207 protein-coding genes, 3 tRNA genes and 3 pseudogenes (1 of these 213 only partly in view) are annotated in these 227,866 nt (G+C 69.1%); 49 read left to right on the forward strand and 164 right to left on the reverse strand.

The window, feature by feature from the left end:
* Positions 1–12: 12 nt before the first annotated feature.
* The 5 genes from ACFQ91_RS09300 to ACFQ91_RS09320 all read right to left on the reverse strand — a co-directional run bounded on the left by ACFQ91_RS09300 (position 13) and on the right by ACFQ91_RS09320 (position 5,182).
* Positions 13–261, reverse strand: a complete 249-nt coding sequence (locus ACFQ91_RS09300) for a hypothetical protein (RefSeq protein ID WP_198498744.1) — start codon at positions 259–261, stop codon at positions 13–15.
* A 792-nt stretch (positions 262–1,053) separates the two neighbouring features.
* Positions 1,054–2,679: a cytochrome bc complex cytochrome b subunit gene (locus ACFQ91_RS09305; RefSeq protein WP_198498745.1), complete on the reverse strand. Its 1,626-nt coding sequence runs from the start codon at positions 2,677–2,679 to the stop codon at positions 1,054–1,056.
* On the reverse strand, positions 2,676–3,719 hold the full coding sequence (locus ACFQ91_RS09310; RefSeq protein ID WP_198498746.1) for a ubiquinol-cytochrome c reductase iron-sulfur subunit: 1,044 nt from the start codon (positions 3,717–3,719) through the stop codon (positions 2,676–2,678). Before ACFQ91_RS09310 ends, ACFQ91_RS09305 begins: the two co-directional genes overlap by 4 nt.
* A gap of 52 nt (positions 3,720–3,771) precedes the next feature.
* Positions 3,772–4,557 (reverse strand): c-type cytochrome, encoded by a 786-nt coding sequence (locus tag ACFQ91_RS09315; protein WP_198498747.1) that lies wholly within the window; start codon positions 4,555–4,557, stop codon positions 3,772–3,774.
* Positions 4,558–4,612: 55 nt separating this feature from the next.
* A complete protein-coding gene (locus tag ACFQ91_RS09320; RefSeq protein WP_137826142.1) occupies positions 4,613–5,182 on the reverse strand; it encodes a heme-copper oxidase subunit III in 570 nt (189 codons plus the stop codon).
* Positions 5,183–5,470: 288 nt separating this feature from the next.
* Here ACFQ91_RS09320 and trpD point away from each other — a divergent pair, with 288 nt between their 5' ends.
* Positions 5,471–6,592, forward strand: a complete 1,122-nt coding sequence (gene trpD / locus ACFQ91_RS09325) for an anthranilate phosphoribosyltransferase (protein ID WP_198498748.1) — start codon at positions 5,471–5,473, stop codon at positions 6,590–6,592.
* Here trpD and ACFQ91_RS09330 read toward each other — a convergent pair.
* Genes ACFQ91_RS09330 through ACFQ91_RS09340 form a run of 3 tightly spaced genes read right to left on the reverse strand, consistent with a single transcriptional unit; the run spans position 6,560 to position 9,617 of the window.
* Positions 6,560–8,314, reverse strand: coding sequence for a DEDD exonuclease domain-containing protein (locus ACFQ91_RS09330; RefSeq protein WP_198498749.1), 1,755 nt, complete (start codon positions 8,312–8,314; stop codon positions 6,560–6,562). The genes trpD and ACFQ91_RS09330 overlap by 33 nt on opposite strands.
* Positions 8,315–8,348: 34 nt before the next feature.
* Entirely contained in the window at positions 8,349–8,774 is a 426-nt protein-coding gene (locus ACFQ91_RS09335) for a hypothetical protein (RefSeq protein WP_198498750.1), read from the reverse strand.
* Positions 8,775–8,789: 15 nt separating this feature from the next.
* Positions 8,790–9,617: a carboxylesterase gene (locus ACFQ91_RS09340; RefSeq protein ID WP_198498751.1), complete on the reverse strand. Its 828-nt coding sequence runs from the start codon at positions 9,615–9,617 to the stop codon at positions 8,790–8,792.
* A gap of 101 nt (positions 9,618–9,718) precedes the next feature.
* Here ACFQ91_RS09340 and ACFQ91_RS09345 point away from each other — a divergent pair, with 101 nt between their 5' ends.
* Together ACFQ91_RS09345 and ACFQ91_RS09350 are read left to right on the forward strand one after the other, a co-directional pair.
* On the forward strand, positions 9,719–10,450 hold the full coding sequence (locus ACFQ91_RS09345; RefSeq protein WP_198498752.1) for a 1-acyl-sn-glycerol-3-phosphate acyltransferase: 732 nt from the start codon (positions 9,719–9,721) through the stop codon (positions 10,448–10,450).
* Between the two features lie 251 nt (positions 10,451–10,701).
* Complete coding sequence (locus ACFQ91_RS09350) at positions 10,702–11,283, forward strand: MerR family transcriptional regulator (RefSeq protein ID WP_137826148.1); 582 nt, start codon at positions 10,702–10,704, stop codon at positions 11,281–11,283.
* A gap of 102 nt (positions 11,284–11,385) precedes the next feature.
* On the opposite strand, the gene ACFQ91_RS09355 is transcribed toward ACFQ91_RS09350, so the two are convergent.
* The gene (locus ACFQ91_RS09355) at positions 11,386–12,201 is read right to left on the reverse strand and encodes a ParA family protein (protein ID WP_137826149.1); all 816 of its coding nucleotides are present in this window, start codon (positions 12,199–12,201) and stop codon (positions 11,386–11,388) included.
* Between the two features lie 176 nt (positions 12,202–12,377).
* Between ACFQ91_RS09355 and ACFQ91_RS09360 the strand changes: the two genes are divergently transcribed.
* Genes ACFQ91_RS09360 through ACFQ91_RS09370 form a run of 3 tightly spaced genes read left to right on the forward strand, consistent with a single transcriptional unit; the run spans position 12,378 to position 17,174 of the window.
* Positions 12,378–15,779: a pyruvate carboxylase gene (locus tag ACFQ91_RS09360; protein WP_198498753.1), complete on the forward strand. Its 3,402-nt coding sequence runs from the start codon at positions 12,378–12,380 to the stop codon at positions 15,777–15,779.
* The gene (locus tag ACFQ91_RS09365) at positions 15,772–16,272 is read left to right on the forward strand and encodes a peptide deformylase (protein WP_198498754.1); all 501 of its coding nucleotides are present in this window, start codon (positions 15,772–15,774) and stop codon (positions 16,270–16,272) included. Before ACFQ91_RS09360 ends, ACFQ91_RS09365 begins: the two co-directional genes overlap by 8 nt.
* The gene (locus ACFQ91_RS09370) at positions 16,269–17,174 is read left to right on the forward strand and encodes a 3-hydroxybutyryl-CoA dehydrogenase (protein ID WP_269780022.1); all 906 of its coding nucleotides are present in this window, start codon (positions 16,269–16,271) and stop codon (positions 17,172–17,174) included. The genes ACFQ91_RS09365 and ACFQ91_RS09370 overlap by 4 nt, the downstream gene beginning before the upstream one ends.
* Positions 17,175–17,251: 77 nt before the next feature.
* Here the strand turns inward: ACFQ91_RS09370 and ACFQ91_RS09375 are convergent, their stop codons facing one another.
* Positions 17,252–18,511, reverse strand: a complete 1,260-nt coding sequence (locus ACFQ91_RS09375; protein ID WP_198498755.1) for an aminotransferase class I/II-fold pyridoxal phosphate-dependent enzyme — start codon at positions 18,509–18,511, stop codon at positions 17,252–17,254.
* Between the two features lie 135 nt (positions 18,512–18,646).
* On the opposite strand from ACFQ91_RS09375, the gene ACFQ91_RS09380 reads away from it, so the two are divergent.
* Entirely contained in the window at positions 18,647–19,369 is a 723-nt protein-coding gene (locus tag ACFQ91_RS09380; protein ID WP_198498756.1) for a class I SAM-dependent methyltransferase, read from the forward strand.
* A 57-nt stretch (positions 19,370–19,426) separates the two neighbouring features.
* On the opposite strand, the gene ACFQ91_RS09385 is transcribed toward ACFQ91_RS09380, so the two are convergent.
* Complete coding sequence (locus ACFQ91_RS09385) at positions 19,427–19,891, reverse strand: Hsp20/alpha crystallin family protein (RefSeq protein WP_198498757.1); 465 nt, start codon at positions 19,889–19,891, stop codon at positions 19,427–19,429.
* 91 nt (positions 19,892–19,982) lie between these two features.
* On the opposite strand from ACFQ91_RS09385, the gene ACFQ91_RS09390 reads away from it, so the two are divergent.
* A complete protein-coding gene (locus ACFQ91_RS09390) occupies positions 19,983–20,918 on the forward strand; it encodes an AEC family transporter (RefSeq protein WP_198498758.1) in 936 nt (311 codons plus the stop codon).
* Positions 20,919–21,031: 113 nt separating this feature from the next.
* On the opposite strand, the gene ACFQ91_RS09395 is transcribed toward ACFQ91_RS09390, so the two are convergent.
* The 5 genes from ACFQ91_RS09395 to ACFQ91_RS09415 all read right to left on the reverse strand — a co-directional run bounded on the left by ACFQ91_RS09395 (position 21,032) and on the right by ACFQ91_RS09415 (position 25,859).
* Positions 21,032–21,547, reverse strand: coding sequence for a ferritin (locus tag ACFQ91_RS09395; protein WP_137824099.1), 516 nt, complete (start codon positions 21,545–21,547; stop codon positions 21,032–21,034).
* A gap of 124 nt (positions 21,548–21,671) precedes the next feature.
* Entirely contained in the window at positions 21,672–23,105 is a 1,434-nt protein-coding gene (locus ACFQ91_RS09400) for an amidase (protein ID WP_198498759.1), read from the reverse strand.
* Positions 23,102–24,343: an amidohydrolase gene (locus ACFQ91_RS09405; RefSeq protein WP_198498760.1), complete on the reverse strand. Its 1,242-nt coding sequence runs from the start codon at positions 24,341–24,343 to the stop codon at positions 23,102–23,104. Before ACFQ91_RS09405 ends, ACFQ91_RS09400 begins: the two co-directional genes overlap by 4 nt.
* A 27-nt stretch (positions 24,344–24,370) precedes the next feature.
* A complete protein-coding gene (locus ACFQ91_RS09410) occupies positions 24,371–25,102 on the reverse strand; it encodes a hypothetical protein (RefSeq protein ID WP_198498761.1) in 732 nt (243 codons plus the stop codon).
* Positions 25,103–25,112: 10 nt separating this feature from the next.
* Positions 25,113–25,859 (reverse strand): DUF5058 family protein, encoded by a 747-nt coding sequence (locus ACFQ91_RS09415; RefSeq protein WP_198498762.1) that lies wholly within the window; start codon positions 25,857–25,859, stop codon positions 25,113–25,115.
* Positions 25,860–25,987: 128 nt separating this feature from the next.
* On the opposite strand from ACFQ91_RS09415, the gene ACFQ91_RS09420 reads away from it, so the two are divergent.
* A complete protein-coding gene (locus ACFQ91_RS09420; protein ID WP_198498763.1) occupies positions 25,988–26,581 on the forward strand; it encodes a maleylpyruvate isomerase N-terminal domain-containing protein in 594 nt (197 codons plus the stop codon).
* Here the strand turns inward: ACFQ91_RS09420 and ACFQ91_RS09425 are convergent, their stop codons facing one another.
* Positions 26,582–27,937 carry an MFS transporter gene (locus tag ACFQ91_RS09425; RefSeq protein WP_198498764.1) on the reverse strand — a complete coding sequence of 452 codons (1,356 nt, stop codon included), beginning with the start codon at positions 27,935–27,937 and terminating at the stop codon, positions 26,582–26,584. It abuts the gene before it with no gap.
* 170 nt (positions 27,938–28,107) lie between these two features.
* On the opposite strand from ACFQ91_RS09425, the gene ACFQ91_RS09430 reads away from it, so the two are divergent.
* Positions 28,108–28,311: a hypothetical protein gene (locus ACFQ91_RS09430; protein ID WP_198498765.1), complete on the forward strand. Its 204-nt coding sequence runs from the start codon at positions 28,108–28,110 to the stop codon at positions 28,309–28,311.
* A gap of 256 nt (positions 28,312–28,567) precedes the next feature.
* Here the strand turns inward: ACFQ91_RS09430 and ACFQ91_RS09435 are convergent, their stop codons facing one another.
* The 8 genes and pseudogenes from ACFQ91_RS09435 to ACFQ91_RS09470 form a co-directional block, all read right to left on the reverse strand.
* Positions 28,568–29,014, reverse strand: a complete 447-nt coding sequence (locus ACFQ91_RS09435; RefSeq protein WP_269780023.1) for a transglycosylase family protein — start codon at positions 29,012–29,014, stop codon at positions 28,568–28,570.
* 151 nt (positions 29,015–29,165) lie between these two features.
* Positions 29,166–29,924, reverse strand: coding sequence for a transglycosylase family protein (locus ACFQ91_RS09440; protein ID WP_269780024.1), 759 nt, complete (start codon positions 29,922–29,924; stop codon positions 29,166–29,168).
* 118 nt (positions 29,925–30,042) lie between these two features.
* Positions 30,043–32,421 carry an excinuclease ABC subunit UvrA gene (locus tag ACFQ91_RS09445; RefSeq protein WP_198498766.1) on the reverse strand — a complete coding sequence of 793 codons (2,379 nt, stop codon included), beginning with the start codon at positions 32,419–32,421 and terminating at the stop codon, positions 30,043–30,045.
* 9 nt (positions 32,422–32,430) lie between these two features.
* Positions 32,431–32,850, reverse strand: a complete 420-nt coding sequence (locus ACFQ91_RS09450) for a VOC family protein (protein ID WP_198498767.1) — start codon at positions 32,848–32,850, stop codon at positions 32,431–32,433.
* Between the two features lies 1 nt (position 32,851).
* The gene (locus tag ACFQ91_RS09455; RefSeq protein WP_198498768.1) at positions 32,852–33,283 is read right to left on the reverse strand and encodes a helix-turn-helix transcriptional regulator; all 432 of its coding nucleotides are present in this window, start codon (positions 33,281–33,283) and stop codon (positions 32,852–32,854) included.
* Between the two features lies 1 nt (position 33,284).
* Positions 33,285–34,823, reverse strand: coding sequence for an APC family permease (locus ACFQ91_RS09460; RefSeq protein WP_198498769.1), 1,539 nt, complete (start codon positions 34,821–34,823; stop codon positions 33,285–33,287).
* A gap of 15 nt (positions 34,824–34,838) precedes the next feature.
* A pseudogene (locus ACFQ91_RS09465) lies at positions 34,839–36,254 on the reverse strand (flavin monoamine oxidase family protein); the annotation flags it as partial.
* Positions 36,255–36,291: 37 nt separating this feature from the next.
* Positions 36,292–37,275, reverse strand: coding sequence for an SDR family oxidoreductase (locus ACFQ91_RS09470; protein ID WP_198498771.1), 984 nt, complete (start codon positions 37,273–37,275; stop codon positions 36,292–36,294).
* A 95-nt stretch (positions 37,276–37,370) separates the two neighbouring features.
* Between ACFQ91_RS09470 and ACFQ91_RS09475 the strand changes: the two genes are divergently transcribed.
* The gene (locus ACFQ91_RS09475) at positions 37,371–38,339 is read left to right on the forward strand and encodes a YafY family protein (RefSeq protein WP_198498772.1); all 969 of its coding nucleotides are present in this window, start codon (positions 37,371–37,373) and stop codon (positions 38,337–38,339) included.
* An 18-nt stretch (positions 38,340–38,357) separates the two neighbouring features.
* On the opposite strand, the gene ACFQ91_RS09480 is transcribed toward ACFQ91_RS09475, so the two are convergent.
* Together ACFQ91_RS09480 and ACFQ91_RS09485 are read right to left on the reverse strand one after the other, a co-directional pair.
* Positions 38,358–39,128 carry a septal ring lytic transglycosylase RlpA family protein gene (locus ACFQ91_RS09480; RefSeq protein WP_198498773.1) on the reverse strand — a complete coding sequence of 257 codons (771 nt, stop codon included), beginning with the start codon at positions 39,126–39,128 and terminating at the stop codon, positions 38,358–38,360.
* A gap of 164 nt (positions 39,129–39,292) precedes the next feature.
* Positions 39,293–39,649, reverse strand: a complete 357-nt coding sequence (locus ACFQ91_RS09485) for a hypothetical protein (protein WP_198498774.1) — start codon at positions 39,647–39,649, stop codon at positions 39,293–39,295.
* Between the two features lie 55 nt (positions 39,650–39,704).
* Between ACFQ91_RS09485 and ACFQ91_RS09490 the strand changes: the two genes are divergently transcribed.
* Together ACFQ91_RS09490 and ACFQ91_RS09495 are read left to right on the forward strand one after the other, a co-directional pair.
* Entirely contained in the window at positions 39,705–40,439 is a 735-nt protein-coding gene (locus ACFQ91_RS09490; RefSeq protein WP_198498775.1) for a glycerophosphodiester phosphodiesterase family protein, read from the forward strand.
* Positions 40,440–40,521: 82 nt separating this feature from the next.
* Complete coding sequence (locus ACFQ91_RS09495; protein ID WP_009375781.1) at positions 40,522–40,863, forward strand: RNA polymerase-binding protein RbpA; 342 nt, start codon at positions 40,522–40,524, stop codon at positions 40,861–40,863.
* 77 nt (positions 40,864–40,940) lie between these two features.
* Here the strand turns inward: ACFQ91_RS09495 and ACFQ91_RS09500 are convergent, their stop codons facing one another.
* Both ACFQ91_RS09500 and ACFQ91_RS09505 read right to left on the reverse strand, forming a co-directional pair.
* Complete coding sequence (locus ACFQ91_RS09500) at positions 40,941–41,684, reverse strand: polyprenol monophosphomannose synthase (protein ID WP_198498776.1); 744 nt, start codon at positions 41,682–41,684, stop codon at positions 40,941–40,943.
* Between the two features lie 284 nt (positions 41,685–41,968).
* On the reverse strand, positions 41,969–42,883 hold the full coding sequence (locus ACFQ91_RS09505; protein WP_198500968.1) for a metal-dependent hydrolase: 915 nt from the start codon (positions 42,881–42,883) through the stop codon (positions 41,969–41,971).
* An 87-nt stretch (positions 42,884–42,970) separates the two neighbouring features.
* Between ACFQ91_RS09505 and ACFQ91_RS09510 the strand changes: the two genes are divergently transcribed.
* Both ACFQ91_RS09510 and secA2 read left to right on the forward strand, forming a co-directional pair.
* Positions 42,971–44,680, forward strand: a complete 1,710-nt coding sequence (locus ACFQ91_RS09510) for a 5'-3' exonuclease H3TH domain-containing protein (protein WP_232623595.1) — start codon at positions 42,971–42,973, stop codon at positions 44,678–44,680.
* Between the two features lies 1 nt (position 44,681).
* Complete coding sequence (gene secA2 / locus ACFQ91_RS09515) at positions 44,682–46,943, forward strand: accessory Sec system translocase SecA2 (protein ID WP_198498777.1); 2,262 nt, start codon at positions 44,682–44,684, stop codon at positions 46,941–46,943.
* Between the two features lie 54 nt (positions 46,944–46,997).
* Here the strand turns inward: secA2 and ACFQ91_RS09520 are convergent, their stop codons facing one another.
* The 5 genes from ACFQ91_RS09520 to ACFQ91_RS09540 form a co-directional block, all read right to left on the reverse strand.
* Positions 46,998–49,688: an RNA helicase gene (locus ACFQ91_RS09520; RefSeq protein WP_198498778.1), complete on the reverse strand. Its 2,691-nt coding sequence runs from the start codon at positions 49,686–49,688 to the stop codon at positions 46,998–47,000.
* Positions 49,685–50,473: a twin-arginine translocase subunit TatC gene (gene tatC, locus ACFQ91_RS09525; protein WP_171006939.1), complete on the reverse strand. Its 789-nt coding sequence runs from the start codon at positions 50,471–50,473 to the stop codon at positions 49,685–49,687. Before tatC ends, ACFQ91_RS09520 begins: the two co-directional genes overlap by 4 nt.
* A gap of 56 nt (positions 50,474–50,529) precedes the next feature.
* Positions 50,530–50,811, reverse strand: a complete 282-nt coding sequence (gene tatA, locus ACFQ91_RS09530) for a Sec-independent protein translocase subunit TatA (RefSeq protein ID WP_232623596.1) — start codon at positions 50,809–50,811, stop codon at positions 50,530–50,532.
* A gap of 74 nt (positions 50,812–50,885) precedes the next feature.
* On the reverse strand, positions 50,886–51,773 hold the full coding sequence (locus ACFQ91_RS09535) for a WYL domain-containing protein (protein ID WP_198498779.1): 888 nt from the start codon (positions 51,771–51,773) through the stop codon (positions 50,886–50,888).
* Entirely contained in the window at positions 51,757–52,770 is a 1,014-nt protein-coding gene (locus tag ACFQ91_RS09540) for a YafY family protein (protein WP_232623597.1), read from the reverse strand. The genes ACFQ91_RS09535 and ACFQ91_RS09540 overlap by 17 nt, the downstream gene beginning before the upstream one ends.
* Before the next feature lie 51 nt (positions 52,771–52,821).
* Here ACFQ91_RS09540 and ACFQ91_RS09545 point away from each other — a divergent pair, with 51 nt between their 5' ends.
* Positions 52,822–53,958 carry a DUF3866 family protein gene (locus ACFQ91_RS09545; protein WP_198498780.1) on the forward strand — a complete coding sequence of 379 codons (1,137 nt, stop codon included), beginning with the start codon at positions 52,822–52,824 and terminating at the stop codon, positions 53,956–53,958.
* A gap of 12 nt (positions 53,959–53,970) precedes the next feature.
* Here ACFQ91_RS09545 and ACFQ91_RS09550 read toward each other — a convergent pair whose 3' ends face one another.
* The 7 genes from ACFQ91_RS09550 to dop form a co-directional block, all read right to left on the reverse strand.
* Positions 53,971–54,345, reverse strand: a complete 375-nt coding sequence (locus ACFQ91_RS09550) for an FKBP-type peptidyl-prolyl cis-trans isomerase (protein WP_198498781.1) — start codon at positions 54,343–54,345, stop codon at positions 53,971–53,973.
* A 61-nt stretch (positions 54,346–54,406) separates the two neighbouring features.
* On the reverse strand, positions 54,407–55,363 hold the full coding sequence (locus ACFQ91_RS09555) for an FKBP-type peptidyl-prolyl cis-trans isomerase (protein ID WP_232623598.1): 957 nt from the start codon (positions 55,361–55,363) through the stop codon (positions 54,407–54,409).
* Between the two features lie 33 nt (positions 55,364–55,396).
* On the reverse strand, positions 55,397–56,800 hold the full coding sequence (gene pafA, locus ACFQ91_RS09560; RefSeq protein ID WP_332839524.1) for a Pup--protein ligase: 1,404 nt from the start codon (positions 56,798–56,800) through the stop codon (positions 55,397–55,399).
* Positions 56,800–57,489, reverse strand: a complete 690-nt coding sequence (gene prcA, locus ACFQ91_RS09565; protein ID WP_198498782.1) for a proteasome subunit alpha — start codon at positions 57,487–57,489, stop codon at positions 56,800–56,802. The genes pafA and prcA overlap by 1 nt, the downstream gene beginning before the upstream one ends.
* Entirely contained in the window at positions 57,486–58,286 is an 801-nt protein-coding gene (gene prcB / locus ACFQ91_RS09570; protein WP_198498783.1) for a proteasome subunit beta, read from the reverse strand. Before prcB ends, prcA begins: the two co-directional genes overlap by 4 nt.
* 1 nt (position 58,287) lies before the next feature.
* Positions 58,288–58,479, reverse strand: coding sequence for a ubiquitin-like protein Pup (locus ACFQ91_RS09575; protein ID WP_095375555.1), 192 nt, complete (start codon positions 58,477–58,479; stop codon positions 58,288–58,290).
* Positions 58,479–60,017, reverse strand: coding sequence for a depupylase/deamidase Dop (gene dop / locus ACFQ91_RS09580; protein WP_198498784.1), 1,539 nt, complete (start codon positions 60,015–60,017; stop codon positions 58,479–58,481). The genes ACFQ91_RS09575 and dop overlap by 1 nt, the downstream gene beginning before the upstream one ends.
* A 32-nt stretch (positions 60,018–60,049) precedes the next feature.
* Here dop and ACFQ91_RS09585 point away from each other — a divergent pair, with 32 nt between their 5' ends.
* Complete coding sequence (locus tag ACFQ91_RS09585) at positions 60,050–60,445, forward strand: DUF3054 domain-containing protein (protein WP_198498785.1); 396 nt, start codon at positions 60,050–60,052, stop codon at positions 60,443–60,445.
* Between the two features lie 40 nt (positions 60,446–60,485).
* Here the strand turns inward: ACFQ91_RS09585 and arc are convergent, their stop codons facing one another.
* From arc to ACFQ91_RS09600, 3 genes are read right to left on the reverse strand one after another with little or no spacing between them, the layout of a single operon-like run.
* Positions 60,486–62,132 (reverse strand): proteasome ATPase, encoded by a 1,647-nt coding sequence (gene arc / locus ACFQ91_RS09590; protein ID WP_198498786.1) that lies wholly within the window; start codon positions 62,130–62,132, stop codon positions 60,486–60,488.
* On the reverse strand, positions 62,129–63,253 hold the full coding sequence (locus ACFQ91_RS09595; RefSeq protein WP_232623599.1) for a tRNA (adenine-N1)-methyltransferase: 1,125 nt from the start codon (positions 63,251–63,253) through the stop codon (positions 62,129–62,131). Before ACFQ91_RS09595 ends, arc begins: the two co-directional genes overlap by 4 nt.
* Before the next feature lie 46 nt (positions 63,254–63,299).
* Positions 63,300–64,460 (reverse strand): site-2 protease family protein, encoded by a 1,161-nt coding sequence (locus tag ACFQ91_RS09600; RefSeq protein WP_198498787.1) that lies wholly within the window; start codon positions 64,458–64,460, stop codon positions 63,300–63,302.
* Positions 64,461–64,613: 153 nt separating this feature from the next.
* On the opposite strand from ACFQ91_RS09600, the gene ACFQ91_RS09605 reads away from it, so the two are divergent.
* Positions 64,614–65,423 (forward strand): PD-(D/E)XK nuclease family protein, encoded by an 810-nt coding sequence (locus ACFQ91_RS09605; protein WP_198498788.1) that lies wholly within the window; start codon positions 64,614–64,616, stop codon positions 65,421–65,423.
* On the opposite strand, the gene ACFQ91_RS09610 is transcribed toward ACFQ91_RS09605, so the two are convergent.
* On the reverse strand, positions 65,401–66,060 hold the full coding sequence (locus ACFQ91_RS09610) for an HAD family phosphatase (RefSeq protein WP_198498789.1): 660 nt from the start codon (positions 66,058–66,060) through the stop codon (positions 65,401–65,403). The genes ACFQ91_RS09605 and ACFQ91_RS09610 overlap by 23 nt on opposite strands.
* Before the next feature lie 22 nt (positions 66,061–66,082).
* Between ACFQ91_RS09610 and ACFQ91_RS09615 the strand changes: the two genes are divergently transcribed.
* Positions 66,083–66,913 carry a proteasome assembly chaperone family protein gene (locus ACFQ91_RS09615; RefSeq protein WP_198498790.1) on the forward strand — a complete coding sequence of 277 codons (831 nt, stop codon included), beginning with the start codon at positions 66,083–66,085 and terminating at the stop codon, positions 66,911–66,913.
* Between the two features lies 1 nt (position 66,914).
* Here ACFQ91_RS09615 and mshC read toward each other — a convergent pair whose 3' ends face one another.
* The 3 genes from mshC to ACFQ91_RS09630 are packed head-to-tail and all read right to left on the reverse strand — an operon-like array spanning position 66,915 to position 69,598.
* On the reverse strand, positions 66,915–68,174 hold the full coding sequence (gene mshC, locus ACFQ91_RS09620) for a cysteine--1-D-myo-inosityl 2-amino-2-deoxy-alpha-D-glucopyranoside ligase (protein ID WP_198498791.1): 1,260 nt from the start codon (positions 68,172–68,174) through the stop codon (positions 66,915–66,917).
* 40 nt (positions 68,175–68,214) lie between these two features.
* Positions 68,215–69,048 carry an SCO1664 family protein gene (locus tag ACFQ91_RS09625; RefSeq protein ID WP_232623600.1) on the reverse strand — a complete coding sequence of 278 codons (834 nt, stop codon included), beginning with the start codon at positions 69,046–69,048 and terminating at the stop codon, positions 68,215–68,217.
* Complete coding sequence (locus ACFQ91_RS09630) at positions 69,035–69,598, reverse strand: DUF3090 domain-containing protein (RefSeq protein WP_137824063.1); 564 nt, start codon at positions 69,596–69,598, stop codon at positions 69,035–69,037. The genes ACFQ91_RS09625 and ACFQ91_RS09630 overlap by 14 nt, the downstream gene beginning before the upstream one ends.
* Before the next feature lie 95 nt (positions 69,599–69,693).
* Between ACFQ91_RS09630 and ACFQ91_RS09635 the strand changes: the two genes are divergently transcribed.
* On the forward strand, positions 69,694–70,002 hold the full coding sequence (locus ACFQ91_RS09635) for a hypothetical protein (RefSeq protein WP_198498792.1): 309 nt from the start codon (positions 69,694–69,696) through the stop codon (positions 70,000–70,002).
* A gap of 54 nt (positions 70,003–70,056) precedes the next feature.
* Here the strand turns inward: ACFQ91_RS09635 and ACFQ91_RS09640 are convergent, their stop codons facing one another.
* Positions 70,057–70,956: an aldo/keto reductase gene (locus ACFQ91_RS09640; protein WP_198498793.1), complete on the reverse strand. Its 900-nt coding sequence runs from the start codon at positions 70,954–70,956 to the stop codon at positions 70,057–70,059.
* A 72-nt stretch (positions 70,957–71,028) separates the two neighbouring features.
* On the opposite strand from ACFQ91_RS09640, the gene ACFQ91_RS09645 reads away from it, so the two are divergent.
* The gene (locus tag ACFQ91_RS09645; RefSeq protein WP_198498794.1) at positions 71,029–71,862 is read left to right on the forward strand and encodes an undecaprenyl-diphosphate phosphatase; all 834 of its coding nucleotides are present in this window, start codon (positions 71,029–71,031) and stop codon (positions 71,860–71,862) included.
* Positions 71,863–71,864: 2 nt separating this feature from the next.
* Here ACFQ91_RS09645 and ACFQ91_RS09650 read toward each other — a convergent pair whose 3' ends face one another.
* Positions 71,865–72,596, reverse strand: coding sequence for a histidine phosphatase family protein (locus ACFQ91_RS09650; protein ID WP_198498795.1), 732 nt, complete (start codon positions 72,594–72,596; stop codon positions 71,865–71,867).
* A 54-nt stretch (positions 72,597–72,650) separates the two neighbouring features.
* Here ACFQ91_RS09650 and ACFQ91_RS09655 point away from each other — a divergent pair, with 54 nt between their 5' ends.
* A complete protein-coding gene (locus ACFQ91_RS09655) occupies positions 72,651–72,854 on the forward strand; it encodes a DUF5703 family protein (protein WP_232623601.1) in 204 nt (67 codons plus the stop codon).
* 8 nt (positions 72,855–72,862) lie between these two features.
* The gene (locus ACFQ91_RS09660) at positions 72,863–73,840 is read left to right on the forward strand and encodes a DMT family transporter (protein WP_232623602.1); all 978 of its coding nucleotides are present in this window, start codon (positions 72,863–72,865) and stop codon (positions 73,838–73,840) included.
* Here the strand turns inward: ACFQ91_RS09660 and ACFQ91_RS09665 are convergent.
* The 5 genes from ACFQ91_RS09665 to ACFQ91_RS09685 form a co-directional block, all read right to left on the reverse strand.
* Entirely contained in the window at positions 73,794–75,101 is a 1,308-nt protein-coding gene (locus ACFQ91_RS09665; RefSeq protein WP_211979219.1) for a M20/M25/M40 family metallo-hydrolase, read from the reverse strand. The two genes, ACFQ91_RS09660 and ACFQ91_RS09665, sit on opposite strands and share 47 nt — an antisense overlap.
* 112 nt (positions 75,102–75,213) lie before the next feature.
* A tRNA-Leu gene (locus tag ACFQ91_RS09670) sits at positions 75,214–75,301 on the reverse strand.
* Between the two features lie 137 nt (positions 75,302–75,438).
* Entirely contained in the window at positions 75,439–76,299 is an 861-nt protein-coding gene (locus tag ACFQ91_RS09675; protein WP_211979218.1) for a MaoC/PaaZ C-terminal domain-containing protein, read from the reverse strand.
* The gene (locus ACFQ91_RS09680) at positions 76,299–77,654 is read right to left on the reverse strand and encodes a 3-oxoacyl-ACP reductase (protein ID WP_211979217.1); all 1,356 of its coding nucleotides are present in this window, start codon (positions 77,652–77,654) and stop codon (positions 76,299–76,301) included. Before ACFQ91_RS09680 ends, ACFQ91_RS09675 begins: the two co-directional genes overlap by 1 nt.
* Entirely contained in the window at positions 77,651–78,940 is a 1,290-nt protein-coding gene (locus ACFQ91_RS09685) for an acetyl-CoA C-acetyltransferase (RefSeq protein ID WP_211979216.1), read from the reverse strand. The genes ACFQ91_RS09680 and ACFQ91_RS09685 overlap by 4 nt, the downstream gene beginning before the upstream one ends.
* A 62-nt stretch (positions 78,941–79,002) precedes the next feature.
* Here ACFQ91_RS09685 and ACFQ91_RS09690 point away from each other — a divergent pair, with 62 nt between their 5' ends.
* Both ACFQ91_RS09690 and ACFQ91_RS09695 read left to right on the forward strand, forming a co-directional pair.
* The gene (locus ACFQ91_RS09690; protein ID WP_376870582.1) at positions 79,003–79,656 is read left to right on the forward strand and encodes a TetR/AcrR family transcriptional regulator; all 654 of its coding nucleotides are present in this window, start codon (positions 79,003–79,005) and stop codon (positions 79,654–79,656) included.
* A gap of 54 nt (positions 79,657–79,710) precedes the next feature.
* Positions 79,711–81,747: an acyl-CoA dehydrogenase gene (locus tag ACFQ91_RS09695; RefSeq protein WP_211979214.1), complete on the forward strand. Its 2,037-nt coding sequence runs from the start codon at positions 79,711–79,713 to the stop codon at positions 81,745–81,747.
* 13 nt (positions 81,748–81,760) lie between these two features.
* Here the strand turns inward: ACFQ91_RS09695 and ACFQ91_RS09700 are convergent, their stop codons facing one another.
* From ACFQ91_RS09700 to ACFQ91_RS09725, 6 genes are all read right to left on the reverse strand, one after another.
* Positions 81,761–82,795 carry a homoserine O-acetyltransferase gene (locus ACFQ91_RS09700; protein ID WP_211979213.1) on the reverse strand — a complete coding sequence of 345 codons (1,035 nt, stop codon included), beginning with the start codon at positions 82,793–82,795 and terminating at the stop codon, positions 81,761–81,763.
* A 1-nt stretch (position 82,796) separates the two neighbouring features.
* A complete protein-coding gene (locus tag ACFQ91_RS09705) occupies positions 82,797–84,119 on the reverse strand; it encodes a bifunctional o-acetylhomoserine/o-acetylserine sulfhydrylase (protein ID WP_198498802.1) in 1,323 nt (440 codons plus the stop codon).
* Between the two features lie 130 nt (positions 84,120–84,249).
* Positions 84,250–87,663 (reverse strand): error-prone DNA polymerase, encoded by a 3,414-nt coding sequence (locus tag ACFQ91_RS09710; protein ID WP_211979212.1) that lies wholly within the window; start codon positions 87,661–87,663, stop codon positions 84,250–84,252.
* Positions 87,663–89,306, reverse strand: coding sequence for a DNA polymerase Y family protein (locus ACFQ91_RS09715; RefSeq protein WP_211979211.1), 1,644 nt, complete (start codon positions 89,304–89,306; stop codon positions 87,663–87,665). The genes ACFQ91_RS09710 and ACFQ91_RS09715 overlap by 1 nt, the downstream gene beginning before the upstream one ends.
* Positions 89,296–90,015 (reverse strand): DNA recombination/repair protein RecA, encoded by a 720-nt coding sequence (locus ACFQ91_RS09720; RefSeq protein WP_249121064.1) that lies wholly within the window; start codon positions 90,013–90,015, stop codon positions 89,296–89,298. The genes ACFQ91_RS09715 and ACFQ91_RS09720 overlap by 11 nt, the downstream gene beginning before the upstream one ends.
* Before the next feature lie 156 nt (positions 90,016–90,171).
* The gene (locus ACFQ91_RS09725; protein ID WP_211979210.1) at positions 90,172–91,101 is read right to left on the reverse strand and encodes a cation diffusion facilitator family transporter; all 930 of its coding nucleotides are present in this window, start codon (positions 91,099–91,101) and stop codon (positions 90,172–90,174) included.
* A 200-nt stretch (positions 91,102–91,301) separates the two neighbouring features.
* Here ACFQ91_RS09725 and ACFQ91_RS09730 point away from each other — a divergent pair, with 200 nt between their 5' ends.
* Genes ACFQ91_RS09730 through ACFQ91_RS09740 form a run of 3 tightly spaced genes read left to right on the forward strand, consistent with a single transcriptional unit; the run spans position 91,302 to position 93,337 of the window.
* Positions 91,302–91,988, forward strand: coding sequence for a class I SAM-dependent methyltransferase (locus tag ACFQ91_RS09730; protein ID WP_211979209.1), 687 nt, complete (start codon positions 91,302–91,304; stop codon positions 91,986–91,988).
* Between the two features lie 24 nt (positions 91,989–92,012).
* The gene (locus tag ACFQ91_RS09735; RefSeq protein ID WP_211979208.1) at positions 92,013–92,477 is read left to right on the forward strand and encodes a tRNA (cytidine(34)-2'-O)-methyltransferase; all 465 of its coding nucleotides are present in this window, start codon (positions 92,013–92,015) and stop codon (positions 92,475–92,477) included.
* A 35-nt stretch (positions 92,478–92,512) separates the two neighbouring features.
* Complete coding sequence (locus ACFQ91_RS09740; RefSeq protein WP_198498808.1) at positions 92,513–93,337, forward strand: PfkB family carbohydrate kinase; 825 nt, start codon at positions 92,513–92,515, stop codon at positions 93,335–93,337.
* Positions 93,338–93,447: 110 nt separating this feature from the next.
* On the opposite strand, the gene ACFQ91_RS09745 is transcribed toward ACFQ91_RS09740, so the two are convergent.
* A complete protein-coding gene (locus tag ACFQ91_RS09745) occupies positions 93,448–93,702 on the reverse strand; it encodes a type B 50S ribosomal protein L31 (protein WP_009375892.1) in 255 nt (84 codons plus the stop codon).
* A gap of 177 nt (positions 93,703–93,879) precedes the next feature.
* Here ACFQ91_RS09745 and ACFQ91_RS09750 point away from each other — a divergent pair, with 177 nt between their 5' ends.
* Positions 93,880–94,443 carry a YbaK/EbsC family protein gene (locus tag ACFQ91_RS09750; RefSeq protein ID WP_211979207.1) on the forward strand — a complete coding sequence of 188 codons (564 nt, stop codon included), beginning with the start codon at positions 93,880–93,882 and terminating at the stop codon, positions 94,441–94,443.
* Positions 94,444–94,517: 74 nt separating this feature from the next.
* On the opposite strand, the gene ACFQ91_RS09755 is transcribed toward ACFQ91_RS09750, so the two are convergent.
* Positions 94,518–95,303, reverse strand: coding sequence for a phosphatase (locus tag ACFQ91_RS09755; protein WP_249121063.1), 786 nt, complete (start codon positions 95,301–95,303; stop codon positions 94,518–94,520).
* Positions 95,304–95,562: 259 nt separating this feature from the next.
* On the opposite strand from ACFQ91_RS09755, the gene ACFQ91_RS09760 reads away from it, so the two are divergent.
* Positions 95,563–96,060: a hypothetical protein gene (locus ACFQ91_RS09760; RefSeq protein ID WP_211979205.1), complete on the forward strand. Its 498-nt coding sequence runs from the start codon at positions 95,563–95,565 to the stop codon at positions 96,058–96,060.
* Between the two features lie 16 nt (positions 96,061–96,076).
* Here the strand turns inward: ACFQ91_RS09760 and ACFQ91_RS09765 are convergent, their stop codons facing one another.
* From ACFQ91_RS09765 to ACFQ91_RS09785, 5 genes are all read right to left on the reverse strand, one after another.
* Positions 96,077–96,679 carry a maleylpyruvate isomerase family mycothiol-dependent enzyme gene (locus ACFQ91_RS09765; RefSeq protein WP_249121062.1) on the reverse strand — a complete coding sequence of 201 codons (603 nt, stop codon included), beginning with the start codon at positions 96,677–96,679 and terminating at the stop codon, positions 96,077–96,079.
* 76 nt (positions 96,680–96,755) lie between these two features.
* A complete protein-coding gene (locus ACFQ91_RS09770) occupies positions 96,756–97,799 on the reverse strand; it encodes an RNA polymerase subunit sigma-70 (RefSeq protein WP_344250493.1) in 1,044 nt (347 codons plus the stop codon).
* A complete protein-coding gene (locus tag ACFQ91_RS09775; RefSeq protein ID WP_211979204.1) occupies positions 97,775–98,686 on the reverse strand; it encodes an RNA methyltransferase in 912 nt (303 codons plus the stop codon). Before ACFQ91_RS09775 ends, ACFQ91_RS09770 begins: the two co-directional genes overlap by 25 nt.
* 25 nt (positions 98,687–98,711) lie before the next feature.
* A complete protein-coding gene (locus ACFQ91_RS09780) occupies positions 98,712–99,530 on the reverse strand; it encodes a sulfite exporter TauE/SafE family protein (protein ID WP_211979203.1) in 819 nt (272 codons plus the stop codon).
* 15 nt (positions 99,531–99,545) lie between these two features.
* Positions 99,546–100,331, reverse strand: coding sequence for an ABC transporter ATP-binding protein (locus ACFQ91_RS09785; protein ID WP_198498818.1), 786 nt, complete (start codon positions 100,329–100,331; stop codon positions 99,546–99,548).
* Between the two features lie 43 nt (positions 100,332–100,374).
* Here ACFQ91_RS09785 and ACFQ91_RS09790 point away from each other — a divergent pair, with 43 nt between their 5' ends.
* The gene (locus ACFQ91_RS09790) at positions 100,375–101,109 is read left to right on the forward strand and encodes a hypothetical protein (RefSeq protein WP_344250498.1); all 735 of its coding nucleotides are present in this window, start codon (positions 100,375–100,377) and stop codon (positions 101,107–101,109) included.
* Complete coding sequence (serB, locus tag ACFQ91_RS09795) at positions 101,106–101,765, forward strand: phosphoserine phosphatase SerB (RefSeq protein WP_249121059.1); 660 nt, start codon at positions 101,106–101,108, stop codon at positions 101,763–101,765. The genes ACFQ91_RS09790 and serB overlap by 4 nt, the downstream gene beginning before the upstream one ends.
* On the opposite strand, the gene ACFQ91_RS09800 is transcribed toward serB, so the two are convergent.
* The 3 genes from ACFQ91_RS09800 to ACFQ91_RS09810 all read right to left on the reverse strand — a co-directional run bounded on the left by ACFQ91_RS09800 (position 101,743) and on the right by ACFQ91_RS09810 (position 103,781).
* Positions 101,743–102,231, reverse strand: coding sequence for a histidine phosphatase family protein (locus ACFQ91_RS09800; RefSeq protein ID WP_211979201.1), 489 nt, complete (start codon positions 102,229–102,231; stop codon positions 101,743–101,745). The two genes, serB and ACFQ91_RS09800, sit on opposite strands and share 23 nt — an antisense overlap.
* Positions 102,232–102,235: 4 nt before the next feature.
* The gene (fabI, locus tag ACFQ91_RS09805) at positions 102,236–102,994 is read right to left on the reverse strand and encodes an enoyl-ACP reductase FabI (protein ID WP_137824033.1); all 759 of its coding nucleotides are present in this window, start codon (positions 102,992–102,994) and stop codon (positions 102,236–102,238) included.
* 76 nt (positions 102,995–103,070) lie between these two features.
* Positions 103,071–103,781 carry a beta-ketoacyl-ACP reductase gene (locus tag ACFQ91_RS09810; protein WP_198498821.1) on the reverse strand — a complete coding sequence of 237 codons (711 nt, stop codon included), beginning with the start codon at positions 103,779–103,781 and terminating at the stop codon, positions 103,071–103,073.
* Between the two features lie 119 nt (positions 103,782–103,900).
* Here ACFQ91_RS09810 and ACFQ91_RS09815 point away from each other — a divergent pair, with 119 nt between their 5' ends.
* Genes ACFQ91_RS09815 through ACFQ91_RS09825 form a run of 3 tightly spaced genes read left to right on the forward strand, consistent with a single transcriptional unit; the run spans position 103,901 to position 105,599 of the window.
* On the forward strand, positions 103,901–104,494 hold the full coding sequence (locus tag ACFQ91_RS09815; RefSeq protein WP_211979200.1) for a DUF3099 domain-containing protein: 594 nt from the start codon (positions 103,901–103,903) through the stop codon (positions 104,492–104,494).
* Positions 104,491–104,703 (forward strand): hypothetical protein, encoded by a 213-nt coding sequence (locus ACFQ91_RS09820; RefSeq protein ID WP_137824030.1) that lies wholly within the window; start codon positions 104,491–104,493, stop codon positions 104,701–104,703. The genes ACFQ91_RS09815 and ACFQ91_RS09820 overlap by 4 nt, the downstream gene beginning before the upstream one ends.
* A complete protein-coding gene (locus tag ACFQ91_RS09825; RefSeq protein WP_211979199.1) occupies positions 104,703–105,599 on the forward strand; it encodes an SURF1 family protein in 897 nt (298 codons plus the stop codon). The genes ACFQ91_RS09820 and ACFQ91_RS09825 overlap by 1 nt, the downstream gene beginning before the upstream one ends.
* A 52-nt stretch (positions 105,600–105,651) precedes the next feature.
* On the opposite strand, the gene abc-f is transcribed toward ACFQ91_RS09825, so the two are convergent.
* The 10 genes from abc-f to ACFQ91_RS09875 all read right to left on the reverse strand — a co-directional run bounded on the left by abc-f (position 105,652) and on the right by ACFQ91_RS09875 (position 114,677).
* On the reverse strand, positions 105,652–107,250 hold the full coding sequence (gene abc-f / locus ACFQ91_RS09830) for a ribosomal protection-like ABC-F family protein (RefSeq protein WP_211979198.1): 1,599 nt from the start codon (positions 107,248–107,250) through the stop codon (positions 105,652–105,654).
* Positions 107,247–107,951 (reverse strand): ribonuclease H, encoded by a 705-nt coding sequence (locus tag ACFQ91_RS09835; RefSeq protein WP_211979197.1) that lies wholly within the window; start codon positions 107,949–107,951, stop codon positions 107,247–107,249. The genes abc-f and ACFQ91_RS09835 overlap by 4 nt, the downstream gene beginning before the upstream one ends.
* Before the next feature lie 171 nt (positions 107,952–108,122).
* A complete protein-coding gene (locus ACFQ91_RS09840) occupies positions 108,123–108,458 on the reverse strand; it encodes a metal-sulfur cluster assembly factor (protein WP_137824023.1) in 336 nt (111 codons plus the stop codon).
* Positions 108,458–108,952 carry a Fe-S cluster assembly sulfur transfer protein SufU gene (gene sufU / locus ACFQ91_RS09845; RefSeq protein WP_211979196.1) on the reverse strand — a complete coding sequence of 165 codons (495 nt, stop codon included), beginning with the start codon at positions 108,950–108,952 and terminating at the stop codon, positions 108,458–108,460. The genes ACFQ91_RS09840 and sufU overlap by 1 nt, the downstream gene beginning before the upstream one ends.
* The gene (locus tag ACFQ91_RS09850; RefSeq protein WP_211979195.1) at positions 108,949–110,232 is read right to left on the reverse strand and encodes a SufS family cysteine desulfurase; all 1,284 of its coding nucleotides are present in this window, start codon (positions 110,230–110,232) and stop codon (positions 108,949–108,951) included. The genes sufU and ACFQ91_RS09850 overlap by 4 nt, the downstream gene beginning before the upstream one ends.
* Positions 110,232–110,990, reverse strand: a complete 759-nt coding sequence (gene sufC / locus ACFQ91_RS09855) for a Fe-S cluster assembly ATPase SufC (RefSeq protein ID WP_198498830.1) — start codon at positions 110,988–110,990, stop codon at positions 110,232–110,234. Before sufC ends, ACFQ91_RS09850 begins: the two co-directional genes overlap by 1 nt.
* Positions 110,991–111,001: 11 nt before the next feature.
* Positions 111,002–111,325 carry a non-heme iron oxygenase ferredoxin subunit gene (locus ACFQ91_RS09860; RefSeq protein ID WP_198498831.1) on the reverse strand — a complete coding sequence of 108 codons (324 nt, stop codon included), beginning with the start codon at positions 111,323–111,325 and terminating at the stop codon, positions 111,002–111,004.
* Complete coding sequence (gene sufD / locus ACFQ91_RS09865) at positions 111,322–112,497, reverse strand: Fe-S cluster assembly protein SufD (RefSeq protein WP_211979194.1); 1,176 nt, start codon at positions 112,495–112,497, stop codon at positions 111,322–111,324. The genes ACFQ91_RS09860 and sufD overlap by 4 nt, the downstream gene beginning before the upstream one ends.
* Before the next feature lie 33 nt (positions 112,498–112,530).
* Positions 112,531–113,961 carry a Fe-S cluster assembly protein SufB gene (sufB, locus tag ACFQ91_RS09870; RefSeq protein ID WP_137824018.1) on the reverse strand — a complete coding sequence of 477 codons (1,431 nt, stop codon included), beginning with the start codon at positions 113,959–113,961 and terminating at the stop codon, positions 112,531–112,533.
* Positions 113,958–114,677 (reverse strand): metalloregulator ArsR/SmtB family transcription factor, encoded by a 720-nt coding sequence (locus ACFQ91_RS09875; protein WP_137824017.1) that lies wholly within the window; start codon positions 114,675–114,677, stop codon positions 113,958–113,960. The genes sufB and ACFQ91_RS09875 overlap by 4 nt, the downstream gene beginning before the upstream one ends.
* Positions 114,678–114,796: 119 nt before the next feature.
* On the opposite strand from ACFQ91_RS09875, the gene ACFQ91_RS09880 reads away from it, so the two are divergent.
* The 4 genes and pseudogenes from ACFQ91_RS09880 to ACFQ91_RS09895 form a co-directional block, all read left to right on the forward strand.
* Positions 114,797–115,732 carry an ABC transporter ATP-binding protein gene (locus ACFQ91_RS09880; RefSeq protein WP_211979193.1) on the forward strand — a complete coding sequence of 312 codons (936 nt, stop codon included), beginning with the start codon at positions 114,797–114,799 and terminating at the stop codon, positions 115,730–115,732.
* Positions 115,729–116,514 (forward strand): ABC transporter permease, encoded by a 786-nt coding sequence (locus ACFQ91_RS09885; RefSeq protein WP_249121058.1) that lies wholly within the window; start codon positions 115,729–115,731, stop codon positions 116,512–116,514. The genes ACFQ91_RS09880 and ACFQ91_RS09885 overlap by 4 nt, the downstream gene beginning before the upstream one ends.
* Positions 116,515–116,528: 14 nt before the next feature.
* The gene (locus tag ACFQ91_RS09890; RefSeq protein ID WP_211979192.1) at positions 116,529–117,434 is read left to right on the forward strand and encodes a heme A synthase; all 906 of its coding nucleotides are present in this window, start codon (positions 116,529–116,531) and stop codon (positions 117,432–117,434) included.
* A 16-nt stretch (positions 117,435–117,450) separates the two neighbouring features.
* Positions 117,451–117,702: pseudogene (locus ACFQ91_RS09895) on the forward strand (VOC family protein); the annotation flags it as partial.
* 378 nt (positions 117,703–118,080) lie between these two features.
* On the opposite strand, the gene ACFQ91_RS09900 reads toward ACFQ91_RS09895, so the two are convergent.
* Together ACFQ91_RS09900 and ACFQ91_RS09905 are read right to left on the reverse strand one after the other, a co-directional pair.
* A complete protein-coding gene (locus ACFQ91_RS09900; protein ID WP_137824014.1) occupies positions 118,081–119,067 on the reverse strand; it encodes a heme o synthase in 987 nt (328 codons plus the stop codon).
* A gap of 11 nt (positions 119,068–119,078) precedes the next feature.
* Positions 119,079–119,576: a hypothetical protein gene (locus ACFQ91_RS09905; RefSeq protein WP_211979190.1), complete on the reverse strand. Its 498-nt coding sequence runs from the start codon at positions 119,574–119,576 to the stop codon at positions 119,079–119,081.
* A gap of 225 nt (positions 119,577–119,801) precedes the next feature.
* Between ACFQ91_RS09905 and tkt the strand changes: the two genes are divergently transcribed.
* From tkt to ACFQ91_RS09920, 3 genes are read left to right on the forward strand one after another with little or no spacing between them, the layout of a single operon-like run.
* Positions 119,802–121,886, forward strand: a complete 2,085-nt coding sequence (tkt, locus tag ACFQ91_RS09910; RefSeq protein WP_211979189.1) for a transketolase — start codon at positions 119,802–119,804, stop codon at positions 121,884–121,886.
* Positions 121,883–122,986 (forward strand): transaldolase, encoded by a 1,104-nt coding sequence (gene tal, locus ACFQ91_RS09915; RefSeq protein WP_211979188.1) that lies wholly within the window; start codon positions 121,883–121,885, stop codon positions 122,984–122,986. The genes tkt and tal overlap by 4 nt, the downstream gene beginning before the upstream one ends.
* A complete protein-coding gene (locus ACFQ91_RS09920) occupies positions 122,983–124,599 on the forward strand; it encodes a glucose-6-phosphate isomerase (RefSeq protein ID WP_211979187.1) in 1,617 nt (538 codons plus the stop codon). Before tal ends, ACFQ91_RS09920 begins: the two co-directional genes overlap by 4 nt.
* 113 nt (positions 124,600–124,712) lie before the next feature.
* Here ACFQ91_RS09920 and secG read toward each other — a convergent pair whose 3' ends face one another.
* The 10 genes and pseudogenes from secG to ACFQ91_RS09970 all read right to left on the reverse strand — a co-directional run bounded on the left by secG (position 124,713) and on the right by ACFQ91_RS09970 (position 138,361).
* Positions 124,713–124,958, reverse strand: a complete 246-nt coding sequence (gene secG, locus ACFQ91_RS09925; RefSeq protein ID WP_137824009.1) for a preprotein translocase subunit SecG — start codon at positions 124,956–124,958, stop codon at positions 124,713–124,715.
* A 44-nt stretch (positions 124,959–125,002) separates the two neighbouring features.
* The gene (gene tpiA / locus ACFQ91_RS09930; RefSeq protein WP_211979186.1) at positions 125,003–125,788 is read right to left on the reverse strand and encodes a triose-phosphate isomerase; all 786 of its coding nucleotides are present in this window, start codon (positions 125,786–125,788) and stop codon (positions 125,003–125,005) included.
* Positions 125,789–125,800: 12 nt separating this feature from the next.
* Positions 125,801–127,021, reverse strand: a complete 1,221-nt coding sequence (locus ACFQ91_RS09935; RefSeq protein ID WP_211979185.1) for a phosphoglycerate kinase — start codon at positions 127,019–127,021, stop codon at positions 125,801–125,803.
* Entirely contained in the window at positions 127,018–128,019 is a 1,002-nt protein-coding gene (gap, locus tag ACFQ91_RS09940) for a type I glyceraldehyde-3-phosphate dehydrogenase (protein WP_198498843.1), read from the reverse strand. The genes ACFQ91_RS09935 and gap overlap by 4 nt, the downstream gene beginning before the upstream one ends.
* Positions 128,020–128,028: 9 nt before the next feature.
* Positions 128,029–129,012 carry a DNA-binding protein WhiA gene (gene whiA / locus ACFQ91_RS09945; protein WP_137824005.1) on the reverse strand — a complete coding sequence of 328 codons (984 nt, stop codon included), beginning with the start codon at positions 129,010–129,012 and terminating at the stop codon, positions 128,029–128,031.
* Positions 129,013–129,038: 26 nt separating this feature from the next.
* A complete protein-coding gene (gene yvcK / locus ACFQ91_RS09950; RefSeq protein ID WP_211979184.1) occupies positions 129,039–130,034 on the reverse strand; it encodes a uridine diphosphate-N-acetylglucosamine-binding protein YvcK in 996 nt (331 codons plus the stop codon).
* A 1-nt stretch (position 130,035) separates the two neighbouring features.
* Complete coding sequence (gene rapZ / locus ACFQ91_RS09955) at positions 130,036–130,920, reverse strand: RNase adapter RapZ (protein ID WP_137824003.1); 885 nt, start codon at positions 130,918–130,920, stop codon at positions 130,036–130,038.
* Positions 130,921–131,040: 120 nt separating this feature from the next.
* On the reverse strand, positions 131,041–132,903 hold the full coding sequence (gene uvrC, locus ACFQ91_RS09960) for an excinuclease ABC subunit UvrC (RefSeq protein ID WP_211979183.1): 1,863 nt from the start codon (positions 132,901–132,903) through the stop codon (positions 131,041–131,043).
* Positions 132,896–135,775 carry an excinuclease ABC subunit UvrA gene (uvrA, locus tag ACFQ91_RS09965; RefSeq protein ID WP_211979182.1) on the reverse strand — a complete coding sequence of 960 codons (2,880 nt, stop codon included), beginning with the start codon at positions 135,773–135,775 and terminating at the stop codon, positions 132,896–132,898. Before uvrA ends, uvrC begins: the two co-directional genes overlap by 8 nt.
* A 73-nt stretch (positions 135,776–135,848) precedes the next feature.
* Positions 135,849–138,361 (reverse strand): annotated as a pseudogene (locus ACFQ91_RS09970) (DEAD/DEAH box helicase).
* Positions 138,362–138,432: 71 nt separating this feature from the next.
* Here ACFQ91_RS09970 and ACFQ91_RS09975 point away from each other — a divergent pair.
* On the forward strand, positions 138,433–138,723 hold the full coding sequence (locus tag ACFQ91_RS09975) for a YciI family protein (RefSeq protein WP_211979180.1): 291 nt from the start codon (positions 138,433–138,435) through the stop codon (positions 138,721–138,723).
* A 115-nt stretch (positions 138,724–138,838) separates the two neighbouring features.
* Here the strand turns inward: ACFQ91_RS09975 and ACFQ91_RS09980 are convergent, their stop codons facing one another.
* The 5 genes from ACFQ91_RS09980 to rpsA form a co-directional block, all read right to left on the reverse strand.
* The gene (locus ACFQ91_RS09980) at positions 138,839–139,903 is read right to left on the reverse strand and encodes a TerC/Alx family metal homeostasis membrane protein (RefSeq protein WP_211979179.1); all 1,065 of its coding nucleotides are present in this window, start codon (positions 139,901–139,903) and stop codon (positions 138,839–138,841) included.
* 311 nt (positions 139,904–140,214) lie between these two features.
* Positions 140,215–142,350, reverse strand: coding sequence for an excinuclease ABC subunit UvrB (gene uvrB, locus ACFQ91_RS09985; RefSeq protein WP_232623606.1), 2,136 nt, complete (start codon positions 142,348–142,350; stop codon positions 140,215–140,217).
* Between the two features lie 46 nt (positions 142,351–142,396).
* Positions 142,397–143,371 (reverse strand): dephospho-CoA kinase, encoded by a 975-nt coding sequence (gene coaE, locus ACFQ91_RS09990; RefSeq protein WP_211979178.1) that lies wholly within the window; start codon positions 143,369–143,371, stop codon positions 142,397–142,399.
* Positions 143,372–143,409: 38 nt separating this feature from the next.
* Positions 143,410–145,206: a hypothetical protein gene (locus ACFQ91_RS09995; RefSeq protein WP_249121057.1), complete on the reverse strand. Its 1,797-nt coding sequence runs from the start codon at positions 145,204–145,206 to the stop codon at positions 143,410–143,412.
* A gap of 49 nt (positions 145,207–145,255) precedes the next feature.
* Positions 145,256–146,734, reverse strand: a complete 1,479-nt coding sequence (gene rpsA / locus ACFQ91_RS10000; protein ID WP_198498851.1) for a 30S ribosomal protein S1 — start codon at positions 146,732–146,734, stop codon at positions 145,256–145,258.
* Between the two features lie 206 nt (positions 146,735–146,940).
* Here rpsA and ACFQ91_RS10005 point away from each other — a divergent pair, with 206 nt between their 5' ends.
* Positions 146,941–147,780 (forward strand): class I SAM-dependent methyltransferase, encoded by an 840-nt coding sequence (locus tag ACFQ91_RS10005; protein WP_137824113.1) that lies wholly within the window; start codon positions 146,941–146,943, stop codon positions 147,778–147,780.
* Between the two features lie 256 nt (positions 147,781–148,036).
* Here the strand turns inward: ACFQ91_RS10005 and ACFQ91_RS10010 are convergent, their stop codons facing one another.
* The gene (locus ACFQ91_RS10010) at positions 148,037–148,651 is read right to left on the reverse strand and encodes a maleylpyruvate isomerase N-terminal domain-containing protein (RefSeq protein ID WP_211979177.1); all 615 of its coding nucleotides are present in this window, start codon (positions 148,649–148,651) and stop codon (positions 148,037–148,039) included.
* A gap of 95 nt (positions 148,652–148,746) precedes the next feature.
* Positions 148,747–151,416: a DNA polymerase I gene (gene polA / locus ACFQ91_RS10015; RefSeq protein ID WP_211979176.1), complete on the reverse strand. Its 2,670-nt coding sequence runs from the start codon at positions 151,414–151,416 to the stop codon at positions 148,747–148,749.
* Positions 151,417–151,459: 43 nt separating this feature from the next.
* Here polA and ACFQ91_RS10020 point away from each other — a divergent pair, with 43 nt between their 5' ends.
* Entirely contained in the window at positions 151,460–151,918 is a 459-nt protein-coding gene (locus ACFQ91_RS10020; RefSeq protein WP_211979175.1) for a hotdog fold thioesterase, read from the forward strand.
* 230 nt (positions 151,919–152,148) lie between these two features.
* Here ACFQ91_RS10020 and ACFQ91_RS10025 read toward each other — a convergent pair whose 3' ends face one another.
* A complete protein-coding gene (locus tag ACFQ91_RS10025) occupies positions 152,149–152,772 on the reverse strand; it encodes an ANTAR domain-containing response regulator (protein WP_232623608.1) in 624 nt (207 codons plus the stop codon).
* Positions 152,773–152,909: 137 nt separating this feature from the next.
* Here ACFQ91_RS10025 and ACFQ91_RS10030 point away from each other — a divergent pair.
* Positions 152,910–152,994: transfer RNA gene (locus ACFQ91_RS10030), tRNA-Leu, on the forward strand.
* A 451-nt stretch (positions 152,995–153,445) separates the two neighbouring features.
* On the opposite strand, the gene ACFQ91_RS10035 is transcribed toward ACFQ91_RS10030, so the two are convergent.
* The 49 genes from ACFQ91_RS10035 to aspS form a co-directional block, all read right to left on the reverse strand.
* Positions 153,446–153,516: transfer RNA gene (locus ACFQ91_RS10035), tRNA-Gly, on the reverse strand.
* A gap of 212 nt (positions 153,517–153,728) precedes the next feature.
* Positions 153,729–155,234 carry a dicarboxylate/amino acid:cation symporter gene (locus ACFQ91_RS10040; RefSeq protein WP_249121056.1) on the reverse strand — a complete coding sequence of 502 codons (1,506 nt, stop codon included), beginning with the start codon at positions 155,232–155,234 and terminating at the stop codon, positions 153,729–153,731.
* A gap of 315 nt (positions 155,235–155,549) precedes the next feature.
* On the reverse strand, positions 155,550–157,088 hold the full coding sequence (pyk, locus tag ACFQ91_RS10045) for a pyruvate kinase (RefSeq protein WP_376871096.1): 1,539 nt from the start codon (positions 157,086–157,088) through the stop codon (positions 155,550–155,552).
* A gap of 116 nt (positions 157,089–157,204) precedes the next feature.
* Positions 157,205–158,647: a glutamate synthase subunit beta gene (locus ACFQ91_RS10050; RefSeq protein ID WP_211979174.1), complete on the reverse strand. Its 1,443-nt coding sequence runs from the start codon at positions 158,645–158,647 to the stop codon at positions 157,205–157,207.
* A complete protein-coding gene (gltB, locus tag ACFQ91_RS10055) occupies positions 158,640–163,337 on the reverse strand; it encodes a glutamate synthase large subunit (protein WP_211979173.1) in 4,698 nt (1,565 codons plus the stop codon). Before gltB ends, ACFQ91_RS10050 begins: the two co-directional genes overlap by 8 nt.
* A 188-nt stretch (positions 163,338–163,525) precedes the next feature.
* Complete coding sequence (lgt, locus tag ACFQ91_RS10060; RefSeq protein WP_211979172.1) at positions 163,526–164,686, reverse strand: prolipoprotein diacylglyceryl transferase; 1,161 nt, start codon at positions 164,684–164,686, stop codon at positions 163,526–163,528.
* Complete coding sequence (trpA, locus tag ACFQ91_RS10065; RefSeq protein WP_211979171.1) at positions 164,683–165,489, reverse strand: tryptophan synthase subunit alpha; 807 nt, start codon at positions 165,487–165,489, stop codon at positions 164,683–164,685. The genes lgt and trpA overlap by 4 nt, the downstream gene beginning before the upstream one ends.
* Entirely contained in the window at positions 165,486–166,700 is a 1,215-nt protein-coding gene (gene trpB / locus ACFQ91_RS10070) for a tryptophan synthase subunit beta (RefSeq protein WP_198498863.1), read from the reverse strand. The genes trpA and trpB overlap by 4 nt, the downstream gene beginning before the upstream one ends.
* A 70-nt stretch (positions 166,701–166,770) precedes the next feature.
* A complete protein-coding gene (gene trpC, locus ACFQ91_RS10075; protein ID WP_211979170.1) occupies positions 166,771–167,580 on the reverse strand; it encodes an indole-3-glycerol phosphate synthase TrpC in 810 nt (269 codons plus the stop codon).
* Positions 167,577–167,846: an HGxxPAAW family protein gene (locus ACFQ91_RS10080; RefSeq protein ID WP_198498865.1), complete on the reverse strand. Its 270-nt coding sequence runs from the start codon at positions 167,844–167,846 to the stop codon at positions 167,577–167,579. The genes trpC and ACFQ91_RS10080 overlap by 4 nt, the downstream gene beginning before the upstream one ends.
* A 169-nt stretch (positions 167,847–168,015) precedes the next feature.
* Positions 168,016–168,651, reverse strand: a complete 636-nt coding sequence (locus ACFQ91_RS10085; RefSeq protein WP_211979169.1) for a Trp biosynthesis-associated membrane protein — start codon at positions 168,649–168,651, stop codon at positions 168,016–168,018.
* Positions 168,648–170,186: an anthranilate synthase component I gene (trpE, locus tag ACFQ91_RS10090; RefSeq protein WP_211979168.1), complete on the reverse strand. Its 1,539-nt coding sequence runs from the start codon at positions 170,184–170,186 to the stop codon at positions 168,648–168,650. Before trpE ends, ACFQ91_RS10085 begins: the two co-directional genes overlap by 4 nt.
* Positions 170,167–170,535: a phosphoribosyl-AMP cyclohydrolase gene (gene hisI, locus ACFQ91_RS10095; RefSeq protein WP_198498868.1), complete on the reverse strand. Its 369-nt coding sequence runs from the start codon at positions 170,533–170,535 to the stop codon at positions 170,167–170,169. Before hisI ends, trpE begins: the two co-directional genes overlap by 20 nt.
* Positions 170,532–171,296, reverse strand: coding sequence for an imidazole glycerol phosphate synthase subunit HisF (gene hisF, locus ACFQ91_RS10100; RefSeq protein ID WP_198498869.1), 765 nt, complete (start codon positions 171,294–171,296; stop codon positions 170,532–170,534). Before hisF ends, hisI begins: the two co-directional genes overlap by 4 nt.
* A gap of 18 nt (positions 171,297–171,314) precedes the next feature.
* Positions 171,315–172,817 carry a carboxyl transferase domain-containing protein gene (locus ACFQ91_RS10105; RefSeq protein ID WP_211979167.1) on the reverse strand — a complete coding sequence of 501 codons (1,503 nt, stop codon included), beginning with the start codon at positions 172,815–172,817 and terminating at the stop codon, positions 171,315–171,317.
* A 4-nt stretch (positions 172,818–172,821) separates the two neighbouring features.
* Entirely contained in the window at positions 172,822–174,045 is a 1,224-nt protein-coding gene (locus ACFQ91_RS10110) for a CaiB/BaiF CoA-transferase family protein (RefSeq protein WP_211979166.1), read from the reverse strand.
* 2 nt (positions 174,046–174,047) lie between these two features.
* A complete protein-coding gene (locus ACFQ91_RS10115; protein WP_198498872.1) occupies positions 174,048–174,509 on the reverse strand; it encodes a PH domain-containing protein in 462 nt (153 codons plus the stop codon).
* The gene (gene hisG, locus ACFQ91_RS10120; protein ID WP_211979165.1) at positions 174,490–175,329 is read right to left on the reverse strand and encodes an ATP phosphoribosyltransferase; all 840 of its coding nucleotides are present in this window, start codon (positions 175,327–175,329) and stop codon (positions 174,490–174,492) included. The genes ACFQ91_RS10115 and hisG overlap by 20 nt, the downstream gene beginning before the upstream one ends.
* 28 nt (positions 175,330–175,357) lie before the next feature.
* The gene (locus ACFQ91_RS10125) at positions 175,358–175,621 is read right to left on the reverse strand and encodes a phosphoribosyl-ATP diphosphatase (RefSeq protein WP_198498874.1); all 264 of its coding nucleotides are present in this window, start codon (positions 175,619–175,621) and stop codon (positions 175,358–175,360) included.
* A gap of 45 nt (positions 175,622–175,666) precedes the next feature.
* Complete coding sequence (locus tag ACFQ91_RS10130; RefSeq protein WP_211979164.1) at positions 175,667–176,344, reverse strand: nicotinamide mononucleotide transporter family protein; 678 nt, start codon at positions 176,342–176,344, stop codon at positions 175,667–175,669.
* Positions 176,345–176,368: 24 nt separating this feature from the next.
* A complete protein-coding gene (gene rpe, locus ACFQ91_RS10135) occupies positions 176,369–177,034 on the reverse strand; it encodes a ribulose-phosphate 3-epimerase (protein WP_211979163.1) in 666 nt (221 codons plus the stop codon).
* Between the two features lies 1 nt (position 177,035).
* Positions 177,036–178,409, reverse strand: coding sequence for an RsmB/NOP family class I SAM-dependent RNA methyltransferase (locus ACFQ91_RS10140; RefSeq protein ID WP_211979162.1), 1,374 nt, complete (start codon positions 178,407–178,409; stop codon positions 177,036–177,038).
* A 1-nt stretch (position 178,410) separates the two neighbouring features.
* Positions 178,411–179,409, reverse strand: a complete 999-nt coding sequence (locus tag ACFQ91_RS10145) for a methionyl-tRNA formyltransferase (protein ID WP_211979161.1) — start codon at positions 179,407–179,409, stop codon at positions 178,411–178,413.
* Between the two features lie 31 nt (positions 179,410–179,440).
* Complete coding sequence (locus ACFQ91_RS10150; RefSeq protein ID WP_211979160.1) at positions 179,441–181,525, reverse strand: primosomal protein N'; 2,085 nt, start codon at positions 181,523–181,525, stop codon at positions 179,441–179,443.
* 2 nt (positions 181,526–181,527) lie between these two features.
* Positions 181,528–182,730, reverse strand: a complete 1,203-nt coding sequence (gene metK, locus ACFQ91_RS10155; protein WP_211979159.1) for a methionine adenosyltransferase — start codon at positions 182,728–182,730, stop codon at positions 181,528–181,530.
* Positions 182,727–184,028: a bifunctional phosphopantothenoylcysteine decarboxylase/phosphopantothenate--cysteine ligase CoaBC gene (gene coaBC, locus ACFQ91_RS10160; protein WP_211979158.1), complete on the reverse strand. Its 1,302-nt coding sequence runs from the start codon at positions 184,026–184,028 to the stop codon at positions 182,727–182,729. Before coaBC ends, metK begins: the two co-directional genes overlap by 4 nt.
* A complete protein-coding gene (gene rpoZ / locus ACFQ91_RS10165; protein ID WP_198498882.1) occupies positions 184,025–184,372 on the reverse strand; it encodes a DNA-directed RNA polymerase subunit omega in 348 nt (115 codons plus the stop codon). Before rpoZ ends, coaBC begins: the two co-directional genes overlap by 4 nt.
* Positions 184,373–184,936 (reverse strand): guanylate kinase, encoded by a 564-nt coding sequence (gene gmk, locus ACFQ91_RS10170; RefSeq protein ID WP_198498883.1) that lies wholly within the window; start codon positions 184,934–184,936, stop codon positions 184,373–184,375. It abuts the gene before it with no gap.
* A gap of 18 nt (positions 184,937–184,954) precedes the next feature.
* Positions 184,955–185,266, reverse strand: a complete 312-nt coding sequence (gene mihF, locus ACFQ91_RS10175; RefSeq protein WP_137823967.1) for an integration host factor, actinobacterial type — start codon at positions 185,264–185,266, stop codon at positions 184,955–184,957.
* A gap of 136 nt (positions 185,267–185,402) precedes the next feature.
* The gene (gene pyrF / locus ACFQ91_RS10180; protein WP_376870974.1) at positions 185,403–186,284 is read right to left on the reverse strand and encodes an orotidine-5'-phosphate decarboxylase; all 882 of its coding nucleotides are present in this window, start codon (positions 186,282–186,284) and stop codon (positions 185,403–185,405) included.
* Positions 186,284–189,559 (reverse strand): carbamoyl-phosphate synthase large subunit, encoded by a 3,276-nt coding sequence (carB, locus tag ACFQ91_RS10185; protein ID WP_344250537.1) that lies wholly within the window; start codon positions 189,557–189,559, stop codon positions 186,284–186,286. Before carB ends, pyrF begins: the two co-directional genes overlap by 1 nt.
* Positions 189,560–189,568: 9 nt before the next feature.
* Positions 189,569–190,708, reverse strand: coding sequence for a glutamine-hydrolyzing carbamoyl-phosphate synthase small subunit (gene carA / locus ACFQ91_RS10190; RefSeq protein ID WP_211979156.1), 1,140 nt, complete (start codon positions 190,706–190,708; stop codon positions 189,569–189,571).
* Complete coding sequence (locus tag ACFQ91_RS10195) at positions 190,705–191,199, reverse strand: hypothetical protein (RefSeq protein ID WP_137823963.1); 495 nt, start codon at positions 191,197–191,199, stop codon at positions 190,705–190,707. Before ACFQ91_RS10195 ends, carA begins: the two co-directional genes overlap by 4 nt.
* On the reverse strand, positions 191,184–192,494 hold the full coding sequence (locus ACFQ91_RS10200) for a dihydroorotase (RefSeq protein ID WP_211979155.1): 1,311 nt from the start codon (positions 192,492–192,494) through the stop codon (positions 191,184–191,186). Before ACFQ91_RS10200 ends, ACFQ91_RS10195 begins: the two co-directional genes overlap by 16 nt.
* Positions 192,487–193,467, reverse strand: coding sequence for an aspartate carbamoyltransferase catalytic subunit (locus tag ACFQ91_RS10205; RefSeq protein WP_198498886.1), 981 nt, complete (start codon positions 193,465–193,467; stop codon positions 192,487–192,489). Before ACFQ91_RS10205 ends, ACFQ91_RS10200 begins: the two co-directional genes overlap by 8 nt.
* Positions 193,464–194,015: a bifunctional pyr operon transcriptional regulator/uracil phosphoribosyltransferase PyrR gene (pyrR, locus tag ACFQ91_RS10210; RefSeq protein ID WP_198498887.1), complete on the reverse strand. Its 552-nt coding sequence runs from the start codon at positions 194,013–194,015 to the stop codon at positions 193,464–193,466. Before pyrR ends, ACFQ91_RS10205 begins: the two co-directional genes overlap by 4 nt.
* Before the next feature lie 121 nt (positions 194,016–194,136).
* Entirely contained in the window at positions 194,137–194,544 is a 408-nt protein-coding gene (gene nusB, locus ACFQ91_RS10215; RefSeq protein ID WP_137823959.1) for a transcription antitermination factor NusB, read from the reverse strand.
* The gene (gene efp, locus ACFQ91_RS10220) at positions 194,545–195,105 is read right to left on the reverse strand and encodes an elongation factor P (RefSeq protein ID WP_137823958.1); all 561 of its coding nucleotides are present in this window, start codon (positions 195,103–195,105) and stop codon (positions 194,545–194,547) included.
* Positions 195,106–195,234: 129 nt separating this feature from the next.
* Positions 195,235–196,347: a 3-dehydroquinate synthase gene (aroB, locus tag ACFQ91_RS10225; RefSeq protein WP_198498888.1), complete on the reverse strand. Its 1,113-nt coding sequence runs from the start codon at positions 196,345–196,347 to the stop codon at positions 195,235–195,237.
* Positions 196,344–196,967, reverse strand: coding sequence for a shikimate kinase (locus ACFQ91_RS10230; protein WP_376870946.1), 624 nt, complete (start codon positions 196,965–196,967; stop codon positions 196,344–196,346). The genes aroB and ACFQ91_RS10230 overlap by 4 nt, the downstream gene beginning before the upstream one ends.
* On the reverse strand, positions 196,964–198,163 hold the full coding sequence (gene aroC / locus ACFQ91_RS10235; protein WP_198498889.1) for a chorismate synthase: 1,200 nt from the start codon (positions 198,161–198,163) through the stop codon (positions 196,964–196,966). Before aroC ends, ACFQ91_RS10230 begins: the two co-directional genes overlap by 4 nt.
* A 10-nt stretch (positions 198,164–198,173) precedes the next feature.
* Positions 198,174–198,944 (reverse strand): A24 family peptidase, encoded by a 771-nt coding sequence (locus ACFQ91_RS10240; RefSeq protein ID WP_198498890.1) that lies wholly within the window; start codon positions 198,942–198,944, stop codon positions 198,174–198,176.
* A 12-nt stretch (positions 198,945–198,956) separates the two neighbouring features.
* Positions 198,957–199,844 carry a shikimate dehydrogenase gene (locus ACFQ91_RS10245; protein ID WP_198498891.1) on the reverse strand — a complete coding sequence of 296 codons (888 nt, stop codon included), beginning with the start codon at positions 199,842–199,844 and terminating at the stop codon, positions 198,957–198,959.
* On the reverse strand, positions 199,820–200,947 hold the full coding sequence (gene mltG / locus ACFQ91_RS10250) for an endolytic transglycosylase MltG (RefSeq protein WP_198498892.1): 1,128 nt from the start codon (positions 200,945–200,947) through the stop codon (positions 199,820–199,822). The genes ACFQ91_RS10245 and mltG overlap by 25 nt, the downstream gene beginning before the upstream one ends.
* Positions 200,948–200,950: 3 nt before the next feature.
* A complete protein-coding gene (gene ruvX, locus ACFQ91_RS10255; protein ID WP_198498893.1) occupies positions 200,951–201,415 on the reverse strand; it encodes a Holliday junction resolvase RuvX in 465 nt (154 codons plus the stop codon).
* Positions 201,412–204,066, reverse strand: coding sequence for an alanine--tRNA ligase (gene alaS / locus ACFQ91_RS10260; RefSeq protein ID WP_198498894.1), 2,655 nt, complete (start codon positions 204,064–204,066; stop codon positions 201,412–201,414). Before alaS ends, ruvX begins: the two co-directional genes overlap by 4 nt.
* A gap of 167 nt (positions 204,067–204,233) precedes the next feature.
* Complete coding sequence (rpsD, locus tag ACFQ91_RS10265; protein ID WP_137824111.1) at positions 204,234–204,833, reverse strand: 30S ribosomal protein S4; 600 nt, start codon at positions 204,831–204,833, stop codon at positions 204,234–204,236.
* 246 nt (positions 204,834–205,079) lie between these two features.
* On the reverse strand, positions 205,080–206,564 hold the full coding sequence (locus ACFQ91_RS10270) for a replication-associated recombination protein A (protein ID WP_376870939.1): 1,485 nt from the start codon (positions 206,562–206,564) through the stop codon (positions 205,080–205,082).
* A 54-nt stretch (positions 206,565–206,618) separates the two neighbouring features.
* Entirely contained in the window at positions 206,619–208,400 is a 1,782-nt protein-coding gene (aspS, locus tag ACFQ91_RS10275) for an aspartate--tRNA ligase (RefSeq protein ID WP_198498895.1), read from the reverse strand.
* Positions 208,401–208,501: 101 nt separating this feature from the next.
* On the opposite strand from aspS, the gene ACFQ91_RS10280 reads away from it, so the two are divergent.
* Positions 208,502–208,837 (forward strand): metalloregulator ArsR/SmtB family transcription factor, encoded by a 336-nt coding sequence (locus ACFQ91_RS10280; protein ID WP_198498896.1) that lies wholly within the window; start codon positions 208,502–208,504, stop codon positions 208,835–208,837.
* A 42-nt stretch (positions 208,838–208,879) separates the two neighbouring features.
* On the opposite strand, the gene hisS is transcribed toward ACFQ91_RS10280, so the two are convergent.
* Positions 208,880–210,214 (reverse strand): histidine--tRNA ligase, encoded by a 1,335-nt coding sequence (hisS, locus tag ACFQ91_RS10285; protein ID WP_198498897.1) that lies wholly within the window; start codon positions 210,212–210,214, stop codon positions 208,880–208,882.
* 91 nt (positions 210,215–210,305) lie between these two features.
* Positions 210,306–210,953: an MBL fold metallo-hydrolase gene (locus ACFQ91_RS10290; protein ID WP_198498898.1), complete on the reverse strand. Its 648-nt coding sequence runs from the start codon at positions 210,951–210,953 to the stop codon at positions 210,306–210,308.
* Between the two features lie 107 nt (positions 210,954–211,060).
* On the opposite strand from ACFQ91_RS10290, the gene ACFQ91_RS10295 reads away from it, so the two are divergent.
* Together ACFQ91_RS10295 and ACFQ91_RS10300 are read left to right on the forward strand one after the other, a co-directional pair.
* Positions 211,061–212,413: a DUF349 domain-containing protein gene (locus tag ACFQ91_RS10295; protein WP_198498899.1), complete on the forward strand. Its 1,353-nt coding sequence runs from the start codon at positions 211,061–211,063 to the stop codon at positions 212,411–212,413.
* A 106-nt stretch (positions 212,414–212,519) separates the two neighbouring features.
* On the forward strand, positions 212,520–213,134 hold the full coding sequence (locus tag ACFQ91_RS10300; protein ID WP_198498900.1) for a hypothetical protein: 615 nt from the start codon (positions 212,520–212,522) through the stop codon (positions 213,132–213,134).
* Here ACFQ91_RS10300 and ACFQ91_RS10305 read toward each other — a convergent pair.
* From ACFQ91_RS10305 to ACFQ91_RS10360, 12 genes are all read right to left on the reverse strand, one after another.
* On the reverse strand, positions 213,113–215,410 hold the full coding sequence (locus tag ACFQ91_RS10305; RefSeq protein WP_198498901.1) for a bifunctional (p)ppGpp synthetase/guanosine-3',5'-bis(diphosphate) 3'-pyrophosphohydrolase: 2,298 nt from the start codon (positions 215,408–215,410) through the stop codon (positions 213,113–213,115). The genes ACFQ91_RS10300 and ACFQ91_RS10305 overlap by 22 nt on opposite strands.
* A 41-nt stretch (positions 215,411–215,451) precedes the next feature.
* Entirely contained in the window at positions 215,452–216,468 is a 1,017-nt protein-coding gene (gene secF, locus ACFQ91_RS10310) for a protein translocase subunit SecF (RefSeq protein ID WP_198498902.1), read from the reverse strand.
* On the reverse strand, positions 216,465–218,759 hold the full coding sequence (secD, locus tag ACFQ91_RS10315) for a protein translocase subunit SecD (protein ID WP_198498903.1): 2,295 nt from the start codon (positions 218,757–218,759) through the stop codon (positions 216,465–216,467). Before secD ends, secF begins: the two co-directional genes overlap by 4 nt.
* Before the next feature lie 80 nt (positions 218,760–218,839).
* A complete protein-coding gene (yajC, locus tag ACFQ91_RS10320; RefSeq protein WP_232623609.1) occupies positions 218,840–219,499 on the reverse strand; it encodes a preprotein translocase subunit YajC in 660 nt (219 codons plus the stop codon).
* An 81-nt stretch (positions 219,500–219,580) separates the two neighbouring features.
* A complete protein-coding gene (gene ruvB, locus ACFQ91_RS10325; RefSeq protein ID WP_198500983.1) occupies positions 219,581–220,624 on the reverse strand; it encodes a Holliday junction branch migration DNA helicase RuvB in 1,044 nt (347 codons plus the stop codon).
* A gap of 26 nt (positions 220,625–220,650) precedes the next feature.
* Entirely contained in the window at positions 220,651–221,247 is a 597-nt protein-coding gene (ruvA, locus tag ACFQ91_RS10330; protein WP_198498904.1) for a Holliday junction branch migration protein RuvA, read from the reverse strand.
* A 112-nt stretch (positions 221,248–221,359) separates the two neighbouring features.
* On the reverse strand, positions 221,360–223,372 hold the full coding sequence (locus ACFQ91_RS10335) for an HNH endonuclease signature motif containing protein (protein ID WP_198498905.1): 2,013 nt from the start codon (positions 223,370–223,372) through the stop codon (positions 221,360–221,362).
* Positions 223,373–224,091: 719 nt separating this feature from the next.
* A complete protein-coding gene (ruvC, locus tag ACFQ91_RS10340) occupies positions 224,092–224,688 on the reverse strand; it encodes a crossover junction endodeoxyribonuclease RuvC (RefSeq protein ID WP_198498906.1) in 597 nt (198 codons plus the stop codon).
* The gene (locus ACFQ91_RS10345) at positions 224,688–225,440 is read right to left on the reverse strand and encodes a YebC/PmpR family DNA-binding transcriptional regulator (protein ID WP_198498907.1); all 753 of its coding nucleotides are present in this window, start codon (positions 225,438–225,440) and stop codon (positions 224,688–224,690) included. Before ACFQ91_RS10345 ends, ruvC begins: the two co-directional genes overlap by 1 nt.
* 187 nt (positions 225,441–225,627) lie before the next feature.
* Positions 225,628–226,107: an NUDIX hydrolase gene (locus tag ACFQ91_RS10350; RefSeq protein WP_137823937.1), complete on the reverse strand. Its 480-nt coding sequence runs from the start codon at positions 226,105–226,107 to the stop codon at positions 225,628–225,630.
* Positions 226,094–226,714 (reverse strand): phosphatidylinositol phosphate synthase, encoded by a 621-nt coding sequence (gene pgsA, locus ACFQ91_RS10355; RefSeq protein ID WP_198498908.1) that lies wholly within the window; start codon positions 226,712–226,714, stop codon positions 226,094–226,096. Before pgsA ends, ACFQ91_RS10350 begins: the two co-directional genes overlap by 14 nt.
* Before the next feature lie 4 nt (positions 226,715–226,718).
* A protein-coding gene (locus ACFQ91_RS10360; protein ID WP_198498909.1) for a S9 family peptidase crosses the window boundary here: on the reverse strand, positions 226,719–227,866 show its 3' portion. It continues 874 nt past the right edge of the window; the window shows 1,148 of its 2,022 coding nt (coding positions 875–2,022); its start codon lies off the right edge, out of view — the gene reads right to left on this strand; it ends in the stop codon at positions 226,719–226,721.

The following is a 227,866-nucleotide window of genomic DNA, read 5'->3' on the forward strand; positions in this document are numbered from 1 at the left end:
ACCTGCAGCTGCTCACGCCGCCGCCGGAGCGTCTTCTCCTACCCGTCCAGGGCGGGGAACATCGTGCTCCGCGTAGTGGTCGGCACGGTGGTCGCCGTAGTCGTCGACGCGGCGGTCGGAGGCGCGTTGGTCGAAAGCGGTGCGGTCGCCGCGTCTGCTGAGCTGACCCTGCGCCGAGGCGGTCGCACGGATCCGTCGCTGCGGGGTCAGTTTTCGGCCGTCATTGACTCCACCGACATGGTCGACCACGTCGAGGACCACGGGACCTCACGAGCGTCGTCGGCAACAGGTGCTCTCTCCGTTGGAGCGATCGTTCCCGCCTCGGCAACCCGCAGGTGGGGGGGGGGACGCGCCACGGATGCGTCAAGCGATCTCGGCCCGAGGACAGCGAACACCCTCCACCGTCGTCAACGAACCACCACAACCTGGAAAGCGGCGTCCTCAGCAGTACCGTTGAGAGAGTCCTAGCCCACCGGTTCCTTCGCGTCGACGAGGGGGTCCGTCGGGGCCGGGGAGTGGCCTCGCCGCCGAGGAAGTTCATCGTGATCAGGGGAGTGGTCTCGCCGGCAACGCGGCCTCGTGGTTGTTCAGCCGCGGGGTGCACCTCCCCGAAGGAACGCGCCGGCCGCACTCCGCGCCGAGATCGCCCCGCTCGTTCAACACTGAGCGCGTTTGTCACCGCTTCGGCGAATGACCGGCCGCTCATTCAACACTTGGCGTGAATATCTCGCCTTTGGGGACCACATTTTCACGCGACCTGTTGATTGAGGGGCCGCCAGGCTGTTCGGCAGCCTGAGTTACACCGTGAAGGTTTGCGCAGGACAGGAGAGATGAGCGCGGGGAGATGAGCGCGGGGAGATCGCGGACGCCGTCGATCAGCCGAACGCCAGGTGCACCCATCGGCAGGGTGTTCTCGAGGCTGTGAAGCCGGGGGAGCGGGGACGGTGGGCGGGTACGCAAGAGGGCCCAGCACGCGATGTGCTGGGCCCTCTCGGGTCCGACGAAAGTCAGCGGGTCAGGATCCGACTCTCACCGGAGTCCGAACCGTGACGATCAGTGGCTGATCGACTTCTGATCCGCGCCTTCGACCGCTCCGTGGTCGTGGTGCGAGGCCTCGAGCTCGGTCTTCGTCACCGGTGCCACACGATCTTCGAAGAAGAACTTCGACAGGCGGGCGCGGAACTTCTCGAGCTTGGTCACCTTGCCCTCGGCGTTCGGCTGCGGCGGGATGTAGTGCGGCGATTCGAACGCGGTGAGCTTCCACAGCTTGTTCGGCGGGAGCGCCTCGTGACGCTCGAGGAATTCGCCGTGGGGGAGGCGGATGATGTTCGCCGTCTCCCGACCGTGCAGAGCGACCTCACGGTCCTTGCGCTGCAGTGCGAGGCACATGCGCTTGGTCACGATGTAGCCGATGACCGGGCCGATGAAGAAGAGCGCGCGGAAGATGTAGATCATGTCGTTGAGCGACATGTGGAAGAACACGGCGATGATGTCACCCGACGCAGCAGCCCACATGTTGCAGTAGAAGATGATGCCTGCGACACCGATGGCGGTGCGTGTGGGGTTGTTGCGCGGACGGTCGAGGATGTGGTGCTCGCGGTTGTCCTTGAGCAGCCAGGCCTCGAAGAACGGGTAGACGAACATCGCGGCGAACACACCGCCCATGACGAGCACGGCGCTGTTGATGTTGAACGAGATCGGCCAGCCGGCGATGTAGAACTCGAACCAGCCCGGCACGATGCGGAGGAATCCGTCGGCCCAGCCGATGTACCAGTCCGGCTGCGTGCCGGCGGAGACGGGGGAGGGGTCGTACGGTCCGTAGTTCCAGATCGGGTTGATCGTGAACAGTGCCGAGATGACGGAGATGAGACCGAAGATGAGGAAGAAGAATCCTCCGCCCTTCGCAGCGAACGTCGGGAGGACGGGTTCGCCGACGACGTTCTTCTCGGTGTGTCCGGCGCCGGGCCACTGCGTGTGCTTGTGGACGACGACGAAGATGAGGTGGATGCCGATGAGCGCAATGAGCAGCGCCGGGACGATCATGATGTGCAGCGAGTACAGTCGCGACACGATGTCGACACCCGGGAACTCGCCGCCGAAGAGGAAGAACGAGATGTAGGTGCCGACGAGCGGCAGCGACTTGAGGATGCCGTCGATGATGCGCAGGCCGTTGCCCGAGAGCAGGTCGTCCGGCAGCGAGTAGCCGGTGAAGCCGGCTGCCATCGCGAGGATGAGGAGCAGCACGCCGACGACCCAGTTGAGCTCGCGCGGCTTGCGGAAGGCACCCGTGAAGAACACGCGCAGCATGTGGAGGCTCAGTGCCGCAACGAAGAGCAGGGCGCCCCAGTGGTGCATCTGGCGGATGAAGAGCCCGCCGCGGATCTCGAAGGAGATCGCCAGCGTCGAATCATAGGCCTCGGAGATCTGGACGCCGCGCAGCGGCACCCAGGGTCCCTCGTAGTGGAGCTCGCCCATCGCGGGCTGGAAGAAGAACGTGAGGAACGTGCCCGAGAGGACGACGATGACGAAGCTGTAGAGGGCGACCTCGCCGAGCATGAAGGACCAGTGCGACGGGAAGATCTTGCGCCCGAACTCGCGGACGAGGACGGAGGCCCCGACGCGCTGTTCGGTGAAGTTCGTCAGCTTCCCGACGGTTGTTGTGGGCTGTGTAGTACTCATGGGTGATTGATCTCCCAGAACGTAGGTCCGACAGGCTCAGGGAAGTCCGACTGCGCGACCAGGTAGCCTTCGCTGTCCACCCGGATGGGCAGCTGCGGCAGCGGGCGCTTCGCCGGGCCGAAGATGACCTTGCAGTGCTCGGTCACGTCGAACGTCGACTGGTGGCACGGGCAGAGCAGATGGTGGGTCTGGTGCTCGTAGAGGGCCACCGGGCAGCCGACATGGGTGCAGATCTTCGAGTACGCGACGATGCCGTCGTGCGACCAGTCGGCGCGTGCCGGATCCTCTTTGAGCTCCTTGGGGTCGATGCGCATGAGGAGAACGGCGGCCTTCGCCTTCTCGTCGAGCGCGTGACCGGCGTTGGACTCGTCGCCGATGCCGGAGGGCAGCACGTGGTAGGCGGAGCCGATCGTGACGTCCTCGGCCTTGATAGGGCGCTCCGAATCGGGGCTGGGAATGCCGCCCGGATCGCGGATGAGCCTCACGCCCTCGCCCCACAGGGTCTTGAACAGGGCGTCTCCGGGCAGCGGACCGAGGTCGCGGAAGACGAGGATCGCGGGCAGGGGAGCGATCGCCAGCGCTGCGATGAGCGTGTTGCGCAGGAGCGGGCGACGGGCGATGCCCGACTCCTCCTTGGCCTGGTGGAGGATCTCGAGCGCGATCGCCTGATCCTCTTCGCTGCCGCTGATGTCGTGACGTTCGTCGATGCCCTCGTGATCGCTCATGAGGTTCTTCGCCCACAGCACCGCGCCGGCGCCGAGGGAGAACATCGCCAGGGCGGCACCGAGGCCGACCATCATGTTGGCGATGCGGATGCTCTGCATCTCCTCACCCAGGGGGAAGAGGAAGTACGCGACGATGAACCAGATCGTGCCGACCATCGACAGCATGAACCAGAAGGCGACCTGACGCTCCGCGACCTTCTGGGCGCGGGGGTCCGAGTCGGACAGACGCGGCTTGTGTTCGGGCAGGCCCGGGTTGGTGAACCCGTTCAACTCCTCGAGCTGGCTGCCGCCGCCGGAGTGCTCTTTCGAGGTCATCGAATATTTCCCCGTCTAATCTCGTAATGGAATGTGGTCAACAACGCTGTGCTCATTTCGCTCTCGATGAGAGCCATACGGTCAGACCGATGACTGCTGCGAGTCCGAAGAACCAGATGAAGAGGCCCTCGGCCACTGGTCCGAGCGAACCGAGCTTGAAGCCGCCGGGGGACGGGTTCTCAGAGACTTCCCGGACGTAGGAGATGATGTCCCGCTTGTCCTCGGGAGTGAGGTTCGCGTCGTTGAAGATGGGCATGTTCTGCGGTCCGGTCTGCATCGCCTCGTAGAGGTGCTTGGGCGAGACATCCTGGAGGTTCGGGGCGTACTTGCCCCGGGTCAGCGCGCCACCGGCCCCGACGACGTTGTGGCACATCGCGCAGTTGGTCCGGAAGAGGCCGCCGCCGACGGCGGGGTCGCCCTTCTCGGGATCGATGTACTGGGCTTCGGGGATCGCCGGTCCCGGTCCCAGAGAAGCGACGTACGCTGCCAGCTGCCCGGTCTGCTCCTCATCGAACTGGGGTTCCTTGACGGGGGCCTGCGGGCCGTTGGCCTGCAGGGGCATGCGACCGGTGCCGACCTGGAAGTCGACGGCCGCCGCGCCGACGCCGATGAGACCGGGGCCGGCCTTCGTGCCCTCGGCATTGAGGCCGTGGCACGTTGCGCAGTTCGCGGCGAAGAGCTTCTGGCCCTCTTCGATGTCAGAGGCGCTGGCGGTCTGTGCCTTGGCGCTCGAGGTCTGAGTGAAGAGAGCATACGCTCCGCCGGTCAGCAGCAGGCCCACGAGGAGCAGCACGACGAGTGCCATCGGGTGCCTGCGGCGATCTGCTAAAAGCTTCACGGGAAAGTCCTTTGCTTGAAGTTTCTGATGTCCGGGTGACCGTGTCGGCGGTGGACTACTGGAGGAGGTAGATGACGCCGAAGAGGCCGATCCAGACGACATCGACGAAGTGCCAGTAGTAGGACACGCAGATCGCGAATGTGGCTTCGTGGTGGCCGAACTTCTTCGCCCCGTAGGCGCGTCCGATGACGAGCAGGAAGCAGATGAGTCCGATGGTGACGTGGAGGCCGTGGAAGCCGGTGGTCAGGTAGAAGACCGAACCGTATCCGTCGGTGTCGATCGACAGACCCTCGCGCACGAGCTCCGCGTACTCCATGACCTGACCCGAGACGAAGACCGCGCCGAGGAGGAACGTGAGGTAGAACCACTCGATCATGCCCCACTTGGCGATGTTGAACAGCCCTCCGGTCCGGCGGGGCCGGAACCGCTCAGCCGCGAACACGCCCATCTGACAGGTGAAGGACGACGACACCAGGATGATGGTGTTGCCGAGCGCGAACGGGACGTTCAGCAGCTCGGTCTGCGTCTCCCACAGACCCGGGACGACGGATCGGATGGTGAAGTACATGGCGAAGAGCGCGGCAAAGAACATCAGGTCGCTCGCGAGGAACACGATGAAGCCCACCGTGGTCACATTCGGGCGATTGACTACCGGATGCGCTGGCGCTGTCTGGGATGCAGTGGCAGTTGACACCCCACCATTATTACCCGTCTCGGGGTGAGTTTTCACCTTTTACCCAGGTTTCGGAGGAGAAATTTCTACACGGTGTAGCGAAATCCCCGGATTGGTGCCCCAATCTCGTGATTCTGTGATCTCCACCCCGCGTGTCGAAGACGCGATAGGATGCCGCAGGTAAGGTCCGCCTCCTGTTCGGAGGCGGTGCACGCGCCCCCAGATGGAGAGCACTGAGCAATGACGGATCACCCGCGCACGACAGCCCCGGCGACCACGGTCACCGGGACCGAATCGACAGGTGCGGACGTCACTGCGAACTGGCCCGACCTGCTCATGACCCTCATGCACGGTCAGGACCTCACCGAGGCCCAGGCCTCGTGGGCGATGGATCAGATCATGTCCGGCCAGACTCCCGATGTGACGATGGCCGCATTCCTCGCCGCGCACCACACGAAGGGCGAGACGGTTGCGGAGATCGCCGGTCTCGTCGCGGCGATGATGGAGCACGCCGTGCCCCTGCCCGGTCTCGAGGACTCCGTCGACATCGTCGGCACCGGTGGTGACCGGGCGAAGACGGCGAACATCTCCTCGACCGCGGCGATGATCATCTCCGCCACCGGGCAGCGGGTCGTCAAGCACGGCAACCGGGCGACCTCCTCGGCGTCGGGGTCGGCCGACGTCCTCGAGGCCCTCGGCGTCCGGTTCGACATCACGCCCGAGCAGACGGGCATCGTCGCCGCCGAGGTGGGGCTGGCGTTCTGCTTCGCCAACGTCTTCCACCCGTCGATGCAGTTCGTCGCCGCCGTGCGGCGCCAGATCAGCGTGCCGACGGCGTTCAACATCCTCGGTCCGCTGACGAACCCGGCCCGCGCCCGGCACACCGCGATCGGCGTCGCCGATGCGCAGATGGCCCCGCTCGTCGTCGGCACCCTCGCCAAACGCGGTCACCAGGCGGTCGTCTTCCGCTCCCGGGACGGTCTCGACGAACTGAGCAACACCGACGTCAACGACGTCTGGGAGGTCCGCCACGGCGAGGTCGAGCACACGACGTTCGATGCCCTCGACCTCGGGTTCGAACGGGTGACGAAGGACGACCTGCGCGGCGGCGGACCGCTCGAGAACGCCGCGATCACCCGGTCGGTGCTCGCCGGTGAGAAGTCACCGGTGCGCGACATCGTCCTCATCAACGCCGCCGCTGCGCTCGTCGCCGCCGACGAGGCCGCTGTCGGGTCGTTCACCGAACGCCTCGCCGCGAAGCTGCGCATCGTCGAGGACACCGTCGACGCCGGGCTCGGGGCCCAGAAGCTCGATCAGCTCGTCACGGTCTCACGACGCATCGCCGAGGCGAACGGCGCCTGAGGCCCGGGCGTGGAAGACCGCGCCCTCCCGCGGCAGCGCCCACTCCCCGGTCACCGACCACGGCACGGCCGTCTCCAGCCAGTGGGCGAGCATCCGCGTCTCCTCGGGCAGCGGATCACCGGGGGAGGGGAACAGGCCCGGGGCCGGCACCCACTCCGCGGTCGCCGCGAGTGCTGCGAACGCCGCGTCGAGGCCGCTCGGCGTCGACCGGTGACCGGCCGCGGCGAGCCGACCGCGGCGGATGACAGCGAGGTCGATTCCGCCCTCGCCGCCCGGAGCCCACGCCTGGATCTCCTCGACGGCGGCCAGGCGTACCACGGTCTCCGCGCGGGCGGCTGTCGACAGTGCCGCCCGCATGCCGTCGCGGACCTCGGCGGCAGTCTCGTAGCGGGCCTCACCGGCCAGCCGCGCCATCCGCTCCCGGCTGTGCTCGTGCAGCGAGGTGAAGTCTCCTGACAGCGCGCCGATGAGCCCGGCGATGGCCGTCCGGTACGCGCCCGGATCGGTGACCCCGGCGCAGGGACCCCCGCACTGTCCGACCTGGGCGCTCACGCACGCCCGGTGGGCTGCCAGCGTCGCCGGACTCACCTTCGCGGTGCACCGTTTGACGGGGTAGAGGGTCTCGAGGAGCTCCTTGACCGCCTGAGCCCGCTTCCGGGACCGGAACGGGCCCAGCGGCGGAGCCGGTGAGCGCTCAAGTGCCGAGCGGGAGCGGGCGACGGAGAGCCTCGGGTAGGCCTCGCCGCTGAGGACGACCCAGGCGTTGCGCTCGGGGTTCTTCGACCGCCGGTTGTACGGCGGGGCGAGTTCGCCGATGAGCCGGACCTCGCGCACCTCCGCCTCGAGGACGTGCGCGCAGGGCAGGGCGGTGACCTCCTGCGCCGCGGTGATCATCTCGGCCATCCGCCCCCGATTCTCCGAGGCGTTGAAGTAGCCGCGCACGCGCCGGGCCATATTGCCGGATTTGCCGATGTAGAGGACGCGGCGGGTGCCGTCGACGAACATGTAGACGCCGGGTTCGGCCGGCACGCCCTTGGCGAGATGCGCTTTGGCCTGGCGTCGCGCCCACCCGGCCTGGCGGACCGTCGCGAGCTCTTCGAGGGTGGTGATGCCGAAGCTCCCGAACCGCTCGAGGAGGCGGTGGAGCACCTCGCCGGTCGCCCGAGCGTCCGACAGCGCGCGGTGGTCGGGTTCGACCGCGGTGCCGAAGTGGGCGGCGAGCGTGCCGAGTTTGTGGTTGCGGACCTCGTCGCGACCGAGCACGCGGCGCGAGAGCGTCACCGTGTCGAGCACCTGGGGATTCGGCCAGTGGTAGTCGAGGCGGTCGCATGCGGAGCGGAGGAAGCCGATGTCGAAGGGGGCGTTGTGGGCGACGAGCACGGTGCCGGCGGCGAATTCGAGGAAGCTCGGAAGCACCGAGCGGATCGTCGGGGCGTCATCGACCATGGCGTGGGTGATGCCGGTGAGCCGGGAGACGAACGGGGTGATGACGGAGTGCTCGGGCTTGACGAGGGTCTGGAACTCCCCGATGACCTCCCCGGCGCGCAGCTTGACCGCACCGATCTCGGTGATCTCCGCCGTTCCCGCGTGCGTGCCCGTCGTCTCGAGGTCGACGACGACGAACGTGACGTCGTAAAGCGGGGTGCCGATGTCCTCGAGGCTCAGCTGCGTGTGCTCGAGACGGGTCGGCGCCCGATCGAAGGGAGTGGCGGGAGACGTCATGGTCGCCAGTGTGCCAGGCGCCCCTGACACGCGCTCACACCGAGGCTCCGCTGTCGCCGCCCTCGGTGCGCGACTGCTTGGGCAGGTGGAAGAACAGCCCGATCGCACCGCCGATGCCGACGGCGAGTCCGACGAGGAGGAACCATTGGGGCAGCGGACGGAAGAGGACCGCGCCGATGATGAGGAGGACGACGGCTCCGAAGGTCGCGACGACGGAGAGCATGAGCGTCGGGGGAGCCGTGCGCCACCCGATCGGGGCCGCCGGCTCGGGCTCCCAGTGCTCGGCGTCGGCCAGCCGCTCCCGGATCTCCTCGACGGGCATCTCGCTCATCGGCGCATCCGGTTCGGAGAGCCGGGCCACGACATCCTCCCAGTGGCTGTCGCTGACCCGGGAGGAGTCGCCGATCGTCTCGGATTCCGGCACCTGCCGGCGCCAGTCCTCGGTCTCGTCGTCGCTCATGTCATTCATCAGCAATCACCGCTTGCGCGATATTCCCGGCGCGGGCGAATCCGTCCCCGACCGCGGGGCCCCGGCCGTGCGCGGAGCAGGCGTGCGGTGTGCGGCGGCGGCGACCGCCTCGGCGATGACGTCGGCATCGTAGTCGAGGGTCGCCACGTGTCGACTGCGCCGCAGCGGCACGATGTCGGGGCGCACGCCGAGGCGGGACCGGAGCACCCGCAGACTCCGCGGTCCGACGACGCTGTCCTGACCGGACACGAGCACCGTCGTCGGCGTTCCCACCTGCCAGAGGTTCTCCCGGAGGTCGGTGAGGGCCGCGGCGAACGAGGCGACCGCGGCCACAGGTGTCCGGTCGCCGGCGAACTCGTCCCGGTCGGGATGGGCGATGTCGTTGCCGATCGCCGGGACGAAGGGGACGACGTGCCTGAGCACGGGCAGCAGGGGAGTGAGCGGGGAGTCGATGTGGAGACCGGGGTTGACGAGGACGATCTCATCCGGTGGGTTCGCACCCGTCGCCAGTGCCAGGGTGAGTGCCCCGCCCATCGAGAGTCCGGCGACGACGACCCGGGTGTGGCGGGCCTGGAGCTCACGCAGCTCCGCCTCGGCGGCGGTCAGCCAGTCCGCCCACGTCGTCGCCGCGAGTTCCCGCCACGTGCCGCCGTGGCCGGGGAGGAGGGGAACGGAGACGCTGAGGTCGTCGGCTGCCAGGGCGCGCGCGATCGGCTGCCAGGCCGCCGGTGAGCCGGTGATGCCGTGGAGGAAGAGGACCGCGGTGTCCGCGGTCGGGGCGATCGCCGAGTACGCGGCGCGCGGTGCGGCAGAGGGGGTGAAGTCGATGTCCATTCCACCAGCATCGCACGTCGGCCGGCGGCGCACGGTTCGACAGTGCAGTTGGATATATGATGACCGGGGACGTTCAAGCGTCGTGACATGGAAGGGTGCGCGTGTTCTACTGGTTTCTCAAACGGGTCCTGGCCGGACCCATCCTGCGGATCCTCTTCCGTCCGTGGGTGCGCGGTTTGGACAACCTGCCGCAGGACGGCCCGGCGATCATCGCCGGCAACCACATGCACTTCATGGATTCGATCTTCGTTCCGCTGCTCGCCCCCCGCCCCGTCGTCTACCTCGCGAAGAAGGACTACTTCACCGGACGCGGCATCAAGGGCGCGGCGACGCGGTGGTTCTTCAAACTCAACAACCAGCTGCCGATGGACCGCGGCGGCGGCTCCGGGTCGCAGGCGTCGCTGGAATCCGGGCTCAAGGTCCTCCGCGAGGGCAACTCGCTGGGCATCTACCCCGAGGGGACGCGCTCTCCCGACGGCAAGCTCTACCGCGGCCGGACCGGCATCGCCCGCCTCGTCCTCGAATCCGGTGCCCCCGTCATCCCCGTCGCGATCATCGGCACCGACAAGATCCAGCCCGCCGGCCGTCTCATCCCGAAGTTCCGACGCGTCGGGGTCGTCTTCGGCTCGCCGATGGACTTCTCGAAGTACGAGGGCCTGCCCGTCGACCGCTTCCTGCTGCGGTCGATCACCGATGAGATCATGTACGAGATCATGCGCCTGAGCGGCCAGGAGTACGTCGACACCTACGCCTCGACCGTGAAGACGAAGCTGCTCACCTCGGCGAAGCCGAAGAAGGCAGCGGAGGAACCCGACGACACCAACGCCGGCTGAGGACCCATCGTCCGAGGTCACAGCCCGTGTCTGCCGAGTGCTCCACAGGCAGGGACCGGTGTTCGATTCCTCCCATAACGGCGACACGCGCAAATCGTTACCTTGGGGTGTTTGTCGCGGCCTCCGCGGCAGAATAGTTTGGAGTTGTTGAATCCCACTGTAGGTTCGCTGCGAAGAGCGGTAGAATGATTCCATTCTCTGACCCTTCGAAGCGGCCTCGCTTCCCCCAGGGACTATAAGGAGGAGTCGGTGTGAACCGCTCAAGTCACGAAAGCGTCGAGTCGACGCCACTGCCGTCGGCAGCACAGGGTCTCCTGTTCGACGACGACCTGCCCGTCCTCGACGAAGAGGCCGGCTACCGCGGTCCCACCGTGTGCAAGGTCGTCGGCATCAGCTACCGGCGCCTCGACTACTGGGCACGCACCGACCTCGTCACTCCCTCGATCCGCAATGCCACCGGCTCCGGCAGCCAGCGGCTCTACAGCTTCCGCGACATCCTCGTCCTCAAGATCGTCAAGCGCCTCCTCGACACCGGTGTCGGGCTGCAGTCGATCCGCACCGCCGTCGACCACCTGCGCTCACGCGGCGTCGAGGACCTCTCCCAGATCACGCTGATGTCCGATGGCGCGAGCGTCTTCGAATGCACCTCGCCCGATGAGGTCGTCGACCTCCTCCAGGGCGGACAGGGAGTCTTCGGCATCGCCGTCGGCCGCGTGTGGAACGAAGTCGAAGGCAGCCTCTCGGAACTGCCGAGCGAGCGACTGCCCGAAGACGATTCCGCCGTCCTCGCGATGGACGAGCTCGCGCAGCGCCGCGCCCAGAAGCTCGGCTGAGCACACACCTCAGGGGGAATGGCGAAGGGCCCAACCGGATCGGTTGGGCCCTTCGTCGTTCTGCCGCACTCCGGCAGGGAGAGTCACTCCGGCAGGGAGAGCCTAGGACTGCTTAGCCGATTTTCGGCCGCGGATGTTCTCCGAGCGCAGGGCGCGCTCGAGGAGGGCGTCGAAGGAGGAGGCGACCTCCTCGGCGGGTTTGCCCGGCCACGAATGGATGGGCCGAGCTGAGCCCTGCGCCTGCTGCATGACAGCGCGTTCGGCGAGCGGAGGATTGAGGACGAGCGGGCCGAACATCTCCCGCATCTCCGTGATCCGGTAGTCGTGCTCGGTGGAACCGGCGCGCACGCGGTTGACGACGAGACCGAGCGGTTGGATGTCCGAGGTGCCGCGTTGGCGCAGCTCGTCGGCGGCGCGCAGCGCGCGATCGGCGGCGGCGACGGAGAAGAGACTCGGCTCGGTGACGACCGCCACCCGGCTGCTCGCCGTCCACGCGGTGCGGGTGAGTCCGTTGAGGCTCGGCGGGCAGTCGATGAGGACGAGCCGGTAGCCCTTCGCGATCCGGCTGAGCGCATCCTCGAGCCGGCGCAGGTAGCGCTCGGACAGGGAGGGGCGGTCGAACTCCGCGGCCCGCGGCGAGCCGGAGATGACATCGAGGTGCCCCAGCTTGTCACCGACCCACCCCGAGGGGATGATCGCCTCGGAGAGGATCTTCTGCGATTTCGGGGCGGCGAGGACGTCGGCGATGTCGACCCGCGTCGAGGTGGGGACGTCGAGTCCCGTCGACGAGTCCGCCTGCGGGTCCATGTCGACGACGAGCGTCGGGATGCCGCGGTTGTACGCGGCCGACGCGAGACCGAGGGTCACGGACGTCTTGCCGACGCCGCCCTTGAGACTGCTGATACTGAGGACAAGCACCCTCCTACGGTAACGTATCCTCCCCGTTCGGGCAGGGTCGACCACGCCGAGGTGAGCGCGGTGTCCGAATCGGGGACCCCCTGCATTCAGTGGCCCACGTCACTGAGTAGAGTGGTCTCTCGACAGCCAGTCGACTGTTCGCCGCTCGGCGACCGATACAGAAGCGAGAAACACGGATGTTCTCTAAAGTGCTTGTGGCCAATCGCGGGGAGATCGCCGTCCGCGCGTTCCGCGCGGCGTACGAACTCGGCGCCTCGACCGTTGCTGTCTTCCCCTACGAAGACCGCAACTCCGAACACCGGATGAAGGCCGACGAGGCCTACATGATCGGCGACGAGGGACACCCTGTCCGTGCCTACCTCAACGTCGAGGAGATCATCCGCGTCGCCAAGGAGTCCGGCGCCGACGCCGTCTACCCCGGGTACGGCTTCCTCTCGGAGAACCCCGATCTCGCCCGCGCGTGCGCAGAGAACGGCATCACGTTCATCGGCCCCAAGGCCGATGTCCTCGAACTCGCCGGCAACAAGGTCCAGGCGCTCTCGGCAGCCCGCGGAGCAGGCATCCCCGTTCTCGACTCGACCCGTCCCTCGGCGGACATCGCCCAGCTGCTCGCCGACGCCTCAGCGATGGAGTACCCCCTCTTCGTCAAGGCCGTCGCCGGCGGCGGTGGCCGCGGCATGCGCCGGGTCTCGGACCCCGACCAGCTCGAGGACGCCCTCAAGGCTGCGATGCGCGAAGCCGAAGGCGCCTTCGGCGACCCCACGGTCTTCATCGAACAGGCCGTGCAGCGCCCGCGCCACATCGAGGTCCAGATCCTGGCCGACAACGATGCGAACGCGATCCACCTCTTCGAACGCGACTGCTCCGTCCAGCGCCGCCACCAGAAGGTCATCGAGATCGCTCCGGCGCCCAACCTCGACCCCGAGATCGCCGCGGCGCTGCACTCCGACGCCCTGAAGTTCGCCGAGGCGCTCGGCTACCAGAACGCCGGCACCGTCGAGTTCCTCCTCGAGACCGACGGCCCCCGGGCGGGCAAGCACGTCTTCATCGAGATGAACCCCCGTATCCAGGTCGAGCACACCGTGACCGAGGAGATCACCGACGTCGACCTCGTCGCCTCGCAGATGCGCATCGCAGCGGGGGAGACGCTCGCCGACCTCGGACTGCGCCAGGAGGACATGCGGATCAAGGGCGCTGCCCTGCAGTGCCGCATCACGACGGAGGACCCGGCGAACTCGTTCCGGCCCGACACCGGCACGATCACCGCCTACCGGTCCGCCGGCGGCGCGGGCGTCCGCCTCGACGGCGGCACCGTCCACGCGGGCGCCTCGGTGAGCGCGCACTTCGACTCGATGCTCGTCAAGCTCACGTGCCGCGGACGCGACTTCGCCCAGGCCGTCTCCCGCGCCCGCCGCGCCCTCGCGGAGTTCCGCATCCGCGGCGTGTCCTCGAACATCGGCTTCCTCCAGGCCGTGCTCGAGGACCCCTCGTTCGTCGCCGGCGACCTCGCGACCTCGTTCATCGAGGAGCGCCCGCAGCTCCTCGACGCCCGGGTCAGCGCCGACCGCGGCTCGAAGATCCTCGACTACCTCGCCGACGTCACCGTCAACCGGCCCCACGGCGAGCCGACCGTGCGCCTGCGCCCGGCCGACAAGCTGCCCGTCCTCGACCTCGGCCAGGCTCCGCCTCCCGGCAGCCGCGACCGCCTCCTCGAGCTCGGTCCCGAGGCCTTCGCCCGGTCCCTGCGCGAGCAGGAGGCCCTGGCGGTCACGGACACGACGTTCCGCGACGCCCACCAGTCCCTTCTCGCCACCCGGGTGCGCACCCGCGACCTCCTCGCCGTCGCCGGCCATGTCGCGCGGATGACCCCGCAGCTGCTGAGCATCGAAGCCTGGGGCGGGGCGACCTACGATGTCGCCCTGCGCTTCCTCGGCGAGGATCCGTGGGAGCGGTTGGCCCAGCTGCGCGAGGCCGTGCCGAACATCGCCCTGCAGATGCTCCTGCGCGGGCGCAACACCGTCGGCTACACGCCGTACCCCACCCAGGTCACCGATGCCTTCGTCGACGAGGCGGCCCGCACCGGCATCGACGTCTTCCGCATCTTCGACGCCCTCAACGACATCGAGCAGATGCGTCCGGCGATCGAGGCGGTGCGCGGCACGGACACGACGATCGCCGAGGTGGCCCTCTGCTACACCTCGGACATCCTCGATCCCGCCGAGGAGCTCTACACCCTCGACTACTACCTCCGACTCGCCGAGCAGATCGTCGAGGCCGGAGCGCATGTGCTCGCGGTCAAGGACATGGCCGGCCTGCTCCGCCCGGCCGCCGCAGCGAAGCTCGTGACCGCGCTGCGGGAGAACTTCGACCTGCCCGTCCACGTCCACACCCATGACACGGCCGGCGGTCAGCTCGCGACCCTCTTCGCCGCGGCCGGCGCCGGGGCCGACGCCGTCGATGCCGCCTCGGCGGCGATGGCCGGCACGACGAGCCAGCCGAGCCTCTCCGCCCTCGTCGCCGCGTTCGAGCACACCGACCGGGACACCGGCATCAGCCTCACCGCCGTCGAGGACCTCGAACCCTACTGGGAGTCGGTGCGCAAGGTCTACGCGCCCTTCGAATCGGGTCTGCCCGGGCCGACGGGTCGCGTCTACCGGCACGAGATCCCCGGCGGTCAGCTCTCGAACCTGCGGCAGCAGGCCGTGGCCCTCGGCCTCGGGGAGCGGTTCGAGGAGATCGAGAAGATGTACGAGGCCGCCGATGACATCCTCGGCCACCTCGTCAAGGTCACGCCCTCGTCGAAGGTCGTCGGCGACCTCGCCCTCCACCTCGTCGGAGCCGGCGTCGACCCGGCCGAGTTCGCGGAGAACCCCGAGAAGTTCGACATCCCGGATTCGGTCATCGGCTTCCTCTCCGGCGACCTCGGTGACCCTCCGGGCGGCTGGCCCGAGCCCTTCCGGACGAAGGCCCTCGCCGGTCGCACCCACAAGCCCGTCACCGAGGAGCTCGCTGCGGCGGACGCGGAGGCGCTTGAGACCCCCGGGCCCGAGCGGCAGGCGAAGCTCAACGAACTGCTCTTCCCCGCCCCGACGAAGGAGTTCGAGCGGATGCGCTCGAGCTTCGGCGACCTCTCGATCGTCGAGACCGCCGAGTACCTCTACGGCCTGACCTCGGGTGAGGAGGCGACCGTCGAACTGTCCAAGGGCAAGAACCTCCTCATCGGCCTGCGCGCGATCGGCGACACCGACGAACGCGGCATGCGCTCGGTGATGTTCACCCTCAACGGGCAGCTGCGTCCGCTCGAGGTCCGCGACCGGTCCGTCGAGTCCGACGTCAAGACCGCGGAGAAGGCCGACCCGTCGAAGCCGGGGCACGTCTCGAGCCCGTTCGCCGGTGTCGTCACCCTCCAGGTCGGCGTCGGCGACACCGTCGAGGCCGGCGATGTCATCGCGACGATCGAGGCGATGAAGATGGAGGCCTCGATCACCGCGCCCGTGGCCGGGCCGATCTCCCGGATCGCGATCGACTCCGTCTCCCAGCTCGAGGGCGGCGATCTCGTGGCGGTCATCGATGCCTGAGCGGGACATCCGCCTGTGGGGTGACCCCGTGCTCCGCAGCAAGGCCGACCCGATCACCGTCTTCGACGACTCCGTGGCGGCACTGGCCGCCGACCTCGTCGACTCGTCCCTGCCCGAGGGGCGGGCAGCCGTCGCCGCACCGCAGATCGGGGTGGGGCTGCGGGCCTTCGGCTACGACCTCGACGGGCGCACCGGGTACGTCATCAACCCCGAGATCGTCGAACTCGGCGGTGCGCTGCGCGACATCGACGAAGGCTGCCTGTCCGTGCCGGGGCTCTTCTTCCTCACCCCGAGGTGGGAGTTCGCCCGGGTGCGCGGTGTCGACGCGCAGAACAACCCGATCGAGATCTCCGGCACCGAGGTGTTCGCGCAGATGCTCCAGCACGAGGTGGCGCACCTCGACGGGCAGGTCTACATCCAGACGCTGCCGGGGGAGCGCCGCCGCGAGGCGATGAAGGCCATCCGCAGCGCGGACTGGTTCCTCGCCTCATGACAGTCACCGAGGCGCCCGCCCGGGGTGCCGAGAACGAAGGGAAGTCCATGGTCATCGCCCGCACCGCTGTCATCGGCAGCGGACTCATGGGAGCCGGCATCGCCGAGGTGCTCGCGAAGTCCGGTCTCGACGTCATCGTCTCCGAGGTCAGCGACGAGGCGGCTGCCGCCGGTCAGGCGCGGATCGAGAAGTCACTGGCCCGGGCCGTGGAGAAGGGCAAGCTCACGGCCGCCGAGAGCGAGGCGGCCAAGGCGCGGCTGCGATTCACCACCGACATCACCGAGCTCGCCGACCGGCAGCTCGTCATCGAGGCGGCGAGCGAGAACGAGGAGATCAAGAAGTCGATCTTCGCCCGCCTCGACGAGGTCGTCACCGATGAGGAGGCGATCTTCGCATCGAACACCTCGTCGATGCCGATCATCCGCTTCGCACAGGCGACCTCGCGACCCGAGCGGGTCCTCGGCATCCACTTCTTCAATCCCGCACCCGTCCAGCCGCTCGTCGAGGTCGTGTCCTCGGTGCTCACCGACCCGGGCGTGGCCGAGTCCGTCACGGAGTTCGTGTCACAGGTGCTCGGCAAGACACCGGTGCAGGCCCAGGACCGGCCCGGGTTCATCGTCAACGCCCTCCTCATCCCGTACCTGTGCTCGGCGATCCGCATGCTCGAGTCGGGGGCGGCGACGAAGGAGGACATCGACGCCGGCATGGTCGGCGGGGCCGCCCACCCGATGGGTCCGATCGCCCTCGCCGATCTCGTCGGGCTCGACACCTGCCTGTTCGCGGCTCAGAGCATCTTCGATGAGACCGGGGATCCCGCCGCGAAGCCTCCGGTCCTCCTCTCCCGCATGGTCGATGCCGGTCTCCTCGGGAGGAAGACCGGCCGCGGCTTCTACGAGTACTGAGCCCGCACACGCCGACGGGGCTGTCTGCGCATCGTGCGCAGGCAGCCCCGTCGGCGTCGAACGGCGGGGCCCTGAGCTCAGCCGGCGAGGAGCTTCTCGTAGCTGGCGAGCTTGACGCAGGCGACGAGTCCCTCGGCGGCGAGTTCGACGTCGGCCAGGGTCGGCATCGTCGGAGCGATGCGGATGACATTGCCCTGCGGGTCGAGCCCGTACGGGTGCGTCGCCCCGGCCGGGGTGAGCTTGACCCCGGCCTCGGCGGCGAGCTTGACGATCCGATCGGCCGTGCCCTCGAGGGTGGTCAGGGTGATGAAGTAGCCGCCGTCGGGCTTCGTCCACGTCGCGAGGTCGGTTCCGCCGAGTCCGGATTCCAGAGCGTCGAGCACCGCGTCGAACTTCGGGGCGATGATCTCCGCGTGCTTGCGCATATGGTCGATCACGCCCTGGCTGTCCTTGAAGAAGCGCAGGTGACGCAGCTGGTTGACCTTGTCGGGCCCGATCGCGATGTTCGCGAGGTTCGAGGTGAACCAGCGCATGGTCTCCGGACCACCGGCGAAGAACGAGACTCCGGAACCGGCATGGGTGATCTTCGAGGTCGAGGCGAAGATCCAGGGGCGTTCGGGATGGCCGGCGGCCGCGCAGAGGGAGAGGATGTCGATCGTCTCCGGGTGTTCGTCGCGGAGGTGGTGAAGGGCGTACGCGTTGTCCCAGAGCAGCGTGAAGTCCGGGGCGGCAGCGGGCATCGCCGCCAGCGCGGCGGCCCGGTCGGGAGTGATGGTGATCCCCGTCGGGTTCGAGTACATCGGCACGAGCCACATGCCCTTGACGGTCGGGTCCGCGGCGAGGCGCTGCGCCGCGTCGAGGTCGGGGCCCTCATCGTCCATCGGAATGCTCAGCAGCTCGAAGCCGAGGGATTCGGCGAGAGTGAAATGGCGGTCGTAGCCGGGGACCGGGCAGATGAGCTTGTGGGTGCCCGCCCCCCACGGGGTGGAATCGGCGGCTGTGCCGTGGAGGAGGGCGAAGGTGAGCGCCTGCGCCATGAGGGTGAGCGAGGCGTTGCCGCCGGCGAGCAGCTGCTCGGCGGGCACCTTGAGCAGCGGCGCGAAGATCTCCCGGAGTTCGATGATCCCGTCGAGGCCACCGTAGTTGCGCGTGTCGACACCCCCCGGTGTCCGGTAGTCGTCCCCGGTCACCTGCGTGAACAGGTCGACCGCGAGGTCGAGCTGGGCGGGACTCGGCTTGCCTCGGGTGATGTCGAGGTCGAGGCCGCGCGAGGCGAACTCCTCGTACGCGCGGGAGGCCTTCTCGAGTGCGGACTCGAGATCGGGGGTGGGGGTCATCGATGCTCCTTCTCGCCGCGCTGCGGCGGTGGTGACTGCCGGTGCCTCCATCCTAGTCACAGGGCGGGCCGGGCGTGTTCGTTAGAGTGTGTTCCTGAGACGATCGGCCGCAGAGTCGCAGAGGAGGACAGCGCCATGGTCAGACCCCGGGCTCAGGCCGCGCATGGGACTCGGTTCGGCACTCAGGCCCACCTCTACGACGCCGTCCGCCCCGACTATCCGCAGGCGGCCCTCGACCTCCTCGGCGCCGGCTGGGCCGGGCTGCGGGTGTGCGACCTCGGGGCGGGCACGGGAATCCTCAGTCGGAGGCTGCTCGCCGCCGGCGCCGAGGTCGTCGCCGTCGACCCCGACGCCGCGGCCCTCGAGCACAATCCGGCACCGTCTCTCGTCGGGTCCGCGGAGACGACCGGCCTGGCGACCGGCAGCGTCGACGTCGTCACGGTCGCCCAGGCCTGGCACTGGTTCGACGAGGCGGCGGCGGGGGAGGAGATCGCGAGGATCCTCACGCCCTCCGGTCGGCTGCTCATCCTCATCAACCAACTCGACGTCCGCGTCGACTGGGTGCTGCGGCTCAGCCGCATCATGCACGCCGGGGACGTCTACCGGCCCGCGTACGTGCCCGCGCCGCGCGGCTTCAGCCTCCACGACCGGGCCGTCATCGACTTCTCCACCCCGCTCGACGTCGACGGCATCGTCGATCTCGCGCGCACCCGGTCGTACTGGCTGCGGTCGAGCGAGGCGACCCGCAGCCGCGTCGAGGCGAACCTGCGCGGCTATCTCACCGAGGAGCATCCGATCACCGGCACCGTCGACCTGCCCTACATGTGCCTGGCCTACCTGCTCGCGCGTGAACGCTGAACGGCGGGCAGGCACGCGCTCATGCTTCTCTGCCCGCCGGTGCGGATCAGCCCTGGCTCAGAGGGGCCGGTCGTCCTCGGTCTCGACCACCTCGGTGGATTCGATGACCTCGGTCTGCTTCGGCGCCTGATGGGAGACGCTGATCTTGCGCGGTCGTGCCTCCTCGGCGACGGGGATCGTCAGGGTGAGCACCCCGTCCTCGTAGTCGGCGCGGATCCGGTCGAGGGCGACGCGGTTGCCGAGGGTGAGCTGGCGGGCGTACGTGCCCGAGGTCCGCTCCCTGGTCAGCCACTTGACGTCCTTGTCCGCCACCGGTGAGGTCCGCTGCGCGCGCACCGTGAGCGTGCGGTCCTCGACATCGACGTCGATGCTCGAGGGGTCGACCCCGGGCATGTCGATCTGCGCGACGAACACCTCGCCGTCGCGGTAGAGGTCCATCGGCATGGTCGCGGCGTTCGGGGTGCGGGTGACCTCGGTGAAGAAGCGGTCGAGATCGCGGATGGGATCGAAGCGAGTGGCCATGATCGTCCTTTCATTGGGGGAACCGGTCCTGTATTGAGTCAAACACACTCAATTTTGAAATCAATCCTCACACATGGAACTCTCAAACAATATGAGCCTGTCTCCGATCCTCGCCGCCCTCGTCCCGGTCACAGCACTCATCGTGCTCGGCCTGGGACTGCGGAGGACTCCGCTGTTCTCCGGCGAGGACTTCTGGGCGGGGGCGGAGAGGCTCGCGTACTACTGTCTCCTGCCCGTCCTCCTCTTCACCTCCGTCGCCGAGGTGGACGTCACCGCCGTCCCCGTGCTCCGACTCGCCGTCGCCCTCGTCGTGCCCACGCTCATCGTCTCGCTGTTCATCATCGTCCTCCGCCGCGTCGTCGCCGCGGATCTGCCGGCGTTCACCTCGGTGCTCCAGGGCGGGATCCGCTTCAACACGTACATCGGCCTCTCGATCTCCGCGAGCCTGCTCGGACCGACCGGGGGAGCGCTGGCGGCGATCGTCGCGGCCATCCTCGTGCCCACGGTCAACATCGTCTCGAGTCTCGGGTTCGAGTTCCTCCGCACGGGACGACGGTCGGTCCTCGGCCTCCTCCGCGTCATCGTCCTCAACCCCCTTGTCATCGGGTGCGCCCTCGGGGGACTGTGGAACCTCAGCGGGTGGGCGCTGCCGGAACTCGTCTCCGGTGTCCTCGATCCGCTCGCGGCTGCGGCCCTGCCGATCGGCCTCATCTGCGTGGGAGCGGGACTGCGGTGGTTCTCCCTGCGGGAGCACGGCGCCGGCCTCGTCTGGTCGACGGCGGTCAAGCTCGTCGTCCTGCCCGGGCTCAGCCTCGCCGCGCTCGTCGTGCTCGACGTCCCCGCCGAGGCGGCCGTGGTCGGACTGATCTTCCAGGCGATCGCGACGGCGAGCTCGGGTTATGTCATGGCCCGGCAGCTCGGCGGCAACGCCGAGCTCATGGCCGCGCTCATCGCCGCCCAGACGGTGCTCATGCTCGCCACCCTGCCCCCGACGCTGCTCCTCGCCCAGCTCGTCTTCGGGGTCTGAGGAGTCCGCCGCAGGGGCCGGAAGTCGGCCCGGCGTGGGGAAGCACAACGGCCGGCTCCCCGCGGTGGGGAACCGGCCGTGTCAGCGGAGTCTCATTCGCTGTCAGCGGAGTCTCACTCGCTGTCGGCGGAGATGTCCGGGTGACGCGAACCGAGCGCGTTGTCGATCGAGAGCAGACCCGAGCCGCTGTCGCCGACGATCTCGAGGCGACCGATGATCTCGGAGATGCTCGCCTCTTCCTCGACCTGCTCGTCGATGAACCAGTTGAGCAGGGGAAGGACGTCGAGGTCGCCCTCGGCCTGGGCGGTGCGGTAGATGTTGCGGATCGACTCGGAGACCTTCTCCTCGTGGGCGAGCGCGGCCTTGAAGAAGTCGAGCGGACGGGAGCCGGAGACCTTCGGGGCGGCGATGTCACCGATCTGCGGGGCGAAGCCGCGGTCGACGCAGTGCTGGATGAACTTCGCGGCGTGGACCTGCTCCTCCTCCGACTGGGCGCGCATCCACCGGGTCATGCCGGTGAGCTCGAGGTCGTCGAGCTGAATGGACATCTGCAGGTAGACCATCGAGGCCTCGAGTTCGAGCGTGACCTGCTCGCCGAGGACCTTCTGCATTGCGGGGCTCAGGTGCATGTGAATCTCCTAATGCGTTGTCAGGCAGCGGACTGCCGCCTGCGTCGTGACCAGCTTGACACCATTTCTGGAATCATTCCAGTGTGGAAAGGCTCGGCAAACAGTGCTGAGGCAAGCCGAACCATCACTCGCCGATCTCCGGGTGGCGCTCATTCCACCGGGTGGCCTGTTCGAAGGCGTGGGCGATCTCGAGGAGGCGGACGTCGTCGCCGGGCTTCGCGACGAGTTGGACCCCGACGGGCAGTCCCGCGGCGGAGAACCCGGCGGGCACGGAGATCGCGGGGCAGCCGGTGGCGGTGATGAGGCACAGCGCCCGCATCCAGTCGAGGTAGGTCTCGAGCTGGGTGCCGTCGATCTCCATGGGGTATTCGATGCCGACGTCGAAGGGCAGGACCTGGCACGTGGTGAGGACGAGGAGATCGTGATCGGCGAAGAACCGCTGCACCTCGCCGCTCAGCCTGGCGCGGGCGGCCTCGGCGGAGACGATCTGCGGGCCGGTGAGCCGCTGCCCGGCTTCGATGTTCCAGCGCACGGATTCCTTCATCCGGTCGCGATCGGTCTCGTAGAGCCCGCCCCAGGAGGCGAGGAAGTCCATGGCCCGGCGCACGCCGAAGACCTCGTCGCCGTCGGAGAGATCGGGGATGACATCGTCGACGGAGGCACCGAGGTCCGCGAAGACGGGAGCGGTGGCCGCGACGATGTCGACGACCTCCGGCTCGACGGGCAGGAGGCCCTTGAGGTCGGGGCTGAACCCGATCCGGACGCCCGTGAGGTCGGGGGCCTGCCCGCCGAGGCGGAACTGGGGACGGTCGAAGACGGACCCGGGTTCGGCCAGGATCGCCGGCAGTCCGGGTTCGGGACCGGCGGCGATGCTCATGAGGAACGCGATGTCGGAGACGGTGCGCGCCATGAAGCCGGTCTGTCCGAGCCAGGAGAACGGCGAGGGGGAGGAGTTGGGGATCCGCCCGTTCGTCGGACGGAAGCCGGCGACGTTGTTGAAGGACCCGGGGGAGCGCAGCGATCCGCCCATGTCGGACCCGTCGCCGGAGGCCTGGATGCCCGCGGCCAGGGCCGCTCCGACGCCGCCGGAGGAGCCCGAGGCGGACTTGTCGAGATCGTACGGGTTGCGGGTGACGCCGAAGACGGGGTTGAACGTGTGGGAGCCGGCGGCGAACTCGGGGACGTTCGTCTTGCCCGTCGTGATCACCCCGGCACGGCGCAGCCGGGAGATGATGAGGGAGTCGGACTGCGGCACGCGGTCGGCGAAGATCGGCGACCCCCACGTCGTCCGCATGCCCGCGGTGTCGTTGGTGTCCTTGTGGGTCATCGGCACTCCGTGGAGCGGGCCGATCTCGGCTCCGGCCGCGAGCGCCTCGTCGGCGGCTGCGGCTTCCGCCCGCGACCGGTCGTCGTCGCGGGTGACGACGGCGTTGAGCGCGGGGTTGACCTCGTCGATGCGGCGCAGCTGATCGTCCAGCGCCTCCCGGGCCGAGATCTCCTTGTCAGCGATCCTCGCGGCGAGTTCGCGGGTGCTCATCCAGCGCAGGTCCTCACTCATCCCTCCGCCCTCCCGAGGTCGGAGAGCACGGCCGTCAGGGCGGCGCGCAGGCCCGTCTCCAGGGTGGTGGGCACATCGTCGGGGGCGAAGTGCGGGGAGTGGTTGCCCGCCGGCGGTTCGTCGCCGTCGAGGATGGCGGGGGAGTAGCCGCCGAAGAACCAGTAGACGTAGGGCACTCCGAGCGCGTCGCCGAACGCCCCGAAGTCCTCACTGCCGGTCACGGCGGGCACGACGTGGACGTGGTCCTCGCCGAGTTCGGCGCCCGCGGCGGAGACGAAGGCGGCCGTGCGATCGGGATCGTTGACGCAGCGGGGAAAGGAGTGCATCGGTTCGATGAGAGGCTCGGGGGCGCCGGAGGCCTCGGCTTCGGCGCGGACGATGCGGTGGACCCGGTCGAGGACGACGGCGCGGACGTCCTCGTCGAAGGTGCGGATGTTGAGGGTGAAGACCGCGGTCTCGGGGATGATGTTCTCCTTGAGTCCGCCGTGGAACGTGCCGACGGTGACGACGGCGGTGTCGCGGCCCGAGATCTCCCGGGACACGATCGACTGGAGGCGGGTGATCATGAAGGCGCCGAGGACGATCGGGTCGATCGCGTTCTCCGGCTGGGAGCCGTGCGCCTGCTTCCCGCGGACCGTGACGCGCAGGGAGTCCGACATCGCCATCGCCGTGCCGGAGGAGACGTAGACGTCTCCGGCACGTCCGGGCCACACGTGCTGACCGTAGACGACCTCGGGATTGACCACGGTCTCCCACAGGCCGTCGTCGAGCATCGCCTGCGCTCCCGCAGCGGTCTCCTCCCCGGGCTGGAAGAGGAGGACGACGGTGCCGGCCCACGCTTCCCGGTGCTCGGTGAGGAACCGGGCGAGGTAGAGGCCGACGGTGATGTGGGTGTCGTGGCCGCAGCCGTGCATGACCGGGGTCGTCGTCCCGTCGGGCAGGGTGCCCTCGGCGTGGGAGGCGTAGTCGAGTCCGGTGTCCTCGGCGATCGGCAGTCCGTCCGTGTCGGCGCGGTAGGCGACGACGGGTCCCTCGCCGTTCTCGATGACGGCGACGACGCCGGTGCCGCCGAACGTCTGGGGTGCGAGGCCGAGTCCGGTGAGGAACTCGGCGATCGCTGCCGCCGTCTGCGTCTCGGCCATGGAGAGCTCGGGGGTGCGGTGGAACTGCTGGTAGTCGGCGACCGCCTCGGCGAGGGAATCGGTGACCGCGGTGCGCAGGCGCGTTGTCAGCGGCATGGCGTCCTTTCGTGCTCGGTCGGGAGCTCAGTTGATCCCGACGGTGTCCTCACCGGAGTCATCGCGGGTGTCGGTGACGGCCCGGTTCCGGGTGAACCACGTGATGACGATGGTGACAATGACCACAATAGCGACGTCGCCGGGGGCGAGGACGGGCACGACCGGAATGAGGACGAGGATGACGAGGGCGGCGACGGCCAGCGCGATGATCGTCGACTTCACCTGCCGGAGTGAGACGATGAGCTGGACGGTGACCCCGCCGAGGATCGCCGGGAGGATGTAGAGCTGGGCGATGAGGGTGATGTTCTCCGGGATGACCGTGACGAGCCAGGTGCCGAGGACCCCGACGAAGAGGACCATGGAGACGACGTGGATCATCGCGGCCCCGCAGATCGCCATCGTCGCCGCGTACTCGCCCTTCCGGGTGCCCGGCTTCGCCCCGATCGTGTCCTGGGCGACGATCGCCGAGGGCAGCAGCTTGTTCGCGACGTTGCCGATCATGAACGCCTGGTACATCCCGGCCGGTCCGAGGATGGGGAAGTACGTGAGCGGTTCGACGACGTAGAAGACGCCGTAGACGGCGAAGACGGCGAGGAACGCGGTGAGGATGTCGCCGAACCCGATGTCGGCGTCGGCGACGACGAGGAGGTAGAACGGCACCGAGGTGGCGATGAGGAACCCGATGAAGAGCGTGATCGAGCCCCACTTCGTCGTCGTGGCTTCGAATGCCTCATGCGAGGGCGAGGGAATGACGGACATGAGGCCTCCTTCAGGCGTCGGGCATGCCGAGGCCGGCGTAGTGGGCGAAGTAGGCGGCGACGAGACCGGCGAGCACGGAGATGCCCAGTCCCCATTCCTTCAGCCACGACTGGCGGAGGACGTGGGCGGCGGCGAGGCAGATCGCCATCGTCACCGCGGACACGGCGATCGCGATGACGTGGGTGGGCGACTTCGGGATCTCGCGGAACGTCAGCGCCGCGAACGCCGCGAGCAGCGCGGCACCGGGCACGAGCGACATGAGGGCGGGATTGATCTTCTCGAGCTTGTGGGAGCTGCGTTTGAAGATCGGGGTGAGGATGAGCGCCGAGAGCATCCAGCCGGCGCCGGAGAGGCTCATCGCCATGAGCGCGACGATGAAGACGCCGCGGGTGAAGGTCGCATCGCCGAGGTTGGCGTCCATCGTCCCGGCCGCGATCGAGGCCGAGGCCACCTCGGTGGCGGCGGAGCCGATGAGGCCGACGCGGACGATGACCGGGGGAGTGCCGAAGAGCGGCAGGAGAGCGATGGCGACGAGGACGACGGCGAGCGAGGGGCCGATCGCCGCGACCCCGCCGGCCCGGAAGGCGGCGGTGACCTCGGCCTGGCTCATGTCGGCCGAGGCGGCGTTCTGCCGCACCGCGCGCATGTAGATGAGGGATTGGATGACGACGACGCCCATGACGGACAGCGCGAGGATCCACAGGACCGGGGCGTTGGCCAGGGGCAGATAGTCGGCGGAGGCACTTGCCGTCACCATGGTCGGACTCCTCACCTCGGGTGATTCTTCTCGTGTGAGCAAGATAACCCCAAACGCCGAGGCGGCCCAGAGGCAGCGCGAAACTTCCCATCAGATGAGAAGCCGGTGGTCGTGGCAGAATCGGTGACATGCTCGAGCCCGTCATCGCCGAGAATCTCGACCGCGCCGAAGCCTGCTGGGTGCAGGCGCTGCGGCGTCTGGGACCGCCCGAGGCGAGTGCGCACTATGCCGCGCCGAGCGGCTGCGGGGGCTGGTCGAACCGCGATCTCGTCAACCACCTCATCGGCGGGGGACTGCGGTACGCGATGCTGCTCGCCCAGGACCCGCCCGCCGAGGTGGAGGCGACGAGGGACCGGGACCACCTCGGCGAGGATCCGCTCGAGGCGTTCTGGACCCATGAGCACCGCTTCCGCCGGCTCGCCGCCGAGGTCGATCTCAGCGTCTCGGTCAGCCACCGCATCGGGGATCTGCCGGGCACCCAGCTCGTGCGGATGCGGATCCTCGAACTCGCCCTCCATGCCGCTGACCTCTCCGCCGGCACCGGCGATCCGTGGCCGGTCGATGAGGCGCTCGCGGAGTTCATGGCGACCGACCTCGCCGCGCTCATCGTCGACCTCGGCGACACCGGCGGCTATGCGCCGCCGCGCACCGACGCGCCGGCCGCGAGTGCGGCCGACCGGGTGCTCCTGCTGTCGGGACGCCCGGTCAGCCGCCGCGGATGATCATTCCTGGGCGGCGGCGCCGCGGACGATGACCTTGTCGCGTTCGGGATTGGCGAAGAGCAGAGTGAGCACCGCCGAGACCGCCGCGGCGACGCCGAGGACCTGGAAGGCCGTCGCATAGCCGAGGCCGGGGCTGGCGGCGGCATCGACGATGAGCCCGGTGACGTAGGGTCCGACGAGCCCGCCGATGGCCATGAGGGCGAGGAACACCCCCAGGGTGCCGGCGGTCTGCTGGGGCGGACAGATCTCGGAGACCGCGGCATTCGACAGCGGGAGGACGACGACCCCGACGCCGTAGCCGATCGCGACGATCGCGACCGCGGCGGCCGCGTTCTCGATCGAGGGCAGGAGGAAGAGGATGCCGCCGCCGACGACGACGAGCAGCGAGGGTCCGACGATGCGGACGAACCGCGACGACCAGCCGCGGGCGAGGAGGAAGTCGGAGAGCAGGGTGCCGCCGATGAGGCTGATGAGACCGACGATCGAGGGGATCGCGAGCATCGACCCGGCCTCGAGGCGGCTGAAGCCGAGACCGACCTCGAAGTACGACGGCAGCCAGGTGAGGACGACGGTGACGAGGGCGTAGATGCTCGCCACGAGCGGGACACCGGTGAGGAAGGTGCGGGTGAGGAAGATCCTCGCCCACGGCACGCGGGGCTCGTCCGAGTCATCCGCGGCGGTGTCCTCGGCTGCGGCGTCGGAGTGCGCCTTCTTCGCCGGTCCGGTCGCCTTCGCCGGGATGTAGGGGCCGACCTCCCAGAAGCGCAGCCAGAAGAAGCACCAGACGATGCCGATGACGGCCATCGTGATGAGCGCGCTGCGCCAGCCGAACGTCACCGAGAGGTAGGCGAGCAGGGGAGCGAGGACGATCTTCGCCACCGAGGCGGCGCTGGCGAGCAGCGCACCCGGGAAGCCGCGGCGTGACGAGGGGTGCCACGAATATGCGGCGGTGTGGATGAGGGCGGAGCTCGGGCCCTCGGCGAAGCCGAGGAGCATCCGGGAGGCGACGAGGACGGCGAAGGTCGCGGCGACGACGAGCGGGAGCATGGCGGCCGCCCACACGAGTGCGAGCACGAGGAGGACGGTGCGCAGCGACATCCAGCGGTTGAGGGCGCCGGCGAAGAAGCCGCCGACCGTGAAGGCGAAGAAGAAGAGGCTGCCGACGAGGCCGATCTGAGCGGCGCTGATGCCGAGTTCCTCCCCGAGGGCCTGGGCGATGATGCCGAAGGCGGCCTTGTCGCCGTAGTTGACGACGTAGAGGACGACGAGCAGACCTGTCAGCGACCAGGCCTTGCGGCGGGATTCCGACCCGGCTGAAGCGAGTGCGACAGGGGGAGTGGACTGAGGGTGAACCATGAAGCTTCCTTGCGTCGTGGTGACATCCGACCGATCTCCTGTGGCCGCGATCACACTCACCCTATTGAACGCTCGTTAGATAAGTCAACAGTCCGATGTCTGCTCCTTCCGTGGAGGCGAATCGACGCCGAGATCGGCTGAGCCCGGGGTGTGACTAGGGGAGTAGTCCGATGACTGAGAGTCGGGGCAGAGCATTCGGTTGGACGCTGGTGTCGCTCAGGCGAGTTCATCCGACCACCGAGCAGGTGGAGATGCCGGTGCGCGATGCGCTGGCCGGCAATGGTTCCGAGAAGTCCGGGCAATCCGAAAGCCGCCGTCGCACAGGCGGGCCGCAAGTCATGGTCGCGCAGGCCGGCGAAAGCGGCGATCAGTGAGTCGCGCGCAGCACGGGCCGACGCTGCGGACTCCGTGTCGACCCGCAGACTCCGGGATGGCCTGCACGCTCCATGTCGACCTGCGGGCTCCATGAGAGACACGAGATGAGGCCGGGGCAGTGGCTTCATCGGTTTAGTTAACATAATGTATATTATCGGCGCTATACGCTGGAAGGCCGGGACGCGGCAGTGCCGTGAATGTGCGTGTGGCCGCGAACAGCGTCCAGCTGTCCGCGGCCACACGATGATCCGACGGTCATCCGCTCCCGACGTAGCCGCCGAGGCCGACCTTGCCGGAGTCGTCCGAACCACCGGAGCCGCCGCCGTCGTCCGCGGCGCCGGTCTCCTTCGTCAGGCCGGCTTTCTCACCGCATGTCGGCCAGGCACCGGGTCCCTGTTCCGCGAGCGTCTTCTGGGCGATGCGGATCTGCTCCTGCTTGCTCGCCTCATGCGGCATGCCCTCACCGCCGAACGCCTTCCATGTCTGCTCCGAGAACTGCAGACCGCCGTAGTAGCCGTTGCCCGTGTTGATGCTCCAGTCACCGCCGGACTCACAGTCGGCGACGCGATCCCAGACGCTCTCGGATTCAGCGGCCTGGGCTGGTGGACTGAGGCCGACGAGTCCGGCGGCGGCGATCGCGCCGACTCCGGTGAGCAGTGCTGTTCTGCGCAGAGTGGTCGCAGCGTGTCTCACGAATGTCATCTCCAAAGATCGACTGCATTCGGTCAAGCGGTCCGGCCGTTACCGAACCGTTATCCACGCTAACGACGATGAGCACATCTGTCCGGGGTCCGCGCGTGGGAATCGTCTCAGAGGACGGTCACCGTGCCCTGAGTGCGCCGACTCCCCCGGATCAGAAGATCTGGATGACGTGCCCGGTGAGGCCGGTGCCGTTCGGCGGGCTCCCGCCGTCGTCCGACTCGGGTGCGTCGCCGGTGTCTGCCGAGTCGCCGGCGGTGCCGTCGGCAGGCGCGTCGTCCGTCGGCTCTTCGGGCGCTGCCGGTTCTTCCGCGGCGGGCTCCTCAGGCTTCGGCTCTTCAGCCTTCGGCTCTTCAGCCTTCGGCTCTTCAGCCTTCGGTTCCTCGGCCTTGGGCTCCTCGGGTGCCGGCGGCTCCTCAGCCTTCGGTTCGTCCTTCTTGGGTTCCTCGGCCTTGGGCTCTTCGGGCTTCGGCTCGTCCTTCTTCGGCTCTTCGGCCTTCGCGTCCTCGTCCTTCTCGGCCTCGGAGGCTCCGCCGTCATCGGCAGCGCCGTTCGCCTTCGTCAGGCCGGCCTTCTTCCCGCACGTCGGCCAGGCGCCGGGACCCTGCACGGCGAGCGTCTTCTGCGCGATCCGGATCTGCTCCTCACGGCTGGCTTCGTGCGGCATGCCCTCACCGCCGAACGCCTTCCACGTCTGCAGCGAGAACTGCAGACCGCCGTAGTAGCCGTTGCCCGTGTTGATGCTCCAGTCGCCGCTCGATTCGCAGGCGGCGACGCGATCCCACACACTCTCGGACTCATCGGCCTGGGCGGGCGCATTCGCACCGAGGAGACCGGCCGCGGCCAGTGCCCCGGCCCCGACGAGCATCGCGGATCTGCGCAGGAAGGTGCTGACGAGTTTCACAGTGGTCATCTCCGTTGTGAGGTGGGTGCATGCCCTTGGGAAGGAGCCTCGGACACGGCCGGACGTTACCGAACCGTTAGAAACGGTAATCGACTTCTCCGGCCGTGTCTATACGGGCACGGAAAGTTCACACCTGTACACTCTGCCGGACATAATCGCCGAGGTGGCGCGCCGTGAGCGTGGCACCGTCGGCGATGAGCTCGGCGGGATTGCCGGTGAAGACGACCCGCCCGCCGTCGTGTCCGGCTCCCGGCCCGAGATCGATGATGTGATCGGCATGCGCCATGACCGCCTGATGGTGTTCGATGACGATGACGGTACGGCCGGCGTCGACGAGGCCGTCGAGGAGGCGCAGGAGGTTCTCGACATCGGCGAGGTGGAGGCCGGTCGACGGCTCGTCGAGCACGATGACCGACGCCGCGTCGGCGGCCTTCGCCGACAGATGCGCGGCGAGTTTGAGGCGCTGCCGCTCACCGCCGGACAGCGTCGTCAGCGGCTGGCCCAGACTGATGTAGCCGAGACCGACGTCGACGAGGGTGGCGGCGATCTTCGCGGCCTGCGGGATCCTCGACTCCCCCGCTGAGAAGAAGTCGACCGCCTCGGCGGCGGGCATGTCGAGCACCTCGCGGATGTTCCTGCCCCCGAACGTGTAGTCGAGCACCGCGGCCTGGAAGCCCTTGCCCTGACAGACATCGCACGGGGCCGACATCCCCGCCATCATCCCGAGATCCGAATAGATCACGCCGGCCCCGTTGCACACCGGACAGGCCCCTTCGGAGTTCGCGCTGAAGAGGGCCGGTTTGACGTCGTTGGCCTTCGCGAACGCCTTGCGGATCGGTTCGAGCATGCCGGTGTACGTCGCCGGATTGCTCCGTCTCGATCCCCTGATCGGCGTCTGGTCGATGATGATGACCCCGTCGCGGGTGACGAGCGAGGTGTCGATGAGCGTGCTCTTGCCGGATCCGGCGACCCCGGTGACGACGGTGAGCACCCCGAGGGGGATGTCGACGTCGACGTCGCGGAGATTGTGGCCGTCCGCTCCTCTGATCTCCAGTGCGCCCGTCGGTGTGCGCACGGCCTCCTTGAGCGCGGCGGTGAAGCCGAGATGATCGCCGGTGCGCGTGCCCGACTCCCGCAGACCCGCGACCGTGCCGGTGAAGCAGATCTCTCCCCCTGCGGTGCCGGCACCGGGGCCGAGGTCGACGACATGATCGGCGATGCCGATCGTCTCCGGTTTGTGCTCGACGACGAGGACGGTGTTGCCCTTGTCCCGCAGCTGCAGGAACAGACGGTTCATCGACTCGATGTCGTGAGGGTGGAGGCCGATCGTCGGTTCGTCGAAGACGTAGGTGACGTCGGTGAGCGCGGAGCCGAGATGGCGGACGAGCTTGATCCGCTGGGCCTCTCCCCCGGACAGCGACCCCGATGAGCGCTCGAGGGAGAGGTAGCCGAGTCCGATGTCGACGAAGGCCTGCACGGTCTCTTTCAGAGACGCGACGAGCGGTGCGACACCGGGGTCGTCGATCTCAGCGAGCCACGCGGTCAGCTCCGAGATCTCCATCGCGCACACCTCGGCGATGGACTTCCCGGCCAGCAGCGAGGACCGCGCCGCCGCATTGAGCCGCGTGCCGTGGCACTCGGGGCACTCGGTGAAGACGACGGCGCGGTCGACGAACTCCCGGATGTGCTTCTGCATGCCGTCGCGGTCCTTGGACAGGAACGACTTCCGGATCTTCGGGATGAGGCCGTCATAGGTGAGGTTCGTCCCGCTGACGACGATCTTCTCCCCCTCGAGATCGAGCAGGGCGCGCCGCTGCGCGGCCGTGAACTCGGCCACCGGGACGTCGGGGTCGAAGAACCCCGACTCCGCGTAGAAGCGGACGGACCAGCCGCCGACCTTGAACCCGGGGACGGTGATCGCCCCCTCGTTGATCGACTTCGTCTCGTCGACGATCTGCGCGACGTCGATGTCGGTGGCCGTGCCCATCCCCTCGCAGTGCGGGCACATGCCGCCGTTGACGCTGAATTCGCGCCGTTCGACCTCCTTCGCATCGCCCTTGACCGTCGTCACCGCGCCCTTGCCGCTGATCGTCGCGACGTTGAACGAGTAGGCGTTGGGCGAGCCGAGGTTCGGTTCGGCGAGCCGGGAGTAGAGGATCCGCAGCTTCGCGTTGATGTCGCTCACGGTGCCCACGGTCGAGCGCGGGTTCGCCCCGATCCGCTCCTGATCGACGAGGATCGCCGTCGTCAGGTTCTCGAGGACGTCGACGTCGGGCCTGGCCATCTGCGGCATGAACCCCTGGACGAAGGCGCTGTAGGTCTCGTTGATCATCCGCTGCGACTCCGCGGCGATCGTGCCGAAGACGAGTGAGCTCTTGCCCGACCCGGAGACACCGGTGAACACGGTGAGCCGGCGTTTGGGCAGGTCGACGGAGACGTCGCGGAGGTTGTTCTCCCGGGCCCCGCGCACCCGGATGAGGTCATGGCTGTCCGCTGCCTGGGTCATCGCGGCCCTTCAGTCCCGCTGCTGGACGCGGATGAGGTTGCCGGCCGGATCGCGCAGCGCGAAGTCGCGCAGACCGTAGGGCTGGTCCATCGGCTCCTGGACGATGTCGGCGCCCTTCGCCTCGACCTCGGCGAAGACGGCGTCGACAGCGGGGCTCGCGAAGACGATGGACGCGTAGCTGCCCTTGGCCATGAGCGCCTCGATGGTCTCGCGCTCGGCATCGGTGAGCGTCGGGTCGACGACGGCCGGGGTGAGCACGATCGAGGTGTCGGGCTGGTCGGGGGCGCCGACGGTGATCCAGCGCATCTGGCCCTGGCCGACGTCGAGGCGGACCTCGAAGCCGAGGACGTCGCGGTAGAAGGTCAGTGACGCCTCGGCGTCGGTGTGCGGAAGGAAGCTGGCAGTGATCGAGATGTCCATGACTCTCATGCTAGTCGCCGGGGCGGTGTCCCACTTCTCGATTCCTGACGGGCCTGAGCACGGTCTTGGCGATGATCGTCGGAAGGTCGAGGTCGCCGTGGACCGCCCGCTGCCGGTAGCTCGTCGGTGACATGCCGACGAGCTCGGAGAACCGCGTGCTGAAGGTGCCGAGCGAGGTGAACCCGACGGCGAAGCAGATCTCGGTGATCGAGAGGTCGCCGCGGCGGATGAGCGACATCGCCCGCTCGATGCGCCGGGTGAGCAGGTAGGCATACGGCGACTCGCCGTAGGCGGCCTTGAAGCGGCGGCTGAGATGACCGGCCGACATGTGCACCCCGGCCGCGAGGTCGGGGACGTTGAGGGGTCGGTCGAACTCGCGGTCGATGCGATCGCGGACCCGCCGCAGCGCCCGCAGCTCGGCCAGCCGATGCCTCTCCCCCACCTCAGGCCGCCTCGGCGTGGATGCCCTTCTTCAGCGTCTCCCCGCGGAAGTACGCGGGGTGGCGCACGGCCTGGATGATCATGATGACGACGCCGAGGAGGAGCACCCCGATCCCGAGGACGAAGACGAGGCCGATGCCGAAGACCGATGACCCCGACCCGTACGAGGGGTCGAGGGAGTCGATCGCGGTGCGGACGAAGATGACGAGGAGGGTGAGTCCGCCGAGGAGGGGGAAGAGGAAGCGGAAGAACACCGTCCGGGCGGAGAGGAAGAGGGACCGGCGGAAGTACCACGTGCAGGCGAGTCCGGTCACCCCGTAGTAGAAGCAGACCATGAGCCCGAGCGCGGTGATCGTGTCCCACAGGGCGTTCTCGGACAGCAGGCGCATGACGACGTAGAAGATGATCGCCGCTGCCGCCGAGGTGATCGTCGCGACCGAGGGCGACTTGAAGCGCGGGGAGACGTTGCCGTAGCGCTTCGGCAGCGCACCGTAGTGGCCCATCGCGAGGATCGTGCGTGAGGGTGAGACCATCGTCGACTGCAGCGAGGCGAGTGACGAGGAGAGCACGGCGATCGAGACGATGATGGCGAAGGGGCCCATGATCGGTGAGGCGAGTGCTGCGAAGATCGACTCCTGGTTCTCCGGGTTGCCGGCCCCGAGGCCCTCCGTGCCGACGCCGGCGTAGGCGATGACGGCGATCGTGCAGGCGAGGTAGATGACGACGATCGCGACGATCGTCAGCATCGCCGCCCGGCCGGGGGTCTTCTCCGGGTCCTTGGCCTCCTCGTTCATCGTGATGACGGTGTCCCAGCCCCAGAAGAGGAAGATCGACAGCGACACGGCCGCCGCGATCGTCGAGAAGTCCCCGGCCGCGACCGGGTTGAACCAGTCGAGGCTGACCGGGGTGGCGTCGAAGGCGGTGCCGTTGGCGACGTGGATGAGTGCGGCGATGACGAACCACCCGAGCGCGATGACCTGGAAGGCGACGAGCCAGACCTGGACCTTCTCGGTGGCTTCGACGCCGCGGTAGGAGATCCAGGCGGCGACCGCGGTGAGCAGGATGGTGATGGGGATGTTGATCCACAGCACCCGGGTGAGGTCGGCGATCGCGGGATCGGAGAAGATCTGGCTGAGGAGGATGAAGAGGAAGTCGACGCCGACGGCGGCGAGGTTGGACAGGACGAGCACGGTCGCGGCGATGAGCCCCCAACCGCCCATCCATCCGAGCCACGGGCCGAAGGCGCGCGTCGCCCACGTGAAGGTCGTGCCCGAATCGGGCATCGCGGTGTTGAGCTCCCGGTAGCCGAAGACGACGAGGAGCATGGGGACGAAGCCGATGAGGAGGATCGCGGGGGTGTGGACCCCGACCTCGGAGATCGTCGGGCCGAGCCCCGATGTGAGCGTGTACGCGGGCGCGATGCAGGCGATGCCGATGATCGCGCCGCCGATCGCACCGACCTTGCCGGCGGAGAGCCCCTTTGCGCTCAGGCCGGAGTCGGTTTCGATGGGGCGTTCTGGTGCGGGTGTTGCCGAAGTCATCCGTTCATCTAACCACTAGTCGGCGAGAGCGCGAAGCACCGTCTCAGCGGTGTCCCGCCCGATCCGCACCGCGCCGTCGACGTGCTGGTAGCCGCGGCCGGCGATGTCCGAGCTCGCGAAGTGGAGCGGCCCGACGGGATCGTTCTGGTACCGGCCCCAGCGGCTCAGTCCCCCGAGGTCGTAGCTCGTCGCGTACGCCCCGCGCGTCCATTCCTCGGCCCCGAAGTCCGAGAGGTGGAAGACCGTCGGGGTGAGCGCCTCCGGTCCGAGGAACGCGGCGATCGCCTCGAGGATCTCAGTCTTCCGGTCCTCCTCGCTCAGTGCCCACATGCGGTCGGCGTTGACGTCGGAGATGAAGCCGACGAGCGTTCCCTGCTCCTCCCCGTGATTCGTGTTGTCGTAGACCTCCTGGACGAGGTGGCCGGCGCCGAAACCGGTGCCCGACAGGCCCTGCTCCCGCCAGAACGGGCGCGGGTACGTCGCGTGGACCTTGATGACGAGCCCCATCGACTGGTGTTGGTGGAAGACCTGCTGGAGGCGCGGCAGGTGCGGGACGTAGGTGATCCGGGAGTAGAGGTTGGGCGGGACGGCGACGATCACCGCGGTGCCGGTGTAGGACGCGTCATCGGTGGAGACGACGACGTTCTCACCGCTCCAGTCGATGGTTCGGACGGGGCTGTTCAGCCGCACGATGTCCTCGCCGAGGTCGGCGGCCAGGCGCTGCGACACCGACTGCATGCCGCCGACGACCCGGCGGTCGAGGATGAAGTGGTCGTCGACGAGGTGGGAGAACGATCCCGCCGAGGCGGCCATGAGGATCGCCTGGAGCGCCGAGAACGCGGTCGTCGGCTTCGTCAGCATGCCTCCGGCGACGAACATCCCGATGTTCGCCACCGCGAGCGCGTCGTCGGACTGCCCCTCCAGCCAGTGCTGGAAGGAGACTGCGTCGAGGTCGGCGGCCTCGGCGGCGTCCCACGGGGCGTCGGCGCCGATGCGCTCGGCGAGGTCGTCCAGCAGGCCGATGAGGCGTTCCATCTCCGCCTGCGTGGCCGCGGGCACGGGGAACATGCCGCCGTCGTAGACGGTGCGGGTCCCGTCGGGTGCGAGGTAGACGCTGTCGCCGTCCCGGTAGCGCTGGTAGGTCGTCAGGCCGAGTTCGTCGACGAGGTCGAGGATCGCCGTCTGGTCCGGTGAGATCCACTGGCCGCCGATCTCGAACATCTGTCCGTCGATCGTGTCCGTCCACGTCCTCCCGCCCACCCGGTCGCGGGCTTCGAGGACGATGACCGACCGGCCCGCCGCGGTGAGCGCGCGGGCGGCGGTCAGCCCCGTCGGCCCGGCTCCGACGATGATGACGTCTGCTGTCTCCTCCGACATGGCGCTCCCCTCAAGGATCGTGGTTCCTCTGATGTACTGCCAGAGTAGTCCCGGGCACCGGGGTTGGGTAGCGGTGTCTCACGACACCCGGTCATCGGAAGGTCATCGGGTCCGCGGACGGATCGTCCTCCTTCGCGGCGAGGTAGCCCCACGAATCGGGTCGGGAGCCGTCGAGGTCGGTGAGATCGTAGGTGCCGGCGAGGTCGAAGCTGCTCAGCGTGAGTCCCGTGAAGCGGTGACGGTCGGGATCGGCGGCGAGTGCGGCGATGCCGCGGCCGATCAGGTGCGGGGTCTCGGAGATCGCGAAGTCCCGGGGTGCGGCCTCGTTCGACTCGTCGAGGGCGTCGGTCAGCCACGTCTCCTCAGTCGTCGCGAAGCCCTCGAGCATCATCTCCGAGCGCAGCCAACCCGGGGTCAGGGCCACGGCGGTCGCGCCGACGGGGGCGAGCTCATGGGAGAGACCGAAGGCGAACCGGCTGATCGCCGTCTTCGTGAGGTCGAGCCAGATGGATTCGCGGAAGTGCGTCGCGTTGTAGGCGCTCGTGCCGTCGGTGATCTCGATGTGGAGCCCGCCCGGTGTGCGGGTGAGCAGCGGGAGGAGGGCACGGGCGGTGAGGAGGTGGCTGAGCAGACCGGTCTCGAGGAGTCGCCGACCCTGGGCGCCGTCGCCCTCCCACAGCGGCTGACCCCAGGACACGTACGCCTCTCCGCCGATGTCGCCGACGAGGATGTCGAGGCCCCGGCCCTCCGCCTCGACCTGCTCGGCCAGGGCGGACAACGACTCCTCGTCGAGGTGGTCGCAGACCACGGCCTGCCCCTCTCCCCCGGCGGCGCGGATGAGGTCGACCGTCTCCTCGATCGTCTCCGGTCGCCCGTAGTCCGATGGTGCGCCGGCCGTCGACCGGCCGGTGCACCACACGAATGCTCCGGCGGCGGCGAGTTCCCGGGCGATCGCCCGGCCGGCGCCGCGGGTCGCCCCGGCGACGAGAGCGGTCCGGCCGGCCAACGGTCGGCTGTCGAGACGGGTCGGTGCGGGTCGGGTGGAGGACTGAGCTGGAGCTGGTGAATGCGTCATGGATCGATCCTCGACCCCGATCCCTGACATCCACTGTCAGGGATGAGCATAGAATCTCTGTCCATGGATGCTGTGTCGCCGGTCGGGAGAGCTGCGTGAAGGCCGCCCGACTCGTCTCGGAGATCGCGCTGCTCTCGGCGCGGTCGCATCCGCTCACGGCGAGCGACCTCGCGACCCGCCTCGAGGTCACGGTGCGCACGATCTACCGCGACCTCGCTGAACTCTCCCGGATGGGCGTGCCCATCGTCACGGAGTCCGGTCCGGGCGGCGGGGTGAGCCTCCTCGGCGAGTGGACGTCACCGCTGTCGGGCCTCACCCGCACCGAACTCGATTCGGTGCTCCTCGGATCCTTCGCCTCCGCTGATCTCGGGCTCTCCGGCGACCTCGCGACAGCGCGGGCGAAGATCGCCGCTGTTTCCGGTCACGACGATCTCACGCGCACCGTCATCGTCGACGGTCCCGACTGGTTCGCCGAGGAGGCCGCTCCCCCGGCACTGAACACCGTGGCCACCGCACTGCGCCAGCGCCGCGGTCTCCGCTTCGCCTATGCGCGGGCCGACGGCACCCGGCAACGCAGCGTCATTCCGCTGGGTCTCGTCGTCAAGGCCGGGCGCTGGTACCTCGTCGCCCAGCCGCCGGGAGTCGCGCCCCGGACGTATCGGGTCTCGCGGATCTCCGAGGTCCGCGTGCACTGGACGCAGGCGACCGGTCCCACGGGATTCGACCTCGCCGACCACTGGCAGCAGGCGCGCATCGACTTCGACCGGAGTCTGCGCACACTGCCGGTCCGGATCCGGCTCCCGCAGACGGCGTGCGCTGATCTCGTCCACCACGTCCCCGGTCCCCTCACCGCCGAGGCGGTGGCCGCCGCCCGTCCGGTCACCGGGGCCGACGGGGTGGGCCGCATCGAGGTCGACATCGCCCTCGAATCGGTCGAGGTCGCCGTCTCGCAGCTGCTCACCGTGCCCGGGGTCGAGGTCGTCTCCCCGGCGGAAGTGCGCGAGAAGCTCGCACGCCGGGCGTGCGAGCTTCTCGAACTCAACAGAGGGACCGGCCGGCTGTGACCGGCCGCGCGATCGGTGTCAGAGGACTTCGTAGGTGCCCTGGATCTCCCCGGCGCTGATGCCGCCGACGGCGGACATCGCGGCCTTCGAGAGGTCGATGCAGCGGGATCCGCTGTAGGGGCCGCGGTCATTGATGCGCACGGTCACGGACTTGCCGTTGGCCTTGTTCGTGATCTTCACCTTCGAGCCGAAGGGCAGACTCTTGTGCGCGGCGGTGAGCTCGTTCGTGTTGAACGTCTCGCCGTTCGCGGTCTTCTGTCCGTCGAAGCCGTCACCGCCGCCGTAGTAGGACATCGGGCACGAACCGGAGCTGCCGGCCGAGGACCCCGACTTCGAGGGTGCGGAGTCGTCGGATCCGGAGGACTTCGATCCGGAGCTCTGTGCCGTCGACGACTTCTCGCTCGAGGCCGACGGCTTGGGCTCCGGTGCCTTCGTCTTCGCTTCGAGCGAGAGCTTCTCCGGCTCGGCCTTCGCCTGCTCCTCGGCCTTCTTGAGGTTCTCATCGGCGGCCGGGCTGGCAGCGGGAACCTCGACGACGACCGGGCTCTGCGCGACGACCTGCTCCGCGGGTCCGGCGGCATTCGGCGCCATCGCGAACGTCGACCCGACGACCGCCGCGGTCGCGGCGGCGGGCACGATGAAGGCCGAGAGCACGGGGCGCGACCGGACGGCGGAGAGGACTCCGGTCGCCGAGTTCGCCTCGGGTGCGTGGCGCCCTGTGCGCTTCTTCGCCGGCTTGAGTGCGGCGAGGAGCGAGCCCTTCGTCGAGGTCGAGGAGTGTTTGCCCACAGTCCGTCCTTCGCGTGAGAGTGCGCGGCACACGCTCAGCGAGCCTGTGCCCCAAGTTATCGGATCGTTACCTGGGGCCAGTCTAGTTAACGAACTGTTACATTTTCAACGCGGCACGCGCAATCGCCGCCCGAGCGCAGGAGACTTCCGTCACTGCGGCGGTGTCAGTCGCGGGTGCGCCCGGCGGCATCGCCGGTGTCCCGTGACCGCCGCGTGACCAGTCGGCGGACGCTGTCGGCGCCCGAGGTCACGGTCTCCTGTGCCCGGTCGAAGGCGCGTTCGACCTTGCCGCTGCGCACGGCGTCGTCGATCGCATGGGAGACGCTGCCGAGCGCCCTGTTCACCGACGACTCGGCGGCCTCGATGAGGCGTGAGCCCTTTGCGGCCTCACGGACGTTCCTCACGCCGCTGCTCGCGGCGCCGTAGGCGCGGGTCGCCGCGGTGCGCGCCCGCTCGGTGGGGGTGCGCTTGGTCGAATCGATGACGAAGTCCGGTTCGATGGGGTCCTGTGCTCGGCTCATGCCTCCATCGTTGTCGACACCAGGAGAGATTTCAACAGGACTCTAGGATTGGATCATGAATTCCCAGCCTGAGATCATCGCCCACCGCGGCGGCCTGTGGCCCGGCACGAGTGAGAACACGCTCACGGCGTTCACCGCGGCCTGGGACGCGGGAATCGTCTGGATGGAAACCGACGTCCACGCCTCCGCCGACGGCGTCCTCTTCGCCGCCCACGATGCGGATCTGCGGCGCATCGCGGACTGCCCGCATCTCATCCGGGACCTGCCGGCCGACGAGCTCGACGCCATCGACCTCGTCGACGGCGGACGCCTGCCCCGCCTCGGCGATCTCGTCGATGCCCTGCCGGGTGCGAAGTGGAACATCGACGTCAAGGCTCCGGAGTCGATCGCGGCGATGGTCCGCTTCGTCCGCCTCGGCGGCATCGAGGACTCCCTGCGCCTGGCGTCGTTCTCCGATGCCACGCTGCGCCGGCTGCGGGCGAGCCTGCCCGGGGTGGCCACCTCGGCGGGCACCGGGGAGACGGCACGGTTCCTCCTCGGCGCCCTGCCCGGCTTCCCGACTCGCGGTCTGCTCGAGCTCTCCCCCGACCTCGACGCCTTCCAGGTGCCGATGCGCTGGAAGGGCGTGCCGATCGTCACGGGCGACTTCGTCGACCGCGCCCACCGGCTCGGCCTCGAGGTGCATGTGTGGACGATCAATGAGGCAGCCGACATGCGCACGCTCGCCGGCCTCGGCGTCGACGCCATCGTCACCGACGACGTGCCGCTCGCGCAGCGCACGCTCGGCTGACCGTCCGCGCAGGGGAATAGCCCGAAGCGGTAGACTGTTGCTTTCGTATGCACGTCTGCAGTCGAGTCGGAAGGTCGAAGAGATGAGCGAACGCAGTCTTCGCGGAACACAGTTGGGCTCGCGCAGCCTGGAGTCGGAGGAGGGCGTCGAGCCGGCGCCGCGCCAGATGGTCGAATTCGAATGCGAGGACGGCACCCGCTTCAAGGTTCCGTTCTCGATCGAGGCGGAGGTCCCCTCGACGTGGGATTCGGGCATCCACGGCATCGGCGTGCGCGTCGGCGTCAACGAACCCGACGGCGAACCCGAGAAGCACGTGCGCTCGCACTGGGACATGCTCCTCGAGCGCCGGTCCTTCGACGAACTCCAGGTCCTCCTCGACGAGCGCCTGGCGATTCGCCGCGGTGAGGTGCCCGCGCAGAGCTGAGACTCCGCTGCCCGACACGAGGGGCGTCGACCGAGAGGTCGACGCCCCTCGTGCATTCGCGAACGGAACCGGGGCCCTCAGCGTCCGAAGAGGGCGCGCACCTGGCGGCCGCGGCGGGCCAGTCCCCAGCCGGCGACCTTCGTGAACGCCTCCGAGATGATCGAGGAGCTCATCTTCGACTCCCCGAGTTCGCGTTCGACGAAGACGATCGGGACCTCGAGCACGCGGAAGCCGGCCTCGATCGTGCGATACGTCATGTCGATCTGGAAGCAGTAGCCCTGGGATTCGACCCCGGTCAGCTGCAGCGCCTCGAGGACCTCGCGGCGGTACGCGCGGAAGCCGGCAGTGGCGTCCCGGACCCCGAGGCCCATCATCGCGTCGACGTAGAGGTTGGCCCCTCGCGAGAGGAGGAAGCGGGACCGGGGCCAGTCGACGATCGCGCCGCCGCGCACCCAGCGGGAGCCGATGACGAGGTCGGCGGCACCGGCGAGTGCCGGAGCGATGAGCTGTCCGAGGTCGAGGGGCCGGTGCGACCCGTCGGCATCGAATTCGCAGATGATCTCGTAGTCGCGCTCGAGCGCCCACGTGAAGCCGGCGATGTAGGCCATGCCGAGACCGGCCTTCTCCGTGCGGTGGAGGACGTGGACGCGCTCATCGACGGCCGCCTGCGCAGCGGCCCACTCCCCCGTCCCGTCGGGAGAGCCGTCGTCGACGACGAGGACGTCGACCTCGGGCTGATGCTCGAACAGCCCCGCAAGGGTGACGGGAAGGGCGAGACGTTCGTTGTACGTCGGGATGACTACCAGAATCTTCGAAACCACGGCGTCAACCCTACGCCCACCCGGGAGCAAACAATGAGCCGACACCCCCGCCTTCGGACCACGCTGTGCGCGAACGGGACAACCGCGGCGCACAGTGAGTTATCTATTGACAGGAGTGTCGGCTCCATTCCACGACCGGTGGAACGTCAACGACGAATCTAATCGCTCGACCCGAGTCTGCAAAATGTCTGTGACCTGCGACTTTGATCAAATCCGCAGGTGAGAGCGAAGTGTCAAGGGGAAGAAAACTTTCCGCTTCTCGGCGTGTCGGATTGAAATCCGGCTCAGCTCACGCGTGTCGGCAGGGCGACGTCGGGAGCGAGCTCGGGCAGCCCGGGGGTGCCGGAGGCCGGATCCGTGCTCCACGCCGCCACCCGGGGGTCGGCGACCTGGACGACGAGGCGTTCGACCCGCCACCGCACGTAGTCGGCGGCGGCACCGGGACGGAGCACTCCGCCCTCGGGGTTGCCAGCGGCCCGGTGGGCGAACCGGGTGGCGGCGTTGAAGGCGGCGCGCGCGCCGACCCCGTCGCTGCCGATGACCGCGTCGCGCACGCTCACCCACGGCGATTCGTGGGCGAAGACGAAGGAGACCTGCGCTCCGGCGGAGAGCAGCGCGGCCAGGGGCTGGTCGCGGCTCGGGTCGAGGGTGAGTGCGACACCGGTCCGGCCGATGTCATCGACGAGGGACGCGGGCACCGTGAAGTCGAGGAGCAGACGGTACCCCCAGCGCTGCGCGTGGGCGGGGTCCGCGGCGAGTCGGGTGAGCACTGCGGTGAGCTCCTCAGCGTCGGCGACGACGAGGTAGAGGGAGGTCTCGGGCAGGGCCGTCAGTTCCGCCAGGGCCGCGGCGGGCAGCCACGCCCGGCTGCCGCCGGCCGCGAGCTCCGGGTAGCCGATGACCGTGAGGCCCTCGGGCGCGTCGGCCGCGAAGCGCGCAATGCCCGCCTCATCGCCGAGGGCGTGGACGTAGGCGATGCCCGCGTCATGGAGGGCGGCCGGACTCGGCGCCGCCTCGTCGAGGAGGAGGCCGGCATGGACGAACCCGGGCGTGAGGAAGTCACCGCCCAGGTCGATCGCCTCGGCGTCGAGGGCGAGTGCCGCCTCGTCCGAGCCGATGAAGTTCACGGTCCCGTCCGCGCTGCCGAGGGCAGTCGCGAAGGGATCGACGCTGCTGTAGACATCTCCGCCGTAGTACATGATCACAGCCGCCAGGCTACACCTGCCGCCGCGCACCGCGCGCATCGGGCGTCGCGGTGTCAGCGCCGTCGGGTATCGTCGGGGACTGTGAAGCCTTTGGTACTCGTCGACACGCCCGCGCTCTACTACCGCGCCTACTATTCGGTGCCGGATTCGATCGTCAACGACGAGGGCCAGCCGGTCAACGCCGTCCGCGGAGTCATCGACGCCATCGCCCAGATGATCCGCCGCTTCTCCTCGGCGCGGGTGATCGCGACGATGGACGCCGACTGGCGCCCGGAGTTCCGCACCCGGATCATGCCCGAGTACAAGGCGGCCCGGATCAAGGACGCCGAGGCCGGCACGGAGATCCCTCCCGAACTCGACGCCCAGCTGCCGATCATGCGTCGGGTGCTCGCGGCCGCCGGCATTCCCATCGCCGAGGTGGAAGGGACCGAGGCCGACGACGTCATCGCCACTCTCGCCGCGGAGTCGACGACCCCGGTCGTCATCGTCTCCCCCGACCGGGACCTGCTCGCCCTCCTCGACGCCGAGCGCGACATCAGCGTGCTGCGCCCGCGCAAGGGCGGCGAATGGGAGGCCATCGGCGCCGCCGACCTCCCGGCGCTCTACGGGGTCGCGACCGGCCTGCGCTACCGTGAGCTCGCCGCGCTGCGCGGCGACCCCTCCGACGGGCTGCCGGGCGCGCCGGGCATCGGGGAGAAGACCGCCGCCACCCTGCTGACGAGCTTCGGCTCGCTGTCCGGCATCATCTCCGCGGCCAAGGCAGGGGTCAAGGACGGGGGTCTGAGCCCGAAGCGGGCGACGACGATCGTCGACTCCGAGGAGACGCTGCTCAAGACCGTCGACGTGATGACGTGCCTGACCGACGTCGCCCACGGTCTCGATCTCACGGCGCTGCCCCACCCGGTCGACGCCGACGCCGTGACGGCGGCCGCGGCGGGACAGAACATCACCCGCTCCGTCGACAACCTGCTCGCGGCCCTGAGCGAAGCCGCCCGCGACGGCGCCGCCCCGGCGGCGGACACAGCGGCCGTGCCCGCGCCGGGGCCTGCCTCGAGTGCTGCCACCGCGCCGCCGTGGCCGCAGGCCCGCCTCATCGGCTTCGACCTCGAGACGACGGGGGTCGAACCGGCGACCGCGCGCATCGTCACCGCCGCGCTCGTCGAGGACCCCGACCGCGTCGAGATGTGGCTGGCCGATCCCGGCATCGAGATCCCCGAGTCCGCCCGCGCCGTCCACGGCATCACCACGGAGTACGCGCAGGCCAACGGCTCCCCCGCCGTCGAGGTCGTCACCGCCCTGTGCTCAGCGTTCGCCGGCTTCCGCGACGAGGGCGCCGTCGTCGTCGGACACAACATCGTCTACGACCTCAGCGTCCTCGACGCCGAGGTCCGGCGCCACCGCCCCGACCTCACGCTGAGCGAGCTGCTGCCGGCGATCGTCGACACCTTCGTCATCGACCGGCACGTCGACCGGTACCGCAAGGGCAAGCGCACCCTGACCGCGACCGCCGAGGCATGGCACGTCGCCCTCCTCGACGCCCACGACGCGGCCGCCGACGCGCGCGCCGCCCTGGACATCTCCCGAGCGATCGCTGACAGCTCGGTGGAGATCGCGGGACTGACCGGGCCGCAGATCATGGCCGCCCAGCGGGACTGGAAGCGCGCTCAGGCCGCGGATCTCCAGTCGTTCCTGCGCCGCAAGGGCAACGCCGAGGCGGTCGTCGACGGGTCATGGCCGATCGCCGTCGAGGATAGAATCGACTCTCGACCCCCGCAACAGACAGGACGATGACTTGGGACTCCTTTCCCGTTTGCTCAACCGCCCGGGCGCGCAGGCCGAGAAGGCCACCGGCTGGTTCGAGAAGGCCACCGCGGACATCGACGCCGCCGGCGCCGAATTCGCCGATCTCAGCGATGCCGAACTCACCGAGGCGGCCAGTGAGGTCTTCGCCAGCGGCGGAGCCAAGGACACGCTCATCCGATACGCCGCACTCGCCCGCGAAGCCGCCGAACGCACCCTCGGCGAACGCGCCTACGACACGCAGCTGACCGGTCTCGTCGGTCTCCTCCAGGGCCACATCGTCCAGATGGCCACCGGTGAGGGCAAGACCCTCGTCGGCGCCCTCGCTGCCGCCGGGTACGCGCTCCAGGGCCGCCGGGTCCACGTCGTCAGCGTCAACGACTACCTCGCGGTGCGCGACCGCAGCTGGATGCAGCCGGTCTTCGACCTCCTCGGCGTGACCTCCGCGGCGATCTCCGCTGCCCAGGACGACGCCGAGCGCCGCGCCGCCTACCGTGCCGAGGTGCTCTACGCCTCGGTCACCGAGGTCGGCTTCGACGTGTTGCGCGACCGCTTCGTCCTCGACGATGACGACATCAGGGTCGCCGAACGCGACGTCGTCATCGTCGACGAGGCCGACTCCGTCCTCATCGACGAAGCCAGGGTCCCCCTCGTCCTCGCCGGCTCCTCGAGCATCGAGGACGGCAACGAGCGCATCGCCGCGCTCGTCGAGACCCTCCACCCGGGCGTCGACTACGAGATCAGCCCCGACCGCCGCGCGGTGTCCCTGACCGACGACGGCGTCACCCGCGTCGAGGACGAACTCGGGGTCGAGCTCTACGGCGACGGCGCGGCAGACCTCGCCGCCGTCAACCTCGCCCTCTACGCCAAGGCGCTCGTCAAACGCGACGTCGACTACCTCGTCGTCGACGGAGCGATCAAGCTCATCTCCGCCTCCCGCGGCCGCGTCGCCGAACTCCAGCGCTGGCCCGACGGCCTCCAGGCCGCCGTCGAGGCCAAGGAGAAGCTCGTGACCACCGAGAGCGGGGAGATCCTCGACCAGATGACGGTCGAAGAGCTCATCCACGGCTATGCCACCGTGTGCGGGATGACCGGAACGGCGCTCGCCGTCGGCGACGACCTCCGCGAGTTCTACTCACTCGAGATCGTCCCCGTCGACACGCATCTGCCCGTCATCCGCGATGACGAACCCGACCGGCTCTACACGTATCAGGAGTCGAAGGAGCGGGCCATCGTCGAGGAGGTCGTCGAGAACCACACGAAGGGCCGCCCCGTGCTCATCGGCACCTCCTCGGTGGCCGAAAGCGAATCCCTGGCCGCCCGCCTCATCGACCGCGGCGTCGACGTCGCCGTCCTCAATGCCAAGGACGACTCGGCCGAAGCCGCGATCATCGGCGATGCCGGACGCGCCGGCGCCGTGACCGTGTCGACCCAGATGGCCGGGCGCGGCACCGACATCCGCCTCGCCGACGACGAGGTCGCCGAGGCCGGCGGGCTGCTCGTCATCGGCGCCGGACGCTACCTCTCCTCCCGCCTCGACGACCAGCTGCGCGGTCGTGCCGGACGGCAGGGGGATCCGGGATCATCGGTGTTCTTCACAAGCCTCGAGGACGAGCTCCTCACCCGCGTCCCGGAGATCCAGCGCTTCGTCACCGAGGGCGATGAGAACGGATGGATCGAATCGAAGCGGGCCCTCACCCTCGTCGAGCACGCCCAGCGGGTCGCGGAGGGGCAGAACACGGCCCTGCACCGCGACACGTGGCGGTTCAACGAGCTCATGGCCAAGCAGCGCGAACTCGTCCTCGCCCGCCGCCGGGAGCTGCGGGAGGACAACGAGGCCATCGACGAGCTCAGGGAGCGCCTCGGGGACACGGTGACCGACCTCGAGAAGGAGCATTCGACCGACCTCATCGATGAGAGCCTGCGCTCCGTGCTCCTCTTCCACCTCGACGCCCGGTGGGTCGACCATCTCGCGTTCCTCAACGACCTGCGGGAGGGCATCCACCTGCGCACCTTCGCGAAGGAGAAGCCGCACGAGGCGTTCAACACGGAGTCGATCCGCGTGTTCTCCTCGTTCTGGTCCGATGTCCTCGACGACTCGCAGGCCACGGTCGAGGAAGCGGAGTTCACCGACACCGGGATCGACCTCGCCTCCCACGGCCTCAAGCGCCCCTCGTCGACGTGGACCTATCTGACGACGGAGAACGCCTTCGGCTCCGACATCGAGAACATCGTCAAGCGCATCCGCCGCTGAGGCGCCGGCTCGCGAGGCAGGGGTACGCGAGCCGGCGGCTCGCGCGTCGTCGCCTCAGGAGTCGTCGGCGACGACGCCGCGGCGCACCGCATCGATGGTCCGGCGGATGCGCACCGCGGTCTCCGGGGTGACGACCTCGGTGAGCTGTCCGAGGAGGTCGAGCGTCTGCTTCGCCCAGCGGACGAAGTCGCCGGCGGCGATGTCCGTGCCCCTCAGGGACTCGGCGAGGTTCTTGCCCTCCGTCCACCGGTACATCGGAGTGAACAGCCCGCGGTCGGGTTCCGGCGTCGGGGTCAGCGCGTGCTGCTCCTCGAGCCGGTAGAGCTCCTTCCACAGGTCGATCGCCTCATCGCCTGCGACCTTGAGGTCGCGGCTGGGGGCGCGTTCGGCGTGGAAGCTCTCGCTGCGCCGGGCCTGGTAGACGAAGCTCGAGGCGAAGGCCGCGAGTTCGGGTTCCGTGAGCCTGTCCCAGAGGCCGGCGCGGACCGTCAGCGCCACGAGGAGGTCGCGCTCCCCGTAGATGCGGCGCAGCATGTCAGAATGCTCCGGGTCGAACCCGAGCGTCGCCAGCACCTCCTGCACGCGTTCGAAGACGAGGGCGATCGAGGTCGTGCGTCCCTCGATGCGCTTGATGAGCGACGCGTTCTCCTTCTGCAGCTTCGCCGCGCGATTGGCCCACCGGGCGTGCATCTCGCGGTCGGGACAGTCATGGCAGGGATGGGCCCGCAGCCGCGCCTGGAGTTCGGCGACCGTCGTGCTCACCCCGGTGCCCGTCGGGGTCGAGACCCAGTGCGCGTCACGGTCGACGCGGCCGTCGGCGATCGCCTCGGCGAGGATGCCGAGCAGCACCCGCCGGTCGGCGGCCTGCCGGTGATTGAACTTCTTCGGCACCTTGATCCGCCCCATCGAGGCGACCGGTTCGGTGACCTCGTGGGGACGCAGATGCCAGACCTTGCCCTGTTCGGTGAGCACCGTCGGCAGCCGGGAGACCCCGTCGCGGGAGCTCATCGGGGCGATGATCACCGCGGTGCCCTCGACGCGCTTCGTCGGCAGGGTGATGACATCGCCGACCTTGAGCGCGGTCAGCGATTCGACGATGTCCCGCTGCTTCGTCTTCGACTTCGTCCGCGTCTCCTGCTTCTCCGTCTCGGAGATCTGCTGCCGCAGCCGCGCGTACTCGCCGAAGTCGCCGCGGTCGCACTGCATCGACGTCTCGTACGCCGCGATCGTCGCTTCGTTCTTCCGGACCTTCCGGGCCAGACCGACGACGGCCTTGTCGGCCTGGAACTGGGCGAACGAGGTCTCGAGCACCTTCGCCGCGTCGGCGGGACTCATCCGGGAGAGCAGGTTCGCCGTCATGTTGTATGTCGGACCGAACGCCGAGCTCAGCGCGTACGAGCGGTTCGAGGCGAGACCGGCGACCTCGCTGATGTCCATCGTCGGATGCCACACGACGACGGCGTGGCCGATCCGGTCGATGCCGCGGCGGCCGGCGCGGCCGGTCAGCTGCGTGTACTCCCCCGGGGTGATCGACGCATGGGCTTCGCCGTTGAACTTCACGAGCTTCTCGAGGACGACGGTGCGGGCGGGCATGTTGATGCCCAGCGCCAGGGTCTCCGTGGCGAAGACGACCTTGATGACGCCGGCGGAGAAGAGCTCCTCGACGAGTTCCTTGAACTGCGGGATCATCCCGGCATGGTGGGCGGCCACGCCGAGGAGGAGCCCCTCGCGGAACGAGTGGTAGCCGAGGATTCCGAGGTCCTCGGCGGGCAGTTCGTCGCGCAGTCGCTCGAGCGCGGCGTTGACGATGACCTTGTCCTCACGCGTGTTGAGGTCGGCCCCTGTGGCGATGTACTGCTCGACGGCTTCGTCGCAGCCGTTGCGGGAGAAGATGAACATGATCGCCGGCAGCATCCCCGCCTCGGCGAGGGAGGCGACGATCTGCGTGCGGCTGGGCCGGCGGAAGCGGGCCTTGGCCCCGCGCTCGCGCTTCGACCGCGGTCCCCCGTACGTCCGGGTGGCGTGGGAGAGGGCGGGATCGATGCGCTCGGAGTCGTGGTGGGTGAAGAGGTCGTACATGCGGTGCCCGACGAGCGCGTGGTTGACCAGCGGCACCGGACGGTGCGAGGTCGAGATCACCGTCGTCGGCCCGCGGACCTCGCGCAGCCACGCCCCGAACTCCTCGACGTTCGACACCGTCGCCGAGAGCGAGACGACCTGGACGCGTTCGGGCAGGTGGATGATGACCTCTTCCCACACGGGCCCGCGGAAGCGGTCGGCGAGGTAGTGGACCTCGTCGAGGACGACGAAGCCGAGGTCGTCGAGGCCCTCGGGGTCGTTGTAGAGCATGTTGCGCAGCACTTCGGTCGTCATGACGATGATCGGCGCATCGCGCCGGATCGACGTGTCACCGGTGAGGAGGCCGACGTTCTCCGCCCCGTGGACGGCGACGAGATCGGCGAACTTCTGATTGCTCAGGGCCTTGATCGGGGTCGTGTAGAAGACCCGCTTGCCCTCGTCCATCGCGAGGTCGACGGCGAATTCGGCGATGATCGTCTTGCCCGCCCCGGTGGGCGCGGTGACGAGGACGTCCTTGCCCTCCTGCAGTTCGGTGCAGGCCTCGAGCTGGAAGTCGTCGAGGGCGAAGTCGGTGCGGGCGATGAACCGTCCCAGCGGCGTCTGGTCGCGTTCGGCGCGGGCCCGGAACTCCGCATACGCGGCGGCCGGACTCTGGGAGTCGTTCATCGCTGTCCCTTCTCATCGTCGTCGTCGAGTTCGTCCGGGTCGACCCAGACGCCCTGGGCGACGAGCTTGCGCTTGCGTCTGCGGTCGCCGAGCACGCAGATCCCCCACGCCAGGCAGAAGAGCGTGAGCATGGGGATGACGAGGAAGAACATCGACATCGCATCGGGGGTGGGGGTGGCGACGGCGGCGAAGACGAAGGTGATCATCACGATGATGCGCCAGGACTTGCGGATCCGCGTCGCCGAGAGGATGCCGAGCATGTTGAGTCCGACCATGAGGACGGGCAGCACGAAGGCGAGGCCGAAGACGACGATGATGACCATGACGAAGTTGAGGTAGTCCTGCGCCGGGATGATGTTCGTCGCGCCAGAGGGCGTGAACGAGGTCAGGGCCTTGACGGCGTTCGGCAGCGCGAAGAACGCCATCGCGGCGCCCGCGAGGAAGAGCGGGACGGCGGCGCCGAGGAACCCGAACGAGTAGCGCTTCTCCTTCTTCGTCAGGCCGGGGACGACGAACGCCCAGACCTGATAGAGCCAGATCGGGCACGAGATGAAGAGGCCGATGAAGAACGAGAGCTTGATCTTCATGTCGAACGGCGAGGCGACGCCGGCGAAGTTGACCTGCGCCACCCGACCGGTGGAGTCGTTGATCGTCCTCACCGGCTCCTGGAGGATGTCGAGGACCGGGTCGTAGAGGAACCAGCCGCCGATGGCGCCGAGGAGGATGGCGACGGCCGCGATGACGAACCGGTTGCGCAGTTCGATGAGATGCCCCATGACGGGCATCTTCTTCTCAGGGTTCTTCTTCCGTGAGGACAGGCCGCTCCGTTCGCTGTGGGATTTCACTTCTCGCGAGACTGCGGATCCTGGTTCGGCTGCGCCGCGGACGGGTTCGGCGCGGCATCAGGCGTGGTGCGCGGGGCCGACTGGTCGGACTCTCGTCCCAGCTGACCCGGTTCGGTGGTCTTCTCTTCGTTGTCATCGCTGCGGAGGTCCTTGACCTCGGACTTGAAGATCTTCAGCGACTGGCCGAGGCTCCTGGCCAGCATCGGCAGCTTGGGAGCACCGAAGATGAGGATGATGACGATGACCACCACGGCGATGTGCATGGGGCTTAAGTTCATGAGAGCTCCTAGGCTTGTGACTGCTCCTGGCAATTCTACGCTGTGCGGCTGAGCCTTTCATCCGCGCGCGCCGATCAGCCGAGGCGCTCCCGGGCGGCGGCCACCGCGGCCGGCGCGTCGATGGCGGAGACGACGTCGGCATGGCCGAGGAGGAACCGGGCCAGCCAGTCGCGGGAGTGAACGGTGAGACGGATCTCGACGCTGCCGTCGCCGTCGACGCCGTACGTCCGCTCACGGACGTCGAGCTCGTCGGCGAGCCACGCCCCGGCCGCGGTCAGGGTCATCGTCACCTCGGTCGGCGCCTCGGGGGCGGCACCCTCGTGCATCGGCGGATGCGCGGTCTCCGTCCAGGCGCGGATCCGGGACAGGGCGAAGCGGCGCGGGCCCTGCGCGGAGTAGCACCACGCATCGAGATACCAGTCGGCCCCGGGCACGAGCCGCGTGGGGGCGATGGTGCGCGTGGTCAGTTCGTCGCGGGACTCGACGTAGTAGTCGATCTCGACGGCCGCCTCGGCGGCGATGAACCCCTTGAGCGCGCTCATCAGCTCCTCGTCGGCGGGGACGGGATCGACGTCGACGGGGGTGTGGAGGTTCTCCCCTGCCGCGACCCGCAGCTTCGCCGCCGCCGTGCGCACCGCCTCGGCGTCGAGTCCCGGCAGGGCGGCGATGAGCTCGAGGGCGAGGACGAGGACACCGGCCTCCTCGGCGCTCAGGCGCACGGGGACGGAGACCTCCTCGGCGTTGGAGATAAAGATCTTCCCGCCGTCCCACGTCGCGTCGATGAGGTCGTCGGGCATGTGGCCGGGACGACCGGTGACGAAGAGGAGCTCGAGGTCGTCGATGAGGGTCGCCGCGTCGATGCCGAAGTACGCCGCCGTCTCCTCGAGGTCGGCGCCGGGGTGGGCGTCGAGGTAGGGCACGAGGCTGAGCAGCCGGGTGAGCCTCTCACGCGCTGAGGACACTGCGACCTCCCAAGCGGTCGAGGGAATCGGCGATCGTCTCCCGGCGCGCCTGCACCGCGCGGACGAGCTCGGCGGGCCCGCGGACCTCGACGGCGTCGCCGAAGCCGACGATCTCGGCGGCGAGCGTCTGGGCGTCGGAGTACTCGACGATGATGTCCTCGCCGTCCTCGCGCACCCGGCGCCGGCGCAGCGGATCGGCCCGGTGGGCGGCGAGGCGCAGCCGCGCCTCGGTGACGACGGCCATCTCGGTGCTCGCCTGGAGGCTGACCGCGGGCGCGAAGTCGGCGGGGATCTCGTAGTCCCCGGGCTCCCGTCCGCCGAGCTTGGTGAGCTTCCCCTCGATCCGGGTGAGCCGGAACGTGCGTTCGGCACCCCGGTCGAGGTCGAAGCCGATGAGGTAGACCCGGTCCCCGCGGCTGAGCAGGGCGTAGGGTTCGAGGCGCACCTTCCGCGGGCTCTGCCCGGGCTTGTGGTACTTGAAGCTCACCGCTTCCCGGGCGTTGATGTGGTGGAGGGCGGTGGCGAAGTTGACGTTGCCGAGTTTGCTCGCCGCCCCCGGGCCGATGCTCAGCCCCTGCCCGGCGGTGAGCTCGATGCCGAGCGCCCGCAGCTTCGTCAGGGCCTGCGCACTCGAGGCGCCGAGTTCGGTGTCGGACCAGAAGCGCGCGGCCACGGCCACCGCTGCCGCCTCGGCGGGGGTGAGATCGACATCGCCCATCGCATAGTCGTCGGTGGAGATCCGGTACCCGGTCTCCCCGACATCGGAGTACGCGTCGTGCTCGCCGCGGGTCGCGATCGTGATCCCCATGTGCCGCAGCAGCTCCTTGTCGCGGGAGAACTTGCGGTCGAAGGCGGCGTCGTCGAGGTCGCCGTAGCCGTCGATGGCGCTCATCAGGGTCGTCCGGGACACCCAGCCGCGGGCCGCCCGCAGGGCGATGAGCAGGTTCATCAGCCGCTCGGTCTGCTGCCGCTGGCGGCTGGCGCGTTGTGTGTTCACAGCATCCACCGTAACCCACCGCCACAGGGATCGGGCGATAGGGTTGGGACCATGATTCATTGGCGCACAGGCACTGTCGCAGGCATCCGCTCCTCCCGTCCCGGCCTCACCGAGGTCGACGCCGACCTCGATCGGCCGCTGCCGGGCACGGATGTGGCCCGGATCAGGGCGATCGCCTACACCGAGGCGGTCGGCACGCCGCAGGTCGGCGACACCGTCCTGCTCAACGTCTCCGCGCTCGCGAAGCGGCTCGGCACCGGCGGCTTCGGCCTCATCGTGGCGTTGCCCGACCGTCTGCCCGCGGACCCGGCCCCGGGTCCCGGCCATCTCGTCAAGGACCGCTACTCCCCCCTGCAGACGATGGTCCTCGGCGTCGACGATCAGGAGTCGGAGCATCATGAGACCCTCGCCGCGGCGGACTCGATCGACGGCATGCCCGTCGTCGTCGCCGACCTCCACTCCGCGCTGCCGGCGATCGTCGCCGGCATCCGCGCCGTCGATCCGACGCTGCGCATCGCCTACATCCTCACCGACGGCGCGGCGCTGCCGGCCGCGTTCTCCCAGGCCGTGGCCGGTCTCACCGCTGCCGGGTGGATCGCCGGCAGCATCAGCACGGGTCAGTCGTGGGGTGCTGATCACGAGGCGGTGACGATCCACACCGGCCTGCTCGCGGCCAAGCACGTCCTCGGCGCCGACATCGCCGTCGTCGCGCAGGGACCGGGCAACCTCGGAACGGGAACGAAGTACGGGTTCTCCGGTCTCGTCGTCGGCGAGCACCTCAACGCCGCCGCCCTCCTCGGCGGCATCCCCGTCGGGGTGCTGCGGATGTCGAACGCCGACGCCCGGGGCCGGCATTTCGGGATCTCCCACCATACGCTCACCGCGCTCGCCGAGGTGGCCCGTCCGGGCGTGCGGGTGCCGGTGCCCGACTTCGCGACGCTGCCGGAGACCGACCGCGCCGCCATGGATCCCGACCCGCAGGTCATCGCCGAAGTGGTCGCCGACCAGCTGCCGCAGCTGCGCGACCATGAGCTCGTCGACGTCGATCTCACCGGGCTGTGGGCGGCCCTGGAGGACAGCCCCGTGGGCCTGTCGACGATGGGACGCAGACTGCCCGCCGATGCGGCAGCGTTCCTCGCTGCCGCCGCGGCGGGCAGGTATGCGGCGGGGCTCGTCTCCCCCGCCTGAGTCGGCGTCGGCTCAGCGGACGCCTTCGAGGTCGCAGACGAAGATCAGCGACTCGCCGGGCTTGATGACCCCGCCGGCACCCTGATCGCCGTAGGCGAGGTGCGCGGGGATCTGCAGGGTGCGGCGGCCGCCGACCTTCATCCCCTGGATGCCCTGGTCCCAGCCGGCGATGACCATGCCGGAGCCGAGACGGAACTCGAGCGGGGTGCCGCGGTTGTACGAGGCGTCGAACTCCTCGCCCGTCGAGTGGGCGACGCCGACGTAGTTGACGCTCACGGTGTCCCCGGGCTTCGCCTCGGGGCCGTCGCCGATGATGTCGTCGACGATGACGAGCTCCGTGGGAGCCTCCCCGCCGGGGAATTCGACTTCGGGCTTCTGCTTGGCCATGGTGTTCCTCCTTGGTGGTGGACTGCAGCGCCTGACCGGGCGGTCGAGCGCTCGTGCCGTCTCAGCCGTCGGCCGAGAGGATGTCGATGACGAAGATCAGCGTCGCGTTCTCCGGGATCTTCGGCGGGCTGCCGGCCGAGCCGTACCCCTTGTCCGGGGGAATGACGAGGACGATCTGGCTGCCGACCTTGTGCCCGATGAGGCCTTCGTTCCAGCCGTCGATGACGTTGGCCTGACCCACCGGGGAGACGGGGAACGGCTGGCTGCCCTCGGGCCAGTTCGAGTCGAACGGCTGCGACGTGTCGTCCCACAGCCATCCGGTGTACTTCACGGCGACGGTCTGGCCCTCCTTGACCTCGGGGCCGGTGCCCTCGATCGTCGTGAACGACTGGAGGTCGCTCGGCTTGTCGCCGGTGGGAGCGGTGATCTTCGGTTCGCCGTTGTCCTCCCACGTCACGGTCACGGGGTTGCCGGACTGGTCGGCCTCCTCGCCCTCGGCGCGGGTGAGCGGCTGCGAGGTCTTCTCGATGTCGATGACGTAGATGAGCGTCTGGCTCGGCTGACCCTGCTGGGGGCTGCCGTTGAGGGTCATGAGCACCCGGGAGCCGACCTTCTTGCCCTCGATCGCGGTGTAGAGGTCCTCGGAGATCTGGGACTTGTCCATGGGGAACCCGGCGGGCGAACCCGAGTCGTAGCTCGACTCGATGACCTCGCCGGTGACGCCGGAGACCAGCGTCATCTGCGCGGTGACCTGCTCGCCGGCGGCCACCGGATCGCCGTCGCCCTCGCTGAGCACCTTCGCCTCGGTCGATTCGACGACGAGCGGGGCGGTGAACTCCACTGTCGGCTTCTCGCCCGGATCGCCGTCGACGGTGATGTCGTCGAGGCTCGTCGACTTCGCGTCCTGGGCGGGCACGGAGGCCGGAGCGCTCGCTCCGCTGTCGTCGGGCTCGGACGACCCGCAGGCCGAGAGCAGCAGCACGGCTGCCGCGATGGCGCTGAGCACTGTGGTGCGCACGTGGTTCCTTTCGTCGGAATGTTCCAGACGATCCTACAGGCCGGCGATGAGAGCTTCCGCCTGCGGATGCGTCGGAGAGAAGGGATCCTTGAGCGCCACGGCGCGGCCCGATTCGTCGTTGAGGCGCAGGTGGACCCAGTCGACGGTGTAGTCGCGGCGGGCGTCGTGGGCGGCGCGGATGAACTCTCCGCGCACGGCCGCCCGCGTCGTCTGCGGCGGAGCCTCCTTCGCCGCGTCCTGGGCCTGCCGGCTGACGAGGCTCTTCGCCAGGCCCGCCGCCTCGAGTCTGGGGAAGAGCCCGGTGGCCGGGGTGATGTCGTGGTAGGCGATGTCGAGACGCTGGATCTGCGGGTCGCTCAGCCCGATGTCACCGCGGGCCATCGCCCGGTCGATGAGCGTGCGCTTGATCACCCAGTCGATCTCGGTGTCGACGCCCGCGAAGTCCTGCGCCTCGACGGCGGTGAGCATCCGCGACCACAGGTCGATGACGTAGGCGGCCAGCGCCTCGTCGCCGAGGCTGTGGTCACCGGTCTCGACGAGGTGGGCCGCCCGGTCCCGGTAGTCGGCGAGCAGTCCCAGCGGCGTCGTCGTCGACCCGTCGCTGCGTTCGAGGACGGTCCTGCCCGTGAGGTCGCGGGCGATGACGCGGATGTCGCGGACGGGGTGGCGCAGCCCGTGGTCGGGGAGGCGCGCCCCCTGTTCGATGAGGTCGAGCATGAGCACGGCGGAGCCGAGCTTGAGCGCCGAGGTGGCCGTCGACATCGAGGAGTCGCCGACGATGACGTGGAGCCGGCGGTACTTCTCCGCATCCGCGTGCGGTTCGTCGCGGGCGTTGATGATCGGCCGCGACCGGGTCGTCGCCGAGGACAGGCCCTCCCACATGACATCGGAGCGGGCGGAGAGGCCGAAGGTCATGTCCGTGCGCGTGACGTCCTCGTCGGGATGGAAGGAGGAGGTGCGGGGAATGATCGCCCCGGCCCCGACGAGCAGCTGCCGGGTGACGAGGAAGGGCAGGAGCACGGTGGTCAGCCGGTTGAAGTCGAGGCCGCGCCGGATGAGGAAGTTCTCGTGCGAGCCGTAGGAGTTGCCCGCCGCATCCGTGTTGTTCTTCACCATGTGGATCCGCCCGGTCAGCCCGTCGGCGGCCAGGGCCTCCTGCGCCTGATCGAGGAGGTCGATCATCAGCGCCTCGCCGGCCCTGTCCTGGGCGAGCAGGTCGGGCAGCGAATCGCATTCGGCCGTCGCGTACTCCGGGTGGGAGCCGACGTCGAGGTAGAGGCGGGAGCCGTTGGGGAGGAAGACGTTCGACGACCGCCCCCAGCTGACGACCGGTCGGAAGAGGTAGCGGGCGATCTCCTCGGGACCGATCCGCCGCCGGTCCTCCCCCGGGGTGTGGGCGAGCCCGTACTCGGTCTCGAGCCCGTAGATGCGGGCCATCAGTCCGACCTGAGCTCGGCCAGGGCGGCATCGGAGAGCCGCCGGAAGGTGCGATGTCCGGGCACCTCGCGGTCGAGCACGGCGGCTTCGAGGTCGTCGACGGGCAGCGGACCCGAACCGGCGGCCTTGAGCGCCTCGACGCCGAGGTCGACGACCGCGGTGAGCGGCTTGGCGCTCGTGACGATCCCCTTGAGGCGGGCGGTGATCGCATCGGCCTGACCGCCGATGGCCACGTGCTCCGTCTCATCGATGACGGACCCGTCGTAGGTGATCCGATAGAGCTGGTCGGTCGCGGCGGTCCGGCCGAGCTCGGCGACGACGAGTTCGACCTCGAAGGGCTTCGACTCGGTCGTGAACACCCCGGCCAGTGTCTGGGCGTAGGCGTTCGTCAGTCCCCGGGCGGTGACGTCGCTGCGGTCGTAGGAGTAGCCGCGCAGGTCCGCGTAGCGGACCCCGGCCTGCCGCAGCGTCTCGAACTCGTTGTACTTGCCGACGGCGGCGAAGCCGATGCGGTCGTAGATCTCGGCGATCTTGTGCAGCGTCGGCGAAGGGTTCTCGGCGAGCAGGAGGATGCCCGTGTCGTAGCGGAGGACGACGACGGACCGGCCGCGGGCGATGCCCTTGCGCGCGAAGTCCGCCCGATCCTTCATCAGCTGTTCGGGTGAGACGTAGAACGGTGCCTGAGTCATGCCTGTGCCTTCCGCGTCCGCTCCGCGACCACCTCGGCGGCGGTGGCGAGCACCCGGTCGGCGGGGACCTCCCTGACCCCGGTGCCGAGTTCGACGGTGAAGACCGTCGGGGCGAGCTTCCGCACGAAGTCCGGTCCCCCGGTCGCCGAATCGTCGTCGGAGGCGTCGAAGAGGGCTTCGACGGCGACGGTGAGCGCGGCATCGGGCTCGAGTCCGGGCTCCCAGAGCTTCTTCAGCGCACCCCGGGCGAACCCGGAGCCCGAGCCGATCGCGTGGAAGCGGTGCTCCTCGTACTTGCCGCCGGTGATGTCGAAGCTGAAGATCTGACCCTGGGGGCGGGAGTCGTCGACGCCGGCGAACATCGGCACGACGCTCAGTCCCTGCATCGCCAGTCCGAGGTTGCCGCGCAGCATCGCCGCGAGCCGGTTGGCCTTCCCACCGAGGGAGAGCCGGGCGTCCTCGATCTTCTCGTAGTGCTCGAGCTCGAGCTGGAAGAGCCGGATGAGGTCGAGGGCGACACCGGCGGTGCCGGCGATGCCGATGACGGAGTAGTCGTCGGCGGGACGCACCTTCTCCATCGCGTGGGAGGCGATCATGTTCCCGATCGTCGCCCGCCGGTCGCCGGCCATGAGGACGCCGGAGCCGGTGTGGAACGCGACGATCGTCGTCGCGTGCGGCAGCTGCTCGCTCATCGCAGAGCCCTGCGGCTGCGGCAGCGCGTCCGGGGCGAGGTCCCGGATGAGGTCGATGAAGGAGTTGCTCGTCGAGCTGAGGAATGCAGGCGGGAACCCTGCCATCTCATTGGCCGCCCTTCTGCACGAAGTTGCGGACGAACTCTTCGGCGTTGGACTCGAGCACGCTGTCGATCTCGTCGAGGATCGAATCGACGTTCTCGGTGTTGATCTGGGCGGACACCGCCTGCGGCGGATCGACCGGCGGCTCGTCCCCACCGGCGGAGTGGTCCTTGTTGATCTGTTCGTTCGAGCTCATCACAGCCTTCTCTCTTGCGTCTTGGCGCTCAGTCTAGTCACTCCCAGGGCCGTGAGCAGGCCGTCGACGTCGTCGACGCCGGACAGCCGCTCGGCGAGCAGGGCGCGGGTTCCCTTGCGGGGTTCGCTCATCGGCAGGCGCACCAGCCCGGCGGCCCCGGCGTCGAAGACGAGGGAGTCCCAGCTGGCGGCGACGAGGGCGTCGGAGAACCGCGTCACCGCGAGTCCCCTGAGGTAGGCCCGGGTGCCCTCCGGCGGGGTGGTGACGGCGGCCTCGACCTCCTCCGGCGTCGTCAGACGGGTGATCCGCCCGGCCCTCTCGAGCTTGTGGAAGAGGCCCTTCTCGGGGCGCACATCGTGGTACTGGACGTCGATGAGGGCGAGCTTGGGATGATCCCAGGACAGTCCCTCCCGCTGCCGGTAGCCGTCGAGGAGCACCCATTTGGCGACCCAGTCGATCGAATCGGCGAGCGTGGTGGGATCGGTCGCGAGACCGTCGAGGAAGCGACGCCATTCGGCGAGCACCTCCTGCGTCTCCGGGTCATCGCCCGCGTGCTCCCGGCACGCGGTCCAGTAGAGGTCCTGGATCTCCAGGGCGGTCAGGTGAGACCCGTCGGCCAGCGGCAGGCGGGTGCTCAGCTGGAGATCATGGGAGACGTCCCAGAGCGCCTGGAGCGGGTCGGCGAGCTCGATCCGGGGGGCCAGACCCGCCTCGATGAGGCCGAGGACGAGGGCGGTCGAGCCGAACCGGACGAGGGTCGCGGGTTCGGCGAGGGTGGCGTCGCCGATGATGACGTGGAGTCGGCGGTACCGGTCGGGATCGGCATGCGGTTCGTCACGGGTGTTGACGATGGGGCGGCGCAGGGTCGTCTCGAGTCCGACCTGGGCTTCGAAGAAGTCCGCCCGCGAGGAGATCTGGAAGCCGGGGGTCTCCGCTTCGCGGCCGATCCCGACCCGACCGGAGCCGCAGAGGATCTGCCGGGTGACGAAGAACGGGATGAGCCCGGCGACGAGGTCGTCGAAGTCGACGGTGCGGTCGACGAGGTAGTTCTCATGGGTGCCGTAGGAGGCGCCCTTCGAATCGGTGTTGTTCTTGTAGAGGTTGACCGGCGCGTCGGTGGCGGCCAGCCGACGGACGGAGGCCAGGGCGACGAGATCCCCGGCCCGGTCGTAGGCGACGAGGTCACGCGGGGTGAGCACCTCGGGAGAGGAGTACTCGGGGTGGGCGTGGTCGACGTAGTAGCGGGCGCCGTTCTCCGTGACGACGTTGGCGAGGTACTCGGCTTCGACCGCCTCGGCGGGCAGGTGCGTGAGCTGGGAGGCGTCGGCGTCGGCGACGTTCATGAGGAACCCGCGGGCATCGGCGAGCGGGGACTCGGTCTCGAAGTCCCAGAAGCTCTGGGACGACTTGAGACCGCGCGGTCCCGCATATGCGTCGACGACGCGCGCGGAGTCGCGCATCGGGTTCGCCCCGGGGTTGCCCGGCTGGCTCAGCCCGAACTCGGTCTCGGCTCCCATCACCCGGTGCACCGTGATCATGACCTGCTCCCTCCACCGTTAGACTCGCACTCGTGGCTGCGAAGAAATCTCATCTCCCGATCGCCCTAGTCGTCGACCTCGTGCTCGTGATCCTCTTCACGATCATCGGGCATTACACCCACTCTAACGACCTCGACCCGCAGGGCATCGTCACGACCGCCTGGCCGTTCGTCGCCGCCCTCGTCGTCGCGTGGGTGCTCGCCGCGGTGTGGGACCGACCGCTGTCCCCGCTCGCCTCGGGCACGGGGATCTGGGCGATCACCGTGCTGCTCGGCCTCGTCATCCGCGGCCTCACCGGCGCCGGCGGGGATCCCGGGCAGGTTCCCGTGAGCTTCATGATCGTCGCCACGACGCTCAACTTCATCACCCTCGTCGGCTGGCGGGTCATCGCCACCGCCGTCTCCGGCGGCGGCAAGCGCCGCCGCTGAGCCGCAGACCACGACCCACAAGCCCGGACCCGGTCCGGCCTCAGAGCAGGTCGGGGTTCGGGGTCGCCTCGGCGATCTCGGACTCGAGCGTCGGGGCTCCGCGGGTCGTGTCGAGGTGCATCATCCGCAGATGGGTGACCCGCTCGCCCTTGCGCCCGGAGATCCGCGCCCACTCGTCGGGGTTCGTCGTGTTCGGCAGGTCCTCGTGCTCGCTGAACTCCTCGGCGATCGCCTCGGCGAAGTGCTCGGGATGCAGACCCCGCTGCCCGGTCTCGAGCAGTGACTTGATCGCCCCTTTCTTCGCCCGGTCGACGATGTTGTGGATCATCGCGCCCGAGGCGAAGTCGGAGAAGTGGAGGACCTCGCGGGAGCCGTCGGCGTAGGTGGCCTCGACGAACTCGTTCTCCGGCACGCTCGCGTACATCCGCTCGACGCAGTAGTCGATGAGGGCGCTGACCGTGGCTTCGGCTCCGCCGTGTTCGGCCACGAGGCTCTCCCGCAGCGGCAGCGCCGGGGTGAGGTACTTGCCGAAGATGTCGCGCGCGGCCTCGGCGTCGGGCCGTTCGATGCGGATCTTCACGTCGAGGCGACCGGGCCGCAGGATCGCGGGGTCGATGAGGTCCTCGCGGTTCGAGGCGCCGATGACGATGACGTTGTCGAGCTGCTCGACGCCGTCGATCTCCGTGAGCAGCTGCGGAACGATCGTCGTCTCGACGTCGGAGGACTTGCCGGTGCCGCGGGTGCGGAACAGCGATTCCATCTCGTCGAAGAAGACGACGACGGGGAACCCGGCCGAGGCCTTCTCACGGGCTCGGGCGAAGATCAGCCGGAGCTGCCGCTCCGTCTCCCCGACGTACTTGTCGAGGAGTTCGGGGCCCTTGATGTTGAGGAAGTAGGTCTTCCGCGCCCGTTCCGAGCTGCGTTCGGCGAGCGAGTTCGCGACCGCCTTGGCGATGAGCGTCTTGCCGCAGCCGGGCGGACCGTAGAGGAGGATGCCCTTGGGCGGTTTGAGCCCGTGCTCGGTGTAGAGCTGCGGGTGCTCGAAGGGCAGTTCGACGGCGTCCTGGATCTGCCCGATCTGATCGGCGAGACCGCCGATGTCCGAGTACGTGATGTCGGGGACCTCTTCGAGCAGGAGCGAGGACACCTCCGGCTTCTCGACGACCTCGAGGGCGAAGTGGGTGCGGGTGTCGACGACGACGGCATCGCCGAGGCGGACGCCTGAGTCGAGGACCTCCTGCGTGAGGACGTAGACCTGCTCGTCGTCGCCGGGAGCGCCGACGAGGATGCGGGTGTCGTCGATGAACTCGCGGACGGTGACGACGCTGCCGACCGAGCCGAAGTCGCCGGTGCCGATGATGACGAGGCCCTCGGACAGGAGCACCTCGGTGCCGGGACGCAGCGACTTCGCCTCGACCTCGGGACCGACCGCCACCCGCATCCGCCGTCCGCCGACGATGACATCGGCGAACAGGCCCGCGTCGTCGACGGCGATGAGGGTCCCCCAGCTGTTCGGGGGCTCGGTCAGCCGCCTGGCCTCCTCCTTGATCCGCCCGAGCTCCTCCCGGGCGGTGCGCAGCGTCTTCGACAGCGCCTCGTTCCGCTTGCCGGCGGTGAACAGCTGCTGACGCAGGGAGGCGGTGTCCTCCCGCAGCTTCTTCACCTCGCTCGTCGGTGTCTCTGTCATCGGCTGTCCTCCTTCTGCTCTGGGTCCGTGGCCGCTGCGGCCGGCTGGTCTGCGGCAGGCTGTGCCGGGTCGGTCTGGTCTCCGGCAGGCGGCGCCGGGTCAGGCTGGTCTGCGGCTGGCTGTGCCGGATTGGTGCCGGGAGTCTCGAGTCGTCTGCCGGCCTCGCGCATCACCCGACGCAGCTTCTTGCCGGTCGCCACCCGGGTGCCGATCGCCGTCTCCGTCACCTCTCCTCCGGTCCACGCCTCGACGTCGGCGGTCGAGGCCGGCGCACCCTGGGGGCGTTTCTTCTTCTCCAGGGGCACCTCCCCCGGTGCCATTCTGCGGGCGATGACGAGGAAGCCGGTGTGGGCGATCATCCTGTGGTCGGGACGGACGGCGAGTCCGTCGACGTGCCAGCCGCGGACCATCGACTCCATCGCGCTAGGTTCGCTGAAGCACCCGGTCTCCCGGACCGCCTCGACGAAGCGCGAGAGCTGCGGGACGGTCGCGACGTAGGCGATGACGACGCCCCCGGGAGCCAGCGCCTCCGTGACGGCGGCGAGCACGTTCCACGGGGTGAGCATGTCGAGGACGACGCGGTCGACCGTGCCGGGGGCGAACTCCGCGGGCAGGGTCTCGGCGAGGTCGCCGACCGTGACCGCCCAGTTGTCGGGGGCGCCGTCGAAGAAGTCGGCGATGTTGCCCGCGGCGATGTGGGCGAACTCCTCGCGCAGCTCGAAGGAGTGGAGGCGGCCCTGGGGCCCGACGGCGCGCAGCAGGGCGATCGACAGGGCGCCCGACCCGACGCCCGCCTCGACGACGGTGGCTCCGGGGAACACGTCGCCGAGGGTGACGATGAGACCCGAGTCCTTCGGGTAGACGACGGCGGCCCCGCGCGGCATCGAGAGCACGAAGTCCTCGTAGAGGGGGCGGAAGACCTGGAAGTCCACACCCCCGGAGTTCGTCACGACGATGCCCTCGGGACGGCCGATGATGTCGTCGTGGCTGATGAGTCCCTTGTGGGTGTGGAACACCTCTCCGGAGGCGAGCACGATCGTGTGCATCCGGCCCTTGGGATCGGTGAGTTGGATCTTCTCCCCCGCGCGCAGTGCGGTGTCGGGTCGGTGAGGCTGAGTCATGATGCTTCTACTCTACGCTGGTGAGGTGTGCCTTACGCACACCGGTTCAGGCCGCGAGAAGCTCGTCGAAGAACTCCTGCAGATCGATGACGCCGACGAGCGTGTTGCCGTCCATGACCAGGCAGAACTGCGCCTTGGGGCGGTGGGTGAGCGACTCGAGCAGATGCGGTGCCGTGATGTCCTTGGGCACCCCGATCCAGCCGGCAAGGGGCCTGGCCACTTCGCCGACGGGGATGTGGGTCATCGATTCGGCAAGGCGACCGGCCGCGGCGTGGCGGTCGACGAGACCGTAGGGCAGCCCCTTCTGGTCGAGGACGACGATGAGCGTGCGCTCCTTGGCATGGCCGAGCGTGTTCGCATAGTCGAGGGTGTCGGCGAGATCGGCGTCCCAGGTCGCGGCGATCGCCGGCTGGATGACCTGCCGCAGATCGTAGGTCTCCATCTTCCGGGCCCGCTTCGCATGGGTCGCGGCATCCCCGGCGGAGAACCACAGCATGATGGCGATGAGCGACATCCAGGCGACGTTGAGCGGATCGGGCCGCTGACCGGCGAGCAGCGGGGTGATGACCGACCAGCCGATGAAGCCGATCGCGATGATCCGCCCCACCCAGCTCGCGACGATCGTGCCGAGGTACTGGGACCCGGTGATCCGCCACATCAGCGCCTGCAGCGCCCACCCGCCGTCGAGCGGGATGCCCGGGAGCAGGTTGATCGCGCCGAGGGCGACGTTGGCGAAGGTGATCGCGACGAGGAGCAGCCACGGCACCGAGTACGGGGTGACCGCGCTCAGGCACCACCACCCGAGGAGGGCGAGGACGATGTTGACGATGGGCCCGACGATGGAGATGACGAAGCTCGTCATCGCCGCCTTGTCGCGCGGGTTGTCGACCTGCGGTTCGAAGCGGGTGAAGCCGCCCCAGATGTTGAGCTCGATCGCCGCGACCTTCTGCCCGTAGAACTGGCCGGCGACGCCGTGGGCGAGTTCGTGGAGGAACACCGAGGCGAAGAGGAGGACGGCGTAGGCGAACGCCACCGCCCACGACCACAGCCCGAGGTCGGGGCGCACCGTGTGCACCCACGGGGCGAAGAGGATCGTGATGACGATCGCGGCGAGGAACCACGACCACGCGAGGATGACGGGGGCGCCGAGAACGGTCCCCAGGCGCACGCCGGATGAGGCGCCGGTCTGGTGGTTCTTCGCGGCCATGAAAAGGACATCCTCTTGCACGTTGGGGTCGGGATTCTCAGCCTAACAGCGGCAGAGGCCTTCACCATGTCAGACGCGTCGTGTCCGCTCAACTCGACGGGGCCTGCCGCGTCGTGCCCGGCCCGTGTCAGGACCCCTCGTTAGAGTGGGTGCATGGCCGAGCTCACCAGTCTCTCTCCGTCCCGTGCGAACGACTTCGTGCAATGCCCCTTGAAGTTCCGCTTCCGCAGCATTGACAGGCTTCCGGAACCCCCTTCACAGGCGGCATTCAAGGGCACGCTCGTCCACTCCGTGCTCGAGCAGCTCTTCACGCTGCCGGCGGCCGAGCGCACCGAGGACGCCGCCCAGGCGATGCTCTCCCCGAGCTGGGACGCCCTGGTGGAGAAGGACCCGACCGTGCTCGAGATCTTCGCCGATGATCAGGAGAAGGAGACATTCTTCACATCCGCCCACAACCTCGTGCGCGCGTACTTCACCCTCGAGTACCCCGAGCATCTCGAACCGGAGACGACGGAGAAGTACGTGACGACGACGCTGGACAACGGGCTCGAGCTGCGCGGGTTCATCGACCGGGTCGACGTCGCCCCGGGCGGGGAGAAGCGCCTCGTCGACTACAAGACCGGCAAGCAGCCGAAACCCCAGTACGGGCGGGAGGCGAAGTTCCAGATGGGGTTCTACGCGCTCGTCGAGTACCGGCTCACCGGAGAGCTCGTCCACACGCTCCAGCTCATGTACCTCGGCTCGCGGAGCATCCTCAAATCCCATCCGACTCCGGCCGATCTCGAGGCCAGCGAATTCGAGATCGCCGCGATCTGGAACGACATCGTCGCAGCCGCCGAAGCCGATCGCTGGCGTCCCCGGAAGTCCCCGCTGTGCAACTGGTGCTCGTTCAAGCCCCTGTGCCCGGCCTGGGGCAACGCCGCTCCCCCGACCCCGGAGATCACGCGGATAGTCGGGACGTGAGCGCGCGCAGATCGTCGACGTCGTGTCCGGCGAGGCTCGTCCACAGGGTCGTGCCGGGGGCGGGGTCGAGGTCGACGAGGTGCGGGATGCCGATCGCGATCGTGCCCGCCGCCTCGGCGCTGGCCAGTCCGGGCCGGGAGTCCTCGAGGGCGATGCACCTGCCGGGATCGAGACCGAGCAGCGCGGCTCCCGCGAGGTAGGGCTCCGGATCGGGTTTGCCGGCGCTGACCTCGTCACCGGAGATGAGCCCGACGAAGCTGTCGGGCGGGCACGCGGCGATGACCGCCTCGGCGAGGCTGCGGTAGGACATCGTCACCATCACACACGGAATCCCCTCCTCCCGCAGCGCGCTCAGCAGCTCGAGCGCGCCGGGCCGGAAGGGCACGGACTCCGCGATGCGGGCGATGACGGCCGCGAGCAGCGTGTCGACGATGACGGGGGCGGGCAGGTCGAGTCCGGCCTCCCGCATGAGGCTGCCGGAGGTGAGGAGATCGTTGCCGACGAACTCGAGGCCCTGCTCCTCCGACCACGGCAGTCCATGGGCGGCCATGAGCTCGGTCTCGGCCTCGATCCAGTACGGTTCGGTGTCGACCAGGGTTCCGTCCATGTCCCAGAGGACCGCGCCAGGATTCGTCATGGTTCCAGCGTAATGTGGTCGCATGACATTTCTCCCATCAGGTCACGGTGCGCTCGTCTTCATCGCCTTCGAGGGGCAGGACGCCGATGCTTCGGAGGCGGCGAGCTCGCTGGTCAAGGACATCATCGACACGTGGGGGCTCGACGACAGCGAGATCCTCGACACCGACGGCTTCTACGAGTTCCGCTTCTCCGAACCGGAGATCGAACGCGATGAGACGGGACGCGCGAGCATCGCGTGGCCCGGCGTCGAGGTCCACCGCGGCACCCATGAGGGACGTGCCGTCACCGTCATCCACGGGCACGAGCCCGGACTCAAATGGCGGGAGTTCCTCTCCCTCATCCTCGCCGAGGTGGGTGAGGACGATTCCGTCGTCCTCCTCGGCGGCCTCCACGCCGAGGTGCCCCACACCCGGCCGCTGCCGGTCGTCGCGAACACCGAGGACCCCGACCTCGCCGCGCAGCTGGGCATCGAGATCAACAGCTACGAAGGGCCCATCGGCATCCTCGGACTCCTCGGGGTCGCGTGCTCGTGGCGGCAGCTCACCGCGATCAACCTCTGGGTGGGCGTGCCCGACTACCTCGGGGACTCGCCGTCGCCGAAGGCCGAACTCGCACTCGTCCGGGCCGTCGAGAAGACCACGGGGATCGAGATCGACATTCCCATCCTCGAGGAGGAGAGCCGAGCCTGGGAGCTCGGCGCCGATGAGGTCGTGTCGGGCAATCCGCAGCTGGCCGAGCTGCTCGGGCGCCTCGAGCAGCGCATCGACGCGACCGAGCTGCCCGAGGCCAGCGGCGAGGCGATCGCCGCGGAATTCGAACGCTACCTGCGCGGACGCGGCCGCGAGCGCTGAGTCAGTCGCGCAGCCGGATGCCGAGCAGGGCGTCGACGGCGTCGGCGACCCGCTCCCCGGTCACGGCGCCGGGCTCCCCGGCCGGTGTGTCGGCGTAGTGCTCGGCCCATTCGTCGAGGATCCCCAGGGCCCGGGGGCTGTCGAGGTCGTCGGCGAGGGCTTCGCGCAGGAGGCCGATGATGTGGGTGCGCAGCCCCTCCCGGCACTCCGATTCGCACGTCGCCGCGTGCTTCCATGCGGCGAGGCGCTCGGCCGCGGAGTCGAGGAGGTCGCGGGTGAAGTTCCAGTCGCTGCGGTAGTGGTTCGACAGGAGCACGGTGCGGATGACCATAGGGTCGACGCCCTCGGCGAGCAGCTGCGAGACGAGGACGAGGTTGCCCTTCGACTTGCTCATCTTCTCGCCCTCGAAGCCGACCATGCCCGTGTGCATGAACGTCCGCGCCAGCGGCGTGCGCTGCCACGCCGCGGCGTGGGCGGCGCCCATCTCGTGGTGCGGGAAGATGAGGTCGCTGCCGCCGCCCTGGACGTCGACGGGCAGGCCGAGACAGTCGTCGGCGATGACCGTGCACTCGATGTGCCAGCCCGGGCGTCCGGGACCGAGCGCCCCGCCGTCCCAGGAGGGTTCGCCGTCGCGGGCCGCGCGCCACAGCAGCGGGTCGAGCGGATTCTCCTTGCCGGGGGTCTCCGGGTCGCCGCCGCGCTCGGCGGACAGGCGCAGCATCGTCGCCCGATCGTCGTGGCTGACGCTGCCGAACGGCGGCTGAATCGGGGTGTCCACCCGGTAGTAGACGTCACCGTTGTCCAGGGTGTACGCGGCCCCCTCGGCGAGGAGGGCGCTGACGGCGGCGGCGATCCGCGGAATCGATTCGACGACGCCGACGTAGTCCTGGGGCGGGATGACGCGCAGCGCCTCCATGTCGTCGCGGAAGAGCTGGATCTGCGACTCGGCGAGTTCGCGCCAGTCCACGCCCGTGGCCGCGGCGCGTTCGAGCAGCGGGTCGTCGACATCGGTCGTGTTCTGGACGTAGACGACGTCGAGGCCGGCATCGCGCCACACCCGGCCCAGCAGGTCGAAGGCGACATAGGTCGCGGCATGGCCGAGGTGGGTCGCATCGTAGGGGGTGATCCCGCAGACGTAGAGGGCTGCTCTGCCGTCGCGTCCGCTCAGTCGCCTCGGGCTGCGCGCCCCGGTGTCGAAGACGGTGGGGACTGTGCCGGTGGTGGACAGCTGGGGCAGCTCAGGTGCGGACCATGATTTCACGCAGACCAGCCTAACCGAGACCGGCGGTCGCGAGCACGTCCTAGATCGGCGGCCAGGGAATCGCCGTCCTGTCCTCGGGCGGAGGGGGGAAGATCCCGGTGTCGGCCAGGGTCTGCGCCCGCTGCGCGAGCGCTGTGATCTCCGTCTCCCGCAGGCACTCGGTGAGCGCGTCGACGAGCACCGCGGGCATGGCCGCGACCTCGTCGAGGGCCGCGCGCTCGGTGTCATCGAACGCGGAGTCGGCGAATCCCCAGAGCACCGTGCGCAGCTTCTCCTCCGGGTGGAAGCTCAATCCGTTGTCGATGCCGAACGTCCCGAACCCCCCGGTCACCCCGGGCAGCACGCTGCCAGTGATGATGTGCCCGGCCTTGCGGTCGGCGTTGCCGGCGAGCAGATCGAAGAAGGCGACCCGGCGCAGCTCCTCGCCGAGGCTGTGGGAGAGGACGAGGTCCCGTCCGTCCTCGGTGCGCAGGGCGAACATCGGGGCGAACGCCTCGGGGATCCCGTCGATCTCGGTGAGCGCGACGTCGGCGTCGTCGCCGGCGTCCTCGACGTAGGCCTGGAGGGAGCCGGGACCGTGCGGCAGATCGGTGCGGAGCACGGTGGGCGGGACGACCCGCAGGCCGAGGTGGGCGCTGAGCCGGTACGCGGCGACTTCGCGCAGCCCCAAGGTGCCGTCGGGGAAGTCGTGGAGGGGTCTCTCGCCGGCGATCGGCTTGTAGACGGCCTTGAGCACGCGGTCGGCGTGGTCGACGACGACGAGCGAGGTCGAGTTGCTCGCCCGCGGGATGTCTCCCATGAGCGTGGGCTCCCCGCCGGTCAGCGCGGATTCGACGAGGCGGTCGACCGCCGCCGGGCCGTCAGGCTCGTGCAACACCGTTGGCGCGCGGGCAGAGGTGGCCTTCGGGTTCGAGCGGCAGCGAGCAGAACGGGCAGTCCCCGCGCCCGGCGGAGACGACCTGCTCGGCGCGGCGCGCGAACTCGCGGGCACCGGCCGCATCGAGGACGGTGCGCAGCACATCGCGCTCGACCTCGTCGTCATCGGGGTCGGCCGAGGTGCCGGCCTGCGCGTCCTCCTCGGTGAGTTCGAAGCACTCGACGACGAGTTCGTGGGCGACGGTGTCCCACCCCAGGCTCATCGTCCCGACCCGGAACTCGGGGTCGATGGGGACGTTGAGCCCGGCATTGTCGATGCGGTCGTCGATCGCCGTCTGCGGCACGCGGGCGGCGGGGTCCTTGATCATCACCATGTCGAGGAGCTCGGTGATGCGGTCGGCGAGGATCTCGACCTGCTCCTTCTCGACGATCACCGTCGTCAGGGCGTCGCCGGACTTCGCTTGGAGGAGGAAGGTCCGCTCCCCCGGCAGGCCGATCGTGCCGACGACGAAGCGGTCGGGTGTGGGGTGATCGTAGAGTGAGGCCATGTGGCCCAGCCTAATCCACTGCCGCCCGGCCGTCGGAACCCCGGCCATCTGCGCCGACCCTAGGCGTGACCGTCGTGCTGGGATACATTTGACTCATGAGCACAGATCCTCGTGAGGCCCTGGACGCATTCCTCGAAGCGGTGAGGGAGCACTTCGCCGCATCCGCACATCGCAATGGAGACCAAGACCCCCGAGTCGAAGCCGCGTACATGGCTTTGGCCGACGCCTTCGAGATCTACGAAGACGCCATCTACACCGCGTATGACGAAGTCACCCCGTTCGAGCTCTTCGACGACGTCGAGGATGCGAAGGCCGACGACGAAGACGAGGACTACGACGAGTTCGGCGTCGCCGATGACGACGATGACGAGGACGAGGACGACATCGACGACGCCCGGCGCTGACGCCTCACGAGGGCTGACCCTCACGAGGACCGGTGCCTGCCGGGAGCCGAGACTTCAGGAGATCTGCTCGAGCACCTCGGCGATCTCCGGTTCGAGGGTGACGTCGCTGCTCATGATCTGACCCAGCTGCTCCGGGGTGCGCGCGGAGACGAGGGTGGAGGCGATGCCGCGTTCGCGGTTGAAGGCCAGGGCGATGTCCGTCGTGCTCACCCCGAGGGCCGCCGCGGCCCGGCGCACGCCCGCGAGCACCCGCGACGCCCTGTCGTCGAGGTAGGGCGAGACGTAGTCGGAGAGCTCCCCCGCCAGCCGGGAGTCCTGGGGAGTGCCGCGCTGGTACTTGTCCGCAAGCACCCCGCGGCCCAACCCGGCACCGGCGATGAGGCCGATGCCCGCATAGTCGCAGGCCGGTCCGAGCTCGGCATCGGCGTCGCGGTTGAGCAGGGAGTATTCGCTGATCGCGCACGCGATCGGAATGCCGGCCCCGCGCATCTCGGCGAGCTGCCATCCCGTGTGGTGGGAGACGCCGACGTAGCGGACGGTGCCGAGCGTGAGCAGGGTGTCGATCGCCGAGGCGGTCTCGGACCTGTCGACCTCGGCGTCGAAGACGTCGAGGACGAGGACGTCGAGGTGCTCGCGGCCGATCGCGCGCAGCAGCTCGGCGACCTGGTCGAGGATGCGGGCGCGCCCGAGCCCGAGCTCGATGTGGGAGGACTCACTCAGCGACACCCCGACCCTGCCCATCACACTCACCGCGTCCGGCAGGTCGACCTGTCCGAGGACTTCGGCCGCATGGAGGCCTGAGCTGGGAAGTTCGAGGAGATTGCCGCCCGCCTCGGCGTAGGCGTCGACGAGCCTCTGCGCGTCCCGCCCGTCGACCCGATGCCCCCACTCGAAGGTGCCCAGACCCACATCGCTGACGTCAAGACCGGTCGTTCCCAGGCGGTTGGAGTTCATGATTCTTGAGGTTACCCGATTCGCCGACTACCGTGGTCACGTTCCCGCCAACCCTCTTCTCCTAGGAGACGCATGTACGAATGGCTCGTGGCCGCCGTGCTCGGAATCGTCCAGGCACTCACGGAATTCCTGCCGATCTCATCGTCGGCGCACGTGCGCATCGTCGGCGAATGGCTCCTGCCGGGTCGGGATCCGGGGGCGTTCTTCACCGCGATCATCCAGATCGGCACCGAGCTCGCCGTCGTCGTCTACTTCTGGCGCGACATCGTCTCCATCATCTCGAAGTGGTGCCTGGCGCTCGTCGGCAGGCATGACCGCAAGGACCCCGAGGTGCGCCTGGGCTGGCTCATCATCGTCGGGTCGATCCCCATCGTCATCCTCGGACTCCTCTTCCAGGACTACATCGAGACGACCTTCCGCAGTCTGTGGATCACCGCGACGATGCTCATCGTCTTCGGCCTCATCATCGGCCTCGCGGACTGGGTGGGGAAGAAGCAGTACACGATCGAGGACATGACCTGGGGACAGGGCATCGTCTACGGCTTCGCGCAGGCTCTCGCCCTCATCCCCGGCGTCTCCCGCTCGGGAGGCACGATCATGGCCGGCCGGTTCATGGGCTTCGACCGTCCCGCCGCTGCGCGCTACTCGTTCCTGCTGGCGATCCCCGCCGTGCTCGGGTCGGGCTTCTACGGCATCGTCAAGAGCCTCGGCGACACCGAGATGGTGCTCGGCTGGGGTCCGACGATCCTCGCCACCGTCATCGCGTTCTGCCTCGGCCTCGCCGTCATCCACTGGTTCCTGCGCTACATCCAGACGAAGTCGTTCGCGATCTTCGTGTGGTACCGCGTCGCGCTCGGCATCCTCCTCTTCATCCTCCTCGGCACCGGCGTCCTCGCCGCAGGCTGAGGTCACTCGGGGTCGCTGAGACCGCCGCCGCCGGGCACACCGGCCTCCGCAAGCCCGGCGGCGGTCACCGACATCGCCGTGAGCACCGGGAACGGCCCGGAGTAGTCGATGATCGTGAACGAGCCGGGGGCGACCGCGAGCCGCTGGAAGTCATCGAGCGGCATACCGAGCGCCTCGGCGATGATCGCCTTGATGATGTCGCCGTGGGAGACGATCATCCCCCACGCGGGCTTCGGCTTCTCCCCCGCTGCCGACGATTCGCTCGGCGGCTCGGGTCGCTGCGCCGCTTCCTGCTCCAGCCTCTCGAGCTCCCGGAGTTCGCCGACGAGGAACCGCACCCCGGACACGGCCCGGTCGGCCGCCTCGGCGATGGCCTCGCCGGCGGGGAACCGCATCGCCGAGGCGCGCCGGCTCACCGTCTCCCAGTCGGGTGTCGTGACGAGGTCGGCGAGGCTGCGCCCGGTCCAGTCCCCGTAGTCGAGTTCGACGAACTCCTCGCCGATGCGGGTCTCGGTCACCTCGATGTGCGTCTGTGCGATCTCGGCGGTCTGCACGCACCGCAGCAGCGGTGAGTGGATGAGGCGGGCGAAGGAGGTGTGCGGAAGCATCCGCAGCGTCGCCTCCAGTGCCCGGGTCCCGTCCTCGGTCAGCGACACGCCGGGGGTGCGTCCGGCGAGGATCCCTGCCGTGTTCGCGCTCGAGAGTCCGTGTCTGAGGAGGACGATGACGGGCATACGATCCAGATTAGCCCACATCGTCTACAGTGGCCCTATGAAGGAGGTGGGCGCATGAAACGCCAGCGACCGAGGATGACCTACGAGTTCCGGAAGGTCTCGTTCTCCAAGGACGTCCCGCGCTCCGTCAGTCTCCAGGAGCTCAACGACCAGGCCGAATACGGTCAGTGGGAGCTCGCACGGACCCGGATCTCCGCCGGGGGCACCCGCACCGTCTGGCTGCGCCGCAAGATCATGCCGCTGCCGACCGCCGGCTGATCGCGGGGTTGGCAACGCACTCGGGCTTCCTCTCCCTCCTCCTCGCCGGCTCCGCGACGATCCTCGCGGGGGCGGCGATGTCGCTGCAGGGACGCGCCAACGGTCTGCTCGGGGCGGTGCTCGGAGGCGCCGTCTTCGCCGCGCTCATCTCCTTCGCCACGGGTCTCCTCGTCGTCGGCGCAGTCCTCGTCGCGAGCGCGTCGTCGCGGGCCGCGGCCCGTGAACTCGTCGTCTGGGTGCGCTCGGGCCGGCTGCCGTGGTGGATGCTCCTCGGCGGGCTCAACGGCGCGTTCGTCGTCGTCGCCCAGGCGGTGACGGTCCCGCTCATGGGCGTCGCGATGTTCACGATGGCCTTCGTCGCCGGTCAGGTCGCCGGCGGCATCATCGTCGACGGCACGGCGCTGCCGCCCGGCGGCCGTCAGCGGCTGACGGTGCTGCGCATCCTCGGGGTCCTCATCGTCCTCGGGGCCCTCGTCGTCGGCGCCGCCGAGCGGCTCGACCTCGGGGTGCCGTGGTGGGCACCGGTGCTGCCGTTCATCGCCGGCGGTCTCGTCAGTGTCCAGCAGGCCTTCAACGGCCGCGTCCGGGCGGCATCCGGATCGGCCGTCGTCGCGACGACGGCGAACTTCGCGACCGGGTTCGTCGCCCTCCTCGCGGCCACCGCCGTCGTCATGGCCGGCGGTGCGCGGTGGCAGGGGTTCCCCACGGCGCCGGAGGAGTGGTGGCTGCTGCTCGGCGGAGCCTTCGGGGTGATCTTCATCGGGATCACCGCGCTCACGGTCGGTCGCCTCGGCGTGCTCCTCCTCAGCCTCTTCTCGCTGTTCGGGAACCTCCTCGGCGCGCTCCTCCTCGACTACCTGCTGCCGCTGCCGGGATCACTGGTGAGCGTGACGACGGTGCTCAGCGCCGCGCTCGTCCTCGTCGGGATCGCGGTGACGATCACGCCCGCATCAGGAAGTCGCCGAGGACGCGGGTCCCGAACCTGAGCGCGTCGACGGGCACGCGCTCGTCGACGCCGTGGAACATCGCCGGGAAGTCGAGGTCCCCGGTGAGCCGGAGAGGTGCGAACCCGTAGCCGGCGATCCCGAGCTCCGACAGCGACTTGTTGTCGGTGCCGCCCGAGAGCGTGTACGGCAGCACCCTGGCGTCCGGGTCGGCGGCGAGCAGGCTCGCGTTCATCTGGGCCACCAGCGGGGTCTGATAGTCGGCTTCGAGGGCAGGGCCCTGTTCGCTGACCTCGATGTCGATGCCCGGTCCGGCGAGTTCCTTGATCGTGAGCATGACGTCCTCGTGCTGGCCGGGAAGCGTACGGCAGTCGACGTATCCGGTCGCCGTGCCGGGGATGACGTTGTGCTTGTAGCCGGCCTCGAGGAACGTCGGGTTCGACGTGTTCTGCAGGGTCGGGGCGACGAACTTCGCGACGGAGCCGAGCTCGGTGAGCAGTTCGCCGATCGTTTCCGAGGTGAAGGCGATCCCGGTGATCTCCGAGACCCCTTCGAGCAGCTGTCGTGTCGCCGGGGGGATGTCCTGCGGCCATTCGTGCTCGCCGATCCGGGTGATCGCCGCGGCGAGCCGGGTGACGGGGTTGTCGTCGTTGCGCTGGGAACCGTGGCCGGCGGAGCCGTGGGCGATGAGGTTGAGCCATGCCAGCCCCTTCTCCGCTGTCTGGATGAGGTAGACCCGCTGTCCGCGGATGTCGACGGAGTAGCCGCCGACCTCGGAGATCGCCTCGGTGGCGCCGGCGAAGAACTCGGGGTGGTTGCGCACGACGTAGCGGGCCCCGTATTCGCCTCCGGCCTCCTCGTCGGCGAAGAAGGCGACGATGAGGTCGCGGCGGGGCTGGAGGCCCTGGCGGACCATGTCGCGGATCGCCGCGATGATCATCGCGTCCATGTCCTTCATGTCCACGGCCCCGCGTCCCCACAGCAGACCGTCCTTGATGACACCGGCGAAGGGGTCGACGCTCCAGTCCTCGGCGGCGGCCGGGACGACGTCGGTGTGGCCGTGGACGACGAGGGCCGGAGCCGTCGCATCGACGCCGGCGATCCGGGTGACCAGCGACGCCCGGCCGGGAGCGGATTCGACGATCGTCGACGCCAGCCCCACCTCGGCGAACCAGCTCTCGATGAGCTCAGCGGCCGGGCGTTCCGGGTTCGCCTTGTTCATCCCCCAGTTCTGGGTGTCGATGCGGATGAGCTGCTGGCACAGGGATGTGACCTCGTCCTCGGCGGCACTGAAATCAAACATGGAGACTCCCCTTCGACACGACGGTGCTGAACAGGATCAACGTTAACGCACGGGCGCGACGGGGAATGAGCGAAGGCCCTCCCGGATTCCTCCGGAAGGGCCTTCCCTGTTGTGCGCGAAGGGGGACTTGAACCCCCACGTCCGATAATTTGGACACTAGCACCTCAAGCTAGCGCGTCTACCAATTCCGCCACCCGCGCTGGCAACAGGAATTACTCTACACGCGTTCGGCGGCGGCGCAAAATCGAATCGGCCGTTTGTGACCGACCTCACTGCACACCGTCTCTGACCTCAGGCGATGCCTGTAGGCCGGCTCAGGCGATGCCGCCCGACAGCCTCAGGCGCTGCCGCTCGGTGCGGCCACCTCGGTGACGCTCGAGAGCACGTGCGGCTTGCCCTTAGCCGGGTCGAAGACCGCGAAGTCCGCCGCCTCGTGCCGCGCTCCCCCGGTGAAGGCGAACCCGACGGTCGCGGGAAGCAGGATCGGCTTCGCGAAGGAGACGTCCCAGCGGTAGGACTCGAGCCTGGGGTCGGCCGCAGCCAGCGCCCGGGACGCGGTGTACATCCCGTGCGCGATGACCTTGGGGAACCCGAAGCCGCGCGCGGCGAGCCCGTTGAGGTGGATGGGGTTGTAGTCGCCGGAGACCTTCGCGTAGCGCTGCCCGATGATCGGGTCGAGCCGCCAGCGCGCGGTCGGCAGCGGCGCGACGAAGTCCTCACGCGCCGGCTGCGGCTGCTCCTGCGCACCGGCGAGTCGCTTGCCCTTCGCCAGGTACGTCGTCGTCTCCGTCAGCACCGTCTCACCGTCGACCTGGGCGGTGACCTCGACGTCGATCGTCGTCCCCGCCGGATGCGCGAAGGGGCCGGCCAGCGAGACGGAGAAGTCGACGACATCGCCGATGCGCACCGGGCGGATGACCTCGACCCGATTGCGGATGTGGACCATCCCGACGAGCGGCAGCGGCACGGCGGGATCGCTGAGGAGCTGCATGCTCAGCGGGAACGCGAGCACGTGGAGGTAGCCGGGATGGACGACGTCGCGCAGCGGAGCCTCGATGACCTTCGCGAACCCCGCATAGGCGGTGGCGTCGATGGCGATGCTGCGCGCGATGGTCCTGTCCGGCAGGTCCGTGCCGGGACGCGTGCCGAACGGCAGGGCCTTGAGCACGGCCTTCGCGTAGACGGGAAGCATGCTCATCACGCACCCACCATGTTCTGCCCGCACACCCGCAGGGTCTGGCCGTTGATGCCGCGCGCCGAGGCGGAGGCGAGGAACGCGATCGTCTCGGCGACGTCGACGGGCAGTCCGCCCTGCTGGAGGCTCGAGAGCCGGCGCGCGACCTGCCGGGTGAGCGGGGGCATCGCCGCGGTCATATCGGTTTCGATGAACCCGGGGGCAACGGCGTTGGCGCTGCCGCCGAGTGCCGCGAAGTCCCCCGCCGAGGCGGCCGTGAGTCCGATGACCCCGGCCTTCGACGTCGCATAGTTCGTCTGCCCGCGGTTGCCGGCGATGCCGGAGGTCGAGGCGAGCGACACGACCTGCGCGCCCTCGGCGAAGCGTCCGGTCTCGAAGAGGCGGGAGTTGATGCGCGCCTGCGAGGCGATGTTGACCGCGATCACTGAGTCCCAGCGGGAGGCGTCCATGTTCGCGAGCAGCTTGTCACGGGTGATCCCGGCGTTGTGGACGAGGATGTCGACGGTGCCGTCGGCGGCCTCGGCGATCGCGTCGGCGGCCCCGTCGGCGGTGATGTCGAGCTGGAGGGACTTGCCCCCGACCTCGTTCATCACCTGCGCCAGCGCCTGCCCGGCCTGGGGCATGTCGACGCCGATGAGGTGGGCGCCGTCGCGGGCGAGCACGCGAGCCACCTCGGCGCCGATGCCCCGGGCGGCCCCGGTGACGACGGCGGTGCGCCCGGCGAGCGGACCGGTCTGACCGGTGGCGAGGAACTCGGCATCGGTCACGCTCTCGCCGGCACCCGAGGTCACGGTGATGAACTGGCCGTCGACATACGCCGATTTGCCCGACAGGAGGAACCACAGCGCCGACGCCACCGACGGCGCGTCGATGCCGACGCCGCGCCCGAGGAGGATCCCGTTGGCTGTCGCGCCGCGCCGCATTTCATGGGCCAACGACCGGGTGAGACCGGTGATGCCCTGGGTGGCGGCGGCCACCTGCGGCTCCTGAGCGGTCGGGTCGGGTGCTGCCGAGATCGTCACGACGCGACCGCATTTGGCCAGCGACCGCACCGCTCCGCCGAGGCCGAGCACGGTCTCGGAGAGCTCGGAGGGCGAGGTCACGTCGTCGAGGACGGCGATGATCGCCCGCAGCGACTCATCGGGGGCCGCGTGCCGCCTGACCTCGAATCCGTTGTCGAGGAGGAGGTCGGCGATCGTCTGGGCCCCGCTGCCGGAGCCTGTGACGAGGACGGGCCGGCGCAGATAGGACTCGGGGGTCGAGCCGAAGCGCTGGAGTTCGACGGGCTGCGGGAGACCGAGGGTCTTCGCGATCTTCCCGAGCGGTCCGCCCATGAGTTCGAGGTACTTGTCCTTCATGCTGCCTCCACGATCGCCGTGAGTCCCTGTCCGCCTGCTGCGCAGATCGAGACGAGGGAACGCTTCTTGCCGGTCTCCTTGAGGTACTTCGCGGTCGTCGCGATGATGCGTCCGCCGGTCGCGGCGAACGGATGTCCCGCCGCGAGCGAGGAGCCGAGCGGGTTGAGCTTCGACCGGTCGAGGGTTCCGAAGGCCCCGTCGAGACCGAGCTTCTCGCGTCCGAACTCCTCGGACTCCCAGGCGGCCAGATGCGCGAGCACTGTCGAGGCGAAGGCCTCATGGATCTCGAAGACGTCGAAGTCGTCGAAGGTCAGACCGTTGCGGGCGAGCAGCCGGGGCACGGCGTAGGCGGGAGCCATGAGCAGGCCCTCGGCTCCGTCGACGAAGTCCACAGCGGCCGCCTCGGCGTCGATGAGCCGGGCCAGCGGGGTGAAGCCGTGCTCGGCCGCCCACTCCTCGCTGCCGAGCAGGACCGATGCGGCCCCGTCGGTGAGCGGGGTCGAGTTGCCCGCGGTCATCGTCGCCGCGGTCGGCAGGCGCTTGCCGAAGACCGGGGAGAGCTTCGCGAGCGATTCGAGTGTCGAGTCGGGGCGGAGGTTCGTGTCGCGGCTGACTCCGAGGTACGGGGTCACGAGGTCGTCGAAGAAGCCCTCGTCCCACGCCCTGGCCAGTCCCTGGTGGGAGGCGAGGGCGAGTTCGTCCTGGGCCTCCCGGCTGATCTGCCATTCGGCGGTCGTGATCGCCTGGTGCTCACCCATGCTCAGGCCGGTCCGCGGCTCCCCCGTCGACGGCGCCTGCGGAGCGAGGTAGGCGGGGCGGATCTGCGCGGCGATGCGCACGCGCTGCGTCAGCGTCTTCGCCCGGGAGAGCTCGAGGAGGATCTCCCGCAGCGAGTCGTTGACGACGATCGGCGCGTCCGAGGCCGAGTCGACGCCCGCGGCGATGCCCGATTCGATCTGCCCGGCGTTGATCTTGTTCGTCAGGCTGACGACGGTCTCGAGGCCCGTGGCGCAGGCCTGGCCGATGTCGTAGGCCGGTGTCGTCGGGGACAACGCCGAGCCGAGCACGGCCTCGCGGGTGAGGTTGAAGTCCTTCGAATGCTTGAGGACGGCACCGCCGGCGACCTCGCCGATCGTCTCCCCGGCCAGCCCGAAGCGGGCGACGAGGCCGTCGATCGTGCTCGTGAGCATGTCGAGATTGCTCGCCTTCGCGTACTGCTTGTTCGACCGCGCGAAGGGAATGCGGTTGCCGCCGAGGATGACGGCGCGTGAGGTGGGTGCGGGCATGAGCGCCTCCGTGTCTGTCGAGGAATTAGCTGTTACCGACAGTACCTGATACCGTCTGTATCATGAAATCGCTCACAGACGGCCGCTCGACGCGGTGGCAGGAGCATCGCGACAGTCGCCGCCGCGAGCTGCTGCGGACGGTCCGCCATGTCGTCGACGAACACGGTGACGATCTGTCGATGGAGCAGATCTCCGAGCACTCCGGGACGACGAAGGCCGTGCTCTACCGCTACTTCACCGACCGCGCCGGGCTCCAGGAGGCGATGGGCGGCTGGGCGATGCAGGTGATCGCGAACTCGCTCGACGAAGCGAGCGCCTCCCGCGTCCCGATCGCAGACTCCGCCGGTCCGACCCCTGACCGCCGCGAGACCCTCGAGGCGATGATCCGCGCGTTCGTCAGCCTCGCCGCCGAGTCGCCGAGCATCTACCGCTTCTGCGACCAGGCCGTGGGGCGATTCGATCCCGGTGAGGAGGGCGGCTTCTTCCGCGAGGTCGCCGACCTCCTCGCCGAGCGCCTCGACCTCGATGTCACCGACGGACGGTTCGCCGGTGACGACGGGAAGCTGTGGGCCGCCGGCGCCATCGGCTTCGTCCGCGCCGCGACAGAGACGTGGCTCTCGGCCCCCGGCTCCCCCGAGGCGTTCGCCGCCTCGGTGAGCACGTGGCTGTGGGCGTCCCTGCTGCCCGAGGCCAGGGGCGCCCCGCCGACAGCCTGAGACACCCTTACGATTCGACCACGCACCGCCATCGCACAGACCAGGAGCACACGCATGACCGACTTCGCGCTCGACCTCGACCCCACCGCCATCCAGACCGTCCTCGACGGACGCTGGGCAGAGGCCCGCCGCCAGGGACGCAGCCTCGCCCTCGACGAGTCCACCCACCTCGATCCCGCTGACGACCTCGAGACCACCCGCGCGAACACGCTTGCCGCGGTCGGACTCATGGCCGGCACGAAGCTGCCGATGGCCGCGCTGCCGGAGACGCTCGGGGGCACGAACGAACACGCTAAGACCGTCGCCGGCTTCGAGGAGACCGTGACCGCCTCGCCGAGCCTGCAGATCAAGGCCGGAGTGCAGTTCGGACTCTTCGGCGGGGCGATCCTCCACCTCGGCAACCCCACCCAGCACGCCGACTGGCTCGTGCCCGCCCAGCAGGGAGAGCTGCTCGGATCGTTCGCGATGACCGAGATCGGCCACGGCTCCGATGTTGCCGCGATCGGCACGACCGCGACCTACGATGCCGCGACCGAGGAGTTCGTCATCGACACCCCGTTCCGGGCCGCGACGAAGGAGTACATCGGCAACGCCGCCCGAGACGCGCGGGCCGCCGTCGTCTTCGCCCAGCTCATCACCGCCGGGGTCAACCACGGCGTGCACGCGTTCTTCGTGCCCATCCGCACCGCCGACAGCCAGCCGCAGCCGGGCGTGAGCATCGAGGACGACGGTTACAAGGGCGGGCTGCGGGGAGTCGACAACGGTCGCTTCGCTTTCGACGCCGTGCGCATCCCGCGCACGAACCTCCTCGACCGCTACGGCGCGGTGACCGCCGACGGCGAGTACTCCTCCCCCATCGACTCGCCCGGACGCCGGTTCTTCACGATGCTCGGCACCCTCGTCCAGGGTCGCGTCTCCCTCGACGGGTCCGCGGTCGTGGCGAGCAAGCTCGCCCTCGACATCGCCGTGCGCTACGGGCTCGAGCGCAAGCAGTTCACCACCGTCGACGACTACACCGAGACGACGCTGCTCGACTACCAGCAGCACCAGCGCCGGCTCATGCCCGGCCTCGCCGCGGTCTACGCCTCGAGCCTCGCCCATGAGAAGCTGCTCACCTCGTTCGAGGAGGTGTTCTCCGGCGTCGACGACAGCGAGGAGAACCGCGCCCTGCTCGAGACCCGGGCCGCGGCGTTCAAGGCCGACTCGACATGGATGGCCCTCGACGTCATCCAGGAGTGCCGCGAAGCCTGCGGCGGTGCCGGCTTCATGGCGGAGAACCGCCTCGTGGGCCTGCGGGCCGACCTCGACGTCTACGTGACGTTCGAAGGCGACAACACGGTCCTCCTCCAGCTCGTCGCCAAGCGCATCCTCGGGGACTACGCCAAGGAGTTCGCACACATCGACGTCGGCGGGGCCGCCCGCTTCATCGGCACCCAGGCCGCCGAGCACACGCTCTACCGCAGCGGCCTGGCCAATGCCGGGCGCGCGATCTCCGACGTCTTCACCCCCAATCTCAGCGAGAGGCGGATCCGTTCGGGTCGCCTCCAGCGCACCCTGCTCGAGACCCGTCTCGAGGTCATGGTCTCCGGGCTCGCCGCAGCGCTGCGTCCGGCGGCGAAGATGCCGGCGGCGCAGGCGGCCGAGCTCTTCAACTCCCAGCAGCACGAACTCGTCGAGATGGCCCGCGCCTACGTCGAACTCGAGAAGTGGAAGGCCATCGACGAGGCGATGCGGGAGCAGAAGGATCCCGCCCAGGCGAAGATCTTCCGCCGTCTGCGCGACACCTACGGGCTCAGCCTCATCGAGAAGCACATCGGCTGGCACCTCATGTACGGCCGTCTGCCGATGTCGCGGGCACGGCAGGTCGGTGAGACGCTCAACCGCCTCTGCGCGAAGCTCGCGGCCAACGCCCTCGATCTGGTCGACGCCTTCGGCTACGGGGATGATCACCGGCGGGCGACGATCGCCACCGGCGTCGAAGCCGAGCGGCAGGCCGAGGCCGCCGCCCACTACCGGCGAGCCCGCGCCCAGCGCGACTACCCGGTGCCGGAGAAGCAGCTGAAGAAGGCCGCGAAGTCCCGCACCGCCTGATCAGCCGGGTGCCTCACGCGGTGAGGAAGTCCCGCAGCGCCGCGGACACGGCGGCGGCCTCGGTGAGGAAGCCGTCGTGTCCGACCGGGGAGTCGATGACCCGGTAGTCGACCCGCCCCGGCAGATGCTCCGCGAGCTGTTCGACCTGGGCCGGCGGATAGAGCCGGTCCGAGGACACGGAGACGACGAGGCTGTCGGTGCACGCCTGCGCGAGTGCCGTGCGCAGGTCGGCCGAGCGTCCCGTGCGCACATCGTGATCGCGCAGCGCCTTCGACAGGAGGACGTAGCTGTGCGGGTCGAAGCGCGCGGCGAGCTTCTTCGCCTGATGGTCGAGGTACGAGGTGACCTCGTAGTACCCGGCTGAGCGCAGCCGCCGGGAGAAGCGCTCATTGAGGTCGGCGTCGTTGCGGTAGGTCAGGTGCGCGATCTGCCGGGCGAGTCCGAGGCCGGCGGCGGGGAACCTGCCGATCGCCGCATAGTCGCCGCCGCAGTAGTCGGGGTCGAGTTCGATGGCCCGCTCCTGCGTCATCGCCCACGCGATCTGGTCGGCCTCGGAGAACGCGGGGGCGGCGATGATCGCGCACTTCGCGGTCTTGCGCGCATCGAGGAGACCGAATTCGAGGGCCCGCGCCCCGCCCATCGATCCGCCGATGACGGCATGCCAGGTCTCGATGCCGAGGATCTGCGTGAGATTGTGCTCGAGGCGCGCCATGTCCCTGATCGTCACCACAGGAAAGCGCGACCCGTAGGGCAGACCGTCGCCGAAGGCCGACTGCGGACCGGTCGTGCCGCTGCACCCGCCGAGCGCGTTCGCACAGACGACGAAGTACTCGTTCGTGTCGACGGCCCTCCCCGGTCCGACGACCCCCGACCACCAGTCGGTGGCCCGGGTGTCGCCGGTGAGCGCGTGCTCGACGAGGATCGCGTTCGACCGATCGGCGTTGAGGGTGCCGAAGGTCTCGTAGGCGATCTCGACGGTCCCGAACGTGTGTCCGGAATCCGTGGTGAAGCCGAGGATCGACTCCACGGACGTGCTCTGGGTGGTCATCTCAGGCGGCGGTCTCGGCCGTCGCCGCTGCGGCGGCGAAGCCCGCATCGAGGTCGGCGAGGATGTCGTCGATGCCCTCGAGGCCCACCGAGAGGCGCACGAGGGCGGGGTTGACCCCGGAGGCGGCCTGCGCCGCGTCGTCGAGCTGCGAATGCGTCGTCGAGGCCGGGTGGATGACGAGCGAGCGGACATCGCCGATGTTCGCGACGAGGGAGTGGAGCTCGAGGGCGTCGACGAACGCGACAGCGGCATCGTAGCCGCCGGCGATGTCGAAGGCGAGGACCGATCCGACGCCCTGCGGCAGGTACGTCTTCGCCCGGTCGTGCCACGGGCTGGATTCGAGGCCGGCGTAGGCGACGCGCGTGACCTGGTCGTGGCCTTCGAGGTAGGCGGCGACCCGCTCGGCGTTCGCGACGTGGCGTTCGATGCGCAGGCTCAGCGTCTCGAGACCCTGGGCGATGAGGAAGGCGTTGAACGGGCTGACGGCGGGACCGAGGTCGCGCAGCAGCTGGACGCGGAGTTTGAGGCCGTAGGACACGTTCGCCCCGAACGCGGAGTCCGCGCCGAGGTCACGGGCGTAGACGAGACCGTTGTACGACTCGTCGGGGGTGTTGAAGCCGGGGAAGCGCTCGGGGTGGGCACCGTAGTCGAAGGTGCCGCCGTCGACGACGACGCCGGCGATCGCGGTGCCGTGGCCGCCGAGGTACTTCGTCGCGGAGTGGATGACGACGTCGGCGCCGTGTTCGATCGGGCGCACGAGGTAGGGGGTGGCAAGGGTGTTGTCGACGACGAGCGGCACCCCGGCGGCGTGGGCGATGTCGGCGACCGCGGTGATGTCGAGGACGTCGGAGCGGGGGTTGGAGACCACCTCGGCGAAGAAGAGCTTCGTGTTGTCTTCGACGGCGTCGCGCCAGGCGTCGAGGTCGTCGACGTCGACGAAGGTCGTGGAGATGCCGAGCTTGCGCAGGGTGACGTCGAGGAGGTTGTACGTGCCGCCGTAGAGGCTCGAGCTGGCGACGATGTGGTCACCGGCTTCGGCGATGTTCGCGATCGCGAGGAACTCGGCGGACTGGCCGGAGGCGGTGAGCACGGCGTGGACGCCGCCTTCGAGGTCGGCGATCCGGTTCTCGACGACCTCGGTCGTCGGGTTGGTGATGCGGGTGTAGATCGGGCCGAGTTCGGCGAGGGCGAACCGGTTCTTCGCCTGGTCGTTGTCGGCGAAGACGTACGAGGTCGTCTGGTGGATCGGCAGCGCACGGGAGCCCGTCGCGGGGTCGGGGACCTGTCCGGCATGGATCTGGCGGGTTTCGAATGACTGGGCCATGGCATCTCCTCTGAGTGAGCGGGTGCCTCCACTCTCACCCGTGACCGCCCCTGCTCTGCGCGTTCTCGTCATGGAGCTGTCACCGACCGTCATCTGCCGTCATGTGGCCGACCTCACCGAGGCGGCCCCGTCACCGGAAGTTGCGGGCCTTTGTCGGCAGCTGGACCTCGAGCGGGACGAGCTTGTGCGCATAGAGGCTCACGACGTCCCCGCCGCGCTGGATGAGCCCGGTGACGACGAGGGCGTTGCGGGAGGTCGCGACCGACCGGAACCGCTTCATCAGCCCGGCGGTGGCGACGACATTGAGCATCCCGAACTCGTCCTCGAGGTTGATGAAGGTGATCCCCGAGGCGGTCGCCGGGCGCTGCCGGTGGGTGACGAGGGCGGCGACGGTCATCCGCTTGCCGTCGGGAGCGGCGGCGGCATCGGCGGTCGAGGCGTACCCGCGTTCGCGCAGCGACTGCCGGAGGATCTCCGTGGGGTAGCCGTCGACGGTGATCCCGGTGGAGAAGAGCTCGGCCAGGGTCGTCTCGAAGGCGTCCATCGTCGGCAGGGCCGGGGCGTGGGAGACGGCGCCCGTGCCCGGCAGCACGCCCGGATGGGATCCGGCGACTCCCCCGGCCAGCCACAGCGCCTGCCGCCGGTCGAGGTCGAAGCCGGACAGGGCCCCGGCGGTGGCGAGTCCTTCGAGGGCCTGCTTCCCGATGCCGGTGCGTTCGGCGAGGTCGGCCACCGAGGCGAACGGCGCATGTTCGCGTTCGGCGACGATCACCTCGGCGAAGGAGCCGACGTGGGAGACCGAGTCGAGACCGAGCCGGATCCCCAGCTCCCCGGTCTCCGTGGCCTCGAGGTCGGTGCCGGCCGAGGAGCGGCGGAGGTCGACGGGCAGGATCGGCACCGCGTGCCGGCGGGCGTCGGCGATGAGCGACTGCGGGGAGTAGAAGCCCATCGGCTGGGCACGCAGCAGGCCCGCGGTGAACGCTGCATGGTGATGGTATTTGAACCATGCGGACTGGTAGACGAGGTTGGCGAAGCTGATCGCATGCGATTCGGGGAACCCGTAGTTCGCGAACGCCGCGATCGTGTCGAAGATCTTCTCCGCGGTCTCCGCGTCGACGCCGCGCTCCTGTGCCCCGGTGCGGAACTTCTCCGCGAGCTCGGCCATCCTCCGCTGCGAGCGGCGCGAGCCCATCGCCTGCCGCAGCCGGTCGGCGTCGGCCCCGGAGAAGCCGCCGACGTCGATGGCCATCTGCATGAGCTGCTCCTGGAACAGCGGGACCCCGCACGTCTTGGCCAGGGACTTCTCGAGCAGCGGGTGGAGGTATTCGACCGGGTCGAGTCCCTGCCGTCGCCGGATGTAGGGGTGGACCGACCCGCCCTGGATGGGGCCGGGGCGGATGAGCGCGACCTGGACGGCGAGGTCGTAGAACTCGCGCGGTCGCAGCCGGGGCAGGGTTGCGAGCTGGGCGCGGGACTCGACCTGGAAGACGCCGACGGCGTCGGCCCGGCAGAGCATCTCGTACACCCGCGGGTCCTCATCGTCGATGAGGGCGCGGTCGATGCGCTCCCCGGTGTGCCGGTCGACGAGGTCGACCATTTCGTGGAGGGCGGTGAGCATCCCGAGGCCGAGGAGGTCGAATTTGACGAGGTCCATCGCCGCACAGTCGTCCTTGTCCCATTGGACGACGGTGCGATGGTCCATCGTCGCGTGTTCGATGGGCACGACCTCGCCGATGGGGCGATCGGCGAGGATCATCCCGCCGGAGTGGATGCCGAGGTGGCGGGGTGAGCCGAGCAGGTCACCGGCGACGTCGATGACCTGGGCCGGCACCGGGGAGTCCGCGGCCTCGGGCAGGGTCGACCAGCGGTTGCTCGCCTTCGAGAACGCGTCCTGCTGCCCCGGGGCGAAGCCGAGGCTGAAGGCGGCGTCGCGGATCGCCGACTTCGCGCGGTAGGTGATGACGTTGGCGACCTGGGCCGCCCGCTCCCGCCCGAAGTGGTCGTAGACGTACTGGATGACCTCCTCCCGCCGGCCCGATTCGATGTCGATGTCGATGTCGGGGTAGCCCTTGCGGTCCGGGGAGAGGAAGCGGTCGAAGAGGAGGTTGTGCTTGACCGCGTCGACGGCGGTGATGTCGAGGACATAGCAGACCGCGGAGTTCGCCGCCGATCCCCGGCCCTGGCAGAAGATCGCCTCCCGATGGCAGAAGCTCGTGATGTCGTGGACGATGAGGAAGTACCCGCAGAACCCGAGCCGGGCGATCATGTCCATCTCCCGGTCGAGCTGCTCCCAGGCGCGCGGATGCTCCGCCCGCGTCCCGTAGCGGGCGAGACCGCAGTCGGTGACGAGCTCCCGCAGGTACTCCTCGGCCTCACGGTCATCGGGCATCGGCGCCTTGGGCAGTTCGGGGCGGGCCGAGCTCAGGGTGAACGCGCACTCCTCGCCGATCCGCACGGCCCCGTCGAGGGCAGCCGTGGGGAACTGCGCCGCCATCTCCTCTCCTGTGTGGATCCGGCCCGCCGCCGTCGCCGGCAGCCACCCGGCGAGGTCGTCGAGGGAGCGCCGCGACCGCACGGAGGCCCGCACCTGCGCCGAGCGCCAGTGCGCCCGCGTGGCGAAGTGGACGTTGCTGCTGGCCGCGGTCGGCAGTCCCGTCCGGGCGGCCAGGTCGGCCAGGTGACGCAGCCGCTCGTCGTCGTCCGGGGTGCCGTCGCGGCTGAGTTCGACCGCGACGCGGTCGGGGCCGAAGAGCGCGCTCAGCCGCCGCAGGGCGCCCAGCCCGCCGTCGGGGTCGCCCAGCGCCTGACGCAGGGGGCCCTTGCGGCAGCCGGTGAGGATCATCCAGTCCGCACTGGCCGCGGCGAGCTCCTCGAGGTCGAAGACGGGGCGGTTCTTCTCCCCGGCGAGGTTCGCCTGCGTGATCGCCGCCGAGAGGCTGCGGTAGCCTGCGACCCCGCGGGCGAGGACGAGCAGGTGCGTGGCCTCGGGGTCGGTCTGGCCGGGGATCTTCTCTCTCAGCCCGAGGGAGAGCTCGGCACCGAAGACGGTGGGCAGTCCCGCCTCGGCGGCGGCATGGGCGAAGCGGACGGCTCCGTAGAGTCCGTTGTGGTCGGTCAGGGCCATCGCGGACAGGCCCGCGGCGGCACCGGCGGTGACGAGGTCCTCGGGGTCGGAGGCGCCGTCGAGGAAGCTGAACTGGGAGTGGACGTGCAGCTCCGCCCATGGTCGGGTCGCCGAGGGCAGGAGGATCGGGCCGCCGACGCCGTTCGAGCTGTCTCCGAGGGCGCCCGGGTAGCGGGCGAGGCCGTCGGGGCCGCGCGGACCGACGGAGACCGGGTAGCGGTCCGGGCGGGAGAAGGCCGGGGCGTCGGAGCCGTCGGCGTGCTTGTCGACCGGGGTGCGGTTCGAACCGGAGGGATTCGGCGCGCCGTCTGCCTGCGTGCCGCCGGTCGGTGTGCCGCCTGCCCGAGTGCCGCCGGTCTGTTTGCCTTCGAGACGTCGGGCGAGCTCCGACCACGGGGTGCGCGGGTTCGAGAAGCCCATCAGCGGTACCGTCCCGTGAGATACCACTGGCCGGATTCGCGGCTCAGCAGCAGCGCCTGACCGGACTCCGTGACGACCTGCAGCCGCGTCCGGTACGTCGACCGGGACGGATCCCACCACCCGGATTCGATCGGCCACGATCCGGAGAAGTCGACGATCGCCTCGGTGGTCCCGGTCGGGAAGCGGATCGTCTGCGGGGCGGCGCCGAGGCCTGCGGGACGCGCCTCGACGGGGAGGCCTCCGGCGGCGAGCACATCGACGGCGACCCGGTCGACGGTCGTCGGCCGCGGGGTGCCCAGCGACCCCGGCCAGGGGGCCTGCGGGTCCCGGGCCGGGGCGGCGGTCTGCTGCCACGGGGTCCAGAGGTTCGTCTCGGCCGGATCCCAGCCGCCCTGCAGCCGGGGCACGAGGACCGCGTCGGGGCCGAAGAGGCCCTGCAGGCGTTCGAGGGTGTGGGTGATCTGCCCCGTGTTCTCGTCGAAGAGGCTCTTCGTCGCGCCCACCGGTGTCGTCAGCTCCGCGGCGATGAGGCCGAGCGCGGTGATCCCCTCCTCGGAGAAGTCCTCGGGATCGGGACCGGGGTCATCGCCGCTGTCGGTCGGGCCGCCGCCGATGTTTCGGCCACCGCCGACGGTCCTGCCTCCGCCGACGCTCCGGCCTCCGGTACCGGGACGGCCGAGGCCGGCCAGCCAGCCTTCGGCCTGCCACCGCAGCCGGTCGGCGATGGCGTTCTCGGTCATGTCCTCGATGCGCCATGTGCGCCGCGAGGAGCGGTCGCCGGCGGCGCGGAGGTCGATGGTGATCTGCGTGCACACGAGGCCTCTCGCACGCACCCGGGTCAGCAGGTCCGCGGCGAGCTGCCGGGCGAGGAAGCCGAGGGTGTCGCTGCGGGTGGTGGGGACGTCGAGGACGCTCTCGACCTGGAGGTCCTCCGTGCGGAGGTGATCGCGCAGGGGCCTGTCGGGACGGCCCGAGGCGAGGTCGTGGGCGCGCCGGCCGGCAGTGCCGAACCGGGACATCACATCGGTCGCGTCGAGGGCGGCCAGGGCGCCCAGACTCCGCAGCCCGAGGTGGACGAAGACGTCGATGAGGTCGGTCCAGCTCTCCCCGGTGACCTCGAGGGCGGTGATCGGCTGGGCGCTGAGGAACGCCACGGTCTCCCCCGGCGGGACACGGGTGGCCCTGCCGGCGGCGATCCGGGCGGCGAAGACGGTGTCGGCGATGCCGGGGAAGAACTCCCAACCGGTCGTCGCGACGAGCGCGGAGATCAGGGCCTCGACGGCGGCGGCTTCGTCGGCATAGCCGTGCCGCAGGGCGTCGAGGGGAACGGCGAGGGTCCCCGGAGCGAGCAGGGTGAACCGGGCGACGAGGTCTTCGAGCGCCTCCACCCCGGCCGAGAAGTGCCGGTTGTCGACGTCTTCGTCCCACACGAGGATCTGCGCCTCGGGACAGCGGAAGCCCGCGGCGCGCTTGTTGCTGCCCACGGCGATGCCGGCGGCCCGGGCCGGAGCATTGGCGGCGATGACCTTGCCGGCGTGGAGGACGGCGACCGGGGTGCCGGGACTGAGGTCATGCTCGATGCCAGCGGCCACCGCCGGCCAGTCGGGGACGGTGAGGACGAGGGTCCGCGTATCAGCTGACACTGCGGATCACCGGTCTCTGCTCGGGGCCGCGCCCGACGTCTGGTTCGGCATCCGCCCCAGGCGTCGGCACGGCATCCTGCCCGGCGGAGGCCGGCGCAGGCGTGCCCTCGGGTCCCGGGAGGAGGAAGCGGTGGACTCCGGTCTGCGAACGGGCTTCGACGAGGCACGAGCGCAGTCGGCCGTGCCCGTGATCGGTGCCCGACCAGTGGACGTCGGTGATCTCGATCTGCTCCGTGCTCCCCTGCAGCGGTGCGAGGCTGATGAAGCTCATCTTCCTCTCGCGCACCTTGGCCAGCAGGCGGGCGCGCTCGCCCGCGCTCGGCTGGTAGGCGGGATCGACGAGGAGGATGTCGAAGGATTCGATGAGGATCGAGGCCACCCGCAGCCAGTCCTGCGGCGGGGTGACGAGATTGACGAAATGGTCGAGGTCGACGCCGAGGTCGGCGATCGAGGACACCGCCGGTTCGCCGAGGCCGATGCCGGCGCACCACTTCTGCTCCCGGGTGGACTCGGCGATCGTCGCGAGAGCGCAGCTGAGCGACTGTCCGCCGGTCAGGGACACGATCTCCCCGCGCGGCAGACCGCCGCGACGGAAGATCGGCGCGAGCACAGGATGCACGGGCCGAGACGGATGGCCGTCGAACAGGGACGTTGCCGTGGAGATCCCCATCTCCCGGCTGAGCTGTTCGACGAGTGGTGCAGCGGACATGACATCTATTATCGAACTAGTGTTCGAAATAGGCAACATTCAGGCGGCAGCTGCGTTCGCTCGGGCGTGTCGCATCTTCGGCAGATACGGAATATACGGGTCCATACGGACCCGAGCACTGAGCACCAGGATCCGGGCGACTGCCCGCCCCCCGCCTCACTCGGGCAGTGCCGGGGCTTCCTTCGTCGTGAACGACACCGTGATCCACGCGTGCGGGTCGTCGCCGCCGAGGCGCGCCTCGGCCTCATCGCGGATGCGATCCCAGTCCTCGAGCGGGCGGGGAGGCAGACCGCGGGGAACATAGAAGACGATCTCGATCGTCCGCGCACGCCCCTGAGCCGTCGCATACACCCGGAAGTCGTCGAAGCCCTCGGCCGCGCAGATGTCTCGGGCGACCGCCTCGGCGTCCTTCCGCAGCGCGGGCGGGGTGACGAGGGAGACCTGGGCCAGGGCGCGGCGCGCCGTCGACAGCGGCACGGGGATGAGGACGGCGGCGACGACGGTGAGGACGGCCGGGTCGACGTAGGGCATGAGCCAGGCGGCGTCGGTGCCGTCGATGAGCATGCCGATGATGAACGCGATGAGCAGGGCGCCGGTGACGCCGCCGGCCATGATCCAGCCCTTGACGTCCATCGCGACGAACTCGGAGCCGATCCGCCGGTTCGCCCGGTGTTCGAGGGTGCCCATGACGGCGGTGATGAGGACGACGACCGCGGCATAGACGACGGCGGGGCCGAAGTCGACCGGGCGCCCGCCGCTGAGCAGCGCCGAGACCGCTTGGAACAGGGCGTAGGCGGCCACGCCCATCATGAGCACCGAATTGATGAGGAGGACGATCGGCTCGAAGTGCCAGAATCCCATCGTGAACGCGTTCTGCGTGCGCAGCGACAGTCGGTTCGTCACCGACCGAGAGATGAGACCGGCCACGGTGAGCGAGACGATCGACATCACCGCGTCCATGAGGGAGAAGACGCCGTCGAAGAGGATCGCGAACGACCCGGAGACGAGCCCGAAGCCGATCCCGAGCACGGACACGAGGAGGATCGCGACCAGGGAGACCTTGAGTGCCTGCTGTTCGGTGCGCATGTGACGGTGGGTCCCTTCACCTCGGCGGATGTCCGATCTCCATCCTAACGAGCGCCGAGGCGGTCGTCCGTCCGCACCGGACCGCCCCGCCCCTCCGGCCCGCACCCGCCCGCTGCGTCACCGCGGAGGACGGGTCCGTCAGGGCGCACTGTCCCCACGGGGACGTTTCGTTTGCGCCCGGCACGGTCTAGGCTCAGGGCATGAACGCCTCCGACTACGTGACCGCGACCCGCACGTCCTATGACGCGATCGCCAAGACCTACACGGACTGGGTCTCCGCCGAGCTCACCGCCAAGCCCCACGATCGCGCCGTTCTCGGCGCCTTCGCCGAACTCGTCCTTGCCACCGGGCACCCCGAGACCCTCGACCTCGGCAGCGGACCGGGCCGGATCACGGCGTTCCTCACCGGGCTCGGCCTCGACGCGACCGGACTCGACCTCTCCCCGGAGATGATCGCCGCCGCCCGCAGCCTCTACTCCGATCTCGAGTTCACGACCGGATCGATGACGTGCCTGCCGTATCCGGCCAGCAGCTTCTCCGGCCTCGTCGCGTGGTACTCGATCATCCACATCCCCGATGACGACCTCGATCAGGTCTTCGCCGAGGCGGCGCGGGTGCTCCGTGCCGGCGGGTACTTCCAGCTCGCCTTCCAGCTCGGCGACTCCGTCGACCACTTCTCCGACCTCGCCGGGTTCGACGTCGACCTCGACTTCCACCGCCGCAGCCTCGACGACGTCCTCGAGCGCCTCCGGCCCCACGGCTTCTCCCCTGTCACCCAGCTCGAACGCGAACCTGACGCCGCCGGCCGCTTCCCCGAGTCGACCAGGCAGGGATATCTCCTCGTGCGCCGGGACTCCGCTGACCGCCTCGGCGAGGATCATTACTGACCGGGGTGAGATGATGGCTGTCATATGAGCATCGACATCGTCTTCCACACCCCCGAGATCCCCGGCAACACCGGCAACGCAATCCGCCTGGCCGCCGTCACCGGGGCTCACCTCCACCTCGTCGAACCGCTCGGCTTCGATCTCACGGACGCGAAGCTGCGGCGGGCGGGCCTCGACTACCACGATCTCGCCCATGTCACGGTCCATCCCGATCTCGACCACCTGTGGGAGGTCCTCGGCGACCGGCGGGTCATCGCGTTCACGACGCACACGTCCGACTCCTTCGCCGAGGTCGCCTACGAGGACGGCGACGTCCTCCTCTTCGGTCAGGAGTCGACGGGGCTGCCCGATGCCGTCGTCGACGATGACCACGTCAACCTGCGGGTGCGGATCCCGATGCTGCCGGGCCGGCGCTCCCTCAACCTCGCGAACTCCGCCTCGATCGCCGTCTACGAGGCATGGCGTCAGCGCGGATACGCGGGCGCGTAGACTTCTCGTCGACAGTTTTTCCCGAAAGGACCACCATGACCGCCAAGTTGCTCACCATCGCCGGCTCCGACGTCTCCGGCGGGGCCGGACTCGAAGCCGACCTGAAGATGTTCGAGGAGTACGGTGCCTTCGGCACTGCCGTCGTCACCTGCATCGTCACCTTCGACCCGGAGGACTCGTTCAACCACGCGATCGACTTCATCGAGCCTGAGGTCGTCAATCGCCAGCTCGCCTCGGCACTCGCGATCCACCGCTTCGACGCGATCAAGTCGGGCATGCTCGGCTCCGTCGACTCCGCCCTCGTCCTCGCCGAGGACCTCAAGGACAATCAGCTGCCGTACGTCTTCGACCCCGTCCTCGTGTGCAAGGGCTCCGGGTCGATGGTCGACCTCCGGGATCTCTTCGTCGAGAACCTCGTGCCCCTGGCCACCGTCATCACCCCGAACCTCGAGGAGGCGGCCGTGCTCGCCGGCATCGACCCCATCGACTCCGTCGAGGGCATGATCGAGGCCGCGCAGATCATCCACGGGCAGGGAGCTCAGAACGTCGTCGTCAAGGGCGGAGCGCGCCTGGCCGGTGAGGACGCCATCGACATCCTCTTCGACGGGCAGACCGTGACGACCCTGCGCTCGCGCAAGGTCAACGACAAGCTCGTCAACGGCGCCGGCTGTTCGTTCGCCTCGTCGATCGCCGCCGGGATCGCCACGGGCCTGTCGATCCCCGATGCCGTCGTCAAGGCCAAGGAGACCGTCGCCCACGGGATCGCGGCGAGCCTGGACAACGCGACCGGCGTGTCCTCGCTCCTCCACCCGGCCGCCCGCACGACGCCGTCGGCCGAGGTCGCCGTCACCGTCTCCTGACCCTCACCGCGCCCGGGGCGTCCCTGCGGGGACGCCCCGGGATGCGAAACTGCCCCGCACACCTGATGGTGTGCGGGGCAGCTTGTTCGCGGTGGGAACCGCGAGGGGGATCAGCGCTTGCCGAAGCCCTTGTAACGGTCCTTGAACTTCTCGACGCGGCCCGCGGAGTCGAGGATGCGCTGCTTGCCCGTGTAGAACGGGTGCGAAGCGCTGGAGATCTCGACGTCGATGACGGGGTAGGTGTTGCCGTCTTCCCACTCGATCGTCTTGTCGCTCTTCGCGGTCGAGCGCGTGAGGAACTTGGTGCCGGACGCGAGGTCGTTGAACACGATCGGCGCGTATTCCGGGTGGATGTCCTTCTTCATATTCTTACCTTTGCTGAATCCGCTCAGGCGCCTGGTATGGGTTCGACCCATCCGCCAGTGCCCGAATTCGTCTGCTGAAAACGCTTCGCGCCGTAGGAACCGGACGCGAACCGACAGTCCAGTCTAACCGACGCACGCTCCCAATGCGATTCGACACCGGTCTCCTAGACTGTGGTCATGAACACTGCCCTCCCCACCCGATCCCGTCTCAGCGCGCAGTTCGACGTGCGCCCCGCCGCTCAGGCACCCGAGCTCATGGCCGCCCCGACGGCCGCGGCACTGCCGACGGTCACCGGTGACGTCGAGGTCTTCGCGATCGATCCCGAGATCGCCGACACCGCGGCCCTCCTCTCAGCGACCGGGCTGGGCCCGGAGACCTCGGCGAACTGCGTCCTCGTCGCCGGTGCCCGCTCGGGCGAGGAGCGGATCGCCGCCTGCCTCGTCCTCGCCGACACTCGAGCCGACGTCAACAAGCGCGTGAAGAAGCTCCTCGACGTCCGCAAGGCCTCGTTCCTGCCGATGGATCGGGCCGTCGGCGAATCCGGGATGGAGTACGGCGGCATCGGCCCGATCGGCCTGCCGGACACCTACCGGATCCTCATCGACTCCCGCGTCGCCGAGGCCGATGAGCTCATCATCGGCTCCGGCATCCGCGGGTCGAAGCTCTTACTCTCCGGTGCGGCACTCGCGTCCCTGCCGGGCGCCGAGGTGATCGAGGGCCTGGCGACCACCATCGCCTGAGAACGGCGCCCGGACTCACCCGGCAGCGCCAGGTCTGGCCCCGCGCCGTCCGCTTCTGCTCAGTCGAGTTCAGTTCAGTCGAGTTCTGCCCGTTCGAGGCCGGCCCGGTCGAGGACGAACTCGATGAGCGGACCGTAGAGGTAGGGGTCGACGTCGTCATCGAGGGGCACGACCGTCTCCATGGCGCCCTGGGCTTCGGCGACGAAGAGCGCCGGATCGTTGCAGTCGGCATAGCCGACGGTGCGCAGACCCCGCGCCGAGGCGGCCCCGGCCCAGCCGTGGTCGGCGACGATGAGGTCGGGCAGCGGCTCGCCCCGGCGGGCGAGGTCGTCGAGCAGTGTCTGCATCGGTTCGGCGAGATGCGTGTGCGGGGTGCCGCCGTGGAGCTGCCAGACCCAGACCCGGTCGATCTCGCGCAGGTCGCCGCCGAGTGCGGGCAGCGGGACCGAGGACGACTGCCGCACGATCACGGCCCCGCGCTCCTCAGCCGCCTCGGCGATGGCCATATGGACAGGCAGGAGGCCTGCGGGGTGGCCGGTGGCGAAGAGGATCCGTCCCCCGGCCCGGGCGACGTCGCCGATGGCGGCCGCGAGTCGTTCGAGGGCGTCGATGCAGCGCTCGGTCGAGATCGTGTCGACCCCGTGGGTGAAGTCCTTCTCCGGGCGTAGGCCCGCGCGCTCGACCATGAGCGCGAAGACGGAGTCGAAGTCCCAGTCCGCGGTGAGGCTCACCCCGAAGTCGAACTGGCGCTCTCCGGCGAGGAAGCGCCGCATGTGGTCGAGGTTGTTGTCCCGCGGTGTCGCCACCTCCCCCGTGATGCGTCCGGTCTCCAGGGCTTGGGCTAGGGTCGTGCGGTCCACTGATCTCCTCATACGGGGCGGCTGTGCTGCCACAGCGCCGGTCTCTCCGCCATCGCCAGTCGGTTCTCGGCAACGGCTCCCACAACTCTATACAGTCCCGCGACCACCCAGCCCCCGCACGCCCGTGAGGACGGGGGCACAGACGGGTGTTCCCGAGGTGTTCACACAGAAGACATATGCCTCGAGCGCTGAGGAGGGCCACCGAGGCCAGTCAACAAGGGACCTCCTCAACCGGGCGGAGTGCGCGTACCCTGGTGGCATGAGCTCAGCGATGCGCGTCATCAGTGATCCGGCGGCTTGGCTCGAGCGCGCCTTCGCCGCTCCCGACGAGGACGTCATCCTCGTCAGCCCTCACCTCGCCCGCAACTTCGGTGAGCGCATCGCCGAGGCGGCCGCAGGCTCCCCGCGGACGTGGGCGGTGGTGACGACGATCGATCCCGTGGCCGTCGCCGGCGGGTATCTCTCGGTCGACGGTCTGCAGCTGCTCGTCGACACCGGAGTCCAGATCCAGCATGTCGACCGCCTGCGCACGCACTGCTTCTTCGTCGGCCGTCGCGCCCTGCTCGGGTCGCCGAACCTCGGTGCCGCTGCCCCCGGTGCGGCCTACCTCGCTGAGGACGAGTCCCAGTCCGGTGAGCTCGCCGTCGAACTCACCGACGACGACCTCGCTGCGGCGTGGCGGGAGATCGCGGCGCTGCGCTCCGTCGTCGTCGATGCCCGCGACCTCATCTGGCTGCGGGAGCAGGCCGGTCGCTGAGCGCGGGGCACGCCCGCTAGACCACCGCTCCGCCGGCACGCTTCGTCACCGTCAGCAGCATCTCCTTGGCGCTCATGCGGATCTCGCGCGGTCCGTCCCCGAGGGTGAGGTCGACGTCGTCGGCGATGAGCCGCGAACCGGTGAGGTCGACGCCGAAATGGGAGAGGTTCCGCTCCCCCGCGTTGTCGAGGACGATCCGGATCCGCTCGGGAGGAGCCGCCGGCAGCCCGAGTGGTTCGGTGATGTCGAGGCCGTGGATGACATCGTGGCTGAGCGCGCCGACGACGCCGCCTCCCGGTGGCCGCCAGTCGGTGTCGATGTTGTTCCGCAGGACAGCGAGCAGCTGCGCATCCGAGAGCGACTCCGTGTCGGCTCTCGCCCTCCGATCGGCGAACCGATCGAACCGGAAGCCGTTGCTCACCACGCCGAAGAGGAACTGGGGCACACTGAGCCGGAAGGGCATCGAGAGGTGAGCGGCGACCTCTCTCACCCGCCACCCCGCGCAGAGCGAGGGCGTCGCCCACTGCTCCTCGGTGAGGCCGGCGAGGAGATCGGTCAGCCGGGTGCGTTCGGCAGTGGTCTCACTGCGGATGAGCTTCTCATTCATGTTCTCAGTCATACTCCTGATACGGATGAGGGGCGCTCGATTCATCGCTCCGGGGAAAGGTTTCTTCCGCTGAATCCATCTGTCCTGGTCACCGGCGTCCCGGCGGCACCGAGCCCGGCTCGAGGCGCAGCGGCAGCCCGAACTCCGCAAACCGGTCACCGGTTCCGAGGAACGTGACGATCTCGGCGATCGCCCCGTCACGGATCTCGGGGACGACGAGCGCGAACGGGTGGAGCACATCACCCTCACGGCGGTACTGCCCGAACCCGGCCGTGCCGTTGATCGGCACCCGCAGGAGACGATCGCCGACGCAGGCATCGGCGGCGGCGAAGACAGCCAGGAACTCCTCACGACTCTCAAGCCGCCACGCGAACGGCGGCATCGACATCCGCAGGTCCTCCCGGAGCACACGTTTGAGCCCGCCGACGTCGTGGGCCTCGAAGGCGGCGACGTAGTCGTCGAGCAGTCGCTGCTGGTCGGGATCGGCGAGGGACTGCTGGGCGAGGGGTTCGGGCGCCGCCGCGGACAGGCGCGCTCGGGCCCGCTGGAGGGCGCTGTTGACGGCGGGCACGCTCGTGTCGAGGATGTCGGCGGTCTCGGCGGCGTCGAAGCCGAGCACCTCCCGCAGGAGGAGGGTCGCGCGCTGGCGCGGCGCCAGACACTGGAGGGCGGCGACGAAGGCGAGCCGCACCGACTGCCGTTGGGCGACGATGTCGGCCGGATCGTCGGCGCAGATCACCGCGGCGTCGGGCATCGGCTCGACGAAGCGATCGGCGGGCAGCGGCTCTCCGAGGTCAGCGGAGTCGGCGCGGGTGCGGGCGGGACCGAGATCGACAGCGAGTTCCCGGCGCGCGGCGCTGCGGGCGAGGTCGATGCAGATGTTCGCAGCGATCCGGTGCATCCACGTCGAGAGCTGCCCCCGGGCGGGATCGAAGCGGTCGAGAGCACCGTGTGCGCGGATGATCGTCTCCTGCACGGCATCGTCGGTGTCGGCGGCACTGCCGAGCATCCGGTAGCAGAATGCGGTGAGCCTGCCCCGCATCGCCTCGAGGTCGTCGACGGTCGGTGTGACGGACGTCATGGCGTCATTGTCGCACGCCCGCTGGCTCACCGTCCCTGCAGGGCGAAGCACGTGACCGCCGAGGCGGCGGCGACGTTGAGGGAGTCGACTCCCCCGCTCATCGGGATCATCACCGTCGAATCGGCCGCGGCGATCGTCGCCCTGGCCAGACCGTCGCCTTCCGTGCCGAAGACGACGGCGGTGCGCTCCGGGGCGGTGGCCGCGAACTCCTGGATCGAGACCGAGTCCTCGTCGAGGGCGAGGGCGGCGACGTGGAAGCCGAGCTCCCGCAGGGTCGCCACCCCGCCCGGCCAGGGGTCGATGCGCGTCCACGGCACTTGGAAGACCGTGCCCATCGACACCCGGATCGACCGGCGGTAGAGGGGGTCGGCGCACCGCGGCGTGACGAGCACGGCATCGACGCCGAAGGCCGCGGCGGAGCGGAAGATCGCGCCGACGTTCGTGTGGTCGACGACGTCCTCGATGACGACGACCCGGCGGGCCTCGGCGAGCAGATCAGCCAGTGCGGGCAGGGCCGGGCGCTCCATCGCCGCGAGTGCCCCGCGGTGGAGGTGGAAGCCGGTGAGCGCCTCGACGGCGGCGTCGGTGCCGATGTGGATCGGGGCGTCATTGCCGGCGATGAGATCGGCGAGGTCGAAGAGCCATTTCGGGCTCGTCAGATACGACCGCGGTGCCATGCCCGCGGCATGGGCCCGGCGGATGATCTTCGAGGATTCGGCGATGAAGAGACCCTCGGCCGGTTCGCGGACGCTGCGCAGGGCGACGTCGGTGAGGTTCGTGTAATCCGACAGCGCCTCACCCGCAGCACCGGTGGCCCGAGCACCCCCGCCGACCTCGGCGGCGTCGAAGAAGTCCAGGCGGCCGGCGGCGATCCCGAGTTCCGCGGCCCGTGCGATGATCTGCTCCCGAGTCAGCGGAGCCTTCGCTGGAGTGTTCACTGCCTGTCCCCCAACTCAGCGCCGCTCACAGCGTGAGGATCCGCACGATCGCGACGATGCCGAGGACGACGATGACCGCCCGCAGCAGACTCGGGGAGAACTTCCGTCCCACCCGGGCCCCGATGTAGCCGCCGATGAGCGAGCCGACTGCCACGCAGACGACCGCCGTCCAGTTGATCCGGTCGTGACCGACGATGATGTACGTCGTCGCCGAGACGGTGTTGACGACGAGGACGAGGACGTTCTTCAGCCCGTTGAGCCGCTGCAGGTCGTCGGTGAGGATGAGCCCGAGCAGCGCGACGAGGATGATCCCCTGCGCCGCGGCGAAGTATCCGCCGTAGATGGCGGTGAGGAAGATGATGATGAGCGCGACCGTGTACTTCGCCGGTCCCAGCCCCGCACCCGAGCCGTCGAGCGCGGTGGGGGCGACGGCCACCTCGGTGGCCTCCCGTCGCAGCGCCCGCTCCTTGAGGTACCGGGAGAGATAGGGCTGGCCGACGACCATGACGAGGGCGAGGACGAGGAGGATCGGCACGATCGTCTCGAACGCGTCCTCGGGCAGGTGGAGGAGCAGATACGCGCCGAGGAGAGACCCGGCCAGGGAGGCCGGAACGAACCCGGCGAACCGCTTCCACTGCCCCTTGAGCTCCTCCCGGTACCCGAACGACGAGGCGATGTTGCCGGGGACGAGGCCCACGGCATTGCTCATCGTCGCGACCACCGGGGGCACCCCGAAGGCGACGAGGACGGGGAACGTGATGAGCGTCCCGGATCCGACGACGGCATTGATCCCCCCGGCGCCGATGCCGGCGAGGATGATGAGTGCGATCTGCCAGATCTCCACGCTGTCAGCCGCGGTTCAGGACTGGGAGCGCGCGTGGAAGCGATCGCCGTCGCGGGTGAGCTTGACGTCGAGGCCGAAGGTCTCCGAGAGGTTGGCCGCCGTGAGCGTCTCATCGAGCGGACCCGCCGCGACCGCCTTCCCGCCGCCGAGAAGGAGCGCGTGGGTGATGCCCACAGGAATCTCCTCGACGTGGTGGGTGACCATGATCGTCGCCGGAGCCCACTTCGAGGAGAGGATCTCCGTGAGCGCGCTCAGCAGCTCCTCGCGGCCGCCGAGGTCGAGGCCGGAGGCAGGTTCGTCGAGGAGGAGGAGTTCGGGGTCGGTCATGAGCGCACGGGCGATCTGGACGCGCTTGCGCTCGCCTTCCGAGAGGGTGCCGAAGGTGCGCTCGGCGAGGTGGGTGATGTTGAAGGCCGCGAGCAGGTCCTTGGCACGGTCGATGTCGGTCTCGTCGTACTGCTCTACCCAGCGACCGGTGACGCCGTAGGCCGCGGTGAGCACGGTGTCGAGGGCGGCTTCGGAGTTCGGGATGCGCCCGGCCAGCGCGGTCGAGGCGTAGCCGATGCGCGGACGCAGCTCGAAGACGTCGACCCGGCCGAGGCGCTCCTCGAGGATGCCGACCTTGCCCGATGTGGGATGCATGCGTCCTGCTGCGAGTTCGAGCAGCGTCGTCTTGCCGGCGCCGTTGGGGCCGAGGACGACCCAATGCTGGCCTTCGGAGACGGTGAGGGAGAAGTCTCGGAGGAGGAAGCTCTCCCCGCGGCGCACGGACACGGAATCCACAGTCAGCACATCACTCATATCACCCAACTCTATCTCAGCGGTGGGTCTATTCTGGTCCGACATGGACTCACTGCTCGACTCGCTGCTGCTCACGCTCGCCCTCAATCACCGCCTCTCGGGGACCCGCGCCCCCGACGAGGTCAGCACTGCCTTCCTCGACGCCGAGCGTGATGTTCCTCTCATCGTCTCCGATGCCGTCCTGGAGACGCCGAGTCCGACCGGTCTCCTCCTCTTCGCCGCGGCCGCGCAGGCGGCTGGGATCACCCATGCCCGCCTCGCCCTCCACCATCCCTCCCTGCCGCACACCACCCCGCCGGTCGCGAAGGAGGACCGTGCGCGGGTCGGTCGCCATCCGGCCCCGATCGTCCTCCACCGGGGAGCCGATCAGGTGGGGATCATGCTGCTCGGCGCCGAGGCGAACGTCGAGGTCATCGCGTGCCGGGAGTCGGTCTATCGTCCCGTCACCGTCGAGACGCCCGCCGAGGCGCTGCGCCGGCTGCGGCTGCTCGTCATGGAGGGCCTGTCGATCGTCGAGTCGATCGACGTGCCCGAGCAGTGGCGGAGCGCGCCGTGGCGGGACTGGCAGGAGGAGCTGACGGCGACGCACCCGCTGACGACGCTCCTGCCGCTCGACGTCGATTCGCGGGCGATCTTCGCCGCCCTCGACATCCACGCGCGGATGCGCACCGTCCTCGCCCCGGCCACGCTCGACCCGCCGGTCTTCGGCGAGCTGCTCGCACGGCTCCACCCTGCCGCCGCGGACTATGTCACTGCGGTGGCTACGATGAGGGGGTGACTGACTCTCCCGTGCTCGCCGCCCCCGTCCAGCTGCTCGTCATGGACGTCGATTCGACGTTCCTCAACGAGGAGGTCATCGACCTCATCGCCGACCATGCCGGAGTCGGCGCCCAGGTCGCCGATATCACCGAGCGGGCGATGGCCGGTCAGCTCGACTTCGCAGCATCCCTGGCGGAGCGCGTCTCCCTGCTCGCGGGTCTTCCCGTCTCCGTCCTCGACGCGGTGCGGGAGCGGGTGACGCTCACCCCCGGAGCCGCCGAGCTCGTCGCCGCCGTGCAGGCCGCCGGCGGAGTCGTCGCCCTCGTCTCCGGCGGCTTCTCCGCCGTCATCGCCCCGCTCGCTCAGTCCCTCGGCATCACCGAGGTCCACGCGAACGGTCTCGAGGTCAGTGGGGGTCGTCTCACGGGACGCACGCAGGGTCCCGTCATCGACCCGGGGGCCAAGGAGCGGATCTTCACCGAACTCGTCGGCCGATACGACTGCGACCCCGAGCGGACCGTGGCGATCGGTGACGGTGCCAATGACATCGGCATGATCGGCGCGGCCGGGCTCGGGGTCGCATTCTGTGCGAAGCCGGCGCTGAGAGCGGCGGCGGACGTCGCGATCGACACCCGCGATCTCGCCGAGGCGGTCAGATTCCTCGGAACGACATGATCTCGGGGACGGGATAGGCTCCCGGTTCGACATCCCACGACGGCAGGTCGAAGACCGCGAGCGACGAGGGACGGAACGACTCCGGGACTCCGGCGTCGGCGGAGAGGTGACCGACCACCTCGGCGACGGTGGGCTGATGGCCGACGATGTACGCACACGTCGCAGCCGCCGGGATCGATCGGATCGCGTCCATCCAGTCCTCGACTCCCCCACCGTAGAGGGACTCGTCGAGGACGAGTTCGAGGTCGCCGCCGGTCACCCGGTTGACGGCCTCGACGACGGCCTGCCCGGTCTGCGTGGTGCGCCGGGCCGCCGAGGCGATGGCCACCTCAGGTGACCAGCGCTCGGCGATCTCGGCCCCCGCCTCGACGGCTTGGGCCAGACCGGTCGCGCTCAGGGAGCGCTCGAAGTCGGTCGGACCGTTCGGTTCGGCCTTCGCGTGCCGGGCGAGGATGAGGACGGGCATGGTCTCAGGCGCCGGTCGAGTGGAATCCGCCGTCGACGTGGACCATCTCGCCGGTCGTCGCGGGGAACCAGTCGGAGACGAGGGCGACGATGGCCTTGCCGGCCGGCGTCGTGTCCTTCTGGTCCCAGCCGAGCGGGGCGCGCTCGCCCCACATGTCCTCGAGCGTCCCGAAGCCGGGGATCGAGGTCGCCGCCGTCGTCTTCAGCGGTCCCGCGGAGACGAGGTTGACGCGGATGCCCTTGTCGCCGACGTACTTCGCGAGGTAGCGGGCGGTCGACTCGAAGGCGGCCTTGGCCACGCCCATCCAGTCGTAGACCGGCCAGGAGATCGTCGCATCGAAGGTCAGGCCGACGATGCCCGCGCCCGGGTTGAGCACCGGGAGGGCGGCGACGGTGATCGCCTTGAGCGAGTAGGCCGAGACCTGGATGGCGGCCTGCACCGACTCCCACGGGGTGTCGAGGAAGACGCCGCCGAGGGCGTCCTTCGGGGCGAAGGCGATCGCGTGGACGATGCCGTCGATGTTGCCCTCGAGGCGCTCGGGCAGAGCGGCGAGGTCCTCTTCGCTGGTGGCGTCGAGTTCGATGACGCGCGGGGTCACGGGCAGGCGCTCGGCGATGACCTGGGTGATCTTCATCTGGCGGCCGAAGCTCGAGAGGATGACCTCGGCTCCCTGCTCCTGGGCGATGCGGGCGGCGGCGAAGGCGATCGACGCCTCGGTGAGCACACCGGTGACGAGGATGCGCTTTCCGTCAAGAATTCCCATGGTGGTCCTTTCTCAGTCTGTTCTCTGGTGTCAGTGCAGCGCTGGGCTGCTCAGTGTCCGGGGTCAGGGGCTGTTGTCAGTGTCCCATGCCGAGGCCGCCGTCGACGGGGATGACGGCTCCGGAGATGTAGGAGGCGTCGTCGGAGGCGACCCAGCGGACGACGCGGGCGACCTCATCGGCTTCGGCGAAGCGCTTGGCGGGAATCGTCGCGAGGTAGTCCTTCTGCTGCTTCTCGTCGAGCTCATCGGTCATGTCGGTGCGGATGAAGCCCGGGGCGACGACGTTGGCGGTGATGCCGCGGGAGCCGAGCTCGCGGGTGATCGAGCGGGCGAAGCCGACGAGTCCGGCCTTCGACGCCGAGTAGTTCGCCTGGCCGGGGACGCCGTAGAGGCCGGAGACCGAGGAGATGAGGACGATGCGGCCCTTCTTCGCGCGGATCATGTTGGTGATCGCGCGCTTCACGGTGCGGTAGGCGCCGGTGAGGTTCGTGTCGATGACCGCTGCGAAGTCGTCGTCGTCCATGCGCATGAGCAGGTTGTCGCGGGTGATGCCGGCGTTGGCGACGACCACCTCGACGGGTCCGAGCTTCTCTTCGACCTCGCTGAACGCGGCGTCGAGGGATGCGGAGTCGGTGACATCGGCGGCGACGGCCAGGGCGCCGTCGGGGGCATCTCCGTTGCGGGAGGTCACGGCCACCTTGTCGCCGTTGGCGAGGAACTCCTCGGCGATGGTGCGGCCGATTCCGCGGTTGCCTCCGGTGACGAGGACTACACGTGGTTCTGACACGGGACTCTCTTCTGTTGGAACGACAGTACGGAGACCAACCTACCGTGTTTGGTGCGGCCTCGACATGCTCCCACAAACGAAGCGTATGATTTTGTAGGTAGACCCGAGTGAAGAAGGTTATGGCCAAGCACCCGCAGCAGATCACCACAGCAGACACTGCGCTCGACGACGATATGAAGTCGAGGATCATCAAGTATTCGATCACCATGGGGATCCGCACTCTCTGCTTCGTGGCGGCCTATTTCGCGTTCGTCGCCTCGCAGCACGTCCTCATGTGGATCTGCGTCGCCGGCGCCGTGCTCCTGCCCTATCCGGCTGTCATCTTCGCCAACGCCGGACGGGAGCGCTCCCGCGACGACCGCTCGGCCCTCATCGACTCCGCTCCCCTCGACCAGCTGCCGCCCGGCCGGGGCGAGACGATCAGCGGCGACACCCTCGGCGGGGAACCCGGCGATGCGACCGCGAAGGACTCCGGGACCGGGCGCACGCCGCGGGGCGAGACGATCCCCGGGGAGACCGTCGATCCCGAGACCGACACTCCGGGAACCGGCGGTGCCGGGACCGACCCGGGCACCGCCTCGGCGGGTCCGTCTGCGCAGCGATCCCCGCGGACGTCGTCCCCGCGGATGACCGAGAGCGAGCATCACTTCACCGCCGACAGCAACGGCGAGATCGTCGAGGACGACGAGGAGAGCGCGGGTGGCCGACGGTGACCGAGGCACTGCGGTGCTCGGCCAAGGGATGCCGAGCCGATGCGACACGGGCGATCCTGTGGAACAATCCCCGCCTGCACACGCCTGTCAGGCGCAAGGTGTGGCTCGCCTGTGACGAGCACCTCGACCAGCTGCGGGAGTTCCTCACCCTGCGCAGCTTCTATCGCACCGATGTTTCCGTCGACGAGATCCCGGAGGACGCCGGCTGATGGCCCGTTACTCATTCCTCTTCAGTGCCCGGTGGCTCAAATACATCGCGATGACGATCATCGTCGTCATCGCGTGCGTGTTCCTCGCCCTGTGGCAGAAGGACCGCCGCGCCGAACGCCAGGCGGAGATCGACACGATCAACGCCAACTACTCGGCGGCTCCCGTCGACATCTCCGCGGTGCTCCCGTCGACCTCGGCGACGCTGCCGGAATCCGCGGAATGGACGCCGGTGTCGCTGACCGGTCGCTTCGAGACCGCGGACACCGTGCTCGCCCGCAACCGCACCGTCAATGACAAGGTCGGCTTCTACGTCGTCGTCCCGTTCACCCTGACCAGCGGAGAGACGATCGCGATCGTGCGCGGATGGGTGCCCGAATCGACCGCGGTGCCCGACGCCCCGGCCGGTGAGCAGACGATCACCGCACGGCTGAAGATCGCCCAGGACGGCTCCGACGATGACAACCCCGAGGGCATGATCAAGGCGATCGACCCGGCCCGGATCCCCGGCATGGACGCGGCGTACGCCAATGTCTACGCCGAGGAGGTGACGACGGGGGCGACGCAGGCCGAGGGTCTGACTCCCCTCCCGGCGCCCGACCTCAACCCCGGCAACCACCTGTCCTACATGCTCCAGTGGTTCGCGTTCGGGATCATGATCATCATCGCCGTGTCGATCTCGGCCCGGCGGGAACGGAAGGCGACCGCCGAGGCGCTGGCCACTGCGACGAGCGACACCGAGTACGTCGTCGTCGACAAGGCGGCCCTCGACGCCGGGGCCAAGGTCAGCCAACCGGGCAGCCGGTACGGTCGCAGCCGCTTCGTCAGTCCCACCGTGCGCGGTCGGGACGAAGCCGAGGAGGACGAGCTCCTCGAGGAGCGCTTCCGCCCGAGGTGAGCCCTGTGCGCAGCTCCAAGTCAGCGGCTCAGCGGCTCAGGGACGCAGCGGCTCAGGCCAGGGTGACGAGGTCGAGGTAGGTCTCGTTCCACAGGTCCTCGTCGCCGTCGGGCAGGAGCAGGACCCGGTCGGGATCGAGTGCGGACACCGCACCCTCATCGTGGGTGACGAGGATGATCGCTCCCTCGTAGCGGCGGATCGCCGAGAGGATCTCCTCCCGCGAGGCCGGGTCGAGGTTGTTCGTCGGCTCGTCGAGGAGGAGGACGTTGGCGCTCGAGACGACGAGGGTCGCCAGGGCCAGACGCGTCTTCTCACCGCCGGAGAGGACCCCGGCGGGTTTGTGGACGTCGTCACCGGAGAAGAGGAACGAGCCGAGCACGTTGCGCACCGCGGTGTCGTCGAGGTGCGGAGAATTGCGCTGCATGTTCTCGAGCACGCTGCGGTCGAGATCGAGCGTCTCATGCTCCTGCGCGTAGTAGCCGAGCTTGAGACCGTGACCGGCGATGACCTCACCGGAATCGGGTTCGTCGAGTCCGGCGAGCAGGCGCAGCAGAGTCGTCTTGCCGGCGCCGTTGTAGCCGAGGATGACGACGCGTGAGCCCTTGTCGATCGCCAGGTCGACACCGGTGAAGACCTCCGTCGACCCGAAGCTGCGGGAGAGGCCCTCGGCGGTCAGCGGCACCCGGCCGACGTCCGCGGGCGCCGGGAAGCGGAGATTCGCGACCTTGTCGGCGCTGCGTTCCTCATCGAGGCCGGCGAGCATGCGTTCGGCGCGTTTGACCATCTGCTGGGCGGCGACGGTCTTCGTCGCCTTCGCCATCATCTTGTTCGCCTGCGCCGTCAGCGCCGCGGCCTTCTTCTCCGCGTTCGCACGTTCGCGCCGGCGTCGGCGTTCGTCGTCCTCGCGCTGCTTGAGGTAGAGGCGGTAGCCCATCGAGTAGATGTCGATGGTCTGCCGGGTGGCGTCGAGGAAGAAGACCTTGTTGACGACTTCATCGATGAGGTCGAGGTCGTGGCTGATGACGATGAGTCCGCCGGAGTACGCCTTGAGGTAGTCGCGCAGCCAGAGCACGGATTCGGCGTCGAGGTGGTTCGTCGGCTCGTCGAGGATCATCGTGTCCGGAGCGGAGAAGAGGATCCGGGCGAGTTCGACGCGGCGACGCTGACCGCCGGAGAGGGTGCCGATCTCCTGGTTGACGAGGTCCTCGTCGAGGCCGAGGTTCGCGGCGATCGCGTACGCCTCGGATTCCGCAGCGTATCCGCCGGCGGCGACGAACTCGGCTTCGATGCGCGGGTAGCGGTCGATGGCCTTCGCCGCGACGTTCTCGTCGGGCGAGGCCATCTGACGTTCGGCCTTGCGCAGGCGCTTGACGAGCACGTCGAGGTCGCGGGCGCCGAGGATGCGCTCCTTCGCCGTCGCCTCGAGGTCGCCGCTGCGCGGGTCCTGCGGCAGATAGCCGACGGACCCGGAGATCGAGACGTTGCCCGAGGTGGCGGGGTGGCCGCCCATGATCACCTTCGTCAGCGTCGTCTTCCCGGCGCCGTTGCGTCCGACGAGCCCGACGCGGTCGCCCTTGTCGACGCGGAAGGACACGTCGGACATCAAGGTGCGGGCGCCGACGGCGACTTCGAGGCCGGAGGCCTGGATCATTCTCTCTCCAAACTGCGGCCGATGAGGTCGGCCAGGTATTCCTGTGGGTGGACTCCCTGGGCGCGGGCCCGGGAGACGAGTTCGTCGGCGATGGTGCGGGCCACGCGCGTGGAGACGACGGTGGTGTCCCCGGTGTCCCCGCCGGGCGCGGGAGCTTCGGCGAACGCCGATGCCTCTGGCTCGACCTGGGCGTTCGCCGGCGATTCCGTGCCGGCTTCGACGCTCACGGACGTCCCCGCGGGGACGTAGCCGGGTCCCTCGGGCACCGCTGTGCCCTTCTGGTAGGCGGTGGCGACGGCCCGGGCGCGCTCGTCGGCGGCTTCGTTCATCGCGTGGTTGTTGTGGCCCTTGACCCATTCGAATTCGACGTCGCGTCCGGTCAGCGCCTGATCGAGGGATTCGAGGAGGTCGCGGTTGAGGACCTCCTTGCCGTCGGCCTTCTTCCAGCCCTTGCGCTTCCAACCCGGCATCCACTTCGTCAGGGCGTTGATGACGTACTGGGAGTCGCAGAAGATCTTGAGGTCCTCGTCGACGTCGGCGGTCGATTCGAGGAGGTCGAGGACGGCCATGAGCTCACCGCGGTTGTTCGTCGCGTTCTTCCAGCCCCCGGCGTGCCAGCAGTCGTCGTCGATGTACCAGGCCCACCCAGCCGGTCCGGGGTTGCCGAGCGCAGACCCGTCTGCGGCAGCGATGATCGTCAATGGTTCTCCTCTGGACGTCGGGTCCGGTCGTCAATGGGCCCGCACCATTGTTTCACGGTCGCAGGCACCCGCCGAACGCGACCTCGCCGAGGCGGCGCATCGGCCACCTCGGCGAGGGAGGTGCGGACGGACGTCCGCGTGACGAGTTCGGGTGCAGTCCGCCCGAGTCGCTCAGATGTTGAACCCGAGGGCCCGCATCTGCTCGCGGCCGTCCTCGGTGATCTTCTCCGGACCCCATGGCGGCATCCACACCCAGTTGATGCGGTAGGCCGGGACGATGCCGTCGAGGCACTGCGCGGTCTGGTCCTCGATGACGTCGGTGAGCGGGCAGGCCGCCGACGTCAGGGTCATCTCGATGACGGCGGTGCCGTCGTCCTCCACGGCGAGGCCGTAGATGAGTCCGAGGTCGACGATGTTGACGCCGAGCTCGGGGTCGACGACGTCCATCATCGCTTCGCGCACTTCGTCGACGCTCGCGTTCTGCGGTGCATCAATGACTTCGGGCATCACTTCTCCTCGTCTTCGGTCGGTGCGTGTTCCGGTGCTCCCGCCTGGGCCTGGCTGAGCGCGTCCTTGAACGCCATCCAGGCGAGCAGGGCGCACTTGATCCGTGCCGGGAACTTCGACACTCCGGTGAACGCCGCGGCGTCGCCGAGTATTTCCTCGTCGGCCTCGAGAGTCCCCCGGGAGTGCATGAGCTCGTGGAAAGCCGCTTCGATCTCGAGCATCTCGGACACCGTCGCCGAGGCGGCGAGCTCGGTGAGCACGGACGCCGAGGCCATCGAGATCGAACATCCGTCCCCGGTCCACCGCACGCTCACGGTGCCGTCGGCGGCGAGTTCGGTCTCGAGCTCGATCTCATCCCCGCAGGTCGGATTGACCTGGTGGGAGTGCCCGTGCGGCCCGGGGGCCGAATCGCCGAGCAGCGCGGCGTTGCCGATCCGCGACCGCGAGTGGTCGAGGATGACCTGCTGGTAGAGCTGCTGCATCTGGGTGGTCATGATGCCTGCGCCTTCTCCGCGGCCGGCGTGTCCGCGAGACCGAAGAACGGACGCACCTCAGCCAGCGCGGTGAGGAAGCGCTCGACATCCTCGCCGTTGTTGTAGAGGTACGTGCTGGCCCGGGTCGAGGCGGTCACCCCGAACCGGCGGTGCAGCGGCTGCGCGCAGTGGTGGCCCACACGCACGGCCACGCCCTGCGAGTCGAGGTACTGGCCGACGTCGTGGGCGTGGACGCCGTCGACGTCGAAGGCCACGGTGCCGATCCGGTTCTCGGCATTGCCGAGGACCCGGATCCCCGGGATCTGCGCGATCCGCTCGAGCAGCTGCCGGCCGAGCTCGACCTCATGGTCGAAGACCCGGTCGAGCCCCACCTCGGTGAGGTAGCCGATGGCCGTCGCGAACGCCGCGACCTCGGCCACCGGCTGAGTGCCGGCCTCGAAGCGCTGCGGGGCGGGCATGAACTCCGCCGAATCCATCGTCACGGTCGTGATCATCGAACCGCCGGTGAGCACGGGCGGGAGCGCATCGAGGAGCTCGGCCTTCCCCCAGAGCACGCCGAGGCCGGTCGGCCCGAGCGCCTTATGGGCGGAGAAGGCGGCGAAGTCGACGTCGAGGTCGGTGAAGTCGACCGGCATGTGCGGCACCGACTGGCACGCGTCGAGGACGACGAACGCCCCGACCTCCCGGGCCCGGGCGACGAGCTCGGCGACCGGGTTGATCGTGCCCAGCACGTTCGAGACGTGGGTGAACGCGAGCACCTTCGTCGTCTCGTCGACGATCGTCTCGAGGTCGGTGAGGTCGAGCTCTCCGTCATCGGTGACCGGGATCCACCGCAGCTGCGCCCCGGTGGCCTGCGCGAGCTGCTGCCAGGGGACGAGGTTCGCGTGGTGCTCCATCTCGGTGACGACGATCGAATCGCCCTCCCCGATCGCGAACCGCTGCGCGGCCTCTCCCCCGAACCCGTGGCTGGCCCGGTCGATGCCGAGGGCGACGATGTTGAGCGCCTCGGTGGCGTTCTTCGTCCACACGACCTGGTTCGGCGCACCGCCGACGAGGTTCGCCACGGCCTCCCGGCCGGCCTCGAACGTGTCGGTGGCCATGACGGCGAGCGTGTGCGCACCCCGGTGAACGGCGGCATTGCGCTGCGTGAAGTACTCGGTGAACGTGTCGATGACGCATTCGGGCTTCTGCGACGTCGCTCCCGAGTCGAGATAGGTCAGCGGCGACTCCCCGACCCTCGCACGGAGGATCGGGAAGTCGCCCCGGAGCCGAGAGAACATCAGACCGCGGACGAGAGGAAGCGGTCGTAGCCCTCGTTCTCGAGGCGCTCGGCGAGTTCCGGTCCGCCCTCCTCGGCGACCTTGCCCTTGACGATGACGTGGACGAAGTCGGGCTTGATGTAGCGGAGGATCCGCGTGTAGTGGGTGATGAGGAGGACGCCGACGTCGGTCGTCTCACGGACCCGGTTGACGCCTTCGGAGACGATGCGCAGAGCGTCGACGTCGAGGCCGGAGTCGGTCTCGTCGAGGACGGCGAACTTCGGCTTGAGCATCTCCATCTGGAGGATCTCGTGGCGCTTCTTCTCACCGCCGGAGAAGCCCTCGTTGACGTTGCGGGTCGCGAACTCGGGGTCGACGCGCAGCTGCTCCATCGCCGACTTGAGGTCCTTCGTCCAGTTGCGCAGCTTCGGAGCCTCGCCGTCGATCGCGGTCTTGGCCGAGCGGAGGAAGTTCGTCACGGTCACGCCGGGCACCTCGACGGGGTACTGCATGGCGAGGAAGAGACCGGCCTTGGCGCGCTCGTCGACGGTCATGTCGAGGACGTCCTCACCGTCGAGGGTGACGGATCCGCCGGTGACTTCGTACTTCGGGTGACCGGCGAGCGAGTAGGCCAGTGTCGACTTGCCCGAGCCGTTGGGGCCCATGATCGCGTGCGTCTGGTTCGAGTCGATCTCGAGGTTGATGCCGTTGAGGATCGGCTTCGCGCCGGCCTCGGTGTTGACGCTGACGTGCAGGTCGGAGATTTTCAGTGTGGACATGATTATCCTTTTCAGTTCACAGTCGTGTTCGGGTCGAGCAGGATGCGGCCGGCGATCTCCTGGCACGGGTAGACCGCGACGGGTTCGAAGGCCGGGGGGCTCAGCGGCTGGCCGGTGTTGAGGTCGAACTGGGAGCCGTGCAGCCAGCATTCGATGGCGCAGCCCTCCACCTCGCCCTCGGCCAGGGACACCTCGCCGTGGGTGCACAGATCGTCGATCGCGTGGACGACTCCGAAGGAGTCGCGGGCCAGGCAGATCTCGCGGTTCTCCACGTCGATCCGCAGCGCGCTGTCGAGTGCCACATCCTCGGAGGCGGCCACGTCGATCATCGTCACAGAACGCTCCGGGACAGTTCGTCCTCGATGCGGGCCGAGAGGACCTCTTCGATCTCCGGCACCTGGATCTTCTGGATGACCTCGTTGAAGAAGCCGCGGACGACGAGCTGGCGGGCGACGTCCTCGGGGATGCCGCGCGACATCAGGTAGAAGAGGTGCTCCTCGTCGAAGCGACCGGTCGACGAGGCGTGTCCGGCTCCTTCGATGTCACCGGTCTCGATCTCGAGGTTCGGCACGGAGTCCGCGCGCGCCCCATCGGTGAGGATGAGGTTGCGGTTGAGCTCGTACGTGTCGATGCCGAGCGCCTCGGGGCGGATGAGGACGTCGCCGATCCACACGCTGCGCGCGTCCTTGCCCTGCAGGGCGCCCTTGTACATGACGTTCGACGTCGCCTTCGCGGTGTTGTGGTCGATGTACGTGCGGTGCTCGAGGTGCTGGCCGGCATCGGCGAAGTAGAGGCCGAGAAGTTCCGCCTCGCCGCCGTTGGCCGAGTAGCGGACGTTGGCGTTGAGCCGGACGATGTCACCGCCGAGGGTGACGACGATGTGCTTGAGCTTCGCGTCCTTGCCGACGATCGCATCGTGCTGGCCGAGGTGCTGCGAACCGTCGTCCCACAGCTGCAGGGAGACGAAGGTGAGGTCCGCGCCGTCGCCGACGACGAGGGAGACGAGCTCGGAGTAGCGGGTCAGGCCCTCGTGCTCGACGACGATCGTCGCCTTCGCGTTCGCCCCCACGGACACGACGACATGGCCGTGGACGAGGTCGGTGCCGGTGCCGTCGGCGTGGATGACGACCGCCTCGGTGAGCTCCGTGTCAGCGGGCACCGTGTAGTGGGTGACGGTGGCCGTGCGGTTCGCGGCCACAGCGGCCGCGCGGTCCTCGGGTTCGAGGATGCCGAGCTCCTGGGCGGCCTCGAGGCTGATCTCCTCGACGGTGACGCCGGCAGGCAGTTCGCCGGTGACGCTCAGGCGCGCTTCACCGGGCGCATCGGCGAAGAAGTCGCTGAGCTTGCGCACGGGCGAGAAGCGCCACTCCTCCTCCCGGCCGGTGGGCACGGGGAAGTCGGCGACGTCGAAGCTGCGGGTGCGCGCGTCGCGCTTGGCGTCGGGCACGTGGACGCCCGCGCCGTGCGAATGCTCGGAGACGCCGAGCGGGTTGGTGGTGTCAGTCACAAAATCTCCTTAAGCGTGCAGTCGGTCGCGGGCTCAGCCCACGGCGCCTTCCATCTGCAGTTCGATGAGGCGGTTGAGCTCGAGGGCGTACTCCATCGGCAGCTCACGGGCGATCGGCTCGACGAAGCCGCGCACGATCATCGCCATCGCCTCGGTCTCCTCGAGGCCGCGGGACATGAGGTAGAAGAGCTGGTCCTCGCTCACCTTCGACACGGTCGCCTCGTGGCCGAGCGTGACGTCGTCCTCACGGATGTCGATGTAGGGGTACGTGTCCGACCGGGAGATGTTGTCGACGAGCAGGGCGTCGCAGAGCACGTTGTTCGACGAGCCCTCGGCACCCGGGTAGACGTGGACGAGTCCGCGGTAGCCGGCGCGACCGCCGCCGCGGGCGACGGACTTCGAGACGATCGAGGACTGCGTATGCGGGGCGGCGTGGACCATCTTCGCACCGGTGTCCTGATGCTGGCCCTCGCCGGCGAAGGCGACCGAGAGCGTCTCGCCGCGAGCGTGTTCGCCCGTCAGCCAGATCGCCGGGTACTTCATCGTCACCTTCGAGCCGATGTTGCCGTCGACCCATTCCATCGTCGCGCCCTCTTCGGCGATCGCACGCTTCGTCACGAGGTTGTAGACGTTGTTCGACCAGTTCTGGATCGTCGTGTAGCGGACGCGGGCGTCCTTCTTCGCGATGATCTCGACGACGGCGGAGTGGAGCGAGTCCGTCTTGTAGATCGGGGCCGTGCAGCCCTCGACGTAGTGGACGTACGAGCCTTCGTCGGCGATGATGAGCGTGCGCTCGAACTGGCCCATGTTCTCCGTGTTGATGCGGAAGTAGGCCTGCAGCGGGATCTCGACGTGGACGCCCTTGGGGACGTAGATGAAGGATCCGCCCGACCACACGGCCGTATTCAGCGCCGAGAACTTGTTGTCACCCGACGGGATGACCGAGCCGAAGTACTCCTCGAAGATCTCCGGGTGCTCCTTGAGACCGGTGTCGGTGTCGAGGAAGATGACGCCCTGGCTCTCGAGCTCCTCGTTGATCTTGTGGTAGACGACCTCGGACTCGTACTGCGCGGCGACGCCGGCGACGAGGCGCTGCTTCTCCGCCTCCGGGATGCCGAGGCGGTCGTAGGTGTTCTTGATGTCCTCGGGCAGGTCCTCCCACGACTGGGCCTGGCCCTCGGTGGAGCGGACGAAGTACTTGATGTCGGCGAAGTCGATTCCCGAGAGGTCGGCGCCCCAGTTCGGCATCGGCTTCTTCTCGAAGAGCTTGAGCGCCTTGAGGCGACGCTGGAGCATCCAGTCCGGTTCGTCCTTGAGCTTCGAGATGTTGCGCACGACGTCTTCGTTGAGACCGCGAGCCGCTGCGGCTCCGGCATCGTTCTCGTCGTGCCAGCCGTATGCGTACTGCCCGAGGTCTTTGAGCTCGGGGTTCGCCTCGATGATCGGATTGCTTGTGTCAGTCATCGTGAACCTCCTTGAGGTCGATCGATTGAGTGGATGAGGGGCCTGGTGAGTTCCGAGGTCGGAATGTGGGTCGTGCAGACGTGGTCACCGTGGGCGAGCGACGAGAGTCTTCTCACATCGACGCCGAGGTATTCCGAGAACATCGCGAGCTCTGCTTCGCAGATCTCGGGGAACTCGGCGGCCACGGATTGGATCGGACAGTGTCCTTGGCACAGCTGCATCGCCTCGAGTGACGTGCCCGCCGCGACCGGTGTCGCCGAGGCGGCGTAGCCCTCACGGGTGAGCGCTGAGGCCAGGGCCCGCGAGCGTGACGCCACCGACGTCCCGCCCCGCTTCTCGAGTTCTCCGCCGAGGCGGTCGCGCAGCTTCGCGACGAAGTCGTCGGAGAAGTCGACGACCGCGTCCTCCCCCATCCGGTCCTGGAAGAACCGGAGGATGTTGACGGCGAACTCGTCGTAGGACCGGCTGAGCTCGTCGTGGCCGCGCGAGGTGACTACGTAGTGCCGCGCCGGTCTCCCCCGCCCTGCCTGCTTCCCGGCGAGACCGCGGACCTCGATGAGTCCTTGGCCTTCGAGCGCGTCGAGGTGACGACGGATCGCTGCCGGGGTGAGCTCAAGGCCTTTTGCCAGCGCCGAGGCGGTGATGGGACCGTCGTCGAGCACGGAGCGGAACACCTTCTGCCGGGTCCTGCTGTCGTCCGCGTCGTTCGCAGTCATAGTCCACCTCCCTTGACTAACACAACACTATTGTTGCGTAAATTGTTTCGTAAAACTAGGTGAGCCTAACTGAAGGCCCGGTTTCGACGGGACGTTTCGACCGGTCGTAGAATGGTCGGGTGGCACAATCGGCACTCCTCATCCGTGGGCTGCGCTATTCCTACGGCGCGCACCATGTCGTCGACGGCATCGACCTCGACGCCCGCGTCGGCACCGTCCTCGGCGTCCTCGGCCCCAACGGGGCGGGCAAGTCGACGACGATCGCGCTGGCTGTCGGCTCGAAGCGACCCGACGCCGGAACCGTGGAGATCTTCGGCCGCGACCCCTACCGCCGTCACGAGGAGACCGCGCAGCTCGCCGGGGTCATGCTCCAGGACGGTGGCCTGCCGATGAGCGCGAAGCCGCTCGCCGTCCTCCGCCACCTCGCCGCTCTCTATCCCGATCCGCGCCCGCTCGACGAGCTCGTCGAACCGCTGGGCATCCGCGAGTTCGCCAACCGGTCGATCCGCCGGCTCTCCGGCGGACAGCGGCAGCGCGTGGCCCTTGCCGCCGCCCTCATCGGCCGTCCCCGCATCGTCTTCCTCGACGAGCCGAGCGCCGGCCTCGACCCGCAGGCCCGTGAGGTCGTCCACGAGGTGATCGGCGATCTCGCCGCCTCCGGGGTCAGCGTCGTCCTCACCACCCATGACCTCGCCGAGGCGGAGAAGCTCGCCGAGGACATCGTCGTCATCGACCGCGGCAGGATCATCGCCCGCGGTGCCCCCGCGGAGCTGCGCGGCGCCTCGGCGGCCGGTCGTCGGCTCGTCATCACCGTGCCCGACGCTCCCGACCCCTCCACCGACGCCGGACGGGAGCTGACGTCTGCCCTGACCGCCGTCGCCCCCGCCTCGGTGCAGGGCACGCTCATCGTCGCCGCGGGCAACCTCGACAGCGCGCGCATCGCCGCCCTGTGCACGGTCATCGCCGAGGCGGGGCTGACGATCGGGGACATCAGCATGCAGTCGCAGTCGCTGGCCGATGTCTTCTTCGAACTCACGGGGAGGCCGCTGCGATGAGCGAGACGACAGTCAGCGGCACGGGTGCCTCCCAGCCGTCCCCGGCGCCGGGCATGCGCGCCCGCCGCGTATTCGCGCAGGCGAAGTTCGAGACCGCAGCCGTGCTCCGCAACGGCGAACAGCTCCTGCTCGCGCTCATCCTCCCGCTCGGGCTCCTCGTCTTCCTCACGACGACTCCCCTGCTCGACGCGCTCGGCGCGATCCCGCCGGGCGGTGACCGGCTGAGCATCGCCCTTCCCGGCACCCTCGGTCTCTGCCTGGCCTCGACGGCATTCACCGGACAGGCGATCGCCACCGCCTTCGACCGCCGCTACGGGGTGCTCGCCCAGCTCGCGACGACGCCGCTGGGGACAACGGGGCTCATCCTCGGCAAGCTCGGGGCGGTCATCGGCGTCGTCGTCATCCAATTCGCCCTCGCGTTCGGCATCGCCGGGATCCTCGGCTACCGCGGCGGACTCGACATCCTCGCGCTCATCATCACCACGATCCTCGGCACTGCGACGCTGCTCGCGCTCGGCCTCCTCATGGCGGGCACGCTGCGCGCCGAGGCGACCCTGGGCGCTGCCAATCTCGTCTGGGTCCTCATGGCCGGTGCCGGCGGACTCGTCCTTCCCGCCACCGGCGAATGGGGAACCATCGTCGGCTGCCTTCCCTCCGGTGCCCTCGGGGACGCGATGCGCGCGAGCCTCGCCGGCACCTGGGACTTCACAGCTCTGATCGTGCTCCTCGTCTGGAGCCTGGTGGGAGCGCTTGCCGCACGCAGGTGGTTCCGCTTCGAATGAACACAGGAATGCGCATGAGAAACCAAGAGACCAGAATCCGCTTCGCCGCGTGGGCGATGCTCATCGCCCAGGCCGGCATCATCTTCACCGGCGGCATCGTCCGCCTCACCGGATCCGGTCTGGGATGCTCGGACTGGCCGAAATGCACCCCGGATTCCCTCGTCGCCACCCCGGAGATGGGCATCCACGGGGTCATCGAGTTCGGCAACCGGCTGCTCGCCGTCGTCCTCGCCCTCATCGGCGTCGCGATCCTCGTCCTCCTCTGGCGGATCCGGAAGGAGCGCAAGGACCTCTTCTGGCTCAACATCGCGCTCACTGCGATCGTGCCGGTCCAGGCGGTCATGGGCGGGATCACCGTGTGGACGAAGCTCAATCCCTGGGTCGTCGCCGGGCACTTCGTGCCCTCGGCCATCGCCGTCGGTGTCGCCGCGTACTTCGTCCGCCGCACCTACGACACCGGGGTGCGCACCGGCGAGAAGGCACCGTCGCCGCTGCCGGCACTCGGGTGGGCGATCCTCGCGCTCACCGCGGTCATCGTCCTCTTCGGCGTGCTCACCACCGGCGCAGGCCCGCACTCCGGGTCGACGATCTCGACCCGCAACGGCCTCGACAACATCTGGATCACCCGCCTCCACGCGTTCCCGGTGTGGCTGCTCGTCATCGCGACGATCGTCGCTCTCGTCTACGCGCGCAAGCGCTGGGCCCCGATGGTGCGCCCGCTCGTCGTCCTCCTCATCGTCGAGCTCGCGCAGGGTCTCATCGGCTACATCCAGTACTTCACCGGCGTCCCGTGGGTGCTCGTGGCATTCCATATGATCGGTCTCTCGGCTACGATCGCAGCCAGTGTCGCTGTGCTCGACAGCGCGTACCCGAGGAGAACCCATGTCAACGCCGATCGTCCCGTGTCTGTGGTTCACTGACCGCGCCGAGGAGGCGATGGAATTCTACTGCACCGTCTTCCCGAACTCCCGCATCGTCTCGATCGAGCGATACCCCGATGAGAGTCTCGACGAGCATTTCGCGGGGATGAGCGGCAAGGTCATCACCGGCGTCTTCGAACTCGACGGCAACCGCTTCATCTGCCTCGACGGCGGACCCGCGTTCACCTTCAACGAGGCGATCTCCCTGACCGTCGAATGCGCCGACCAGGCGGAGATCGACCACTACTGGCAGGCGCTGTCCGCGGTGCCCGAATCCGAGCAGTGCGGCTGGCTCAAGGACAGGTACGGGATCAGCTGGCAGATCGTGCCGAAGAACCTCGACGAGCTGATGACCGGCGACGCTCAGGTGCGCGCTCATGGGAATGAAGAAGATCGTCATCGCCGAGCTCGTCGCCGCCGGCTGACGCGCCGCCTCGGTCGTCGGGATCACGCTCGCTCCCGCTGCGCGCATCCCTGGGCCTCAGCAACAACCTCGGCGAGACTGCACCACCCGGAGACCCACGGACAACCTCGGCGCGTATGCACCACCCTCAGCTCCGCAACTCCTCCACGCAGCGATGAGAACACCGCGGGCACGGGTGGTGTGTGGACCGTCAGGTGCGGGGTGGCAGATACCTGCCGCGGATCACCAGAGGCTGGGCAGCAGCGGGGTGACGAACGGGTCGACGGCGACGGCGAGGAAGAGCACCGACAGGTACGTGATCGAGCCGTGGAAGACCTTCATCGCCCGCAGCGAGGTGCCGCTGAGGCCCTTCTTCGCGCGAGACACGAGCTGGTAGCACGACCAGAGGAACCAGGCACCGGCGAGCACCGCGACGGCCGTGTAGACCGGTCCCATCGGGGCGACGGGGATGAGGACGAGCGAGGTGAGCACCATCGCCCAGGCGTAGAGGATGATCTGGCGGCCCACCGAGGTCGGCGGGACCTTCGACGGCAGCATCGGCACACCGGCAGCGTCGTAATCGGCCTTGTACTTGATCGCGAGCGGCCAGTAGTGCGGCGGCGTCCAGAAGAAGATGACGAGGAAGAGGATGACCGGCTCCCACGACAGCCCGCCGGTCACCGCCGACCAGCCGATGAGCACCGGCATGCAGCCGGCCGCGCCGCCCCACACGATGTTCTGCGTCGTGCGGCGCTTGAGGACGAGCGTGTAGAAGACCGCGTAGAGGAGGATCGCCGAGGCGGTCAGTCCTGCCGTCACCCAGTTCGTGAATCCGCCGAGCCAGAAGATCGACCCGATGCCGAGGACGAAGGCGAAGATCAGGGCTGCACGCGGCGAGATCTCCCCGGTGACGAGCGGACGGTGCTTCGTCCGATCCATCTTCGCGTCGATGTCGCGGTCGACGTAGCAGTTGAACACCGATGCCGAGGCGGCAGCGGCGGCCCCGCCGATGAGGGTGTTGAGGACGAGCCAGAGATTCGGCATGCCGTTGGCGGCGAGGAACATCACCGGGGCGGTGGTGACGAGGAGGAGTTCGATGACCCGCGGCTTCGTCAGGGCGATGTAGGCGCCGATGATCGATCGGGGTTTCTGCGAGTGTCGAGCTTCGTCGATGGTCCTCTGCAGAGGTCGTTCACTCTGCGTGCCCGGGTTCTGACGAAGTTCACTCACGAGAGACGATTCTACTCTGTGTCGAATGAATTTCCAGTTGGGGTCGGGCGAGTCGCCCTGTCATCGGGACCGAGTGCGCGGTCATCGGGATCATCTGCGCGCTCACGGCGTCGCCGGACAAGCACCGCGACGGCCCCGACCACCAGCCCCACTACGGCGAGTGCGGCCCACAGGACCGCCGCGAGGACGAACAGTCCGAGCCCCGCGAGGGGATCTTCGAGTGTGAGCATGTCGACATCGACGACGATGCCGAAGGCTCCGGCGAGGACTGTGAAGGCCACCGCCGCCCACCAGATGAGACCGGCAGGTCGGGCGATCGCGAGGACGATGAGGAGGACGAGGAAGGGGCCCGCGCCGAGGAGGAAGGCGAGCAGCCAGCTCCCGACCGCCTCGGTGCCAGTGCCGTTTCCGAAGGGCTCGACGAAGAGGGTCGTGAAGACGATCCGCTCGACGAGGACGAGGACGGTCAGGCTGATGCCGAGGTTCCGGAGTGCCCGGGCATGGCGCACGGGTGATCGTCGAGGCAGGGTCGGGTGCTGGGGACTGCGGGGAATGGGGAGGTCTCCTTGACGTGGGCGGGCGACGTGGACGTGCCGGCGGTGGGAGGGCAGCACAGTGGGGACACTGCCAGCGCAGCGACCGTATCACCACGTGTCCGGACCGGGAGGGTCCGGCCGGTGCGCGGTAGAGTTTGAGAGGACGCATCGCCGACGACAGAAGGAACGCTCTCAGACATGAATGCCCTGTCCTGGACAGACCTCGACTCCCAAGCAGTCGACACCGCCCGCCTCCTCGCCGCTGACGCCGTGCAGAAGGCCGGAAACGGACACCCCGGCACCGCGATGAGCCTCGCTCCCGTCGCCTACTACCTCTACCAGAAGGCCCTCACCCTCGACCCGTCCGATCCCACGTGGGTCGGCCGTGACCGCTTCGTCCTCTCCCTCGGCCACAGCTCGCTGACGCAGTACGTCCAGCTCTACCTCGCCGGCATCGGCCTCGAGCTCGACGACCTCAAGGCGCTGCGCACCTGGGATTCGCTCACCCCCGGCCACCCCGAGGTCGGACACACTCCCGGTGTCGAGATCACCACGGGCCCGCTCGGCTCCGGTGTCGCCTCGGCGGTGGGCATGGCGATGGCCTCCCGCCGCGAACGCGGACTCTTCGATCCCGACGCCGCCCCCGGCACCTCGCCGTTCGATCACGACATCATCGTCCTCGCCTCCGACGGCGACATGGAGGAGGGCGTCTCCGGTGAGGCCTCCTCGCTCGCCGGCACCCAGGAGCTGTCGAACCTGATCGTCATCTGGGACGACAACCGGATCTCCATCGAGGACGACACCGCGATCGCCTTCGGCGAGGACACTGCGGCGCGCTATGAGGCCTACGGCTGGCACGTCCAGCACGTCGACTGGACTGCCGACGGAGAGTACACCGAGGACCTCGACGCCCTCCACGCCGCCGTCAAGGCCGCTCGCGCCGACTCCCGTCCCTCCTTCATCCGCCTCTCGACGATCATCGCGTGGCCCGCGCCGAACGCCCGGAACACGGGGGCCGCCCACGGTGCCGCCCTCGGTGAGGACGAGGTGCGGGCGACGAAGGAGCTGCTCGGCTTCGACCCCGATGCGAACTTCGCGATCTCCCCCGAGGTGCTCGAGCACACCCGGACCAGCGCCGAGGAGCGCGGTCGCGCCGCTCACCTCGCGTGGAAGGAGAAGTACGCGGCCTGGCGCGACGCCAACGGCGAACGCGCCGCACTCTTCGACCGGCTCGCCACCCGCACCCTGCCCGAGGGCCTCGACGGAGACTTCCCCGTCTTCGACGCCGACGCCAAGGGCATCGCCACCCGCGCCGCCTCCGGCCAGGTGCTCAATGCGATCGCCGCCCGGATGCCCGAGCTCTGGGGCGGATCGTCCGACCTCGCGGGGTCGAACAACACCCTCATCAAGGCCGACCCGAGCTTCCTGCCCACCGACCGCTCGACGGACACGTTCACCGGCAACCCGTACGGACGCAACATCCACTTCGGCGTCCGCGAGTTCTCCGCCGGCCTCATCGGCAACGGCATCGCACTTCACGGCGGGACCCGTCCCTACAACGGCACGTTCCTCGTCTTCAGCGACTACCAGCGACCGGCCGTGCGCCTGGCCGCCATCCAGAAGCTGCCGAACATCTTCGTGTGGACCCACGATTCGATCGGCCTCGGCGAGGACGGCCCCACCCATCAGCCCGTCGAGCACCTCTCGGCGCTGCGGGCGATCCCCGGCCTCGACGTCGTCCGCCCCGCCGATGCCAACGAGACCGCGGTCGTGTGGCGGAAGATCCTCGACCGCACCGACGGCCCCAGCGGCCTCATCCTCAGCCGGCAGGCCGTGCCGACCCTCGACCGGACGAAGTACGCACCGGCCTCCGAGGCGGCCCGCGGAGGCTACGTCCTCCTCGACACCGGCGACGACCCGCAGGTCGCGATCATCGCCACCGGCTCGGAGGTCCAGCTTGCGATCGCCGCGGCCGAGGAGCTCGAGACCAAGGGGATCGCGGCGCGCGTCATCTCGATGCCGAGCCAGGAATGGTTCGACGCCCAGGACGAGGACTACCGCGACGCCGTCCTCCCCCGGTCGCTCAAGGCCCGGGTCAGCGTCGAAGCGGGATCGGCGATGAGCTGGCACCGCTACCTCGGCGATGCCGGGCGCGCCGTGTCCCTCGAGCACTTCGGCGCCTCAGCCGATGCCAAGACGCTCTTCGAGAAGTTCGGCATCACTGCCGAGGCGGTCGTCGCCGCGGCCGAGGAGTCCATTGCAGCAGCGAAGGGAGAAGCATGAGCGAGAACCTCACCCGCCTCACCGAGGCAGGAGTCTCGGTGTGGCTCGACGACCTGTCCCGCACCCGGCTCGAGTCCGGTGACCTCCAGACCCTCATCGACGAGTCGTCGGTGACCGGGGTGACGACGAACCCGACGATCTTCGCCACCGCGATCGCCGGCTCCGACAGCTACGACGGCGCACTCTCCGACCTCGCCGCCTCCGGTGCCGACGTCGAAGAGGCCATCGAAGCCCTGACCACCGAGGACGTCGCGGCAGCTGCCCGGCTGCTGCGGCCCGTCTACGACGCCACCGACGGCGCCGACGGACGCGTCTCGATCGAGGTCCCCCCGCCGCTGGCCCGCGACACCGCGGGAACGGCGTCGGCGGCGACGATCATGTGGGAGCGGGTCGGCGAGCCGAACGCGATGATCAAGATCCCCGCCACCGAGGAGGGACTGAGCGCGATCGCCGACACCATCGGCGCCGGGATCAGCGTCAACGTCACGCTCGTCTTCTCGCTCTCCCGCTACCGGCACGTCGTCGAGGCGTACCTCCAGGGACTGGAGAAGGCGCGGGCCGCCGGTCACGACCTCTCGACGATCCGGTCGGTCGCCTCGATCTTCGTCTCCCGCGTCGATGCGGAGATCGACAAGCGCCTCGCCGCCGTCGACGATCCGGCCGCCGCGGAGCTCGCCGGTCGCGCGGGCATCGCCAACTGCGTGCTCGCCCATGAGATCCACTCGCAGCTCTTCACCTCCGAGCGCTTCCGCGTCCTCGAACTCGCCGGGGCCCGCCCGCAGCGGCTCCTGTGGGCGTCGACCGGAGTGAAGAACCCCGACTACCCGGACACGATGTACGTCACCGGTCTCGTCTCCCCCGACACCGTCAACACGATGCCCGAGGCGACGCTGCGCGCCTTCGCCGACCACGGCGAGGTCGGGGCTCCGATCGCCGCTGAGGACTACCGGGCCGCCGACGAGGTCTTCGACCGGCTCGCCGGTCTCGGCATCGACTACGCCGATGTCATGACCGTCCTCGAGACCGAGGGCCTGGAGAAGTTCGACGTCAGCTGGACCGAGCTCCAGGGCACTGTCCGCCGGGCATTGGAGCGCGCATGAGAGTCGAGCTCAGCGTCCCCGTCAGTGCGGAGTTCGAGGCCGAACTCGACCGTCTGCTCAGCGCCCGGGTGCCCTCGCGGATCGCGGCGCAGGACGCGAGCGTCTTCTCCGACTCCGTCGCCGCCGATCGTCTCGGCTGGGTCGATCTCGCGGGCCGGGCCGGTGAGCTCGTCACCGAGATCGAGGCGCTGCGCGACGATCTCGCCGCGCAGGGTCTGCGCTCGATCAGCCTCACCGGCATGGGCGGCTCGTCGCTCGCCCCCGAGGTGATGGCGGCGTGGGCCGGGGTCGACCTCGAGATCGTCGATTCGACCGATCCCAATCAGGTCGCCGAGGCGATCGGCACCGACCTCGACCACACCGTCCTCGTCATCGCCTCGAAGTCGGGGACGACGATCGAGACCGATGCCATCCGGCGCGCGTTCGCCGCGGCCTTCGAGGCCGTCGGCATCGACCCGGCCAGCCGGTTCATCGCGATCACCGATCCCGGGACCGAACTCGCTGAGCTCGCGAGTGCCGAAGGGTACCTCGCGACGTTCCACGCCGACCCGAACGTCGGCGGTCGGTTCAGTGCCCTCTCCCCGTTCGGCCTCGTCCCCGCCGGTCTCGCCGGGGTCGACATCCGCCGGATCGTCGAGTCCGCGGCGGGCATCGCCGCCGACCTCGGCGCTGACAGCCCGGACAACCCGGCGCTGCGGTTCGGCACCTGGCTGGGCATCGCCCACGCCCGGGCCACGGAGAAGCTCGTCCTCGCTCCCACCTCGGCGGCCCTTGCCGGTCTGGGAGCCTGGGTCGAGCAGCTCATCGCGGAATCGCTCGGCAAGGACGGGCAGGGGATCCTCCCCGTCGTCCTCGACGAACCCGGTGATGTCGGCTTCGCCGACGCCCGCGCCGATGCCCTGCTCTGCACCCTCGGCCCGGCCACGACGATCGGCGCGCCCTCGGGCTTCAATGCCGAGGTCGACGGCGATCTGGGCGAGCAGTTCCTCTTCTGGGAGTTCGCCACCGCGATCGCCGGCTACAGCATCGGGGTCGACCCGTTCGATCAGCCGGATGTCGAGGCGGCGAAGGCGTTCGCCCGGGAGGCCCTCGACACGGGCACCCACGCCGAGGAGATCCCGGCGTTCGTCGACGGCGCCGTCGAGGTCTACGGCGACATCGATGAGGCCGACGACCTCGTCGGGGCCCTCCGTGAGCTCTTCGCACAGGTCGACGAGTACGGCTATGTCGCCATCCAGGCCTACCTCGATCGGCTCGGCGACGCCGAGGCGGTCGACCTCCGTCCGCTCGTCTCCCGGCACGCCGGGGTGCAGACGACGTTCGGCTTCGGCCCGCGGTACCTCCACTCGACGGGCCAGTACCACAAGGGCGGTCACCCCAACGGCGTGTTCCTCCAGATCACCGCCGACCCGCGCACGGAGCTCATCGTGCCCGGCCGCGGCTACGGGTTCGGTGAACTCGAGCACGCGCAGGCGCTCGGCGATGCCGCGGCCCTGCGGGCGAAGGGGCGTCCGGTGCTCCGGGTCCACCTCACCGACCGGGCCCGCGGGCTCGCACAGCTGCGCGACGCCGTCGCCGAGGTCGCCCCGCACCACCACTTCGGAGTCGACTGACGTGCGAGTCGGCTGACCTTCGAGTCGGATGCCCTGCGCGTCGCATGACCGCACGACGAAGGCCCTCACCGGTGTCGGTGAGGGCCTTCGTCGGTTCTGCGTTCGGTCGGGTCTCAGCTGTTGAAGCGCGTGATGAGTCCGAGGAGGATGATCGACGCGCCCCAGACGATCGCCATGAGCGCGGTGAACCGGTTGAGGTTGCGCTCGGCGACACCGGAGGATCCCAGCGAGGAGGACATGCCGCCGCCGAACATGTCGGACATGCCGCCGCCCTTGCCCTTGTGCATGAGGATGAGCAGGGTGAGGAAGATGCTCGTGAGGACGAGCACGCCGATGAGTACGTAGGTGAGAATTTCCACGTCGAGTTCAACCTGTGTTTCTGTCAGAGGATTTGCGGTTCAGTCTACTTGCCGACGGCGGCCTTGCACAAAGCGGCGAAATCGGGCCCGCTCAGGCTCGCTCCCCCGACGAGTGCGCCGTCGACGTCGTCGGAGACGAGGATGTCGGCGACGTTGTCGGTCTTCACCGACCCGCCGTAGAGGATCCGGGTGGAGTCGGCGAGGCTGTCGCCGTACCTCTCGCGCAGGCGACCGCGGATCGCCGCGGCCATCTCCGCGGCGTCAGCCGCCGTCGCCGTCTTCCCCGTTCCGATTGCCCACACGGGTTCGTAGGCGACGACGAGGCCGCTGAGCTCCTCGGCCGAGAGGCCGGCCAGGGAGTCGTCGAGCTGGCCCAGGGTGAAGTCGACGTGGGTGCCGTCCTCGCGTTCGGCCAGGGATTCGCCGACGCAGAGGATGGGGGCGAGGTCGTGGCCGAGCGCGGCCTTGACCTTCGCGGCGACGACATCCGAGGTCTCGTGGTTGTCGGCGCGGCGCTCACTGTGCCCGACGACGACGTACGAGCAGCCGAGGCGGGAGAGGAACGACGCGGCGATCTCCCCGGTGTGCGCGCCCGGTTCGTGGCGGGACACGTCCTGGGCGCCGTAGCGCAGCCACAGCTTGTCGCCCTGGACGAGCGTCTGGACGGAGCGGATGTCGGTGAACGGCGGGACGACGACGACCTCGAGCTGGGAGTCGTCGAGCTTGGCGTCCTCGAGCGCCCATGCGAGCTTCTGCACCGTCGAGATCGCCTCGAGGTGGTCGTGGTTCATCTTCCAGTTGCCGGCGAGCAGCAGTGTGCGGTCAGTCATGATGGGTCGTCCTCACGCGAGAGCGTCGATGCCGGGCAGGGTCTTGCCTTCGAGGTACTCGAGGCTCGCCCCGCCGCCGGTGGAGATGTGGCCGAATTCGTCGTCGGAGAAGCCGAGCGCCCGCACGGCGGCCGCGGAGTCTCCTCCGCCGACGACGGTGAGCCGGTCGGCGCGCGCGCCCTCGGCGGTGGCCGTGAGCGCGGCGGCCACGGTCTTCGTGCCCGCGGCGAAGGCCGGGAACTCGAAGACGCCCATGGGGCCGTTCCAGAACACGGTCGCGGAGTCGGCGATCACCTCGGCGTAGGCCCGTGCGGTGTCGGGCCCGATGTCGAGGCCGAGTCCCTCGGCCCCGGCTGGGGTGTCCTCGAGGCGGTCGACGGGGCGCACCCAGTTCTCGGCGTCGGGGGCAAAGGAGGCGGCCATGACGATGTCGGTGGGGAGCATGATCCGCGCCCCGCCCTGCTCGGCCCGGTCGAGGTAGCCCTTGACGTCGTCGATGCGATCCTTCTCGACGAGGCTCGCACCGATGTCGTGGCCGAGCGCGGCGAGGAACGTGAAGACCATGCCACCGCCGATGAGGAGGTTGTCGGCCCGGTCGATGAGGTTGTCGATGACACCGAGCTTGTCGGAGACCTTCGAACCGCCGAGGACGACGGTGAAGGGCCGCTGCGGCGAGTTGAGGAGACGGTCGCTGACCTCGACCTCAACCTGGACGAGCGAACCGGCGTAGTGCGGCAGGAGCTGCGCGAGTTCGTAGACCGAGGCCTGCTTGCGGTGGACGACGCCGAATCCGTCGGAGACGAAGTCGTCGGCGAACTCGGCGAGCTGTTCGGCGAATGCGCGCCGTTCGGCCTCGTCCTTGGAGGTCTCCCCCGGGTTGAACCGGAGGTTCTCGAGGAGGAGGACGTCCCCGTCGCCGAGCGCTGCGACCTTCGCCTGCGCATCCTCGCCGACGGTGTCGGAGGCGAAGGCGACGTCACGGCCGATCGCAGCGGCGAGTTCGCCGGCGATCGGGGCGAGCGAGAAGTGCGGATCGGGTGCGCCCTTCGGGCGGCCGAGGTGGGAGATGACGATCACCCGGGCCCCCGCCTCGGCGAGGGATCGGATCGTCGCCGCGGATGCGAGGATGCGTCCGTTGTCAGTGATCGTCGTCCCGTCCATGGGAACGTTGAGATCGCTGCGGACGAGCACCGTCCGGTGGGCGAAGATCTCCGGGTCCGTGAATGTCCTCATTGGGGCCTTTCGCGCAGAAGGTAGCTGACCATGTCCTTGAGTCGGTTCGAGTAGCCCCACTCGTTGTCGTACCACGCGACGACCTTGACCTGGTCGCCGAGGACCATCGTCAGCTCCGAGTCGGCGATCGCCGAGGCGGTGGTCCCGACGATGTCCGTGGAGACGAGGGCGGCCTCGGTGTAGTCGAGGTAGGGCGAGTCCTCCGCGGCGGCCTTGAGGATCTCGTTGACCTCGTCGCGGGTGACCGGCTTCTTCGGGGTGAAGGTGAAGTCGATGATCGATCCCGCGGGCACGGGCACGCGGATCGCGAAGCCGTCGAGCTTGCCCTCGAGGTGGGGCATGACCTTGCCGACGGTGCGGGCGGCGCCGGTCGTCGTCGGCACGATGTTGATCGCGGCGGCGCGGGCGCGGCGGAGGTCGCGGTGCGGACCGTCGACGAGCTTCTGGTCGCCGGTGTAGGCGTGGACGGTGTTGAGCAGTCCGGATTCGACGCCGATCGCGTCGTCGAGGGCCTTGACGACGGTCGCCATGCAGTTCGTCGTGCACGAGGCGTTCGAGACGACTTCATGCTTGTCCGGGTCGTACGTGTCCTCGTTGACGCCCATGACGAAGGTCGCATCGACGTCCTTGCCGGGGGCGGAGAGGACGACGGTCTTCACGGTCCCGCCGAGGTGGGCCTCGGCCTGGTCGCGGCGGGTGAAGATGCCGGTCGATTCGACGACGAGTTCGACGTCCTTCGACGTCCAGTCGATGTCGGCGGGGTTCTTCTCCGAGAAGACGGCGATCTCGCGGCCGTCGACGATGAGCGAATCCTCTCCGGCCTCGACGGTGTGGTCGAAGCGCGGCCACACGGAGTCGTAGGCGAGGAGGTGGGCGAGCGTCGCAGTGTCGGTGAGGTCGTTGATGGCGACGACTTCGAAGTCGGCACCGGGTTCGAGGGACAGGCGGAAGAGGGCGCGACCGATGCGGCCGAAGCCATTGATTGCGATTCGTCTCATGCTCGAATCCTATCGGTCTTCGAGCATGTCGGGAGTGAGACTTGCTTCAGTCCCAGGAATTCCCAATTCTTCCGCTCGCTTGTCCGCCGTCGACAGCAGCCGCCGGATGCGTCCGGCCACGGCGTCCTTCGTCATCGGCGGGTCGGCGAGCTGTCCGAGCTCCTCGAGGGAGGCCTGCTTGTGGGTGACGCGCAGCTGTCCGGCGTAGCGGAGGTGCTCGGGCACGTCCTCGCCGAGGATCTCCAGCGCCCGTTCGACGCGCGCGCCGGCGGCCACGGCGGCCCGGGCGGAGCGGCGCAGGTTGGCGTCGTCGAAGTTCGCGAGCCGGTTGGCCGTCGCCCTGACCTCGCGGCGCATCCGCCGCTCCTCCCACACGAGAACCGCGTTGTGGGAGCCCATGCGGGTGAGCAGGGCGGCGATGTCGTCGCCGTCGCGGATGACGACGCGGTCGACGCCGCGGACCTCGCGGGCCTTCGCGCTCAGGCCCAGCCGTCGGGCGGCTCCGACGAGCGCGAGTGCCGCCTCGGGACCCGGGCAGGTGACCTCGAGGGCGGAGGAGCGGCCGGGCTCGGTGAGCGAGCCGTGGGAGAGGAAGGCCCCGCGCCAGGCGGCCTCGGCGTCGGCGACGGAGCCGTTGACGATCGCCGAGGGCAGACCGCGCACGGGTCGGCCGCGGTTGTCGACGAGCCCGGTCTGGCGGGCCAGTGCGCCGCCGTCACGGGTGACGCGCAGCAGGTAGCGGTTGGAGCGGCGGATGCCGGCGGCGTTGATGACGACGATGTCGGCGAACTGGCCGTAGAGATCCTTGATCTCGCTGCGCAGGCGCTTCGCGGCCTGAGCGGTGTCGAGTTCGGCCTCGAGCACGATCGAGCCGTTGACGAGGTGGAGGGCGGAGGAGAAGCGGAAGATCGAGGACACTTCGGCCTTCCGAGCCGAGGTCCGGGTGATCTTCACCCTCGCCAGCTCGTCCTTGACCTGAGCGGTCAATGCCATTGTTCGTCCTCCTGCACGGATCGGTCCTACCACTGCTCGTCGACGTCGATCCCGGCGTCAACCAACATGTCACGGTAACATGCTGCGAGCTTGAGGCTGTCATGCTGCCCTGCCCGCCGGGAGCTGAGCGGATGCACCCGGAGTTTGGCGTCGAACATCTCCCGCGCATGGTGTTCGAGCTCCGGTTCGGAGACCACGGACGCCTCGTCGACGAGCACGTAGTCGAGGGTGAGGGCCGGGGCGTGGCGGTGCAGCGACATGAGGTGTTCGCCGAGGCTGAGGTCCCGGGTCTCCCCGTCCGAGGACGAGAGGTTGAGCGTGAGGGATTTCACCGCGTTCGACCGCACGATCGCATCGGAGAGGGAGGGCACGAGCAGGTGCGGCATCACCGAGGTGTACCACGAGCCGGGCCCGAGGTTGAGGACCTCCGCCTCGGCGACGGCTTCGACGGTCTCATAGCGGGCCGGCGGGTCCGCTGGGTCGAGGCGGACGGCTTCGACATGACCGCGGGTCGAGGCGAGCACCGACTGTCCGCGCACGACCTGGAACGAGCCGGGGAACTGGACGTCGGCTTCGATCGTCAGCGGCACCGAGGACATCGGCAGCACGCGGCCGTGGGCGCGCAGCAGCTTCGCCATCCAGTCGAGGCCGGCGACGTGGTCGCCGTGGATCTGCCAGAGGGCGGCGATGAGGAGGTTGCCGACGGCGTGGCCGTTGAGCTCCCCGCTCGATTCGAAGCGATGCTGGATGACGTCGCGCCACGTCTTGCCCCAGTTCCCGTCGTCGCAGAGCGCGGCCAACGCCATGCGCAGGTCCCCGGGCGGCAGACTGCCGAGCTCGTCGCGGAGCCGACCGGAGGAGCCGCCGTCGTCGGCGACGGTGACGACGGCCGTGAGCGATTCGGTGAGCAGCCGGAACGCGCGCAGGGCGGCGTAGAGACCGTGACCGCCGCCGAAGGACACGATCTTCGGGCCCTTGTTGATGACGGCCGGGGTGATCTGCGGGAGATCCTCGGTCTCCATGTCATTCCCTCCCCAGGTCGCGGTGGCGGACGGTGACGGGAATGCCGGTGCGGGCGGCCAGCCCCTTCGCGATGCGTTCGCTGATCGCCACCGACCGGTGCTTGCCGCCGGTGCAGCCGATGCCGATGAGCGCGTAGCCGCGGCCCTCCCGGAGGTAGCCCTGCGCGATCGTGTCGAGGGTGGCGGTGTAGCGTTCGATGAACTCCTCGGCGCCGTTCTGTCCGAGCACGTAGTCGGCGACGTCGGAGTCGAGTCCGTTGTGTCCGCGCAGGTGGGGAATCCAGTACGGGTTGGGCAGGAAGCGGACGTCGGCGACGTTGTCGGCGTCCTTGGGCAGGCCGTACTTGAAGCCGAAGCTCATCACCGTCAGCCGCAGCGGCGGGGCGTCGTCGGCGCTGAAGCGCTTGCGCACCTCGGCGCCGAGCTGGTGAACGTTGAGGTCGGAGGTGTCGATGATGATGTCGGCACGGTGCTTGAGCGATTCAAGGGCCTCGCGTTCGGCCTCGATCCCCTCGAGGAGGGTTCCCTCCCCCTGCAGCGGGTGCGGCCGGCGGGTGGATTCGAACCGGCGGACGAGGACCTCGTCGGCGGCGTCGAGGTAGAGGATGCGCAGCGACAGTCCCTGGTCGAGGAAGTCGGAGATCGTGTCCTCGAGCTCCGTGTACTTCGCCCGGCCCTTCGAGTCGGTGACGATCGCGATCTTCGGCACGGCGCCGTCGGCGCGGGCGACGAGTTCGACGAGGGTGCGCATCATCTGCGGCGGGAGGTTGTCGACGACGTACCAGTCGAGGTCTTCGAGGACATTGGCCACGGTGGTCCGCCCGGCCCCGGACATGCCGGTGACGAGGACGACCTCGATGGGGTGGTCGTCGGCCTGTGTGGTCATGCGTCCTCCTCGTGTCCCCGGCTGGCGGCGACCGCGCACGGTCGCTCATATCGAACACTACTGTAGAGCACGCCTGTGGGGCGCCGATCTCAGTGCCCGTTCAGCTCGGGATGGTGGGGTTCAGTCCGTCTGCAGGGCCGCGGCGATCTTCTCCGCCAGGGCCGGCCCGATCCCCTTGACCTCGCAGAGCTGCTCGACGCTGGCCGCACGTGTCCGCTTCACCGAGCCGAAGTGCTTGAGGAGTGCCGTCCGCTTCGCCTCGCCGAGGCCGGGAATCTCATCGAGGACGGAGCTCGTCATCGCCTTCGCCCGCTTCGACCGGTGGTAGGTGATCGCGAAGCGGTGCGCCTCGTCCCGCAGGCGCTGCATGAGGAAGAGTCCCTCGGAGTTGCGCGGGAGGATGACGGGGAACGGGTCGTCGGGGACCCAGACCTCCTCGAGCCGCTTGGCGAGGCCGACGACGGAGATGTCGACGATTCCGAGGTCGTGCAGCGCCCGGGTCGCCGCGGCGACCTGGGGTCCGGCGCCGTCGACGACGAGGAGGCTGGGACGGTACCCGAAGCGGTCGTCGGGTTCGTCGGAGGCCATCTGCTCGAGGTAGCGGCTGAAGCGCCGGGAGACGACGTCGTACATCGAGGCGGTGTCGTCGGTCGCCGCCTCGCCGTGGATCGCGAAGTGCCGGTAGTCGCGCTTCTTCGCCAGGCCGTCCTCGAAGACGACGAGGCTGGCGACGACGTTCGAGCCCTGGGTGTGGGAGATGTCGATGCACTCGATGCGCAGCGGCGCCTCGGGCAGGTCGAGGTGCTCCTGGATCTCCTTGAGCGCGGTGCTGCGGGTCGTCAGGTCGGAGGAGCGCTTGAGCTTGTGCTGGACGAGCGCTTCCTTAGCGTTCTTCGTCACCGTCTCGAGCACGGCCTTCTTCTCGCCGCGTTCGGGCACCCGCACGGTGACCTTGGCGCCGCGCTGTTCGCTCAGCCAGGCTTCGAGCGAGTCGAGGTCGGCGGGCACGGTGTCGACGAGGATCTCCTTGGGGATCGCATCGGCGTCGAGTCCCGTGTACGCCTGCCGGAGGTAGTCGGTGGTCAGCTCGGCCGGGGTGTGGTCGTCGGAGCGTTCGATGATCCACCCGCGCTGGCCGCGGATGCGGCCGCCGCGGACGTGGAAGACCTGGACGGAGGCTTCGAGCTCCTCGGTGACGAGGGCGAAGACATCGCAGTCGGCGGACACGGAGAGGACGACGGCGGACTTGTCGAGGACCTTCTGCAGCGCGGTGAGCTCGTCGCGCAGCCGTGCCGCCTGTTCGTAGTCGAGGTCGGCGGCGGCGGCGGCCATCTCCTTCTTCCGCTCGCTGATGAAGCGCCCCGTGTTGCCGGACATGAAGTCGACGACGCTGCGGGCGAGGTCCCGGTGCTCGTCGATGCTGATCTTGCCGACGCACGGGGCGGCGCATTTGTCGATGTACCCGAGCAGGCACGGCCGACCGCTGCGTTCGGCACGGCGGAACACCCCCGGGGTGCACGTGCGCATGGGGAACGCCTTGAGGAGGAGATCGAGGGTGTCCCTGATCGCCCACACCTGGGCGAACGGGCCGAAGTACTTCACGCCCCGGCGGCGTTTGCCGCGGGTGATGAACGCCCTGGGCACCTCGTCGTTCATCGTGATCGCCAGATAGGGGTAGGACTTGTCGTCGCGGAACATGACGTTGAACCGCGGATTGAATTCGTTGATCCACGTCCACTCGAGCTGGAGGGCCTCGACCTCGGTGTCGACGACGGTCCATTCCACCGAGGCGGCGGTGTGGACCATCGTCGAGGTCCGCGGGTGCAGCTGCGCGGGGTTGGCGAAGTACGAGTTGAGCCGGTTCCGCAGATTCTTCGCCTTGCCGACGTAGATCACCCGCCGGTCGGGGTCACGGAACTTGTAGACCCCGGCCGAGGTGGGAATGCTGCCGGTGGCCGGACGGTAGCTCGCGGGATCAGGCATCGAGCATCTCGGCGAGGAAGCGCCCGGTGTGGCTGGCGGGGTTCTTCGCGACCTCCTCCGGGGTGCCTTCGGCGACGACCTGACCGCCGCCGCGACCGCCCTCGGGGCCGAGGTCGATGACGTAGTCGGAGTTCGCGATGACATCGAGGTTGTGCTCGATGACGATCACGGAGTTCCCCTTTTCCACGAGCCCCTGGAGGACGTGGAGGAGCTTCGAGATGTCCTCGAAGTGGAGACCGGTCGTCGGCTCGTCGAGCACGTAGACGGTGCGACCGCGGGAGCGCTTCTGGAGTTCGGCGGCGAGCTTGACGCGCTGCGCCTCACCGCCGGAGAGCGTCGTCGCCGGCTGTCCGAGCCGGACGTAGCCGAGGCCGACGTCGACGAGGGTCGACAGGTGCCGGGAGATCGCGGGGATCGCGGCGAAGAACTCCGCGGCCTCCTCGATGGGCATGTCGAGGACCTCGGCGATCGTCTTGCCCTTGAACGTCACCTCGAGCGTCTCCCGGTTGTACCGGGCTCCCCCGCACACCTCGCAGGGGACGTAGACGTCGGGGAGGAAGTTCATCTCGATCTTGATCGTGCCGTCACCGCTGCAGTTCTCGCAGCGGCCGCCCTTGACGTTGAAGGAGAAGCGGCCCGGCTGGTAGCCGCGGACCTTCGCGGACTCGGTCTCGGCGAAGAGCCGGCGGATGTGGTCGAAGACGCCGGTGTACGTCGCCGGGTTCGACCGCGGGGTGCGGCCGATCGGCGACTGGTCGACGTGGACGACCTTGTCGAGGTTCTCCAGCCCCGTCACCCGCTTGTGCCGACCGGGCACGCGGGACGCGCCGTTGAGGACGTTCGCCATCTGCGTGTAGAGGATCTCGTTGACGAGCGTCGACTTGCCGGACCCGGACACCCCGGTGACCGCGGTGAGGACGCCGAGCGGGAAGGAGACGGTGAGGTCGCGGAGGTTGTTCTCGCTCGCCTTCTCGACGGTGACCATCCGTTCGGGGTCGATCGGCCGGCGTACGGTGGGGATCGCGATGGACTTGCGTCCGTCGAGGTAGGCACCGGTGATCGAGCGCTCGGCGTCCTTGAGCCCGGGGACCGGACCGGAGTAGATGACCTCTCCCCCGTGCTCGCCGGCACCGGGGCCGATGTCGACGATCCAGTCCGCGGCGCCGATGGTGTCCTCGTCGTGTTCGACGACGATGAGGGTGTTGCCGAGGTCCTTGAGCTTGATGAGCGTGTCGATGAGACGGCGGTTGTCGCGCTGGTGGAGGCCGATCGAGGGCTCGTCGAGGACGTAGAGGACGCCGACGAGGCCCGAGCCGATCTGCGTGGCCAGGCGGATGCGCTGGGCCTCACCGCCGGACAGGGTCCCGGCGGCGCGGTTGAGGCTGAGGTATTCGAGGCCGACGTCGAGGAGGAAGCCGAGGCGGGCGTTGATCTCCTTCATCACCTGCGCGGCGACAGCCGCGTCACGGCCGCTGAGCTCGAGTCCGGAGAGGAAGCCGGCCGCCTCGTCGAGGGCGAGCTCAGCCACCTCGGCGATCGAGCGGTCACCGACCTTGACGGCGAGGGCCTCGGGTTTGAGCCGGGTGCCGTTGCACGAGGCGCACGGGATCTCGCGCATGTACGACTCGTAGCGCTCACGCGACCAGTCGGACTCGGTTTCGTCGTGCTTGCGCTGGATGTACTGGAAGACGCCCTCGAAGCCCGTCGAGTACGTCCGCTCCCGCCCGAAGCGGTTGCGGTACTTGACGTGGACCTCGTAGTCCTTGCCGGTGAGGATCGCGGTGCGCTGTGCGCTCGTGAGGTCCTTCCACGGGGTCTTGAGCGTGAAGCCGAGCTCGTTGCCGAGACCGGTGAGCAGGCGGTTGAAGTACTTCGACACCTGTTTGCCGCCCGACCACGGAGCGACCGCGCCGGCGCCGAGGCTGAGGTCCTCGTCGGGGACGACGAGGCTCTCATCGACCTGGAGCCGGGTGCCGATGCCGTCGCACGTCGGGCACGCGCCGAAGGGCGAGTTGAAGGAGAAGGTCCGGGGTTCGATCTCGTCGATCGTCAGCGGATGCTCGTTCGGACACGACATGTGCTCGGAGAACGTGCGGGTCACGCCCTCGTCGACGAGGTCGATGTCGATGCGGCCGTCGGCGAGTCCGAGAGCGGTCTCGACGGAGTCCGTGAGACGCGGGCGCATGCCGGGCTTCGCGACGAGGCGATCGACGACGACGGAGATCGTGTGCTTGTACTTCTTGTCCAGGGTCGGCGGGTCGCTCAGGCTGATCTGCTCACCGTCGACGATGGCACGGGAGAAGCCCTTCGCCTGCAGGTCGGTGAAGAGGTCGACGAATTCGCCCTTGCGCAGGCGCACGACGGGCGCGAGGACGAGGAACTTCGTCCGCTCCGGCAGCTCGAGGAGCTGATCGACGATCTGCTGCGGGGTCTGCTTCGTGATGATCTCGCCGCAGATCGGACAGTGGGGCACGCCGATGCGCGCCCAGAGGAGGCGGAGGAAGTCGTAGACCTCGGTGATCGTGCCGACCGTCGACCGCGGGTTGCGCGAGGTCGACTTCTGATCGATCGACACCGCCGGGGAGAGCCCTTCGATGAAGTCGACATCGGGTTTGTCCATCTGGCCGAGGAACATCCGGGCGTACGACGACAGGGATTCGACGTACCGGCGCTGTCCTTCGGCGAAGATCGTGTCGAACGCCAGCGACGACTTGCCCGACCCCGAGAGTCCGGTGAAGACGACCATGGAGTCGCGCGGCAGCGCGATCTCGACGTTCTTGAGGTTGTGCGCGCGGGCGCCCTTGACCCACAGCGTGTCGAGGTGGGACACGCCGGAGGGGTTCTGCGCGCTGTTCGCACTGTTCGTTTTCATCACCTGTCCACTGTATTACTCGGTCCTGACATGACGGTCGCGGCGGGAGGAGGCAGCGCCTGCGAGGAGTGTCTCACTCGGCCCTGACATGGTTCTCGGCGATCTCTCCGACGGCGAGGATGCGCACGACGATGTCCCCGGTCTCATCGCTCGCGGCGACGTCGACCTCGGCATCGATCGCCCAGTCGCGGTTGCCGTCGGGATCGGCGAGGATCTGACGCACACTCCAGGTGGTCGAACCGGGAACGATGTCGATATATTCCCGTCCCCGCGCGGTCTGGTCGACGAGCAGGTCGCCGTATTCGTCGTAGAAGTCCTCGATCGCGGTCTCCCAGGCCTTCTCGTCGAACCCGGACTCCGCGTCGAGGCGGCCGAGCTCGGCGTAGTCCGCGCGTTCGGCGAGCAGCACGCGATGGAACATCGCATTGCGGATCTCGGCGGTGAAGAGCTTCGTGTTCGCCGAGAACGCGCGGTCGAGGTCGGGCAGCTCCTCGTCGCCGAAGTCCGTGGGACTCAGTCCCTGGAGGGTGCGCCATTCGTCGAGGAGGGAGGAGTCGGTGCGGGCCACCGTCTCCCCGAGCCATTCGATGATGTCCTGGAGCTCCTCCCCGCGCCGGTCGGCCGGGACGTTGTGGGTCAGCGCCCGGTAGACGTCGGTAAGGTAGCGCAGGAGGCTGCCTTCGGCACGGGCGAGACCGTAGTAGCCGACGAACTGGGTGAAGCCCATCGCCTGCTCGACCATGTCGCGCACGATCGACTTCGGCTCGAAGTCGCCGGCCCGCAGCCACGGGTGGGCGAGGAGGAAGTGGTCGAACGCGGGCTCGAGGATCTCGGCCAACGGCTTCGGCCCGGTCACCTCGTCGAGGATGGCCATCCGCTCCGGATACTCGAGGCCCTCGGATTTGAGTTCGGCCAGCGTCTCCCGCTTGATCCGGTCGAGCTGGCCCTTGAGGATCGCGAAGGGCACCGGGGTGGTCGCCTCGACGAGGGAGACGACGTCGAGCGCCCACGTCGGGAATCGGGGTCGAGGAGGTCGAGTCCGGCGAGGACGAACGGGGCGAGCGGCTGGTTGAGGGCGAACTGGGGACCGAGGTCCTCCGTCGGCACGAGTTCGGTCCCGCGCCGCTCGATGAGTCCGGCGTCGAAAAGGGAACGGCCGATCTTCAGCGCCGTGAGCTTGAGGTCGAGGTGCCGTTCGCGGCTCTCGTGCGTCTCATCGATGAACCGGCTGATCGTCGAGACATCGGATCCCGGGCGGGCGATGAGGTTGAGGATCATCGAATGGTCGATGCGCATCCGGGACCGCAGGGATTCCGGCGCGGACTCGATGAGCTTGGCGAAGGTCTCCTCGGACCACCCGACGAAACCGGCGGGTGCGGACTTCTTCTTCACCTTCTTCCGCTTCTTCTCATCGCCGGCGGCCTTCGCCTCGGCGCGGAGGTTCTCGATGACGTGCTCGGGGGCCTGGGCGACGACGAACCCGCGGGTGTCGAAGCCGGCGCGACCGGCCCGCCCGGCGAGCTGCTGGAACTCGCGGACGCTGAGCTTGCGCATCCGCCGCCCGTCGAACTTCGTCAGCCCGGTCAGGAGCACGGTGCGGATGGGCACGTTGATGCCCACCCCGAGGGTGTCGGTGCCGGAGATGACGAGGAGGACGCCCTTGAGGGCGAGCTGCTCGACGAGGCGGCGGTACTTCGGAAGCATCCCGGCATGGTGGACGCCGACGCCGTGGAGGAGGAGCCGGCGCAGCGTCTGGCCGAATCCCTTCGAGAACGTGAATCCCCTGATCTCCTCGGCGATCCTCGCCTTCTGCTCCTTGCTCGCGAGATCGACCGAGAGCAGGCCCGTGGCGAGGTCGATCGCACCGGCCTGGGAGTACGAGACGACGTAGACGGGTGCCCGGTCGTGGCGGACGAGGGCGCGGAGGGTGTCGGAGAGCGGTTCGGTCGAGTACTCGTATTCGAGCGGCACGGGACGCGACGCCGAGGTGATGAGGGCGGAGTCGCGGCCCGTCGTCTCCGTCATCGTCGCCCGGATCTCCGCCGTCTCCCCGAGCGTGGCCGACATGAGCACCATCTGCGCCTGCGGGAGTTCGAGGAGCGGAACCTGCCAGGCCCACCCGCGGGTGGGATCGGCGAAGTAGTGGAACTCGTCCATGACGACCATGCCGACGTCGAGGAGTCCTCCCTCGCGCAGCGCCTGGTTGGCGAGGATCTCCGCGGTCGCGCAGATGACGGGCGCATCGCCGTTGACCGTCGAGTCGCCGGTGATCATGCCGACGTTCTCGGGCCCGAACGCGTCGATGAGGGAGAAGAACTTCTCACTGACGAGCGCCTTGAGCGGTGCGGTGTAGTACGCCCGGATGCCGCGGGTGAACGAGCAGTAGAGCGCGAACAGCGCGACGAGGGACTTCCCCGACCCCGTCGGGGTGGCGACGATCGTGTTGTCCCCGGAGAGGATCGCGAGCATCGCCTCCTCCTGCGCCGGGTAGGGTTCGATCCCCAGTTCGCGGCAGTACTCGGCGAACGCCTCGAAGATCGCATCCTCGTCGGCGAACTCCGCCGGAATCTCCTGCAGCCTCGTCACCACTGTGCACTGACCTTTCGCTCTAGACTGATGTCCATCCTATTGACCTCGAATCCCTCAAGGAGTGGCAGATGCCGGTTTTCGCCGTCACCTACGTCTATGGCCCCGACACCGAGACGCGTCTCGCGCACAGGCCCGCACACCGTCAGTGGCAGGCCGCGCAGAACGCGTCCGGTGCCATGCTCGCCTCCGGCCCGTTCACCGACGATGAGCAGCCCGGCGGCCTGCTGCTCGTCAGCGCCGCCGATCAGGATGCCGCCCGCGACATGCTCACCGGCGATCCGTACCACGACCTCGGTGTCATCGCCGAGACCCGGATCCGAGAGTGGAATCCGATGTTCGGGGCGTTCGCCGAGGACTGAGCCGCTCCCGGACTCGCCCGTCCGAACGACACAGTGCGCGGGTGCCCACCGCTGACGGGGGCACCCGCGCACTGCTGTCTCCGCTGCGGCGCGTGCCGCCTGCGGGAGCGGGGGCTCAGTCCTGCTTGGCTTCCGTTTCGGTCGCTCCGGCGTCCCGGAACGACTTGCCCTCGCGTTTCATCTTCCACAGCGAGGCGAGTGTCGCGACGACCATGGCGACGACGATGAACGTCAGCGACAGCCACGTCGGGACCTCGGGCACCGAGTTGCCCCACGACAGCCACGACACATCGGTCTCGTGGAGGGCGTGGAGGAAGAGCTTGACGCCGATGAACGCGAGGATCGCCGCGATCCCGTAGTGGAGGTAGACGAGTTTGTCGACGAGTCCGCCGAGGAGGAAGTAGAGCTGGCGCAGACCCATGAGGGCGAAGACGTTCGCGGTGAAGACGAGGAACGCGTTCTGTGTGACACCGAAGATCGCGGGGATCGAGTCGAGGGCGAACATGACGTCCGTCGAGCCGATCGCGAGGAAGACGATGAACATGGGCGTCCAGTACTTCTTGCCGTCGTCGAGCTCGACGCGCAGCTTGTTGCCGTGGTACTCGTCGACGACGTTGATCCGCTTGCGGAGGAAGCGGATGAGCGCGTTCTCGCCGTCGCCCTCGTCGTCGCTGCTGAAGGCCTGACGGTAGGCGACGAAGAGGAGGAAGAGGCCGAAGAGGAAGAAGACCTCGACGAAGGCGTTGATGATCGCCGCTCCCGCGAGGATGAAGATGCCGCGGAAGATGATGGCGATGATGATGCCCACCATGAGGACTTCCTGCTGGTACTTCCGGGGCACCTGGAAGCTGCTCATGATGATGATGAAGACGAAGAGGTTGTCGATGCTCAGGGAGTACTCGAGCAGCCAACCGGTGAGGAACTCGCTGCCGTGCTGGGCGTCGCCGATCCAGAAGAGCGAACCGGCGAAGGCCAGGGCGAGGGCGACGTAGAACGCGACCCAGATGCCGGCCTCGCGCATCGAGGGGACGTGGGGGCGCTTGATGACGAGGAGGAGGTCGAAGATGAGGATCGCGACGACGATGATCCCGGAGGTGATCATGAACCAGCCGGGAATGACTGCTCCTGTCGATGCAGCGGCATTGCCGCCGGCGGCGAGGGTGGAGGACAGGGTATCCAATTGGGGCCTTTCGTGATGACGGACTGTACCCGTGTCGAAAGTCTCTCCCACGCTGTGACCGCGGAGTCGTCGGCCGACCGCGATGTTCGCGGTGCGGCGGGCGAGCCTGCGGCGGCGTGCGCTCCGTGCCCGGACCCGCAGACGGGTCGTGGTGACGAGCACGGATGGACGGGATACTCCCTTTCGCCAGCCTCACCAGTATAGTCGGGTTGCCGCGATTGTGCGCATCCGCCTCTCAGGACGCGGACGGGATTCCCGTCAAGCCCGCCTGCCGCGTGGCCGCCGGGCACGCAGCACGCGCGGCGGCCGGCTCACGCGTGGCCGACCTCCTTCATCGCCCGCAGCTCCTTCTTGAGGTCGGAGAGCTCATCGCGCAGCCGCGCGGCGAGTTCGAACTGGAGTTCCGCGGCCGCCGCATGCATCTGCGTCGTCAGGGATTCGATGAGCTCGGTGAGATCGGCGGCCGGTGGCCGCAGCGAGCCGCCGCCGCTCGAAGCGGCCTGCCGCTGTTCGTCGGTGAGCGTCGAGTTGTAGCCGCGCTTGCCCTTGCCGTAGTCGAATTCGGTGAGGAGCTCGCGCGTGTCGGCGTCCTCGCGCTGCAGGCGCTCGGTGATGTCGGCGATCTTCTTGACCAGCGGCGCCGGGTCGATGCCGTGCTCCTCGTTGTAGGCGATCTGGATCTCGCGACGGCGGTTCGTCTCGTCGATCGCCTCCTGCATCGACCGGGTGATCGTGTCGGCGTACATGTGGACCTCGCCGTGGACGTTGCGGGCCGCGCGTCCGATCGTCTGGATGAGCGAGGTCGCCGAGCGCAGGAAGCCCTCCTTGTCGGCGTCGAGGATCGCCACGAGCGAGACCTCCGGCAGGTCGAGGCCCTCGCGGAGCAGGTTGATGCCGACGAGGACGTCGAACTCACCGGCGCGCAGCTCGGTGAGGAGTTCGACGCGGCGCAGCGTATCGACGTCGGAGTGGAGGTACTGGACGCGGATCTCGTGCTCGAGGAGGTAGTCGGTGAGATCCTCGGCCATCTTCTTCGTCAGGGTCGTGACGAGGACGCGCTCGTTCCTCTCGACCCGTGTCCTGATCTCGTCGAGGAGGTCGTCGATCTGGCCCTTCGTCGGCTTGACGACGACCTCGGGATCGACGAGACCGGTCGGGCGGATGATCTGCTGGACGGTGCCCTCCGACCGTTCGAGTTCGAAGTCGCCGGGGGTCGCCGACAGGTAGACGGTCTGTCCGACGCGCTCGCGGAACTCGTCGAACTTCAGCGGCCGGTTGTCCATCGCGCTCGGCAGGCGGAAGCCGTGTTCGACGAGGGTGCGCTTGCGGGACATGTCGCCTTCGTACATGCCGCCGATCTGCGGCACGGTGACGTGGGATTCGTCGATGACGAGGAGGAAGTCCTCGGGGAAGTAGTCGAGCAGGCAGTTCGGGGCCGACCCCGCAGGGCGTCCGTCGATGTGCCGGGAGTAGTTCTCGATGCCCGAGGTGAAGCCCATCGACTCCATCATCTCGAGGTCGTAGCTCGTGCGCATTTTCAGGCGCTGGGCCTCGAGGAGCTTGTTCTGCGCTTCGAATTCGCTCAGCCGCGACTGCAGCTCGTCCTCGATCTCGCTGATCGCCCGCCCCATCCGGTTCTCCCCGGCGACGTAGTGGGAGGCGGGGAAGACGTGGATCGTGTCCTCGTCACGGACGATCTCCCCGGTGAGCGGGTGGAGGGTCTGGAGGGATTCGATCTCGTCGCCGAAGAACTCGATGCGCAGGGCGAGCTCCTCGTACTGCGGGATGATCTCGACCGTGTCGCCCCGCACCCGAAAGGTGCCGCGGGTGAAGGCCATGTCATTGCGCGAGTACTGCATCGACACGAACCGCTTGAGGAGTTCGTCGCGGTCGCATTCCTGCCCCTTGTGGAGGGTGACCATCCGGTCGACGTACTCCTCGGGCGTGCCGAGGCCGTAGATGCACGAGACGGTCGAGACGACGACGACGTCGCGCCTGGTCAGCAGCGAATTCGTCGCGGAGTGCCGGAGCCGCTCGACCTCGTCGTTGATCGACGAGTCCTTCTCGATGAACGTGTCCGTCTGCGGGACGTACGCCTCGGGCTGGTAGTAGTCGTAGTAGGAGACGAAGTACTCGACGGCGTTGTTCGGCAGCAGCTGGCGGAACTCGTTGGCCAGCTGCGCGGCGAGCGTCTTGTTCGGCGCCATGATGAGCGTCGGACGCTGCACCTGTTCGATGAGCCACGCCGTGGTCGCCGACTTGCCGGTGCCGGTCGCGCCGAGGAGGACGATGTCGCGCTCTCCCGACTCGAGGCGGTCGGAGATGTCGTGGATGGCGGTGGGCTGATCGCCCGAGGGGGAGTATTCGGAGACGACCTCGAAGGGCGCCACCGTGCGGGTGACGTCCGGGCGGTGCCCGATCGCGGGCAGGGGACGGGTTTCGCTCATGCCCCCAGCCTAGACCTCGGCCCTGACACGGCACTGGGCGGGACGGTCATTCCGCGCTGTCCCGGGCTCCTTCCGCGCCCACCGGTTCCGCGCCCACCGCCGCCCCCGCATCCCCGGCCGTCGTGCGCACGCGGAGTTCGGCGGGCTGGCCGGGATCGGCACTCGCCCGCACTCCGGTGTCGCCTCCGGACTCCGCGGGCGGGAACCCGAGCGCGGTCAGCTGCGGTGCGAGCGCCTCGGCGGTCCGGGCGTCCCCGGCGTCGAGGACGAAGGAGAGCGGGGCATCGGGGGCGGTGTCCTGCGCGGTGATCGGGTGCGTCTCCCCCGTGCCGTGGCGCAGCTTCGCGACGAGCCGCTCCGCGTCGCCCTCCCGGCGCCGTATACGGTCGTCGCCGCTGCGCGCGGCGGGACGCTGCGCGGCGAGGTTCGCGGCGAAGGGGGCGAGCCGGGAGTCCCAGAGGGCGTCGACGATCTCCGCGGTGGCGGCCGGCGTTCCCGTGTTGTCGATGAGGACGTCGCAGGCGGCGCGGCGCACCTCGTCCGTGGCCTGCCGGGCGATGCGGGATTCGGCATCGGCCCGGTCCATCCCTCGGGTCTCGGCGAGCCGGTCCAGGCGCACCGCGGCGGGGACGTCGACGAGCAGCGTGAGGTGGTACCCGACCTCCATGTGGTTCTCGACGAGGAGGGGCACATCGTGGACGACCACCTCGGCGTCCGCGGCGGCGAAGCGGCCGGCCGTTCGATCCCGGATGACCGGGTGCATGAGCTCGCCGAGGCGCTTCGTCGACTCTGCGTCGGCGAAGGCGACGGCGGCCAGCCGGGCCCGGTCGAGGCTGCCGTCGGCGGCGAGGATCGCGGGCCCGAACTCGGCGGCGAGGGCGTCGAGGAGCGGCTCCCCCGGGGCGACGACCTCCCGGGCGATGACGTCGGCGTCGATGATCTCCGCACCGTGGGCGGCGAGGAGGTTCGCCACCGTCGACTTGCCCGCGCCGATCCCCCCGGTCAGTCCGATTCTCAGCATGGGGCCAGCTTAGCGAACCGCGTCCTCAGCGAACGGCGTCACCGACTCACCCGGTAGACGACGACGCCCTCACCGGAGAACACGGGCTCCCCGAGCGCGGCATCGAGGAGGCCTTCGAGCTCACCGGTCCCGCCCGGGGTCAGCGGCGCCTCGGGCGCGAGGACGACGAAGTCGACGCCATCGGCGCGCAGGCCCTCGACCCCGGCGGTGACGGCCGGATCGGAGGCGGCAGGCACCGGGGCGCCGTTGAAGATCGTCGCCCGCAGCGCGGCATCGAGGTCGTCCTCGGGTGCGGAGTAGATGATCGGCGAGCTCGGGCTCGAGCCGATGAAGTACCCGCCGGTCTCCCGGTAGCGGAAATCGGCCACCGACTGCCACACCATCGCCTCGTCCGCGTGCGGAGCCGCCCAGGCCAGCGGGCGCGGGAGGGTCTTGACGACGGCCCCCTCCGGGATCACCTCGGCGATGGATCCGGTGTAGAAGTCGGGCACGTAGACCTCACGGGTCGGCTGGGCGCCGGGCAGGACGACGACGGCGGACACGGCGAGGAGGGCGAGCATGCCGATGCCCGCCCGGGTGCTGCGGCGCTCGAGCGCCCACTGCAGCCCGCAGCCGAGGATCGCCCAGAGCGCGATCGTCGAATGGAGGACGAGGCGCATCGGCAGGATGTTGTTGAGGACCGGGATCGCCTCGACGAGGGCGAAGGGTCCCGCGCCGAGGAGGGGCTGACCGGCGAGGAGGACCGGCGATCCGAGGGAGAGGAGGAAGACGAGGGTCCCGGAGACGGCGGCGATGCGCACGGGCACGACCCATCTCCCCCGCCGTCCGAGGGTGAGGATGATGAGGGCCGCGGCGATGAGCGCGGGGAGGCCGACGTAGGCGCCGATCTCCGCGCCGTCGAGGTCCATGACGCGCGGCAGCGGCGACTCCCCGGTCCCGAAGAGCGTCGGCAGGCCCGGCACGATGGGGTCGAGGAGATCGGTGTTCCACACGCCGTGCGGACGGATCGCCCCCGACGGCGCGTTGGGCCCGGCCATCGTCATCAGCAGCGGCAGGGCCGCGAGCAGGGCGATGCCGGCGCCGAGGAGGCCGCCGGCTCCCAGCCGCAGCCAGCCGGCCGGCGACAGCAGGGAACGGCCGCAGACGATGAGGGCGGCGAGGAAGCAGAGGAACGCGAGGAAGGTCCCAGCGAGCACCTCGGTGGAGACGTAGAACTGGAATCCGAGGACGACGCCGAGGCCGAGGCTGAGCAGCCAGAAGCGGCGTCCGCCAGGTCGGCCGGTGCGCGGACCGGACAGGAGCGCGAGAACGAGGGCGGCGACGAGCGGCGGGGTGACGGCGAACGCGAGGTTCGGGTGGCCCGAGAGCTGCGCGATGACGTAGGAGGAGAAGCCGATGCCGGCCGCGGCCGCGAACGCGGGTCCGCGCTTGAGGAACCGGCGGAAGAGGATCGCGCACGCCAGCGAGTTGAGCACCGGGAGGCTGAGGATGAGGGCGTTGTAGGCGATGATCGGCCCGGCCACCCACGTCAGCGGGGCGAGGAGGATGGCGATGCCGGTCAGCGAGGTGTTCCAGGCGCCGTTGACGCCGCCGGCCAGCGCATTCATCGCCTCGGTGTAGAGGAAGCCGTCGCCGGTGCCGGCGAGACCCCCGCCGAAGCCGAGGAGGCCCGCGAGCACCTCGGCGCCGTGGCCGAGCCACCAGATGAACAGGGAGGAGTCGTCGTTGCCGGCCGACACGGTGCCGCCCGGGTCGGCGGCGACCCCGCCGAAGACGGTGATGCTGCCGAGCGTGAGGGCGAGGGCGTACCACGCCCAGGGTCGCAGTCGCGCCAATGCAAAGGGCTCCCGACCTGTCGGCCGGGAGCCCTTCACTGCGCTGATGTCAGCTGCCTGCAAGCTTCTCACGCAGGGCTGCGAGTGCTTCGTCGCTGGCGAGCGTGCCTTCGTCGCCCGACTCCTCGGAGGAGAAGGACCCGGTGGCGGGAGCGGCGTCGGAGCCCGATTCCGCGGCGCCGGCCTCGGCGTCTGCGGCAATCGCCTTCGCGACCTGCTTCTTGTGCTCTTCCCAGCGCGACTGGGCGGCGGCGTACTGCTGCTCCCAGACCTCGCGCTGCGCCTCGAAACCCTCGATCCACTCGTTGGTCTCGGGGTCGAAGCCTTCGGGGTACTTGTAGTTGCCGTCCTCGTCGTACTCCTGCGGCATGCCGTAGAGAGCGGGGTCGAGGAACTCTTCGGCCTCGGGGTCGACGCCTTCGTTCGCCTGCTTGAGCGAGAGCGAGATGCGGCGGCGCTCGAGGTCGATGTCGATGACCTTGACGTAGATCGTCTCGTCGACGGAGACGACCTGCTCCGGGAGGTCGACGTGGCGCACGGCGAGCTCGGAGATGTGGACGAGGCCCTCGATGCCGTCCTCGACGCGCACGAACGCACCGAACGGAACGAGCTTGGTGACCTTGCCCGGCACGATCTGGCCGATGACGTGGGTCCGGGCGAAGTGCTGCCACGGATCTTCCTGCGTCGCCTTGAGCGAGAGCGAGACGCGCTCCCGGTCCATGTCGACGTCGAGAACCTCGACGGTGACCTCGTCACCGACGGTGACGACCTCACCCGGGTGATCGATGTGCTTCCAGGACAGCTCCGAGACGTGCACGAGTCCGTCGACACCACCGAGGTCGACGAAGGCACCGAAGTTGACGATCGAGGAGACGACGCCCGGACGGACCTGACCCTTCTGGAGGGTCTGGAGGAAGTCGTGGCGGACCTCGGACTGGGTCTGCTCGAGCCAGGCGCGGCGCGAGAGGACGACGTTGTTGCGGTTCTTGTCGAGCTCGATGATCTTCGCCTCGACCTGCTGCCCGATGTAGGGGGCGAGGTCGCGGACGCGACGCATCTCGACGAGCGAGGCGGGGAGGAAGCCGCGGAGGCCGATGTCGACGATCAGGCCGCCCTTGACAACCTCGATGACGGTGCCGGTGACGACCCCGTCCTCTTCCTTGATCTTCTCGATGTCGCCCCAGGCGCGCTCGTACTGCGCACGCTTCTTCGACAGCATGAGACGGCCCTCTTTGTCCTCCTTCTGGAGAACGAGTGCCTCGATGGGGTCCCCGACCTCGACGACTTCGCCGGGATCGACATCGTGCTTGATGGAGAGTTCACGCGAAAGGACGACGCCTTCCGTCTTGTATCCGATGTCGACGAGGACCTCGTCGCGATCGACCTTGACGACGGTGCCTTCGACGATGTCGCCATCGTTGAAGTACTTGATCGTCTCGTCGACGGCGGCGAGGAAGTCCTCAGCGGTTCCGATGTCATTGACAGCGACCTGCTTCGGCTGCACCGATTCCGGCGTGGTGGTGGTCATATAGGTAGGGACTCCGATGGAATTGTGTCCCGGATCCGATACCCTTGATCTGCTGTGACACAGCCTGTGGGGAATCGCATCCGGTCTCGATTACGATTATGGACTTGTATGCATACGCACATACGGTTGTCAATACTAGCATCATTCAGGGCGTGAATGCACCCTCGGAATCCGAGGTGATCTGCCCGTTCGACCGCGGAGGACTCATGAGCGACGGAAGCTATTCGACAGAGGTCATCAGCGGCGGGTACCTGCCCATCGACGAAGAGGCGTCAGTGCGCGCCAATCGCAGCTATTGGGACAACTCCGCCGAGGACTACCTCGCCGAGCACGGCAGCTTCCTCGGCGCCTCCGATTTCATCTGGTGTCCCGAGGGAATTCACGAATCCGACGTCCATCTCCTCGGTGACGTCGCCCGCCGCCAGATCCTCGAGGTCGGGTGCGGGGCCGGCCAGTGCTCCCGCTGGCTCGCCGAGGAGGGGGCGATCGCCACCGGCATCGACGTCTCCGCGGGCATGCTCGAGCAGGCCTCGCGCCTGCAGCGGGAGAATCCGCTGAGCGCCGACGCCACTCCCCCGACGTTCGTCCGCGCCGATGCCCGCCAGCTGCCGTTCGCCTCGAACAGCTTCGACATCGCGTTCTCCGCGTACGGGGCCCTCCCCTTCGTCAAGGACGCCGAGGTGGTCCTCGCCGAGGTGGCCCGCGTCGTCCGTCCCGGCGGGAAGTGGGTGTTCTCGACGACGCATCCGATGCGCTGGATGTTCCCCGACGTGCCCGGGGAGAACGGGCTGACCGTCGAGTACTCGTACTTCGACCGGACCCCGTACGTCGAGATCGCCGCCGACGGTCAGCCCGTCTACGCCGAGCACCACCGGACGATGGGCGACTGGGTGAGCCTCCTCGTGGCCGCCGGCTTCCGGATCGACGCGGTCACCGAACCCGAGTGGCCCGACTCCAACGAGACGGCGTGGGGCGGCTGGTCGCCCCTGCGCGGTGCTCTCATGCCCGGCACCGTGATCTTCTCGACAACCCTGCCCGAGGCCTGACCTCTGCCCGAGGTTTGAATTCTGCCCGGGGCCTGACCCGTGCCCCTACTACGCGACTGCCGGGCCGCCGGACCGCCTCGGCGCGAACTTCCGTCGATCACGCGGCAGCTGCCCCTCGATCAAGGGGCAGCGCGGATAGCGGGTCGTGCACGGGCCGCTATCCGTGCTCCGGCTTGATCGAGAGCGCGCCAACGCGATTTCCGCGCTGCCGCGAGATCGAGAGCGGGGCGGCCGCGAACCTCGGTCGAGGACCTCGTCAGTCGAGGACGGAGAAACGGTCTCCGAGCGCGGTTCTGCCCGTCAGCGCCAGGAGCACGCGCTCTCCGTCGCCTCCGAGGGCAGCCAGTCGGGCTGCGATACCGAGCGATTCGACCAAGGGACCGTCCGGCGCCGAGGCGGTGATTGCGGCAGCCGCGGCAATGTCGAGACCGTGCACGGTGAGTTCGAACGTCCGCGTCGGCAGATAGGCACTGAGCAGCATCGGGCCGGCGGCGGTCGTCATGACGCGGTCCTCAGCCGACTGAACGAGCGGGATGACCCGGTCGGCGATCGCGCTCAGCGCACGCCCGGGGTCGCTGCCGAGGGCCTCACCGGCGGCGACGCCCCGCTCGAACACGGCGCCCGGATCGGTGCTCGTCTGCGTGGCGACGAAGGCGAAGTAGGCCTCCGGGCTCTCGAGCGCCACCTCGTCGGCGGGAGCGACCAGGTAGGCCTCAACGGTGAGCAGTGACCTGCTCGTGTGACCGACGAGGGCACGGAGACTCCAGTCGCCCAGGCCGGGTCCGTCCCATGCGCGCGGGTCGATGCGGTCGACGAGGGACTCGACCCAGCAGGCCGCCTCGGCGAAGTTCTCGGTCAATCGCCCGTCCATGTCGACAGTCTAGCCAGGTTCGGACCACCACCTCGGCGCACGATCCTGCTCGTGCCCACGCCACACCGCCCTCAGTGGGCGGCGGCATGCCAGACTCAGTGGGCGGCGGCGTGCCAGGAGACGCCGGTGCCGACGTTGACGTCGAGCGGGACGTCGAGTTCGTACGCCGATCCCATCTCCTCGGTGACGATGGCCTTGACCTCGTCGGCCTCCTCGGGGTGGAGGTCGACGATGATCTCGTCGTGGACCTGGAGGAGCATCCGGGATCGGAAGCCCTCGAGGCGGTCGGCGACCTTGAGCATGGCGATCTTCATGATGTCGGCCGCCGAGCCCTGGATCGGGGCGTTGAGCGCCGCGCGCTCGGCCATCTCCCGCAGCTGCCGGCGGTCGCTGTGGAGTGCCGGCAGATAGCGCCGGCGGCCCATGATCGTCTCGGTGAAGCCGTTGTCCCTGGCCTGCTCGACGATCTCGTCGAGGTAGTCCTTGACGGCGCCGAAGCGCTCGAAGTACTGGTCCATGAGACCGCGGGCCTCATCGACGCCGATCGCCAGCTGCTTCGACAGTCCGAATGCGGAGAGTCCGTAGACGAGGCCGTACGACATCGCCTTGACCTTCGAGCGCATCGTCGCATCGACCTCGTCGATGCCGACGGAGAAGACCTTCGAGCCGACGTAGGAGTGGAGGTCCTCGCCGTCCTTGAACGCCTGGATGAGCGCGGCGTCCCCGGACAGATGCGCCATGATGCGCATCTCGATCTGCGAGTAGTCGGCGGTGAGGAGCAGTCCGCCCGGCACGTGCGGGTCGGCGACGAAGACCTCCCGGATGCGCCGGCCCGACTCCGTGCGCACGGGGATGTTCTGCAGGTTCGGGTCGAGCGAGGACAGGCGGCCGGTCGCCGCGACCGTCTGCTGATACGTCGTGTGGATGCGCCCGTCCTCGGCGACGGTCTTGCCGAGGCCGACGACGGTCTGCTTGAGCTTCGTCGCGTCGCGGTGGGCGAGCAGGTGCTGGAGGAACGGGTGCTCGGTCTTGACGAAGAGCTCGGCCAGCGCATCCGCGTCGGTCGTGTATCCCGTCTTCGTCCGCTTCGTCTTCGGCATGTCGAGTTCGTCGAAGAGGACCGTCTGGAGCTGCTTCGGGGAGCCGAGGTTGACCTCGTGGCCGATCGCCTCGTACGCGAGTTCGGCACTTGCCTGCGCCTGCTTCGTGAAGTCCTCGACGAGTTCGGCCAGCCCCGCTTCGTCGATGGCGATGCCGGCGAGCTCCATGCCGGCGAGGACGGGCACGAGCGGCAACTCGATGTCGCGGTAGACCTGGGTCATGTTCGCCTCGTCGATGGCCGTCGCGAGGATCTCGTGGACCTCGAGCAGGGCCGCGGCGTTGGCGCCGTGGGTGCGCGCGGTCGCGTCGGTGTCGAGGTCGAGGGCGAGCTGACCGTCCTTCGCTTCGGCGGGGGCGAGGTCGATGCCGGCGCGCTCGGCGGCGATGTCGCGCAGTTCGTAGCTGCGCTGGTCGGGCACGAGGAGGTACGCGGCCAGGGCCGTGTCCCCGGCGACGTCGGTGAGGTCGATGCCCACCGAGCGCAGGGCCTTGATCTGCACCTTCGAGGAGTGGAAGATGAGCGCGGCCTTCCGCAGGGCGGCCTCAAGGGCGGCCAGGTCGGCGTCGCTCGCCTCTCCCAGGTCGACCACCGAGGCGGTCCCCGGCTGGGCGGAGACCGCGAGGAAGCGCACATCGCCGTGTCCGAGTTCGTACGTCCCGTCGGTGTCGAGCGCGAGGACATCCGCCTCGGCGATGGAGTCGAGGAGGGCGGGCACAGCGACCGTCGCGATCTCGACCTCCCGGGCGGGGGCGGACTCCGCCGCCTCCGGGGTCGCGGCGTCGCCGAAGATCGCCGCCAGGCGCTTGCCGAGGGCCTGGAACTCGAGCTGGTCGAAGAGGCTGCTGAGCTCGGCCGGGTCGCCCTCGCCCCATTTCAGGTCGGCGAAGTCGAGGCCGAGGTCGAGGTCGTCGAGGAGCCGGTTGAGGCGGTAGTTGCGTTCGACCTCGGGGATGTGGTCGCGCAGCTTCTCCCCCACCTTGCCGCCGATCTCGTCGGCGTGCTCGAGCACGCCGGGCAGGTCGCCGTGGGCCTTGAGCCATTTCGCGGCGGTCTTGTCCCCGACTCCGGGCACGCCGGGCAGGTTGTCGGCCTTCTCCCCGACGAGCGCGGCCAGGCCCCGGTAGTTGGCGGGGGTGACCCCGTACTTCTCCTCGATCGCCTCGGGCGTCATCCGCACGAGGTCGCTGACCCCGCGCTTGGGATAGAGGATCGTCACGGTGTCGGTCGAGAGCTGGAAGGAGTCCTTGTCCCCGGTCATCACCTCGACCGCGGCGCCGGCCTCGGTGCCCATTGTCGCCATCGTCGCGAGCGCGTCGTCGGCTTCGAAGCCCTCCTTCGTCACGACCCGGATGCCCATGGCGGTGACGATGTCCTTGATGAGGTCGATCTGCGGGTGGAACTCCGGCGGGGTCTTCGCCCGCCCCGCCTTGTACTCCGGGTACTCCTCGAGGCGGAACGTCTCCCGGCCGAGGTCGAAGGCGACGGCGACGTGGCTCGGCGATTCGTCGCGGAGGACGTTGATGAGCATCGAGATGAACCCGAAGATCGCGTTCGTCGTCTGGCCGGTGCTCGTGGAGAAGTTCTCCGCCGGGAGGGCGTGGAAGGCGCGGTAGGCCAGCGAGTGACCGTCGATGAGCAGGAGGGATTCGTTAGCGTGACTCACATGCCTTAGCCTAGCGTTCATCACGGACATGAGAAGGAGATCGATGGTGGTTCCGCACGTATCGCTGACAGCAGAGACGACCGAGGACGAGGCTAAGGGTCTGCTCGACCAGCTCAACGCCCAGGGCGCCGGGGGTGGGCTCGCCGACCGGATGGGCATCGCGTTCACCGGCATCGGCTTCGACTGGATGAGCGCGACCGTGCCGGTCGCAGGCAACACGCAGCCGATGGGCCTCTTCCACGGCGGCGGTCACGTCGTCCTCGCGGAATCGCTCGCCTCGATGCATGCGTTCCTCACCAGCGGCGGGAAGAACGTCGTCGGCGTCGACCTCAATGCCACCCATCTGCGGGCGATGCGCGGAGAGCTCGTCACCGGGCGCGCCGAGGTGCTCCACCGCGGCCGCACGCTCATGTCCCACGAGGTGAGGATGACCGACGAGGAGGGTCGGCTGCTCTCGATCGTGCGGATCACGAACATGATCCTCGCCTCGAAGGCGCAGTAGGCCGCCCGGCGGTCGGGTCGTTGGGTGGGCACCGCTCACCGGGTGGGCAATGCTTGCCGGATGGGCAGCGCTCACCGTGATGCGCCGAGGCGGTCGACCGCCTCGGCGCGGTGATCGTTTCCGCACGCACGACGGCCCCGGTCGCGGTTCTCTCCGCGTCCGGGGCCGAGTCGTCTCAACGTGAGCCGGGGTCGGCGCCGATCAGCCGGCAACCGCCCGATGGGAAGGTGTCAGTCCTTCTTCGCGCCGATCTGCTTGAGGACGGTTTCGGCGACTTCGCGCATCGTCAGACGGCGGTCCATCGAGGTCTTCTGGATCCAGCGGAAGGCCTCGGGTTCGCTCAGACCCATCGAGGTCTGGAGGAGGCTCTTCGCGCGCTCGACGAGCTTGCGGGTCTCGAAGCGCTCGGTGAGGTCGGAGATCTCGGATTCGAGCGAGCTGATCTCCGCGTGGCGCGACAGCGCGATCTCGAGCGCCGGGATGAGGTCGGCCGAGGTGAAGGGCTTGACGACGTAGGCCATCGCTCCGGCGTCGCGGGCGCGCTCGACGAGTTCCTTCTGCGAGAACGCGGTGAGGAGGACGACGGGGGCGATGCGGGCCTTGGCGATGCGCTCGGCCGCGGCGATGCCGTCGAGGATCGGCATCTTGATGTCCATGACGACGAGGTCGGGACGCAGCTCTTCGGCCAGCCGGATCGCGGATTCGCCGTCCGCGGCTTCACCGACGACGTCGTAGCCGACTTCGCGGAGCATTTCGACGATGTCGAGACGGATCACGGCCTCGTCTTCGGCCACGACGACGCGGCGGACGGGCACGGATTCATCTGCGGTGGGTTGTTCGCTGTTGGAAAGCACGGCACCAGTCTAGACCAGGCATGCCTGCGCATCAGCCGTTTCCCCTGTGAGGACAGCCACCCATGGGGCAAGGCGATTGGGCGATGCCGCGTGCCCTGCCGTAGAGTTGTCGATGTCGGGAACGGTGTTCTCGACGAGCCGGATTGGCGGAATCGGTAGACGCGGCGCACTCAAAATGCGTTGTCGAAAGACGTGTGGGTTCGAGTCCCACATCCGGTACCACGGCGACGTGTCCCTGCATCGCGCCTGCGATATCGCGGCACGTTCAGCACTTTCGGGTCGGCACAGACGCCACTCTCGGCACGACTCAGCAGCAGTGCATCCGTACGCTTGCGGAGCTTCGTGCAATTGACACCAGTGGCCTCCGCAGACTCGTGATTTCGCGCCAAGCTCATGGCGACCCCTGGGATTCTGCGCCAGGTAGATGACGGCCCCTGAGGTTCTGCGCCAGGGTCATGGCGAAATCGCACTCATTTTCGCCATGGGCGTGGCGCACAATCGCCGCCGAGGTGGCGCACACGCGATTCATGCAGTGAGTCGGGGACCGCAGAGAGAGCGCGAGACCAACGAGGTGCGCCGGGGGTGCGAGGATTTCAGAAAACTTGACAACGAGCACTTGCCGGAAGCCAGGAGTCCCTGAGTTCAAGCGGCGAACAGGGCCTCGAGCGATGAGAGCGGGTGACGGGAGTCGAACCCGCCTCTAGACCTTGGGAAGGTCTCATTCTACCGATGAACTACACCCGCGAAGTGGAACATCTCCCAATGTAGCCGATGTCAGGCGACTATGCGCAGTCGACGCGCGAATCGAGACACCGATCTGCGGTGAGGCGCGTGTCGCGGACGTGCAGAACGCACGCGACCGTCCGGCCCGGAGGCCGGACGGTCGATGGTGCTCACTCAAGCGGACGCCCCCGTTCAGGGGCGGGCGCAGCAGGAGATCTCAGTCCCGCGAGATCTCAGACGCGCGAGCTCTCAGTCCGCGCCCCGGCAGCGGATCCAGCAGCACCCGCAGTTCCGGAGTCGGCGACGGACTTCTGCGCATCGCCGACGACGTTCGAGCCACCGGCTACCGGAGCAACCGCACCCGTGGCGCCGTCCGCACCCGAGACACCGTCCGCGCTGGCACCGTCAGCGACGTCCTCGGTCACCGGCACATAGCCGTCGATGCGCTTCGCGTCGTACCGGGTGACGTCGAGGATGCCGTGGCGCTTCGCGACGATCGCCGGGATGAGCGCCTGACCGGAGACGTTGAGCGCGGTACGGCCCATGTCGACGATCGGTTCGATCGCGAGCAGCAGTCCCACACCCTCGAGCGGCAGGCCGATCGTCGACAGCGTGAGGGTGAGCATGACCGTGGCACCCGTCGTCCCGGCGGTCGCGGCCGACCCGATGACGGAGACGAAGATGATGAGCAGGTACTGGATGGGTCCGAGCTCGATGCCGAAGAACTGGGCGACGAACACCGCGGCGATCGCCGGGTAGATGGCCGCGCAGCCGTCCATCTTCGTCGTCGACCCGAACGGCACGGCGAAGGCCGCGTACCCCTGCGGGACGCCGAAGTTGTCGGTCGCGACCTTCTGCGTCACCGGCATCGTCCCGATCGAGGAACGGGAGACGAAGCCCATCTGCGTCGCCGGCCACACACCGGAGAAGTACTGGCGCACGGAGAGTCCGTTGACGCGGGCGAGCAGCGGGTAGACGACGAAGAAGACGATCGCGAGTCCGATGTAGACGGCGACGACGAACCACAGCAGGGATCCCATCGTCGACCAGCCGTACGAGTTCACGGCGTTGCCGATGAGGCCGAGCGTGCCGATCGGGGCGATCCGCACGATCCACCACACGACCTTCTGGACGACGGCGAGGGCCGCCTCGGCGAATTCGAGGAACGGCTCGGCCGCCTTGCCCACCTTGACCGCGGCGATGCCGAGCGCACCGGAGACGATGATGAGCTGGAGGACGTTGAAGTTGACCTCCGAGGCCAGCGCGCCCGTGTCATCAGGTGCCGTCGCGACCTCGAGGCCGAGGAAGTTCACCGGGATGAGCCCGGTGAGGAAGCCGATCCAGCTGCCCTCGCTCGACGGCGCCCCGCCCTGCAGGGACGCGGCGTCCGCGTGCGCGCCGGGCTGCATGACGACGCCGATGATGAGTCCGATGATGACGGCGATGAGCGCGGTGAGCGCGAACCACAGCAGCGTCGACACGGCGAGCTTCGCGGCATTGGTCACCTTGCGCAGGTTGCCGATGCTCGCGATGATCGCGGTGATGATGAGCGGCACGACGGCCGCCTTGAGCAGGGTGACGTACGAGGACCCGATGGTCTCGAGCGTCGTCCCCAGCCAGTTGTCCTGCGTCTCGCTCACAGGTCCCCACGAACGGGCGACGAGCCCGAGGACGACACCGGCGATCAGCGCGATCGTCACCTGCACCCCGAACGACTTCGACCAAGCCGGCAGTCTCATATGGTTCCTTTCGACGGTGGCACGGGCACAGCGGCGCCCGTGGAAAACTCAACTCACTGCACAACTGTTGAGCAATCCGTCGAATTCCGCAAACCGGAGTGACATGGATCGCAACTTCGCCGAGGCGGCCAACCATCCCGTACGACTGGATCCCCGCCGAGGTGGTCGACCAGAAGAGCAGTGGCCGGCCGTCCCGGACGACGGCACACAGAAGGGCCCGACCGGAGAGGTTCTCCGGTCGGGCCCTCACTGCTGCCGGACACGAGCCTCACGCGCACAGCGCGAGCGCTCAGTTCACGCGCTCAGTCCAGACGCTCAGCCCTCCTCGGACTGCACGATCGGGATGTCGCGGGTGATCGGCGCCTCGGACACGACGCCGTACCCGGCGAGGGGATCCTCGTCGCTGTCGCTCGAGTCCTGGTACGCCGCGGCCACGCCCTTCGCGGCATCGCCCATCGTGTGGATGCGCAGGGCGTTCGTCGACCCGGGGATGCCGGGAGGCGATCCGGCGACGAGGATCGACTGGTCGCCTTCGCGGGCGGTGCCGTCGGCGAGCAGCACCGCGTCGACCTGCCGGGCCATCTGGTCGGTGTGGCGGACGGTCTTGACGAGGTAGGGCCGCACGCCCCACGTCAGCGCGAGCTGGTGACGGACCTGCGGATCGGGGGTGAAGCCGAGGATCGGCCACCGCGGACGCAGCCGCGACATCCGGCGCACGGAGTCACCGGTCTGCGAGAACGTGCAGAGCAGATCGATGTCGAGCTGCTGAGCGATCTGCACGGCGGCGGCCGTGACGGCGCCGCCCTTCGTGTGCGGGACGGTGCCGAGCGGACGGATCCGATCGAGCCCGTGCTCCTCCGTCGAGGAGATGATCCGGCTCATCGTGCGGATCGCCTCGACCCAGTGGGCACCGACCGAGGTCTCCCCCGAGAGCATGAGCGCATCGGCGCCGTCGAGGACCGCGTTCGCGCAGTCGCTCGCCTCGGCGCGGGTGGGCCGTGAGGCCTCGATCATCGTCTCAAGCATCTGCGTGGCGACGATGACGGGCTTGGCCTGCTGGCGCGCGATCTCCACGGCGCGCTTCTGCACGATCGGCACCTGTTCGAGCGGCAGTTCGACGCCGAGGTCGCCGCGGGCGACCATGATCCCGTCGAAGGCGTCGATGACGGCGTCGAGCTCCTCGACGGCCTGCGGCTTCTCGAGCTTGGCGATGACGGGGGCGCGCACGCCGACCTCGTCCATCACGGCGTGGACGTCGTCGATGTCGGCGGGGCTGCGGACGAAGGAGAGGGCAACCCAGTCGAACCCGAGGCCCAGACCCCATTTGAGGTCGTCGATGTCCTTCTCCGACAGCGCCGGCACGGACACGGGCACACCGGGCAGGTTGATGCCCTTGTGGTTGGAGATCGGACCGCCGATCTCGACCTCGGTGACGACGTCGGTCTCGGTAACCTCGGTGGCCCGCAGGCGCAGGCGGCCGTCGTCGATGAGCAGCGGGTCGCCGACGGACACGTCGTTCGGCAGCGTCTTGAGCGTCGTGCTCACGATCTCCGCGGTGCCGGGCACGTCGCGGCTCGTAATCGTGAAGGTCGCCCCGTCCTCGAGGTACTCCTTGCCGTTGGCGAAGGTGCCGACTCGGATCTTCGGACCCTGGAGGTCGAGGAGGACGGCGACGGCGCGGCCGGTGTCGAGAGCGGCCTGGCGGACCCAGGCGAACTTCTCCTCATGCTCTTCCCGCAGCCCGTGGCTGAGATTGAATCGGGCGACGTCGACGCCCTCATCGACGAGTGTGCGGATGTCTTCGTAGGAATTCTGATTCGGACCCAGTGTTGCGACTATCTTTGCTCGCCTCATGCACTCCACCCTACCTGCACCTCAGGAGTCACATCGACCCTTCTCCGGCAGGAGATCCCTGCCGGAGAGCCGATGCACGCCCTTGTGCGTATTCTCAAATAGTGACACAGATCATTTTACACTGTGAATCCGGTGTCGCGCGGCCGGACCGGTGCCGGAAGCCGCGTCGACCCCGTGAGGTACGTGTCGACCTCGGCGGCGACCGCCCGTCCCTCGGCGATCGCCCAGACGATGAGCGACTGCCCGCGGCCGGCGTCACCGGCGACGTAGACGCCCGGCTGTGACGACGCGTAGCTGTCGTCGCGGACGAACGCTCCGGTGTCGGCGACGTCGAGGCCGAGCGCCTCGGACTCCGGTCCGGAGAACCCGAGCGCGAGCAGGACGAGGTCCGCGTCGAGGACGTGCTCGGTGCCCGGGGTCGGGATCCGCTTCCCGTCGACGAACTGCGTCTCGGAGACCTCGATGCCGGCGACCTCGCCTTCGCCGTTGCCGGCGAAGCCCGTCGTCGACGCCAGGTACTGCCGGGTGCCGCCCTCCTCGTGGGAGGTCTGGACCTCGAAGATCCGCGGCACCGTCGGCCACGGGTCGCGTTCGCTGCGCGAGGCCGGGGGCTTCGCGCCGATCGCGAGCGTCGTCACCGAGGCGGCCTCCTGGCGCAGCGCTGTGCCGAGGCAGTCGGCGCCCGTGTCGCCGCCGCCGATGATGATGACGTTCTTGCCCTTGGCGCTGATCGGCGTGGGATCCCCGCCGGCCTGAGCCTTGTTGCTCGGGACGAGGAAGTCCATCGCGAATTCGACGCCGTCGAGCTCGCGCCCGGCCACCGGCATGTCCCGGGGCACGGTCGCCCCGGTGCAGACGATGACGGCGTCGAAGCGCGACTGGAGCTGCTCGAGGGTGATGTCGACGCCGATCTCGACGTCGGTCTCGAAGCGCGTGCCCTCGGCCCGCATCTGGTGGAGACGCCGATCGATGTGGTGCTTCTCGAGCTTGAAGTCGGGGATGCCGTAGCGCAGCAGCCCGCCGAGGCGGTCGTCGCGTTCGTAGACGACAACGGTGTGCCCGGCGCGGGTGAGCTGCTGGGCCGCGGCGAGTCCGGCCGGACCCGACCCGACGACGGCGACGGTGTGCCCGGTGATGCGGTCGGGGATCTGCGGCTGGATGAGACCGGCGGCGAAGCCCTCGTCGACGATCGTCACCTCGACCTGCTTGATCGTCACGGCCGGCTGGTTGATGCTGAGCACGCACGCGTTCTCACAGGGCGCCGGGCACGCCCGACCGGTGAATTCCGGGAAGTTGTTCGTCGCGTGGAGGAGGTCGACGGCCCGCGGCAGCTCGCCGCGGTACATCGCATCGTTGAACTCCGGGATGAGGTTGCCGAGCGGGCAGCCCTGGTGGCAGAACGGAACGCCGCAGTCCATGCAGCGCGACGCCTGGCGCCGCAGCTGCTCGGGGTCGCCGGCCTCGTAGACCTCGCGGTAGTCGAGCAGGCGGATGGGAACCGGGCGGCGCTGCGGCAGCTCGCGTTCGGTGACGGTGAGGAATCCGTGCGGATCAGCCATTGGTGACCTCCAGAATCTTGCGCCAGGCGGCGTCCGAGTCCGCTGGCGTGCCCTCGGCGGCCATCTCGGACTGGATGTCTCGCACCGCCTGGTAGGCGACGGGAATGATCTTCGTGAAGCGGGAGAGGACGTCCTCGCCGCGGCGCAGGCCGTCGAGCAGCTGGGCGGCCAGCGGCGAGTCCGTCCATTCGACGTGCTCGCCGAGCAGCCGCTCGAGGACCTCCATGTCATCGACGCCGACCCCGGTGAAGCGGAAGACGCCGGCGGCGCGCTCGTCCGGGTTGAGCCGGGCCGGGTTGAAGTCGAGGACGTAGGCGGTGCCGCCGGACATGCCGGCCGCGAAGTTGCGTCCCGTGCCGCCGAGGATGACGGCGACCCCACCGGTCATGTACTCCAGGCCGTGGTCGCCGATGCCCTCGACGACCGCCTCGGCGCCGGAGTTGCGCACCATGAAGCGCTCCCCCACCTGACCGGAGATGAAGAGCTTGCCGCTGGTCGCGCCGTAGCCGATGACGTTGCCGGCGATGACGTTGTGCTCGGGGCGGGTCGGGTTCTCCGGGGCCGGGTGGACGGCCACGGTGCCCCCGGACAGTCCCTTGCCGACGTAGTCGTTGGCGTCGCCGGTGAGGTCGATGCTCACCCCGACCGGCAGGTACGCGCCGAGCGACTGCCCGGCGGTGCCGTGGAGTTCGAGGCGGATCGTGTCCTCGGGCAGGCCGCGGTCGGCGTAGGCCCGGGTGACGTGATGGCCGAGCAGGGTGCCGACGCTGCGGTCGGTGTTGACGACCGTCGAGGAGATCGTCACCGGCGACTTCGTCTCGATCGCCTCCCGAACCTGGTCGAGCAGCTGCGGGTCGAGCTCCCCGTGGAAGTCGCGGAACACCTGACCGGCGCATTTGCGGGCCACCGAGGTGTCCCCGGAGAGGTTGCCCGGGACCGTGAGGATCGTCGAGAGGTCGAGGTCGAGACCGGACTCCCGGGCCCGGTCCTCGTCGACGCGCAGGCGCTCGACGGCGCCGATCGCCTCGTCGAGGGTGCGGAAGCCCAGCTGCGCGAGGTACCCGCGGACCTCCTCGGCGATGAACGTGAAGAAGTTGACGACATGGTCGGCCTGGCCCGTGTAGCGCGAGCGCAGCAGCGGGTTCTGCGTGGCCACGCCCACCGGGCACGTGTCCTTGTGGCACACGCGCATCATGATGCAGCCGGAGACGACGAGCGCGGTCGTCGCGAACCCGAACTCCTCGGCCCCGAGGAGGGCGGCGATGATGACGTCGCGGCCGGTCTTGAGCTGACCGTCGACCTGGACGCTCACCTTCTCCCGCAGGCCGTTGAGGATGAGCGTCTGCTGCGCCTCGGCGAGTCCGAGCTCCCACGGGGTGCCCGCGTGCTTGAGCGAGTTGAGCGGGCTCGCGCCCGTGCCACCGTCGTGACCGGAGATGAGGACGACGTCGGCTCCGGCCTTCGCGACTCCCGCCGCGACCGTGCCGACCCCGACCGCGGAGACGAGCTTGACGTGGACCCGGGCCCGGGCATTGGCCCGGCCGAGGTCGTAGATGAGCTGCGCGAGGTCCTCGATCGAGTAGATGTCGTGGTGCGGCGGCGGGGAGATGAGCCCGACGCCGGGGGTCGCATGCCGGGTCTTCGCGATCCACGGGTAGACCTTCTCCCCGGGCAGCTGACCGCCCTCCCCGGGCTTGGCGCCCTGCGCCATCTTGATCTGCAGGTCGTCGGCCTCGGTGAGGTAGTGGCTGGTCACCCCGAAGCGGCCCGAGGCGATCTGCTTGATCGCCGACCGGCGCTCGGGGTCGAGGAGCCGGTCGACGTCCTCGCCGCCCTCCCCCGTGTTCGACTTCCCGCCGATCCGGTTCATCGCGATCGCGAGCGTCTCGTGGGCCTCCTTCGAGATCGACCCGTAGCTCATCGCGCCGGTGGAGAAGCGCTTCATGATCGCCTCGGCGGGTTCGACCTCGGCGATGTCGATGGGGCCCTCGGCCCCGGGCACGAGGTCGAGGAGGCCGCGCAGGGTCATCAGCTCACGCGACTGGTCGTCGACGGCGCGCGTGTACTCCTGGAAGATGTCGTAGCGCTTCGACGCCGTCGAGTGCTGGAGCTTGAAGATCGTCTCCGGGTTGAACAGGTGGCCCGGCCCCTCCCGGCGCCACTGGTACTCCCCGCCGACCTTGAGGGGCCGATGAGAGGGGCGCGGATGGTCGTCGCGGTGGGCATCGGCGTGGCGCGCGGTGTTCTCCGCGGCGATCTCGCGCATCCCCTTGCCGCCGAGCTGGTGCGGTGTCGACGTGAAGTGCCGGTCGATGAGGTCATCGGAGAGACCGACGGCCTCGAACGTCTGCGCCCCGTGGTAGGACTGCACGGTCGAGATGCCCATCTTCGACATGATCTTGAGCAGGCCCTTGTTGAGCGCGCCGAGGACGTTGGCCACGGCCGCGGATTCGCTCACCCCGGTCACCCGGTCGGAGCGGACGAGGGCTTCGGCGGTCTCCATGAGCAGGTAGGGGTTGACCGCCGAGGCGCCGAAGGACACGAGCGTCGCGGCATGGTGGACCTCGCGGACGTCCCCGGCCTCGACGACGATGCTCACCCGCGTCCGGGACCTCTCCCGCACGAGGTGGTGATGGAGCGCCGAGGTGAGCAGCAGCGACGGGATCGGCGCGAGGTCGGCCGTGGAGTCGCGGTCGGAGAGGATGATGAACACCGCGCCGGCGTCGACGGCGGCGCTCGCCTCGGCGCACAGTGCCTCGATCCGCGCCTCCATCGCGTCGGGTCCGGCGTTGACCGAGTAGAGACCCGAGAGCGTGACGGTGGGACGCGGATTGTCGACGCCGAGGTGGTGGCCCTTGACGTGGCCGATCGCCGCGAGCTCGTCGTTGTCGATGACCGGGCGCGAGAGCATGATGTGCGCGGAGTCGGGGCGGCTGTGCTCGAGGAGGTTGCCCTCCCGACCGAGTCCCGCGGCCATGCTCGTGACGATGTGCTCGCGGATGGAGTCGAGCGGCGGGTTCGTCACCTGCGCGAAGTTCTGGTGGAAGTAGTCGAAGAGCAGCCGCGGGCGCGTCGAGAGGCCCGCGATCGCGGTGTCGGTGCCCATCGCCCCGAGCGGTTCGGCCCCGGTCTCGGCCATCGGGGTGATCAGCAGCCGCAGCTCCTCCTCGGTGTAGCCGAAGGTCCGCTGGCGCCGGCGCACCGAGGCCTGCGGGTGGAGGACGTGGACGCGGGTGGGCAGGTCCTCGAGGCGCTTCGAGGAGTCGGCGACCCACTCGGCGTAGGGGTGCTGGGTGGCGAGCTGGTTCTTGATCTCCGTGTCGGAGATGATCCGCTCGGACTCCGTGTCGACGAGGAACATGCGGCCGGGGGTGAGCCGGCCGCGGCCGACGATGTCGGCCTCGGGCAGGTCGACGACGCCGATCTCACTGGCGAGGACGACGGTGTCGGAGGTCATGACGTAGCGGGCCGGTCGCAGACCGTTGCGGTCGAGCACGGCACCGGCGAGCTTGCCGTCGGTGAAGCCGACGCACGCGGGACCGTCCCACGGCTCCATGAGCAGCGAGTGGTACTCGTAGAAGGCCTTGCGCGACTCCCCCATGCCCGGGTTGTTCTCCCAGGCCTCGGGGATCATCATGAGCATCGCCTGCGGCAGGGACCGCCCCGAGGCGACCATGAGCTCGAGGACGGCGTTGAAGGACGCGGAGTCCGAGGCGCCCGGGGGCACGATCGGGAAGAGGCGCTCGAGGCTCGAGTCGGTCTCGGGCACCGGGGAGGCCAGCAGGTCGGAGGCGAGGTGCGCCTCCCGGGCCCGCATCCAGTTGCGGTTGCCGCGCACGGTGTTGATCTCCCCGTTGTGGGCGATCGTGCCGAACGGCTGGGCGAGCTGCCACGACGGGAACGTGTTCGTCGAGAACCGCGAGTGGACGAGCGCGATGCGCGAGGTCACCCGGTCGTCGTTGAGCTCCGTGTAGTACGGGGCGAGCTGGCCGGTCGCGAGCATGCCCTTGTACGTGATCGTCGCCGGCGACAGCGACGGGAAGTAGATGCCCTCCCGGTCGAGGCGCTTGCGCACGATGTAGGACCGGCGGCGCAGGTCGTCGGCGTCCCGGGCCGGGTAGCGGGCGTCGAACCCGAAGAAGACGTGGCGCATGTGCGGCTGCGTCGAGCGCGCGATCTCCCCGAGCACGCTCTCGTCGCGGGGGACGTCGCGGATGGCGAGGACGCTCAGGCCCTCTTCGGCGGCGATCCGGCGGACGAGCGCCTCCTCGTCGGCGAGCGGCTCCTCCCCGGCGGTCGGGAACTCCCCGGCGGGGATCGGCGACTCGGTCGAGGTCAGGCCGGTGAGGTCGGTGCGGTAGTCCTGGGAGAAGAATCCGATGCCCACGGCGTACTCGCCGGGCGCGGGCAGGTCGATGTCCTGCTCTTCACGGACCACCTCGGCGAAGTAGTCGTGCGGGATCTGCAGGGTGAGGCCGGCGCCGTCGCCGGTGCCCTCGTCGGAGCCGATGCCGCCGCGGTGCTCGAGCTTGCGCAACGCCCTCAGCGCCTGTTCGACGACCTCGTGGTCGGCGGCGCCGCGGTAGCGGACGATGAGAGCGAGACCGCACGCATCGTGTTCGAGCGCGGGGTCGTAGAGTCCGGTGCGCTGCGGCGGGAGTTGTGGGGTCGATGAGGTTTCACGGGACATCGGCTGCCTTCACGGGGTCTAGTCATTCTCCAGCAGACGACGCTGTCTCGAACTGGCTTCGGCATGCCCTGGGGAGATCGTCCTGCGGGCACAGGTGTGACGTGGTTCTCACGGTCGGATTACCAACTTACACCCCGTGAGGGCTCAACGTGAAAACGAGAAAGGACCGAAAGGTGAACCTCAACGTCTCAATTGCCGGACTTTTCGTCCTCTCCTCCGCGGTTCCGCGACCGCACATCGGGGATGATCGAGATCGCCGAGGTGACCGCTCCGAAGAACCCGAACCCGGGCTTCTCGTCGTCCCTGCCCCGCGGCTTCCGCCGCGCACCGGCCCGGTCGGCCGCCGTGTCATCGGCGGTCGCGGTGTCCTGCGCGGGAGCCTGGCCTTGCGCGGCTGAGCGGGTCGACGCGGCGCCTCCGCCGCCGGGCGTGCCGTCGTGGTCGGCCCCGTCGTCCTCGTGTCGGCCGTGCTTGGCCAGGGCGCGGGCGCCGGGCACGTAGATCGTCGACTCGGGCTCCTTGTGGCGTGAGCGGGAGACGAGGAACCAGATGAGTCCGACGGCGAAGACGAGGATCGATGTCCAGATGTTGAGCCGCAGGCCGAGGACGAGTTCGGCGTCGTCGATGCGCAGCGCCTCGATCCACACGCGTCCGAGCGTGTAGTAGCAGATGTAGAGCGCGAAGACCTGGCCGTGGCCGAGGCGGAATTTCCGCGCGGCGACGATGAGGATGAGGCAGCCGGCGAGGTTCCACAGGGATTCGTAGAGGAACGTCGGCTGGAAGAGCGTGTCGGCCGGCAGCGCGGGATCCGGCCAGTTCGGGTTGAGCTGCCCGTCGATGAACTTGTCGATGCGCAGACCCCACGGCAGGGTCGTCGGGGCGCCGAAGAGCTCCTGGTTGAACCAGTTGCCCCACCGGCCGACGGCCTGGGCGAGGATGAGCCCGGGGGCGGCGGCGTCGAGGAACGGGAGGATCCGGATCCCCTGATAGCGGGCGACGAGCCACGCCGCGAGCATGCCGAGCGCCACGGCGCCCCAGATGCCGAGGCCGCCGTTCCAGATCTTGAACGCATCGAGCGGGTTGCCGTTGGGCCCGAAGTACGGGTCAGGGGTGGAGAAGACGTGGTAGAGGCGTCCGCCGATGATGCCCGCGGGCACGGCGATGATCGCGATGTTCCACAGGTCGTCCTCGTGTCCGCCCATCGCCCGCCAGCGCCGCGAGGTCAGCCACAGGGCGAGCAGGATGCCGGCGAGGATGCACAGCGCGTACGCGTGGATCGTCAGCGGCCCGATGGAGAATCCGCTCCACGTGGGAGACGGAATCGCAGCGGTGATGTCGACGGGGCTCATGCACAGCCTTCCCTGAGTTGCGCGGCGAGATCGGACAGGGCGGCCACGCCGCCGTCGTCGAGGCTGCGGACGAGAGCGGAGCCGACGATGACGCCGTCGGCGTAGGCGGCGACCTCGGCGGCCTGGTCCCGGGTCGAGACGCCGAGGCCGACGCACGCGTGCGGGGCGCCTGCCTCGCGGAGGCGGGAGACGAGGTCGCGGGCATGGTCGTCGACGGACGTGCGCACCCCGGTCACCCCCATCGTCGAGGCCGCGTAGACGAAGCCGCGGCTGGCGGAGACGATGCGGCTGATGCGCTCGGGGGTCGAGGACGGAGCGGCGAGGAAGATGCGGTCGAGGTCGTACTCGTCGGAGGCGGCCAGCCAGTCGGCGGCTTCGTCGGGGATGAGGTCGGGGGTGATGATCCCGGCCCCGCCGGCGGCGTCGAGGTCGCGGGCGAACGCGTCGACGCCGTACTGGAGGACGAGGTTCCAGTAGCTCATGACCACCGGCGTCCCGCCCGCCTCGGCGACGGCGCTGACGGCCGCGAAGACGTCCTTCGTGCGCACCCCGCCGGCCAGGGCCTGCTCGGCGGCGCGCTGGATGACCGGCCCGTCCATGCCCGGGTCGGAGTACGGGAGGCCGACCTCGACGATGTCGACGCCGGAGTCGACGAGGGCGGTCATCGCCTCGATCGACCCTGCGACGGTGGGGAACCCGACGGGCAGGTAGCCGATGAGGGCGGCGCTGCGTCCGGAGTCCGCGATCGCGTCGAGCGTCGCCCCGGTGCGGGGACCTGCCTGCGTCTCTGTCGTGCCTGTCATACCTGCACGGCTCCTTCGTCGAAGTAGTCGAACCACGTGGCGGCCGTGGTCATGTCCTTGTCGCCGCGGCCCGAGAGGTTGACGAGGAGGACCGCGTCGGGGCCGAGCTGTCGGCCGACCCGCATCGCCCCGGCCAGCGCATGGGCGGATTCGATCGCGGGGATGATGCCCTCGGTGCGGGCGAGCAGCTGCAGGGCCTCCATCGCCTCGTCGTCGACGACGGGTTCGTAGGTGACGCGGCCGGCATCGTGGAGGTACGAGTGCTCGGGTCCCACCGACGGGTAGTCGAGACCTGCCGAGACCGAGTGCGAGGGCCGTGTCTGGCCGTCCTCGTCCTGGAGGATGTAGGTCGCCGACCCGTGGAGGACGCCGGGGCGACCCCCGGAGAAGCGGGCGGCGTGCCGTCCGGAGTCGATGCCCTCTCCCCCGGCCTCGAAGCCGTAGATGCGGACCTCGGGGTCGTCGAGGAACGCCGCGAAGATGCCCATCGCGTTCGATCCGCCGCCGACACAGGCGAGCACGGCGTCGGGCAGGCCGCCGGTGGCCTCGCGCAGCTGGTCGCGGGCTTCGTCGCCGATGACGCGCTGGAACGCGCGGACCATCGCGGGGAACGGGTGGGGACCGGCGACGGTGCCGATGACGTAGTGCGTGCTGCCGACGTTGGCGACCCAGTCGCGCATCGCCTCGTTCATCGCGTCCTTGAGGGTGCGGGTGCCGTTCGTCACGGCGTTGACCTTCGCCCCGAGCAGCCGCATCCGGGCGACGTTGAGCGCCTGGCGCTGCGTGTCCTCCTCGCCCATGTAGACCTCGCACTCCATGTCGAGGAGGGCCGCGGCGGTCGCCGTGGCGACCCCGTGCTGGCCGGCGCCGGTCTCGGCGATGAGCCGGGTCTTGCCCATCCGCTTGGCGAGCAGAGCCTGACCGAGGGCGTTGTTGATCTTGTGGCTGCCCGTGTGGTTGAGATCCTCCCGTTTGAGGAACACGCGGGCCCCGCCGCAGTGGGCGGAGAACCGCTTGGCCTCGGTGAGCAGGCTCGGGCGCCCGATGTAGGACACCTGCAGCTCGTGCAGCTCGGCCCCGAACTCCGGATCGACCTGGGACTTGCGCCAGGTCTCCTCGATCTCATCGAGGGCCGGGATGAGGGCTTCGGGAATGAACCTGCCGCCGAACGCACCGAAATACGGTCCGGTCTCCTGGCTGGTCTCGGTCATGGTGCGTCCTTTGCGGGTCGTGGTGCGTCCGGCACCGAGGCGGCCGGGGCCGTCTCGGGCGCCGTGCGGGTCAGCGGCTGGGGTGGGGCGTCCGGGGTGTCCGGGCGGCCCGACCGGCGGCGGTGAAGGCGGCGACGGCCGCGGCGGGATCGCCGTCGCGGACGAGGGCTTCGCCGACGAGGGCGACGTCGGCGCCGTCGCGCGCGTAGTCCTCGATGTCGGTTACCGAGGCGACCCCCGACTCGGCGACGAGCGTGGCCTCGGCCGGGGCGAGGGCCGCCAGCGGTGCGAATCGTCCCGTGTCGACGCTGAGGTCCTTGAGGTTGCGGGTGTTGACGCCGATGAGGCGGGCGCCGATGTCGATCGCGGTGGCGAGTTCGGCTTCGCTGTGGGTCTCGACGAGCGCGGTCATCCCGAGGGAGGCGGCGAGGTCGTGGAACTCCCGCAGCTGGGCGGGGCTGAGCGCGGCGACGATGAGGAGGACGAGGTCGGCGCCGTGGGCGCGGGCCTCGTGGAACTGGTACTCGTCGACCATGAAGTCCTTGCGGAGGACGGGCAGGTCGACGGCCGCGCGAACCGCGTCGAGGTCGGCGAGGCTGCCGGAGAAGCGCCGGCCCTCGGTGAGCACGCTGATCGCCCGGGCGCCGCCGGCGGCGTAGAGGCCGGCGAGTGTCCCCGGATCGGGGATCGTCGCGAGATCTCCGCGGGAGGGCGAGCGGCGCTTGACCTCGGCGATGACCCCGAAGTCGGCGCTGAGGTCGAAGGGGCGGACGGCCGGTGCGGCCGCTGTCGCGTCGCGGACGGCCGTCAGCGGGACCTCGCGCCGACGGGCGGCGAGGTCCTCGGTCACCCCGGTGACGATGTCGTCGAGGACGGTCATGTGCGCTTCGGCTTGTTTCCCAGTCCGACGGCGCGCAGGATGATGCCGACGATGAGGCCGAGAACGGTGACGCCGCCGCCGATGTAGGTGATCATCGGGGCATGGATCGTGAAGCCCACGCAGCCGATCGAGAGTCCGATGAGCATGATGATGACGCCGGTCCACCCGGCGACGGAGTTGCCGTGACCGGGATCGGCGATCGCAGCGTAGTCGATCGTGGACTTATCGAGATCGGCGGCACCCGAGCGGGCGACTGATTGCGACATGGTGCTCCTTATGCTGACGTGCACGTGATGGGTCTATTGTGTCATGTCCGAGGTGGTGAGTTCGCATCGACGCGACCTGCAGGACAGGGTCGGGGCAGGATCGTCATGTCCGGAATGCTGATTCCGCATCGACGCGAGAGGCGAGACGTGGCAGACGCCACACGCGCACTCAGGAACTCCGGCTGCTTGTCGGACCGTCGTCGTTGCGCGGGGACTCGTCCTCCGCCGCCTGCGCGTCTGAGGGCTGTGCATCCGCGGACTGCGCGTCCGCGGATTCCGCCGCCGCCTCGGCGCCGGCCTCCTCGCGTCCGGTCTCCACTTCGTCGCCGCGGGAGAGCGCATCCCACGTCGCGGCCGAGTCGAATTCGCCGCCGGCGCCTTCGGCGCTGCGGGCGTACCGATTCGACCCCGTCCAGGTCCGCGAGGCGTAGGCGACCCAGCCGATGACGATGACGCCGACGACGGCGGCGAGCAGCGCGACGATCGGCCATGAGGTCGCCCCCGGGGCACCGATCGCGGTGATCGCGCTGACCCCGTAGCCGAGTGCCGCGAGCTCCGCGAGACCGAAGATGACGAAGCGGCCGATGCGGCCGAACATCGCCGAGAGCAGCCCGCACACAGCGATGATCGCCACGCACGCGGTGGCCACGGGCGAGGCCTGCGTCGTCTCGGCCTGGCCGGGCATCGCGACTCCCGCGGGACCGAGAGTCTCGCTGCTCGCCCCCGCCTGCCACGTGGCCAGGGTGATCGCCCACATGCCGGCGGCGACGACGAGGACGAGGAGGACTCCGCGGGATTTGGTCATCGTGCTCCTTCCGTCAGGCGCTGGACCCGACCGGCTGCTGCGGCGGCTGCGAGCACCGCGGCCGCCTTGTTCTCGGACTCACGATACTCCGTCTCCGGCTGGGAGTCGGCGACGATCCCGCCGCCGGCGAAGACGCTCATCACCCCGCGGGCGAGCACCCCGGTGCGGATGGCGATCGCGAGATCGAGGTCACCGGTGAAGGAGAGGTAGCCGACGACTCCCCCGTAGAGTCCGCGCCCGACGACCTCGAGCTCGTCGATGATCTGCAGGGCACGCGGCTTCGGGGCCCCGGAGAGGGTGCCGGCGGGAAAGGTCGCCCGCAGCACGTCGATGCCGTCGTGGCCGTCGGCGACCTCGCCGCGCACGGTCGAGGAGATGTGCATGATGTGGCTGAAGCGCTCGATGTCCATGAAGGTGCTGACATCGACCGTGCCCGCGGTGCAGACCTTCGCGAGGTCGTTGCGGGCGAGGTCGACGAGCATGAGATGCTCGGCGCGCTCCTTCTCATCGCGGAGCAGCTCCCTCGCGAGCCGGTCGTCGTCCTCCGGGGTCGCCCCGCGGGGACGGGACCCGGCGATGGGGTGGGTGACGACGGTGCCGGAGCGGACCGTGACGAGGGCCTCGGGCGAGGAGCCGATGATGCTCACCGGCTGCCCGTCTGCGTCGTGGAGGCCCAGCAGGTACATGAACGGCGAAGGGTTCGAGTGCCGGAGCATGCGGTAGACCATGAGCGGGTCGGCGTCGCAGTCGGTGTCGAAGCGCTGGCCGAGGACGACCTGGAAGATCTCCCCGTCGACGATGTCCTGCTTCGCGCGCTCGACTCCGGACAGGTAGTCCGCCCGCGGTGTGCGGGTGCGCACCTGCGGTGTCGTGGCCACCGGGACGACCGCCTCGGCGGGAGCAGGACGGGAGAGCCGGGCGAGCATCGTCTCGATCCGCGCCACTCCGGCCGCGTACGCCTCGTCGATGCCGGTGTCGGCCCCGTTGACGTTGACGACGTTGGCGACGAGGGTGAGCGTGCCCGAATAGTGGTCGTAGACGGCGATGTCGCCGGGGATCATCAGCTGCACGGTCGGCAGGCGATGCTCGTCGGGATTGGCGGTGCCGAGCTTCTCGAACTCCCGGATGATGTCCCACCCGAAGTACCCGACGAGGCTCGAGACCATGGGCGGCAGATCGCTCGTGTCGATCTTGAGCAGCTCGAGCGTCGCCGAGACCGCGTCGAGGACGCTGCCGGTCTCGGGCACCCCGACCGGCGGCGTGCCCGTCCAGGTGAAGCCCTCGGGGGTGGTGACGAGCGTCGCCACAGGGGCGGAGCCGATGAACGAATAGCGCGCCCAGGCCCCGGCCTCGGCGGATTCGAAGAGGAACGACCCGGGACCGCCGTCGGTGAGCTTCCGGTAGAGGCTCAGGGGCGTGTCGGTGTCGGCGAGGACCTCGGTGTGGACGGGCACGAGCCGGTGGTCGGCGCCGGCGGCGCGGAACTCGGCGAGGCTCGGGCGGATGGTCAGCGGTTCAGTCGCGTGCGTCGTCACTGATCGTCCTTCCGGTGAAGCAGGTCGCGGTCAGAGTGTGGCAGGCCGGTCCCGTCTGGTCGACGGTCATGAGGAGGGCGTCGGCGTCGCAGTCGAGGGCGAGCGAGCGCAGCGCCTGGGTGTGGCCCGACGTCTCCCCCTTGACCCAGTGCTCCTGCCGGGACCGCGACCAGTAGACGGCGCGGCGTTCGGCCAGTGTCCTCTCGACGGCGGTGCGGTCCATCCACGCGAGCATGAGGACCTCGCGCGTCGTCGCCTCCTGGACGACGACGGGGATGAGCCCGCCGGGCCCGAAGCTGATGATCTCGCGCCAGTTCTCCGGCGTCGCATCGATCTGCTGCTGACTCATCGGACATCGAACCCTTCTGCGCGCAGTGCGTCCTTGACCTCGGCGATGGTGAGCGTCCCGAAGTGGAAGACGCTCGCGGCGAGCAGGGCATCGGCCCCGGCCCGCACGGCGGGGGCGAAGTGCTCGACCTTCCCGGCGCCGCCGGAGGCGATGAGCGGGACGCCCACAGCCTGACGGGCGGCGGCGATGAGTTCGAGGTCGAAGCCCTCACGGGTGCCGTCGGCGTCGATCGAGTTGAGCAGGATCTCGCCCACCCCGCGGTCGGCGGCCTCGCGGATCCAGTCGATCGCGCAGCGGCCCGTGCCCTCACGTCCGCCGCGCACGGTGACCTCGAAGCCCGACGGTGTCGTCGTCTCCCGGGTGCGCCGGGCGTCGAGGGAGAGGACGAGCACCTGGTTGCCGAAGTGCCGGGAGATGTCGCTGATGAGCTGCGGATCGACCACCGCCGAGGTGTTGACGGAGATCTTGTCCGCGCCGTCGCGCAGGAGCCGGTCGACGTCGTCGACGCTGCGCACTCCCCCGCCGACGGTGAGCGGGATGAACACCTGCTCGGCGCTGGCCCGGACGACATCGTGGACGGTCTCCCGGTCGCCGCTGCTCGCGGTGACGTCGAGGAACGTCAGCTCGTCGGCCCCGGACTCGCCGTAGACACGTGCGAGTTCGACCGGGTCTCCGGCATCCCGGAGGTCGGCGAAGCGCACGCCCTTGACGACGCGTCCCTCATCGACGTCGAGGCACGGGATGACTCTCACGGCAACCATGGTTCTCTTCTCTCTTCTCTAGATCCCGAGCGTGCGGTAGCGCTCCATGCGGCGGGCCAGCCGGCGCTCTGACTGCGCCCGCATGAGCTCGATGAGCTCGAACTCGAGGGTCTGTCCGACCCGGGCGACGAAGTCGAGGGGTTCGTCGCTGGCATCGGGATGTTCGGCGATGATCCGGTCGACGACTCCCGTGGCGAGCAGCTGGGGAGCGTGGACGCCCTGGCTCTGCGCCATCTGCGGGGCGAAGTCGGTCGTCCGGTGGACGATCGCCGAGGCGCCCTCGGGCGGCAGCGGCGACAGCCAGCCGTTCTCGGCGCTGAGCACGCGGTCGGCGGGGATGAGCGCGAGCGCCCCGCCGCCGGAGCCCTCCCCGAGGATGAGGGAGACGGTGGGGGCGTCGAGGTTCGCGAGCTCGGCGAGCGAGCGCGCGATCTCTCCGGCCATCCCGCCCTCCTCGGCGGATTGGGACAGGGCGGCGCCGGGGGTGTCGATGACGGTGACGAGCGGCAGGTCGAGCTCTCTGGCCAGGCGCATGCCGCGGCGGGCCTCCCGCAGCGCGGCCGGACCGAGCGGTGCCCGCGAGTCCTGCCGGAAGCGGTCCTGGCCGAGGACGATGCACGGGGCGGAGCCGAACTTCGCGAGCGCGAGCAGCAGCCCGGGATCCTTCTCCCCCTCCCCGGTGCCGTTGAGCGGGAGCACCGTGTTCGCCGCGGTGCGCAGGAGATCGCGGACGCCCGGGCGTTCGGGACGGCGGGACCGGGTGATCGCCGCCCACGCATCCGACTCGGGGTCGATCGTGCCCGGGCGGGTGTCCGGGTCGGGCACGCGCGGAGGCACCTCCTTGGCGCCCATGAGGACGTCGAGGACCCGGGAGACCGTCGTCTGGATCCGCTCGGGACCGATGACGGCGTCGATGATCCCGTGCTTGTGGAGGTTCTCCCCGGTCTGCACACCCTCGGGGAACGACTCGCCGTAGAGGGCTTCGAAGACGCGGGGGCCGAGGAAGCCGATGAGGGATCCGGGTTCGGCGACGGTGACGTGGCCCATCGAGCCCCACGAGGCGAACACGCCGCCGGTCGTGGGATGCCGAAGGTAGACGAGGTAGGGCAGACCGGCCCGACGGTGGGCGACGACGGCGTTGGTGATCTTCACCATCGAGAGGAACGCGACGGTGCCCTCCTGCATCCGGGTGCCCCCGGAGGCGGGACCGGCGAGCAGCGGCAGGCCCTCGAGCGTGGCCCGCTCGATCGCGTCGACGAGCCGCTGGGCGGCGGCGACGCCGATCGATCCGGCGAGGAACCGGAACTCTCCGGCGACGACGGCGACCCGGCGGCCGCCGATCGTGCCCTCCCCGGTGATGATCGCCTCGTCGACCCCGGACTTCTCACGGGCCGCGGCGAGTTCGGCGGCATAGTCCTCGGAGATGCCTCCGGCGGGGGTGATGGGGGCCTCGTCCCAGGAGACGAAGGACCCCTCATCGACGACGATGTCGACGAGTTCGTGCGCGTTCAGCCTCGCCATCGTCTCAGTCCCCGCCCTCGGGCGCCGACTCGCCGGTGAGCCACGCCGCGATCGCCTCGGCGTCCTCATCGAGCAGCGGCGGGGCCTCGTGCGTCCTCTTCGTCGTCTCGACCTCCCCGTCGGCTCCCGTGTCGAAGAACCGCAGCGGGGGTCCGGGCAGGTCGATGTCGCCGAGCACGGGGTGGTCGACGGAGACCTTGAGCCCCTGGCTCAGCGCCTGCTCCCAGTCGTAGACCTCGGCGAGGGTGCGCACCGTGCCGGCGGGGATGCCCGCGGCGCTGAGCTTCTCGAGCAGCTGCGCGGACGTGAAGTCGGCGAAGCGGGATTCGATGAGGGCGATGACGGCCGGGCGGTTGGCCACGCGCTCGGCGTTGTCGGCCATGCCCGGGGTGGCCGGGTCGATGTCGAAGGCCGCGGCGAACTTCTGCCAGAGGCTCTCGTTGCCCACGGAGATCTGCACGGCCCCGTCCTGGGAGGCGAAGAGGCCGTACGGGGACAGGGACGGGTGGTGGTTGCCGCCGGGCTGCGGGTTCTCCCCGGCCACGGTGGCCCGGGTTCCCTGGAACGCGTGGACGCCGACCATGCCGGCGATGAGCGAGGTGCGCACGATCTTCCCGCGCCCGGTGCGCTCGCGCTCGAGCAGGGCGGCGAGCACCCCGTAGGAGCCGTAGATGCCGGCGAGCAGGTCGGCGATCGGCACGCCCACCCGCTGCATGTCCTCAGGCCCGGACCCGGTCAGGGACATCAGTCCCGCTTCGCCCTGGGCGATCTGGTCGTAGCCGGCGCGGGCGGCCTCCGGCCCGTCGTGGCCGAAGCCGGTGATCGAGAGGATGACGAGGCGCGGGTTGATCTCCAGGCACGTGGCCGGGGAGAACCCGAGGCGGTCGAGGACGCCGGTGCGGAAGTTCTCGATGAGGACGTCGGCGCGGGCGATGAGCGCCCGCAGCGTGTCCTTGCCGGTCTCGGATTTGAGGTCGAGGGCGATCGACTCCTTGTTCCGGTTCGCGGAGAGGAAGTACGTCGCCTGCGGATCGTCGGCGGGACCGACGAAGGGCGGACCCCACGAGCGGGAGTCGTCGCCGCGGCCGGGGTTCTCGACCTTGATGACCCGGGCGCCGAGGTCGCCGAACATCATTCCCGCGTGCGGACCCGCGAGGGCGCGGGAGAGATCGATGACGGTGTACCCGCTCAGCGGCCCCTCACCTGTGGCCGGTGCGTCGTCGAACATGCCTAGTCCTCCTCATATGTGGTCCATGTGGTCACGAGCTTACGCAGTCGGGCGACCTCGTCGTAGGCGCGGGGGCCGTCGGCGTGCTGGACGGCCATGACCGCGCACGTCGAACCGTCGGCGAGGTCGAGGATCGCCCACGGGTCGTCGCCGTACGTCGAGAACGTCACCCCGAGGATCTGCCCCCAGCCGAACCGGCGGGTGCGCACGATGTTGCGCACCGTCAGCCCCGCCTCGTCGGGGCGGGCCTCGATGCTGCCGACCCGCAGGAGGGCGGCTGCGAAGAGGACGCCGAGGAGGTTCATCCACACGACGTCGAACCACGTCCACGGCCGCCAGTCGACGACGAGGAGGGCGACGGAGAGCACCGCGAAGCCGACGAAGACGACGGCCGCGCCGACGAAGCCGAGCACGCGGACCCGCCGGGGCCGGAAGACGGCGAACTCAGATGCGGCAGGCGCCAATGTTCGTCACCAGGATCGCGCGCGCACCGACCGCGTAGAGGCGGTCCATGACGTTGTTCACGGACTTCGCCTCGACCATGACCCGCACGGCCACCCAGCCGGTCTCCTGCAGCGGGGAGACCGTCGGCGATTCGAGTCCCGGGGTCAGGCTGATCGCCTCGGGCACGAGGCGCTCTTCGATGTTGTAGTCGACGAGCACGTACTGGCGGGCGACCATGACGGATTCGAGGCGGCGCTTGAGCACCTCGATCGAGGCGTCGGCGCCGTCGCGCTGGACGAGGACGGCTTCGGACTCGAGCATCGGCTCCCCGAAGGTCTCGAGGCCCGCCGCCCGCAGGGTGCTGCCGGTCTCGACGACGTCGGCGACGGCATCGGCGACGCCGAGCTGGATCGAGACCTCGATGGCGCCGTCGAGCTGGACGGTCTCGGCCGTGATGCCCCGGGCGTCGAGGTCGGTCTGGACGAGATGCGGGAAGCTCGTGGCGATCCGCTTGCCGGCGAGTTCGTCGACGCTGTCGTAGCGGCCGCGCTCCCCGGCGTAGAAGAAGCGGGAGTTCCCGAAGCCGAGGCCGATGACCTCCTGGGCCTTCGCCTGGGATTCGAGGAGGAGGTCGCGACCGGTGATCCCGGCGTCGAGGATGCCGGAGCCGACGTAGACGGCGATGTCGCGGGGGCGCAGGTAGAAGAACTCGACCCCGTTCGTCTCGTCCCGGTGGACGAGGGTCTTCGATCCGCGCCGGGTCGAGTACCCGGCTTCGCTGAGCATGTCGGTGGCGGCTTCGGAGAGGATGCCCTTGTTGGGCACGGCTACACGCAGCATGGCGTCCTTTGCGAGGAGGAGAGGAAGGTCACAGGTGGGCGTTGACGTCGTCGAGGCTTAAGTCCTTGGCGATCATGAGCACCTGGAGATGGTAGAGCAGCTGGGAGATCTCCTCGGCGAGCTCGTCCGGCGTCTCGTACTCCGCGGCCATCCACACCTCGGCGGCCTCCTCGACGATCTTCTTCCCGATCGCATGGACTCCCGCGTCGAGTTCGGCGACGGTCTTCGATCCGGCGGGCCGGTCGAGGGACTTGGCGAGGAGTTCAGCGTAGAGAGAGTCGAAGGTCTTCACGTGATCCAGGGTAGACCATCGCCGCTGCGTGCCCTGACCGGGGTCTCAGGTCCCGGACGCGGCATCCGGGCCGCGGGTGATGTCGGTCGCACCGGTGTGCGGGGCGGAGATCGTCTGCTTCGAGCGCTTCGACCAGTCGAGGAAGCCGATGACGACCATGACGAGGAAGATGAGGTAGACGGCGCCGGAGAAGACGAGTCCCCCGGCCACGGCCAGCGGGATGCCGACGAGGTCGACGGCGAGCCAGACGAACCAGAACTCGACGATCGCCCGTCCCTGGGCGTACATCGCCACGAGGGAGCCGATGAAGATGTAGGCGTCGGGGTAGGGGTTCCACGACCAGCCGCCGACGGAGAGGATGTACCCGAAGACGGCGGTGCCGATGACGAGGGCGGCGATGAGCCCGATCCGCTCCTTCCACGTCGCCCACCGGACGACGACCTCGCCCTTGACCTCCTGCGACTTCCGCCACTGCGTCCATCCCCAGACGGCGGCGACGATGATGACGACCTGGCGGGAGGCATTGCCGCCGAGACCGGCCGAGAGCGAGGCGGAGAAGAGGAGGATCGACCCGAGGATCTGCACCGGCCAGGAGAGGATGTTCCGCTTGAGGGCGAGGACGACGGTGGCCAGCGCGCAGATGTTGCCGAAGAGATCCGAGTACGGCACGGGTTTGCCGAGCAGCTCGAAGGCCGGGGTGTTGAGCCAGGAGAGGAATTCCATGATGTGCCTCGGATCGCGGGTCGGTCAGTGGGTGTGGGAGGCGGAGGCGAGGCTGCGGAGCTCGGCGATCGCCGCGGCCGCATCCTCGGCGCTGTAGACGGCGGACCCGGCGACGAGGACGTCGGCACCGGCGTCGACGACGCGCTCGACGGTCGCGGCGGAGACGCCGCCGTCGACCTGCAGCCTGATCTCGAGTCCGGAGGCGGAGATCGCCTCCCGGGTGCGGGCGATCTTCGGCAGGCACACGTCGAGGAATTTCTGCCCGCCGAAGCCGGGTTCGACGGTCATGATGAGGATCTGGTCGAATTCGGGCAGGAGGTCGATGTAGGGCTCGATCGGGGTCGCGGGCTTGAGCGCGAGGCTCGCCTTCGCCCCCAGCCGCCGCAGCTCCCTGGCCAGTCGCACGGGGGCCGCGGCCGCCTCGGCGTGGAAGGTCACCGAGGCGCACCCGAGCTCCGCGTACACGGGCGCGTTGCGGTCGGCGTCGGCGATCATGAGGTGCGCGTCGAGCGGGATCGGGCTGATCGCCTGGATCCGCTCGACGACGGGCGGGCCGAAGGTGAGATTGGGCACGAAGTGGTTGTCCATGACGTCGATGTGGGCCATGTCCGCCGTCGCGATCTTCTCAAGCTCCCCGCGGAGGTCGGAGAAATCGGAGGAGAGGATGCTCGGGTTGATCTCGATCGCCATATCAGTTCGCCTTCTTCAGCAGGGCCAGGAACATTCCGTCGGTGTCGTGGACGTGGGGCCACAGCTGCGCGTAGCGGCCGTCGCCGCGGCTGACCGAGGCGAAGGAGTCGGCCTCGGCGCCGGTGACAGCGGCGAGCACGGCCGGGGTGTCGAGGATCTCCACGTCGTCGCCGGTCTCCTTCCGCCGCCGGCGGAGGACGTCGTCGACGACGAGGACGGTCTCCGCATAGTGAGGTGAGCACGTCGAGTAGGCGACGACGCCGCCAGGCGCCGCCGCGTCGAGGGCGGAGGCGAGGATCTCCCGCTGGAGCGCGGCCAGGGCGTTGACGTCGTCGGGGCTGCGCCGGTACCGGGCCTCGGGCCGGCGCCGCAGCGCACCGAGGCCGGTGCAGGGGACGTCGACGAGGATCTTCGCGTACGGGCCCTCGGCGTCTCGGGCATCGGCGACGCCGACGGTGACGTTGTCGAGCGCCTGGGTCGAGGTCTCGACGAGGGAGGCCCGGTGCGGGCTCGAGTCGAACGCGTCGAGGGACTCGCCCTCGGTGCGGGCGCGGGCGGCGAGGACAGCGGCCTTCCCGCCGGGGCCCGCGCAGAGGTCGGCCCACGTCCCGTCCGGGGCGGCCGCCTCGGCGAGTGCGAGGGCGACGAGGGCGGAGCCTTCGTCCTGGACGCGGGCGCGACCGTCGGCGACGGCGGGGATGTCCTTGGGCACGGCCGTCTCGAGGTGGACGCCGAGCGGCGAGAGCGGGGTCGGGGTGCCGGGCAGCGCGCTGCGGTCGAGGAGTCCCGGCAGGGCGGTGACGGCGACCTGGGCCGGAGTGTTGTCGGCGGTGAGCAGCGCATCGAGTTCGCCGGCGTCGCGGCCGTGGCCCTTGAGCGCCTGGGTGAGCGCCCGGACGATCCATTCGGGATGCGAGCTGGCGATCGCCTGCCGGGCGGTCTCCGAGCGCCCCTGCCCGACCCGGTCGAGCCAGGTCTGCCGGTCGGCCTCGGAGACCCGGCGCAGCACCGCGTTGACGAAGCCCGCGGTCTTCGGGGCCGCGTATTTGACGACTCCGACGGTCTCGGAGAGCGCGGCGTGGTCGGGCACGCGCATCGCGAGGATCTGGTGGGCGCCCATCCGCATCGCCGCGAGCGGTTCGGGGTCGATCTGCGTGACCGGTCGACCGGCGGCGTGGGCGATGACGGCGTCGTAGAACTCCTGTCCGCGCAGGGTGCCGTACGTGAGTTCGGTGGCGAACGCGGCGTCCTGGGGGTTCAGGTGCGTGCGGGCGATCTTCGCCGGCAGCAGGAGGTTCGCGTACGCGTCCTTCGTGTCGACGTCGGTGAGCACCTCCCACGCGAGCCGGCGGGGCAGGTTGGGCTTCTGGGCCATCTCAGGCCTCCTTGCTCGTCGTGGCGCGGCCGGCGTCGGCCGGTGCGGCGGCGTCGATGCGGACCTCGCCGTGTCCGCGCAGATAGTCGGCCGCGCTCATGCGGGGTTTGCCGAAGGGCTGGATCTCGCTCACGCGCAGCCAGCCGTCCCCGACCCCGAGCACGGCGGCACCGTCGTGGGAGGTGAGCAGGCCGACCTCCGCCGAGGCGGTCGGGGCCGGAGTCGGGGCGGCGTCGCCTCCCACCGGGGTGAGGCCGAAGAGCTTCGTCCGCTTCCCGTCGACCGTCACCCACGGTCCCGGTGCGGGGCTGACCCCGCGGGAGCGGGCGACGACCTCGGCACCGGGGCGGGTGAGGTCGAGGTGGGCGTCGGCGGCGGTGATCTTCTCGGCATGGCTCGGCTGAGCGCCTGCGGCGATGAGCGCGTCCTGCGGGGTGAAGTCCGCGGTGCCGGCGGCGAGATCGTCGAACGCGGCGACGAGTTCGCCGGCCCCGACCGCGGCGTAGGCGGCCAGTGCCGCGGCGGCGTCGTCCTGATCGAGCGGCAGGGTGCGGGTGCGCACGACATCGCCGGTGTCCATGCCGGTGTCGATCCGGAAGACGCTCACCCCGCTCGTCGTCTCCCCCGCGATGAGGGCGCGCTGGATCGGGGCGGCCCCGCGGTGGGCGGGCAGGAGCGAGAAGTGGAGGTTGAACCAGCCGAGTCGCGCCGTCGACAGCGCTGCGGGTCCGGCGATCGCGCCGTAGGCGACGACGGCGACGGCATCGGCGCCGATCTCCCGCAGCTGCCCGATGACGTCCCCGCGCAGACGATCGGCTTCGATGACGGGCAGTCCGAGCTCGAGCGCCCGGGCCTTGACGGGTGAGGGGGTGAGGACGCGCTTGCGGCCGACCGGGGCGTCGGGACGGGTGAGCACCGCGCGGACCGTGTGGTCGGAGGCGACGAGCGCCTCGAGCGCGGGAACGGCGACCTCCGGGGTGCCGGCGAAGACGATATCCACAGAAAGAGATTGTACGTCGTGGGCGCCGGGCTCAGAGCGACCGGGGATCGTCGATGCGCACCCGCACCTGCGGCAGCTTCTTCGCCGAGCGCGCCGCCGTCGTCTCGGCCAGGCGCGTGCCGATGTGGGGGCCGGCGGCGATCGGGAAGGCGGCGACGACGCGCTGACCGTCCTCGTCGTCGTCGCGGATGAGTTCGGTGAGCTCCGGCACCTCGGCGAGCACGGCGTCGATGTCGGTGCCGGGACCGGTGAGTTCGACGATCCGGCGGTACGGCGGGAACCCGAGCTCCCGGCGGTCGGCCAGCGACCGCGTCATCGTCACGGCGGGGTCGAAGGTCGTCAGCGCCCCGCGGATCGTCTCATCGGCATCACCGAGGTAGACGACTCCCCCGTCGGTGCGCGAGCGGACGAGGGAGGCCGCCCGCATCCGCCGCCGCACCCCTTCGTCGCTCGCCCGCATCCACGGGCCCGGCCACAGGGTGTCGAGGAGGATCCCCGCGGCGTAGCCGCCGATCGCGTAGGGTTCGGCGCCGGTCGTCGCGACGACGACGCGGGGGGCGAAGTCGAGGGCGACGGGGATGTCGTCTCCCCCGGATTCGACGATCTCGATGCCCGGCAGCGCCTTGACCAGCTCCTCGACGGTGCGGGTGCGTCCGCGCACGATAGAGCGCACCTGGTGGGAGCGGCAGCGCGCGCACGTGAAGGTCTCGGAGTGGTACCCGCACGTCCGACACGCGAAGGGCCCGACCTCGGACTGGGTCGACAGCGGCGATTCGCACACCGGGCAGCGGGCCGTCTCCTGGCATCGCGCGCACGCGAACACCGGGTAGTACCCGCCGCGGGGGACCTGGACGAGGACGGGGCCGGGCGCGCTCCCGTCCCGGGGCTTGAGCGCCGCGCGCATGATGTCCCACGCCCGGGTGGGGATCCGCTGCCACGCGTAGGGGTCGCGCTCCTCGTCGGGGACGACGACGAGCGGTGAGGAGCTGCGGCGGGCCGCGGCAGCGGGGCTGATGTCGCGCAGCCACCCGATCTCGACGAGCCGCTCGACCTCGGCGCTGCGGTCGGTCGAGGCGAAGAGGAGACCGGTCTCCTCGAGGTTCGACCGGAGCAGGCTGACCTCCCGCGCGTGCGGGTAGGGGGCGTGCTGGTCGAGGTAGTTCTGGTTCGCGTCGTCGAGGCAGATGATGACGCCGAGGTCGGCGAGCGGGGCGAAGGCGGCGGCGCGAGTGCCGATGATCAGGCGGGTGTCGCCGAGGAGGCCACGCAGCCACGCCGCCCACCGCTGCTCCGGTGACTGGTCGGCGTGGAGGGCGGTGTACTCGGTGATCTGCCCGCCGCGGGCGATCTCGGCCTCGAGCGCTGCCGAGAGCACCGCGATCTCCCGGTGGTCGGGGACGAGCCAGAGCACGGCGGCACCCCGGGCCAGAGCGGCCCGCGCGGCGCGCAGTCCCGCGGTGATCCACCCGAGGCCGGGGGTGGTGCCGGGAGTGAAGGTGAGCGCGAGGCGGGCGCGGTCGGACCCGGCGGTGCCGGGATCGCCGTCGGTGACCTCGGTGCCGGCCTCGATGACCCACTCGCCGAGGGCGTCGACGATCGGGGGCTCCTCGGGGGCGTCCTCGTCTCGGCCGGGATCGTCCCGGCCGGGCTCGTCGCCTGCGGTCTTGCCGCCGGTCTCCCCCATCTGCCGCCGCTCGATCGCGCGGAGCACGGCCTTCTCGGCGCGGGCGTGGCGGGGTGGGATCGCGAGCCGGAGCACATCGGGCAGGGTGCCCGCGTACCGGGTGGCGACGGCCTCGCAGAGTTCGAGGAGGGCGGGGGTGAGCACGGGCAGCGGGCTTGTGATCCGCTCGATGACGGCGAGCGGACCGATGTGGTCGCTCTCGTCCGCGCGTTCGAGGATGAACCCGTCACGGAGCCGGCCGGCGAACTTCACGCGCACCCGCACCCCCGGCTGCGCCGCCTCGGCGAGCTTCTCCGGGACGGCGTAGTCGAAGGCGCGCGCGAGATGCGGGACCGGGTGGTCGACGAGGACGCGGGCGACGGGCGCGTCCGGGGCGAGCGGCACCTGCCCCACAGCGGTGGTGCCGGTCGCGATGGGAAGGGGCTCGTCCACTCTCAGTGCGCGGACACGGCGCGCAGCAGGTCGTCGGCGCGGTCGGTCCTCTCCCACGTGAAGTCGGGCAGCTCACGGCCGAAGTGACCGTACGTCGAGGTCTGCGAGTAGATCGGGCGGAGCAGGTCGAGTTCGCGGATGATCATCGCCGGGCGCAGGTCGAAGACCTCGCGGATGGCCTTGGTGATCGCCGCGGGGTCGACCTTCTCGGTGCCGAAGGTCTCGACGTAGAGGCCCATCGGGTCGACCCGGCCGATCGCGTAGGAGACCTGGACCTCGGCGCGGTCGGCGAGTCCCGCGGCGACGATGTTCTTCGCCACCCAGCGCATCGCGTAGGCAGCCGAGCGGTCGACCTTCGAGGGGTCCTTGCCGGAGAACGCGCCGCCGCCGTGGCGGGAGAAGCCGCCGTAGGTGTCGACGATGATCTTGCGCCCCGTCAGTCCCGCATCGCCCATCGGGCCGCCGGTGACGAAGGGCCCGGCGGGATTGATGTGGATCTTCTCATTGCCGCGGTCGAGTCCCGAGGCCTCGGCGATCGGGCCGACGACGAACTCCTCGATGTCAGCCTTGAGCTGGTCCTGGGAGATGTCGGCGGCATGCTGGGTGGAGACGACGATGTTCTCGAGCGAGACCGCGGTGTCCCCGTCGTAGCCGATCGTCAGCTGGGTCTTGCCGTCGGGGCGGAGGTAGGACAGCTCCCCGGACTTGCGGACGGCGCTGAGCTTCTCGGCCATCCGGGAGGCGAGGTGGATGGGCAGGGGCATGAGGACGTCGGTCGCGTTGTCGGCGTAGCCGAACATCAGACCCTGGTCCCCGGCGCCCAGCGACGAGCCGTGGTCGGTCTCGAGCGCCTCGCGGAAGTCGAGCGGGTTCGTCACCCCGGAGTGGATGTCGAGAGACTGGCTGCCGATCGAGACCGACACACCGCACGAATGGCCGTCGAAGCCGGTGTCCGAGGAGTCGTAGCCGATGCCGGTGATGAGGCTGCGGACGATGCCGGCGACATCGGCGTACGCGTCGGTGTTGACCTCACCGGCGACGTGGACGAGCCCGGTCGTCACCATCGTCTCGACGGCGACCTTCGCGTTCGGGTCCTTGGAGAGGAGGTCGTCGAGCACGGCGTCGCTGATCTGATCGCAGATCTTGTCGGGGTGGCCTTCGGTGACGGATTCGGAGGAGAAGTAGCGCAGTTCGGATGTACTCACGGCGTCGATTCTACTGGGGTGGTGCGGCGGGCGATTTCGGCAACGACCTTTTGCGCAACATCGTCCTTCGTGCCCGCCAGCGTCGCCGCGTCGACGACGTCGGAGCCACCGTCCCCGGCGGCGAGGATGACGACCTCGGTGACGTCGTGGCCGAAGGCGCGGTCGGCGGAGACGTCGTTGAAGACGAGGAGGTCGGCGCCCTTGCGACGGAACTTCGCCTCGGCGTACTCGTGTGCGGTGTGGGCGGCGTCGCCGGTCTCGGCGGCGAAGCCGACGATGAACTGGCCGGGTCGGCGGTCGGCGACGAGCCCGGCGAGGACGTCGGGGTTCTGGACGAGTTCGATGCTCATCCCCTCGTCCCCGGACTTCTTGAGCTTCGCATCGGCGAGCCGGGCCGGCCGGAAGTCGGCGACGGCGGCGGCCATGATGATGATGTCGGCGTGCTCGGCCGCCGTGGCCATCGCGGCCTGGAGGTCGAGGGTCGATTCGATCGGGGTCACGGTGATGCCGGCAGGCAGGTCGGCGAGCAGTCCGGAGTCGACGTGCGCGGCGACGAGTTCGACCTGCGCGCCGGCGGCGAACGCGGCGCGGGCCAGCGCGATGCCCTGTTTGCCCGAGGAGCGGTTGCCGAGGAACCGGACGGGGTCGAGCGCCTCTCGGGTGCCGCCGGCGCTGACGACGACGCGCCTGCCGCTCAGGGGGCCCGTGGAGTCGGTGCCTGCCGTGCCGGCCTGGGCAGCGGCGGTCTCAGTCGTGCCGGCCTCGGTCGTATCGGCCTGGGCCGCGGCGAGGGCGAAGGCGACGATCTCCTCGGGTTCGGGCAGGCGCCCCGGTCCGGAGTCGGGTCCGGTGAGACGGCCGACGGCGGGGTCGAGGACGTGGACACCGCGCTCGCGCAGCGTCGCGATGTTCGCCACGGTCGCGTGGTTGTGCCACATCTCCGTGTGCATCGCAGGCGCCACGACGATCGGCGCCGTCGTCGTGAGCACCGAGGCGGTGAGCAGGTCGTCGGCGAGGCCGGCGGCGATCTTCGCGATCGTGTTCGCCGTGGCCGGGGCGACGATGAGGAGCTCGGCCTCATGGCCGATGCGCACATGGTTGACCTTGTCGACCTCGTCGAAGACGTCGGTGGTCACGGGCTGTCCCGACAGCGCTTCGAAGGTCGGGGCGCCGACGAACTTCAGGGCGTCGGCGGTGGGCACGACCGTGACGGTGTGCCCGAGCTCCCGGAGGCGCCGGATGACGTGCGCCGATTTGTAGGCGGCGATCCCACCGGCGACTCCGAGGACGATTCTCACTGGTCGCTGAAGTCGATCGCGCCGTCGGTGTTCACGGGCGCCTCGGCGGTCTCCTCGACGGTCGTCGTCGCGAAGTCGGCTTCGCTGATCTCACGGGAGACGATCTTGCCCTCGTTGATCTCGCGCAGGGCGATCGACAAGGGCTTCTCGTGGGGTTCCGGGGTGACGAGCGGTCCGACGTTCTCGAGCAGACCCTCCTGCAGCTGTGCGTAGTAGGAGTTGATCTGGCGCGCACGCTGAGCGGCGACGGACACGAGTTCGTACTTCGAGCCGGTGACGGTGAGGAGTTCGTCGATCGGCGGATTGGTGATGCCTTCGGGCTGAGCAGGCAAGGGGTGTCCCATCTAATCGAGTGTGGATATACCCATCAATTGTATGAGTTCTTCTGCCGCAGTGCGAACACTGTCGTTGACGATGGTGACGTCGAACTCGGATTCGGCGGCGAGTTCGGCCCGCGCCGTGGTCAGCCGCCTCGCCTGCTCCTCGGCGCTCTCGGTGCCGCGCCCGGTGAGCCGGCAGACGAGTTCGTCCCAGGTCGGCGGGGCGAGGAAGACGAAGAGGGCGTCGGGCATCTTCGCCTTGACCTGGCGCGCCCCCTGCAGGTCGATCTCGAGCAGGGAGGGGATGCCTTCGGCGAGGTGCTGCCGCACGGGCCCCGACGGGGTGCCGTAGCGGTGGCGGCCGTGGACGACGGCGTACTCGAGCATCTCGTCGCGGGAGATGAGCCCGTCGAACTCGTCGTCGGAGACGAAGTGATAATGAACACCGTCGATCTCACCGGGGCGCCGGGGCCGCGTCGTCGCAGACACCGAGAACCAGATCTCGGGGTGGTGCTGTCTGATATAGGAGCTGATGGTGCCTTTTCCGACTGCGGTGGGTCCCGCGAGAACGGTGAGTCGAGTGTTCACAGATCTAAAGTGTCACACTCAGGAGTATTTCTCCAACAGGGCGTTCTTCTGGTGCACGCCGAGGCCCTTGATGCGCCGCGATGAGGCGATCCCGACCTCTTCCATCGCCGCTTCGGCCCGGCGATCGCCCACTCCGGGCAGCGACCGGAGGAGGTCGAGCACGCGCATCTTCGCGAGTGCTTCGTCCTTCCCTGCCTTCTTGAGCACTGCCGCAAGATCGGTCTCACCGCTCTTGAGGGCCGACTTCACCTCGGCGCGCACCTGTCGAGCCTTGAACGCTTTGTCAAGAGCGGCCGAACGCTGTTGCGGGGTCAATGGTTCGAGTGCCACATTATCTCCTCTGTCACCATGAACGGGCAGGTAGGGAAGTTGCTTCAGTCTAAAACACAAACCATGACAACCGACACAGCGCAGGGAAGAAAATCCGCGCCCCGGCCCTACTGTGCGGTAGGCCGCAGGGAGCCGCTCAGCGCCCGGCGGACATCGGCGGGGGTGCCGTCAGGGACGCGTTGAGGCTGCGGGCCGCCTCCGCGAGACCGGCCGGTCCGGCGGCGAGCACGGCCCGGGAGACGGCGACGACGACCTGGTGTCGTGCGAGCGCCTCGGGCCCGAAGACGTCGAGGAGTTCGTCCCGGCCGGCCCCCTGCGCCCCGACGCCCGGGGTGAGGAGCGGTCCCCCGCAGGCGCTCGGGTCGAAGCCGAGGTCCCGTGCGGCCGATCCGATCGTCGCCCCGACGACGAGGCCGAAGGGGCCGAGCTCACCCGCTCCCCCGGTGAGCTCGGCATTGCGGGCGGCGACGGCGGCGGCCACGGACCCGGCGACGGAGTCGCCGAAGCCAGGGGCCTCGGCACCGGTGCGGGCGTGCTGGACGTCCGCGCCCTCGGGGTTCGAGGTGAGCGCGAGGACGAAGAGGCCCCGATCGTGGGCCGCGGCGAGGTCGAACGCGGCGGCCAGGGCTCCGACGCCGAGGTAGGGCGAGACCGTGATGGCGTCGGCGGACAGGGGTGAGTCCGGGAGCAGATGGGCCTCGGCGTAGCCGGCCATCGTCGAGCCGATGTCCCCGCGCTTGACGTCGAGGATCGTCAGCAGCCCCTGCTCCCGGCACGCCGCGAGGGTGTCCTCGAGGGCGGCGACGCCGGCGGAGCCGAAGCGCTCGAAGAACGCGGCCTGCGGTTTGACCGCGGCGACCGTCCCCGCGAGCGCCTCAACGGTGCGCAGCCCGAACTCCCGGACGCCGGCGGCGCTCCGCGGCAGCCCCCACGTCTGAAGGAGATGGTCGTGGGGGTCGATGCCCACGCACACGGGACCGTGGGCGGCCATCGCCGCGGTGAGCCGGGTGGAGAACATCACGCGCTCCAGTCCTGGAGGCTGCGCACGCCGAAGGTCTTGTCGCGGACGACGTGGAGCGAGGTCACGGCGGCGGCGAATTCGGCGATCGTCGTGATGAGCGGCACCGAGTTCGCGGTCGCCGCGGCGCGGATCTCGTAGCCGTCGGCGCGCTCCTGACGGCCGGAGGGCACGTTGATGACCATGTCGATCGTCCCGGCGGCGAGGTAGTCGAGGACCGTGCGGTCCTCGGCGTCGGCCTCGAAGTGCTTGTGGACCTGGGAGGTCGCGATGCCGTAGCGGGAGAGCACGGCAGCCGTGCCCGTCGTCGCGACGACGTCGAAGCCGAGGTCGACGAGCTCCTTGACCGGCAGGACCATCGCCCGCTTGTCGCGGTCGGCGACGGAGACGAACACCGTGCCCGAGGTGGGCAGCTTGATCGAGGCGCCGAGCTGGCCCTTGGCGAACGCCGTCGGGAAGTCGTGGTCGATGCCCATGACCTCGCCGGTCGAGCGCATCTCAGGGCCGAGGATCGAGTCGACGACCTTGCCCTCGACGGTCCGGAACCGGCGGAACGGCAGCACGGCCTCCTTGACGGCGATCGGGTGCTCGAGCGGCAGGGTCGAGCCGTCGCCGGTCTCCGGCAGCAGATCGCCGCGCAGGTCGGCGATGGTCCGGCCCACGGCGATGAGCGCGGCTGCCTTCGCCAGCTGCGTCGACGTCGCCTTCGAGACGAACGGCACGGTGCGCGAGGCGCGCGGGTTGGCTTCGATGACGTAGAGGACGTCGGCGGTGATCGCGAACTGGATGTTGAGCAGGCCGCGGACGCTCACGCCTTCGGCGATCGCGCGGGTGGCCTGCCGGACGCGGTCGAGGACGTCCTCGCCGAGGGTGAGCGAGGGCAGCACGCACGCGGAGTCGCCGGAGTGGATGCCGGCCTCCTCGATGTGCTCCATGATGCCGCCGATGAAGATGTCCTCACCGTCGTAGAGGGCGTCGACGTCGATCTCGATGGCGTCCTCGAGGAACCGGTCGACGAGGACGGGCCGGTCGACGGAGACCTCGGTGGCGGTGGCCATGTAGTCGAGCAGCTGCGTGCGGTCGTAGACGATCTGCATGCCGCGGCCGCCGAGGACGTAGGAGGGGCGCACGAGCACGGGGTAGCCGATCTCCGCGGCGATCGCCGCGGCCTGGGCGGCGGTGACGGCGGTGCCGTGCTTGGGCGCGGTCAGTCCCGCCCGGTCGAGGACGGCGCCGAATTCGCCCCGGTCCTCGGCGAGGTCGATCGCCTCGGGCTGGGTGCCGAGCACCGGCACGCCCGCCGCCTTGAGCTGGTCGGCGAGCCCGAGCGGGGTCTGCCCGCCGAGGGTGCACACGACGCCGGCGACGGGGCCGGCGGCGAGCTCCGCGTGGTAGACCTCCATGACGTCTTCGAACGTCAGCGGTTCGAAGTAGAGGCGGTCGGCGGTGTCGTAGTCGGTCGAGACGGTCTCGGGGTTGCAGTTGACCATGACGGTCTCGAAGCCGGCCTCCCCGATCGCCATCGTCGCGTGGACGCACGAGTAGTCGAACTCGATGCCCTGTCCGATCCGGTTCGGACCCGACCCGAGGATGAGGACGGCGGGGCGCTCCCGCGGGGCGACCTCGGTCTCCGCGTCGTAGCTCGAGTAGTGGTACGGGGTGTGCGCTTCGAACTCTCCCGCGCACGTGTCGACGGTCTTGAAGACGGGGCGGATGCGCAGGGCGTGGCGGATGCCGGTGACGACCTCGGTGGTGAGGCTGCGCAGCCCGGCGATCTGCTCGTCGGAGAACCCGTGGTTCTTCGCGACCCTGAGCACCTCGGAGTCGAGCTCGTCGGCGTCGGCGATGAACTGCGCGACCTCGTTGATGAGCTCGATCTGGTCGAGGAACCACGGGTCGATCCCGCAGGCCTCGTGGACCTCGGCGTTCGTCAGGCCCGCGGCGAGCCCGCGCTGGACGGAGTGGATGCGGTCGGCGGTGGGGTGGGCGATCCGTTCGAGGAGGGCCTCGCGCACCTCGTCGTCGCTGATGTCGGGCAGGTCCGACCAGTCGAACGAGGAGCCCTTCTGCTCCATCGAGCGCATCGCCTTCTGCAGGGCGGTCGTGAAGTTGCGGCCCAGCGCCATGACCTCGCCGACGGATTTCATCGTCGTCGTCAGGGTCGGGTCGGCGGCGGGGAACTTCTCGAAGGTGAAGCGCGGGATCTTGACGACGACGTAGTCGAGGGTCGGCTCGAAGCTCGCCGGGGTGACCTTCGTGATGTCGTTGGGGATCTCGTCGAGGGAGTAGCCGACGGCGAGCTTGGCCGCCATCTTCGCGATCGGGAAGCCCGTGGCCTTCGACGCCAGCGCCGAGGACCGGGAGACCCGCGGGTTCATCTCGATGACGACGATGCGACCGGTGGCCGGGTCGACGGCGAACTGGATGTTGCAGCCGCCGGTGTCGACGCCGACGGCGCGGATGATGTCGATGCCGATGTCGCGCATCGTCTGGTATTCGCGGTCGGTGAGCGTCAGCGAGGGGGCGACGGTGATCGAGTCACCGGTGTGGACGCCGACGGGGTCGACGTTCTCGATCGAGCACACGACGACGACGTTGTCCTTGTGGTCGCGCATGAGCTCGAGCTCGTACTCCTTCCAGCCGAGGATCGACTCCTCGAGGAGGACCTCGGTCGTCAGGGAGTCCGAGAGCCCGGCACCGGCGATGCGGCGCAGATCCGTCTCGTCGTAGGCCATGCCCGACCCGAGGCCGCCCATCGTGAAGGAGGGACGGACGACGAGCGGGTAGCCGAGCTCTTCGGCCCCGGTCAGCGCCTCGTCGAGGGTGTGGCAGATGACGGAGCGGGCCACCTCGGCGCCGCATTCCTCGACGATGTCCTTGAACTTCTGGCGGTCCTCACCGCGCTGGATCGCGTCGACGTCGGCGCCGATGAGCTCGACGCCGTACTTCTCGAGCGTGCCGGCGTCGTGGAGGGCGATCGCGGCGTTGAGCGCGGTCTGCCCGCCGAGGGTCGGCAGGAGGGCGTCGGGGCGCTCCTTGGCGATGATCGACTCGATGATGTCGGGGTCGATCGGTTCGACGTAGGTGGCGTCGGCGACGTCGGGGTCGGTCATGATCGTCGCGGGGTTCGAGTTGATGAGGATGACGCGCAGGCCCTCGGACCGGAGCACACGGCACGCCTGGGTGCCGGAGTAGTCGAACTCGCAGGCCTGTCCGATGACGATGGGACCGGAGCCGATGACGAGGACGGATTCGATATCGCTTCTCAGTGGCATGGGGTCTCCTTAGGCGCGGGCGGACATGAGGTCGACGAACCGATCGAACAGGTAGCTCGAATCGTGGGGCCCGGCCGCTGCCTCGGGGTGGAATTGGACGGAGAACGCGGGGATGTCGAGGCACTGGAGTCCCTCGACGACGTCGTCGTTGAGGCACACGTGGGACACGGCGACGCGGCCGAAGTCCGGGTCCGCCGGGGCCGTGGTCTCCCCCTCGAGCGGGGCGTCGACGGCGAAGCCGTGGTTCTGGGCGGTGATCTCGACCTTCTCGGTCGTCCGGTCGATGACGGGGACGTTGATGCCGCGGTGGCCGAAGGGCAGCTTGAACGTGCCGAAACCCAGGGCCCGGCCGAGCAGCTGATTGCCGAAGCAGATGCCGAAGAACGGGATCCGTGCGGCGAGCACCTGCCGCAGCAGCTCGACCTGGTCGTCGGCGGTCGCGGGATCGCCGGGACCGTTGGAGAAGAACACCCCGTCGACGCCGAGGGCCTCGATCTCGGCGAAGCTCACCGAGGCGGGCAGGACGTGGACGTCGATGCCGCGCTCGGCCAGTCGCTGCGGGGTCATCGCCTTGATGCCGAGGTCGACGGCAGCGACGCTGAACTTCGCTTCGCCGACAGCGGGCACGAACTCGGGTGCGGAGACGCTGACCTCCTCGGCGAGTCGGGCCCCGGCCATCCGCGGGGTCTCGAGGACCGTCTCGAGCATGACGGTCGGGTCGAGCTCGGCGGCGGGACCGGAGAAGATCCCCATCCGCATCGCTCCCTTGTCCCGCAGGTGGAGGGTGAGCGCCCGGGTGTCGACGTCGCTGATGCCGACGATGCCCTCGGACTTGAGCCGCTCGTCGAGGTCGCCCTCGCTGCGCCAGTTCGACGAGACGCGGGAGGCGTCGCGGACGACGTAGCCGGCGGCCCAGAAGCGGCGGGACTCGTCGTCGGCGGCATTGACGCCGGTGTTGCCGATGTGGGGTGCGGTCTGGATGATGATCTGCCGGTGGTACGACGGATCGGTCAGGGTCTCCTGGTAGCCGGACATCGCGGTGACGAACACGGCTTCGCCGACGGTCTGGCCGATCGCGCCGTAGGCGGATCCGGTGAACGTGCGGCCGTCTTCGAGCACGAGGACGGCGGGGGTGGTGGACAGTCTCATGGTGCCTCTACGATCATCTCTCGGATGCGGTTGACGGTGGGGGCGGTGTCGGCGGAGTACCGGGCGCGGAAGCCCGTGTCGACGAGGGTCTCCCCGAGCCTCCAGGTGATGCGGACGATGCCGCCGCGTTCGACGAACTTCCCGATCATCCCCGAGGTGGTGTCGACGGAGACGATGTCGGAGCGCGGGATGATGAAGTCCTCCCGCCCGGCGAGGTCCATGATGACCCCGGCGTCGGTGACGACGAGCTCGCCGCTGGTGCGGATGCCCAGGCCGTGGACGGCGACGCGGTCGAGCGGGTTGCCGGCCGTCGTCGTCGAGACGTACGAACCGGCCACGGGGTCGGCGATCGGGGTGATGCCGAGGCCCGGCTTGACGGGGGCGGCGACGTCGGTCTGTCGGCTCTTGCGCCGCGACCAGCCCCAGGTCAGGGCGAGGAGGATGAGGAGGAGGATGCCTGCGATGATGAGGACGCTCACTGTTCGGTCCATGACGCTCCTGCCGGATGGGGGGTGGTGAGTTCGCCGTCTGCGAGCACGCGGTGCCCGTAGAAGAACGTGTCGGTGATCGCGGTGGCGACCTCGAGACCGGCGAAGGGGTTGTTCCTGCCCTTCGTCGCGTGGTCGGCCGGGACGATCGTGTGCGGGGCGTTCGGGTCGATGAGCACGAGGTTCGCGCTCGCACCCGTCTCGAGGCTGCCGTGGCCGGTGGCGCCGGTGATCCGGGCGGGGGCCTGGGACATCACCCGGGCGATGTCGCCGAAGTCGAAGTCGTAGTCGCGCATCGCCTCGACGACGATGGGCAGGGCGGTCTCCATGCCGACCATGCCCATGGCCGCGGCCGACCATTCGCTGCACTTGTGTTCGGCGGTGTGCGGGGCGTGGTCGGTGCCGATGACGTCGATCGTGCCGTCGGCCAGCGCCTCCCGCAGGGCCGTGACGTCGCGCTGCGCGCGCAGCGGCGGGTTGACCTTGTAGACGGGGTCGAAGGTGCGCACGAGTTCGTCGGTGAGCATGAGGTGATGCGGTGTGACCTCGGCGGTGACCCGGACTCCTCGCGACTTCGCCCAGCGGACGATGTCGACGCTGCCGGCGGTCGAGACGTGGCAGATGTGGAGGCGGGAGCCGACGTGTTCGGCCAGCAGCACGTCACGGGCGATGATCGACTCCTCGGCGACCGCGGGCCAGCCGGGCAGGCCGAGTTCGGCCGAGACCACGCCCTCGTTCATCTGCGCGCCCTCGGTGAGCCGGGGCTCCTGCGCGTGCTGGGCGATGACGCCGTCGAAGGTCTTGACGTATTCGAGGGCCCGGCGCATGAGCAGCGGGTCGGAGACGCAGATCCCGTCGTCGGAGAAGATCCGCACGCGGGCCTCCGAGCGGGCCATCGCGCCGAGTTCGGCGAGCTGCCTGCCCTCGAGCCCGATGGTCACGGCGCCGATGGGCACGACCTCGGTGAAGCCGGCGCTGCGACCCAGCCGGTGGACCTGTTCGACGACGCCGGCGGTGTCGGCCACGGGGGCGGTGTTCGCCATCGCGTGGACGCACGTGTACCCGCCGGCGGCGGCGGACCGGGAGCCGGTGAGCACCGTCTCCGCGTCCTCCTTGCCGGGTTCGCGCAGGTGGGTGTGCATGTCGACGAGGCCGGGCAGGGCGATGAGTCCGGTGGCGTCGATGACCTCGGGGTCGGGCCCGAGGAGGTCGGGGTCGACGAACGCGCCGTCGGCGATCGCGATGTCGGCTGGGCCGCGGCCGAGCACGTCGGCGCCCTGGATGAGGTAGTCAGTCAATGGTCTCCTCCTGACCGGTCAGCAGACGGTAGAGCACCGCCATGCGCACGCTCACACCGTTCTCGACCTGGTCGAGGACGAGGGCGCGGGGTGAGTCCGCGGCGGCCGCGGAGATCTCGAAGCCCCGGTTCATCGGCCCGGGGTGCATGATGAAGGCCGACTCCGGCAGGGCCCACAGGCGGGCCTCGCTCAGTCCCCACAGGCGCGCGTACTCGCGGGCGTTGGGGAAGAACGACTCGTGCATCCGCTCGTGCTGGACGCGCAGCATCATCACCGCGTCGAAGTCCTGGCCGGCGATCGCCTCGTCGAGGTCGTAGTGGATCGTCACCGGCCACGTCTCCGCGCCCCAGGGCAGGAGCGTGGGCGGGGCGATGAGGTGGACGTCGGCGCCGAGGCGGTCGAGCAGGTGGACGTTCGACCGGGCCACCCGGGAGTGGAGGATGTCGCCGACGATCGCCACGGTGGCGCCGTCGAGGCCCTTCCCGCGGGGTCCGTCCTTGACCGCCCCCGAGGCGGGGAAGCCGCCCAGCGCCCGGCGCAGGGTGAAGGCGTCGAGCAGGGCCTGTGTGGGGTGTTCGTGGGTGCCGTCCCCGGCGTTGACGACGGGGACGTCGATCCAGCCGGTGTCGGCGAGGCGCTGCGCGGTGCCGGCGGCGGAGTGGCGGACGACGATCGCGTCGGCGCCCATCGCGGAGATCGTCTGGACGGTGTCCTGGAGGCTCTCGCCCTTCGACACCGAGGAGCCCTTCGCGGAGAAGTTGAGGACGTCGGCGGACAGGCGCTTCGCGGCGGCTTCGAAGGAGAGCCGGGTGCGGGTCGAGTCCTCGAAGAAGAGGTTGACGACGGTGCGGCCGCGCAGCACGGGCAGCTTCTTCACCTCGCGCTCACCGACCTGCGCCATCTCCTCGGCGATGTCGAGGATCGCGACGGCGTCCTCGCGGGTCAGCGACGCGGTGTCGAGGAGGTGCTTCATTCGCGGCCTCCGGAGATCGTCACGGCGTCGGTTCCGTCGATCTCGGCGAGCGAGACGTTGACGCGTTCGCTGCTCGAGGTGGGGAGGTTCTTGCCGACGTGGTCGGCGCGGATCGGCAGGTCCCGGTGGCCGCGGTCGACGAGGACGGCCAGACGCACCTTGGCGGGGCGGCCGAGGTCCGAGAGCGCGTCGAGGGCGGCCCGGATCGTCCGGCCCGAGAAGAGGACGTCGTCGACGAGGACGACGGTGGTCCCGTCGATGCCCTCCCCGGGGATGTCGGTGGGGGCCGGTGCCCGGTAGGCGTTCGAGCGCAGGTCATCGCGATACATCGTGATGTCGAGGCTGCCGACGAGTCCCGGAGCGCCCTGCGGACGGTCGGAGATGTCGGCGATGAGCTCACCGAGGCGGGTGGCCAGGGGCACTCCGCGGCGGGGAATGCCGAGGAGGACGAGATCGTCGGTGCCCTTGTTGCCTTCGATGATCTCGTGGGCGATGCGGGTCATCGCCCGCCGCATGTCTGCGGCATCGAGCACTGTTCGCTCAGTCATATCTGCCCTTCTCCGCCTCTCGGGACGGTGGTTAAAGGAGCGTGGTGTGCTCAGTCTAGCGCGCGCCTGCGCCGGCCCGAGCGGTGGGTCCGCTGCGCCCGGCGAGTGCGGGCGCAGCGACTCACGTCAGCGTCGGTTTGACGTCGAGGATGCGCGAGAGCAGACCCGAGACGAAGCCCGGGGAGTCGTCGGTCGAGAACTGCTTCGCGAGCATCTTCGCCTCGTCGATCGCGGCGGTGTCGGGAACCTCGTCGTTGAAGAGGATCTCCCACGTGCCGATCTCGAGCAGCGCCCGGTCGACGGCCGGCATCCGGTCGATCGTCCAGCCCTCCGAGTAGGTGGAGATGATCTCGTCGATCTCCTCGCGGTGGGACTTCACGCCGTCGACGATCTCGACGGCGTACGCCTTCATCGGGTAGTCGGGGTCGTTCGACCGCATGGCCACGACCTCGTCGATGTCGAGTCCCCGCTGCCCCGCTTCGAAGAGGAGCTCGAGGGCCCGGCGTCGGGCCCGGGTGCGTGCTCCCACTTACTTGACGCGGCCGAGGTAGTCACCCGTGCGGGTGTCGACCTTGATCTTCGTGCCCTCTTCGAGGAAGAGCGGGACCTGGATCTCATAGCCGGTCTCCAGGGTCGCGGGCTTCGATCCGCCGGTCGAGCGGTCGCCCTGGAGGCCCGGTTCGGTGTGGGAGATCGTCAGCTCGACGGAGGCCGGGAGCTCGACCGACAGCGGGGTGCCGTCGTGGAAGGAGACCTGGAGCTCCTGGTTCTCGAGCATGTAGTTCGCGGCGTCGGCGACGAGGCTCGCCGGAATGGTCACCTGGTCGTAGTCCTTGGCGTCCATGAAGACGTAGTCGGAGCCGTCGTGGTAGAGGTACTGCATGTCACGGCGGTCGACGTTGGCGGTCTCGACCTTGGTGCCGGCGTTGAACGTCTTGTCGATGATCTTGCCGGAGATCACGTGCTTGAGCTTGGTGCGGACGAACGCGGGACCCTTGCCGGGCTTGACGTGCTGGAACTCCAGCACCTGCCACAGCTGGTTGTCGAGGTTGAGCACGAGGCCGTTCTTCAGGTCGTTCGTTGTCGCCACTAATCCGTCCTTCTTCACATCATGCCCCGCACGATGCGGTCGTGTCAGGGGGCGGCGGTTTCGCCAATGAGCGATTCTAGCAAGCCCGCACTGCCACTGTCATACGCGCTCAGGGAGCGCCCCCGTCGCTCACGCGCCGGGCCCGAGCAGCCTGCGCGGGGAGTCCTCGCCGATCTCCTGGTACGCGGTGTGGAGGAGGGAGACGTCGGGGATCTCGACGGTCGCGGGCTGACCGATGTCGCTCAGCAGCACCATGCGCAGCATCGACCCGCGGGCCTTCTTGTCCCGCTTCATCGTGTCGAGCAGCTGCGGCCACACGTCGGCACGGTACCCGGTGGGCAGGCCGAGCTTGGTGAGCAGCTCGCGGTGGAGGTCGACGACCTCGGCGGGGAGGTTCTTCACCATCGCCGCGACCTCGGCGGCGAAGACCATGCCGACGGACACGGCCGCGCCGTGGCGCCACTGGTAGCGCTCCTTGTGCTCGATCGCGTGGCCGAGGGTGTGGCCGTAGTTGAGGATCTCGCGGCGCCCGGCCTCCGTGAAGTCGTCGGCGACGACCTCGGCCTTCACGGCGATCGCCCGTTCGATGAGTTCCCGGAGCACGGGTCCGTTGACGTCGGCGATCTCCTCCTTCGTGTGGTCGCGGAGGAGGTCGAGGATGACGGGGTCGGCGATGAAGCCGGCCTTGACCACCTCGGCGAGCCCGGTGAAGAGCTCGTTCTCCGGCAGGGTGGACAGCGTGTCGAGGTCGACGAGGACGCCGGCGGGGGCGTGGAAGGAGCCGACGAGGTTCTTGCCCTCGGCCGTGTTGATCCCGGTCTTCCCGCCGATCGCGGCGTCGACCATGCCGAGGACCGTCGTGGGGATGTGGATGACGCGGATCCCGCGCAGCCATGTCGCGGCGACGAATCCGCCGAGGTCGCTCACCGCTCCCCCGCCGACGGTGACGATCGCGTCGGTGCGGGTGAAGTCGGACTGCCCGAGCACCTGCCAGCAGAAGGCGGCGACCTGGATGTGCTTGGCCTCCTCGGCGTCGGGGATCTCCGCGACGATCGCGTCGAGTCCCGTCGCGCCGAGGTCGTCGCGCACCGCCTCGCCCGTCGAGCGCAGGGCGCGGGGGTGGATGACGAGGACCTTCTCGACCTGGGGTCCGAGCAGGTCGGGCAGCTGCCCGAGCAGTCCCTGACCGACGAGCACCGGGTAGCGGCCTCCGGCGTCGACGTCGATGGTGGTCACGGTCATGGGGTCTCCTTGGTCTGCTGGTACTTCGCGTAGTCCTCGGCCCGCTGGAGGCCGGTGAGGACGTCGACGATGCGGTTGACGACGGTCGAGGGCGGTGAGTTCGAGGCGTGGACGCGGAACGTCGCCACCTGCTGGTAGAGGGGTTCGCGTTCGGCGACGAGGGCGAGCCAGTTCTCCACCGGGGAGCCCGCCCCGCGCAGCAGCGGCCGGTGCGGGGCGTTGAGCCGCGGGGCCACGGTCTCGGTGTCGATGTCGATGTGGACGACCTTGATCGCGGGGTGGAGCAGCTGCGCGCGGGTCCCGGAGTTGAGTATCGCTCCCCCGCCGAGGGAGACGATGCCGGGGCGGTCGAGGAGTCGGCGCAGCGCCCGGCGCACGACTTCGCGTTCGAGGCGGCGGAAGTGGTCCTCACCGCGTTCGACGAAGATGTCGGCGATGACGCCGTGGCGGTCGACGATGTTCGCGTCGGTGTCCGTCAGGGGCAGGCCCAGCCGGTCGGCGAGGAGCCGGCCGATCGTCGACTTCCCCGCCGCCGGCGGCCCGGTGAGCACGACGCGCGAGTGCGCGGCGGGCACCGGTTCGAGCGGCGGGACGGGTTTCGGAAGCGGGTGCTCGCTCATCGTCCGATGCGCAGGTTCTCCGGGATGGCGGCGAGGTAGCCCTCCAGGTTCCGCTTCGTCTCGGCCACCGAGTCGCCGCCGAATTTCTCGACGACCGCCTCGGCGAGGACGAGGGCGACCATCGCCTCGGCGACGACGCCGGCGGCGGGCACGGCGCAGACATCCGAGCGCTGGTGGTTGGCCTTCGCCGGCTCCCCGGTGACGACGTCGACGGTCGACAGGGCGCGGGGCACGGTGGCGATCGGCTTCATCGCCGCGCGCACGCGCAGCGGCTCGCCCGTCGACATGCCGCCCTCGGTGCCGCCGGCGCGGTTGCTCGCCCGGTGGTAGCCGGAGGCGCCGACGAGGATCTCGTCGTGGGCGGCCGATCCGGGGCGGGCGGCGGTGAGGAAGCCGTCGCCGACCTCGACGCCCTTGATCGCCTGGACGCCCATGAGGGCACCGGCGAGGCGGGAGTCGAGGCGGCGGTCCCAGTGGACGTGGGAGCCGAGGCCCGGCGGGAGGTCGTAGGCGAGGACCTCGACGACTCCGCCGAGGGTGTCCCCGGCCTTCTTCGCTGCGTCGATCTCCGCGACCATCCGGGTCGACAGCGCCGGATCGAAGCTGCGGACGGGGTCGCCGTCGAGGGCGTCGACGTCACTGGCGCGCGGCAGCGGGGCGTCAGCGCCGGGTGCGTTCTCGACGCCGCCGATCGCCACCGTGTGGGAGACGAGGGTGATGCCGAGTTCGCCGAGGAACTTCGCGGCCACGGTCCCGAGCGCCACGCGCATCGCCGTCTCCCGGGCCGAGGCGCGTTCGAGGACGGGGCGGGCCTCGTCGAAGCCGTACTTCTGCATCCCGACGATGTCGGCGTGGCCGGGGCGCGGACGGGTGAGCGGGGCGTTGCGGGCCTGACCGTCGAGGTCGGACTCGTCGATGGCGTCGGCGCTCATCACCGTCTCCCATTTGGGCCATTCGGTGTTGCCGACCTCGATCGCCACCGGCGAGCCGAGGGTCTTCGCGTGGCGGACGCCGCCGAGGATCCGGACCTCGTCGGCTTCGAACTTCATGCGCGCGCCCCGGCCGTAGCCGAGCCTGCGCCTGGCGAGGTTGACGCGGATGTCGTCCCTGGTGATCGGGATGTGGGCGGGCAGCCCCTCAATGATCCCGATCAGCGCTTCGCCGTGGGATTCGCCTGCAGTCAGCCATCTCAACATTCCACCGATTCTACAAAACGAACGGTGCCCCCACCGACCCCAGCCACAGACCGGACAGCATCGCGGGACCGAACGGGATCGTCGTCGCCTTGAGGTCGTGGGCGCGCAGGCCGGCGATGAGCGCCCAGACCCCGGCGATGAGCACGCTGAACAGGAGGACGACGAGCGGGGCCCACGGGGAGAAGAGCCCGGACACACCGGCGACGACGAACGCGAGCTTGACGTCGCCGAGTCCCATCGTCGGCTTCCGCACGAGACGTCCGACGAGGTGGATGGCGCCGAAGAGGAGGATGCCGACGATCGCTCCGAGGAGGGCGAACCACCACAGCGTCGAGTTCCCGACGAGGATGCCGGTGATGAAGGCGGCGCCGAGGAGGGCGATGAGCGGGTAGACGATCCGGTCGGGCAGGCGGCGGATGAGGAGGTCGGTGACGAGGAGGACGGGTGTGGCGGCCGCTCCGGCGCCGAGGCTGAGGCTCGTCAGCGCGAAGTCGATCCCCGTCGGGTGGGGTGGGGTGAGCGTCGTGCCGCTGCCCGGCGCGTGGGCCGTCCATTCCGGTGGGTGGGGAATCGCCTGGTCGATGGGGAAGAGCGCAGCGGCGACCGCGGCGAGGGCGACGGCTGCGAGGATGAGGAGGCTCGGCCGGAAGGCGCGGGAGCCGGTGAGGGCGGTGAGGTCGGCGTCGTCGGCGAGCCACCGGGCGGGGGTCGCGACGAGGAGGGCGGCGAGGCCGCCGGCGATGACCGCGGTGACGGCGATGAAGAGCGCGTGTGCGACCATGCGCGGCCCCGGTCAGGCCTTCTCGGCCGCGCCGTGCATCGCCTCGGCCACCGCCGCCAGCTGCGCCGCGGTGAGCGGGGTGCCGGCGGCCGCGGCGAAGAAGAGCGCGAACTGGGCGACGGCCTGTTCGACGAGCATCGCGATGCCCGGGACGGGGGTGAAGCCGTGGGCGGCGGCGTCGGTGAGCAGCGCGGAGTCCGCGGCGTAGGCGACGTCGAGGGCGACCCCGGGCCCGGCGGGCCAGGTGAGCGCGGGGGCCGCCTCGGCGGGGAGGGTCGAGACGACGATCGCCGAGTCCGCGATCGTCGTCAGCGGTCCGGTGCCGGCGCTCATCCCCAGTCGGTCGGCCAGGTCGAGGACGGCGGCGGCCCGGGCGGGACTGCGGACGAGGAGGTCGACCTCGGTGACGCCGAGGCGGTGGCAGGCGAGCAGGGCCGACCGGGCGGTGGCTCCGGCGCCGAGGATCGTCGCCCGCCCGCGCCCGGCCGCCCGCCCGCGCCCGGCCGCCTCGGTGTCGGGGAGGACGGGAGTGAGCGCGCGGACGATGCCGTCGACGTCGGTGTTCGCCACTGTCGTCGCATTCGCACGGACGAGGGTGTTCGCGACCCCGGTCGCCTCGGCGGTGTCGTCGAGGATCCAGCCGCGGTCCCGGGCGAGTGCGACGAGGCGCTCCTTGAGCGGCATCGTCAGGGAGAACCCGGTGTGGTCGGGGTGGGCGTCGAGGAAGGTAACAAGGTCGTCGGCGCCGACCTCGGCACGCTCATAGCTGCTGTCGGTGAAACCGAGCGCGGCGAACGCCGCAGTGTGGAGCGCCGGTGACTGCGAGTGTGCGATCGGGCGCCCGAGGACGGCGGCGCGGATGCGCGCGCCCGCCGCTATCCCCCGTTCTCCCGCAGCCATGCGCGGTACTCCTCGACGTTCTTCTGGTGGTCGGCGTACGTGTCGGCGAACTTCGTCTCCCCCGTGTCGGGGTTGACGGCGACGAAGAACTGCCAGGTTCCGTCGGCCGGGTTGAGGGCCGCGTCGACGGCGCCGGCGCTCGGGGAGTTGATCGGTCCCGGGGGCAGTCCCTTCGCCTTGTACGTGTTGTAGGGGCTGTCGGAGCTGCGCTCCTCGGCCGTCGTCGTGAGGTCGGCGCGGGCACCGAAGATGTAGGCGACGGTCGCATCGGACTGGAGGAGCTGACCGGTCTGGGACTGGTCGGAGATCCGGTTGAGGAAGACGCGGGCGACCTTCTTCCGCGTCTCCTCGTCGCCCGGAGATTCGATCTCGACAAGGCTGGCGAGGGTGAGGACGCGGTTGGCGTCGGCGTTCTCGATGCCGGCGGTGTCGAGTTCGAGCTTGGTCTTGTCGACCATCTCCTGGACGATCATCTCCGCGGTCTTGCCCGCCCCCACCTCGTAGGTGGCCGGGTAGAGGTAGCCTTCGAGGCTCGGGGCCTCGACGTCGAGGTCGTAGTCCGCGGGCTTCTTGTCGTCGATGGCCTTGTCGACCTCTTCGGCCTTCATCCCCGATTCGATCATCGTCGCCTTGATCTGCTCGATCTTCCGGCCCTCGGCGATCGTCATCGTCGGCGGTTTGATCGGATTGATGAACGCATCGACGGCGGCGGCCGAGCTCATCTGCTCGCGCATGACGATGGGACCGGCCTGGATCGTGAGGTTGCGGCGCTCGACCTCGTCGAGGAAGGGCTTGGAGTCCTTGATGACGCCCTCTTCGACGAGCTGGTTGGCCACCGACCGCGCCGAGGCGCCCGGTGGGATCTCGAGGGAGACCTCGGTCGTGCCGTTGCCCTCGTAGTCGGAGCCGCCGCCGAAGAGGTCGTCGACGACTCCCCCGGCAGCGCGGAGGCCGAAGAATCCGCCGAGGCCGAAGACGAGGACGCAGATGACGACGATGACCGTCGTGCGCCGCTTGCGCATCATCCGCCGCCGCTTCTTCGCTTTGATCTCGGAACGGGACAGTCCTTCGTCGTCCGAGAACTCACCGGGGAACGGAATCATTGCTCACTCTCCTGTGTGGGGCAGCTCGCGACCTGCGGGCGTGCCCGTGTTGCGTTCGGATTCGAGCGCATTCTGCAGAATGATGACCGCCGCCTGGGCGTCGACGATCTCCCGGCGCTGGCGGGAGTTCTTTCCCGCTGCGGCCAGGGCGCTGTGGGCTTCGACGGTGCTGAAGCGCTCGTCGATGAGGCGGATGGGCACCCCGGCGTCGATCTTCACCGCGAAGTCGAGGGCGGCGTCGGCGGCCGCCCGCGCGGTGCCGTCGAGGGACTTGGGGTCCCCGACGAGGAGTTCGATGGGCTCGTATTCGGCGATGATCTCCCGCAGCTGCCGCAGCGCTGCCGGTTCGTCGGTGCGGCGCACCACGGTCAGCGGGGTCGCGAGGATCCCCTCGGGGTCGCAGGCTGCGACCCCGATGCGCACCGAGCCGATGTCGAGACCCAGTCGGCGCCCCCTCCTCAGTGTCACGTGAGCTCCGCCTTGACCGCGCTGATCGCCGCGGTGATCTGCGCGGGGTCGCTGCCGCCGCCCTGCGCGAGGTCGGGCTTGCCGCCGCCTCCGCCGCCGAGCGTCGAGCTCGCCAGGGACACGAGTCTGCCGGCCTGGTTGCCGGCCTGGCGCGCCGCCTCGGTGGTCGCGATGACGACGACGGGCTTGCCGCCGGAGACTCCGATGCCGAGGACGACGGCGGAGCGGTCGGAGACGCGGGCGCGCAGGTCGGTGACGATCGTGCGGACGTCCCCGCCGTTGGCGACCTCACCGAGGTCGGCGACGACGAAGAGGGTCCCACCGACCGTTTCGGCGCCCTCGAGGAAGCGGCCGGCCTGGGCGAGCAGCTGCTGCGAGTGGAGGCGGGCGATCTCCTTCTCCGCGTCCCGGAGCCTGACCATGAGCTCCGAAACCCGGTCCTTGACGTCGGTGCCGGGGACCTTGAGCATCTCGGACAGGGAGGACACGATCGTGCGCTCGGCGGCCAGGGAGCGGAAGGCGTCCATGCCGACGGCGGCTTCGATGCGGCGCACTCCGGAGCCGACGGAGGCTTCGGAGAGCACGGAGATCGGTCCGACCTCCGCCGAGGCGGCCACGTGCGTGCCGCCGCACAGCTCACGGGAGAACGGTCCGCCGATGTCGACGACGCGGACGATGTTCGGGTACTTCTCGCCGAAGAGGGCCATCGCGCCGGAGCGCTTGGCCTCCTCGAACGGGAGGTACTCGGTGCCGACGTCGTAGTTCGAGCGCACGGCGAGGTTCGCGACGTCTTCGATCTCGTCGCGCATCTGCGCGCTCGGGGCCTCCGGGAAGGAGTAGTCGAAGCGCATGTAGCCGGGCTGGTTCATCGAACCGGCCTGGACGGCGTGGGTGCCGAGGATCTCCCGCAGTGCGGCGTGGACGAGGTGGGTGGCCGTATGGGCCTGGGAGCCCTGGAAGCGGTGCTCGTGGTCCACCTCGGCGAGGACGTCGGCGCCGACGGGGATCTCCCCGTCGACGACCTCGATGCGGTGGGCGGCGAGTCCCTTGAGCGGGTTCTGGACGTCGAGGACGCGGGCGGTGAAGCCGTCGCCCTTGATGAGGCCGACGTCGGCGCGCTGGCCGCCGGATTCGGCGTAGAACGGGGTGAGGTCGAGGACGAGGTTACCGGTCTGTCCGGTGGTGAGCACCTCCTGGGCTTGACCGTCGACGACGATGCCGCGGATCCGGGAGTCGGCTTCGAGGGCGTCGTAGCCGACGAATTCGCTCTGCCCCTCGTCGAGCAGCGCGGAGTACGCGGTGAGGTCGGTGTGGCCGCCGCCCTTCTTCGCCTTCGCGTCGGCCTTCGCGCGGGTGCGCTGTTCGGCCATGAGGGAGCGGAAGCCCTCCTCGTCGACGCTGACACCGTGTTCGGCGGCCATTTCGAGGGTGAGGTCGATCGGGAAGCCGTGGGTGTCGTGGAGGGTGAAGGCGACGTCGCCGCTGATCGTCTTGTCGGAGCTGTCGAGCTTCTCGTACGCGGTCTCGAAGAGCTGGGTGCCCGATTCGAGGGTGCGCAGGAACGCCTTCTCCTCGGCGTAGGCGATGCGCGAGATCCGGTCGAAGTCGGTCTCGAGCTCCGGGTAGGAGTGCTTCATCGCGTTCATCGACACGGGCAGCAGTGAGGGCATGACCTCGGTGGTGACGCCGAGGAGGCGCATCGCCCGCACGGCCCGGCGGATGAGGCGGCGGAGGATGTAGCCGCGGCCCTCGTTGCCGGGGCGCACGCCGTCGCCGATGATCATCAGGGCGGAGCGGACGTGGTCGGCGACGACGCGCATCTGCACGTCGGAGTGGTGGTCGGCGCCGTACTCGTGGCCGGACAGCCGGCTCGCCTCGGCGATGACGGGGAAGACCTCGTCGATCTCGTACATGTTCTCGACGCCCTGGAGGAGGAACGCGACGCGTTCGAGTCCCATGCCGGTGTCGATGTTCTTCGCGGGCAGCTCGCCGGCGATGTCGAAGTCGACCTTCGAGCGGACCTCGGAGAGCTCGAACTCCATGAACACGAGGTTCCAGATCTCGATGTAGCGGTCCTCGTCGGCCTCCGGGCCGCCTTCGGCACCGTAGGCGGCGCCGCGGTCGAAGTAGATCTCCGAGCAGTAGCCGCCGGGTCCGGGCTGGCCGGTGTGCCAGAAGTTGTCCTCGTTGCCGCGCAGCTGGATGCGCTCGCGCGGGATCGAGGTCTCCTCGAGCCAGAGGTCGATCGTCTCGAGGTCGTCCTCGTGGACGGTGGCCCAGAGCAGGTCGGGGTCGAAGCCGAGTCCGCCGTCCTCGGTGGGCTGGGTGAGCAGGCCCCATGCATAGCGGATGGCTTCGCGCTTGAAGTAGTCGCCGAAGGAGAAGTTGCCGTTCATCTGGAAGAACGTGCCGTGGCGGGTCGTCTTCCCGACCTCTTCGATGTCGGCGGTGCGCACGCACTTCTGCACGCTCGTGGCGCGGAGGAAGGGCGCGGGCTCACGGCCGGTGAGGTACGGGATGAACTGCACCATGCCGGCGATGTTGAAGAGGATCGAGGGATCGGAGCTGATGACCGACGCCGAGGGCACGACCACATGTCCGTTCGCCTCGAAGTAGTCGAGCCAGCGCTTCTTGATCTCTGCCGTCTTCATCCAAGGCCTTTCAGGTGTTGCGTCTGCGGTGGGTGCGGTGCGCACCCGTTCCACACTAGTTTAATTGCTCACCAGTCGAGATGGTGATGGCCTGCGAGTCGTCGAACCCGCAGATGAATGCACGACTGCCCGGAACGCGGGCGTTCCGGGCAGTCGGGCGAGGCGGCTCAGCGCGAGTAGAACTCGACGACGAGCTGCACGTCAGCGGTGATGGGGACCTCTTCGCGCTTGGGGCGGCGCAGGAGGGTGGCCTGCAGGCCCTCAAGGTTGACGTCGAGGTAGCCCGGGACTGCCGGAAGAACGTCCTTGTGTCCGCCTGCCGCGGCGACCTGGAACGGATCCATGTCGGCGCTCTTCGGGTGGACCTGGATGGTCTGGCCTTCCTTGACGCGGAAGGACGGGCGATCCACGCGCTGGCCGTCGACCGTGATGTGGCGGTGGACGACGAACTGGCGGGCCTGAGCGATCGTGCGGGCGAAGCCGGCACGGAGGACGAGGGCGTCGAGACGCATCTCGAGGAGCTCGACGAGGTTCTCACCGGTCAGACCTTCGAGGCGCTTGGCCTCCTTGTAGGTCTTGAGCATCTGGGCCTCGCGGATGCCGTACTGGGCGCGCAGACGCTGCTTCTCCTTGAGGCGGACCGAGTAGTCGCTGTCATTGCGGCGACGGGCGCGGCCGTGCTCGCCCGGAGGGTAGGGGCGGCGCTCGAAGTACTTTTCAGCCTTCGGGGTCAGCGGCAGGCCGAGGGCGCGCGAGAGGCGGGCCATCCGGCGGTTACGTGCTGGTGCTGGCACTGGGTTACCTTTCTTGGGTGCGGGTCGTCCCGGCAGGCATCGAAGTCCTCGCCCTGATCGGAACCGTTGTTTCCCCGGTTGGGAAAGAGGGATTGAGCGTCGAGAACCGCTCGCACCGACCGCCTTTACATATGAGGCACAACAGCTGACTATCTTAGCCGAGTTCGCACCCTTCCCGCAATGCGGACGGAGGCGCTGCGACGCGGATCACGCGGAGGGTCACTCGCCGCGGAGGATCTTGCGGATCGTGGCCAGCCGCTCTTCGATGGTGCGCTCGAGGCCGTTGCCCGAGGGCGTGTAGTACTCCGTGCCCTTGAGCGTCTCAGGCAGGTGCTCCTGCGGGGCGACCCCGTGGGGGTAGTTGTGGGCGTACATGTAGCCCTTGCCGTGGCCGAGGGCCTTCGCTCCCGGATAGTGCGCGTCGCGCAGATGGTTGGGAACCTCACCGGACTTCCCGGCTCGGACATCGGCGATCGCGGCGTCAAGGGCCTTGTAGCTCGCGTTCGACTTCGGGGCCATCGCCAGGTAGGTGACCGCCTCGGCGAGGGGGATCCGACCTTCGGGCATCCCGATGTTCTGCACCGCCGTCGAGGCGGCCACAGCGATCGGCAGCGCCTGCGGATCGGCCATCCCGATGTCCTCGGCCGCGGAGATGACGACGCGGCGGGCGATGAATCGGGGATCCTCACCGGCGACGATCATCCGCGCGAGGTAGTGGAGGGCTGCGTCGACGTCGGAGCCGCGGATCGACTTGATGAACGCGGAGATGACGTCGTAGTGCTGGTCGCCGTCCCGGTCGTAGCGGAGCACGGTCTCGCTGCTCGCTTCGGCCACCGCCTCCTCGGTGATGAGGATCGGACCAGCATCGCTCTCGCCGGGCTCGCTTTCACCCGGCGCCTCGTCGCCCGCCTCGTCCGCGTCAGCGCCGCTCTGCTCCGCGCCGGCGTCGCCCTGCTCGGCTGCCTGCGCCGCGGCGATCCCGGCCGCGGCCTCGAGGAGGGTGAGTGAGCGCCTCGCATCGGCCCCGGAGATGCGGACGATGAAGTCCTTCGCCTCGGGGTCGAGGGCGAACTGGCCGGCCAGTCCCCGCTCACTGGCGATCGCGCGCTCGAGGAGCTGCGCGATCGCCGCGTCGTCGAGCGGGCGCAGCGTGAGCATGAGCGAGCGGGAGAGCAGCGGCGAGATGATCGAGAACGACGGGTTCTCCGTCGTCGCCGCGACGAGGACGACGAGCCGGTTCTCCACCGCCGGCAGCAGCGCGTCCTGCTGCGCCTTGGAGAACCGGTGGATCTCGTCGAGGAAGAGCACGGTCGTGCGCCCGTACATCTCGCGTTCGCGGCGGGCGTTCTCGATGACCTGCCGGACGTCCTTGACCCCGGCCGTGATCGCCGAGAGCTCGACGAACCGACGGCCCGGGGCATGCGAGATGACATGCGCGAGCGTCGTCTTGCCGACTCCGGGAGGACCCCAGAGGATCACCGAGGAGGCGCCGGCCCGGTCTCCCCCGCTCGCCTCGACGAGCTGGTTGAGCGGGGACCCGGGGAACGTCAGATGGTCCTGGCCGACGACCTCGGCGATGGTGCGCGGACGCATCCGCACCGCGAGCGGATCGAGCGCGCGCCCCTGACCGGGCTCGAACGCACCGCTGCCCGGACCGGGATTGTCCCGGTCCGGGTCGGAGAAGAGGTCGGGCCCGTCGGTCACCGCGAACCCTGACTCATCGGGGTGCCTGAGTCACTGCATCACGCGATCACTGCATCACGCGTCGGCGTCGGCGTCCGGATCGAAGTCGACGCCCGCCTCGGCGCGCTGCGCCTCGGTGATGGGGGCCGGTGCCTGCGTGAGCGGATCGTAGCCGCCGCCGGACTTCGGGAACGCGATGACCTCGCGGATCGAATCGACCCCGGCGAGCAGGGACACGATGCGGTCCCAGCCGAAGGCGATGCCGCCGTGCGGGGGCGCCCCGAACTTGAAGGCCTCGAGGAGGAAGCCGAACTTCTCCTGCGCCTCCTCCTCGGAAATGCCCATGATCTCGAAGACGCGCTCCTGGACGGCGCGCTGGTGGATGCGGATCGACCCGCCGCCGATCTCGTTGCCGTTGCAGACGATGTCGTAGGCGTAAGCCAGCGCCGCCCCCGGATCGGATTCGAGGGAGTCGAGGAACTCCGGCTTCGGAGCGGTGAAGGCGTGGTGGACGGCCGTCCACTGGCCTTCGCCGACGGCGACGTCACCGGCGGCCTGAGCGTCGGCGGCGGATTCGAAGAGCGGGGCGTCGACGACCCAGACGAACGCCCAGTCGCCGTCCTTGATCAGGCCGGTGCGCTCGGCGATCTCACGGCGCGCGGCACCGAGGAGGGCCCGCGAGCTTCCGGCATCGCCGGCGGCGAAGAAGATCGCATCGCCGGGGTTCGCTCCGGCGGCCTCGACGAGACCGGCCTTCTCCTGATCGGAGATGTTCTTCGCGACGGGACCGGTCAGCGTGCCGTCCTCGGCGACGAGGACGTACGCGAGGCCCTTCGCGCCGCGCTGCTTCGCCCAGTCCTGCCACGCGTCGAGCTGCCTGCGCGGCAGCGAGCCGCCGCCGGGGTAGACGACGGAGCCGACGTACGCGGACTGGAAGACGCGGAACGGGGTCTCGGAGAAGAATTCGGTGAGGTTCGTCAGTTCGAGGCCGAAGCGCAGGTCGGGCTTGTCCGACCCGAACCGCTCCATCGCCTCGTGGTAGGTGATGTGCGGGATCGGCGTCTCGATGTCGTAGCCGATGAGCTTCCACAGGGCGACGAGGATCTCCTCGGCCAGGGCGATGACATCGGCCTGCTCGACGAACGAGGCCTCGATGTCGAGCTGCGTGAACTCCGGCTGCCGGTCGGCGCGGAAGTCCTCGTCGCGGTAGCAGCGGGCGATCTGGTAGTAGCGCTCCATGCCGGCGACCTGGAGGAGCTGCTTGAACAGCTGCGGCGACTGCGGCAGGGCGTACCACGAACCGGGCTGGAGGCGGGCCGGGACGAGGAAGTCGCGGGCGCCCTCGGGCGTCGACTTCGTCAGCGTCGGCGTCTCGATCTCGACGAAGCCGTGCTCGTCGAGGACTCCGCGGGCGGCCTTGTTGACCGCCGAGCGCAGCCGCATCGCATGTGCCGGACCCGACCGGCGCAGGTCGAGGTAGCGGTACTTCAGGCGGGTCTCCTCACCGACGGTGCCGGCATCCTCGGCGTGGTCGGAGACCTGGAACGGCAGCGGGGCCGCCTCGGCGAGGATCTCCACGCTCGTGTCAACGATCTCGATCTCACCGGTGGGCAGGTTGGGGTTCTGGTTGCCCTCGGGGCGCAGGGCCACGGTGCCGGTGACCTTGACGACGGTCTCGTTGCGCAGCGCGTGCGCGTCATCCTCGCGGACGACGACCTGGACGATTCCCGAAGCATCCCGCAGATCGATGAAGGCGACACCTCCATGATCGCGACGGCGATCGACCCACCCGGCGAGGGTGACGGTCTCTCCTGCGTTGGCGGCACGCAGGCTTCCGGTTTCGTGGCTTCGCAGCACTGATGGGCTCCTTTACGATGGTGATGCGGGGAGTGCGTGACCAATGATAGTCGCTCGAACACCCTACCCCCGCACGCGTACAGCGCGGACAGAGAGGACCCATGGACGCAACGGAGACCGACCCGACGCCCACCTCGGCGCAGGTCGAGGTCGCCGCCGAGACGTTCCGCATGCTCTCGCAGGCGACCCGGCTGCGGGTCGTGTGGACGCTCGTGCACCAGGAGCTCGACGTCTCCTCCCTCGCCGAGGCGATCGGGGCGACCGTGCCGGCAGTCAGCCAGCATCTCGCCAAGCTCCGGTTGGCCGGGCTCATCTCCTCCCGCCGGGAGGGGCGGCGGATCTTCTACACCGTCGACGACCCGCATGTCGTCTCGATGGTCCGGGAGATGTTCGAGCACATCGCCCCCGACGGGTCGCTCGCCCCGGATCCGACTTAGGCGTCCTCACTGTCCGGCCCGCGCCCGGTCCCGCGCGCTCCCCTACGCCCCGGTCACACGGGGCCGGAGATCCTCGGCCGGGGGCTCCCACGTCTGCGGGTCGGCCGGGGTCTGCTCACCGGAGCGGATGTCCTTGACCTCGTGGCCTGCCTCGCCGTCGGTGAACCAGACGAACGGGATGTCCCGGCGTTCGGCATAGCGGATCTGGCGGCCGAACTTCGCGGCACTCGGGGAGACCTCGCAGGCGATGTCGCGGGCGCGCAGAGCCGCCGCGACGGCGTCTGCCTCGCCGCGGCGCTCCTCGTCGGTGACGGCGATGACGACGGCCGAGGGGGTGCCCCGAGTCGCGGAGATGCCGCTGTCCTCACCGAGGACGAAGGCCATGAGCCGGGAGATGCCGATCGACATGCCCACCCCCGGGTAGGTCTTCTTGCCGACCGTCGCGAGCGAGTCGTAGCGTCCGCCCGAGGCGACGGAGCCGAGCTCCTCGTGGCCGACGAGCTGCGTCTCGTAGACGGCGCCCGTGTAGTAGTCGAGTCCGCGCGCGATCTTCAGCTGCGCGACGAGGACGCCGGGAGCGCGCTCGGCCGCGGCGGCGAGCATCGTCGTCAGCGCCTCCAGCCCCTCATCGAGGAGCGGGTGGCTCACGCCGAGGGCGCGGACCTCGTCGGCGAAGTCGGGCGAATCGGATTCGATCGCGGCCAGCGCCAGGCACAGCTGCTGCTGTCGCTCATCGGCACCGGCGTCGGCGGCGAGCAGCTTCGCGACCTCCTCGGGCCCGATCTTGTCGTACTTGTCGAGGCTGCGCAGCACGGCGGGGATGTCGGTCAGCCCGATCCCCCGGGCGAAGCCCTCGAGGAGGCGGCGGTCGTTGACGACGATCCGGATCGGCGGGACGCCGAGCGGGGCGAGGCGGGCGAATGCGTCGGCGATGGCGAGCGGGATCTCGACCTCGAAGTGTCCGGGCAGCTCACCGTCGGCGATGATGTCGATGTCGGCCTGGATGAACTCGCGGTAGCGGCCCTGCTGCGGGCGCTCCCCGCGCCACACCGGCTGGATGCGGGTGGCCCGGAACGGGAAGCTCAGCTCGTTCGCGTTCTCCGTGACGAAGCGGGCCAGGGGCACGGTGAGATCGAAGTGGAGGCCGAGCGGGTTGCGCTCGGTGCCCTCGGAGTGGAGACGGGAGACCGCGAAGATCTCCTTGTCGATCTCCCCGTCCTTCGCGAGCTGGCTCAGCGGTTCGACGGCGCGGTGGTGGAGGGCGGAGAAGCCGTGGAGGGCGAAGGTGTGGTCGAGGATGTCGATGATGCGCTTCTCGATCACGCGCTCGGCCGGGAGCCGTTCCGGGAATCCGGACAGACGGGCTGACTTCGCCATGGTTCTCCTTGCTGTGGGGTGGTGCAGGGATGGTGCACTGTCGTTCGTGTGGGTGGTGCTCACGGGCCGGTGTCTGCTGTGCCGGGTCGGCTCAGAGGAACGGGTTCGTCCGCAGTTCGTGACCGACCCGGGAGGCCGGACCGTGTCCAGGATAGATGGGAACGTCGGGCAGGGTCGCAAACGCCCGCAGCGTGTCCGCCATCGCCGCAGCGTCCCCGCCGGGCAGGTCGATGCGTCCGATCGCACCGGCGAAGACGACGTCACCGGTGAAGATGACCTCCTCGCCGTCGGCGCTGACGGACAGCAGCGTCGAGCCCTCGGTGTGGCCGGGGGCGGCGATCGCGGTGACGGTGAGCCCGGCGACGGTGACGACGGTGCCCGCGTTGAGGGGGACCACCTCGGCGGGGGCCTGCCATCCTTCGAGCAGCGGAGCGATCATCTGCGCGAACTGAGGGCCCAGCGTCTCCCCCGGTGCGCTGACCCGGTAGTGGTCGGGTTCGCCGAGGTGGACGGGCACGTCCCAGCGGCCGAGCAGCGAGGGCAGCCCGAGGATATGGTCGGGATGTCCGTGGGTGAGGAAGATCGCGACGGGGGTGAGTCCTTCGGCGGCGGCGAGCTCGGCGAGCTCGGGTCCGGCGTCGTAGCCGGCGTCGATGAGGATGCAGTCGCTCTCCCCCTCGGCTCGAACGGCGTAGCAGTTGACATCGAGGAATTCGGCGCGCGTCGTGAAGACATCCATGGCCAAAGTCTAACGAGGGGTGACGTGGTGGTTATGCTGGGATAACCCCAGCAGATCGAGTGATCGGCGCCAGCGCCGGTTCGACCGATGAAGAATAGGTGAGAAACATGTCGACCCCGACTCCGAAGCCGACTCCCCGTCCCTCAGCCGTCCCGCGTCCGCAGGCAGCGCAGCCGGTGGCCGGCAGCATGGTCGACCATGACGCCGAGGTGGCGCGCGCGGTCACGCACGGTCGCGCCGACGAGCAGGGCACCGTCTTCGTCATCACCGCCGATGGCGAACGCGAGGTCGGCCAGTACCCGGACGCGACCGGCGACGAGGCCATCGAGTACTTCGCGAAGAAGTACGTCGAACTCCTCGAACACGCCGCTCACCTGCGCAGCCGCCTCTCAGCCGGGGCGCCGGGCCGGGAGGTCACGCACGCGGCGACGACGCTGCGCGAGTCGCTGGCCGAGGCCAACGTCGTCGGTGACCTCAAGGGACTCGGCGCCACCCTCGACACCCTGATCTCCGATGCGAAGGCGACGGAGTCGAAGCAGGCGGCCCGCACCGAGGCGGCCAAGCTCGAGGCCGCGCAGAAGCGCGAGGAGCTCGTCGTCGAGGCCGAGAGCCTCGCCGGCAAGGACCCGGACAAGATCCAGTGGAAGGTCTCCGGGGCTCGCCTGCGCGAGCTCTTCGCGCAGTGGAAGGACATGCAGCGCAGCGGACCGCGCCTGCCGCGTTCGGTCGACCAGGAGCTGTGGGGCCGGTTCTCGCAGGCGCGGAACACGTTCGAGCGCAAGCGCAAGGACTTCTTCGCCGAACTCGACAAGCACAACTCCGAGGGCAAGCGGATCAAGGAGAAGATCGTCGCCGAGGCGGAGGCCCTGTCCGGCTCGACCGATTTCCGCACGGTGTCCCAGAAGTACAAGGACCTCATGAGCCAGTGGAAGCGCGCCCCCCGGGCCTCCCGCAAGGACGATGACGCGCTCTGGGCGCGCTTCCGGGCCGCACAGGACGTCTTCTTCGCCGCCCGCGACGCCGAGAACGCCGCCCTCGACGAGGAGTTCAAGGGCAACCTCGTCGTCAAGGAGGAGCTGCTGAAGAAGGCCCAGGCGCTGCTCCCGATCACCGATCCGACCGCCGCGAAGCGTGAGCTGCGGGTCATCCAGGACGAGTGGGAGGAGGCCGGGAAGGTTCCCCGCGCCGATGTCTCCCGCATGGAGAACGGTCTGCGCGAGGTCGAACGGGCGCTGGCCGAGGCCGAGGACGCCGCGTGGAAGCGCAGCAACCCCGAGACGAAGGCGCGGACCTCGGGGGCGCTGAGCCAGCTCGACGAGTCGATCGCCGAACTCGAGGCGGCGCTGGAGAAGGCGAAGACCGGCGGCGACGAGAAGGCCGTGGCCGATGCGCAGGCAGCCCTCGATGCCCGCCGGGCGTGGCGCGATCAGCTCGCGCAGACGGCCGCCGAACTCGACTGACTGACCTGTTCGGCAGTTATCCACAGGCGGTGCGGTCGCCGGACGGTTATCCACAGGCTCCGTTTCCGCTCTTGATCTCAGCGCGCCGGGCGACGAGAGTTGCGCCATGGAGGACATCTTCCGTCTCAGCGATTTCGGCTATGAGCATCTCACGGAGCTCACTCTCGACGGTCTGCTCACCAGGCTGTCGGAGACGACGTGGGTGCGCACGGGGGCGGTGCTCGGTCCCGAGGAGCGGATGAGTGCGCTCGCCGCGCAGCTCCCGGCCCGCCTCGTCGTCTCTCACGCGACCGCCTGGTGGGTCCACGTCGGGCTCGGTCGCGCCCCGAGTCCGCTGACGCTGACGACGCATCCGCGCCGGCGCGTGCTCGAGTCGACGGGGCTCGTCGTCCACGAGCTCAGTCTCGCCCGCGGTGATTGGGAGACGATCGCGGGTCACCCGGTGACGACGCCGGAGCGCACCCTCTACGATCTGCTTCTCCCCCTCGTCCGCGACCCCCGGCGGGCATCCGGCCCGCAGATCGCCGCGCTCATCGACGATGTCCCCGGTGGCATGGTCAGGCGTCTGCGGCTCTATCTCGCCGAGGTGGGACGGCGCCCGTACGCTGCGCAGATGCGGCAGGTCCTCGACCATTTCACGCGCCCGGGCCGCGCTCCTGGAGTCCGTGCAGCGACGGTCCTGCGGTCGGACGAGGAGGCTCAGCCGCCGGAGATGCGGTAGACGTCGAAGACGCCTTCGACCTTCCGGACCGCGGAGAGCACGGTGTCGAGGTGGCTGGCATCGGACATCTCGAAGACGAACTTCGACTGGGCGACCCGGGCCTTCGACGTCGCCACCGACGCGGAGAGGATGTTGACATGGGTCTCCGTGAGCACCTTGGTGATGTCGGAGAGCAGACCGGAACGGTCGAGGGCTTCGACCTGGATCTGGACGAGGTAGACCCCGCTCGTCTTCTCCCCCCACGAGACCTCGACCATGCGCTCGGGTTCGCGTTCGAGGGAGACGACGTTGGGGCAGTCGACCCGGTGCACGGAGACCCCTGAGCCGCGGGTGACGAAGCCGACGATCTCATCCCCGGGCACCGGGGTGCAGCAGCGGGCGAGTTTGACGAGGACGTCGTCGACGCCCTTGACGACGACTCCGCCGGCCGAGGAGTGGTGGCCCGAGGACTGACCGGTGCGGTTGCGCGGCTCCGGCGGGAGGACCGGGACCTCCTCCTCTTCGCCGACCTCCTTTGCGAGCAGGTCGACGACGTGGGCGGCCGAGGTCACGCCGTTGCCGATCGCCGCGTAGAGCGCGGTGACATCGGGCAGGCGCAGTTCGGTGGCGACGACCTGGAGGGCTTCCTGGCTCATCAGGGCGTTCGCGGACAGCGAGTGCCGGCGCATCGCACGGGCGAGCTGTTCGCGACCGTTCTCGATCGCCTCTTCGCGTCGTTCCTTCGAGAACCACTGGCGGATCTTCGATCGGGCACGGGGGCTCTTGACGAAGCCGAGCCAGTCACGGCTCGGACCGGCGTTCTCGTCCTTCGAGGTGAACACCTCGACGGAGTCGCCGTTCTTCAGCTCCGTGTCGAGGGCGACGAGTCGGCCGTTGACGCGGGCGCCCATCGTCTTGTGGCCGACCTCGGTGTGGACGGCGTAGGCGAAGTCGACGGGGGTCGCGCCCGCGGGCAGGCTCATGACGTCGCCCTTGGGCGTGAAGACATAGACCTCCTTCGAGTTGACCTCGTAGCGGAGGCTGTCGAGGAACTCGTCGGGGTCGCTGACCTCGCGCTGCCAGTCGAGCAGCTGGCGCAGCCACGCGGCGTCGTCGACGCCGCCGTCGTCGGAGACCTTGACCGACCGGGCGGTGTTCGAGGTGATCGCCTTCGACGGGTTGCCGCGGTCCTTGTACTTCCAGTGGGCGGCGACGCCGAACTCCGCGCGCCGGTCCATCTCATGGGTGCGGATCTGGATCTCCACGGGTTTGCCGCCGGGGCCGATGACCGTGGTGTGGAGGCTCTGGTACATGTTGTACTTCGGCATCGCGATGTAGTCCTTGAACCGGCCGGGGACCGGGTTCCACCGGGCGTGGACGATGCCGAGGGTCGCGTAGCATTCGCGGACGGTTTCGACGAGGACGCGGACGCCGACGAGATCGTAGATGTCGGCGAACTCGTGACCGCGCACGACCATCTTCTGGTAGATCGAGTAGTAGTGCTTCGGCCGGCCGGTGATGGCCGCCTCGATACCGGAGTCGGCGAGTTCGGACTGGAGCTCATGGGAGACGGTCGAGAGGTACTTCTCCCGCTCCGGTGCCCGGTCGGCGACGAGGCGGACCACCTCGTCGTAGACCTTGGGGTGGAGGACCTGGAACGAGAGATCCTCGAGTTCCCACTTGATCGTGTTCATGCCGAGCCGGTGCGCGAGCGGGGCGTAGATCTCGAGGGTCTCGCGTGCCTTCTTCGTGCTCGACGAGGCGGGCACGAACTTCCACGTGCGCGCGTTGTGGAGACGGTCGGCGAGCTTGATGACGAGGACGCGGATGTCCTTGGCCATCGCGACGATCATCTTCCGCACGGTCTCCGACTGCGCGGCCTGACCATAGGTGAGCTTGTCGAGCTTCGTCACCCCGTCGACCATGGCGGCGACCTCGGGGCCGAAGGACTCGGTGAGCTGCTCGAGTGAGTAGTCGGTGTCCTCGACGGTGTCGTGGAGGAGCGCCGCGGCCAGGGTGACCGGGAGCATGCCGATCTCGGCAAGGATCGTCGCAACTGCCACCGGATGGGTGATGTAGGGGTCCCCGGACTTCCGGGTCTGCCCGCGGTGCGCCTCCTCGGCGACCGTGTAGGCACGGACGACGAGGTCGATGTCGGCCTTCGGGTGACTCGACTGCAAGGCCCGGATCATCGGTCCGAGCACCCGCGGGTAGCCGGGGTCGTTCTGCGCCCTGGCCGCCCACCAGGCCAGACGGGAGATGCCGCGCGGACGGCGCGATTCAGCTGATGATGCCATCACGTCCCCCTCTCCAGCATGATCCTGCTCGTGGTCTCGTCTCAGACCTCAGCGTGGATCACGGGTGCCACATCGTCTTTGCCGTCCTTCAAGCGTAATTCACGCACGGCCTCTTCCTGTTCCTTCACGGCGGGTTCGTTCGACCGCAGGAGCGCGTAGAGGGGGCTGGCGACGAAGAGCGTCGAGGCGGCGGCGACGATCGTGCCGACGAAGAGCGACAGCGAGATGTCGACGAGCGTGCCCGCGCCGAGGAGGAAGACGCCGATGAAGAGGATCGAGGCGATCGGCAGCACGGAGACGACGGAGGTGTTGATCGAGCGCACCGTCGTCTGGTTGATGCCGAGGTTGACGAGCTCGGAGAACTTCAGGCGCTTGTTGTCCTTGAATCGCGCGGTGTTCTCGCGGATCTTGTCGAAGACGACCACCGTGTCGTAGAGCGAGAAGCTCAGGACGGTGAGGAAGCCGATGACGGCTTCCGGGGTGACTTCGAAGCCGGTGGCCGAGTAGATGCCCATCGTGATGATCATGACGACGAAGAGCCCGACGATCGCGGCCAGCGACATCTTCCAGGTCCGGAAGTAGAGCGCCATGACGATCATCGCGATCGCGACGAAGATGACGAGGGCCCTGACCATCTTCTGGGTGACGTCAGCACCCCACTGGGGGCCGACGAAGGTCGAGGTGACGTCCTCGGCGGGAACGTCGTACCCGGCCGAGAGGGCGTCGCGGACTTCCTGCATCTGCTCGTCGGAGAGCTGGTTCGTCTCGATGCGCACCGCGGTGTCCCCGGTCGGGGTCAGGCGCGGTTCGGAGTCGGCGACGACGTCGTTGACGATGGTCTCGCCCCGGCTCGCCGAGGTGTCGGTGACGTTGTCGACCTGGAACTGCGAACCGCCGCGGAAGGCGATGCCGAAGTTGAAGCCGGCGATGAGCGGAACGAGGAGGGAGAGGATGACGAGGACGCCGGCGATCGAGAGCCAGAGCTTGGCCTTCCCGACGAAGGGGATGGAGGACTCACCGTTGTGGAGGCGATTGCCCCAGGCGAAGAACTTCTTCACTTCTCTGCCCCCTTCTCATCGTCTGCGGCTGCCGCGCGCTTGGCGGCCGCCTTCCGTTCGGCGATCGTGCCGCCGGTCGACGGTGCGTCCGATCCGCGCTTGCGTCGCGAGCTCTTCGTCTTCTTCGGCCCGGCCGCATCAGCGGACTCGGCCGACGCTGCCGTGCCGGACTCGGAGTCCTCCGCGTCCATGGCAGTGTCCGCGGTCGTCGCGTCCTCGGCCTCGGTCACCTCCTCGGCCTCGGTCACCTCGTCGGTCTCCGCCGAGTCGTCGGCCAGTGCGGTCTTCGTCGCGGTCGCCGACCGGGAGCTGCTCGCCGATTCCTCGGACGACGCGGAGCTCTTCGCTTCGGCCCGGCGCTTGGCGCGGCGGCCGGCGATCGTCTCCGCGTCGTCGTCGAGCCCGAGTTTGCGAGCCCGCGCCTTGTCGCGGCGCTGGGCTTCGGGCGACTTGTCCTTGTTGTCGAGGTCGATGCCGAGCGCACCGCGGTAGGCGGCCGGCTTGACCCCGAGCAGACGCGGATCCATACCCGACATCGGGTGCCCCTGGCCGAAGAACTTCGTCCGTGCCAGAAGCTGGAGCATCGGGTGGGTGAAGAGGAAGACGACGAGGATGTCGACGATGACCGCGAGGCCGAGGGTGAACGCGAAGCCGCGCACCGAACCGACGGCGAGGATGTAGAGGATGACGGCGGCGAGCATGTTGACCGACTTCGACGCCCAGATCGTGCGCTTGGCGCGGTCCCAGCCGACTTCGACGGCCGAGAGCAGGTTCCGGCCGCTGCGCAGCTCGTCTCTGACGCGTTCGAAGTAGACGATGAACGAATCCGCCGCCATGCCGATGCCGATGATGATACCGGCGACACCGGCCAGGGAGAGCCGGTAGCCGTATCTCCATGAGGCGATGAGGAGGAGCAGATAGGTGAGGACGCCGACGACGACGAGGCTCGAGACGGTGACGAGTCCGAGGACCCGGTACTGCAGGAGCGAGTAGACGACGACGAGGAGGAGACCGACGAGCCCGGTGAGGATGCCGATGTTGAGGTAGTTCGCACCGAGGGTCGGTGAGATCTGCTCTTCGCTCTGGACCTGGAAGCTGATCGGCAGGGAGCCGTTCTTCAGCTGGTTGGCCAGAGTCTGGGCCTCGTCGAGGGTGAAGTTGCCCGAGATCTCGGCGCGGCCGTCGGTGATGACGGCGTTCGAGGTCGGTGCGGAGAGGACGAGCCCGTCGAGGGTGATCGCGAACTGGTTGTACGGCTGCTGGAGACCGGTGATCGCCGAGGTGATCTGCTTGAAGATCTCGCGTCCCGTGTCGTCGAACTCGAGGTTGACGGCGGGCTGGTTGGTCTGGACGCCGTTGGCGCCGGCTGCGTAGCCGAAGGTCGCGTCGGTGAGGTGGTCACCGGAGAGCTCGACGGGACCGAGCACGTATTTCGCCGACCCGTCCTGGGCGCACGAGACGACCGGCTGGTCGGCCGGCTGCTGGACGCCGCCGGTCCGGTTCTCCGGGTTCGTGCAGTCGAGTTCCGTGTACTGGTTGATGATGTCCTGCGTCTGCCATTCGGCGGTGTCCTGCTCGGGATCGAACAGGGGGCGCGGCGTCGAGTCGGTGACCTGGGTGTCCTCACCCTGACTTTCACCGGCCTGGGTCGGCGCAGGGGTCTCGCCCTCCGGCGACTCATCCGCAGGGGCCTCACCCGCGGGCGACTCGGACGGGGCGGGCGCGTTGCCGCCGGCGTTCGCGGGTTCGTCGGTCGCACTGCCGTCACCTGAGCCGGCGGCGTCTGCACTGCTCGAGTTGACGACGGCGCCGCCGCCGGTCGGAGCGTCCTGGCTGCCACCGGTGAGGTCTTCGAGGCGCTGGCGCTCCTCGTCGGTCAGCCCCTCGGAGGGGTCTCCCCCGTTCTGTCCCTGCTGCTGTTCGTCGATCTGCGCCTGGGAGCGCGGGTCGCCGACGAGGGCGACTCGGCGGAAGACGAGCTGAGCCGAGGAGCGGACGAGGTTGCGAGTCTCCTCATCGGGGTTGCCCGGCAGGTTGACGACGATGTTCCTGTCGCCCTGCGTCGAGATCTCGGCTTCGGAGACACCCGTCGAGTCGACCCTCTGGCGGATGATGGCGACTGCCTGATCGAGCTGTTCCGTGCTGATCGTCGTGTCCTCGGACACCTGGGGTTCGAGGATGATCGAGGTGCCGCCCTCGAGGTCGAGGGCGAGCTTCGGTGTGGGTGTGGCGTCGGACCAGATGACACCTGCGGCGAGGACGCCGAGGAGGATCAGGGTGACGACCGTCAACCACAGGAAGCGCAAACCAGGGCGTGGCTTTTCTTCGATGTCGGACACGTCTCAGCTTTCGATCGGGAGCAGTGAGGGGATCAGTTCTTCTTGTCGTCGGTGTCCGGCTTGTCGGTGCCGGTCCCCTTCGACGGATCCTCAGTCGAGCTGCCGTCCACGTCGTCGGCGTTGGTCTTGGCAGCCGCATCCGCCTCGGCGGCAGTGCGGTCGGCCTTGTCGGCCGTGAGATCGGCGTCGTCAGCCTTGAGATCGGCGTCGAGGGCCTTCTCATCGGCGCGGTCGGCCTTGAGATCGGCATCGGCGGCCTTCGCATCGGCACGGTCGGCCTTGAAGTCGGCGTCGGCGGCGTTGAGGTCAGCGTCGGCGGCCTTGAGGTCGTCGTCGCCCGCCTCGGCGCGCTTGCGCTCGTTCATCGCGTCGAGTTCGGCGTCGGTGATCGCCGGGGAGTCGGTCGCCTCGGTGGCGGGGGCCGCATCGACAGCGGTGTCCGGGGTGTCGATCTGGCCGATGGCCTGGCGGTGCACGCGCAGGACCGTGCCGGGTCCGGATTCGATGGTGACCTGGTTGTCCTCGTCGTCGATCGAGAGCACGGTGCCGAAGACGCCGAAGGTCGTCATGACCTTGGCTCCGGGAACGAGGTTCGTCTTGATCTGCTCCGCACGCGCCTTCTGCTTACGCCGAGAGTTGAACAGGAAAAAAATCAGCAGCGCAGCGAGCGCGAGAGGGATCAGCAAATCCACAGGTATCAACCTTCCATAAGAACGGACCAGTGCACTAGCTTAGTTCGAAGTCCGTACTCAAGGCGAACCGATACGCAGGGTTCAGTACTCATAGTTTGCTGGGATGTGGAGTCCCAGATGCCTCCATGCCGCCGAGGTGGCGACGCGTCCGCGTGGGGTGCGGCTGATGAGGCCCTCCCGCACGAGGTACGGCTCGGACACGGTTTCGACCGTGTCGGCCTCCTCCCCCACCGACACCGACAGCGTGCCGAGTCCCACGGGACCGCCGGCGAAGCGCTTGCAGAGGACTTCGAGGACGGACCGGTCGAGGCGGTCGAGGCCGAGTTCGTCGACTTCGTAGACGGTAAGCGCGTTGAGCGCCGCGGCCTCGTCGATGGTGCCGTTGCCGCGCACCTGCGCCCAGTCCCGGACGCGGCGGAGCAGACGGTTGGCGATGCGGGGCGTGCCCCGGGAGCGGGTGGAGATCTCGGTGAGACCGCGGTTCTCCGCGTCGATGCCGAGCATCCGGGCAGAGCGGGTGAGGACGGTGAGCAGGTCGGCGCTCGAGTAGAAGTCGAGGTGCCCGGTGAAGCCGAAGCGGTCGCGCAGCGGCGCCGGGAGGAGTCCCGAACGAGTCGTCGCGCCGACGAGGGTGAAGGGCGGGAGGTCGAGCGGGATCGCCGTGGCGCCGGGGCCCTTGCCGACGATGACGTCGACGCGGAAGTCCTCCATCGCGACGTAGAGCATCTCCTCGGCGGCGCGGGCCATCCGGTGGATCTCGTCGATGAAGAGGACTTCGCCCTCTTCGAGGGAGGAGAGGATCGCGGCGAGGTCGCCGGCGTGCTGGACGGCGGGGCCGGAGGTCACGCGCAGGCTCGCCTGCATCTCGTGGGCGATGATCATCGCCAGCGTCGTCTTCCCGAGTCCGGGCGGGCCGGAGAGCAGGACGTGGTCGGGGGCCTTGTGCCGGGCCTTCGCGGCGTCGAGGACGAGCGAGAGCTGTTCGCGGACCTGCGGTTGGCCGATGAAGTCGTGGAGGCCCTTGGGTCGCAGCGCCGCCTCGGCGTCGCGTTCAGCGGCTTCGGCGCTGCCGGAGACGAGCCGGTCGTGCTCGGCGCCGGTGAGCCGCTGGTCGCCGAAGTCCATCTCGTAGGAGGCGGTTTCGCGGTCGGTCATTTCCGGGCACCGAGGACTTTGAGCGAGGCCTTGAGCAGCGCCGAGGTGCCGGCGTCGGCCTCGAGGTCAGCGACGACCTCCTGGACCACCTCGGCGGCTTGGGGCTCCTTCCAGCCGAGGCCGACGAGGGCGTCGACGACCTGCTGATTGGTCCCGCCGAAGGAGAGCGCGGGGCCCGGTGCTGCGGCGGCGAACTTCGGGAGCTTGTTCTCGAGTTCGAGGATGATCCGCGAGGCGCCCTTCTTGCCGATGCCCGGCACGCGGGTCAGGGCGGTGGCGTCCTGGCCGGCGATCGCGGCGGCGAGTTCGTCGGGGCCCATGACGGAGAGGATGGCCATCGCGAGGCGGGGTCCGATGCCCGAGATCGTCAGGAGGACCTCGAAGGTGTGGTTCTCGTCCTCGGTGCCGAAGCCGAAGAGGGTCATCGAGTCCTCGCGGACGACGAGGGTCGTGACGAGGTCGATGTCGGCGCCGTGGCGGGTGCCGGCCAGGGTGTCGGGTGTCACGTGCACTTTCCTGCCGACACCGTAGGTGAGGACGACGAGGTGGTCAGCTGCGATGCGATGGACCGTACCGCTGAGGAAACTGATCACGGACTGCCTTTCAGGTGGGAACACGTGTACGAATCCAGACTAACAGTTCGAGGTCGCTCGCCTCATCCGACATGCCCGGGCCGGTGGCACACTCGTCCCCTCAAACGGGCGCTCACCACAGACCCCGATCATCGGGCCCCGGAACATCGCCACCGGCTGCAACGTCACCGGCGGCATCGCCGCCCATGGCACCACTATCGGTGGCGCCGCCATCGCTGCGATCGTCGATGCCCCCGCCTGGCTCTCGCGCGGCACCCGGTTCGGACCCACTGCTCCATCGCACCGAATCCGCGTCGCTCCCCCGCATCAGCTCCGGCCCGCAGTGCTCCGCATCGACGCCGACATCGGCGGCGGTGAGCGGCGACAGCGGCAGGTCGGCGAAGAGCGTGTCGACGGCGTCGTCGGTGACGAATCTCGCGTGGAGGATCGGCCTCCGTTCGATGTCGACCGAGGCAGGTGGTATCCATGCGGCACGGCCGTCCTTGAGCATGATCGTCTCCCACTCGGATCTGTCGATGAGGTGGTGGTGCATGCTGCAGACGAGAGTGAGGTTGTTGAGGTCGGTTCTGCCGCCGAGTGCCCAAGGGAAGACGTGGTGCGCGTCGCACCAGCCCGGTGGTGTCTCGCATCCAGGGAAGGTGCAGCCCTTGTCTCGCGCGGCGAGGATCGCCAGCTGTCGGGGCGTCGCGTGTCGCTGTTCGGTCGCCAGCGCCATCGACTTCGCCTTCTCAGTCATGAGGTGGAAGAACACCGTGCCGTTGAGGCCCTCATCGGCGGCGAGGTCGATCGGGAAGTCGGCTTCGGCTCCTGTCGTCGCCCGGCCCTTCCCCTCGGCGAGGTTCTCGGCCGTTGCGGTGACGACGAGGGCGAACGGCGCTCCCCTGCCGACCCGACCCATTTCGGTGTGGGAGATCAGTGTCGAGAAGCGCTCGTACATGAGGTTCTGCACTGTGCCCTGTTCGTCCGAGGTGTCGGCGAACGTGCCGTCGGCGCGGACTCCCCAGCCGCGGGGGTTCTCGGAGCCTGTGCCTGACAGCTGCGGGTTCACATCGGCGGGCAGCGGTCGGTCTGATGCGTCTCCGGCGAGCACGCTCCCGAAGAGCTCGAGCATCTGTTCGCCCTCGACGCGGAGGTCATCATCGGGTCCACCGTCGAGACCCGTTGGATTCTGAGCACCGCCGTCACCAGTCTCATCGTCGAGACCCGGCGTGCCGTCTGCGCTGCTGTCACTGGACGTGTCGCCTGCTTCGCTGGGGTCACCCGCTCCGGTCGGGTCGTCCACTCCGGTCGGGTCGTCCGCTTTGATCCGTGAGGTCAGCCATCCCTGGATGATGCCACCGGTGATCGGGTCGAGGAGGCCGCTGAGGTCCCAGTCGCCGTCGCGGCGCTGGCGGACGTTGACCTTGTACTTCGAGCGGTCGCGGGAATCGGTCGGCTCGGCGCCGTCGGGGTCGACCCGCTCGAGCATGGCGGTGAAGATCCGCCGGAGGTCGGAGACGCGGACGCTCGGCGCGCGTTCGACGAGTTTGCCTTCGATCCGTTCGCGCACCTCGGTGCCGAGCCAGAAGGGGACCTCGTCGAGGCATTTTCCGATCATCGCCGCCTGGCTCGACGACAGCGCTCCGGACTGCAGACCGGCCGCGACGATCGGATACTTCGGCGGCCGCGACTGCCCGGTCAGGTCGACTCGGTTGCCGAGGTTCTTCGCCAGTTCGGTGCGGCGGTGCGCCTCGGTGCTGCTGAGTTGGAGTTTGTCCTGCACCAGAGCCTTGGTCGATTTCGCCCCGTAGTCCTTGGGCGTTCCGACGCGCTCGAAAACCGACAGCGTCACGGCGTGGAGCGAATCGACGAGACGGCTGAGCGCTTCGACTCCCCTCATCACGGTGATGGCCTCGTCGGGTCCCATCGGACGTCGGAAATCGCGGAGTTCGGCTTCGAGCCGGGTGATCGCAGCGATGCTGTCGGTCACCTCGGGGACCGAGCCTCCGAGGTCGGCCCACTGTTCCTTCGTGAGCATCGGATGGGGAGAGTCTGCCAGGGAGGTGTCGCGGTGCTCGTCGACGGCCGTTTGGAAGGGGTTGTCCATATCGGACACGCACGGCCGCGAGGCGATGTCATCGTCCATGCCACCGCGCGCGGGTTGTGGTGCACCACCACCCTCGGCGTCGGTGGAACTCCCGGACTCGCCGGCGGCGGTCTGTGAGCCCGTCCCTCCACCGTCGCCTCGGCGAACCTCTCGGCCGGAGAGCCCAACGTCCGCAGGATCAGAAAGCGAAGGATCGCAGGTCGAGGGCTCAGGTGCCGAGAAGTCGGGCGCCGCTACCGCGTCCATGCTGCCGAGCGTCTCTGCCAGTCCATGACCGCTGAGATCCATTCCGGCCGCTTCGAGCTGATCGCGAAGAGAACGCGGGGCCGTCGAGCCCTTCCTGTCTCGCGACCCGGGCTTCTTCGATGCTCCCGCACGCGCACCCGACTTACTGCCACGGGAGCCATCATCCCGGTGGTTCTGCGGTCGTTCCGGCGTGAGTGTCATGATCTCGGCAATCTGTCCGTCAACGGTGACGTTGTGCGGTTGTCTCTATTCTAGATGTAAGTGACATCACATGTCTATAGTTTCGTTCGATTTTCTCAACTGATTTTCTATGACGTTCGGTGCAGTTCTAATCAGGAATGAGGTGCGGTGCTCATCAGGGACGATGTCATGATGAGAGCGGAGAGGAACTCGTTCCGAGGCGCTCTTGCCTTGAGCACAGAGCTCAATTGGGCGCGTCGAATCGTAGCCGAGACGCTCGGAATCGCGATCGACGCGCGCAGCGCGGTCGGGGCATCCCGCCGCGCTTCGGCTCACTTCGCGTTGCGCAGCGCGCGGGCCCACTGTTCCTGGGCTTTGGTCAGCCCACTCCCCTGCCGGCCGCTGCCCTTGCGTTCGGTGAGGTCCTTGTTCATCCCCGGCGTCGACTGAGCGCTGAGCGCCCCGCGCCACGAGTGGCAGATCGCTATGGCCAGGGCGTCGGCGGCGTCGGCGGGTTTGGGCGGCGCGTCGAGTCCGAGGATGCGGGTGACCATGTTCGTCACCTGCTTCTTGTCCGCCCGTCCGGAGCCCGTGATCGCTGCCTTGACCTCGGACGGAGTGTGCATGGCGACGGGGATCCCGCGGCGCGCGGCCAGTCCCATCGTCAGGCCCGAGGCCTGCGCGGTGCCCATGATCGTCGAGACGTCATTGCGGGCGAAGACCCGCTCGATGGCGACGACATCGGGTCGGTGCGTGTCCAGCCAGGTGTCGAACGCCTCGGCGAGGGACCCCAGCCTCAGGTCCACGGAGTCCGCGGACGGGGTGCGGAAGACGTCGACGGCGACCATGGCGGCCTTCCTGGCCGGCAGGGTGTCGATGACGCCGAATCCGCACCGCGTGAGGCCGGGGTCCACGCCGAGGATGCGCATCAGGCGTCGAGTTCTGCGAGAACCTCGTCGCTGACGTCGGCGTTCGAGTAGACGTTCTGCACTTCGTCGCTGTCTTCGAGGGCGTCGATGAGCTTGAACACCTTAGTGGCGGTGGCTGCGTCGAGGCTGACCTTGAGTCCGGGGACGAACGAGGCCTCGGCGGAGTCGTAGTCGATGCCGGCGTCGACGAGCGCCGTGCGCACCGCGACGAGGTCGGTCGCCTCGGAGATGACCTCGAAGGTCTCCCCTTCGTCGTTGACCTCTTCGGCGCCGGCTTCGAGGGTCGCCTCGACGATGGCGTCCTCATCGGTGCCCTCGGCCGGGACGACGATGACGCCCTTGCGGTTGAAGTTGTACGACACCGAACCGGGATCGGCCATCGAGCCGCCGTTGCGGGTCACGGCGACGCGCACTTCGGAGGCCGCACGGTTGCGGTTGTCGGTGAGGCACTCGATGAGGAGTGCGACGCCGCCGGCCGCGTAGCCTTCGTACATGATCGTCTCGTAGTTGACCGCTTCGCCGTCGAGGCCGCCGCCGCGCTTGACGGCGCGGTTGATGTTGTCTGCGGGCACCGAGTTCTTCTTCGCCTTCTGGATCGCGTCGAAGAGGGTCGGGTTGCCGTCGGGATCAGGTCCACCGTTGCGTGCGGCAACCTCGATGTTCTTGATCAGCTTGGCAAACAGCTTGCCGCGCTTGGCATCGATGGCAGCTTTCTTGTGCTTAGTCGTTGCCCATTTGGAATGACCTGACACTGGTGTTCCTTCCTATAGATGAAGCCCTTAGATTCTATACGCCCCAGCGCCCGCGCGCCGAAACCTCCGCGGTGCAGTCCTTTCGCACCGAGGCGGTCCGGCTGAATCCTGTCCAGGTGCAGTCGCTTCCCGGTCCGGTCGGTTCGCACCGAGGCGGTCCGGCTGACTCCTGTCCAGGTGCAGTCGCTCAGTCGATGACGAGGGGGACGTCGGGCACGGTGCCGACGGCGGCGAGCTCCATGAGGCTGAGCAGGTTCTTCGGGTAGATCGTCTCGGTCGTCGCCATGAGCTCGTCGCGGGACCACCAGCGGAACTCGAGCAGGCTGCGCTTCTCGATGTCCGTCCACACGGCGTCCTCGAGTTCGATGTCCTCGCTCGTCCGGTAGGCGAAGTACGTCTCGAGCTGCCGCAGCTCCTTCTCCGTGAAGTGGAAGACCTCGTCGCGGATGGCGAGCGGACCGATGAGGTCGCCGGGTTCGCATTCGAGGCCGGTCTCCTCGGCGAGTTCGCGGGCCGCCGTCTGCGCCGGCGATTCGCCCATCTCCGAGCCGCCGCCCACGGTCATCCACCACTGATGGGTGGGCGTGAGCAGGTCCTGGGCCCTGATGAGGAGAACCTCGTCGCGCTCATTGAGCAGAACGACCCGTGAAGCTTTACGAGGTTTCATGGTTCTCCAGGAGTTGACGGCGGACAGACGAAATTCTTTGCAGGATAGTGATGCAGCAGGCGATCATCAAGACGCCCAAGGCGACCGTCAGAACGATATCGGGAAGTCCCATTCCCACCAAGCCGGTGACGATGAGTGTGACCAACAACCGGTCGGCGCGTTCGGCGATTCCGCCGGACGCGTGGACGCCCAGGCCCTCGGCCCGCGCCCGCACATACGAGACAAGCGACCCTGTCACCAGGCAGCCGAGGGCGAGGAGCGCGGTGAGCGGATCATCCGCGCCGAGGAAGAACCACAGTGCGAGACCGACGAACACGGCGGAGTCCGCGATGCGGTCGAGCGTCGAGTCGAGGAATGCGCCCCACAGGCTCTTGCGTCCCATCTCCCGGGCCATGATCCCGTCGAGCATGTCGCAGAAGACGAAGACGGTGATGACGACCGTGCCCCAGAACAGGTGCCCGAGCGGGTAGAAGATCAGCGCGCCGGCGCTCACCCCGAGCGTGCCGATGAACGTCACGGCGTCCGGGGTGAGCCCGAGGCGCAGGAGCAGCCTGGCCAGGGGACGGAAGAGTCGGGTGAATGCCTCGCGGGCGATGGTGTTGAGCATCGGGTCAGCGAACCGCCGAGGTGGTGAGCGGGCGATCGACGGTCGTGCAGTCGGCCTTGGGGGCCCGCAGGCGCTGGTCCCACCAGTCGAGGATCGCATCGAAGCGCTGCCGGCGATGTCGCGGCTGCCCCGAACGCGAGAGCTCATGGTTCTCACCGGGGAAGATGAGCAGCTCGGTGACGACCCCGGCCCGCTGGAGCGCGGCGTAGTACTGCTGGGCCTGTTCGAGCGGGCACCGGAAGTCGAGCTCGGAGTGCATGACGAGCGTCGGCGTGCGCACCGCATTCGCATGGGCGAGCGGGGACTGCCGGGCGATCGCCGCGGCATCACGCGAGGTGTACTCCTCGGTGAAGAACCGTCCGATGTCGGAGGTGCCGAGGAAGCTGTGCGGGTCGAGGTATCCGCGTTCGACGATCGCCGCGGCGAAGCGGTGATCGGCGGCGATCGTCATCGCCGTGAGATATCCGCCGTACGATCCGCCCTGCACGCCGAGGCGGCTCGCATCGAGGTCGGCGTCCGCGGCCAGTGCGTGGTCGAGGACGGCGAGGACATCGGCCATCGCCGGTGCGGCCATGTCGCCCTGCACCGCGGTGCCCCACGTGCGGGTGCGTCCTCCCGAACCGCGCGGGTTCGCGTAGACGACGGCATAGCCCGCCGAGGTGAGCACCTGGGTCTCGTCGAACCACCCGTGCGTGTACTGCGCGAACGGTCCGCCGTGGATGTTGAGGATCACCGGGAACGGTCCCTGCCCGGCCGGCTTGGCGAGCCATCCGGTGACCGTGCCGCCGGGGCCTTCGACCCGGAGGACCTCGGGGCGCACCGAGGCGGCCGGAGCGGGATGCTCGAGCACGACGGTCGAGGCCGGCCCACCGGACGACTCCCGTGCGGCCTCGAGGTCGACGCGCAGCAGTGCGGCCGGCGCTGTCGGCGTCACCGCGGTGACGACCGCGGTGCCGTCGGCGACGTCGAAGCCCGTGACGACGGTGACGTCGTCGGTGAGGAACACGAGATCGTCGAGGGCCGCCTCGGTGCCGGAATCACCGATCGCAGCATCGAGGTCGAGCCGGGCCAGACGGGTCGCCCCGTCGGTGTCGACGGCGAAGACGACAGTGCCGGCGAGGATAAGCGGCGGGATCTGGGCGACGGCGACCG

Source organism: Brevibacterium sp. NPDC056726, assembly GCF_042790515.1.
GTDB classification, from domain to species: Bacteria; Actinomycetota; Actinomycetes; order Actinomycetales; family Brevibacteriaceae; genus Brevibacterium; species Brevibacterium sanguinis.

Bases quoted from the DNA above. Each gene is read 5' to 3' on its own strand.
- ACFQ91_RS09305 (WP_198498745.1), bottom strand. From the start codon at position 2,679: ATGAGTACTACACAGCCCACAACAACCGTCGGGAAGCTGACGAACTTC.
- ACFQ91_RS09310 (WP_198498746.1), bottom strand. From the start codon at position 3,719: ATGACCTCGAAAGAGCACTCCGGCGGCGGCAGCCAGCTCGAGGAGTTG.
- trpD (WP_198498748.1), top strand. From the start codon at position 5,471: ATGACGGATCACCCGCGCACGACAGCCCCGGCGACCACGGTCACCGGG.
- ACFQ91_RS09330 (WP_198498749.1), bottom strand. From the start codon at position 8,314: ATGACGTCTCCCGCCACTCCCTTCGATCGGGCGCCGACCCGTCTCGAG.
- ACFQ91_RS09335 (WP_198498750.1), bottom strand. From the start codon at position 8,774: ATGAGCGACGACGAGACCGAGGACTGGCGCCGGCAGGTGCCGGAATCC.
- ACFQ91_RS09340 (WP_198498751.1), bottom strand. From the start codon at position 9,617: ATGGACATCGACTTCACCCCCTCTGCCGCACCGCGCGCCGCGTACTCG.
- ACFQ91_RS09360 (WP_198498753.1), top strand. From the start codon at position 12,378: ATGTTCTCTAAAGTGCTTGTGGCCAATCGCGGGGAGATCGCCGTCCGC.
- ACFQ91_RS09365 (WP_198498754.1), top strand. From the start codon at position 15,772: ATGCCTGAGCGGGACATCCGCCTGTGGGGTGACCCCGTGCTCCGCAGC.
- ACFQ91_RS09370 (WP_269780022.1), top strand. From the start codon at position 16,269: ATGACAGTCACCGAGGCGCCCGCCCGGGGTGCCGAGAACGAAGGGAAG.
- ACFQ91_RS09375 (WP_198498755.1), bottom strand. From the start codon at position 18,511: ATGACCCCCACCCCCGATCTCGAGTCCGCACTCGAGAAGGCCTCCCGC.
- ACFQ91_RS09380 (WP_198498756.1), top strand. From the start codon at position 18,647: ATGGTCAGACCCCGGGCTCAGGCCGCGCATGGGACTCGGTTCGGCACT.
- ACFQ91_RS09385 (WP_198498757.1), bottom strand. From the start codon at position 19,891: ATGGCCACTCGCTTCGATCCCATCCGCGATCTCGACCGCTTCTTCACC.
- ACFQ91_RS09390 (WP_198498758.1), top strand. From the start codon at position 19,983: ATGAGCCTGTCTCCGATCCTCGCCGCCCTCGTCCCGGTCACAGCACTC.
- ACFQ91_RS09395 (WP_137824099.1), bottom strand. From the start codon at position 21,547: ATGCACCTGAGCCCCGCAATGCAGAAGGTCCTCGGCGAGCAGGTCACG.
- ACFQ91_RS09400 (WP_198498759.1), bottom strand. From the start codon at position 23,105: ATGAGTGAGGACCTGCGCTGGATGAGCACCCGCGAACTCGCCGCGAGG.
- ACFQ91_RS09405 (WP_198498760.1), bottom strand. From the start codon at position 24,343: ATGCCGCTGACAACGCGCCTGCGCACCGCGGTCACCGATTCCCTCGCC.
- ACFQ91_RS09410 (WP_198498761.1), bottom strand. From the start codon at position 25,102: ATGTCCGTCATTCCCTCGCCCTCGCATGAGGCATTCGAAGCCACGACG.
- ACFQ91_RS09415 (WP_198498762.1), bottom strand. From the start codon at position 25,859: ATGGTGACGGCAAGTGCCTCCGCCGACTATCTGCCCCTGGCCAACGCC.
- ACFQ91_RS09420 (WP_198498763.1), top strand. From the start codon at position 25,988: ATGCTCGAGCCCGTCATCGCCGAGAATCTCGACCGCGCCGAAGCCTGC.
- ACFQ91_RS09425 (WP_198498764.1), bottom strand. From the start codon at position 27,937: ATGGTTCACCCTCAGTCCACTCCCCCTGTCGCACTCGCTTCAGCCGGG.
- ACFQ91_RS09430 (WP_198498765.1), top strand. From the start codon at position 28,108: ATGACTGAGAGTCGGGGCAGAGCATTCGGTTGGACGCTGGTGTCGCTC.
- ACFQ91_RS09435 (WP_269780023.1), bottom strand. From the start codon at position 29,014: ATGACATTCGTGAGACACGCTGCGACCACTCTGCGCAGAACAGCACTG.
- ACFQ91_RS09440 (WP_269780024.1), bottom strand. From the start codon at position 29,924: ATGACCACTGTGAAACTCGTCAGCACCTTCCTGCGCAGATCCGCGATG.
- ACFQ91_RS09445 (WP_198498766.1), bottom strand. From the start codon at position 32,421: ATGACCCAGGCAGCGGACAGCCATGACCTCATCCGGGTGCGCGGGGCC.
- ACFQ91_RS09450 (WP_198498767.1), bottom strand. From the start codon at position 32,850: ATGAGAGTCATGGACATCTCGATCACTGCCAGCTTCCTTCCGCACACC.
- ACFQ91_RS09460 (WP_198498769.1), bottom strand. From the start codon at position 34,823: ATGACTTCGGCAACACCCGCACCAGAACGCCCCATCGAAACCGACTCC.
- ACFQ91_RS09470 (WP_198498771.1), bottom strand. From the start codon at position 37,275: ATGACGCATTCACCAGCTCCAGCTCAGTCCTCCACCCGACCCGCACCG.
- ACFQ91_RS09485 (WP_198498774.1), bottom strand. From the start codon at position 39,649: ATGAGCCGAGCACAGGACCCCATCGAACCGGACTTCGTCATCGATTCG.
- ACFQ91_RS09490 (WP_198498775.1), top strand. From the start codon at position 39,705: ATGAATTCCCAGCCTGAGATCATCGCCCACCGCGGCGGCCTGTGGCCC.
- ACFQ91_RS09495 (WP_009375781.1), top strand. From the start codon at position 40,522: ATGAGCGAACGCAGTCTTCGCGGAACACAGTTGGGCTCGCGCAGCCTG.
- ACFQ91_RS09505 (WP_198500968.1), bottom strand. From the start codon at position 42,883: ATGTACTACGGCGGAGATGTCTACAGCAGCGTCGATCCCTTCGCGACT.
- ACFQ91_RS09520 (WP_198498778.1), bottom strand. From the start codon at position 49,688: ATGAACGACTCCCAGAGTCCGGCCGCCGCGTATGCGGAGTTCCGGGCC.
- tatC (WP_171006939.1), bottom strand. From the start codon at position 50,473: ATGCCCGTCATGGGGCATCTCATCGAACTGCGCAACCGGTTCGTCATC.
- tatA (WP_232623596.1), bottom strand. From the start codon at position 50,811: ATGAACTTAAGCCCCATGCACATCGCCGTGGTGGTCATCGTCATCATC.
- ACFQ91_RS09545 (WP_198498780.1), top strand. From the start codon at position 52,822: ATGATTCATTGGCGCACAGGCACTGTCGCAGGCATCCGCTCCTCCCGT.
- ACFQ91_RS09550 (WP_198498781.1), bottom strand. From the start codon at position 54,345: ATGGCCAAGCAGAAGCCCGAAGTCGAATTCCCCGGCGGGGAGGCTCCC.
- pafA (WP_332839524.1), bottom strand. From the start codon at position 56,800: ATGGCCCGCATCTACGGGCTCGAGACCGAGTACGGGCTCGCCCACACC.
- prcA (WP_198498782.1), bottom strand. From the start codon at position 57,489: ATGACTCAGGCACCGTTCTACGTCTCACCCGAACAGCTGATGAAGGAT.
- prcB (WP_198498783.1), bottom strand. From the start codon at position 58,286: ATGGCAGGGTTCCCGCCTGCATTCCTCAGCTCGACGAGCAACTCCTTC.
- ACFQ91_RS09575 (WP_095375555.1), bottom strand. From the start codon at position 58,479: ATGAGCTCGAACGAACAGATCAACAAGGACCACTCCGCCGGTGGGGAC.
- dop (WP_198498784.1), bottom strand. From the start codon at position 60,017: ATGATCACGGTGCACCGGGTGATGGGAGCCGAGACCGAGTTCGGGCTG.
- arc (WP_198498786.1), bottom strand. From the start codon at position 62,132: ATGACAGAGACACCGACGAGCGAGGTGAAGAAGCTGCGGGAGGACACC.
- ACFQ91_RS09595 (WP_232623599.1), bottom strand. From the start codon at position 63,253: ATGACTCAGCCTCACCGACCCGACACCGCACTGCGCGCGGGGGAGAAG.
- ACFQ91_RS09600 (WP_198498787.1), bottom strand. From the start codon at position 64,460: ATGGCCGCGAAGAACCACCAGACCGGCGCCTCATCCGGCGTGCGCCTG.
- ACFQ91_RS09605 (WP_198498788.1), top strand. From the start codon at position 64,614: ATGGCCGAGCTCACCAGTCTCTCTCCGTCCCGTGCGAACGACTTCGTG.
- ACFQ91_RS09610 (WP_198498789.1), bottom strand. From the start codon at position 66,060: ATGACGAATCCTGGCGCGGTCCTCTGGGACATGGACGGAACCCTGGTC.
- ACFQ91_RS09615 (WP_198498790.1), top strand. From the start codon at position 66,083: ATGACATTTCTCCCATCAGGTCACGGTGCGCTCGTCTTCATCGCCTTC.
- ACFQ91_RS09630 (WP_137824063.1), bottom strand. From the start codon at position 69,598: ATGGCCTCACTCTACGATCACCCCACACCCGACCGCTTCGTCGTCGGC.
- ACFQ91_RS09635 (WP_198498792.1), top strand. From the start codon at position 69,694: ATGAGCACAGATCCTCGTGAGGCCCTGGACGCATTCCTCGAAGCGGTG.
- ACFQ91_RS09640 (WP_198498793.1), bottom strand. From the start codon at position 70,956: ATGAACTCCAACCGCCTGGGAACGACCGGTCTTGACGTCAGCGATGTG.
- ACFQ91_RS09645 (WP_198498794.1), top strand. From the start codon at position 71,029: ATGTACGAATGGCTCGTGGCCGCCGTGCTCGGAATCGTCCAGGCACTC.
- ACFQ91_RS09650 (WP_198498795.1), bottom strand. From the start codon at position 72,596: ATGCCCGTCATCGTCCTCCTCAGACACGGACTCTCGAGCGCGAACACG.
- ACFQ91_RS09655 (WP_232623601.1), top strand. From the start codon at position 72,651: ATGAAACGCCAGCGACCGAGGATGACCTACGAGTTCCGGAAGGTCTCG.
- ACFQ91_RS09665 (WP_211979219.1), bottom strand. From the start codon at position 75,101: ATGTTTGATTTCAGTGCCGCCGAGGACGAGGTCACATCCCTGTGCCAG.
- ACFQ91_RS09675 (WP_211979218.1), bottom strand. From the start codon at position 76,299: ATGAGCATGCTTCCCGTCTACGCGAAGGCCGTGCTCAAGGCCCTGCCG.
- ACFQ91_RS09680 (WP_211979217.1), bottom strand. From the start codon at position 77,654: ATGAAGGACAAGTACCTCGAACTCATGGGCGGACCGCTCGGGAAGATC.
- ACFQ91_RS09685 (WP_211979216.1), bottom strand. From the start codon at position 78,940: ATGCCCGCACCCACCTCACGCGCCGTCATCCTCGGCGGCAACCGCATT.
- ACFQ91_RS09690 (WP_376870582.1), top strand. From the start codon at position 79,003: ATGAAATCGCTCACAGACGGCCGCTCGACGCGGTGGCAGGAGCATCGC.
- ACFQ91_RS09695 (WP_211979214.1), top strand. From the start codon at position 79,711: ATGACCGACTTCGCGCTCGACCTCGACCCCACCGCCATCCAGACCGTC.
- ACFQ91_RS09700 (WP_211979213.1), bottom strand. From the start codon at position 82,795: ATGACCACCCAGAGCACGTCCGTGGAGTCGATCCTCGGCTTCACCACG.
- ACFQ91_RS09705 (WP_198498802.1), bottom strand. From the start codon at position 84,119: ATGGCCCAGTCATTCGAAACCCGCCAGATCCATGCCGGACAGGTCCCC.
- ACFQ91_RS09710 (WP_211979212.1), bottom strand. From the start codon at position 87,663: ATGGGCTTCTCGAACCCGCGCACCCCGTGGTCGGAGCTCGCCCGACGT.
- ACFQ91_RS09720 (WP_249121064.1), bottom strand. From the start codon at position 90,015: ATGTCCGCTGCACCACTCGTCGAACAGCTCAGCCGGGAGATGGGGATC.
- ACFQ91_RS09725 (WP_211979210.1), bottom strand. From the start codon at position 91,101: ATGCGCACCGAACAGCAGGCACTCAAGGTCTCCCTGGTCGCGATCCTC.
- ACFQ91_RS09730 (WP_211979209.1), top strand. From the start codon at position 91,302: ATGAACGCCTCCGACTACGTGACCGCGACCCGCACGTCCTATGACGCG.
- ACFQ91_RS09735 (WP_211979208.1), top strand. From the start codon at position 92,013: ATGAGCATCGACATCGTCTTCCACACCCCCGAGATCCCCGGCAACACC.
- ACFQ91_RS09740 (WP_198498808.1), top strand. From the start codon at position 92,513: ATGACCGCCAAGTTGCTCACCATCGCCGGCTCCGACGTCTCCGGCGGG.
- ACFQ91_RS09745 (WP_009375892.1), bottom strand. From the start codon at position 93,702: ATGAAGAAGGACATCCACCCGGAATACGCGCCGATCGTGTTCAACGAC.
- ACFQ91_RS09750 (WP_211979207.1), top strand. From the start codon at position 93,880: ATGAACACTGCCCTCCCCACCCGATCCCGTCTCAGCGCGCAGTTCGAC.
- ACFQ91_RS09760 (WP_211979205.1), top strand. From the start codon at position 95,563: ATGAGCTCAGCGATGCGCGTCATCAGTGATCCGGCGGCTTGGCTCGAG.
- ACFQ91_RS09765 (WP_249121062.1), bottom strand. From the start codon at position 96,679: ATGACTGAGAACATGAATGAGAAGCTCATCCGCAGTGAGACCACTGCC.
- ACFQ91_RS09785 (WP_198498818.1), bottom strand. From the start codon at position 100,331: ATGAGTGATGTGCTGACTGTGGATTCCGTGTCCGTGCGCCGCGGGGAG.
- ACFQ91_RS09790 (WP_344250498.1), top strand. From the start codon at position 100,375: ATGGACTCACTGCTCGACTCGCTGCTGCTCACGCTCGCCCTCAATCAC.
- ACFQ91_RS09800 (WP_211979201.1), bottom strand. From the start codon at position 102,231: ATGCCCGTCCTCATCCTCGCCCGGCACGCGAAGGCCGAACCGAACGGT.
- fabI (WP_137824033.1), bottom strand. From the start codon at position 102,994: ATGGGAATTCTTGACGGAAAGCGCATCCTCGTCACCGGTGTGCTCACC.
- ACFQ91_RS09815 (WP_211979200.1), top strand. From the start codon at position 103,901: ATGGCCAAGCACCCGCAGCAGATCACCACAGCAGACACTGCGCTCGAC.
- ACFQ91_RS09825 (WP_211979199.1), top strand. From the start codon at position 104,703: ATGGCCCGTTACTCATTCCTCTTCAGTGCCCGGTGGCTCAAATACATC.
- abc-f (WP_211979198.1), bottom strand. From the start codon at position 107,250: ATGATCCAGGCCTCCGGCCTCGAAGTCGCCGTCGGCGCCCGCACCTTG.
- ACFQ91_RS09840 (WP_137824023.1), bottom strand. From the start codon at position 108,458: ATGCCCGAAGTCATTGATGCACCGCAGAACGCGAGCGTCGACGAAGTG.
- sufU (WP_211979196.1), bottom strand. From the start codon at position 108,952: ATGACCACCCAGATGCAGCAGCTCTACCAGCAGGTCATCCTCGACCAC.
- ACFQ91_RS09850 (WP_211979195.1), bottom strand. From the start codon at position 110,232: ATGTTCTCTCGGCTCCGGGGCGACTTCCCGATCCTCCGTGCGAGGGTC.
- sufC (WP_198498830.1), bottom strand. From the start codon at position 110,990: ATGTCCACACTGAAAATCTCCGACCTGCACGTCAGCGTCAACACCGAG.
- sufB (WP_137824018.1), bottom strand. From the start codon at position 113,961: ATGACTGACACAAGCAATCCGATCATCGAGGCGAACCCCGAGCTCAAA.
- ACFQ91_RS09875 (WP_137824017.1), bottom strand. From the start codon at position 114,677: ATGACTGCGAACGACGCGGACGACAGCAGGACCCGGCAGAAGGTGTTC.
- ACFQ91_RS09885 (WP_249121058.1), top strand. From the start codon at position 115,729: ATGAGCGAGACGACAGTCAGCGGCACGGGTGCCTCCCAGCCGTCCCCG.
- ACFQ91_RS09890 (WP_211979192.1), top strand. From the start codon at position 116,529: ATGAGAAACCAAGAGACCAGAATCCGCTTCGCCGCGTGGGCGATGCTC.
- tkt (WP_211979189.1), top strand. From the start codon at position 119,802: ATGAATGCCCTGTCCTGGACAGACCTCGACTCCCAAGCAGTCGACACC.
- tal (WP_211979188.1), top strand. From the start codon at position 121,883: ATGAGCGAGAACCTCACCCGCCTCACCGAGGCAGGAGTCTCGGTGTGG.
- ACFQ91_RS09920 (WP_211979187.1), top strand. From the start codon at position 122,983: ATGAGAGTCGAGCTCAGCGTCCCCGTCAGTGCGGAGTTCGAGGCCGAA.
- tpiA (WP_211979186.1), bottom strand. From the start codon at position 125,788: ATGACTGACCGCACACTGCTGCTCGCCGGCAACTGGAAGATGAACCAC.
- ACFQ91_RS09935 (WP_211979185.1), bottom strand. From the start codon at position 127,021: ATGAGGACATTCACGGACCCGGAGATCTTCGCCCACCGGACGGTGCTC.
- gap (WP_198498843.1), bottom strand. From the start codon at position 128,019: ATGAGACGAATCGCAATCAATGGCTTCGGCCGCATCGGTCGCGCCCTC.
- whiA (WP_137824005.1), bottom strand. From the start codon at position 129,012: ATGGCATTGACCGCTCAGGTCAAGGACGAGCTGGCGAGGGTGAAGATC.
- yvcK (WP_211979184.1), bottom strand. From the start codon at position 130,034: ATGGAGACCGAGGATCTCCCGCAGATCACCCCGGCCGTCATCAACAAG.
- rapZ (WP_137824003.1), bottom strand. From the start codon at position 130,920: ATGACCACACAGGCCGACGACCACCCCATCGAGGTCGTCCTCGTCACC.
- uvrC (WP_211979183.1), bottom strand. From the start codon at position 132,903: ATGCCTGATCCCGCGAGCTACCGTCCGGCCACCGGCAGCATTCCCACC.
- uvrA (WP_211979182.1), bottom strand. From the start codon at position 135,775: ATGAAAACGAACAGTGCGAACAGCGCGCAGAACCCCTCCGGCGTGTCC.
- ACFQ91_RS09975 (WP_211979180.1), top strand. From the start codon at position 138,433: ATGCCGGTTTTCGCCGTCACCTACGTCTATGGCCCCGACACCGAGACG.
- uvrB (WP_232623606.1), bottom strand. From the start codon at position 142,350: ATGAGCGAAACCCGTCCCCTGCCCGCGATCGGGCACCGCCCGGACGTC.
- coaE (WP_211979178.1), bottom strand. From the start codon at position 143,371: ATGCTGAGAATCGGACTGACCGGGGGGATCGGCGCGGGCAAGTCGACG.
- rpsA (WP_198498851.1), bottom strand. From the start codon at position 146,734: ATGACCACCACCACGCCGGAATCGGTGCAGCCGAAGCAGGTCGCTGTC.
- ACFQ91_RS10005 (WP_137824113.1), top strand. From the start codon at position 146,941: ATGAGCGACGGAAGCTATTCGACAGAGGTCATCAGCGGCGGGTACCTG.
- ACFQ91_RS10010 (WP_211979177.1), bottom strand. From the start codon at position 148,651: ATGGACGGGCGATTGACCGAGAACTTCGCCGAGGCGGCCTGCTGGGTC.
- ACFQ91_RS10020 (WP_211979175.1), top strand. From the start codon at position 151,460: ATGGTGGTTCCGCACGTATCGCTGACAGCAGAGACGACCGAGGACGAG.
- ACFQ91_RS10040 (WP_249121056.1), bottom strand. From the start codon at position 155,234: ATGAGACTGCCGGCTTGGTCGAAGTCGTTCGGGGTGCAGGTGACGATC.
- pyk (WP_376871096.1), bottom strand. From the start codon at position 157,088: ATGAGGCGAGCAAAGATAGTCGCAACACTGGGTCCGAATCAGAATTCC.
- ACFQ91_RS10050 (WP_211979174.1), bottom strand. From the start codon at position 158,647: ATGGCTGATCCGCACGGATTCCTCACCGTCACCGAACGCGAGCTGCCG.
- gltB (WP_211979173.1), bottom strand. From the start codon at position 163,337: ATGTCCCGTGAAACCTCATCGACCCCACAACTCCCGCCGCAGCGCACC.
- lgt (WP_211979172.1), bottom strand. From the start codon at position 164,686: ATGAGCCCCGTCGACATCACCGCTGCGATTCCGTCTCCCACGTGGAGC.
- trpA (WP_211979171.1), bottom strand. From the start codon at position 165,489: ATGACAGGCACGACAGAGACGCAGGCAGGTCCCCGCACCGGGGCGACG.
- trpB (WP_198498863.1), bottom strand. From the start codon at position 166,700: ATGACCGAGACCAGCCAGGAGACCGGACCGTATTTCGGTGCGTTCGGC.
- trpC (WP_211979170.1), bottom strand. From the start codon at position 167,580: ATGACCGTCCTCGACGACATCGTCACCGGGGTGACCGAGGACCTCGCC.
- ACFQ91_RS10080 (WP_198498865.1), bottom strand. From the start codon at position 167,846: ATGTCGCAATCAGTCGCCCGCTCGGGTGCCGCCGATCTCGATAAGTCC.
- ACFQ91_RS10085 (WP_211979169.1), bottom strand. From the start codon at position 168,651: ATGACCAAATCCCGCGGAGTCCTCCTCGTCCTCGTCGTCGCCGCCGGC.
- hisI (WP_198498868.1), bottom strand. From the start codon at position 170,535: ATGAGTCAGCAGCAGATCGATGCGACGCCGGAGAACTGGCGCGAGATC.
- hisF (WP_198498869.1), bottom strand. From the start codon at position 171,296: ATGGTTGCCGTGAGAGTCATCCCGTGCCTCGACGTCGATGAGGGACGC.
- ACFQ91_RS10105 (WP_211979167.1), bottom strand. From the start codon at position 172,817: ATGGCGAGGCTGAACGCGCACGAACTCGTCGACATCGTCGTCGATGAG.
- ACFQ91_RS10110 (WP_211979166.1), bottom strand. From the start codon at position 174,045: ATGTTCGACGACGCACCGGCCACAGGTGAGGGGCCGCTGAGCGGGTAC.
- hisG (WP_211979165.1), bottom strand. From the start codon at position 175,329: ATGCTGCGTGTAGCCGTGCCCAACAAGGGCATCCTCTCCGAAGCCGCC.
- ACFQ91_RS10130 (WP_211979164.1), bottom strand. From the start codon at position 176,344: ATGGAATTCCTCTCCTGGCTCAACACCCCGGCCTTCGAGCTGCTCGGC.
- rpe (WP_211979163.1), bottom strand. From the start codon at position 177,034: ATGGCGATCGAGATCAACCCGAGCATCCTCTCCTCCGATTTCTCCGAC.
- ACFQ91_RS10140 (WP_211979162.1), bottom strand. From the start codon at position 178,409: ATGGCCCAGAAGCCCAACCTGCCCCGCCGGCTCGCGTGGGAGGTGCTC.
- rpoZ (WP_198498882.1), bottom strand. From the start codon at position 184,372: ATGGGACACCCCTTGCCTGCTCAGCCCGAAGGCATCACCAATCCGCCG.
- pyrF (WP_376870974.1), bottom strand. From the start codon at position 186,284: ATGTTCTCCACCCGGCTCACCGCGGCGATGGCCGCCCACGGTCCCGTG.
- carB (WP_344250537.1), bottom strand. From the start codon at position 189,559: ATGCCACTGAGAAGCGATATCGAATCCGTCCTCGTCATCGGCTCCGGT.
- carA (WP_211979156.1), bottom strand. From the start codon at position 190,708: ATGAGACTGTCCACCACCCCCGCCGTCCTCGTGCTCGAAGACGGCCGC.
- ACFQ91_RS10195 (WP_137823963.1), bottom strand. From the start codon at position 191,199: ATGGACCGAACAGTGAGCGTCCTCATCATCGCAGGCATCCTCCTCCTC.
- ACFQ91_RS10205 (WP_198498886.1), bottom strand. From the start codon at position 193,467: ATGAAGCACCTCCTCGACACCGCGTCGCTGACCCGCGAGGACGCCGTC.
- pyrR (WP_198498887.1), bottom strand. From the start codon at position 194,015: ATGACTGAGCGAACAGTGCTCGATGCCGCAGACATGCGGCGGGCGATG.
- aroB (WP_198498888.1), bottom strand. From the start codon at position 196,347: ATGACCGTGACCACCATCGACGTCGACGCCGGAGGCCGCTACCCGGTG.
- ACFQ91_RS10230 (WP_376870946.1), bottom strand. From the start codon at position 196,967: ATGAGCGAGCACCCGCTTCCGAAACCCGTCCCGCCGCTCGAACCGGTG.
- aroC (WP_198498889.1), bottom strand. From the start codon at position 198,163: ATGTTGAGATGGCTGACTGCAGGCGAATCCCACGGCGAAGCGCTGATC.
- ACFQ91_RS10240 (WP_198498890.1), bottom strand. From the start codon at position 198,944: ATGGTCGCACACGCGCTCTTCATCGCCGTCACCGCGGTCATCGCCGGC.
- ACFQ91_RS10245 (WP_198498891.1), bottom strand. From the start codon at position 199,844: ATGGCTGCGGGAGAACGGGGGATAGCGGCGGGCGCGCGCATCCGCGCC.
- mltG (WP_198498892.1), bottom strand. From the start codon at position 200,947: ATGATTCCGTTCCCCGGTGAGTTCTCGGACGACGAAGGACTGTCCCGT.
- alaS (WP_198498894.1), bottom strand. From the start codon at position 204,066: ATGAAGACGGCAGAGATCAAGAAGCGCTGGCTCGACTACTTCGAGGCG.
- rpsD (WP_137824111.1), bottom strand. From the start codon at position 204,833: ATGGCCCGCCTCTCGCGCGCCCTCGGCCTGCCGCTGACCCCGAAGGCT.
- ACFQ91_RS10280 (WP_198498896.1), top strand. From the start codon at position 208,502: ATGGACGCAACGGAGACCGACCCGACGCCCACCTCGGCGCAGGTCGAG.
- hisS (WP_198498897.1), bottom strand. From the start codon at position 210,214: ATGGCGAAGTCAGCCCGTCTGTCCGGATTCCCGGAACGGCTCCCGGCC.
- ACFQ91_RS10290 (WP_198498898.1), bottom strand. From the start codon at position 210,953: ATGGATGTCTTCACGACGCGCGCCGAATTCCTCGATGTCAACTGCTAC.
- ACFQ91_RS10295 (WP_198498899.1), top strand. From the start codon at position 211,061: ATGTCGACCCCGACTCCGAAGCCGACTCCCCGTCCCTCAGCCGTCCCG.
- ACFQ91_RS10300 (WP_198498900.1), top strand. From the start codon at position 212,520: ATGGAGGACATCTTCCGTCTCAGCGATTTCGGCTATGAGCATCTCACG.
- ACFQ91_RS10305 (WP_198498901.1), bottom strand. From the start codon at position 215,410: ATGGCATCATCAGCTGAATCGCGCCGTCCGCGCGGCATCTCCCGTCTG.
- ruvB (WP_198500983.1), bottom strand. From the start codon at position 220,624: ATGGACTTCGGCGACCAGCGGCTCACCGGCGCCGAGCACGACCGGCTC.
- ACFQ91_RS10335 (WP_198498905.1), bottom strand. From the start codon at position 223,372: ATGGACGATGACATCGCCTCGCGGCCGTGCGTGTCCGATATGGACAAC.
- ruvC (WP_198498906.1), bottom strand. From the start codon at position 224,688: ATGCGCATCCTCGGCGTGGACCCCGGCCTCACGCGGTGCGGATTCGGC.
- ACFQ91_RS10350 (WP_137823937.1), bottom strand. From the start codon at position 226,107: ATGAAACCTCGTAAAGCTTCACGGGTCGTTCTGCTCAATGAGCGCGAC.
- pgsA (WP_198498908.1), bottom strand. From the start codon at position 226,714: ATGCTCAACACCATCGCCCGCGAGGCATTCACCCGACTCTTCCGTCCC.